Origin of the sequence: Streptomyces mashuensis (genome assembly GCF_014654785.1) — a bacterium.
Taxonomy (GTDB): domain Bacteria; phylum Actinomycetota; class Actinomycetes; order Streptomycetales; family Streptomycetaceae; genus Streptomyces; species Streptomyces mashuensis.
Map to the genome: position 1 here is coordinate 346,029 of NZ_BNBD01000001.1, position 230,686 is coordinate 576,714.

The 230,686-nt window shown below is 73.5% G+C and carries 191 protein-coding genes, 1 tRNA gene and 1 pseudogene (2 of these 193 only partly in view); 104 read left to right on the plus strand and 89 right to left on the minus strand.

What is annotated here, in order from left to right; translation table 11 throughout:
* Window positions 1–628, plus strand: partial view of a UDP-N-acetylmuramate--L-alanine ligase gene (gene murC, locus IE305_RS01265; RefSeq protein ID WP_190127460.1) — the 3' end only. 767 nt of this gene lie to the left of the window's left edge; 628 of the gene's 1,395 nt are visible here — the last part of the coding sequence; the start codon falls outside the window, past its left edge; it ends in the stop codon at window positions 626–628.
* Between the two features lie 17 nt (window positions 629–645).
* Window positions 646–1,053, plus strand: a complete 408-nt coding sequence (gene msrB, locus IE305_RS01270; RefSeq protein ID WP_190127461.1) for a peptide-methionine (R)-S-oxide reductase MsrB — start codon at window positions 646–648, stop codon at window positions 1,051–1,053.
* Between the two features lie 10 nt (window positions 1,054–1,063).
* Here msrB and IE305_RS01275 read toward each other — a convergent pair whose 3' ends face one another.
* Entirely contained in the window at window positions 1,064–1,360 is a 297-nt protein-coding gene (locus tag IE305_RS01275) for a DUF3303 family protein (RefSeq protein WP_190127462.1), read from the minus strand.
* A gap of 105 nt (window positions 1,361–1,465) precedes the next feature.
* Window positions 1,466–3,193, minus strand: coding sequence for a malto-oligosyltrehalose trehalohydrolase (treZ, locus tag IE305_RS01280; protein WP_190127463.1), 1,728 nt, complete (start codon window positions 3,191–3,193; stop codon window positions 1,466–1,468).
* Between the two features lie 115 nt (window positions 3,194–3,308).
* On the opposite strand from treZ, the gene IE305_RS33650 reads away from it, so the two are divergent.
* Entirely contained in the window at window positions 3,309–4,652 is a 1,344-nt protein-coding gene (locus IE305_RS33650) for a protein kinase domain-containing protein (protein WP_190127464.1), read from the plus strand.
* 9 nt (window positions 4,653–4,661) lie between these two features.
* Here IE305_RS33650 and treY read toward each other — a convergent pair whose 3' ends face one another.
* Entirely contained in the window at window positions 4,662–7,082 is a 2,421-nt protein-coding gene (treY, locus tag IE305_RS01290) for a malto-oligosyltrehalose synthase (protein ID WP_190127465.1), read from the minus strand.
* Window positions 7,083–7,112: 30 nt separating this feature from the next.
* On the minus strand, window positions 7,113–9,239 hold the full coding sequence (gene glgX / locus IE305_RS01295; RefSeq protein WP_190127466.1) for a glycogen debranching protein GlgX: 2,127 nt from the start codon (window positions 9,237–9,239) through the stop codon (window positions 7,113–7,115).
* A 264-nt stretch (window positions 9,240–9,503) separates the two neighbouring features.
* Here glgX and IE305_RS01300 point away from each other — a divergent pair, with 264 nt between their 5' ends.
* Together IE305_RS01300 and IE305_RS01305 are read left to right on the plus strand one after the other, a co-directional pair.
* Entirely contained in the window at window positions 9,504–10,754 is a 1,251-nt protein-coding gene (locus IE305_RS01300; RefSeq protein ID WP_190127467.1) for a DUF5919 domain-containing protein, read from the plus strand.
* A 115-nt stretch (window positions 10,755–10,869) separates the two neighbouring features.
* The gene (locus tag IE305_RS01305; RefSeq protein ID WP_190127468.1) at window positions 10,870–11,598 is read left to right on the plus strand and encodes an exonuclease domain-containing protein; all 729 of its coding nucleotides are present in this window, start codon (window positions 10,870–10,872) and stop codon (window positions 11,596–11,598) included.
* A gap of 11 nt (window positions 11,599–11,609) precedes the next feature.
* Here IE305_RS01305 and IE305_RS01310 read toward each other — a convergent pair whose 3' ends face one another.
* Window positions 11,610–12,470 (minus strand): phosphotransferase, encoded by an 861-nt coding sequence (locus tag IE305_RS01310; protein ID WP_190128152.1) that lies wholly within the window; start codon window positions 12,468–12,470, stop codon window positions 11,610–11,612.
* Between the two features lie 137 nt (window positions 12,471–12,607).
* Between IE305_RS01310 and IE305_RS01315 the strand changes: the two genes are divergently transcribed.
* Window positions 12,608–13,819 (plus strand): macrolide family glycosyltransferase, encoded by a 1,212-nt coding sequence (locus IE305_RS01315; RefSeq protein ID WP_190127469.1) that lies wholly within the window; start codon window positions 12,608–12,610, stop codon window positions 13,817–13,819.
* A 61-nt stretch (window positions 13,820–13,880) separates the two neighbouring features.
* Here the strand turns inward: IE305_RS01315 and IE305_RS01320 are convergent, their stop codons facing one another.
* The 13 genes from IE305_RS01320 to IE305_RS01375 form a co-directional block, all read right to left on the minus strand.
* On the minus strand, window positions 13,881–14,654 hold the full coding sequence (locus IE305_RS01320) for a sirohydrochlorin chelatase (RefSeq protein WP_190127470.1): 774 nt from the start codon (window positions 14,652–14,654) through the stop codon (window positions 13,881–13,883).
* Entirely contained in the window at window positions 14,651–15,556 is a 906-nt protein-coding gene (locus IE305_RS01325) for an ABC transporter permease (protein WP_190127471.1), read from the minus strand. The genes IE305_RS01320 and IE305_RS01325 overlap by 4 nt, the downstream gene beginning before the upstream one ends.
* The gene (locus tag IE305_RS01330) at window positions 15,543–16,298 is read right to left on the minus strand and encodes an ABC transporter ATP-binding protein (RefSeq protein WP_190127472.1); all 756 of its coding nucleotides are present in this window, start codon (window positions 16,296–16,298) and stop codon (window positions 15,543–15,545) included. The genes IE305_RS01325 and IE305_RS01330 overlap by 14 nt, the downstream gene beginning before the upstream one ends.
* 71 nt (window positions 16,299–16,369) lie before the next feature.
* Window positions 16,370–17,491 (minus strand): aliphatic sulfonate ABC transporter substrate-binding protein, encoded by a 1,122-nt coding sequence (locus IE305_RS01335; RefSeq protein ID WP_190127473.1) that lies wholly within the window; start codon window positions 17,489–17,491, stop codon window positions 16,370–16,372.
* Between the two features lie 99 nt (window positions 17,492–17,590).
* Window positions 17,591–18,895: a sulfate adenylyltransferase subunit 1 gene (locus tag IE305_RS01340; RefSeq protein WP_190127474.1), complete on the minus strand. Its 1,305-nt coding sequence runs from the start codon at window positions 18,893–18,895 to the stop codon at window positions 17,591–17,593.
* Window positions 18,896–18,897: 2 nt separating this feature from the next.
* Entirely contained in the window at window positions 18,898–19,833 is a 936-nt protein-coding gene (gene cysD, locus IE305_RS01345) for a sulfate adenylyltransferase subunit CysD (protein WP_190127475.1), read from the minus strand.
* Window positions 19,830–20,363, minus strand: a complete 534-nt coding sequence (cysC, locus tag IE305_RS01350; protein WP_190128153.1) for an adenylyl-sulfate kinase — start codon at window positions 20,361–20,363, stop codon at window positions 19,830–19,832. Before cysC ends, cysD begins: the two co-directional genes overlap by 4 nt.
* 20 nt (window positions 20,364–20,383) lie before the next feature.
* Window positions 20,384–21,079 carry a phosphoadenylyl-sulfate reductase gene (locus IE305_RS01355; protein ID WP_190127476.1) on the minus strand — a complete coding sequence of 232 codons (696 nt, stop codon included), beginning with the start codon at window positions 21,077–21,079 and terminating at the stop codon, window positions 20,384–20,386.
* Window positions 21,076–21,255 carry a hypothetical protein gene (locus IE305_RS01360; protein ID WP_190127477.1) on the minus strand — a complete coding sequence of 60 codons (180 nt, stop codon included), beginning with the start codon at window positions 21,253–21,255 and terminating at the stop codon, window positions 21,076–21,078. Before IE305_RS01360 ends, IE305_RS01355 begins: the two co-directional genes overlap by 4 nt.
* Window positions 21,252–22,955: a nitrite/sulfite reductase gene (locus tag IE305_RS01365; protein ID WP_190127478.1), complete on the minus strand. Its 1,704-nt coding sequence runs from the start codon at window positions 22,953–22,955 to the stop codon at window positions 21,252–21,254. The genes IE305_RS01360 and IE305_RS01365 overlap by 4 nt, the downstream gene beginning before the upstream one ends.
* 133 nt (window positions 22,956–23,088) lie before the next feature.
* Entirely contained in the window at window positions 23,089–23,196 is a 108-nt protein-coding gene (locus IE305_RS33720; RefSeq protein ID WP_373311486.1) for a putative leader peptide, read from the minus strand.
* 80 nt (window positions 23,197–23,276) lie between these two features.
* Window positions 23,277–23,909: a GNAT family N-acetyltransferase gene (locus IE305_RS01370; RefSeq protein ID WP_190127479.1), complete on the minus strand. Its 633-nt coding sequence runs from the start codon at window positions 23,907–23,909 to the stop codon at window positions 23,277–23,279.
* A 27-nt stretch (window positions 23,910–23,936) separates the two neighbouring features.
* Window positions 23,937–25,190, minus strand: coding sequence for a helix-turn-helix domain-containing protein (locus IE305_RS01375; protein ID WP_229890406.1), 1,254 nt, complete (start codon window positions 25,188–25,190; stop codon window positions 23,937–23,939).
* Between the two features lie 225 nt (window positions 25,191–25,415).
* Here IE305_RS01375 and IE305_RS01380 point away from each other — a divergent pair, with 225 nt between their 5' ends.
* Window positions 25,416–26,603: a YihY/virulence factor BrkB family protein gene (locus IE305_RS01380; RefSeq protein WP_229890408.1), complete on the plus strand. Its 1,188-nt coding sequence runs from the start codon at window positions 25,416–25,418 to the stop codon at window positions 26,601–26,603.
* 10 nt (window positions 26,604–26,613) lie between these two features.
* On the opposite strand, the gene IE305_RS01385 is transcribed toward IE305_RS01380, so the two are convergent.
* Window positions 26,614–27,945 (minus strand): GNAT family N-acetyltransferase, encoded by a 1,332-nt coding sequence (locus IE305_RS01385; protein WP_190127482.1) that lies wholly within the window; start codon window positions 27,943–27,945, stop codon window positions 26,614–26,616.
* A gap of 330 nt (window positions 27,946–28,275) precedes the next feature.
* On the opposite strand from IE305_RS01385, the gene rsgA reads away from it, so the two are divergent.
* From rsgA to IE305_RS01400, 3 genes are all read left to right on the plus strand, one after another.
* The gene (rsgA, locus tag IE305_RS01390) at window positions 28,276–29,382 is read left to right on the plus strand and encodes a ribosome small subunit-dependent GTPase A (protein ID WP_190127483.1); all 1,107 of its coding nucleotides are present in this window, start codon (window positions 28,276–28,278) and stop codon (window positions 29,380–29,382) included.
* A 98-nt stretch (window positions 29,383–29,480) separates the two neighbouring features.
* On the plus strand, window positions 29,481–31,022 hold the full coding sequence (locus tag IE305_RS01395; RefSeq protein ID WP_190127484.1) for an AlkA N-terminal domain-containing protein: 1,542 nt from the start codon (window positions 29,481–29,483) through the stop codon (window positions 31,020–31,022).
* A gap of 25 nt (window positions 31,023–31,047) precedes the next feature.
* Window positions 31,048–31,557 carry a methylated-DNA--[protein]-cysteine S-methyltransferase gene (locus tag IE305_RS01400; protein ID WP_190127485.1) on the plus strand — a complete coding sequence of 170 codons (510 nt, stop codon included), beginning with the start codon at window positions 31,048–31,050 and terminating at the stop codon, window positions 31,555–31,557.
* A 21-nt stretch (window positions 31,558–31,578) separates the two neighbouring features.
* Here the strand turns inward: IE305_RS01400 and IE305_RS01405 are convergent, their stop codons facing one another.
* Window positions 31,579–32,274, minus strand: coding sequence for a helix-turn-helix domain-containing protein (locus tag IE305_RS01405; protein WP_190127486.1), 696 nt, complete (start codon window positions 32,272–32,274; stop codon window positions 31,579–31,581).
* 110 nt (window positions 32,275–32,384) lie between these two features.
* Here IE305_RS01405 and IE305_RS01410 point away from each other — a divergent pair, with 110 nt between their 5' ends.
* Together IE305_RS01410 and IE305_RS01415 are read left to right on the plus strand one after the other, a co-directional pair.
* The gene (locus IE305_RS01410) at window positions 32,385–34,364 is read left to right on the plus strand and encodes a protein phosphatase 2C domain-containing protein (RefSeq protein WP_190127487.1); all 1,980 of its coding nucleotides are present in this window, start codon (window positions 32,385–32,387) and stop codon (window positions 34,362–34,364) included.
* A gap of 173 nt (window positions 34,365–34,537) precedes the next feature.
* On the plus strand, window positions 34,538–35,047 hold the full coding sequence (locus tag IE305_RS01415) for an ATP-binding protein (RefSeq protein ID WP_190127488.1): 510 nt from the start codon (window positions 34,538–34,540) through the stop codon (window positions 35,045–35,047).
* 53 nt (window positions 35,048–35,100) lie between these two features.
* Here IE305_RS01415 and IE305_RS01420 read toward each other — a convergent pair whose 3' ends face one another.
* Both IE305_RS01420 and IE305_RS01425 read right to left on the minus strand, forming a co-directional pair.
* Complete coding sequence (locus IE305_RS01420) at window positions 35,101–36,180, minus strand: DUF2637 domain-containing protein (protein WP_190127489.1); 1,080 nt, start codon at window positions 36,178–36,180, stop codon at window positions 35,101–35,103.
* Window positions 36,181–36,418: 238 nt separating this feature from the next.
* On the minus strand, window positions 36,419–37,252 hold the full coding sequence (locus IE305_RS01425) for a (2Fe-2S)-binding protein (protein WP_190127490.1): 834 nt from the start codon (window positions 37,250–37,252) through the stop codon (window positions 36,419–36,421).
* Between the two features lie 116 nt (window positions 37,253–37,368).
* Between IE305_RS01425 and IE305_RS01430 the strand changes: the two genes are divergently transcribed.
* Complete coding sequence (locus tag IE305_RS01430) at window positions 37,369–38,121, plus strand: GntR family transcriptional regulator (RefSeq protein ID WP_190127491.1); 753 nt, start codon at window positions 37,369–37,371, stop codon at window positions 38,119–38,121.
* Here IE305_RS01430 and IE305_RS01435 read toward each other — a convergent pair.
* Both IE305_RS01435 and IE305_RS01440 read right to left on the minus strand, forming a co-directional pair.
* A complete protein-coding gene (locus tag IE305_RS01435; RefSeq protein WP_190128154.1) occupies window positions 38,111–38,911 on the minus strand; it encodes a hypothetical protein in 801 nt (266 codons plus the stop codon). The two genes, IE305_RS01430 and IE305_RS01435, sit on opposite strands and share 11 nt — an antisense overlap.
* A 242-nt stretch (window positions 38,912–39,153) precedes the next feature.
* Window positions 39,154–40,860 (minus strand): PucR family transcriptional regulator ligand-binding domain-containing protein, encoded by a 1,707-nt coding sequence (locus IE305_RS01440; RefSeq protein ID WP_190127492.1) that lies wholly within the window; start codon window positions 40,858–40,860, stop codon window positions 39,154–39,156.
* A gap of 205 nt (window positions 40,861–41,065) precedes the next feature.
* Here IE305_RS01440 and IE305_RS01445 point away from each other — a divergent pair, with 205 nt between their 5' ends.
* The 9 genes from IE305_RS01445 (at window position 41,066) to IE305_RS01485 (ending at window position 53,107) form a co-directional block, all read left to right on the plus strand.
* Window positions 41,066–41,956, plus strand: coding sequence for an FAD binding domain-containing protein (locus tag IE305_RS01445; protein ID WP_190127493.1), 891 nt, complete (start codon window positions 41,066–41,068; stop codon window positions 41,954–41,956).
* Window positions 41,947–42,444, plus strand: coding sequence for a (2Fe-2S)-binding protein (locus IE305_RS01450; protein ID WP_190127494.1), 498 nt, complete (start codon window positions 41,947–41,949; stop codon window positions 42,442–42,444). Before IE305_RS01445 ends, IE305_RS01450 begins: the two co-directional genes overlap by 10 nt.
* Window positions 42,441–44,816 (plus strand): xanthine dehydrogenase subunit D, encoded by a 2,376-nt coding sequence (gene pucD / locus IE305_RS01455; RefSeq protein ID WP_190127495.1) that lies wholly within the window; start codon window positions 42,441–42,443, stop codon window positions 44,814–44,816. Before IE305_RS01450 ends, pucD begins: the two co-directional genes overlap by 4 nt.
* Window positions 44,817–44,887: 71 nt before the next feature.
* Window positions 44,888–46,336 carry an NCS2 family permease gene (locus IE305_RS01460; protein WP_190127496.1) on the plus strand — a complete coding sequence of 483 codons (1,449 nt, stop codon included), beginning with the start codon at window positions 44,888–44,890 and terminating at the stop codon, window positions 46,334–46,336.
* A gap of 14 nt (window positions 46,337–46,350) precedes the next feature.
* The gene (locus tag IE305_RS01465; protein WP_190127497.1) at window positions 46,351–47,538 is read left to right on the plus strand and encodes an XdhC family protein; all 1,188 of its coding nucleotides are present in this window, start codon (window positions 46,351–46,353) and stop codon (window positions 47,536–47,538) included.
* A gap of 37 nt (window positions 47,539–47,575) precedes the next feature.
* Entirely contained in the window at window positions 47,576–49,609 is a 2,034-nt protein-coding gene (locus IE305_RS01470; protein ID WP_190127498.1) for a glycosyltransferase family 2 protein, read from the plus strand.
* 163 nt (window positions 49,610–49,772) lie between these two features.
* Complete coding sequence (locus IE305_RS01475; protein ID WP_190127499.1) at window positions 49,773–51,539, plus strand: trypsin-like serine peptidase; 1,767 nt, start codon at window positions 49,773–49,775, stop codon at window positions 51,537–51,539.
* Between the two features lie 156 nt (window positions 51,540–51,695).
* Complete coding sequence (locus IE305_RS01480; RefSeq protein WP_190127500.1) at window positions 51,696–52,502, plus strand: MgtC/SapB family protein; 807 nt, start codon at window positions 51,696–51,698, stop codon at window positions 52,500–52,502.
* Window positions 52,503–52,627: 125 nt separating this feature from the next.
* Window positions 52,628–53,107, plus strand: coding sequence for a DUF5709 domain-containing protein (locus IE305_RS01485; protein WP_190127501.1), 480 nt, complete (start codon window positions 52,628–52,630; stop codon window positions 53,105–53,107).
* 10 nt (window positions 53,108–53,117) lie between these two features.
* Here the strand turns inward: IE305_RS01485 and IE305_RS01490 are convergent, their stop codons facing one another.
* On the minus strand, window positions 53,118–53,675 hold the full coding sequence (locus tag IE305_RS01490) for a L,D-transpeptidase (RefSeq protein ID WP_190127502.1): 558 nt from the start codon (window positions 53,673–53,675) through the stop codon (window positions 53,118–53,120).
* Between the two features lie 135 nt (window positions 53,676–53,810).
* Between IE305_RS01490 and IE305_RS01495 the strand changes: the two genes are divergently transcribed.
* Window positions 53,811–54,248, plus strand: a complete 438-nt coding sequence (locus IE305_RS01495; protein ID WP_190127503.1) for a protein-tyrosine phosphatase family protein — start codon at window positions 53,811–53,813, stop codon at window positions 54,246–54,248.
* A gap of 7 nt (window positions 54,249–54,255) precedes the next feature.
* On the opposite strand, the gene IE305_RS01500 is transcribed toward IE305_RS01495, so the two are convergent.
* From IE305_RS01500 to tatA, 5 genes are all read right to left on the minus strand, one after another.
* Entirely contained in the window at window positions 54,256–54,618 is a 363-nt protein-coding gene (locus IE305_RS01500) for a hypothetical protein (RefSeq protein WP_190127504.1), read from the minus strand.
* Between the two features lie 123 nt (window positions 54,619–54,741).
* The gene (locus IE305_RS01505; protein WP_190127505.1) at window positions 54,742–55,878 is read right to left on the minus strand and encodes a VIT1/CCC1 transporter family protein; all 1,137 of its coding nucleotides are present in this window, start codon (window positions 55,876–55,878) and stop codon (window positions 54,742–54,744) included.
* An 83-nt stretch (window positions 55,879–55,961) separates the two neighbouring features.
* Window positions 55,962–56,228 (minus strand): GlsB/YeaQ/YmgE family stress response membrane protein, encoded by a 267-nt coding sequence (locus IE305_RS01510; RefSeq protein WP_190127506.1) that lies wholly within the window; start codon window positions 56,226–56,228, stop codon window positions 55,962–55,964.
* A gap of 5 nt (window positions 56,229–56,233) precedes the next feature.
* Window positions 56,234–56,809, minus strand: a complete 576-nt coding sequence (locus IE305_RS01515) for a TerD family protein (RefSeq protein ID WP_190127507.1) — start codon at window positions 56,807–56,809, stop codon at window positions 56,234–56,236.
* 107 nt (window positions 56,810–56,916) lie between these two features.
* Window positions 56,917–57,078 (minus strand): Sec-independent protein translocase subunit TatA, encoded by a 162-nt coding sequence (tatA, locus tag IE305_RS01520; protein ID WP_190127508.1) that lies wholly within the window; start codon window positions 57,076–57,078, stop codon window positions 56,917–56,919.
* 190 nt (window positions 57,079–57,268) lie between these two features.
* Here tatA and IE305_RS32730 point away from each other — a divergent pair, with 190 nt between their 5' ends.
* Window positions 57,269–57,619: an ArsR/SmtB family transcription factor gene (locus tag IE305_RS32730; RefSeq protein WP_229890410.1), complete on the plus strand. Its 351-nt coding sequence runs from the start codon at window positions 57,269–57,271 to the stop codon at window positions 57,617–57,619.
* A 22-nt stretch (window positions 57,620–57,641) separates the two neighbouring features.
* Here the strand turns inward: IE305_RS32730 and mgtA are convergent, their stop codons facing one another.
* The gene (gene mgtA / locus IE305_RS01530; RefSeq protein WP_190127510.1) at window positions 57,642–60,374 is read right to left on the minus strand and encodes a magnesium-translocating P-type ATPase; all 2,733 of its coding nucleotides are present in this window, start codon (window positions 60,372–60,374) and stop codon (window positions 57,642–57,644) included.
* 148 nt (window positions 60,375–60,522) lie between these two features.
* Between mgtA and IE305_RS01535 the strand changes: the two genes are divergently transcribed.
* Window positions 60,523–63,294 carry a discoidin domain-containing protein gene (locus IE305_RS01535; RefSeq protein WP_190127511.1) on the plus strand — a complete coding sequence of 924 codons (2,772 nt, stop codon included), beginning with the start codon at window positions 60,523–60,525 and terminating at the stop codon, window positions 63,292–63,294.
* 143 nt (window positions 63,295–63,437) lie between these two features.
* Window positions 63,438–64,991 carry an FAD-binding oxidoreductase gene (locus IE305_RS01540; RefSeq protein WP_373311488.1) on the plus strand — a complete coding sequence of 518 codons (1,554 nt, stop codon included), beginning with the start codon at window positions 63,438–63,440 and terminating at the stop codon, window positions 64,989–64,991.
* Between the two features lie 3 nt (window positions 64,992–64,994).
* Here the strand turns inward: IE305_RS01540 and IE305_RS01545 are convergent, their stop codons facing one another.
* From IE305_RS01545 to IE305_RS01560, 4 genes are read right to left on the minus strand one after another with little or no spacing between them, the layout of a single operon-like run.
* Window positions 64,995–65,240 (minus strand): hypothetical protein, encoded by a 246-nt coding sequence (locus IE305_RS01545; RefSeq protein WP_190127512.1) that lies wholly within the window; start codon window positions 65,238–65,240, stop codon window positions 64,995–64,997.
* A gap of 4 nt (window positions 65,241–65,244) precedes the next feature.
* Window positions 65,245–66,747 (minus strand): hypothetical protein, encoded by a 1,503-nt coding sequence (locus tag IE305_RS01550; protein ID WP_190127513.1) that lies wholly within the window; start codon window positions 66,745–66,747, stop codon window positions 65,245–65,247.
* A gap of 22 nt (window positions 66,748–66,769) precedes the next feature.
* A complete protein-coding gene (locus IE305_RS01555) occupies window positions 66,770–67,858 on the minus strand; it encodes a M14 family metallopeptidase (RefSeq protein ID WP_190127514.1) in 1,089 nt (362 codons plus the stop codon).
* Window positions 67,859–67,906: 48 nt separating this feature from the next.
* Complete coding sequence (locus IE305_RS01560; protein ID WP_190127515.1) at window positions 67,907–68,230, minus strand: hypothetical protein; 324 nt, start codon at window positions 68,228–68,230, stop codon at window positions 67,907–67,909.
* Between the two features lie 194 nt (window positions 68,231–68,424).
* Here IE305_RS01560 and IE305_RS01565 point away from each other — a divergent pair, with 194 nt between their 5' ends.
* Window positions 68,425–68,742 (plus strand): hypothetical protein, encoded by a 318-nt coding sequence (locus IE305_RS01565; RefSeq protein WP_190127516.1) that lies wholly within the window; start codon window positions 68,425–68,427, stop codon window positions 68,740–68,742.
* Between the two features lie 11 nt (window positions 68,743–68,753).
* Window positions 68,754–71,978: an ATP-binding protein gene (locus IE305_RS01570; RefSeq protein ID WP_190127517.1), complete on the plus strand. Its 3,225-nt coding sequence runs from the start codon at window positions 68,754–68,756 to the stop codon at window positions 71,976–71,978.
* 19 nt (window positions 71,979–71,997) lie between these two features.
* Here the strand turns inward: IE305_RS01570 and IE305_RS01575 are convergent, their stop codons facing one another.
* Window positions 71,998–73,155, minus strand: coding sequence for a magnesium and cobalt transport protein CorA (locus IE305_RS01575; RefSeq protein ID WP_190127518.1), 1,158 nt, complete (start codon window positions 73,153–73,155; stop codon window positions 71,998–72,000).
* Window positions 73,156–73,243: 88 nt separating this feature from the next.
* On the minus strand, window positions 73,244–73,864 hold the full coding sequence (locus tag IE305_RS01580) for a TetR/AcrR family transcriptional regulator (RefSeq protein ID WP_190127519.1): 621 nt from the start codon (window positions 73,862–73,864) through the stop codon (window positions 73,244–73,246).
* Between the two features lie 74 nt (window positions 73,865–73,938).
* On the opposite strand from IE305_RS01580, the gene IE305_RS01585 reads away from it, so the two are divergent.
* Window positions 73,939–74,424, plus strand: a complete 486-nt coding sequence (locus IE305_RS01585; protein ID WP_190127520.1) for a DUF1453 domain-containing protein — start codon at window positions 73,939–73,941, stop codon at window positions 74,422–74,424.
* Window positions 74,425–74,435: 11 nt separating this feature from the next.
* On the opposite strand, the gene lysA is transcribed toward IE305_RS01585, so the two are convergent.
* On the minus strand, window positions 74,436–75,782 hold the full coding sequence (gene lysA / locus IE305_RS01590) for a diaminopimelate decarboxylase (protein WP_373311489.1): 1,347 nt from the start codon (window positions 75,780–75,782) through the stop codon (window positions 74,436–74,438).
* 50 nt (window positions 75,783–75,832) lie between these two features.
* Window positions 75,833–76,258, minus strand: coding sequence for an SAV_915 family protein (locus IE305_RS01595; RefSeq protein ID WP_229890412.1), 426 nt, complete (start codon window positions 76,256–76,258; stop codon window positions 75,833–75,835).
* Window positions 76,259–76,467: 209 nt separating this feature from the next.
* Here IE305_RS01595 and IE305_RS01600 point away from each other — a divergent pair, with 209 nt between their 5' ends.
* Both IE305_RS01600 and IE305_RS01605 read left to right on the plus strand, forming a co-directional pair.
* Window positions 76,468–78,231, plus strand: coding sequence for an AMP-binding protein (locus IE305_RS01600; protein WP_190127521.1), 1,764 nt, complete (start codon window positions 76,468–76,470; stop codon window positions 78,229–78,231).
* Window positions 78,228–79,889: an AMP-binding protein gene (locus IE305_RS01605; RefSeq protein WP_190127522.1), complete on the plus strand. Its 1,662-nt coding sequence runs from the start codon at window positions 78,228–78,230 to the stop codon at window positions 79,887–79,889. Before IE305_RS01600 ends, IE305_RS01605 begins: the two co-directional genes overlap by 4 nt.
* Before the next feature lie 229 nt (window positions 79,890–80,118).
* On the opposite strand, the gene IE305_RS01610 is transcribed toward IE305_RS01605, so the two are convergent.
* The 4 genes from IE305_RS01610 to IE305_RS01625 form a co-directional block, all read right to left on the minus strand.
* Window positions 80,119–80,841, minus strand: coding sequence for a hypothetical protein (locus IE305_RS01610; RefSeq protein ID WP_190127523.1), 723 nt, complete (start codon window positions 80,839–80,841; stop codon window positions 80,119–80,121).
* 145 nt (window positions 80,842–80,986) lie between these two features.
* Window positions 80,987–82,735, minus strand: coding sequence for a glyoxylate carboligase (gene gcl / locus IE305_RS01615; RefSeq protein ID WP_229890414.1), 1,749 nt, complete (start codon window positions 82,733–82,735; stop codon window positions 80,987–80,989).
* Window positions 82,732–83,628 (minus strand): 2-hydroxy-3-oxopropionate reductase, encoded by an 897-nt coding sequence (locus IE305_RS01620; RefSeq protein WP_190127524.1) that lies wholly within the window; start codon window positions 83,626–83,628, stop codon window positions 82,732–82,734. The genes gcl and IE305_RS01620 overlap by 4 nt, the downstream gene beginning before the upstream one ends.
* A 38-nt stretch (window positions 83,629–83,666) precedes the next feature.
* Complete coding sequence (locus IE305_RS01625) at window positions 83,667–84,497, minus strand: TIM barrel protein (protein WP_190127525.1); 831 nt, start codon at window positions 84,495–84,497, stop codon at window positions 83,667–83,669.
* 60 nt (window positions 84,498–84,557) lie between these two features.
* Here IE305_RS01625 and IE305_RS01630 point away from each other — a divergent pair, with 60 nt between their 5' ends.
* Together IE305_RS01630 and IE305_RS01635 are read left to right on the plus strand one after the other, a co-directional pair.
* Window positions 84,558–84,809 carry a YkoF family thiamine-binding protein gene (locus tag IE305_RS01630; protein ID WP_190127526.1) on the plus strand — a complete coding sequence of 84 codons (252 nt, stop codon included), beginning with the start codon at window positions 84,558–84,560 and terminating at the stop codon, window positions 84,807–84,809.
* Window positions 84,806–85,198: a helix-turn-helix domain-containing protein gene (locus IE305_RS01635; protein WP_190127527.1), complete on the plus strand. Its 393-nt coding sequence runs from the start codon at window positions 84,806–84,808 to the stop codon at window positions 85,196–85,198. The genes IE305_RS01630 and IE305_RS01635 overlap by 4 nt, the downstream gene beginning before the upstream one ends.
* 3 nt (window positions 85,199–85,201) lie before the next feature.
* Here the strand turns inward: IE305_RS01635 and IE305_RS01640 are convergent, their stop codons facing one another.
* A complete protein-coding gene (locus tag IE305_RS01640; RefSeq protein WP_190127528.1) occupies window positions 85,202–85,966 on the minus strand; it encodes a hypothetical protein in 765 nt (254 codons plus the stop codon).
* 161 nt (window positions 85,967–86,127) lie between these two features.
* Here IE305_RS01640 and uraD point away from each other — a divergent pair, with 161 nt between their 5' ends.
* The 6 genes from uraD to IE305_RS01670 all read left to right on the plus strand — a co-directional run bounded on the left by uraD (window position 86,128) and on the right by IE305_RS01670 (window position 92,493).
* Complete coding sequence (gene uraD, locus IE305_RS01645; protein WP_190127529.1) at window positions 86,128–86,649, plus strand: 2-oxo-4-hydroxy-4-carboxy-5-ureidoimidazoline decarboxylase; 522 nt, start codon at window positions 86,128–86,130, stop codon at window positions 86,647–86,649.
* Window positions 86,646–86,999 carry a hydroxyisourate hydrolase gene (uraH, locus tag IE305_RS01650; RefSeq protein ID WP_190127530.1) on the plus strand — a complete coding sequence of 118 codons (354 nt, stop codon included), beginning with the start codon at window positions 86,646–86,648 and terminating at the stop codon, window positions 86,997–86,999. The genes uraD and uraH overlap by 4 nt, the downstream gene beginning before the upstream one ends.
* A gap of 4 nt (window positions 87,000–87,003) precedes the next feature.
* Window positions 87,004–87,876, plus strand: coding sequence for a factor-independent urate hydroxylase (gene pucL / locus IE305_RS01655; RefSeq protein WP_190127531.1), 873 nt, complete (start codon window positions 87,004–87,006; stop codon window positions 87,874–87,876).
* 84 nt (window positions 87,877–87,960) lie between these two features.
* Window positions 87,961–89,355, plus strand: a complete 1,395-nt coding sequence (locus IE305_RS01660) for an 8-oxoguanine deaminase (RefSeq protein ID WP_190127532.1) — start codon at window positions 87,961–87,963, stop codon at window positions 89,353–89,355.
* 51 nt (window positions 89,356–89,406) lie between these two features.
* Window positions 89,407–90,933 carry a nucleobase:cation symporter-2 family protein gene (locus IE305_RS01665; RefSeq protein WP_190127533.1) on the plus strand — a complete coding sequence of 509 codons (1,527 nt, stop codon included), beginning with the start codon at window positions 89,407–89,409 and terminating at the stop codon, window positions 90,931–90,933.
* A 42-nt stretch (window positions 90,934–90,975) separates the two neighbouring features.
* Entirely contained in the window at window positions 90,976–92,493 is a 1,518-nt protein-coding gene (locus IE305_RS01670; protein WP_190127534.1) for a YfcC family protein, read from the plus strand.
* A gap of 23 nt (window positions 92,494–92,516) precedes the next feature.
* On the opposite strand, the gene aceB is transcribed toward IE305_RS01670, so the two are convergent.
* Together aceB and IE305_RS01680 are read right to left on the minus strand one after the other, a co-directional pair.
* Window positions 92,517–94,127 (minus strand): malate synthase A, encoded by a 1,611-nt coding sequence (gene aceB / locus IE305_RS01675; RefSeq protein ID WP_190127535.1) that lies wholly within the window; start codon window positions 94,125–94,127, stop codon window positions 92,517–92,519.
* A gap of 35 nt (window positions 94,128–94,162) precedes the next feature.
* Complete coding sequence (locus IE305_RS01680) at window positions 94,163–94,828, minus strand: nucleotidyltransferase family protein (RefSeq protein ID WP_190127536.1); 666 nt, start codon at window positions 94,826–94,828, stop codon at window positions 94,163–94,165.
* 155 nt (window positions 94,829–94,983) lie between these two features.
* On the opposite strand from IE305_RS01680, the gene IE305_RS01685 reads away from it, so the two are divergent.
* Complete coding sequence (locus IE305_RS01685) at window positions 94,984–95,358, plus strand: DUF5955 family protein (RefSeq protein ID WP_229890415.1); 375 nt, start codon at window positions 94,984–94,986, stop codon at window positions 95,356–95,358.
* Between the two features lie 82 nt (window positions 95,359–95,440).
* On the opposite strand, the gene IE305_RS01690 is transcribed toward IE305_RS01685, so the two are convergent.
* Complete coding sequence (locus IE305_RS01690; protein WP_190127537.1) at window positions 95,441–96,250, minus strand: IclR family transcriptional regulator; 810 nt, start codon at window positions 96,248–96,250, stop codon at window positions 95,441–95,443.
* 193 nt (window positions 96,251–96,443) lie between these two features.
* Between IE305_RS01690 and allB the strand changes: the two genes are divergently transcribed.
* Window positions 96,444–97,772, plus strand: a complete 1,329-nt coding sequence (gene allB, locus IE305_RS01695) for an allantoinase AllB (RefSeq protein WP_190127538.1) — start codon at window positions 96,444–96,446, stop codon at window positions 97,770–97,772.
* Complete coding sequence (alc, locus tag IE305_RS01700) at window positions 97,769–98,947, plus strand: allantoicase (protein ID WP_190127539.1); 1,179 nt, start codon at window positions 97,769–97,771, stop codon at window positions 98,945–98,947. Before allB ends, alc begins: the two co-directional genes overlap by 4 nt.
* 6 nt (window positions 98,948–98,953) lie before the next feature.
* On the opposite strand, the gene IE305_RS01705 is transcribed toward alc, so the two are convergent.
* From IE305_RS01705 to IE305_RS01715, 3 genes are read right to left on the minus strand one after another with little or no spacing between them, the layout of a single operon-like run.
* Window positions 98,954–99,631 carry a thiaminase II/PqqC family protein gene (locus IE305_RS01705; RefSeq protein WP_190127540.1) on the minus strand — a complete coding sequence of 226 codons (678 nt, stop codon included), beginning with the start codon at window positions 99,629–99,631 and terminating at the stop codon, window positions 98,954–98,956.
* 54 nt (window positions 99,632–99,685) lie between these two features.
* Window positions 99,686–99,871 (minus strand): DUF6126 family protein, encoded by a 186-nt coding sequence (locus IE305_RS01710; RefSeq protein WP_190127541.1) that lies wholly within the window; start codon window positions 99,869–99,871, stop codon window positions 99,686–99,688.
* A gap of 16 nt (window positions 99,872–99,887) precedes the next feature.
* Window positions 99,888–100,520, minus strand: coding sequence for a helix-turn-helix domain-containing protein (locus tag IE305_RS01715; RefSeq protein WP_190127542.1), 633 nt, complete (start codon window positions 100,518–100,520; stop codon window positions 99,888–99,890).
* A 168-nt stretch (window positions 100,521–100,688) separates the two neighbouring features.
* Here IE305_RS01715 and IE305_RS01720 point away from each other — a divergent pair, with 168 nt between their 5' ends.
* The 14 genes and pseudogenes from IE305_RS01720 to IE305_RS01785 all read left to right on the plus strand — a co-directional run bounded on the left by IE305_RS01720 (window position 100,689) and on the right by IE305_RS01785 (window position 113,126).
* The gene (locus IE305_RS01720; protein ID WP_190127543.1) at window positions 100,689–101,123 is read left to right on the plus strand and encodes a guanyl-specific ribonuclease; all 435 of its coding nucleotides are present in this window, start codon (window positions 100,689–100,691) and stop codon (window positions 101,121–101,123) included.
* 93 nt (window positions 101,124–101,216) lie between these two features.
* On the plus strand, window positions 101,217–101,777 hold the full coding sequence (locus IE305_RS01725; RefSeq protein WP_190127544.1) for a TetR/AcrR family transcriptional regulator: 561 nt from the start codon (window positions 101,217–101,219) through the stop codon (window positions 101,775–101,777).
* A gap of 32 nt (window positions 101,778–101,809) precedes the next feature.
* The gene (locus IE305_RS01730; protein ID WP_190127545.1) at window positions 101,810–102,415 is read left to right on the plus strand and encodes a DUF4865 family protein; all 606 of its coding nucleotides are present in this window, start codon (window positions 101,810–101,812) and stop codon (window positions 102,413–102,415) included.
* Between the two features lie 91 nt (window positions 102,416–102,506).
* The gene (locus IE305_RS01735; protein WP_190127546.1) at window positions 102,507–103,697 is read left to right on the plus strand and encodes a DUF4190 domain-containing protein; all 1,191 of its coding nucleotides are present in this window, start codon (window positions 102,507–102,509) and stop codon (window positions 103,695–103,697) included.
* An 80-nt stretch (window positions 103,698–103,777) separates the two neighbouring features.
* Complete coding sequence (locus tag IE305_RS01740; protein WP_190127547.1) at window positions 103,778–104,527, plus strand: GntR family transcriptional regulator; 750 nt, start codon at window positions 103,778–103,780, stop codon at window positions 104,525–104,527.
* A gap of 254 nt (window positions 104,528–104,781) precedes the next feature.
* The gene (locus IE305_RS01745; RefSeq protein WP_373311490.1) at window positions 104,782–105,795 is read left to right on the plus strand and encodes a sugar ABC transporter substrate-binding protein; all 1,014 of its coding nucleotides are present in this window, start codon (window positions 104,782–104,784) and stop codon (window positions 105,793–105,795) included.
* The gene (locus IE305_RS01750; RefSeq protein ID WP_190127549.1) at window positions 105,792–106,832 is read left to right on the plus strand and encodes an ABC transporter permease; all 1,041 of its coding nucleotides are present in this window, start codon (window positions 105,792–105,794) and stop codon (window positions 106,830–106,832) included. Before IE305_RS01745 ends, IE305_RS01750 begins: the two co-directional genes overlap by 4 nt.
* Window positions 106,829–107,665, plus strand: coding sequence for an ATP-binding cassette domain-containing protein (locus IE305_RS01755; RefSeq protein WP_229890417.1), 837 nt, complete (start codon window positions 106,829–106,831; stop codon window positions 107,663–107,665). The genes IE305_RS01750 and IE305_RS01755 overlap by 4 nt, the downstream gene beginning before the upstream one ends.
* Window positions 107,666–107,896: 231 nt before the next feature.
* Complete coding sequence (locus tag IE305_RS01760) at window positions 107,897–109,027, plus strand: ROK family glucokinase (protein ID WP_190127551.1); 1,131 nt, start codon at window positions 107,897–107,899, stop codon at window positions 109,025–109,027.
* Window positions 109,024–109,563: a hypothetical protein gene (locus IE305_RS01765; RefSeq protein ID WP_190127552.1), complete on the plus strand. Its 540-nt coding sequence runs from the start codon at window positions 109,024–109,026 to the stop codon at window positions 109,561–109,563. The genes IE305_RS01760 and IE305_RS01765 overlap by 4 nt, the downstream gene beginning before the upstream one ends.
* Window positions 109,564–109,598: 35 nt before the next feature.
* Window positions 109,599–110,450, plus strand: a pseudogene (locus tag IE305_RS01770) (alpha/beta fold hydrolase); the annotation flags it as partial.
* A gap of 687 nt (window positions 110,451–111,137) precedes the next feature.
* Window positions 111,138–111,623 carry a carboxymuconolactone decarboxylase family protein gene (locus tag IE305_RS01775; protein ID WP_190128160.1) on the plus strand — a complete coding sequence of 162 codons (486 nt, stop codon included), beginning with the start codon at window positions 111,138–111,140 and terminating at the stop codon, window positions 111,621–111,623.
* Window positions 111,624–111,636: 13 nt separating this feature from the next.
* Window positions 111,637–112,284 (plus strand): MBL fold metallo-hydrolase, encoded by a 648-nt coding sequence (locus IE305_RS01780; protein ID WP_190127553.1) that lies wholly within the window; start codon window positions 111,637–111,639, stop codon window positions 112,282–112,284.
* Between the two features lie 62 nt (window positions 112,285–112,346).
* Window positions 112,347–113,126: an exodeoxyribonuclease III gene (locus IE305_RS01785; RefSeq protein WP_190127554.1), complete on the plus strand. Its 780-nt coding sequence runs from the start codon at window positions 112,347–112,349 to the stop codon at window positions 113,124–113,126.
* A gap of 51 nt (window positions 113,127–113,177) precedes the next feature.
* On the opposite strand, the gene IE305_RS01790 is transcribed toward IE305_RS01785, so the two are convergent.
* Window positions 113,178–115,058 carry an SGNH/GDSL hydrolase family protein gene (locus tag IE305_RS01790; protein WP_229890419.1) on the minus strand — a complete coding sequence of 627 codons (1,881 nt, stop codon included), beginning with the start codon at window positions 115,056–115,058 and terminating at the stop codon, window positions 113,178–113,180.
* Window positions 115,059–115,197: 139 nt separating this feature from the next.
* Between IE305_RS01790 and IE305_RS01795 the strand changes: the two genes are divergently transcribed.
* Window positions 115,198–115,641, plus strand: coding sequence for a DUF6278 family protein (locus tag IE305_RS01795; protein WP_190127555.1), 444 nt, complete (start codon window positions 115,198–115,200; stop codon window positions 115,639–115,641).
* Between the two features lie 74 nt (window positions 115,642–115,715).
* Here IE305_RS01795 and IE305_RS33405 read toward each other — a convergent pair whose 3' ends face one another.
* Window positions 115,716–116,540: a GntR family transcriptional regulator gene (locus IE305_RS33405; RefSeq protein ID WP_190127556.1), complete on the minus strand. Its 825-nt coding sequence runs from the start codon at window positions 116,538–116,540 to the stop codon at window positions 115,716–115,718.
* A gap of 280 nt (window positions 116,541–116,820) precedes the next feature.
* On the opposite strand from IE305_RS33405, the gene IE305_RS01805 reads away from it, so the two are divergent.
* The 10 genes from IE305_RS01805 (at window position 116,821) to IE305_RS01850 (ending at window position 127,933) form a co-directional block, all read left to right on the plus strand.
* Entirely contained in the window at window positions 116,821–117,564 is a 744-nt protein-coding gene (locus IE305_RS01805; RefSeq protein ID WP_190127557.1) for an amino acid ABC transporter ATP-binding protein, read from the plus strand.
* Between the two features lie 20 nt (window positions 117,565–117,584).
* Window positions 117,585–118,517, plus strand: coding sequence for a glutamate ABC transporter substrate-binding protein (locus tag IE305_RS01810; protein WP_190127558.1), 933 nt, complete (start codon window positions 117,585–117,587; stop codon window positions 118,515–118,517).
* 13 nt (window positions 118,518–118,530) lie between these two features.
* The gene (locus IE305_RS01815; RefSeq protein WP_190127559.1) at window positions 118,531–119,175 is read left to right on the plus strand and encodes an amino acid ABC transporter permease; all 645 of its coding nucleotides are present in this window, start codon (window positions 118,531–118,533) and stop codon (window positions 119,173–119,175) included.
* Window positions 119,172–120,047 (plus strand): amino acid ABC transporter permease, encoded by an 876-nt coding sequence (locus tag IE305_RS01820; protein ID WP_190127560.1) that lies wholly within the window; start codon window positions 119,172–119,174, stop codon window positions 120,045–120,047. The genes IE305_RS01815 and IE305_RS01820 overlap by 4 nt, the downstream gene beginning before the upstream one ends.
* A gap of 149 nt (window positions 120,048–120,196) precedes the next feature.
* On the plus strand, window positions 120,197–121,096 hold the full coding sequence (locus IE305_RS01825) for an SGNH/GDSL hydrolase family protein (protein ID WP_190127561.1): 900 nt from the start codon (window positions 120,197–120,199) through the stop codon (window positions 121,094–121,096).
* 180 nt (window positions 121,097–121,276) lie between these two features.
* A complete protein-coding gene (gene ggt, locus IE305_RS01830) occupies window positions 121,277–123,142 on the plus strand; it encodes a gamma-glutamyltransferase (RefSeq protein ID WP_190127562.1) in 1,866 nt (621 codons plus the stop codon).
* A 214-nt stretch (window positions 123,143–123,356) separates the two neighbouring features.
* A complete protein-coding gene (locus IE305_RS01835; RefSeq protein ID WP_190127563.1) occupies window positions 123,357–124,199 on the plus strand; it encodes a nitrilase-related carbon-nitrogen hydrolase in 843 nt (280 codons plus the stop codon).
* Between the two features lie 41 nt (window positions 124,200–124,240).
* Window positions 124,241–125,515, plus strand: coding sequence for an aspartate aminotransferase family protein (locus IE305_RS01840; RefSeq protein WP_190128162.1), 1,275 nt, complete (start codon window positions 124,241–124,243; stop codon window positions 125,513–125,515).
* Window positions 125,512–126,909 (plus strand): dihydropyrimidinase, encoded by a 1,398-nt coding sequence (gene hydA / locus IE305_RS01845; RefSeq protein ID WP_190127564.1) that lies wholly within the window; start codon window positions 125,512–125,514, stop codon window positions 126,907–126,909. The genes IE305_RS01840 and hydA overlap by 4 nt, the downstream gene beginning before the upstream one ends.
* A gap of 13 nt (window positions 126,910–126,922) precedes the next feature.
* The gene (locus IE305_RS01850; RefSeq protein WP_190127565.1) at window positions 126,923–127,933 is read left to right on the plus strand and encodes a TIGR03842 family LLM class F420-dependent oxidoreductase; all 1,011 of its coding nucleotides are present in this window, start codon (window positions 126,923–126,925) and stop codon (window positions 127,931–127,933) included.
* Here the strand turns inward: IE305_RS01850 and lplAB are convergent.
* On the minus strand, window positions 127,930–128,988 hold the full coding sequence (gene lplAB / locus IE305_RS01855) for a lipoate-protein ligase LplAB (RefSeq protein WP_229890420.1): 1,059 nt from the start codon (window positions 128,986–128,988) through the stop codon (window positions 127,930–127,932). The two genes, IE305_RS01850 and lplAB, sit on opposite strands and share 4 nt — an antisense overlap.
* 184 nt (window positions 128,989–129,172) lie before the next feature.
* On the opposite strand from lplAB, the gene IE305_RS01860 reads away from it, so the two are divergent.
* Window positions 129,173–130,000, plus strand: coding sequence for an inositol monophosphatase family protein (locus tag IE305_RS01860; RefSeq protein ID WP_373311516.1), 828 nt, complete (start codon window positions 129,173–129,175; stop codon window positions 129,998–130,000).
* A gap of 36 nt (window positions 130,001–130,036) precedes the next feature.
* Window positions 130,037–131,455 carry a phytoene desaturase family protein gene (locus tag IE305_RS01865; protein WP_190127568.1) on the plus strand — a complete coding sequence of 473 codons (1,419 nt, stop codon included), beginning with the start codon at window positions 130,037–130,039 and terminating at the stop codon, window positions 131,453–131,455.
* A gap of 7 nt (window positions 131,456–131,462) precedes the next feature.
* On the opposite strand, the gene IE305_RS01870 is transcribed toward IE305_RS01865, so the two are convergent.
* Window positions 131,463–132,065, minus strand: coding sequence for a Clp protease N-terminal domain-containing protein (locus IE305_RS01870; protein WP_190127569.1), 603 nt, complete (start codon window positions 132,063–132,065; stop codon window positions 131,463–131,465).
* 3 nt (window positions 132,066–132,068) lie between these two features.
* The gene (locus tag IE305_RS01875; protein ID WP_229890422.1) at window positions 132,069–132,302 is read right to left on the minus strand and encodes a hypothetical protein; all 234 of its coding nucleotides are present in this window, start codon (window positions 132,300–132,302) and stop codon (window positions 132,069–132,071) included.
* A 129-nt stretch (window positions 132,303–132,431) separates the two neighbouring features.
* Between IE305_RS01875 and IE305_RS01880 the strand changes: the two genes are divergently transcribed.
* Window positions 132,432–132,947 carry a methylated-DNA--[protein]-cysteine S-methyltransferase gene (locus IE305_RS01880; RefSeq protein WP_190127570.1) on the plus strand — a complete coding sequence of 172 codons (516 nt, stop codon included), beginning with the start codon at window positions 132,432–132,434 and terminating at the stop codon, window positions 132,945–132,947.
* A 19-nt stretch (window positions 132,948–132,966) separates the two neighbouring features.
* On the opposite strand, the gene IE305_RS01885 is transcribed toward IE305_RS01880, so the two are convergent.
* A complete protein-coding gene (locus tag IE305_RS01885; protein ID WP_190127571.1) occupies window positions 132,967–133,923 on the minus strand; it encodes a redoxin family protein in 957 nt (318 codons plus the stop codon).
* A gap of 51 nt (window positions 133,924–133,974) precedes the next feature.
* Window positions 133,975–135,675, minus strand: coding sequence for a BCCT family transporter (locus tag IE305_RS01890; RefSeq protein WP_190127572.1), 1,701 nt, complete (start codon window positions 135,673–135,675; stop codon window positions 133,975–133,977).
* Between the two features lie 149 nt (window positions 135,676–135,824).
* Between IE305_RS01890 and IE305_RS01895 the strand changes: the two genes are divergently transcribed.
* Complete coding sequence (locus IE305_RS01895) at window positions 135,825–136,949, plus strand: glycerate kinase (protein WP_190127573.1); 1,125 nt, start codon at window positions 135,825–135,827, stop codon at window positions 136,947–136,949.
* A gap of 81 nt (window positions 136,950–137,030) precedes the next feature.
* Here IE305_RS01895 and pssA read toward each other — a convergent pair whose 3' ends face one another.
* From pssA to IE305_RS01940, 9 genes are all read right to left on the minus strand, one after another.
* On the minus strand, window positions 137,031–137,897 hold the full coding sequence (gene pssA, locus IE305_RS01900; RefSeq protein WP_190127574.1) for a CDP-diacylglycerol--serine O-phosphatidyltransferase: 867 nt from the start codon (window positions 137,895–137,897) through the stop codon (window positions 137,031–137,033).
* Window positions 137,884–138,543 carry a phosphatidylserine decarboxylase gene (locus IE305_RS01905; protein ID WP_190127575.1) on the minus strand — a complete coding sequence of 220 codons (660 nt, stop codon included), beginning with the start codon at window positions 138,541–138,543 and terminating at the stop codon, window positions 137,884–137,886. The genes pssA and IE305_RS01905 overlap by 14 nt, the downstream gene beginning before the upstream one ends.
* Window positions 138,544–138,745: 202 nt before the next feature.
* On the minus strand, window positions 138,746–139,951 hold the full coding sequence (locus tag IE305_RS01910) for an acyl-CoA dehydrogenase family protein (RefSeq protein WP_190127576.1): 1,206 nt from the start codon (window positions 139,949–139,951) through the stop codon (window positions 138,746–138,748).
* A 2-nt stretch (window positions 139,952–139,953) separates the two neighbouring features.
* Complete coding sequence (locus IE305_RS01915; protein ID WP_190128164.1) at window positions 139,954–140,466, minus strand: MaoC family dehydratase; 513 nt, start codon at window positions 140,464–140,466, stop codon at window positions 139,954–139,956.
* Between the two features lie 5 nt (window positions 140,467–140,471).
* Entirely contained in the window at window positions 140,472–141,434 is a 963-nt protein-coding gene (locus tag IE305_RS01920) for an HpcH/HpaI aldolase/citrate lyase family protein (RefSeq protein ID WP_190127577.1), read from the minus strand.
* Entirely contained in the window at window positions 141,431–143,443 is a 2,013-nt protein-coding gene (locus IE305_RS01925) for an ethylmalonyl-CoA mutase (RefSeq protein ID WP_190128165.1), read from the minus strand. Before IE305_RS01925 ends, IE305_RS01920 begins: the two co-directional genes overlap by 4 nt.
* Before the next feature lie 18 nt (window positions 143,444–143,461).
* Window positions 143,462–144,799 carry a crotonyl-CoA carboxylase/reductase gene (ccrA, locus tag IE305_RS01930; protein WP_190127578.1) on the minus strand — a complete coding sequence of 446 codons (1,338 nt, stop codon included), beginning with the start codon at window positions 144,797–144,799 and terminating at the stop codon, window positions 143,462–143,464.
* Window positions 144,800–145,200: 401 nt separating this feature from the next.
* Window positions 145,201–146,076 carry a TetR family transcriptional regulator gene (locus IE305_RS01935; protein ID WP_190127579.1) on the minus strand — a complete coding sequence of 292 codons (876 nt, stop codon included), beginning with the start codon at window positions 146,074–146,076 and terminating at the stop codon, window positions 145,201–145,203.
* Window positions 146,077–146,161: 85 nt separating this feature from the next.
* On the minus strand, window positions 146,162–147,994 hold the full coding sequence (locus tag IE305_RS01940; RefSeq protein ID WP_190127580.1) for a 3-hydroxyacyl-CoA dehydrogenase family protein: 1,833 nt from the start codon (window positions 147,992–147,994) through the stop codon (window positions 146,162–146,164).
* 331 nt (window positions 147,995–148,325) lie between these two features.
* On the opposite strand from IE305_RS01940, the gene IE305_RS01945 reads away from it, so the two are divergent.
* The 6 genes from IE305_RS01945 to IE305_RS01970 all read left to right on the plus strand — a co-directional run bounded on the left by IE305_RS01945 (window position 148,326) and on the right by IE305_RS01970 (window position 156,605).
* Window positions 148,326–148,967, plus strand: a complete 642-nt coding sequence (locus tag IE305_RS01945) for a HEAT repeat domain-containing protein (RefSeq protein WP_190127581.1) — start codon at window positions 148,326–148,328, stop codon at window positions 148,965–148,967.
* 239 nt (window positions 148,968–149,206) lie between these two features.
* Window positions 149,207–149,665 carry an SRPBCC family protein gene (locus IE305_RS01950; RefSeq protein ID WP_190127582.1) on the plus strand — a complete coding sequence of 153 codons (459 nt, stop codon included), beginning with the start codon at window positions 149,207–149,209 and terminating at the stop codon, window positions 149,663–149,665.
* Window positions 149,666–149,888: 223 nt separating this feature from the next.
* Window positions 149,889–152,279 (plus strand): MFS transporter, encoded by a 2,391-nt coding sequence (locus tag IE305_RS01955; protein WP_190127583.1) that lies wholly within the window; start codon window positions 149,889–149,891, stop codon window positions 152,277–152,279.
* Window positions 152,280–152,312: 33 nt separating this feature from the next.
* A complete protein-coding gene (locus tag IE305_RS01960; RefSeq protein ID WP_190128166.1) occupies window positions 152,313–153,146 on the plus strand; it encodes a M55 family metallopeptidase in 834 nt (277 codons plus the stop codon).
* The gene (locus tag IE305_RS01965) at window positions 153,139–154,578 is read left to right on the plus strand and encodes a M20/M25/M40 family metallo-hydrolase (RefSeq protein ID WP_190127584.1); all 1,440 of its coding nucleotides are present in this window, start codon (window positions 153,139–153,141) and stop codon (window positions 154,576–154,578) included. The genes IE305_RS01960 and IE305_RS01965 overlap by 8 nt, the downstream gene beginning before the upstream one ends.
* Window positions 154,579–154,583: 5 nt before the next feature.
* Complete coding sequence (locus IE305_RS01970) at window positions 154,584–156,605, plus strand: prolyl oligopeptidase family serine peptidase (protein ID WP_190127585.1); 2,022 nt, start codon at window positions 154,584–154,586, stop codon at window positions 156,603–156,605.
* Here IE305_RS01970 and IE305_RS01975 read toward each other — a convergent pair.
* Entirely contained in the window at window positions 156,595–157,383 is a 789-nt protein-coding gene (locus IE305_RS01975) for an ABC transporter ATP-binding protein (RefSeq protein WP_190127586.1), read from the minus strand. The genes IE305_RS01970 and IE305_RS01975 overlap by 11 nt on opposite strands.
* A 168-nt stretch (window positions 157,384–157,551) precedes the next feature.
* On the opposite strand from IE305_RS01975, the gene IE305_RS01980 reads away from it, so the two are divergent.
* The 8 genes from IE305_RS01980 to IE305_RS02015 all read left to right on the plus strand — a co-directional run bounded on the left by IE305_RS01980 (window position 157,552) and on the right by IE305_RS02015 (window position 165,689).
* Window positions 157,552–158,346 (plus strand): 2,3-dihydro-2,3-dihydroxybenzoate dehydrogenase, encoded by a 795-nt coding sequence (locus IE305_RS01980; RefSeq protein ID WP_229890424.1) that lies wholly within the window; start codon window positions 157,552–157,554, stop codon window positions 158,344–158,346.
* A 273-nt stretch (window positions 158,347–158,619) separates the two neighbouring features.
* A complete protein-coding gene (gene dhbC / locus IE305_RS01985; RefSeq protein WP_190128168.1) occupies window positions 158,620–159,852 on the plus strand; it encodes an isochorismate synthase DhbC in 1,233 nt (410 codons plus the stop codon).
* Window positions 159,849–161,489: a (2,3-dihydroxybenzoyl)adenylate synthase gene (locus tag IE305_RS01990; protein WP_190127587.1), complete on the plus strand. Its 1,641-nt coding sequence runs from the start codon at window positions 159,849–159,851 to the stop codon at window positions 161,487–161,489. The genes dhbC and IE305_RS01990 overlap by 4 nt, the downstream gene beginning before the upstream one ends.
* A gap of 10 nt (window positions 161,490–161,499) precedes the next feature.
* Window positions 161,500–162,132: an isochorismatase family protein gene (locus tag IE305_RS01995; protein WP_190127588.1), complete on the plus strand. Its 633-nt coding sequence runs from the start codon at window positions 161,500–161,502 to the stop codon at window positions 162,130–162,132.
* 5 nt (window positions 162,133–162,137) lie between these two features.
* Window positions 162,138–162,377, plus strand: a complete 240-nt coding sequence (locus IE305_RS02000) for a phosphopantetheine-binding protein (protein ID WP_190127589.1) — start codon at window positions 162,138–162,140, stop codon at window positions 162,375–162,377.
* 98 nt (window positions 162,378–162,475) lie between these two features.
* On the plus strand, window positions 162,476–163,603 hold the full coding sequence (locus IE305_RS33410; RefSeq protein WP_308440221.1) for an AMP-binding protein: 1,128 nt from the start codon (window positions 162,476–162,478) through the stop codon (window positions 163,601–163,603).
* Between the two features lie 226 nt (window positions 163,604–163,829).
* Complete coding sequence (locus tag IE305_RS02010) at window positions 163,830–164,321, plus strand: GNAT family N-acetyltransferase (protein WP_190127590.1); 492 nt, start codon at window positions 163,830–163,832, stop codon at window positions 164,319–164,321.
* Between the two features lie 99 nt (window positions 164,322–164,420).
* The gene (locus IE305_RS02015; protein ID WP_190127591.1) at window positions 164,421–165,689 is read left to right on the plus strand and encodes an RCC1 domain-containing protein; all 1,269 of its coding nucleotides are present in this window, start codon (window positions 164,421–164,423) and stop codon (window positions 165,687–165,689) included.
* On the opposite strand, the gene IE305_RS02020 is transcribed toward IE305_RS02015, so the two are convergent.
* Window positions 165,673–166,722 carry an MBL fold metallo-hydrolase gene (locus IE305_RS02020; RefSeq protein ID WP_190127592.1) on the minus strand — a complete coding sequence of 350 codons (1,050 nt, stop codon included), beginning with the start codon at window positions 166,720–166,722 and terminating at the stop codon, window positions 165,673–165,675. The two genes, IE305_RS02015 and IE305_RS02020, sit on opposite strands and share 17 nt — an antisense overlap.
* A gap of 25 nt (window positions 166,723–166,747) precedes the next feature.
* Window positions 166,748–167,953, minus strand: a complete 1,206-nt coding sequence (locus IE305_RS02025; RefSeq protein ID WP_190127593.1) for an aminotransferase class I/II-fold pyridoxal phosphate-dependent enzyme — start codon at window positions 167,951–167,953, stop codon at window positions 166,748–166,750.
* A 373-nt stretch (window positions 167,954–168,326) separates the two neighbouring features.
* On the opposite strand from IE305_RS02025, the gene IE305_RS02030 reads away from it, so the two are divergent.
* Window positions 168,327–168,677 (plus strand): VOC family protein, encoded by a 351-nt coding sequence (locus IE305_RS02030; RefSeq protein ID WP_190127594.1) that lies wholly within the window; start codon window positions 168,327–168,329, stop codon window positions 168,675–168,677.
* Window positions 168,678–168,698: 21 nt separating this feature from the next.
* Here IE305_RS02030 and IE305_RS02035 read toward each other — a convergent pair whose 3' ends face one another.
* The 3 genes from IE305_RS02035 to IE305_RS02045 all read right to left on the minus strand — a co-directional run bounded on the left by IE305_RS02035 (window position 168,699) and on the right by IE305_RS02045 (window position 173,679).
* Window positions 168,699–170,708, minus strand: coding sequence for a DUF5107 domain-containing protein (locus IE305_RS02035; RefSeq protein WP_190127595.1), 2,010 nt, complete (start codon window positions 170,706–170,708; stop codon window positions 168,699–168,701).
* A 113-nt stretch (window positions 170,709–170,821) separates the two neighbouring features.
* On the minus strand, window positions 170,822–172,246 hold the full coding sequence (locus IE305_RS02040; RefSeq protein WP_190127596.1) for a CoA transferase: 1,425 nt from the start codon (window positions 172,244–172,246) through the stop codon (window positions 170,822–170,824).
* Entirely contained in the window at window positions 172,243–173,679 is a 1,437-nt protein-coding gene (locus IE305_RS02045) for an alanine dehydrogenase (protein ID WP_190127597.1), read from the minus strand. The genes IE305_RS02040 and IE305_RS02045 overlap by 4 nt, the downstream gene beginning before the upstream one ends.
* Window positions 173,680–174,299: 620 nt before the next feature.
* Here IE305_RS02045 and IE305_RS02050 point away from each other — a divergent pair.
* Window positions 174,300–175,682 carry an amino acid permease gene (locus IE305_RS02050; RefSeq protein WP_190127598.1) on the plus strand — a complete coding sequence of 461 codons (1,383 nt, stop codon included), beginning with the start codon at window positions 174,300–174,302 and terminating at the stop codon, window positions 175,680–175,682.
* A 181-nt stretch (window positions 175,683–175,863) separates the two neighbouring features.
* Window positions 175,864–178,206, plus strand: a complete 2,343-nt coding sequence (locus IE305_RS02055; protein ID WP_190127599.1) for a collagenase — start codon at window positions 175,864–175,866, stop codon at window positions 178,204–178,206.
* A 41-nt stretch (window positions 178,207–178,247) separates the two neighbouring features.
* Here the strand turns inward: IE305_RS02055 and IE305_RS02060 are convergent, their stop codons facing one another.
* Window positions 178,248–180,113 (minus strand): hydroxysqualene dehydroxylase, encoded by a 1,866-nt coding sequence (locus tag IE305_RS02060; RefSeq protein WP_190127600.1) that lies wholly within the window; start codon window positions 180,111–180,113, stop codon window positions 178,248–178,250.
* Window positions 180,114–180,312: 199 nt separating this feature from the next.
* On the opposite strand from IE305_RS02060, the gene IE305_RS02065 reads away from it, so the two are divergent.
* The gene (locus IE305_RS02065; RefSeq protein ID WP_190127601.1) at window positions 180,313–180,618 is read left to right on the plus strand and encodes a 4a-hydroxytetrahydrobiopterin dehydratase; all 306 of its coding nucleotides are present in this window, start codon (window positions 180,313–180,315) and stop codon (window positions 180,616–180,618) included.
* A gap of 75 nt (window positions 180,619–180,693) precedes the next feature.
* Here the strand turns inward: IE305_RS02065 and IE305_RS02070 are convergent, their stop codons facing one another.
* From IE305_RS02070 to IE305_RS02080, 3 genes are all read right to left on the minus strand, one after another.
* Window positions 180,694–181,536, minus strand: coding sequence for an aldo/keto reductase (locus IE305_RS02070; protein ID WP_308440222.1), 843 nt, complete (start codon window positions 181,534–181,536; stop codon window positions 180,694–180,696).
* Between the two features lie 148 nt (window positions 181,537–181,684).
* Complete coding sequence (locus tag IE305_RS02075; protein WP_190127602.1) at window positions 181,685–183,508, minus strand: AMP-dependent synthetase/ligase; 1,824 nt, start codon at window positions 183,506–183,508, stop codon at window positions 181,685–181,687.
* 99 nt (window positions 183,509–183,607) lie between these two features.
* Window positions 183,608–184,540, minus strand: a complete 933-nt coding sequence (locus IE305_RS02080) for a quinone oxidoreductase family protein (RefSeq protein ID WP_190127603.1) — start codon at window positions 184,538–184,540, stop codon at window positions 183,608–183,610.
* Window positions 184,541–184,654: 114 nt separating this feature from the next.
* Between IE305_RS02080 and IE305_RS02085 the strand changes: the two genes are divergently transcribed.
* Window positions 184,655–185,158, plus strand: a complete 504-nt coding sequence (locus IE305_RS02085) for a MarR family winged helix-turn-helix transcriptional regulator (protein ID WP_190127604.1) — start codon at window positions 184,655–184,657, stop codon at window positions 185,156–185,158.
* 108 nt (window positions 185,159–185,266) lie between these two features.
* A complete protein-coding gene (locus IE305_RS02090) occupies window positions 185,267–187,669 on the plus strand; it encodes a GTPase-associated protein 1-related protein (RefSeq protein WP_190127605.1) in 2,403 nt (800 codons plus the stop codon).
* A 16-nt stretch (window positions 187,670–187,685) separates the two neighbouring features.
* On the opposite strand, the gene fdhD is transcribed toward IE305_RS02090, so the two are convergent.
* Window positions 187,686–188,519 (minus strand): formate dehydrogenase accessory sulfurtransferase FdhD, encoded by an 834-nt coding sequence (gene fdhD, locus IE305_RS02095; RefSeq protein WP_190127606.1) that lies wholly within the window; start codon window positions 188,517–188,519, stop codon window positions 187,686–187,688.
* A 174-nt stretch (window positions 188,520–188,693) separates the two neighbouring features.
* Here fdhD and IE305_RS02100 point away from each other — a divergent pair.
* Window positions 188,694–188,781, plus strand: a tRNA-Leu gene (locus IE305_RS02100).
* Between the two features lie 88 nt (window positions 188,782–188,869).
* On the opposite strand, the gene IE305_RS02105 is transcribed toward IE305_RS02100, so the two are convergent.
* Together IE305_RS02105 and IE305_RS02110 are read right to left on the minus strand one after the other, a co-directional pair.
* Window positions 188,870–190,147 carry a tyrosine-type recombinase/integrase gene (locus tag IE305_RS02105; RefSeq protein ID WP_190127607.1) on the minus strand — a complete coding sequence of 426 codons (1,278 nt, stop codon included), beginning with the start codon at window positions 190,145–190,147 and terminating at the stop codon, window positions 188,870–188,872.
* Between the two features lie 32 nt (window positions 190,148–190,179).
* Window positions 190,180–190,746 (minus strand): hypothetical protein, encoded by a 567-nt coding sequence (locus tag IE305_RS02110; RefSeq protein WP_190127608.1) that lies wholly within the window; start codon window positions 190,744–190,746, stop codon window positions 190,180–190,182.
* Window positions 190,747–190,882: 136 nt separating this feature from the next.
* On the opposite strand from IE305_RS02110, the gene IE305_RS02115 reads away from it, so the two are divergent.
* The 3 genes from IE305_RS02115 to IE305_RS02125 all read left to right on the plus strand — a co-directional run bounded on the left by IE305_RS02115 (window position 190,883) and on the right by IE305_RS02125 (window position 193,708).
* Window positions 190,883–191,065 carry a helix-turn-helix domain-containing protein gene (locus tag IE305_RS02115; RefSeq protein WP_190127609.1) on the plus strand — a complete coding sequence of 61 codons (183 nt, stop codon included), beginning with the start codon at window positions 190,883–190,885 and terminating at the stop codon, window positions 191,063–191,065.
* Window positions 191,066–191,183: 118 nt separating this feature from the next.
* Window positions 191,184–191,573, plus strand: coding sequence for a hypothetical protein (locus IE305_RS02120; protein ID WP_190127610.1), 390 nt, complete (start codon window positions 191,184–191,186; stop codon window positions 191,571–191,573).
* Window positions 191,574–192,871: 1,298 nt separating this feature from the next.
* Window positions 192,872–193,708 (plus strand): recombinase family protein, encoded by an 837-nt coding sequence (locus tag IE305_RS02125; protein ID WP_190127611.1) that lies wholly within the window; start codon window positions 192,872–192,874, stop codon window positions 193,706–193,708.
* 71 nt (window positions 193,709–193,779) lie between these two features.
* On the opposite strand, the gene IE305_RS02130 is transcribed toward IE305_RS02125, so the two are convergent.
* The 5 genes from IE305_RS02130 to IE305_RS02150 all read right to left on the minus strand — a co-directional run bounded on the left by IE305_RS02130 (window position 193,780) and on the right by IE305_RS02150 (window position 197,214).
* Window positions 193,780–194,328, minus strand: coding sequence for a GNAT family N-acetyltransferase (locus tag IE305_RS02130; RefSeq protein ID WP_190127612.1), 549 nt, complete (start codon window positions 194,326–194,328; stop codon window positions 193,780–193,782).
* The gene (locus IE305_RS02135) at window positions 194,325–195,017 is read right to left on the minus strand and encodes a lasso peptide biosynthesis B2 protein (protein ID WP_190127613.1); all 693 of its coding nucleotides are present in this window, start codon (window positions 195,015–195,017) and stop codon (window positions 194,325–194,327) included. The genes IE305_RS02130 and IE305_RS02135 overlap by 4 nt, the downstream gene beginning before the upstream one ends.
* Window positions 194,960–196,657, minus strand: coding sequence for an albusnodin/ikarugamycin family macrolactam cyclase (locus tag IE305_RS02140; protein WP_190127614.1), 1,698 nt, complete (start codon window positions 196,655–196,657; stop codon window positions 194,960–194,962). The genes IE305_RS02135 and IE305_RS02140 overlap by 58 nt, the downstream gene beginning before the upstream one ends.
* Before the next feature lie 68 nt (window positions 196,658–196,725).
* Window positions 196,726–196,854 (minus strand): albusnodin family lasso peptide, encoded by a 129-nt coding sequence (locus IE305_RS02145; RefSeq protein WP_190127615.1) that lies wholly within the window; start codon window positions 196,852–196,854, stop codon window positions 196,726–196,728.
* Window positions 196,855–196,989: 135 nt separating this feature from the next.
* Entirely contained in the window at window positions 196,990–197,214 is a 225-nt protein-coding gene (locus tag IE305_RS02150) for a hypothetical protein (RefSeq protein ID WP_190127616.1), read from the minus strand.
* A 155-nt stretch (window positions 197,215–197,369) separates the two neighbouring features.
* Here IE305_RS02150 and IE305_RS02155 point away from each other — a divergent pair, with 155 nt between their 5' ends.
* From IE305_RS02155 to IE305_RS02175, 5 genes are all read left to right on the plus strand, one after another.
* A complete protein-coding gene (locus IE305_RS02155; protein WP_190127617.1) occupies window positions 197,370–198,623 on the plus strand; it encodes a helix-turn-helix transcriptional regulator in 1,254 nt (417 codons plus the stop codon).
* A gap of 14 nt (window positions 198,624–198,637) precedes the next feature.
* Complete coding sequence (locus IE305_RS02160) at window positions 198,638–198,997, plus strand: hypothetical protein (protein WP_190127618.1); 360 nt, start codon at window positions 198,638–198,640, stop codon at window positions 198,995–198,997.
* Between the two features lie 444 nt (window positions 198,998–199,441).
* Window positions 199,442–205,357: a DEAD/DEAH box helicase gene (locus IE305_RS02165; protein WP_190127619.1), complete on the plus strand. Its 5,916-nt coding sequence runs from the start codon at window positions 199,442–199,444 to the stop codon at window positions 205,355–205,357.
* Window positions 205,354–207,627 (plus strand): hypothetical protein, encoded by a 2,274-nt coding sequence (locus tag IE305_RS02170; RefSeq protein WP_229890426.1) that lies wholly within the window; start codon window positions 205,354–205,356, stop codon window positions 207,625–207,627. The genes IE305_RS02165 and IE305_RS02170 overlap by 4 nt, the downstream gene beginning before the upstream one ends.
* 40 nt (window positions 207,628–207,667) lie before the next feature.
* The gene (locus IE305_RS02175; RefSeq protein WP_190127620.1) at window positions 207,668–213,634 is read left to right on the plus strand and encodes a P-loop NTPase family protein; all 5,967 of its coding nucleotides are present in this window, start codon (window positions 207,668–207,670) and stop codon (window positions 213,632–213,634) included.
* A gap of 54 nt (window positions 213,635–213,688) precedes the next feature.
* Here IE305_RS02175 and IE305_RS02180 read toward each other — a convergent pair whose 3' ends face one another.
* The 4 genes from IE305_RS02180 to IE305_RS02195 are packed head-to-tail and all read right to left on the minus strand — an operon-like array spanning window position 213,689 to window position 223,124.
* Window positions 213,689–216,682 (minus strand): pPIWI_RE module domain-containing protein, encoded by a 2,994-nt coding sequence (locus IE305_RS02180; protein ID WP_190127621.1) that lies wholly within the window; start codon window positions 216,680–216,682, stop codon window positions 213,689–213,691.
* Window positions 216,683–216,704: 22 nt separating this feature from the next.
* Window positions 216,705–220,409 carry a pPIWI_RE_Z domain-containing protein gene (locus tag IE305_RS02185; protein WP_190127622.1) on the minus strand — a complete coding sequence of 1,235 codons (3,705 nt, stop codon included), beginning with the start codon at window positions 220,407–220,409 and terminating at the stop codon, window positions 216,705–216,707.
* Window positions 220,402–221,595 carry a pPIWI_RE_Y domain-containing protein gene (locus IE305_RS02190; protein ID WP_190127623.1) on the minus strand — a complete coding sequence of 398 codons (1,194 nt, stop codon included), beginning with the start codon at window positions 221,593–221,595 and terminating at the stop codon, window positions 220,402–220,404. Before IE305_RS02190 ends, IE305_RS02185 begins: the two co-directional genes overlap by 8 nt.
* On the minus strand, window positions 221,592–223,124 hold the full coding sequence (locus IE305_RS02195; protein WP_229890428.1) for a PD-(D/E)XK nuclease family protein: 1,533 nt from the start codon (window positions 223,122–223,124) through the stop codon (window positions 221,592–221,594). Before IE305_RS02195 ends, IE305_RS02190 begins: the two co-directional genes overlap by 4 nt.
* A 381-nt stretch (window positions 223,125–223,505) precedes the next feature.
* On the opposite strand from IE305_RS02195, the gene IE305_RS02200 reads away from it, so the two are divergent.
* Window positions 223,506–224,972: a serine/threonine-protein kinase gene (locus IE305_RS02200; protein ID WP_190127625.1), complete on the plus strand. Its 1,467-nt coding sequence runs from the start codon at window positions 223,506–223,508 to the stop codon at window positions 224,970–224,972.
* Window positions 224,973–225,014: 42 nt separating this feature from the next.
* Here IE305_RS02200 and IE305_RS02205 read toward each other — a convergent pair whose 3' ends face one another.
* Window positions 225,015–227,033 (minus strand): N-6 DNA methylase, encoded by a 2,019-nt coding sequence (locus tag IE305_RS02205; RefSeq protein WP_190127626.1) that lies wholly within the window; start codon window positions 227,031–227,033, stop codon window positions 225,015–225,017.
* A 255-nt stretch (window positions 227,034–227,288) separates the two neighbouring features.
* Here IE305_RS02205 and IE305_RS02210 point away from each other — a divergent pair, with 255 nt between their 5' ends.
* The 3 genes from IE305_RS02210 to IE305_RS02220 all read left to right on the plus strand — a co-directional run.
* Window positions 227,289–228,860, plus strand: a complete 1,572-nt coding sequence (locus tag IE305_RS02210) for a carboxylesterase family protein (protein ID WP_190127627.1) — start codon at window positions 227,289–227,291, stop codon at window positions 228,858–228,860.
* Window positions 228,861–229,004: 144 nt separating this feature from the next.
* Entirely contained in the window at window positions 229,005–230,534 is a 1,530-nt protein-coding gene (locus IE305_RS02215) for an FAD-dependent monooxygenase (protein WP_190127628.1), read from the plus strand.
* Window positions 230,535–230,634: 100 nt separating this feature from the next.
* Window positions 230,635–230,686 carry the 5' end (the start) of an FAD-dependent oxidoreductase gene (locus IE305_RS02220; protein WP_190127629.1) on the plus strand. Its footprint extends 1,544 nt past the window's final position, so 52 of the gene's 1,596 nt are visible here — the first part of the coding sequence; it begins with the start codon at window positions 230,635–230,637; the stop codon falls past the right edge of the window.

Genomic DNA, 230,686 nt, shown 5'->3' on the forward strand with positions numbered 1-230,686 from the left:
CGTCACGGCGCACGGCCTGACCAGCGAGGTCACCGTCGACCTGAAGGGCACCGAGCTGACCTTCACCGTGTCCGTGCCGGGCCGGCACTACGCGCACAACGCGGTCGCGGCCCTCGCCGCCGGCGTGGCGCTGGGCATCCCGGCCGCCGACCTGGCGGGCGCCCTGGGCACGTACACCGGCGTGGGCCGCCGCCTCCAGCTGAAGGGCGAGGCGAACGGCGTCCAGGTCATCGACTCGTACGCGCACCACCCGACCGAGATGACGGCCGACCTGGAGGCGATCCGCGGCGCCGCGGGCGACGCCCGGGTGCTGGTGGTCTTCCAGCCGCACCTGTTCAGCCGCACCCAGGAGCTGGGCACGGAGATGGGCCGGGCCCTGGCCCTCGCCGACGCCTCGGTGGTCCTGGACATCTACCCGGCCCGCGAGGACCCGGTCCCGGGCGTCACCAGCGCCCTGATCATCGACGCGGCGCAGGCCGCCGGCGCCGAGGTGCGCGCCGAGCACGACATGGCGGCCGTCCCCGCCGTGATCGCGGGAATGGCACGCCCCGGTGACCTCGTTCTGACCATGGGCGCGGGCGACGTCACGGACCTCGGTCCGCGGATCCTGGCCCGCCTGGAGAGCTGACCCGGGAGGACGACGACATGCCGTACGAGGTCGAGAAGACGGACGAGCAGTGGCGCGCCGAGCTGACCGCGGAGGAGTACCACGTCCTCCGCGAGGCCGGCACGGAACCCGCGTTCCGCGGCGAGTACACCGACACGAGGACGCCCGGCGTCTACGAGTGCCGGGCGTGCGGGGCGGAACTGTTCACGTCGCACGAGAAGTTCCCCAGCCACTGCGGCTGGCCGAGCTTCTACGACCCCCGGGACTCCTCGGCGGTGGAACTCCTGGAGGACCGCTCGCACGGCATGCTCCGCACCGAGGTCCGCTGCGCCCGCTGCGGCTCCCACCTGGGCCACGTCTTCGAGGGCGAGGGCTACCCCACCCCCACCGACCAGCGCTACTGCATCAACTCCATCTCCCTCCGGCTGCGGCCGGAGGAGGCGTAGCGGCAGCCGGTCAGCCCTTCTTCAGGGCCGCGAGGCCCTTCTTGAGGTCCTCGTGGTTCATCACCGGGACGAGTTCGACCTCGGCCTCCAGGTCGAGGAAGAGCTTCTCCGCCACGGCCGGGATGCGGGACGGGTCGTCCAGGTCGAAGACCATCAGGCAGGTCCGGCCGCCGTCCATGGCGGCGAAGTAGGCGGCCTCCGGCTTGAGTTCGTCGAGCAGGCCCTGGACGGCGTCGGGCATCGTGCCGTCGCGGATCACCTCGTTGCCGGCGTGGGTGTCCAGCCGGGCCCTGAGCAGCGTGCGCATCGTGATCGTCCCCTTACGCTCCGGCTGCGCGCCGCGCGGTGCGGGCGCGTCACTTCCAGCGTCCCTCCGCCCGCCGGGGGCCGCAAAGCCGCCCGCCGGCGGCCGTCAGCGCAGGACCGCCGCCGACTCCGGGGGCAGGGTGAGGGTGCCGTCCGGGGCCGGTGGGGGGACCCGGCCCCACGCCGCCTGGATCTCGGCGGGCGTGTGGGGGAGGGGGAGCGTCACCGTTTCGCGGGTCGGGTTGACCGTGATCGTGTACGGGGCGCGGTGCAGGACGGTGGTGCCGCCGGGGCCCACCGTGACGTCCGTGGCGGACAGCGGGGCGTCGTGCGGCAGGTCCGTGCGGAGGGCGATCAGGCGGCGGTACCAGGCGAGCAGGCGGGCGTGCGGTTCGCAGGCGGGTTCGGTCCAGTCGAGGCAGGACCGGTCGCGGGTGGCCGGGTCCTGGGGGTCGGGGACGTCCTCCTCGGCCCAGCCGTGGGCGGCGAACTCGCGGCGGCGGCCGGCCCGTACGGCCTCGGCCAGCTCCGGGTCGGTGTGGTCGGTGAAGTACTGCCAGGGCGTGCGTGCCCCCCACTCCTCGCCCATGAACAGCATCGGCGTGAACGGCGCGCCCAGGACGAGCGCCGCCGCGCAGGCCAGCAGCCCGGGGGAGAGGCGGGCGGACAGGCGGTCGCCCACGGCGCGGTTGCCCACCTGGTCGTGGGTCTGGGCGTAGCCCAGCAGGCGGTGCGCGGGCGTGCCGGGGTCGAGGGGGCGGCCGTGCGGCCGGCCGCGGAACGACGAGTGCGTGCCGTCGTGGAAGAAGCCGCCGCGCAGCGTCTTCGCCAGGGCCCGGGGCGGGTCGGCGGCGAAGTCGGCGTAGTAGCCCTGGGACTCGCCGGTGAGCAGGGTGTGCAGCGCGTGGTGGAAGTCGTCGTTCCACTGGGCGTGCAGGCCGAGCCCGCCGGCCGGGCGGGGCGTGGTCGTGGCCGGGTCGTTGAGGTCGGACTCGCCGACGAGGAACAGCGGCCGGCCCAGCCGTGCGCCCAGTTCGTCGACCGCGGCCGACAGTTCGGCGAGGAAGTGGACGGGGCCGTGGTCGACGAGGGCGTGCACGGCGTCCAGGCGCAGTCCGTCCAGCCGGTAGTCGGTCAGCCAGGCCAGCGCACTGCCCGTCAGGTACGCACGAACCTCGGGTGATCCGGGTGCGTCGAGGTTGACGGCGGCGCCCCACGGTGTCTGGTGGGTGTCGGTGAAGTACGGGCCGTACGTGGGCAGGTGGTTGCCGGACGGGCCGAGGTGGTTGTGCACCACGTCGAGGACGACGCCCAGGCCCAGTCCGTGCGCCGCGTCCACGAACCGGGCGAGGCCCTCGGGTCCGCCGTAGGGTTCGTGCACGGCCCACGGCGCCACCCCGTCGTAGCCCCAGCCGTGCCGGCCGGGGAAGGGGCAGACGGGCATCAGCTCGACGTGCGTGACGCCCAGGTCGGCCAGGTGCGGCAGCCGTTCGGCGGCCGCGTCGAACGTGCCCTCGGGCGTGAACGTGCCCGTGTGCAGCTCGTACAGCACCGCGCCCCGCAGCCCGCGCCCCCGCCAGCCGTGCCGCCACGGCAGGCGGGCGAAGTCGACGACGGCGCTGAGCCCGTCCGGCCCGTCGGGCTGCCGGCGCGAGCGCGGGTCGGGCAGCGGCGGGCCGCCGTCCAGCGCGAACCCGTACCGTGTGCCGTGCCCGCCGGGGGCCTCGCAGCACCACCAGCCGGCCCGCCCGGGGTCCGGCCCCATCACGTACGTCCGGCCGTCGGCCAGCAGCTCCACGACCCCGGCCCACGGCGCCCACACGTCGAACAGCACGACTGTCTTCTTCCCCCTGCGGGCCGCGTCGCACGCGGCATCTCACCGCTTCCCGGCCGGTCCCGTTGCTGGGAGCATTGGTGTGTTCGGTGAGTCACGGCGCTGGGGGTACGACGTGATAGAGCCTCTGCTGCCCACGGATCCGTCCGGGGTCGGGCCGTACGTCCTGGTGGCGCGGCTGGGCGGCGGGGGGATGGGGAAGGTCTACCTGGGGCGTTCCCCGGGCGGTCTGACGGTCGCGGTGAAGGTGGTGCGGGCGGGGCTCGCCGAGGACGAGCGGTTCCGCCGCCGCTTCGCCCTGGAGGTCGAGGCCGCCCGGCGCGTCGGCGGCTTCTACACCGCGCAGGTCGTGGACGCGGACACGGAGGCCGACCCGCCGTGGCTCGTCACGTCCTACATACCGGGCCTGTCCCTGAAGGAGGCCGTGGAGCAGCGCGGCCCGCTGCCCCTGGAGACCGTCGCGGCGCTCGGCGCCGGCCTCGCGGAGGGACTGGCCGCCATCCACGTACGGAACCTGGTGCACCGCGACCTCAAGCCCGGCAACGTCATCCTCGCCGAGGACGGGCCGCGCGTCATCGACTTCGGCATCGCCCGTGCCCTGGACAGCACGTCGCAGCTCACGCACACGGGCGGTGTCATCGGCACGCCGGCGTTCATGTCGCCCGAGCAGATCCAGGGCCGGGAGGCCACCCCGGCCGGCGACGTCTTCTGCCTCGGCTCGGTGCTGGCGTACGCCGCGACCGGCCGGCCGCCGTTCGGCGAGGGGCCCTCCGAGGCCGTCGTCTACCGCGTCGTGCACGGCGAACCCGACCTGACCACGCTGCCCCGCGGCCTCCTCCCCCTGGTGCGGGCGTGCCTGGCCAAGGACCCGGCCGCCCGGCCCGGCGTGACCGCGATCCTGGACCACTGCGCGGGGCCGCGCGGCACCTCCGCGTGGCGGCTGCCGGTGGAGGTCCGGGCGGTGATCACGCGTCAGACGGCGGAGACGCGGGCCATCATCACCGAGGCCGGGCCGTCCACCGCGTCGGGACCCGCGGCGGGGGCGCCGCGCGCCGTCCAGCCCCTGCGGGCCCGCCCGCTGGACACCGGCGGTGGCTACACGCACCTGTCCCTGCCGTGGCTGCCGGGCGAGACGGGCGGCGCCCGCAGGACCACCGTGGTGTGCTGGCACCGGAAGGTGGGCGACACGGTCGACAAGGGCGAGCCGCTGCTGTCGGTCTCCTCGGCGCGGGGCGACGTCGTCATCACCTCGCCGAGGAAGGGCATCCTCTTCGCGATCCACCGCCGGGAGGGCGCGACCGCCCGCACCGGCACGGTGGTCGCGGGCATCGGCCAGGAGGGCGCCGCCGTACGGCGGCCGCCGCTCTCCCGCCGCGTCCGCGTCACGCTCGCGTCGTCCGTGTGCCTGCTCCTCACCGCCGCCGTGATGACGGCGGTGTGGGCGTGGCCCCTGCACTGAACGCGGCCTTCACTCACCCCCGTCCCGCACCAGCAGCGCCACCGGCCCCTCCCGCAGCAGCTCCGCCACCGGCACCCGCCCCCGCAGCCCCCCGCGCCCCGACAGCACGTCCCGCCACGCGGCCCCGCCCGGCGGCAGGTCCAGTACGGTGTCCCGCCAGCCGCCCCCGGCCGCCAGCCGGAGCGGCAGCCGCGTCACGACCGTGACGACCGCCCCGGTCCGCGCGAACGCCACGCAGTGCGCGGCCGCCGGGCCCCCGGCCGGCAGCGGCTCGTACGTGGCCTCGGCACCGAACCACCGGGGATGCTCCCGCCGCAGCCGCAGGGCGGCCCGGGTCAGGCGCAGCTTCTCGCCGGACAGGCCCGCCGGCTCCTGCCCGGACGATTCCGGGAAGGCGGGCGGGCGGCGGTTGTCCGGGTCGACCAGCGCGGCGTACAGCCGCTCGGTGCCCATGTACACGTCCGGGACGCCCGGCATCGTCAGGTGCAGCAGCGCCGCGCCCAGCACGTGGGCGCGCACCGCGCCGGCCAGTTCCCCGGCCAGCGGGGCCAGGGCGCGAGCGGCCGGCCCGCACGGCCCGCCGGTCACGAAGCCGGCCACCGCCTCCTCGTACGCGGCGTCCGGCTCGGTCCACGTGGTGCGCAGGCCCGCCTCGCGCACGCTCTTGAGCACCGCCGGCACCAGCCGGTCCGCGGCGACCGGCTCCCCGTCCGTACCGGCGCCCAGCCCGAAGGCCGTCTGCCACGCCTGCCACGCCACATGCCGGTCCGGGCCCGGGGCGCGGCGCCACAGCTCGTCCATCAGCTCGCCCCAGCGCGCGGGGCGCGCGGTGAGGGCGGCGATGCGGGCCCGGACGTCGGCGCTGCGCTTGGCGTCGTGCGTGGACAGCACCGTGCCCGTCAGCGGCCGCTCGGCCTGTGTGCGGGCACAGTACGCGTGGAACTCCTCGGGCGTCACCGCGGGCCGGCCGGGGTCGCCGCCGACCTCGGCGGCCGACAGCAGCGGCACGTACCGGTAGAAGGCGGTGTCCTCCACCGACTTGGCGCGCAGCGCCGACGCGGTCTGCGCGAACCGTGCGCAGAAGTCCCGCTGCTCGGGGCCGTCGCCGAGCCGCCCCAGCGCCGCGTCCCGCACCACGTCGACCGCCGCGGCCTCCTCCGGCACCGCGAACGCGGCACGGGCGCCGCGCGCCGCCTCCTCCAGCATCGCGGCGTCCTCCGGCGCGGCGGGCCGGCCCGGCGTGGCATAGGGGCGGTAGACGGGCAGCCGTACGAGGATCTCCCGCAGGGCGGTGCGCAGGGCCCAGGGGGCGTGGTCGCGGAGGCCGGACGGGCACGCGGAGCCCTCGCAGAGCCGTACCGCCGTGCGGACCAGCCGTTCGGTCTCGGCGGACAGTTCGTGGGTGATGACGTGCCGGGCGGCGCGGCGCAGGGTCGCGGGCCACTGGCCGCCGAGGCCGGCGGGGGGAGCGGCGAAGGCGCGGTAGGCGGCCGTCAGTTCCTCCGCCCCGGCGGGGTCGGTGAAGAGCCCGTCGACGTGGCGCAGCGCGTCGTAGCCGGTGGTGCCGGCCGCGGGCCAGCCGGCGGGCAGCCGTTCGCCGGGGCCGAGGATCTTCTCCACCACCGTCCACCGGCCGCCCGTGGCCTCGTCCAGCCGCCGCAGGTACGCCGCCGGGTCGGCGAGCCCGTCGGGGTGGTCGACGCGGAGCCCGTCGACGACGCCCTCGCGCAGCAGGCGCAGCACGGTGGCGTGCGTGGCCTCGAAGACCTCCGGCTCCTCCACGCGCACCGCGACCAGCTCGGAGACGGTGAAGAAGCGGCGGTAGTTGAGTTCGGTGCGGGCGAGGCGCCACCAGGCGGGCCGGTACCACTGGGCGTCCAGCAGCTGGGGCAGCGGCAGGTGTTCGGTGCCGGGGCGCAGCGGCAGCACGTGGTCGTGGTAGTGGAGGACGCCGGCGCGGCGGTCGGCGCGGAAGTGCGCCAGCTCGTCGCCGAGCCGCCCGCCCAGGACGGGCAGCAGGACGCGGCCGCCGTGCGCGGACCAGTCGATGTCGAACCAGGGGGCGTACGGGGAGGCGGGCCCGTCGCGCAGGACGGCCCACAGCGGCCCGTTGAGCCGCTCCGGCGCGGGCAGCGCCATGTGGTTGGGGACGATGTCGAGGACCAGCCCGAGCCCGTGGGCGTGGGCGGTGGCCGCGAGCGAGCGCAGCCCCTCCTCGCCGCCGAGCTCGGCCCGTACGGCGTCGTGGCCGGTGACGTCGTAGCCGTGCGTGGAGCCGGGCACGGCCTCGAGGACGGGCGAGAGGTGCAGGTGGGAGGCGCCCAGCGCGGCGAGGTACGGCACGGCGCGCTCGGCCGCGGCGAAGGGGAACGCGGGCTGGAGTTGGAGCCGGTAGGTGGCTGTGGGTGGTGCGCTGCTGTCACGCGTCACAGAGCATACGTATCCCCGGTTTCCCCGCGCTCACGCCGGCCGTCGCCACACCGCCAGGCTGCGGCCGGTGAGCGTGAGCCGGTCGCCGGGGCCGGCGGTGGGCCCGTCGGAGGTGACGCCGTCCGGGCGGGCGGTGTCGACGACGAGGCGCCACAGCCGGCCGTGGTCGGGCGGGACGGCGAAGTCCAGCGGGCCCTCGTGCGCGTTGAACATCAGCAGGAACGAGTCGTCGACGATGCGTTCGCCGCGCGGGCCGGGCTCGGAGATGGCGTTGCCGTTGAGGAAGACGGTGAGGGACTTGGCGTAGGCGACCTGCCAGTCGCATTCCCGCATTTCCTGCCCTTCCGGGGTGAACCAGGCGATGTCGGACAGGTCGTCGTGGGTGCCCTGCGCGGGACGGCCGTGGAAGAAGCGGCGGCGCCGGAAGACGGGGTGGTCGCGGCGGAGCCGGGTCAGGGAGCGGGTGAAGGCGAGCATCCGCCGCGCCAGGTCGTGGCCGGGGTCGCCGGGGTGCGGCCAGTGCACCCAGGAGAGCTCGTTGTCCTGGCAGTAGGCGTTGTTGTTGCCGTGCTGGGTGCGGGCGAACTCGTCGCCGTGGCCGAGCATGGGGACGCCCTGGGAGAGCATCAGCGTCGCGATGAAGTTCCGCATCTGACGCTCCCGCAGCTCCAGCACCTCCGGGTCGTCGGTCTCGCCCTCCACGCCGCAGTTCCACGACCGGTTGTGACTCTCGCCGTCCTGGTTCTGCTCGCCGTTGGCCTCGTTGTGCTTCTCGTTGTACGAGACGAGGTCGCGCAGGGTGAAGCCGTCGTGGCAGGTGACGAAGTTGACCGAGGCGATCGGCCGCCGGCCGTCGCCCTGGTAGAGGTCGGAGGAGCCGGTCAGCCGGGAGCCGAACTCGGCCAGCGTGGCCGGCTCGCCCCGCCACAGGTCCCGCACCGTGTCCCGGAACTTGCCGTTCCACTCGGTCCAGAGCGGCGGGAAGTTGCCCACCTGGTAGCCGCCCTCGCCCACGTCCCACGGCTCCGCGATCAGCTTGACCTGGCTCACCACCGGGTCCTGCTGCACCAGGTCGAAGAACGACGACAACCGGTCCACCTCGTGGAACTGCCGGGCCAGCGTCGCCGCCAGGTCGAACCGGAAGCCGTCCACGTGCATCTCGGTCACCCAGTAGCGCAGCGAGTCCATGATGAGCTGGAGCACGTGCGGGCTGCGCATCAGCAGCGAATTGCCGGTGCCGGTGGTGTCCATGTAGTACCGCGGATCGTCCGCCAGCCGGTAGTACGAGGCGTTGTCCAGCCCCCGGAACGACAGCGTCGGCCCCAGGTGGTTGCCCTCCGCCGTGTGGTTGTAGACCACGTCGAGGATCACCTCGATGCCCGCCTCGTGCAGCGCCCGCACCGCCGACTTGAACTCCAGCACCTGCTGGCCCCGGTCGCCCCAGGAGGCGTAGGCGTTGTGCGGGGCGAAGAAGCCGATGGTGTTGTACCCCCAGTAGTTGGCCAGCCCCCCGTCCACCAGCCGGTGGTCGTTGACGAACTGATGGACCGGCATCAGTTCGATCGCGGTCACCCCCAGCTCCGTCAGGTGCTCCAGGACCGCCGGGTGGGCCAGCCCCGCGTACGTCCCGCGGACGTCCTGCGGCAGCGCAGGGTGCAGCATCGTCAGGCCCTTGACGTGCGCCTCGTAGATCACCGTGCGGTGGTAGTCGGTGCGCGGGGGCCGGTCGTCGCCCCAGTCGAAGTACGGGTTGACCACCACCGACGTCATCATGTGCGGCGCCGAGTCCATGTCGTTGCGCTTCTCCGGCCGCCCGAACCGGTAGCCGTACACCGCCTCGCCCCACTCGACCTGCCCGCTGACCGCCTTGGCGTACGGGTCCAGCAGCAGCTTCGCCGAGTTGCAGCGCAGCCCGCGCCCCGGGTCGTACGGCCCGTGGGCCCGGAAGCCGTACCGCTGGCCGGGCATGACGCCCGGCAGGTAGGCGTGGCGTACGAAGCCGTCGCTCTCGCGCAGTTCCACCGCCGTCTCCGAGCCGTCCTCGTGCAGAAGGCACAGCTCGATCCGTTCGGCGGCCTCGGAGAAGACCGCGAAATTGGTGCCGGCGCCGTCGTACGTGGCGCCGAGGGGGTAAGCCTGTCCCGGCCAGACCTGCATGAGGTGAGTGTTCCACCCCGGAGCCCCCTTTCCGTAGATCTCCGCAGATCTTCGCCGGATGCGCGACACCCGGCCGCCGTCCGCCCGCCGTCCGTCCGCCACCCGTCCGGCTATGAAACAGCTCACTCTCGGCCAGGGCCGCACCGGCAACCGCCACGGGACCGGCTCGAGTTGGCCGGAGCCCGGCGGGCGGCGGGTGCACCGGCCTCCGCCCGCGCAGTAGTCTGCCTTGATCGTTGGACGGGGGCGGAAGGCGGTGCACTGGTGAGCTCGGGCGGGCTGGAGCTGCCCCCTGGAGAGGAATGTTCCGGGGGAGACGGCGCGACCGGCACCCCACCGGGTGTCGTCTCCCTGACGCGCCCGGTGGAGATCGGCACGGAGCTGGACTGGGGCGCCGAGGCCTGGGACGAGGTGCGCACCCGCGCCCGCCGGGCCGGCCGCGCCTACATCTGGCTCAACCTCGTCGAACAGCGGCTGCGGGCCGTCGTGGCCACCGTGCTGCGCCCGGTGTACGAGCCGGTGCACGGCGAGGAGGAGTGGGTCGTGGCCGCCGCGGGCCCGGCCGGCCAGGAGTGGGTGCAGCGCGCCGTCGCCGTCCGCGAGGTCAGCCGCCGCAAGGGCTACCTGCTCGACCCCGCCGACGACAACGTCCTCAGCTTCCTCACCCTGCCCCAGCTGCGCGAACTGCTCGTCCAGCACTGGCCGTGCTTCGAGCCCTGGCTCGACGACCGGCGCGAGCTGGAGCTGGCCCTCGACGAGCTGGAGGTGGCGCGCAACGTCGTCTCCCGCAACCGCGCGCTGTCCCGGGCGGTCCTGGACCAGGCCGAGCGCGCCGCCGCACGGCTGCTCGACATCCTCGGCGGCGGCCACGGCACCGGCGCCGGCGCGGACCGGCTGCCCGTCGACGCCGTCGAGGACCTCGTGGGCGACCGGTACGCCGACGTGGTGGGCGTCCACCCCGACCGGGTGCGGCTCCAGCGCCAGCTGCCCGTGGAGGACCTCTTCGGCAGCGCCCGCCGCCTGGACGCCGTCGGCATAGGGCTCAACCTGCTGGTGCAGAACTACTCCGGGCGCCGCCTCGTGCGGCTCGCCGAGTCCGGCTGCCGGGCCCGGCTGCTCTTCCTCAACCCCGCCAGCAGCGCCGTGCGGCGCCGCGAGAAGGAGCTGGGGATCAAGAAGGGCGAGATGAGCCGGTCCGTCGAGATGAACATCATGCACATGCGGCGGGTGCGGGACCGGCTGCGCGACACCGCCGCGTTCGAGATCCGGGTCTTCGACGAGACCCCCCGCTTCACCGCCTACCTCGTCAACGGCGACGGCCCGGACGGCCTCGCCGTCGTCCAGTCCTACCTGCGCAAGGCGCGCGGCATGGAGTCGCCCGTCCTGGTGCTGCGCGGCCGGGGCCGCCAGGTGCTGCGCGACGGCCCGGGCACGGGCGACGCCCTCGGCGGCCTGTTCGAGACGTACCGCGAGGAGTTCGAGGGCGTGTGGGAGGAGTCCCGCCCCGTCTCGTGAACCGGGACCTCCACTGAATGACCGTCAGAACGGGTGTGCGAGGACCCGCTGTCAGTGGCGCGTGCGAGGGTGGGGCCACCACGGGGGAAAGCACCACCGAAGGGGGAAACCCACCATGGCTTGGCACGAGGAGCCGCTCATCGGCTTCGACCTGGAGACGACGGGTACCGACCCGGCGACCGCGCGCATCGTCACGGCGGCGGTGCTGGAGACGAAGGACGGCGAGACCGTCCGCGGCCGCCACTGGCTGGCCGACCCGGGGGTGCCCATCCCGGGCGAGGCCGCGGCCATCCACGGCATCACCAGCGAGCGCGCGGCGGCCGCCGGCCGCCCCGCCGCCGAGGTGGCCGAGGAGATAGCCGACGCCCTCACCGGCCACTGGGCCCTGGGCCTGCCCGTCGTCGCCTACAACGCCTCGTTCGACCTCAGCCTGCTCGCCGCCGAACTCCACCGGCACGGCCTGCGCCCGCTCCGCGACCGCCTCCTGGACGCGGGCGGCACGGGCGGCGTGGACGGCACGGGCGTCGGCCCGGTCGTCGACCCGTACACCATCGACCGGGCCGTCGACCGCTACCGCAAGGGCCGCCGCACCCTGGAGGCGGTGTGCCGCGAGTACGGCGTCGTCCTGGACGAGGCCCACGAGGCGGGCGCCGACGCACTGGCCGCGGTACGGGTCGCCCGCGCGATAGCCGGACGGTACCCGCGCGTGGCCGGCGCGGACCTGGCCGGCCTCCACCGCGACCAGATCCGCTGGTACGCGGAATGGGCGGCGGGCTACCAGGCGTGGCTGCGCCGGCAGGGGGACGCGGGGGCGGTGGTGGAGCGGGGGTGGCCGTTGCGGTAGGGGGGCCACCGTCAGAACGGGTACCAGCGCACCGTCGTGTCACCGTCCCGCAGGGACGCCACCCGGCGCGCGAACTCCGCACGCGCGGCAGGGTTGCCCGGCGCGTGCTGTGCCACCCACGCGCAGCTCGCCGTCTCCCGCGCCCCGCGCAGCACCGCGCAGCCGTCCCACTCGCGGACGTCCCAGCCGTAGGCGTGGACGAAGGCGTGGTACTCGTCGGGGTCCAGCCCGTAGCGGTCGAGGCTGAGGGCCGTCACCACCAGATCGTGCTCGCGCAGGTCCGAGGAGAACGTCTCCAGGTCCACCAGGACGGGCCCGTCCGGCCCGACGTGCACATTGCGCGGCAGCGCGTCGCCGTGCACGGGGCCCGGCGCCAGGCGCGGCACGAGCGCGGCCGCCGCACCGGCGAACGCGTCGCGGCGCTCCCGCAGGTACGCCGCGTCGGCCGGGTCGATCGCGTCGCCGGCCAGCCGCAGCCAGCGCTCCACGCCGCCGAGCAGGTCCCGGCGGGGGAGCGCGAACGCCGGGGCGGGCAGCGCGTGGACCTCGCGGAGCAGGACCGCCAGGTCGGCGGGGCGGGCCGGGCGCACGGCCCCGGGCAGCGGGCGCCACAGCGTCACCGGGTGCCCCTCGGCCACCCGCGCCTCGGGCTCCGCGGCCCGTACGGCGGGCACGTCGCTGCCGGCGAGCCACGCGGCCACGCGCAGCTCCCGGCGCGCCCGCTCCAGCAGGGAGGGCTCGCGGCCGACCTTGGCGACGAGCCCGCCGGTGGCGAACACCGCGTTCTCGCCGAAGGAGAGCAGCCGCGCCTCGTCACCGGGCAGCCCCGCCGCCGTCAGCAGGGCCCGCGCCCGTGCCTCGGTGAACACCATGTCCGTCACACCCGTGCCTTCTCTTCCGGTCTCGTGGCCAGTCTCCCTGGTGGCCGGGGACGGTCCCGCACCGGGGCCGCGCGTGGCCGGAAAAAATCCGTGGAGCGAGACGCAGCGTCTCGTTTAGCGTGGCGTCCATGACCGCCACGCGCACCGAACGCCCTGCCCACATCGCCATGTTCAACATCGCGGCCGCCGGCCACGTCCACCCCGGCCTGGAGGTGATCCGCGAACTGGTCCGCCGCGGCCACCGGGTGACCTACGCGGTCCCCCAGGAGTTCGCCGAGGTCGTCGCCGGCACCGGCGCCGAGGTGAAGGTGTACGAGTCGACGCTGCCCATCGCGGACGACCCCGACTCCTGGGGCCAGGACCTCATCGACCACCTGGACATGTTCCTCGACAACGCCGTCCACTCCCTCCCGCAGCTCGCCGCCGCGTACGAGGACGACGTACCCGACCTGGTCCTCTACGACAGCACCGCCTACCCGGCCCGGGTCCTCGCCCACCGCTGGGGCGTACCCGCGGTACTGCTCTCCCCCCACATGGTGGCCTGGGACACGTGGGAGCAGGACATCGCGGACGAGATCTTCGGCCCCCTGATGACGACCGAACGCGGCAAGGCGTACGAAAAGCGGTTCGCGGGCTGGCTCGCGGACAACGGCCTCCCCATGGACCCCAACGAGTTCAGCCGCCGGCCCGACCGCTGCCTCGCCCTCATCTCCCGCGTCATGCAGCCGCACGCCGACGGCGTGGACGAGACGGTCAACACCTTCACCGGCCCGTGCCACGGCGACCGCGGCCACCAGGGCACGTGGGAGCGGCCCGCGGACGCGGAAAAGGTCCTGCTGATCTCCCTCGGCTCGGCCTTCACGAAGCAGCCCGCGTTCTACCGCGCGTGCGTCGCCGCCTTCGGCAATCTGCCGGGCTGGCACGTGGTGCTCCAGATAGGCAAGCACGTCGACGTCGCCGAGCTGGGCGAGGTGCCGCCGAACATCGAGGTGAGCTCGTGGGTGCCGCAGCTGGCCATCCTGCGGCAGGCCGACGCGTTCATCACCCATGCGGGCATGGGCGGCTCCCAGGAGGGCCTGGCCAACGGCGTGCCGATGGTGGCGGTGCCGCAGGCGGCGGACCAGTTCGCGAATACGGAGCTGCTGGTGAACCTGGGGGTGGCCCGGCACGTCCCGACGGAGGAGGCCACGCCGGAACTGCTGCGGGAGGCGGTGCTGTCGTTGGTGGCCGATCAGGAGGTGGCCGAGCGCCTCGACCGGATTCGCGCCACGATGGCGGGCGAGGGCGGCACCCCGTACGCGGCGGACCTGGTGGAGGCGGAGCTGGAACGGGTGCGCTGACGCTGGGCCTTTCCCCACCCCGCCCCTTCCCGAACCGGGGCTCCGCTCCGGACCCCGCGCCTCAAACGCCGGCGAGGCTTGGTTTTTGGCGCGCCTGCCCTTTTAGGCGGCGCCCCGCCACCACCGCCTCGTCGTACCGTCGCAGCACCAGCTCCGCCAGTTCCGGGGCCGCCCCCAGTACGTCCGCCACCGTGTCCGCCTCCGCCGAACCCGCCGCGATGCGGGCCGGCAGGCGGCCGGGGGCCAGGGCGAACGGGGCCACCGCGACCCGTGGTGCGCCTGCCGTACGCAGGGCGGTCACGGCCTCCGCCGGGCGGGGGCCGCGGGCCGACGCGTACGCCGGGCGTACCGCCCACCAGCCGCCCGCGCGCTGCCACTCGCGGGCCAGGCGTTCCACCTCCGCCGTCGCCTCCGGGTCCGAGGAGCCCGCTGCCGCCAGGACGACCGCCGTCGACGCGCGGTCGTGCACGCCCGCCTCCGTCAGCCGGCGTTCCAGCGCCGCCCGCAGCAGCGGCGACGGGCCCAGTACCCCGGCCGTACGGATCGTGAGGCGCGGCAGCCGGGCCGCCGCGGCCCTCAATGCGGCCGGGACGTCCGTCTTCGCGTGGAACGCCCGGGTCAGCAGCAGGGGGAGCACCACCGCCTCCCGCTCGCCGGACGCCGCCAGAGCGCCCAGCGCCGCCGATACGCGCGGGGCGTTGAAGTCCAGGAATGCCACTTCCGCCCGCAGGCCCGGCCGCCGCCCCGCCACCCCCGCCCGTAGCGCCTGCACCGTCGCCGCGTGGCGCGGGTCGCGGCTGCCGTGGGCGAGGAGGACCAGGGGCGGCGGCGTCACCGGGCCGCCGCCAGGCCGCGCGTGCGGAGCACGCGGCGTTCGAGGGGGCTGAAGACCGCCAGGTCGACCGCGATGCCCACGAACAGGATGAGGAGGATGCCGAGCAGTACCCCCGGCATGTCCGAGTCCGTGCGGGCGTTCTCCAGGAACTGGCCGAGTCCCAGGCCCAGGTCGGGGGAGGAGGCGATCAGTTCGGCGGCCATCAGCGACCGCCAGGAGAACGCCCAGCCCTGCTTGAGCCCCGCCACGTAGCCGGGCAGGGCCGCGGGCAGCAGGACGAACCGGGCGCCCCGCACCCCCGTGGCGCCCATCGTGCGGCCCGCCCGCAGGTACAGCGGCGGCACCTGGTCGATGCCCGCCACCAGCCCGTTGGCGATCGACGGCACCGCGCCCAGCAGGATCACCGCGTACATCGCCGCGTCCGTGATGCCCAGCCAGATCACCGCGGCCGGCACCCACGCCACCGACGGCAGCGACTGCAGCCCCGACAGCACCGGCCCGATCGCCGCCCGCACCAGCGGCACCCGGGCCACCAGCAGGCCCAGTGGCGTGCCGATGGCCAGGGCCGCGAAGAAGCCGAGCAGGCCGCGCGAGACGCTGGTCCAGACGATGCCGAGGAGGGTGCCCTCCAGCCACAGCCGGCGCAGGCTCGCCCAGACCGCCGACGGGTCGGGCAGCTTGTAGGTGTCGGTCACCCCGGCCAGCACCAGCAGCTTCCACACCGCCAGCACCAGTGCCGCCGCCACCAGCGGCGGCAGCGTCTTGCGCAGCAGCGTCTCCCGCCAGGGGGAGCGTGCCCGGGGCGCGGCGGTCTCCAGGGCGTCGAGCCCGGCCTCCAGTCCTGCGAGGTCCGAGCGGGTCTCCGGGCGGGTCTTCCCGCTCACCGTGTCAGTTCCGGCCATGGCGGCGGATCTCCTCCCGCAGCTCCGTGGTGATCTCCACCGACAGGTCGGCCACCGCCGCGTCCTCGATCCGGCGCGGCTGCGGCAGGTCCACCACCCACTCGCGCACCACCCGCCCCGGGCGGGAGGACAGCAGCACCACGCGCTGCCCCAGCCGCACCGCCTCGCGGACGTTGTGGGTGACGAACAGCACCGACAGCGAGGTCTCCGCCCAGATGCGGGTGAGCTCCTCGTGCAGCACGTCCCGGGTGATGGCGTCCAGCGCCGCGAACGGCTCGTCCATCAGCAGCACCCGGCTGTCCTGGGCCAGCGCGCGGGCCAGCGCCACCCGCTGCCGCATGCCGCCCGACAGTTCGTGCACCCGCTTGCGGTACGCGCCGCCGAGCCGGACCAGCTCCAGCAGCCGCTCGGCCTCCGCCCGCCGTTCGGCGCGCGGCACCCCGCGCAGCCGCAGCGCCAGCTCGATGTTGCGGCCCGCCGTCAGCCACGGGAACAGCGCGTGCTCCTGGAACATCAGCGCGGGCCGCCCGCCCGGCACCTCGATCGTGCCGGAGCCCGGCCGGTCCAGCCCGGCCACCAGCCCCAGCAGCGTCGACTTGCCGCACCCGGACGCCCCCAGCAGGCACACGAACTCGCCGGGGCGCACCTCCAGGTCGATGTCCTCCAGCACCGGCCGGCCGTCGCCGGCGCGGCCGTAGCTCTTGTGCACGTGGTCGATCCGTACAGCTGCCGCGGACGCCATCCGTTCACCTCCGGACGCAGGAACTGCTGGGACACGGACGGGCCTGCGTGCTCCCACTGCCGCGTACACGGTCACCGCCTCCCCAGGCCGGCGTCGGACACGGCCGGCCGGCCCTCGGCGCGCAGCACCTTGTTCAGCGGCGCCAGGTCGTAGATGCCGGTCAGGTCCGGCTTCTCCAGCAGGCCCGCCGCCACCGCGTGGTCGGCCTGGGCCCGCAGCGTCGCGGCCAGCGGGTCGTCGGTGGTGCGCAGCGACGCCCAGGCCGGGTCGAGGACCTCCGCCGGCAGGTCCTTGCCGGTGAGCTTCTTCAGCGCGGCGTTCGCGGCGGCCTTCGCCCGGTCGGGGTTGGCCGCGATCCACGCGTTGGTGCGCACCGAGCCGCGCAGCACGGCCTCGACCACGTCGGGGTGCGCGGCGAGGAACTTCTGCGACACCACCACATTCGTGATGACGAACTTGCCGTCCGGCCACAGCGAGCTCTCGTCCAGCAGCACCTTGCCGCCCTGGGACACCAGCTTGGAGGCCGTCGGCTCGGGCACCCACGCCCCGTCGACCGAGCCGGACGCGAAGGCGTCGGGGGTCACCTTGTTGTCGGTGCGGACGACGGACACGTCGCCCTTGCCGCTCTGCGGGTCGGTGTGCCAGCCCTGCGCGGCGATCCAGTCGAGCAGGGCCACGTCCTGGGTGTTGCCCTTCTGCGGGGTGGCGATCCGCTTGCCCTTCACGTCGGCGACCGAGGAGATCTTCTCGGGGTCGACGACGAGCTTCACGCCGCCGGACGCGGACCCGGAGACGATGCGCAGGCTCTTGCCGCCCGACTTGACGTAGCCGTTGATCGCGGGCGACGGCCCGATCCAGCCGATGTCGACCGAACCGGCGTTCAGTGCCTCGATCTCCGACGGGCCGGCGTTGAAGGTCGTCGTGCGCAGCTTCGTGCCGCCCAGCTCCTTCTGGAGCAGCCCCTCCTGCACGCCGACCAGGGCGGTGGCGTGGGTGAGGTTGGGGAAGTAGCCGATGCGGACGGTGTCCGCGGACAGCGCGGACTTTCCGGCGCCGTGCGCCGTGTCCGCTGCGGCGCCGGCCACGGCCTCCTTCTGCGACCCGTAGCCGCAGCCCGCGAGCGCGGCGGTCAGCACACAGGCGGCGGCCCCGGCCAGGACGGCACGGCGGGCGGTGCGGGCGGCGGCAGGCATGGCGGTTCCTCTCGGCGGGCCGGGCGTACGCCGAAGGCACGTCCGGCGGTCCGGCGGTCAAGGGGGGGCGGGGTGCTGGGGAGGCTGGAGCGGGGTGGGTCACTGGGGCCGGGCGGCGGCGGTGAAGGCGCCGCCCGCCATGCCCGCCGTCAGCGTCGTCCCGTCGTCCGGGTCGACGATCAGGAACGAACCGGTGCGCCGTGAGGCGGCGTACGGGTCGAGGGCGAGCGGTTCGGCGGTGCGCAGCAGCACCTGCCCGATGTCGTTCGCCCGCAGGCCGTCGGGGGCGGGGTGTCGGCCGAGGCCGTCGAGGTCGAGCCGGGAGACGACGTCCTTGACGACGGCCTTGACCGTGCGGGTGGTGTGCTTGACCAGGACCCGGTCGCCGGTGCGCAGCGGCCGGTCGGCCAGGTGGCAGACGGTCGCGTCGACGTCTCTGGTCACGGCGGGGGCCGCGGCCGTGGGGGCGAGGAGGTCGCCGCGGGAGACGTCGAGGTCGTCGGTGAGGCGCAGCGTCACCGACTGCGGTGCCCAGGCCACGTCGACGGCGTGGCCGAGGGCGTCGATGCCGGCGATGGTGGTGCTGCGGCCCGACGGCAGGACGGTCACCTCCTGGCCGGTGCGCAGCACGCCGGCCGCGATCTGCCCGGCGTAGCCGCGGTAGTCGGGGTGGGCGGCGGTGCGCGGCCGGATCACGTACTGGACGGGGAAGCGGGCCGGCTCGGTGGCCGGGTCGGCCACCACCGGCACGGTCTCCAGGTGTTCGAGCACGGTGGGGCCGCCGTACCAGTCCATGCGGGACGAGGGCGTCACGACGTTGTCGCCGGCGAGCGCGGACACCGGGATCGCGGTCACGTCGGGCACGCCCAGGGACGCCGCGTACGCCGCGAACTCCTCCGCCACGGGCGCGAACGCGGATTCGGCGTAGCCGGCCAGGTCCATCTTGTTGACGGCCAGCACGACGTGCGGGACGCGCAGGAGGGCGGCGACGGCCGCGTGCCGCCGGGTCTGCTCGACGACGCCCTTGCGGACGTCGACGAGGACGACGGCCAGTTCGGCGGTGGAGGCGCCGGTGACCATGTTGCGGGTGTACTGGACGTGCCCGGGGGTGTCGGCGAGCACGAAGCGGCGGCGGGCGGTGGCGAAGTAGCGGTACGCCACGTCGATGGTGATGCCCTGCTCGCGTTCGGCGCGCAGCCCGTCGGTGAGCAGCGCCAGGTCGACCTCGCCGTGGCCGCGGTCGCGGGAGGCGTCCGCCACGGCCCGCAGCTGGTCGGCGAGGACGGACCGGGAGTCGTGCAGCAGCCGGCCGACGAGGGTGGACTTGCCGTCGTCCACGGAGCCGGCGGTGGCGAACCGCAGCAGGGACGTGGCGGTGGTGGTGCCGGTGACGGTGGTGCTCATGGCTAGAAGTACCCCTCGCGCTTGCGGTCCTCCATGGCGGCCTCCGAGAGCCGGTCGTCGGCCCGGGTGGCGCCGCGTTCGGTGAGGTCGGAGGCGGCGATCTCGGCGACGACGGCCTCGGCCGTCGTGGCCCCCGAGTCGACGGCGCCGGTGCAGGACATGTCCCCCACCGTGCGGTAGCGCACGAGCCGTCTCTCCACCGGCTCGCCGTCCCGGGGGCCGCCCCACGCGCCGGGCGCGAGCCACATGCCGTCGCGGCGGAAGACGGCGCGCTCGTGCGCGTAGTAGAGCGACGGAAGCTCGATCTTCTCGCGGGCTATGTACTGCCACACGTCCAGCTCGGTGAAGTTCGACAGCGGGAAGACCCGGACGTGCTCGCCGGGGGCGTGCCGGCCGTTGTAGAGCTGCCACAGCTCCGGGCGCTGCCGGCGCGGGTCCCAGCCGCCGAACTCGTCGCGCAGGCTGAACACCCGTTCCTTGGCGCGGGCCTTCTCCTCGTCGCGCCGCCCGCCGCCGAACACCGCGTCGAAGCGGTGCCGCTCGACGGCGTCCAGCAGCGGCACCGTCTGGAGCGGGTTGCGGGTGCCGTCGGGCCGCTCGCGCAGCCGGCCCGCGTCGATGAACTCCTGCACGGAGGCCACGTGCAGGCGCAGGCCGTGCGTGGCCGCCACCCGGTCGCGGTACTCCAGCACCTCGGGGAAGTTGTGCCCGGTGTCGACGTGCAGCAGCGGGAACGGCACGGGCGCCGGCGCGAACGCCTTGAGCGCCAGGTGCAGCATGACCACCGAGTCCTTGCCGCCGGAGAACAGCAGCACCGGCCGCTCGAACTCGCCGGCCACCTCCCGCATGATGTGCACCGCCTCGGACTCCAGGGCGTCCAGGTGCGTCAGGGCGTACGGGCTGTCGCCCGGCCCCGGGTGCGCCGGTGCGGCGTTCATGCGAGCCCCCTCTCCGTCAGCAGGGCGTGCACGGCGGCCGCGGACTCCTCGGCGGGCGCACCGTGCGCCTCCAGCCGCAGGTCGGGCGCCTGCGGTTCCTCGTACGGGTCGTCGACGCCGGTCAGCCCGGTGAGGTCGCCCGCCGCCTGCCGGGCGTACAGGCCCTTCACGTCGCGGGCCGAGCAGACGGAGAGGGGCGTGGCCACGTGCACCTCCAGGTAGGCGGTGCCCTCCGCCTGGTGGTGGGCGCGGACGGCCTCGCGGGACGTCTCGTACGGCGCGATCACGGGCACGAGGGCCTTCACGCCGTGCGAGGCCAGCAGCTCCGCGACGAAGCCGACGCGGCGTACGTGCGTGTCGCGGTCGGCCCGGGAGAACCCCAGGTCGGCGGAGAGGAAGGTGCGCAGCTCGTCGCCGTCCAGCACCTCCACGGCGTGGCCCTCCCAGCGCAGGCGGCGGGCCAGCGCCCGGGCGATCGTCGTCTTCCCGGCACTGGGCAGGCCGGTGAGCCACACGGTGGCTCCTGTCATCGGCTTCTCCTGGTCGTCCGTCATGTGTGCAGCCCGCACTCGGTCTTGCCGCGTCCAGCCCACCGCCCGGCCCGCGCGTCCTCGCCCGGCCGCACGCGGCGCGTGCACGGAGCACAGCCCACAGAGGCGTAGCCGTCCATCAGCAGCGGGTTGACGAGCACCCCGTGCTCGGCCACGTACGCGTCCACGTCCGCCTGCGTCCAGCGGGCGATCGGGGCGACCTTGACCTTCCGGCGCCGGGCGTCCCAGCCGACGACGGGGGTGTCCGCGCGGGTGGGCGACTCGTCGCGGCGCAGCCCGGTGGCCCACGCGTCGTAGCCGGCCAGGCCCCGTTCGAGCGGCTCCACCTTGCGCAGCGCGCAGCACAGGTCCGGGTCGCGGTCGTGCAGGGCGGGGCCGTGCTCGGTGTCCTGCTCGGCGACGGTGCGGCGCGGGGTGAGGGTGACGACGCGGACGTCCATGACGGCCGCCACCGCGTCGCGCGTGCCCAGGGTCTCCGGGAAGTGGTAGCCGGTGTCGAGGAAGAGCACGTCGATGCCGGGCAGGGCGCGCGAGGCGAGGTGGGCGACGACCGCGTCCTCCATGGACGAGGTGACGCACAGCCGGTCGCCGAAGGTGGCGGCGGCCCAGCGCAGGATGTCGAGGGCGGGCGCGTCCTCCAGCTCCCGGCCGGCGCGCTCGGCGAGCACCCGCAGCCGGTCGTCGTCCCCGCTCATCGTGGCTCCTCCGTCGTCAGTCCCCGGGCCAGCAGGCCGAGGAAGGCGAGCCGGAAGGCGCGGTTGCAGGCCGCGCACTCCCAGGCGCCGTGCCCGCCGCCCTCCGGCAGCTCGGCCGGGCGCAGGTCCTCGTCCCCGCAGTAGGGGCAGTAGAAGGGTGCTGCTCGCTCGCTCATGCCAGGTCCTCCTCGGCCGCCCGCGTCACCCACTGGGCGAACCGCTCGCCGTCCTCGCGCTGCGCCAGGTAGCGGCGCAGCACCCGCTCGATGTAGTCGGGGAGGGCGGTGGCGGTGACCTTCAGGCCGCGCACCTTGCGGCCGAACCCGGCGCCCAGGCCCAGTGCGCCGCCCAGGTGCACCTGGAAGCCCTCCACCTGCCGGCCCGCGTCGTCCAGGACGAGCTGGCCCTTGAGGCCGATGTCGGCGACCTGGATGCGGGCGCAGGCGTTGGGGCAGCCGTTGACGTTGATGGTCAGCGGTTCGTCGAACTCGGGGAGTCTGCGCTCCAGTTCGTCGGTGAGGCGGGCGGCCAGCCCCTTGGTCTCGACGATCGCCAGCTTGCAGAACTCGATGCCTGTGCAGGCCATGGTGCCGCGCCGGAACGGCGACGGCGTCACCCGCAGGTCGAGCGCCTCCAGGCCGGCGACGAGGGAGTCCACCCGGTCGCCGGGGACGTCGAGGACGATCATCTTCTGCTCGGCGGTGGTGCGCAGCCGGCCGGAGCCGTGCGCCTCGGCGAGGGCCGCGACCTTGGTGAGGGTGGTGCCGTCGACCCGGCCGGCGCGGGGCGCGAACCCCACGTAGAAGCGGCCGTCCTTCTGCCGGTGCACGCCCACGTGGTCGCGCCAGCGCGCCACGGGCTGCGCGGGCGCGGGGCCGTCGAGCAGCGGGCGTCCCAGGTACTCCTGCTCCAGCACGGTACGGAACTTCGTGGCGCCCCAGTCGGCCACGAGGAACTTCAGCCGGGCGCGGTTGCGCAGCCGCCGGTAGCCGTGGTCGCGGAAGATGCCGATGACGCCGCCGAAGACGTCGGGGACCTCGGACAGCGGCACCCACGCGCCGAGCCGGACGCCGATGCGGGGGTTGGTCGAGAGGCCGCCGCCGACCCACAGGTCGAAGCCGGGGCCGTGCTCGGGGTGGTGCACGCCCACGAACGCCACGTCGTTGATCTCGTGCGCCACGTCGAGCAGCGGCGATCCGGAGATCGCGGTCTTGAACTTGCGGGGCAGGTTGGAGAAGGCCGGGTCGCCGATGAAGCGGCGGTGGATCTCCTCGATGGCGGGGGTGCCGTCGACGATCTCGTCGGCGGCGACGCCGGCCACCGGCGAGCCGAGGATCACGCGGGGCGTGTCGCCGCACGCCTCGGTGGTCGAGAGGCCGACGGCCTCCAGCCGGCGCCAGATCTCCGGCACGTCCTCGATGCGGATCCAGTGGTACTGGATGTTCTGCCGGTCGGTGATGTCGGCGGTGCCGCGGGCGAACTCCTGCGACACCTCGCCCATGACGCGGAGTTGAGCGGTCGTCAGCCGTCCGCCGTCGATGCGGACCCGCAGCATGAAGTAGCGGTCGTCCAGCTCCTCGGGCGCGAGGACGGCCGTCCGGCCGCCGTCGATGCCCGGCCGCCGCTGGGTGTAGAGGCCCCACCAGCGCATCCGGCCGCGCAGGTCGGCCGGGTCGATGGCGTCGAAGCCGGCCTTGGCGTAGACCGTCTCAATGCGTGTCCGCACGTTGAGACCGTCGTCGTCCCGCTTCATCTGTTCGTTCGGGTTGAGCGGGGTGAAGTGACCGGCGGCCCACTGGCCCTCGCCGCGGTGGCGGCCCGGGGAACGCCGGGGCGGGGCTGCGGCGGGGGAGGGCGGGGTGGAGGCTGCTGCCATGGCGACATGTCCTTAAGGTCCGCATACGCCGGCCCACGGGAGCGCGGTGCAGAGGCAGAAAGGGGAGACTCGCCCCCGGGCATACGGGTGCACAGGGTGGGGCGGCGAGGAAACGGCGGTGGTGCTGTGACTGTCAGCCCGCCGGACAGATGGCGCTGGACATGCGGCAGAGATCGACGTGACGCCGACTCACCAAGGCGATTCCAGCACGAGACATGACGGAAGAGTGGCACGGTGTCATTCGGCCAGTCCAGAGGCGTCCCGCATGGCAAGACGGATTGTCTCGCCATGCGGGACGGGGTGTCGGTGAGCGGCCCGGTGTCAGGCCCCCGGCCAGCGGTCCGGCACCGGAACGACCGGCTCGTCCTCGGTGCGCACGTCGAACACGCGGAAGCCGCGCCGCTCGTAGTTGCCCAGTGCGTGCGGCCCGTCCTTGCTGCACGTGTGCACCCACACCCGGCGCGTCTCCGCGCGGCCCGGCCAGCGCGCCGCCAGGTCCCAGGCCCGCGCGGTGCCCACCGACAGCAGGTGACCACCGATGCGCCGGCCCCGGAACTGCGCGATCAGGCCGAAGTAGGCGATCTCCACGACCCCGTCCGGCCGGCCGTCCAGCTCGATGTACCCCGCCGGCGTGCCGCGCTCGTACGCCACCCACGTCTCCGTGCCCGGCCGCTCCAGGTGGGCGCGCCACCGCTCGTACGGCCACCCGAGCCGGTCGGTCCAGCTCAGCTCGGAGCCGACCGCCGTGTAGAAGAAGCGGCTCAGCTCCGGGCAGGGCACCTCCGCCCGTTCGATCCGTATCCCGGACGCCGCGTCCGGAATGCGAGCGGGTCGCAGGTCGTCCGGCGAGGTCTGCTCCAGGGACCAGGTCGTCACCGCGACCGTCCCCGCCACCCCCGCAGCCTTCCCGGCCTTCTCGGCCTTCCCTGCGTTCTCGGCAACGTTCTCGTTCATGGCCGAAACACCACCACACCCCGGCCGCTAACCGGCGGGCGGCCCCCCGCGCGCCGCCACCACCACCGGCGCCCGCGACGACGGGAGCAGCTCCTCCGCCCGGGGCGGCAGCAGCAGCTCCACGTCCAGGCCGTCGGCGAAGCGGTACGGCCGGTGCCGCAGCACGCCCGCCAGCGTGCGCCGGATCCGCGACATCTCCGCCCGCACCGTGACCGTGCGCGAGGCATCGCCGAACAGGTCCTCCGCCAGCTGCGCCGCCGTACGCCCCTCCCGGTGCCGGGCCAGGACGTACAGCAGCTCGGCGTGGCGCGGGCTGAGCTCGTGCGACCAGTGGCCCGCCTCGCCGGAGACCGTGACCGTCCACGCGTGCGGCTGCCGCAGGTCCAGCCGCACCCGGCTGGGCGGCGCGCCGTCGTCACCCTCGTCGACGCGTACCAGCCAGCCGTCGGGCAGCGGCTCCAGCCGGCACGGCCCCAGCGACGGCAGCCACACCCGGCCCGGCTCCACCGAGCGCGGCAGCACCACCCGGCCCACGGGCGCCATGCCCGTCACCGCCGCCGTCCAGCCGTCCCGGTCCACCGCCAGCGCCCGGCCGCCCACGCGCGCGAGCATCGGCGCCGCCACCGCGCGCAGCCGGTCCACCGACTCCCAGTGCCGCGCCCGCAGCTCGGCCTCGCCCACCTTGGCCACGGCGGTCACCAGCGCCAGCGTGGCCGGGTTGAACGCCTGCGCCGGACCGCTGACGTTGACCACGCCCAGCAGCCGCCCGTCGCGCGGGTCGTGCAGCGGTGCCGCCGCGCACGTCCAGGAGTGGTGGGTGCGGATGTAGTGCTCGGCGGAGTGCACCTGCGCCGGCACCCGCTCCACCAGCGCCAGGCCGATGCCGTTGGTCCCGACCTGCTCCTCGGTCCAGGTGGCGCCCACCTGGAAGCCCAGCCGGTCGGCGCTGCGGCGCACCGCCGCCGTCCCCTCCCGCCACAGCAGCCGGCCCTCGTCGTCCGCGACGACGATCAGGTGCCGGACGGCGTCGACGGCCTCGCGCAGCCCGCCGCGCAGCTGCGGCAGCAGCTCGCCCAGGCGGGACGTCTCCCGCAGGTGCGTCACCTCGTCGGGCGGCAGCAGCGGCACCGCGCCGCCCGCGTCCGGGTCGAGGCCGTGCCGGCGCGTCCGCTGCCAGGACGCCCCGATCTGGGGCCGCGGCGGGGCGGGCGGCCGCGCGCCGGCCAGGGCCGCTTCATGGACCGCGGGCAGCAGAGCCGCGTCGATGGGTATGCGGTTCACGCTGCCATGGTGCCTGCTGACGGGCCGGGTCCGCCGCTCCATCCGGAAGATTGCAACGACCTGCAACCATTGCGCGGCCCCCCGGCACGGGCGGAGAGTGAAGGGGAGCGGCCGGGGGGTGGTGCCGAGTCGGCGCAGCATCACCCCCCGCGGCCGCCGGTTGCGCCCGGTCAGCGCGGACGAGCGCGGGTGAACGGGGTGTGTCGCGGCGGCTACCTTTGGACCGTGCAGGCAGCAGAAGAACATTCGGGCCGCCCGGCGGGCCGGCTCCGCAGGGCCCGGGCCCTGTACCGGAACGTGTCGAAGCGCAGGACGGCCTGGCTGATCCTGAAGGACACCGTCAACTCCTGCATGGAGTACCGGGTCACCGGGCTCGCCGCGGAAGCGGCCTTCTTCACCCTGCTGTCGCTGCCGCCGCTGCTGCTCGGCCTCCTCGGCCTGCTGCGCTACCTGGACGACTGGACCGGCACCGAGACCATCAACGCCATCCAGCAGAACATCCTGGACGTCTCCACGGCGGTCCTGTCCGACAAGGGCAGCCGCGAGATCGCCGAGCCGCTGATCCGGGACATCCTCCGCTTCGACCGCCCCGACCTGGTCTCGGTGGGCTTCGCCGTCGCCCTGTGGTCGGGCTCCCGGGCCGTCAACGTCTTCGTCGAGACCATCACCATCATGTACGGGCTGGAGGGCAAGCGCGGCATCGTCCGCACCCGCCTGCTGGCCTTCGTGCTGTACCTCGTCGCGCTCGTCATCGGCGCGGTGGCGCTGCCGCTGATGGTGGCCGGGCCCGACGCGGTGGTGGAGGTGGTGCCGTGGAGCGCCGAGGTGGTGCGGTTCCTCTACTGGCCCGTCGTCATCCTGCTGTCCGTCGCCTTCCTCACCACGCTGTACCACGTCTCGGTGCCCGTCCGCTCGCCCTGGGCGGAGGACATCCCGGGCGCCTTCGTGGCCCTCACGATGTGGGTGCTGGGCAGCTTCCTGCTGCGCATCTACCTGACCCACACCGTGGAGGGCGTGACGATCTACGGGTCGCTGGCGGCGCCCGTGGCCGTGCTGCTGTGGATCGGTGTCTCGGCGTTCGCGGTGCTCGTGGGCGCCGCCGTCAACGCCGCCCTGGACCGCGTCTGGCCGTCGGTCACCACCGCCACGGCCCGCGCCGAGGTCGACCGCAAGCGCGAGGCCGCCGTGCTGCAGGCGGCCCGGGAGCGCGCCGCCGCCGCCCTCGTCCACGAGTACGAGGACGACCCGTACGAGGAACCGGAGGACGGCGCGACGGCCCGGGACCACGAGCCGCCCTCGGAGTTCCCCGAGCGGTGGGCGCAGTTCCTGCCGCCCGAGGACGTCCGCTCCCGGCTGCACAAGCCCGAGCACCAGCCCAAGCACGCGAGGCACGCCAAGCCGCGCAAGGGCTAGGGCGCCGCGGCTAGGCTCCCTGGCTCTCCGACCCCGAACGGGTGGGCGCCGCGTCGGGCGACGCCTGGCGCCCCACGGTGGGGTTCTGCTGCGGCTGCGGCTGCGGCTGGGCCTGGCGCACCAGGAGGCCGTCGCCGTGCGGCGACGGGCGCGGGACGCTCCCGGGGCCGTGCGGCGCCAGGTCCGCGTGGTTGGGGAACTTCTTCAGCGCCGGCTCGTACCGGGTGGGCGCGAGGAGCGGGGCCACCCACCGGAGGACGACGTTGCCGAGCGTGGAGGTGTGCCGGATGTACAGGTCCAGCGGGACGAGCTCGCTGCCCATCCGGCGCTTCGGCTCGTAGTTCATGGGGGTGCTGTAGATCCACCGGTAGCCGTGGGACGCCGCCCAGTCGAACAGGTCGCTCATGATCCGGTAGTAGAGGTGGAGGTCCAGGGCCTTCGGGTACTCGAGGCCGAGGTACTCGTCGTAGACCGCCCCGTCGTGCAGCAGGCACAGCTTGAAGGCGACGGCCTCGCCGTCGGCCGTGCGCCAGACGAAGAACCGGGTGCGGTCCGGCATCCGCCGGGCCAGCTCCAGGAAGAAGTCCGTGTTGAGCCGCTCGAAGCGGCGGTCCGCGCGCTCGAAGACCTGGAGGTAGAGCGCGTACAGCGACTCCGCCAGCGCCTCGTCGATCTCGTCGTGGACGGTCAGGTGCACCGCGCGCGCCCCCTGCGTGGCGCGCAGGTGCCGCCGGATGCCCTGCCGCGACGACCTGCCCAGCCGGGTCCGCAGGTGCTCGTCGAAGCTGCCGGCGGCCAGGGACAGGCGGGTCAGCGGCAGGCTGGGGAGCGTGGCGAAGCCGCGCTGCCGGAAGGGCTCTCCCATGACGTCCCGGTAGCGGCTCGGGAAGTCCTTCATGACGATCAGCGAGGCCCGCGCCTGCCGCGCGGCGTCGCGCAGCCCGGCCGCGAGGACGCGGGCGCACTGCGCCCGGCCCTCCGGGCTCGCGCCCGTGAGGTGGCCCTCGCCCGCCGCGCCGCCGACCATCATCGTCCGGGCGAACAGGAAGCGCGGGAAGAGCCGGCGCGGGGCGGCGAGGACGCGCTTGAGGGCGGGGCTGACGCCCATCAGCATGTCCTGGTCGACCAGGAAGAAGGGCTGGACGCCCAACTCCTCGCCGTCCTCGCCGAGGACCAGGAAGCGGCCGAAGTCGTAGCCGTCGATGGTCGCCTCGACGACGTCGTAGTACCGGCTGTCCTTCCGCTCGTGCGCGAAGGTCGCGTCCCACAGCGCGCGCACCGGCGCCCGGTCGGCATCGCTCTTCGACAGTTCCCGGATCTCTCCACAGACGCGTGGTCGCATGTCCGTACGTCGTCTCCCTGCGCCTGCCGTCGGGCGGGCTTCGGCTCGGCCTGAAGCTGATCAACGAGCGGGCCCAGTATGACGGGACGAGAGGCACAAATCGCGCAACAGCGCCTTTAGTCGCACGTTTGGGTGAACGGTGGGGTGGCCGGCGGGCCGCGCGGGGGCCGCGCGGAAATTCGCTCGCGGACCGCGCCCGCCCCTCCCTACGATCCCCGCGTACCCGCACACGTCACGACCCAGGAGGTGACCTCGCGATGACTGTCGTCGCCACGGGCCACGCCCGTACTCGGAAGACATCCATCCGTTCCCTCCCGAAGGACCACCGACGTGTCCGCACACCTTTCCCGACCGCTCTCCCACCCGCTCGTCCGCTACGGCTGGGACAGCCGCTTCGCTGACGTCTTCGCCGCCGTCCACGCCGGCCGGGACCTCGTCCCCGGCCGCATCGTGCGCGTCGACCGCGGCCGCTGCGACGTGGTCGTCGCCGACGGCGACGGCGTCCGCACCGTCCTGGCCGACGCCGCCCCCGTCGCCACCGGCGACCCGCTGGCCGTCATGTGCACGGGCGACTGGGCCGCCGTCGACCTCGCCGCCGGGCACGTACGGGCGCTGCTGCCGCGCCGCACCGCGTTCGTGCGCGCCACCTCGTCCCAGCGGTCCGAGGGCCAGATCCTCGCCGCCAACGTCGACCACGCGCTGATCGCGGTCTCCCTGGCCGTCGACCTGGACCTGGGCCGCATCGAGCGGTTCACCGCCCTCGCGTGGGAGAGCGGCGCCCGGCCCGTCCTGGTGCTCACCAAGGCCGACCTGGTGCCCGGCCCGGCCCTGGAGCACCTGGTGGCCGACGCCGGGGGCGCCGCGCCCGGCGTGCCCGTGCACGCGGTGAGCGCCCTCACCGGGGCCGGCCTCGACACCCTGGCCGCCGCCCTGTCCGACGGCACCTCCGTGCTGCTGGGCGTGTCCGGCGCCGGCAAGTCCACCCTCGCCAACGCCCTCGTCGGCGCGGACGTGCAGGCCGTACGGGCCGCGCGCGACCGCGACGGCAAGGGCCGGCACACCACCACCACGCGCGACCTGCTGCCGCTGCCCGGCGGCGGTGTCCTCATCGACACGCCGGGCCTGCGCGGGGTGGGCCTGTGGGACGCCGGGGAGGGCCTGGCCCGGACGTTCGCGGAGATCGAGGAGCTCGCCGCCGAGTGCCGCTTTTACGACTGTGGCCACTCCGGCGAACCGGGCTGCGCGGTCGGCGCCGCCCTCGACGCCGGCGAGCTGACCGAGCGCCGCCTGGAGAGCTACCGCAAGCTCCAGCGCGAGAACGCCCGCATCGCCGCGCGCACCGACGCCCGGCTGCGCGCCGAGATGCGCCGCGACTGGAAGGCGAAGCAGGCCGAGGGCCGCTGGCACGCCGCCAACAAGCGGGGCGGCGGCCGGTAAGGGGGCCGGCACGGTGGTGGACATGGCCCTCGCCGCCCGGCGAGGGCCATGTCCGATTCCCGCCAGTGATCGCCCCGGCGGCGGCGCAGACTGGACACATGACCGCCTCCGCCGCCGACTCCCCTCCCGGCCCCGCCACCGACCTCGACGACGTCCGCTACCAGGCGGTACGCAGCCGCGACGCCCGCTTCGACGGCGCGTTCTTCACCGCCGTGCGGACCACCGGCATCTACTGCCGGCCCAGCTGCCCCGCGGTCACCCCCAAGCGCGCCAACGTCCGCTTCTACCCCTCGGCCGCCGCCGCCCAGCGCGCCGGCTTCCGCGCCTGCCGCCGCTGCCGCCCCGACGCCGCCCCCGGCTCCGCGCAGTGGAACGTCCGCGCCGACCTCACCGGCCGTGCCATGCGGCTGATCGACGACGGCGTCGTCGACCGGGAGGGCGTGGCCGGCCTCGCCGCCCGCCTCGGCTACAGCACCCGCCAGGTGCACCGGCAGCTCACCGAGGAGCTGGGCGCCGGCCCGGTCGCCCTGGCCCGCGCCCGGCGCGCCCACACCGCGCGCATCCTGCTCCAGACCACCGACCTGCCCATCACCGAGGTCGCCTTCGCCGCCGGCTTCGCCAGCGTCCGCCAGTTCAACGACACGATCCGCGCCGTCTACGCCCGCACCCCCGGCGAACTGCGCGCCCACGCCGGCCGCCGCCCGGACGCCGGCGCCGGGACCGGCGCCATCCCGCTGCGCCTCGCCCACCGCGGCGCGTACGCCGCCGCGCAGGTCTTCGGCTTCCTGGAGCGCCGCGCCATCGCCGGCGTCGAGGAGGTGACCGGCGCACCCGGCGCCCGCCTCTACCGCCGCACCCTGCGGCTGCCCTACGGCACCGGTGTCGCCGAGGTCGCCGAGCCGCCCGCCGGCGGCCGCGGGCACGGCGCCTGGCTCGACTGCCGGCTGCACCTCACCGACCCGCGCGACCTGGCCACCGCCGTGCAGCGCGTCCGCCGCCTGTTCGACCTGGACGCCGACCCGTGCGCCGTCGCCGCGCACCTGGGCGCCGACCCCCGGCTGGCGCCGCTGGTCGCGGCGCGCCCCGGGCTGCGGTCGCCCGGCGCCGCCGACGGCGAGGAGCTGGCGGTGCGGGCCGTCCTGGGCCAGCAGGTGACGGTGGCCGCCGCGGCGCGGCTCGGCGCCCGGCTGGTCGCCGCGTACGGCAAGCCGCTGCCCGCGCCCGACGGCGGCCTCACCCACCTCTTCCCCGACCCCGACAGCCTCGCCGGGGCCGACCTCGCCGAGCTCGGCATGCCGGACGCCCGCCGCCGCACCCTGCGCACGCTCGCCACCGCCCTGGCCGACGGCACCGTCGCCCTCGACGCCGGCGCCGACCGGGACGAGGCCGAACGGGCCCTGGTGGCCCTGCCGGGCATCGGCCCGTGGACCGCCGGCTACGTCCGCATGCGCGCCCTGGGCGACCCCGACGTCTTCCTGCCCGGCGACGCCGGCGTCCGGCACGGGCTCACCGCCCTGGGCGGAGCCCTCACCGACGCCGCCGCCTGGCGGCCCTGGCGCTCCTACGCCCTGCACCATCTGTGGCAGCACGCGACGGACACCGCCGCCCCCGCCGCGCGCCGCACCCGCACACCCCGCTGAAGCACGCCTGTTGAAGGATGACCCGATGTTCTGGACCGGACCCTGGACCACGCTCGACAGCCCGCTCGGGCCGCTGCTGCTCACCGGCCTGCCCTCGGCCACCGCGCCCGGCGGTACGGCCCTGGTCTCCCTGACCGTGCCCGGCCAGAAGAAGGCCCCCGTGCCCGCGCCGGACGTGCCCCCGGCGCCCGGGGCGTTCGCCGAGGCGCGGCGGCAGCTGGACGCGTACTTCGCGGGCGACGCGAAGGACTTCGCCCTGGAGTACGCGGCCGGGGGCACCGACTTCCGGCGCGCGGTGTGGGCTGCGCTCGACGCCCTGCCCTACGGCGCCACCGTCACCTACGGCGAGCTGGCCGACCGGGTGGGCGCGCCCCGGGCTGCGGTGCGTGCCGTGGCCGGGGCGATCGGCGCCAACCCGCTGCTGGTGGTGCGGCCCTGCCACCGCGTGATCGGCGCCGACGGCTCGCTCATCGGCTACGCGGGCGGCCTCGACCGCAAGCGGCGGCTGCTCGCCCTGGAGGGCGTCGCGGTCTGAACGAGGCCGGGCGAGGCGGGCTCAGTCCCGTACCGCCCAGCCCTGTTCGGCGGCGTACCAGCCCAGTTGCAGCCGGGTGGTCACACCGGCCAGCTCCATCAGGCGCTTGACGCGCCGCTGCACCGTGCGCAGGCCCACGCCCAGCTGTTTGGCCGCGCTCGCGTCCGTCAGCCCGGCCAGCAGCAGGTCCAGCACCCGCAGGTCGAGGGCGTCGGGCGCGGCCGTCACGGGGAGCGGGGGCACCGGCAGCGGGGGGCGGCCCTCGTGCCACAGGTCCTCGAACAGGTCGACCAGACGGTTCAGCAGCGGGCCGGGCCCGACGAGGAGGGCCGCGCACTCGGTGGTGCCGGACACCAGCGGCAGCAACGCGCCACGGCGGTCGGCGATGACCAGTTCGGCGGGTATCCGGTCGACGACCCGCAGCAGCGCGCCCCCCGGCACGGCGCCGGGCGCGGCCCGTTCGACGACGGTGCGCTGCGGCACGGCACCGGGCGCGGGCGGCGGCGCGGCCCAGGGCCGTTCCGTCAACTCGCCGCTCGCCTCCGTCAACATGGCGCACACTTCGTTGACCGCTCCGAGGCGCAGTCGCGCGAGCTGCCGGGTCACCGCCTCGACCCCCGTGACGACCTCCATCCGGCCCCGGCCGTCGCCCCTTTCCCCAGGCGTTTCGCCGTGCGCCGCCCGTCTTCCGGCTTCCGTCTCCGTCGCTGTGAGCACGCGAGGCCCTCCCCATCCCTGCGTTCGTCGTACCGCTGCGGGACATCATCCCTGGGGTGGTGTTCGCCGTGCACTCTTCCCGTATGCCCCGGAGTATGGACAATAAGGGCATGGATCAGCAGGGGGACCATTACGCCGAACAAGAGGACGCCTGGTGGCGCGAGTTGTACGGCCGCAGTGAACCCGACACCGGAGGCGTCGCCGCGGGCGACAGCCTCGACGAGAGATTCTCCTCCGCCTCGGCGGTGGTGAGTCCGGAGCCACCACGTACCCGGCAGCGGCCCAAACGGCCCCGGCCGCCCACCGAACCGCCGCCACCACCACCTCCGCCACCGCCGGTCGTCAGCGGCCCGGCGGCCACGGCCACCGCGCCCCCGACGGCGCCGCCGGGCCTCTCGCCCGCGCTGTCGGGCGGTGTGCCGCGGCAGACCAAGCGCTGGCCGCGCCCCGCCGGCGACGGCCTGCCCGTGCCCGTCAACCCGCAGCGCCCGGGCGGGACTTCCCCGCCCACGGACGACGCGCCCCCCGCCGAGGACACCGGCCCGCCCCCACGGCAGGAGCGGCAGGAACGGCAGGAGCGGGACGCACGCGAGGACCGGGACGAGCGGGACGAGCGCGAGGGCCGGGACGAGCGGGACGAGCGCGAGGGCCGGGACGAGCGGGACGAGCGCGAGGGCCGGGACGAGCCGTACGACCGGCCGGAGCCGTCGGAGCCGCAGGCCGACGAGCCGTCGGCGGAGGCCCCGCCGCCGCCCGATCCCCGGACGCGCGTCTCGCCCCCGCCGCTGCCCGTCCCGCTCGACGCGGCCGAGGCGTCGGCGCCCCCGCCACCGCCCCGCGCCGCCCGCCCCATGGGGCCGGGCGCCACGGCGGGCAGCCCACCGGACGCCCCCGCGGTGCCCGCGGAGGACCGTTCCGAGGCCCGTCCGGCCGCCGCGGAGGGCGGGCCGGCCGCGCCCGCCGACATCACGGCCGTCATCGACGCCATCGACGCCCTCGAAGCCGTGGACGTCACCGGCACCGGCGGCCCGTGCGACACCACGGACATCTCCGAGGTGCCGCCGCCCACCCCCGTCCACCGGCCCGTGCCCCCGCCGCCCGTGCGGCGGCCCCTGGTGCGGCCCCGCGCCCCGGAGTTCGTCAGGCCCCGGCCGCCCACGTACGAGCCCGAGCCGACGGCCTGGCCGGCCGCCGACCCCGGCACGCTCCAGGACCTCGTCCCCGACACGGTCCTGGACGGCGCCCGCTACGGCACGTTCACCCTGCGGGCCGCGTCCGTGCGCGGCGACTCCGCCCGCTACCGCGGCGAGCCGCGCCGCGACGCCCTGCTCACCGCCCGGTTCGGGAGCGGCGAGGACGCCCTGCTGCTCGTCGCCATGGCCAGCGGTGCCCGCGCGTCCGAGGGGGCGCACCGCGCCGCCCGCGAGGTGTGCGAGTGGATCGCCGGCGCGGTCGGCCGCAGTCACGCCCGGCTCGTGGAGGACCTGCACGCCGGCCGCCGCGACGAGCTCAAGTCGGGGCTGCACCGGCTGACCGACCGCACGTACGGGCGGCTCCGCGTCCGCGCCGGCGACCTGGGCCTGGGGCCCGCCGAGTACGCCGCCGGACTGCGCTGCCTGCTGCTGCCGGCCGACGCCCGGTGCCGCACCCGGGTGTTCTTCGGCGTCGGCGCGGGCGGACTGTTCCGGCTGCGCGAGGGCGCCTGGCAGGACCTCGACCCGGACCCGCCGGCCCCCGGCCGGGCGGCCGAGCCGGCGCACGGCTACGGCGCCGACTCCGGCTCCGTCGACCGGATCACCGTGGACCTGGGCATCCCCACGCCCGGCACCACCCCGGTGGTCGACCCGGACGAGGTCCCCGGCGAGCCCTTCCGCTTCCGCGCCTCGGTCGCCCACCCCGGCGACACGCTGCTGCTGTGCACGACCGGCCTGGCCGACCCGCTGCGGGGCGAGCCGGAGCTGGGCGTGCGGCTGGCGGAGCGCTGGACGCGGCCCGAACCGCCGGGCCTGGCCGAGTTCCTGGCCGACGTCCAGCTGCGCGTCAAGGGGTACGCGGACGACCGTACCGCCTGCGCGGTCCGGGAGGGGTGACCCGCCGCCGGCCACTGTCCCCGCCCCCGCGTCCCCGCCCCTTTCCGGTCGTGTTTCCCCGCGTGACGGCATGTTGAGCGCTCAACAGGCGTCGCCGTCCTGTGCCCGGGGCATGCATGTGCCGTGAGCGTGTTCGATGCCGGGGCGCCGGGGAGGGGTGGGGGCGGCGAGGGATGAGACGGCGGACTGCACACTGGGCGGGCACGGACGAGGACGAGAAGGACGCGGGGCCTTCCGAGCCGTACTGGGAAAGACGGCTCCGGCCCAAGGACCTGGCGGCGGTCGCCGAAGTCCGCGCGGGGCTCCGGGAGCTGCTCGCCCGGTGGGGCGCCCCGGGCCGGGCGCGCACCGCGGAGCTGCTGGCGAGCGAGCTGGTCACCAATGCCCTGGTGCACACCGACGGGGCCGCCGTGGTCTCCGCGCGGCTCACCGGGGGCGCCGCCGCCCCGGCCAAGGGCCGGTTACGGGTGGAGGTACGGGACTTCCTCTCCCGGCACCCCACGCTCCGTCCCGTCCCGGCCGCCGGCTGCGACAGCGGGCCCGGCCCCGCCGACGAGGCGCGGATCGCCGCGACCTCCGGCCGCGGCCTGGTGCTCGTGCACGCCCTCGCCGACGTGTGGGGCGTCCGTACGCACGCCGTCGGCAAGTCCGTCTGGTTCGAGCTGGACGCACAGGAGCCCTGAACCGGACGCACGCGACGCAGCCGTCGCGCGGTCCCGTCCAGGGCTCGTGGGCGTCAGCCGAACTGGCGCTCGATCTGGGCGAGTTTGGCCTCCAGCGAGTCGAGCCGCGGGATGGCCTGGGTGTCGTCCTCGGCGGTGAGGTCGATCGGGTCCGGGCCGCCCGCCGTGCCGCCCACCGCCTGGAGCGGGCGGGACCGCACCGGAAGCTGTCCCGGTTCGGCTATGGAGGGCTCCGGCCCGGACTGCGCGCCGATCTGGGCCGGCTGGGCGGCCGGCGGCACGGCGGCCGGCGAGGCCGCGGTCACCTCGACCTGACGGCCCCGGCGCACCCGCCCCCAGCTGCGGCTCTGCCGGTTGTAGGCCTTGATCCGGGCCCGCTCCAGCTTGCCCGCCTCGCGCCGGGTGCGGCGGTGCTGCGCCCGGGCCCGCTTGTCCTCGCGGACCTCCTCGACGGCCTCGTCCAGCGTCCGCACGCCCTCCAGCAGCATCAGCGACCAGGCGCCGAAGGTCTCGCGCGGCGCCCGCAGCCAGCGCACTATCCGGATCTGCGGCAGCGGGCGGGGCACCAGGCCCTGCTCGCGCAGCGCGGCCCGGCGGGTCTGCTTGAGCGCCCGGTCGAAGAGCACGGCCGCCGACAGCGACATGCCGGCGAAGAACTGCGGCGCGCCCGCGTGGTCCAGGCCCCGCGGTGCGTGCACCCAGTTGAACCACGCCGCCGCGCCCGCGAACGTCCACACCAGGATCCGGGAGCCGAGCGCCGCGTCGCCGTGGCTGGCCTCGCGCACCGCCAGGACCGAGCAGAACATCGCGGCGCCGTCCAGGCCGAACGGCACCAGGTACTCCCAGCCGCCGACCAGCCCCAGGTTCTGCCGGCCGAAGCCGACGAGGCCGTGGAAGGACAGCGCCGCCGCGACCGCCGCGCAGCAGAAGAGAAGGGCGTACGAGGCCACGCCGTAGACGGCTTCCTTCCGGCGTCTGCGCTCCTCGTTGCGTTCCCAGGAGTCCGTGCCGGCCGCCGTGTCCTCCGGGCCGGTCCGCCGGCCTCGCGCGTACACCGTCACCGCCACCACTGCCCCGACGAGCGCCACGGCCCCGGGGAGCGCCCAGTCCAGCGGTATGTCGGTCACTCTCATTTCGCGTCCCTTGCATGCGTACGGCGTTTCGCGCGTCATCCTCGCGGAATCGCGCCGGGCGCCAAGGGCTTTCACGGTAACTCCCGCGAATGGACGGCAAGGATATACGGAGAGTGGCCAGGAAATACGAACGGGCTTGCGTGGCAAGGGAGTTGTGTTCGGGTGAATGCAGCCGATCGAGTGGCGTCCCGGCCGGAAACCGGCGGCTACGGGTGTACGGCCCGATCGGGTGGCCGGATCAGTCGACGGCCACCGCGGACAGCCGCCGCACCCGCTCCCCGTCGCCGGTGCGCGGACACGTCAGACAGGTTTCCCGCGGGCGCACGGTGTAGAAGAAGCAGCAGCCCGCACGGTCCCGCGTGGCCAGCGGCACGCCGCCCGGCCCGCGCAGCTCGCGGAAGGCGGCGCCGCCCACGTACGGCGGCGTACCGCCCGGCAGCAGCAGTTCCAGCTCGCGGCGGGCGCGTTCCTCCTCGCCCAGCAGCCGGCCCACCCGCCACAGCCCCTCGGTGACCTCGTCGGTGGCCATGCCCCACAGGGCGCGCGGCCCGCGCCGGGTGCGCGGCCGGAACGCCTCCAGCACCGGCCCGAGGTGGGCGGCCACCGCCGCCCGCACCTCGCGGCGCAGCGCCTCCTCGTCCGGCACCGGCCGGGCGCCCGGCAGCCCGGCCGCGTCGTCGCCGGGCAGGCAGGCGAAGCCGGCGGCCCGCGCCGTGAACCGGCCGCTCGCCCGGTGCAGCGAGACGGCGTCCACCGGCAGGTACGGCACGCGCCGGTGCAGGAACCACGGCACGGTCAGCAGCAGGCAGACGTGCCAGGCGTAGCGGTGCAGGCCCAGGCTCGCCACGACGTCCGGGCGCGGGCGCAGGCCGTAGTCCCGTTCGGCCTGCGCGGCGTCGCGGGCGAGGAACGTGTCGAGGGCGGTGCCGCCGGCGGCCAGTGCGGCGGACGTCACCCAGCCGGGGCCGGTGCGCGGCGGGCCGCACAGCACGGTGAGGGCGGGCAGGGCCTCGGTCAGGCGGGCGTGGGCGGCGGTGAAGGGGCACGGGCAGGGGGCGGGGGCTGCGGGCATGCGGGACCACCGGAGTGCCGGGCGCTGATTGGTTAGGCTCACCTTACCCAGCTGGGCCGGGGTTTGAACGGCGGGACGCGGCGCCTATCGTTCCGTTGGACACCAGGAGGACCCCCATGGAGCAGGGCAGACCCCGCCCCTCGGTGCCACGGCCCGCGGCGGCCGGCCCGCCGGCGCCCGCGGCGGCGCGTGGCGAGCACACCCACGACGAGAGCGAATACCTCTACGACCGCTACGACCAGGCCCACGACCGGCGGCCCCGGCCCGTCCGCATGCCGCAGCGCCACTCGGTGCGCGGCCAGGTGCTGGACGCCCTGCGGCGGGCGCTGGCCGACGGCGAGCTCGCGCCCGGCGAGGTCTACTCCGGCCCGGCGCTGGGGGAGCGCTTCGGGGTCTCGGCCACGCCCGTGCGCGAGGCCATGCAGCAGCTCGCCCTGGAGGGCGCGGTCGAGGTGGTGCCCAACCGCGGCTTCCGCGTCGCCGCCCGCGACCCGCGCGAGCCGGCCGAGCTCGCCGAGGTGCGCACCCTGCTGGAGGTGCCGGCGCTGCGCCGCGCCGCGGCCGCCGTGCCGCCGGCCCACTGGCACGGGCTGCGCCCGCCGGCCGAGGCGGCGAGTGCCGCCGCGGCCGCGGGCGACCGCGCCGCCTACCTGGAGGCGGACCTCGCCCTGCACGGCGCGCTCCTCGCCCCGGCGGGCAACCGCAGCCTCGTCAGGGTGGCGGCCGACCTGCACCGCCGCGCGCAGTGGCGGGCCCCGCACGCCTGCCTGCGCACGGACGCCCGCGACCACACGCTCCTGCTGGACGCCCTGACCCGCGGCGACGTGGAGGCGGCCGTCTCCCTGTGGGAGCGGCACCTCAGGCGGTAGCCCGGAGCCGCTCCGCCAGCCAGGCCGGCACCCCGCCCAGCAGCCGTACGAGCCGCAGCGCCTCCGCCCGTAGCCGCGCCGCCTCCGCCACGTCCGGCAGCACCGCCGCCAGGGACGCCAGGGCCGGGGCGATGCCCACCAGGTAGCCGAGCTCCTCGCGGATGCGCAGCGACTCCGCGAACCCGTGCCGGGCCTCCGTCAGGCGCCCGTCGTGCTCGGCGACGGCGGCCATGTGCCGCCAGGTGAACGACAGCAGCAGCCGGTGGCCGTGCGCCGCCGCCCCGGCATGCGCGCGCTGGAACGCCGCCGTGGCGTCCGAGGGGTTCTCCGACAGGTGCTGGGCGATCAGCCCGCGCCGGAAGTCGAGCAGCGGCCGGGTCGGCGACTGGGGCGCGAGCAGCGCCGCGGCCCGTCCCAGCGCGGAACGGGCCTCGTCGGCCCGGTCCCGTACGCCCAGCAGGGTGGCCGCGTACGCCAGGTGGCCGCGCTCGCAGGCGGCGGCGCCGCGCTCCTCGTCGGCGGTGGCCAGCGCCTCGGCCTCGCGCAGGGCGCCCTCGGCGGCGCTCCAGCCCTCGCCGGTGAACACGCACCGCTCGGTCAGCACCGCCGTGCGCCGCAGGGCGGCCGCCGCGTCCTGCGCGGCCCGCGGGGCGAGGAGGGCGGCGGCGTCCTCCCAGCAGGCCCGCGACCGCAGCCGCCACACCGCCCGTCCGAGGGGGTCGTCGTCCTCCCCCAGCGATCCGCCCCCGCCCCCGGGCTCCTCCGGCCCCGGCAACCCCGTTTCCCGCATGGCGGTGTCCGCCACAGTCCCCTCCCCAAGCGCGCCGTCGAGCTGGAAGCGTGCATCGATCTCAGCACGGACAGGCGGGTGCGGCCAAGGGGCCGGTGTGAACCAATTCACATGCCCGGTCACACGCCCCGCCGGGGCGTCGCGCGCGCCCGTGCGGCAGCACCCGCGGTCTCCTGCGGTAGGCGGAAGGCTACAACGAGTCGCGCCCGGATGATCCCCTCGCGAAGAGAGTTGACGGAGTGTCAGCTCATGCGCAGGGCGAGGAAGAAGTCGAGCTTGTCCTCCAGCCGGGACAGGTCGCGGCCGGTCAGCTGCTCGATCCGGCCGACCCGGTAGCGCAGGGTGTTGACGTGCAGATGGAGCCGCGTGGCGCAGCGCGTCCAGGAGCCGTCGCAGTCGAGGAACGCCTCCAGCGTCGGGATGAGCTCGGCGCGGTGCCGGCGGTCGTAGTCCCGCAGCGGGTCCAGCAGGCGCGCGGTGAAGGCGCGCCGGACGTCGTCGGGCACGAACGGCAGCAGCAGGACGTGCGAGGCGAGCTCCTGGTGCCCGGCGGCGCAGACCCGGCCGGGCCGGGCGGCCGCCACGCGCCGGGCGTGCCGGGCCTCCTCCAGCGCACCGCGCAGCCCCTCGGCCGAGTGCACGGCCGCGCTGACGCCGAACGTGAGACGGCCGTCGTCGGCCAGGCCCCGGCCCAGCGGTTCGCGGACCGTCGCGAGCAGGCCGTCGGCGTCCAGGCCGGCCGCACCGGCCGCCGCGCCCACCGCCGCCGCGGCGTCCTCCGCACCCCCGGCCGCCACGGCCGGCAGCGGCACCAGCGCCACCGCCTCATCACCCGTATGGGCGACGGCGATGCGGTCGGACGGCTCGGCGCCGGCCGCGTCCGGGTCGACCAGCACCTCCTCCAGCAGCGCCTGGGCGACCGGGCCGCCGGGGATGTCGCCGTCCTCCCACTCGACGCGGGCGACGACCACCTGCCAGTGCGGCGCGGTGCCCAGGCCCGGCAGCAGCACCGGGGCGGCCACCCGCAGCCGGGCGGCGATCTCGGCGGGCGCGGCACCGGCCTGCACCAGCTCCAGCACCTCCTGCGCGAGCCGGCGCCGCACCGTGCGCGCCGCGTCCCGGCGGTCCCGCTCCACGGCGATGAGCTGGGTGACCCCGTGCAGCAGGTCCAGCCGCTCCTCCGGCCAGTCCCCGGCGTCGGCCTCCACGGCCAGCAGCCAGTCCGACAGCACCGTCTCGCGCACGTCCCGCCCGGCCGCCGCACGGCTGCTGCCGTGCACCGGGAACAGGGAGTACGTCGTCCCGCCCGCCGTCACGCGGTGCGGGCCGCGCCGCCCGCCGCGGGCGGCGGCCAGGTGCTCGCCGGCCAGGGCGGCGGCGACACCGGCCGGCAGGTCCGGGCCGGCCCCCGCCAGCGACGAGCCGGCGATGCGGCGGCCGGTGGGGGAGAGCACCCAGGCCCGCAGGTCCAGGTCGGAACCGAGCAGGTCGAGGACGACCTCCGGGCCACCACCGGCCGGCCCGCCCGTCATCAGCCGGCGGTGCCGGTCGACGACCGCGGCCAGGTCACCGGCGCGCTCGCTGGACACCTGCCGCACCACGTGCTCGGTGATGGAGGCGAAGGACACCGTCTCGTCCACCGAGAACAGCGGCAGCCGGTGCCGCGCGCACGCCTCGATCAGGTCGTCCGGCGTCGAGGCGATCTCCGCCTCGCCCGCCGCCAGCCCCGCCACCCCGGCGGACGTCAGGATGCGCACGAACCGCTCCGAGTCCTCCGGCTCGCGCCGCCACGCCAGGCCCGTGAGCACCAGCTCGCCGCCGGACAGATAGCGGCTGGGGTCGCGCAGGTCGGTGGTCATGACGCCGCGCACGGTGCGGTCGAGCTCGTCCTCTCCGCCCAGCAGCCGAAGGCCCAGCGCCTCGGTCTCCAGCAGTGCGCGCAGCCGCATCGTGGTCGCCGCCGATCTTTCTCGTGTTGCCAGTGGGATGCCGTGGGAATGCAGCAGGGTTTCCGCATCCCGTCTTTCGTTCGAATCTACAAGACGACTGCCGTGGCCAGCCAACCGCTTCATGGTTTCGGTGACTCACCGGCCCGGCCCCGGCCTCGCTGTACTGGCGGGAACAGCCCCCACCGAGCCCCGAGAGGGGACTCCCATGGACTTCCTGCGACCCGCCGGCTGGCCCGAGGCCCTGGCCGCCAAGGCCCGCCACCCCGCGGCCGTCCCCCTCGCCGGCGGCACCGACGTCATGGTCGAGATCAACTTCGACCACCGGCGGCCCGAGCACCTCCTCGACCTCGGCCGCGTCGCCGAGCTGCACACCTGGGAGACCGACGGCGACCACGTACGGCTCGGCGCCGCCGTCCCGTACGCCCACGTCATCGACCGCCTCGCCGCGCCCCTGCCCGGCCTGGCCCTGGCCGCCCGCACCGTCGGCTCCCCCCAGATCCGCAACCGCGGCAGCGTCGGCGGCAACCTCGGCGCCGCCTCGCCCGCCGGCGACAGCCACCCGGCGCTGCTGGCCGCGGGCGCCGACGTCGAGGCGGCCTCCGTGCGCGGCACCCGGCTCATCCCTGTCGAGGAGTTCTACACCGGCGTCAAACGCAACGCCCTCGCCCCCGACGAGCTCATCCGCGCCGTCCGCATCCGCCGCGCCACCGGCCCCCAGCAGTTCGCCAAGGTCGGCACCCGCAACGCCATGGTCATCGCCGTCTGCTCCTTCGCCCTCGCCCTCCACCCCCACGACCGCACCGTCCGCACCGGCGTCGGCTCGGCCGCACCCACCCCCGTCCGCGCCCGCACCGCCGAGGACTTCCTGACCGCCGCGCTCGCCCAGGACGGCCTCTGGGAGACCGCCCGGCCCCTGCCGCCCTCCGTCGTCCGCGAGTTCGGGCAGCTCGCCGCCGGCGCCTGCCGGCCCATCGACGACGTGCGCGGCACCGCCGCCTACCGCCGGCACGCCGTCGCCGTCCTCGCCCGCCGCACCCTCGGCTGGGCCTGGGACGCCTACCGGGCCGGCGAGGGGAGGGAGGCGCTGTGCGCGTGAACCTCACCGTCAACGGCCGCGCCCTGCACGCCGACGACGTCTGGGAGGGCGAGAGCCTGCTGTACCTGCTGCGCGAACGACTCGGCCTGCCCGGCTCCAAGAACGCCTGCGAACAGGGCGAATGCGGCTCCTGCACCGTCCGCCTCGACGGCGTCCCCGTCTGCGCCTGCCTGGTGGCCGCCGGACAGGCCGAGGGCCGCGACGTCGTCACCGTCGAGGGCCTGGCCGGCCGCGCCGGACTGCCCGAGGGCGCCCTCACCCCCGTCCAGCAGGCGTTCGCCGACGCCGGCGCCGTGCAGTGCGGCTTCTGCACCCCCGGCCTGATCGTCGCCGCCGACGACCTGCTGCGCCGCGACCCCGACCCCTCCGACGCCGACATCCGCGAGGCCCTCGCGGGCAACCTCTGCCGCTGCACCGGCTACGAGAAGATCCTCGACGCCGTCCGCCTCGCCGCGGCCCGCACCGGACCGGGGGAGGACCGGCCATGACGAACGACCACCGCCTCCGCACCGGGGGCCGCACCCGCGGCGGCGTCGGCGAGTCCGCGCCACGCCCCGACGGCACCCTCAAGGTCACCGGCGAGTTCGCCTACGCCTCCGACCTCTGGCACGAGGACATGCTCTGGGGCCACACCCTGCGCAGCCCGCACGCCCACGCCCGCATCCGCGCCCTCGACACCACGGAGGCCCTCGCCACGCCCGGCGTGCACGCCGTCATGACGTACGCCGACCTGCCCGCCGCCACCCACTACGGCCTGGAGATCGAGGACACGCCCGTCCTCGCCGACGGCGTCGTCCGCTGCCACGGCGAACCCGTCGCCCTCGTCGCCGCCGACCACCCCGAGACCGCTCGCCGCGCCGCCGCCCGCATCCGCGTCGCGTACGAGGAACTGCCCCTCGTCACCGACGAGGCCACCGCCACCGCCCCCGGCGCCCCCGTCCTCCACCCCGGCCGCACGGACGCCCACGCCGCGCACGTCCCGCACCCCAACGTCGTCCACCGCCAGCCCGTCGTCCGCGGCGACGTCACCGCCGCCCGCGCCCGCGCCGACGTCGTCGTCACCGGCGACTACGAGGTCGGCATGCAGGACCAGGCGTTCCTCGGCCCCGAGTCGGGCCTCGCCGTCCCCGCCGCCGACGGCGGCGTCGACCTCTACGTCGCCACCCAGTGGCTCCACGCCGACCTGCGCCAGATCGCCCCCGTCCTCGGCCTCCCCGAGGACAAGATCCGCATGACCCTCTCCGGCGTCGGCGGCGCCTTCGGCGGCCGCGAGGACCTGTCCATGCAGGCCCACGCCTGCCTGCTGGCGCTGCGCACCGGCCGCCCCGTGAAGATGGTCTACAACCGCTTCGAGTCCTTCTTCGGCCACGTCCACCGCCACCCCGCCCGCCTCCACTACGAGCACGGCGCCACCCGCGACGGCGACCTGCTCTTCGTCACCGCCCGCATCGTCCTCGACGGCGGCGCCTACGCCTCCTCCTCCCCGGCCGTCGTCGGCAACGCCGCCTCCCTGGCCGTCGGCCCGTACGAGGTGGACAACGTCGACGTCGAGGCGCTCGCCCTCTACACCAACAACCCGCCCTGCGGCGCCATGCGCGGCTTCGGCGCCGTCCAGGCGTGCTTCGCCTACGAGGCACAGATGGACAAGCTCGCCGACGCCCTCGGCACCGACCCCGTCGAACTGCGCCGCCGCAACGCCATGTCCCAGGGGTCCGTCATGCCCACCGGGCAGGTCGTGGACGCCCCCGCACCCGTGGCCGAACTGCTGCGCCGCGTCAAGGCGTTGCCCATGCCGCCCGAGCGGCAGTGGGAGACCGCCGGCGGTGCCTGCGACCTGCGCGCCCTGCCCGGCGGGCTGTCCAACACCACGCACGGCGAGGACGTCGTGCGGGGCGTCGGCTACGCGGTCGGCATCAAGAACGTCGGCTTCTCCGAGGGGTTCGACGACTACTCCACCGCCCGGGTGCGGCTGACGGCCGCCGGCGGGGAGCCCGTCGTCACCGTGCACACCGCGATGGCCGAGGTGGGCCAGGGCGGCATCACCGTCCACACCCAGATCGCCCGCACCGAGCTCGGCGTGGAACGCGTCGTCCTGCACCCGGCCGACACCCGCGTCGGCTCGGCCGGCTCCACCTCGGCCTCCCGGCAGACGTACGTCACCGGGGGCGCCGTCAAGGCCGCCTGCGAGGCCGTGCGGGAGAAGGCGCTGGCCCGCGGCCGGGCCCGGTTCGGCGCCGCCCACCCCGCGTGGGCCACCGCCGGACTCCGCCTGGAGGACGGCAAGGTGGTCACCGACGGCGGCGAGGTCCTGGCCCTCCTGGCCGACCTCCTGGAGGACGACGAACCGGTGGAGGCCGAGGTCGAGTGGCGGCACCGCCCCACCGAACCGTTCGACCTGCGCACCGGGCAGGGCTTCGGGCACGTCCAGTACTCCTTCGCCGCCCACCGCGCGGTCGTCGAGGTCGACACCGCGCTGGGGCTGGTCAAGGTGGTCGAGCTGGCCTGCGCCCAGGACGTCGGCAAGGCCCTCAACCCGCTCGCCGTCACCGGCCAGATCCAGGGCGGCACCGCCCAGGGCCTGGGCCTCGCCGTCATGGAGGAGATCGTCGTCGACCCGGCCACCGCCCGCGTCCGCAACCCCTCCTTCACCGACTACCTCATCCCCACCGTCCTCGACACCCCGGCCATCCCCGTCGACGTGCTCGAACTCGCCGACGAACACGCCCCCTACGGGCTGCGCGGCGCCGGAGAGGCCCCCACCCTCTCCTCCACGCCCGCCATCGTGGCCGCGATCCGCCGGGCCTCCGGCCTGGCCCTGCACCGCGTCCCCGTCCGGCCCGAACACCTGACGGGGACCTGAGACCGGCCGTCCCCCCCACCGCCGGATCCCCTGGAACGCCGGATCCCCTGGCTCCGTTGGAGCAACCACCCATGACCCAGGCACCCGTACGGCACCGGGCGCCGGACGGCGGCACACAGCCGTCCGCCGGCCGGTCCTGGCCCGACCGCTACTTCCACCTCACGGCCCGCGGCTCCACCTACGCCCGCGAAGTACGCGGCGGCATCACCACGTTCATGGCGATGAGCTACATCCTGCTGCTCAACCCGCTGATCCTGTCCGGCGCCGACGCCCGCGGCCACACCCTCGCCCGCACCGGCGTCATCACCGCCACCGCCCTGGCCGCCTGCGCGAGCACCCTCCTCATGGGCCTCGTCGGCCGCGTCCCGCTGGCCCTCGCCGCCGGGCTCGGCGTGTCCGGGGTCCTCTCCACGCAGGTGGTGCCCCGGATGACATGGCCGCAGGCGATGGGCCTGTGCGTCGTCTACGGGGCCGTCATCGTGCTGCTGGTGCTCACCGGGCTGCGCGAGCGCGTCATGAACGCCATCCCGCTCGCCCTCAAGCACGCCATCACCATCGGCATCGGCATGTTCATCGCCCTCATCGGCCTGGTCAAGGCCGGTTTCGTGCACGCCTCACGGGGCGGCGGCCCGCTCACCCTGGGCCCGGCGGGCGAACTGGCCGGCTGGCCGGTGCTGCTCTTCTGCGTCACCCTGCTGCTGATCTTCATGCTCCAGGCGCGGAACGTGCCCGGCGCCATCCTCATCGGCATCGTCGCCGGCACCCTGCTGGCCGTCGCGGTCGACGCCACCGTGGGCACCTCCCCGCGCAGCTGGCAGAACGGGCGGCCGGGGCTGGGCGGCGCCGCCGTGTCGATGCCGGACTTCTCGCTGCTGGGACAGGTCGGGTTCGGCGGCTGGGGCACGGTGGGGGCGGTCACCGTCGGCATGACCGTCTTCACCCTCGTCCTGGCCGGCTTCTTCGACGCCATGGCCACGGTCATCGGCGTCGGCACCGAGGCCGGGCTCACCGACGAGCACGGCCGGATGCCCGGCCTGAGCCGCGCCCTGCTCGTCGACGGCGCCGGCGGCGCCATCGGCGGCGTGACCGGCGCCTCGGGCCAGACCGTCTTCGTCGAGTCCGCCACCGGGGTGGGGGAGGGCGCCCGCACCGGGCTGTCCTCCGTGGTGACGGGGCTGCTCTTCGCCGCCTGCCTCTTCCTCAGCCCCCTCACCCGCGTCGTGCCCGCCGAGATCGCGGCCGCCGCGCTGGTGGTCATCGGCGCCATGATGACCAGCCACGCCCGGCACGTCGACTGGGGCGACCGGGCCGTCGCCGTACCCGCGTTCCTCACGGTGGTGCTGATGCCGTTCACGTACTCCATCACGGCGGGCGTGGGCGCCGGCGTCATCGCGTACTGCGCGATCCGCGCGGCCCAGGGGCGGTGGCGGGAACCGGGCGCGTTCATGTGGGTGCTGACGGCGGTCTTCGCCGGCTATTTCGCGCTGCACCCGATCGAGGGCTGGCTGGGCGTGGGCTGAGGAGGTGGACGACCATGCTGGACATCGCCGGGGAGCTGCTCGGCTGGTGCGCGGAAGGCCGCGACTTCGCGGTCGCGACGGTCGTGGCCGTGACGGGGAGCGCGCCGCGCGGCCCCGGCGCGGCCCTGGCCGTGGACGCCACCGGCACCGCGGTCGGCTCGGTGTCGGGGGGCTGCGTGGAGGCGGCGGTCTACGACCTGTGCCGGCAGGCCCTGGAAACAGGCGAACCCCTGCGGGAACGCTACGCCTCCTCCGACGAGGACCCCTTCGCGGTCGGCCTGACCTGCGGCGGGGGCATCGACGTCCTGGTGGTGCCGGTACGGGCGGACGCGCGGTGCCGCCCGGTGCTGGCGGAGGCCCTCGCGGCCGCGGCGCGGGGCGAGCCGGTGGCGCTGGTCCGCGCGGTACCGGGCGAGGGCGACGGCGGTGCCCTGCCGGTCCGGGACGGCGGTGCCCTGCTCGTCCGGCCCGACGGCAGCACGACCGGCACCCTCGGCGGCCCGGCGGCGCTCGACCGCACGGCGGCCGCCGAGGCGGCGGCCCTCCTGACGGTGGGCCGGACGGCGCTGGTGGAAGCGGGGGAGGGACTGCTGGTGGAGTGCAGCACCCCCCCACCCCGCATGATCATCTTCGGAGCGGTGGACTTCGCGGCGGCCCTCGCCCACGTCGGCCGCTTCCTCGGCCACCACGTCACCGTCTGCGACGCCCGCCCGGTGTTCGCCACGCCCGCCCGCTTCCCCGACGCGCACGAGGTCGTCGTCGACTGGCCGCACCGCTACCTCGACGCACAGGCCGCCGGACTGGACGGCAGGACCGTCCTCTGCGTCCTCACCCACGACCCGAAGTTCGACGTCCCGCTGCTGGAACGGGCCCTGCGCCTACCGGTCGCCTACGTAGGCGCCATGGGCTCCCGCCGCACCCACCACGACCGCCTCACCCGCCTCCGCACCGCGGGCCTCACCGACCGCGAACTGTCCCGCCTGCATTCCCCCATCGGCCTCGACCTGGGCGCCCGCACCCCGGAGGAAACAGCCCTCTCCATAGCAGCCGAAATCACCGCCACCCGCCACAAGGCCACGGGCCGCCCCCTCAGCACTCTGAACAGCCCCATCCACCGCGACGCACCCCCACCTCGCGGCTTGCCGTTCCGTCTCACCCCACCGTCTCGGGCGAACGACGGTTCGACGGCTCCGATAGGCTGAAGGGTCGTATGAGCTGCGGGATCGGAGTGCTTCGTCAATGTCTGGGCCTGATGTCACCGTCATCATCGCCGCGTACAACGCCATGCCACTCGTGACCCGCAGTGTCACCTCCGTCCTGAACCAGACCCTGGGGGCGGACCGGATCGAGCTGATCGTGGTCGACGACGGTTCCACGGACGGGACCGCGGAGGAGCTCGACCGTCTGGCGGAGCGGGCTCCGGCGATGCGGGTGATCCACCAGCCCAACTCCGGTGGGCCGGCGGGGCCCCGCAACGTCGGGCTCGACCAGGCCGGCGGACGTTATGTCTACTTCCTGGACGCCGACGACCACATCGGCCCCGAGGCGCTCGAGCGCATGATCAAGGCGGCCGACGAGAACGGGTCGGACGTCGTTCTCGGGCGGATCGTGGGGGAGGGGGGCCGCCGGGCGCCCCAGTCGATGTTCCGGCGCAACCAGCCGCGGACGGATGTGTTCTCCTCCAGGGTCTACTGGACCCTCAACCCCATGAAGCTGTTCCGCCGGGAGCTGATCGACCGGCTGCGGCTCCGTTTCGACACCACGCTGTCGATCGGTGAGGACCAGCCCTTCGTCGCCACCGCCTACCTGGAGGCGGCTGCGATCTCCGTCGTCGCCGACTACGACTGCCTCTACTGGGTCGCGCGTGACGACGGCACCAACATCACGGCGCAGGAACACGGTGCGCGGATGCGGACGGACCTCTTCCGTACGATGGCCGGGCTCATCGCCGAGCGCGTGCCCGCCGGGCCTGACCGTGATGTGCTCATGCACCGGCACTTCGCCGTCGAGCTGCGCGACGCCGTCCTCCAGCTGAGCAGGGAGCCGCAGCGCGACGTGCAGGAGACGCTGCTGCACGAGCTGGCCGATCTGGTCACGACGCACTGGTCGGAGGGCCTGGCCGCACGACTGCCCGCGGTGGTGCGCCTTCGGTGCCACCTGATCCGCCACAAGCTCCTCGACGAACTCCTCACGCTGGTGCGCTGGGAGCTCGACCGGGGCGCCGCCAGCTACGGCATCACGACCCTTGCCGCCAAGGCCGCCACCGGCCCGGACGTCCGCGTCGAGGGCGGTCGCGCCTACGCGCTCTTCCCCTACTTCCGTGACTCGACACTCGACATCCCTGACGACTGCTACGACATCACGGCCGAACTCCCGGTGCACCACCATGTCGACTCGGCCGAGCTCGGCGCCGGTGGCCTGCGCCTCGCCGGCCACGCCTGCATCGACCGAATATCCACGCGCGACGTGACCACCGAGCTGGTCCTCCGCAAGCGCGGAACGGACCTGGAGCGGCGGCTGGAGGTCCGGCACACGCCCACCCCGGCCCTGAAGCCGGCCACGGACGGCGGGCCCTACGTCTACGACATGGCCGGATACGAAGTGACGGTCGGCTTCGCCTCATTGACGCCCGGCCTCTGGGACATCTCCCTCGCCGTCGGTGCTCAGGGCATCGAGAAGCGGGTACGCCTCGGCAGCAAGCGGGCCGAGGCGGTGACCACGGCCACGACGGCCCTCGTCACGGACGAGGGGAAGGCCGTCGCCCTCTACACCACCAAGCCCTACGGCAACCTCACCCTCGACGTGGGAGAGACCCAGCACCGCGTGCCGCCCCGCCTGAAGATCACTGGTGTGTCGTGGTCGCCCGACCGGCCCGGCACCCTCGTTGTGAAGGGCCGTTGCACGCTCAAGAGCCGGCCGGCCGGCGCACTGATGCTGCGCGGCAAGGAGGCCGGTGGCGCGGAACAGGCGCTCACGGTCGAGGCCCCGCTTGCCGGCGGATCCTTCACGGCCCTCGTGCCCTGTACGACAGCCGGTGAATGGGAATGGGACCTCCGTCTCGCCGTGACCGGCAAGGAATGGTCGGTCCCCATACCGGTGCAGCCCTCGTTGAAGCCCGCTCGCTGGCAGCGGCTCGGTATGCCCTGGTACGCGAAGCCGCTGGGCGGGCGTGACGTGTTCACCCTGCGGGTCGGGCGGGTCGCGCTCGTGAAGGCGGCGCTGAGCCGGGTCCGCAAGATGGCGGGGGCCGCGGGCGGAGGCGGGCGCGGCTGAGCGCAGGGGCCGCCACCCGGGGTGTCGGTGGGGTGTGCCACGATGCGACGCGATTCAGCCATCTGTTGTTTCCTCAGTCAGCAGCACACGAACGAGAGTCGTCTTGACACCTTCCCCCACCCGAAGATCCTCCTGGCTGCGCGCCGTTGCCGTCACGCTGGCCGTGGCCGCCTGCGGCGGCACCGGCACGGCCGGGGTCGCCGCCGCCGACCCCGGGCCCCGGGGTGCGGCCGCGCAGGCCGCCGCGCAGTACTGGACCGCCGAGCGGATGGCCGCGGCCAAGCCCGTCGAGGCCGCCCACACCGCCGCGCCCGCCCAGGCGCCGCGGTCCGCGCTGCGGGCGTCCGGGGTGCGGACCGCCGCGCCCGCCGGCACGCCGCAGGGCTCGTACGGCGACGGACTGCCGATGGTCGGCACCTTCTTCAGCAGCGCCGGGCCCACCGGCGCCACGTACTGCACCGCCAGCGTCGTGCAGAGCCCCGGGCACGACCTGGTGCTGACCGCCGGGCACTGCGCCAAGTCCCTGGCCGGCGGCGGGCAGCGCATTTTCGTACCGCAGTACGTCAAGGGCAGGGACGCCGCCGGCCAGCCGTACGGCGTGTTCCCCGTCGACCAGGTCTTCACCGACCCGCGCTACACCAGGAACAGCAAGGGCCCCGACTCCGACCTGGACTTCGGCTTCGCCCGCCTGTCCCCCAACGCCCGCGGCGAGAACGCCGAGGACGTCACCGGCGCCCTGCGCCTCACGCCCACCCCGCGCTGGTCCAGCACCGTCACCGTCGTCGGCTACCCGGCCAGCAACAACCCCGGGCAGCGCGCCCTGTCGTGCACCGTGCCGACGTACCGGCTCACCGGCTTCCGCCAGATGGCCATGACCTGCGGCGGCTACTACGGCGGCGTCTCCGGCGGCCCCTGGATCACCAACTACGACGCCCGCACCCGCACCGGCGACGTCATCGGCACCATCGGCGGCTTCTACGGCGGCGGCAACACCAACAACGACGACTGGATCAGCTACTCCCCGGTCTACGACGGCCAGGCCCGCGCCCTCTACGACGACGCCGTGGCCGGCCGCACGCCCCAGCGGCCCACCCCGTACCAGCCGCCGTCCGACCGGGCCCGGCTGGCCGGCGCCGCCTCCACCTGGACCCACGCCAACCACCTCGTGGCCGGCGACTACGACGGCGACGGCCGCGACGACCTGCTCACGGTCTGGAGCGACGGCGAGGTCTCCTTCTACCCCGGCGACGGCGACGGCGGCTTCGGCACCGAGCGCCAGTTCGCGCCCGCGAACAGCTTCTGGAAGCTGGCGCGGGCCGTGACCGCCGGCGACTTCAGCGGCTCCTCGCTGCCCGACCTCCTGGTCCGCTGGGACAACGGCAAGCTCAGCTACTACGAGGACGTCCGCCCCACGGGCACCGGCACCGAGTACACGCTCGCCGCCGGCGGCTCGTCGTGGAAGTACGCCACCCAGATCACCGCCGGCCGCTACGACTCCGCGGACGCGGCGCGCGACATCGTCGTCCGCTGGGTGGACGGCAGCCTCACCACGTTCCCCGGCGTGAACCCCACGGGCATGGGCAGCGAGCGGCGGCTCGCCGAGGCCGGCTCCTTCTGGAAGAACGCCGTCGCCGTCACGAGCATGCAGCCGGCCGGCAGCGACCACTCGGCCCTGGCCGTCCGCTGGACCGACGGCTCGCTCGGCAGCTACACCCTCTCCGGCACGAGCATGCGCGGCACCCGGCTGCAGGCCCCGAACACCCTCTGGGCCCCCGCCGTGATGACGGCCGGCCGCTTCGCCTCCGGCGACGGCGGCAGCACGGCCGACGACCTGCTGGTGCGCTGGTCGAACGGCGAGACCTCGCTGTACGACGGCACCCGCGGCGACACGCTCGGCACCTGGACCACCCTGGTCCAGCCGCCGGCCTGACGGCCTGACGGTCGGGGAGGGGCGGGTGCCGCGAGCCGGCACCCGCCCCTCCCGGTTTCCCGGGACTCGTGTGGCAAGCTGGTTCGCAGTCCGTTCGTACGAGCGAGAGCGAGACCAGCGAGACCAGCGGGACGAGGAGGAGGGCGGAGCACGCACATGGCCCAGCTCGTCGAGATCAACGAGTGGCACCTGGCGACCAACATCGGAGCGGGACTCGGCTTCGGCGCGGTCATCGGACTGGAACGCCAATGGCGCGCCCGCATGGCCGGGCTGCGCACCAACGCCCTGGTCGCCGCCGGGTCCGCCCTCTTCGTACTGCTCTCGACGTACGGCTTCTCCTCCGCGACCAGCACCACCGGCTACGACGGCTCCCGCGTCGCCGCCCAGATCGTCTCCGGCATCGGCTTCCTCGGCGCGGGCGTCATCATGCGCGACGGGCTGAGCGTGCGCGGCCTGAACACGGCCGCCACCCTGTGGTGTTCGGCCGCCGTGGGCGCGCTCGCCGGTACGGGCCTGTACGTGCTGGCGGGCCTGGGCACCGCCGGCGTGGTCGGCGCCAACACGCTGCTGCGCCCGCTGGCCCGCAGCCTGGACCGGGAACCGCGGGGCGGGGCCGAGGTCAGCACCGACTACCACTTCGAGGTGGTGTGCGCCGAGGCGGAGGAGGCACACGTAAGGACACTCGTCGTGCAGTCCGTGGCGCGCCCCGGTTTCCTGCTGCGCTCGGTGCACAGCCGGGACGCCGAGGCGGCCGGGAAGGTGGTGGTGTCCGCGGAGCTGACGACCGAGCGACGCGACGCCGGCCTCCTGGAGGAGGCGGTCAGCCGGCTCTCCCTGGAACCCGGCGTCTCGGCGGTCAGCTGGACGGCGCTGCACGGCCCGGACGACGACGATGACGACGACGGCAACGGCGGCCGGCGCGCACGGGGCCGGCGGGTACGGAACTTCTTCACCGGCCGGTGAGGGCGGCCCGCCGGCCCGCCCGCCGCGACGCGAACCGGCGCTCTTGCCTGCTTTGCCCCACTCGGTGAGGTTTCATGTTTCCCTGGGCAGGATGCCCGGCGGCACGTGAGGAAGGAAGGCACAGGATGTCCGATGACGCGATGGGCGACGAGGTCTACCAGCCGGTCGGCGGCCCCGACGCGCAGGACAACCCGGAGCTCGACCTGGAGAACGCGCTGGGCGAGGACGCTCTCGACGAGGTGCTGGACCGGGGCTGGTCGCCGCCGGAGCGCCCGCTGGCGGTCGACCACACCGGCACCACGGCCCGCGAGCAGCACGACGGCGAGACCCTCGACCAGCGCCTCGCCGAGGAGGTCCCCGACGTGACCGCCCCGGACGGCGACGGCATCGGCGACCTGCCCGGCGGCAACGGCGAACCCGTGGACGAGGAGACGGGCGACGCCCGCGCGGGCCGCCTGGTCGCCTCCGACGACTGGATGCCGCACCGCCGCAACTCGGTCGCCGCCCGCGACGTCGGCATCGACGGCGCCGGGGCCTCCGCCGAGGAGGCCGCGATGCACGTCATCCCGGAGGAACCACCGGTGGAACCCCTGGAAGAGGAGTGACCGCCGGCGCTCAGCCCACGACGTCCAGGGTGGTGGGCCAGCCCGTGCGGGACGCGGTGGTGAAGAGGTCCTTGATGTCCTGGGGGCGGAGTTTGACGCAGCCCTCGGAGCGGTAGTCGGACGGGCCGTCCCAGCGCTGGGGCTCGGTGGTGCCCTGGGTGCCGTCCGGCTTCATCTCGCTGTGCACGAACAGCTCGGTGCGCTTGGTGCCCGTGCCGTCGGGGCGGCAGCGCTTGTCGTCGATTCGGAGGACGTAGCCGAAGATCCTGCCGCGCGGGTTGTGGGCGTTGTAGTCCGTGGCGTGGAACCGCACCCGGTACGTGCCGTCGGGCAGCCAGCCGCGGCTGCTCGCACAGGCGTCCTGGGTCGTGCCGGAGCCGGCCCGGTAGCTCTTCAGGACCTGCCCGGTGCGCCGGTCGACCAACAGGAGACGCGAGTCGGTCTGGTCCGCGTGGTTCTTCTCGAAGCGCAGCTGGGTGCCTCCGGCCGCCGGCTCCGCGGCCCGCGCGCCGGGCCCCACGACCGCCGCCAGCGCCGCGACGCACCCCAGGACTGCTGCGTTCCGCACGTGTCTGCCTCTGAACGTCACTGCATTCCCCCCTCGGACGAGCGGACGCCTCGGTCCGCAGCCCGATCCTGGCGGCCGCGGCCCGTGCGCGGCAAGGGGGTTGATCGGCCGAAGACGCCTCCCCAGGATGGGGGGATGTCCGTCCCCGAACCATGGCCCGTCACCGCGCCGGGCGTCGTGCGCCTGCCTTCCGGCCGTCTGGTGCGCGGCCGTGCCCTGCGCCGCCCGCTGCCGCCGGGCCCGCCGCCCACGTACGCCGTCCACCTGCTGGGCCGCCGCCCGCCCGGTACGCCGTGGGAGGCGGACTGGCTGCGCTGGCCGGACTTCCGGCTGCCGGCCGACCCGGCCCGGGCGCGGGCCGTGCTCGGCGAGGCGTGGGCCCGGGCCGCGACGGGCCGCGTCGAGGTGGCGTGCGGCGGCGGCCGCGGCCGTACGGGTACGGCGCTGGCCTGCCTCGCCGTGCTGGACGGCGTCCCGCCCGGCGAGGCGGTCGCCTGGGTGCGCCGCCACTACCATCCGCGGGCCGTGGAGACGCCCTGGCAGAAGCGTTACGTCCGGCGCTTCGGCGGCTGACGGTCCCTCACGACGTACGGACGAGCAGCCAGGCGTTCGGGGACAGGCTCGGGACCGGCGAGTACTGGCAGCTGCCCGACCAGTACGTCTGTCTGATGGTCCAGCCGGCGGGCGGGTAGGTCGAGGCGCAGGCGTTGACCTGGGTGCCGACCGGAAGGCCCGTCAGTTGCTTGATCTGCTTGGAGTTCGGGCTGCTACCCGGGCAGGTGCCGGTGGTCCACCACTGGGTGTCGACCCAGCCGGTGGGCGTCAGGGTCGAGGCGCACACGTTGAGCGTGTCGCCCGGGGCGGCCTGGGCGGGGGCCGCGGCGACGGCGGTGGCGGCAGCCGCCGCGAAAGCCAGGGCGAGGACGCGGGCACGCTGTCTCATCGGTTCCTCCGGGAGGGGACAGGTGGGGACGAGTGCGATGGCGGTGCACAGCCTCTCCGCCCGCAGCCCCTGTCACCAGTGCGTTTCCGGCCGTGCCCTTCCGGCCACGGCACCGCGCGGGCGTCACGACACCGACGTACCGAGCAGCCGTCCCGCGCCGAACGTGACCGCCGCCGCCAGCGCCCCCACCAGCAGCTGCCGGCCCGCGGAGCGCCACGGCGAGCGGCCGTTGAGCAGGCCGATGCCGGCGCCCACCGCGCACAGCGAGACCAGGAACAGGCAGACCGCCGCCACGAACGCCGGCGTTCCCGACGTCACGAGGTAGGGGAGGATGACGACCAGCGCGCCCAGCGCGAACGTGAGCAGGCTGGAGGCCGCCGCCGACCACGGCGAGCCGAGGGCGTCCGGGTCGAGGCCCAGCTCCTCGCGGGCGAGGGTGTCCAGCGCCACGTCCCGGTCGTTCATGATGGTGTCCGCGACCCGCCGGGCCTCCTGCCGGCTGAGCCCCTTGGCGCGGTAGAGGAGCACCAGTTCGTCGCGCTCGGACTCGGGGTCCTCCTCCAGCTCCCGGCTCTCCAGGCCGATCTCCCGCTCGTACATCTCCCGCTGGCCGGACATCGAGACGTACTCGCCGGCCGCCATGGAGAACGCGCCCGCCAGCAGCCCCGCCACCCCGGCCAGGACGAGGGCGGTGCGGGAGGAGCCGGAGCCGGCGAAGCCCATGACCAGGGCGGTGTTGGAGACCAGCCCGTCGCTGACCCCGAACACCGCCGCCCGCAGCGCACCCGAGCGGTCGCCGCGGTGCCACGTCTCGCGCCGGGCGATGCCCGCCCGCGGGTCCGGCCGGCCCTCGGCGAGGCGGGACAGGGTGCGGGCGTGCCCGCGTTCCTCCCCGGCCATGCCGGGTGCGGCGTCCGGCTCGGCGTCGTACGTACCGGCGTCGGCCTTCTCCGCCCGTTCCACCAGCGGCAGCACGGCCGCCGTCGACCAGCGGTCGGCGACCAGACCGAGCAGCCGGGTGCGCCACGGCACCCGGCCGGGCGGCGGCACCTCGGCGCCGGCGGCCCGCAGCTTGTCCTCCCAGTGCGCCGCGTGCCGGCGCTCCACCGCGGCCAGCTCCCGCAGCACCTCGCGGCGTTCGCCGGTCTCGGCGCGGGCCAGCCGCTCGTACAGCGCCGCCGCCTCGCGCTCGCCGCGCAGGAGCTCCCGCCACCGCCGCAGCCGTGCGGCCGTGGGCTGCTCACCGGCGGGGTCGGGCATGGCGGCTCCTCGGCGGGTCGCCGGCGCCGGTCGGCGCCGGTCCCCGGCTCCGACGGTAGCGGGCGCCCCGGGAGGCCGCGCGCTCAGTCGCGCGAGTTGCCGAAGAGGAGGCGGTAGAGGATCAGCAGCACGAGTGAGCCGCCGATCGCGGCCGCCCACGTCGCGCCGTCGAAGAAGTGCTTGGTGACCGGCCGGTGCAGGAAGTGCGCCGAGAGCCAGCCGCCGACGAACGCGCCGGCGATGCCGATGACGGTGGTGCCGATGAGGCCGCCGGGGTCCCGGCCGGGCAGCAGCACCTTGGCGATGGCGCCGGCCAGCAGCCCCAGCACGATCCAGCTGACGATGCCCATGGCCGTCAGACCCGTACGCCGAAGTCCTGGGCGATGCCGCGCAGGCCGGACGCGTAGCCCTGCCCGATGGCGCGGAACTTCCACTCCGCGCCGTGCCGGTACAGCTCGCCGAAGACCATGGCCGTCTCGGTGGAGGCGTCCTCGGTCAGGTCGTAGCGGGCGATCTCCCGGCCGTCGGCCTGGTTGACGACCCGGATGAACGCGTTCCGGACCTGGCCGAAGCTCTGGCCGCGCTGCTCGGCCTCGTAGATGGAGACCGGGAAGACGACCTTGGCGACCTCGGCCGGGACCGTGGCCAGGTTGACCTGGATCTGCTCGTCGTCGCCGTCCCCGCCGCCGGTGAGGTTGTCGCCGGAGTGCACCACGGAGCCCTCGGGGCTGCGCAGGTTGTTGAAGAAGACGAAGTGCTGGTCCGAGACGACCTTCCCGGCCGTGTCGCACAGCAGGGCCGAGGCGTCCAGGTCGTAGTCCGCGCCGGTCGTCGTGCGCACGTCCCAGCCGAGCCCGACCGTGACGGCGGTCAGCCCCGGGACCTCCTTGCTCAGCGAGACGTTGCCGCCCTTGGCCAGGGTGACTGCCATGCGTCCTCCAATGATCGTGGTGGTGTGCCCGCCCGCCACAACGCGGGGCGGAGCCGTATGGTTCCCGGGTTGCGCAAATGATGAAACGAACGTCCGTGGTCGCCCCCTCAGGGTTCGTTCTTCATGGCCTTCGCCTCGCTCTTGAGGATGCGCAGGGACTTGCCGAGGGCGCGGGCCGTGTCCGGCAGCTTCTTCGAGCCGAACAGCAGCATGCCCACGACCACCACGATCAGAAGGTGCCACGGTTCCAGACCGTTCCTGAGAAGCATGCTCGCTCTCCTCTCCCGCCAACTCTTGCCGTATTGCGCAACTGTACAACCGACGGGGATCCGCGGACGAAGTACGGCTGATCCGGCCGGTCCTTCCCCCGCCCGCCGGGGGTGTGCCACCGGCACCCCCGCTCCGGTGCGTAGGCTAGGGGCCGTACGCACCAGGCCGCAGGAGGAAGAGGAGGTACGGGTGACGTCGACGAGCGCCGGGCCGGGCGATCCCGCGCCCGAGGTCCTCCAGGAGGCCGCCGCCGTCTTCGGCCTGCTCGCCTCGCCCGTCCGCCTGCACATCCTGTGGCTCCTCGCCCAGGGCGAGCACAACGTCACCAGCCTCGCCGAACGTGTCGGCCACGCCCTGCCCGCCGTCAGCCAGCACCTGGGCAAGCTGCGCCTCGCCGGGCTCGTGGACGCCCGCCGCGCCGGCCGCCACACGGTGTACTTCGCCAGCGACCCGGCCGTCGGCGCCATGGTCGAGCAGGTCGTCGGCGGCGCCGGCGAGCCGTCCGCCCCGCCCCGCCGCCTGCGCAGCGCCACGGCCTGAGACACCCTGGAGCAACCGGGGCCTACGCCTCCCGCGCCGCCATCCGCCGCTCGTACCGCTTCCGCACCGTCACCAGCGCCAGCGCGTACAGCGACAGCACCGCCGCCAGCTCCAGGTAGTAGACGACCGGCAGGGCCGACATGCCCAGCGCCGCGCCCAGCGGCGACAGCGGCAGCAGCAGCCCCGCCACCGCCAGCGCCCCGGCCGCCCAGCCCACCGGGCCCACGCCACGGCCACCGCCCCCGGCGGTGCCCTCGGCCGTCCGGCGGCCCGTGTGCAGCACCACCATCACCAGCGCCTGCGTGAGCAGGTTCTCCGTGAACCAGCCGGAGTGGAACACCAGCTCGTCGTCCCAGCCGCCCGGCCCGCAGAACGAGCCCACCAGCACCCCGAACGTCGCCAGGTCCGCCACCGCGTTGAGCAGCCCGAAGCCGGTGATGAAGCGCAGCAGGTCGCGCGGGCGCAGCACGGCCGGCCGGCGCTCCGCCGCCCGCCGGGCCGGGCTGTAGGCGAACGCGAGCTGCGCGGCGTCGAAGCACAGGTTCTGCACCAGCACCTGCGCGGGCAGCATCGGCAGGAACGGCAGCAGCACGCCGACCGCCAGCATCGCGATCACGTTGCCGACGTTGGACGAGAGCGTCACCCGCAGGTACGCCGCGATGTTGCCGCTCGCGTGCCGGCCGGCGGAGAGGGCGTGGCCGATGCCCGTCAGGTCCTTCGGGCCGGGAGAATGCGGACCATCGGGCCCCGCCGGCCCCCCGAGCACCACGTCCGCGCTCTCCCGCGCCACGTGCACGGCGTCGCGCGGGCAGATGCCCACGTCGGCGGCGCCCAGCGCCGGCAGGTCGTTGGCGCCGTCGCCCAGGAAGCCGGTGGTGCGGCCCGTGGCGCGCAGCGCGGCGACGATGCGCGCCTTGTGCTCGGGGGTGCAGCGCGCGAAGACCGTGGTGTCCCGCACGGCGACGGCGAGTTCCTCGTCGCTCATGGCGTCCACGCGGTCGGCGGTGAGCATCCCGCCGACGTCCAGGCCCAGGTCGTGGCAGGCCCGCGCCGCCGTGCCGGGGTGGTCGCCGGTGAGCACCTTCACCGTGACGCCGCGGTCGGCGAGGACGCGCAGCGCGTCCGCCGCCGTGTCGGTCACCGCGTCCCGCAGGGTGACGAAGCCGCGGAACGTCAGCCCCCGCTCGTCGGCCGGGGTCCAGTCGCGCAGCCGGGCCCGGCGCTCGGCGGTGGCGATGGCCAGCAGCCGTACGCCGCGCGCGGCCTCCCGGTCCGCGAGGGCGTGCAGCCGCTCGCGCTCGCCGTCCGCCAGCGCGCAGCGGTCGAGGACGGCCTCGACGGCGCCCTTCACCACGAGCAGGTGCGTGCCGAGCCGGCCGGGTGCCAGGACGACGGCCGTGGTCAGCCGGCGCACCGGGTCGAACGGCAGCGCGGCCACGCCCTCGTACCGCAGTGCCTCCTCCTCGTCCGCCGCGTCGAGGATCGCCTCGTCCAGCGAGTCGGGGAGTGGCAGGTCGGCGAGGTGCAGCGTCCACCACGCGTTGACGGCCGCGAGGCCCAGCACCTCCGGGTCGTCCCGGCCTGCGGCGTCCAGCGCCCGGTCCACGACGGGCCGGTCCTGGGTGAGGGTGCCCGTCTTGTCGAGGCACAGCACTTCCATGGCGCCGAGGTCGTGCAGCGCGGGCAGCCGCTTGACGATCACGCCGTGCCGCCGCGCCAGCAGGGACGCGCCGCGGGCCAGGCACGTGGTGACGACGACGGGCAGCATCTCCGGCGTCAGCGCCACCGCGACCGCCATCGCGAACGGCAGCGTCTCCAGGCCCCGGCCGCGCAGCGCCGCGTTGGCCATGAGGACCAGCGGCGGCGTCAGCAGCATGAACCGCACGAGGATCAGCGAGACGCCGCGCACCGAGGTCTGGAACGCCCCGGGCCCGCGCCGGTGGCGGCCGGCGTGCGCGGTCGCGAGGTGCGTGCGCGCGCCGGTGGCCGTCACGACCGCCGTGCCGCTGCCGGCGGTGACGCTGGTGCCCTGGAAGCACAGGTGGGGCCGCAGGTACGGGGCGCCGTCGGCGGGGCCCGGCGCGTCGACGGGGTGCTTGGGCACGGGCGCCGACTCGCCGGTGAGGGCCGCCTGGTGCACGTGCAGCCCGGTGGCGCGGAGCAGCCGTACGTCGGCGGGTACGGGTTCGCCGGGGCCGAGCAGCACGACGTCGCCCGGCACGAGCTGGTCGACGGGTACCTCGCGCGGCACCGGGGGCCCGTCCTCGCCGGAGCGGCGCAGCACGGTGGCGGTGGTGGCGATCAGGTCGCGCAGCCGTGACACCGCCCGGTCCGCCCGGTGCTCGCCGAGCGAGCACAGCGCGCAGCTGACCATGACGAGGAAGATGATGACGCCGGCGGTGCCCCAGGACGCGACGGCCGCCGAGACGAGGCCGAGGCCGAGCAGCACGGCGGTGAACGGGTCGCGCAGCCCGCGCAGCACGCGCCGGGGCCACGACGGCGGGCGCCAGTCCGGCGGCGTGTTCTCGCCGAAGCGGGCGAGCCGCTCCTCGGCGGCCTCGTCGGTCAGCCCGCGCGGTCCGCTGTCGAGGGTCCGCAGCACTTGGAGGGCGGTCGCCGACGCGAGGTCCGGCCCGCTGCCGGTGTCCGGGCCGGGGTCTTTGCCGGCGCCGGGCCCCCGGCCGCCCGGTCCGCGCCCCGCCGGGATCGCCGGAGCCGCGACGTGCGGGCCCACGGCCGTGGTGCTCTCAGCCACCGTGTCCTCCGTCGTGCCCGGCCGTCGAGTGAGCCCACTCAGTCTAAGAGCTTCAAGAGTTGTACAAACGGGGCCACCTGTTGACGGTGTACGTTCATGAAATTTAAGGTCGCCGGACTCTTGGACGAGATCAAGACGACGGAGAACAATGACGTACTCCCGCAGGGCGCGACCGCGTCCGGCCCGCCTGACCTCCCTGGCCTCCCTCACCTCCTGCCTGCTCGCCGGCCTCCTCGTGGCCCCCGCACCGCCCGCGGCCGCGGCCCCACCGGCGGTCCCGCCCGCCGCCGCCCCGCCCGTCGCCGGCTGCCGCACCGGCGACGGCTGGACCCTCGACTCCACCCGCCTCACCGGCGACGACACCCACCACGCCTACGTCGGCAACGGCTACCTGGGGCAGCGCGTGGCGCCCAACGGCGCCGGCTACACCGACAGCGGCGCCAAGACCGGCTGGCCGCTCTTCACCCCCGCCTACGACGGCTCCTTCGTCTCCGGGCTCTACGCGTACAACCCGCGGACCGCCGCCGGCCGGCAGGCCGTCGCCGCCCTCCCCACCTGGACCGGCCTCACCGTCGCCACCGGCGGCGCCCACGGCGACACCTTCGACTCTTTGACACAATCCGGACGAATATCCGGCTACCGGCAGACCCTCTTCCAGCACTGCGGCCTCGTCCGCACCTCCCTCACCTGGACCGCTGCCGACGGCCGGCGGACCGACCTCGTCTACGAGGTCCTGGCCGACCGCGACGACGCCCACACCGCCGCCGTACGGCTGAGCATGACCCCGCGCTGGAGCGGCGAGGCCACCGTCACCGACCTCCTCGACGGCCGCGGCGCCCGCCGCATGCGGCAGACCGGCGGCGGCGACCGGACCGACCGCACCGATCGCACCGCCACGGCAGCCGGCCGGAACGCCCCGGACGGCCGGACCATGGACGTCACGTTCCGCACCGACGGCACGAACACCGACGGAGCCGTCGCCTCCACCCTGCGTGCCGGCAACGGCGTACGGCCGGCCAAGGCCGAAGCAGCGTCACCTACCAAGGATCTGACGGTGCGCCAGTCCCTCACCTTCCCCGTCCGCGCCGGCCACGCCTACGAACTCACCAAGTACGTGGGCGTCGACACCGCCCTGACCTCGCACACGCCCCGGCAGGACGCCACCGCCGCGTCCCAGCGTGCCGCCCGCCGCGGCTGGGACGGGCTGCTGCGCGCCCACGCCGCCGCCTGGGCCCGCCTGTGGCGCTCCACCATCGAGGTGCCGGGGCAGCGCGACCTCCAGACCTGGGTGCGCTCCGCCCAGTACGGGCTGCTGTCCAGCACCCGCGAGGGCGCGTCCAACAGCATCGCCCCCGCCGGCCTGACCAGCGACAACTACGCGGGCCTGGTCTTCTGGGACGCCGAGACGTGGATGTACCCGGCCCTGCTGGCCACCGCGCCCGGCCTCGCCCGGACCGTCGTCGACTACCGCTACCGCACCCTCCCCGGCGCGCGCGAGAACGCCCGCAAGCTCGGCTACCAGGGCCTCTTCTACCCGTGGAACAGCGGCAGCGACGGCGACCTGGGCCGCGAGTGCCACAGCGTCGACCCGCCCCACTGCCGCACCCAGATCCACCTCCAGTCGGACATCTCCCTCGCCACCTGGCAGTACTACCTCGCCACCGGCGACACCGCCTGGTTGCGCGAACGCGGCTGGCCCGTCCTCAAGGGCATCGCCGAGTTCTGGGCCGGCCGCGTCACCCCCAACGCCGACGGCAGCTACTCGATCCGCGACACCGCCGGCCCCGACGAGTACAGCAACGGCGTGAACGACGCCGTCTTCACCAACGCCGGCGCCGCCACCGCCCTCCGCAACGCCACCCGGGCCGCCCGGTTCCTCGGCGAACGCGCTCCGGGGGAGTGGACGACCATTGCCGACCGCATCCGCATCCCCTACGACAAGAGCCGCGGCGTCTACGAGCAGTACGACGGCTACCGCGGCAGCACCATCAAGCAGGCCGACACCGTCCTGCTGATGTACCCCCTGGAATGGCCCATGCCGCAGGGCGCCGCCGCCCGCACCCTCGACTACTACGCGGGGCGCACCGACCCCGACGGCCCCGCCATGACGGACTCCGTCCACGCCGTCGACGCCGCCGGCGCGAACGAGCCCGGCTGCTCGACGTACACCTACCTCCAGCGCGCCATCAGGCCGTTCGTCCGCGGCCCGTTCGCCCAGTTCTCCGAGGCCCGCGGCGCCAAGGCCGGTGCCGAGGACCCGCTGGCCGGCTCGCCCGCCCACGACTTTCTCACGGGCAAGGGCGGCTTCCTGCAGATCTTCACCAACGGCCTCACCGGCCTGCGGATCCGCGAGGACCGGGTCCACCTCGACCCGGTGCTGCCCCCGCAGCTCGGCCGCGGCGTCACCCTGCGCGGCCTGCACTGGCAGGGCCGCACGTACGACATCGCGATCGGCGCCCACGACACCACCGTGCGGCTCACCGACGGCGCGCCCATGACCCTGGACACCCCGCAGGGCACGCGCGTCCTCGGCCGGTCCGCGCCCGTCGTCCTCAAGACCCGCCGCCCCGACCTGGCCCCCACGGCCAACACCGCCCGCTGCACGGCCGCCTCCGCCTCCTCCGAGGAGCCCGGCCTGTACGCGGCCGCCGCCGTCGACGGCAACCCGGCCACGGCCTGGGTCCCCGACGGCCGGGACGGCGAACTGACCACCGACCTCGGCAGGTCCGTACGCGTCACCACGGTCACCCCCCAATGGAGCGGCCCCGCCCCGGCCTCGTACGAGGTCCGGCTCTCCACCGACGGCCGGCACTGGCACGCAGCCACCGGCGCGGTGAACGCGCGCTACGTACGGGTGGTGGTGCACGGACAGAACAGCGCGACGGCCCGCACGGGCATCGCCGAGCTGACGGTCTCGTAGCCCCACGGACATGCGGAAATGGGCGGGTGCGGGGAGGAACCACCTCCCCCCGCCCGCCCATCTGTTTGATCAACGGGGACCCGGCAAGGCGCACTCGCGCACGGCACAGCACGGCACAGCACCAGGGCAGGCAGGTAATCGGCATGGCCATCGGCAGGCGCACACTCCTCGCGGCGGGCACCGGAGCGGCGGCGACCGCCGCCGTCGCCCTCACCACGGGCACCGGCAGGGCGGGGGCCGCCCCCACGAAGAAAGCGGGCACCCGCGACTGGACCGCCCTCGGCAAGGGCCTCGCCGGCGGCCTCGTACGCCCCGGCGACGCCGCGTACCCCACCGCCCGCCAGCTGTACAACACCCGCTTCGACGGGCTGCGCCCGGCCGGCATCGCCTACGTGGCCGGCACCGCGGACATCGCCGAGGCGCTGGCCTTCGCCCGCCGCTTCTCCATACCCGTCTCGATACGCAACGGCGGCCACAGCTACGCCGGCTGGTCCAGCGGCAACGACCGGCTCGTCATCGACGTGTCGCGGCTGCGGACCGTCCGCACGCCGAGCGCGTCCACCGCGGTCGTCGGCGCCGGCGCCAAGCTCGTCGACGTCTGCACGTCCCTCGCCGCGCACGGCGTCACCATCCCCGCCGGCTCCTGCCCCACCGTGGGCGTCTCCGGGCTCACCCTCGGCGGCGGCCACGGCATCCTCTCCCGGGCCTACGGCCTGACCTGCGACAGCCTCACCGGCGCCACGCTCGTCACCGCCGACGGCAGGACCGTCGACTGCGACGCGACGCGCAACACCGACCTGTTCTGGGCCCTGCGCGGCGCCGGCAACGGCAACTTCGGCGTCGTCACCGAACTCCGCTTCCGTACGCACGCCGTGGGCGAGGGCGTCACCGGCTACGTCTCCTTCCCGTGGTCCAAGGCCGCCGCCGTGGTGCGGGCCTGGCAGGAGTGGGGGCCGGGGCGGCCGGACGAGATCTGGTCCGCGTGCGACCTGTCGGCCGCCGCGGGCGGCACCCCGCACATCTCCGTCGCCGCGTTCACCGTCGGCGCGCAGCAGGACCTGGCCAACGCCCTCGACGAGCTGACCGGCAAGGTGGCCAGGGCGACCGGCGGCAGCGCCGGCATCGGCACCGTACGGCTGCGGCGCCGGCCGTTCCTCGACACCGTGCGCGCGTACGCCGGCTGCGGCGACAAGCCCACCGACCAGTGCCACCTGCCGGGCACCACGCCCGGCCGCGAGAAGGCGGGCAAGCTGGAGCGCGAGACGTACGCGGCCTGCTCCGCCTTCTTCGACCGCTCGCTCGACACGGCGGGCGTCCGTACGCTCCTCGACCAGCTGGAACGCTTCGGCCGCGGCGTCAAGGGCGGCGGCGCCTCGGTGCAGCTGACCGCCCTGGGCGGCGCGGTCAACCGCGTCGACCCGCTGGCCACGGCGTTCGTGCACCGGCGGTCGCGGATGCTTGCGCAGTACCTGACGTCGTGGGCGGCCGGCGGGGCCGGCACGGCACAGACAGCCTGGCTGGACGGCATGCACGACGCGATGCGCCGCCACGCCTCGGGCGCCGCCTACCAGAACTACACCGACCCGGGCCTGAAGGACTGGCGGAAGGCGTACTACGGCGACGCGGCGGACCGGCTGACGAAGCTGAAGCGGCAGTACGACCCGGGCCGGCTCTTCGACTTCCCGCAGGCGCTCTAGCCCTCACTGCTCCTCGACGGTCCAGTCGGTGACGAAGAAGTACTGCCGGTCCACCTCGCCCTCGGCCTCCACCTCGCGGCCGGCGAGGTGGCTCACGTCGTCGCTCGCCTGGAAGGGGTTCGCGCCGGGCAGCCGCACCACGTAGGCGTGGTCGTCGCCGGTGTGCAGGACGAGCGCGTCGCGTTCGCTCTTGGAGCCCACGTCGACGCGCTCGTAGGAGAGCCTGCCGCGCAGTCGCCTCGTCGCCACCGGGTCACCGGGCCTCGTACTCGTCCACGGACACGATGTCGCCCTCGTGCTCGCGGACGACCACGACGACGTCGGTGGGCACCGGCGCGCCCGGGTCGCGCCGGGCGTGCAGGAGGTGCTGGCGGGGCGGCTGCCCGAAGGACTTCTGCGCCTGGCCCTCGTGCTGCCACACCTCGGCGAACGAGGACACGGCGGCGGTCGGCGGCAGGTCGTGCCGCTCGGCGATCTCGCGCAGGCGCGCGGTGAGCGCGGCGTCGCGTTCGGCGTCGGGGAGCGGCTCCGGTACGGACACGGACTGCTCCAGGACGTGGGCGAAGAGCCGGGCCTCCCGGCGGCGGTCGGTGCGGGCGGCGCCCGGGTCCGTCCCGGCGACGAGCTTGGTGGGGGCCTGCACCGGCTTGACCGAGGGGTCGCCGAGGAGGACGAACTGCGCGAGGGTCTTGAGGTCCACCGGATCGAGGCGGCCCTTGAGCTTGACGTAGTCCAGCCGCGCCTTGAGCGCGGCGTAGCCGCCGGACTGGCCCTGGAGGAGCTCCCGCACGAGGTACTGGGTGATGAGGTCGGCCTGGTCGCAGCTGTCGGCGGGCCCGTAGGCGATGGTGGTGCTGCCGAAGAAGACGAGGGCGCCGCTGCCGAGGTAGGTGTTGCACAGCGGCAGGTGCGGGGCGGCCGGCGGCGGGTAGAGCTCGGCGCCGTAGCAGCACTCGGCCGCCAGGACCGTCCCGCCGGTGAGATGCCGGTCGACGTCGCCGGCCTTGAGGGCCACGGGGTAGCCGGCGGGGCCCTGCCCGTACCACTGGGGGTCCTTGGCGGCGCCGTGGCAGTTGACGAAGTGGCTCCGGCAGGCCAGGGGCCCGGGCTGCCACGGTGATCCGCCGGGCGGGATCAGGTGCAGGGCGGACGCGTCACCGAAGAGCGTCGCCAGGTTCTCGCGCGTCGACTTCTCCCACACGGCGGCGGACAGCCCGAAGTACCCCTCGTACGCCCCGCGGTCCGCGGGTGCGGCGGCAGCGGCCCGCCCGAGGAGCCCGGCCAGGTAGGCCGGGTCGTGCCCGCCGGTCACGTCGGGCAGCCGGCCCACGACGCGGCTGGGCGCCGTGTACCGGCCCGGCTCCTGCCCGCCCGCCTCGTACGGGGTCTCGCAGGCGTACGGCAGGTCGCTGGGGACGACCGGGTCGTCGTCGGGGGCGTGGTTCTTCAGCGGGACGTGGGGGATGACGTCGCGGCTCCCCAGGAGCAGCAGGTAGTCGGGGCCGGCCGCGTGGCAGACGGCGTCGACGGCGTCCTTGTTCCGGCGCGCGTCGGCGGGGTCGGTCACCGCCTCGGCACCGTAGCGGGCCATGTCGTCCGGGCTGCCGAGGTCGACGACGGTGGTGTCGACGCCCCGGCCGCGGTCGGCCTCCACGAGGGTGGCGAGGGCGGTGCGGAGGGACGTGAGACCCGCCTCGGTGTATCCCTTGTGCTGCATGGCGGCGAAGTTCGCGGCCACGATCTTGGTCGAACTCATGGAAGCACCGGTCCCGTTTCGCTCAGGTCTTCAACGCGGCCAGACAGAACCGGACCAGCCCCGCGTCGACGTCCTTGACGATCCGCTGCATCTCCGCCCACGGGGGGTGGAAGCTGGCGGCGTCGGAGTTCGGGTCCTCCTTGCCCCACTCGATGGTGAAGGCGAGGACCTTGCTCTTGCTGCCGTCGACGATGTGGCGGGAGTAGGCGTAGTCGTCGCTGGTCCCGCAGGTGGGGTAGAGGTGGAAGCCGGACATCGGCGTGTACGTCCCCCCGCGGACGCCGTGCAGCCCCGCGCAGAACTCCTGGGCGAGTTCGAGGGCGGTGTCCGCGTCGGACTCCGGGATGTACTCCGCGTACGCGGTGTCATGGGGCAGGCCGCGCTTCCCGTCGTAGTGGGGGTTGCGGAAGTTCTGATCAGGGTCGGCCGACTGGTTCTCGTCGTCGCCCCAGATGTAGAGCATGTCCTCGGAGTAGCTGTGCACGTCGACGAACCACCGGGTGCCGGCGTAAGTGTCCAGCAGCCAACGGACGTTGCGCGTCTCGGGCTCGGAGAACGGGTGCGGGCCCTGGTACGTCTGGTAGTCGCACGGGTCGTCGGAGACCCGGGGCCCTGCGTTCGGGGCGAAGGCGGTGGTGAAGTCGAAGAGGAAGTCGAAGTTGCGGTTGATGTCGACACCGACGCAGGCCGGACCACCGCTCGCGTGGGCGCGGTTGCGGTTCTTCCGCCACATGGGGTCGGCGGTCTGGCTGTAGTGGCGGCCGTCGGGGTTGACGAGCGGGAAGACAACGACGGACAGCCCGTCCAGCAGGGCCCGGACCTGCGCCGCGTCGAACCGCGTACCGCCGTAGGCGAGCCCGGTGCCGCGCCGGTACGCCTCCAGGAGGTCGGCCGCCAGCAGGACGAGGACTTCGCAGCTGCCCCACTCGCGGGCGTGCACCCCGCCGGTCAGGACGACGCAGTCCTTGCCGCCGTCGGGGGTCGAACCGATTTCGAGGGCGTGGCAGGTCACGCCCTCGACCGACGGCTCCGGAAGCGCGACGAGCCGGCTCAGCTGCGGGTACGCGCCTGCGAGGCGGACCAGGGCCGAGTCGACCTCGGTGGTGTTCAAGTAGCGTGCGTTGCTGTTCGTATGGGCCGGCATGGGAACCTCACCGGATCATTCCTCGACCTTGTCGCCCAGCCCGCGGGGCACGGCCGAGGGATCGGCGAACCGGTCCCCCTCCCCGACCTCGGTCTGCCGGGCCTTGCCGGTGGCGGTGGCATCACCCACCACCTTCACGGTCACCCCTGGCTGCTCCAGCGCCTCGGCCTTCCGCGCGGGCACGTACGCGTCGATGCCGACACTGCCGTCCGCATGCGTACGGGGCCGCCCGCCGACATCGGGGCGCTCGTCACGGAGGAGGGCACGAAGGGTGTCCGCGTCCTTGGCGGTCACGCGGACGCGCAGGATCTTGTCATCGTGGCTGTTGTCGGGGGGCATGGCCTCACGTCCCTCACTGGGTGTCTGCTCTTTCACGGTGCGCCTGGCGGCGGGAGCGGTGTCAAGCGGGGCGGAATTCCGTTATCGCCCGCAACAAAGCGGAGTTGCGCGGGTTTGCCGGTCGTGTGGAGGCGTGCCTACGCTGGTTTCCGGGGGCGAACGGCAACCGTTTCCTCCGGCACGAGGTTCCGACCATGCCCCGGATCATCGGACGGCCCCCAGGGAAGGACTGGCGGCACCGGTCGCGTGCCCCTCTCGTCGTCCGCCGTTACGCGTCGAAGGGCCGGCAGGCCGTCCTCCGCACCGCTCACCTGGTGACCATGCGGTGGTTCGTACGGGGACCGGTGCCCGGTTCGGGGAAGTGGTCGCGCTGCCGGGGAATGCGCGCGGCCTGGCGGTACCTCGCCATGGTGGGGGCGGCCCTCTTCCTGTTCTGGTTCTCGGTGGCCCTGCCGCCCTCGCCGACTACCGCGGCAGCCTGCTGGCCGGGTGGTGCGGCGACAAGGGCATGACCTGCGGAGTGGTGAGCGGCACGCTGAGCCCGCTGCTCAGTCTCGGGTTCGCCACATCGATCTTTCTCCTCTTCTCCTACCCCCGGGTGGAGAGGAGGCTCCGCAGGATCGCACGGCAGGACCCGAGGAGACTGGTGCCCACCGCCGGGTCGGTACTGGAACGGGTCGTCGGCCGCGAGGAGTTGTGCCAGGTACTGGTGCGCACGCTTCAGGACCCCGCCATTCGCCGGCCGTGCCTGCTGGTGGGCGGCGTGGGCACGGGCAAGACCGCCGTCCTCGTGAAGCTGACCGAGATGCTGGCCCACAAGCGTGCCGTCCCTGTCCCGGTGCGGCTGAGGAACGTCGACCAGGACGGGGGACGGTTCGACTTCGCCGAGGCCGGCCGCAGGCGGTTCGGCGAGATGGTGAACTCCGAGATCAGGTCGAACGCCCACGGTGATCGCGTCTGGCGGCAACTGGTGTCGGACGGCAGAGCCGTGGTCATCGCGGACGGGCTGGAGGAGCTGTTCGCGGAGGGCGCCGGGCAGAAGGAGCGCGACGCCGCCATCCGCCGGGCCATCCGCAAGGCGGAGCAGGACCGGCTGCCCCTCGTCATCGCCTCCCGCCCCCACCCTCCGCTGGAGGAGTCGGACGCGGCCCTCATCGACCTGGAACCCCTCAGCGAGGAAGCCGCCCTGGAGTACCTGGCGGAGGATCAGCCGGACGCGGACGGCCTCCGCCTCGACTGGATCGTGGAGACCGCGGCGGTCGCGGAGGCGCCGCTGTACCTCCAGATCACCCGCGACCTGCGGCAGCACCACTGGCTGGAGTACCTCACCAAGAGCAAGGAATGGGAGGACCTGGACACCCGCCGTGCCGACCGGCCGACGCTGCGGCTTCGGCTCCTGGACACGTGGCGGCTGGCGCTGGTCAAGGGGCACATCCACGAGGACTACGCGCTTCCCGCCACCGAACGCGAGCAGACGATCGAAGCCGTCTCGGCGCTGGCCTGCGTCGGGTTGCTGGAGGACAGGCTCGAGGTCCGGTTCGACCAGCTGATCGACCGGCGGGACGGGCCGGCGGCCTCCCGTACCGCGTCCTCCCTGCGACGGAGGCTCAAGCAGTGGCAGCAGGGCGGCGCGCGCACGGCCTCCTCCGCGCAGGCGGACGCGTCCCCCGAGATCTGGGCCGAACTCAAGCGGCGTGTCCGGGGCCTGAGCGGAGACGACGGCATCGAGGCCCTGCCGGACGGAGCCGACATCACCCGCTGCCGCAGCCACCTGGCTCTGTACGCCGCGCAGGCCGAGAACCTGGGCCTGGTCGAGACGACCGGTGCGGGGGTCCGCTTCCCGCACAGCATCCTCCAGGCGTACCTGGGCTCCCGCTTCCTGCGCAGAATACGGCGCGACCACCTGGAAGCGGCGCTGCGCGAGCCCGGCCCCGGCAAGGAACTCCTGGTGGCGCTGGCCCTCAACTCGCGGATGCCGGCGAGAAACCGGCGGCCCGGCACGGCGCCCCTGCTCCTGGCCGCCGCCCAGGCGCGCTGCGACGCCAAGGCGCTCGAGCTCTACACCATGGCCCTTCAGGTCGACCTCATGGAACCGGCGTCCGGCTCCCGGCACCAGGACATCGCCGATTCCCTCCTCCACCGCTGGTCGGACATCACGGTCGGCGACCAGCGATCCCTCGGTGCGGCGAAGGAGTCACTGTCGCACCAGTTCGGGGAGGTGCTCCGCGCGATCGGCGACGCCCGGACGCGGGAGGACCCCGGGTACGGCAGGAAGCCGGCGCTGGAACAGTTCCTCTCGATCGCCTTCAAGGAGCCGCGGCACGCGATCCGGCTGGCGATCGTCCAGGAACTGGGCGCCTGCGGAGACGCCGCCTTCGACATGTTGCGCAACCGCTTCCCGGTGCCCCCGAAGGGCCCTCCGCCGGAGTCGTACGACCCCTGGAAGCAGTACGAGGAGAAGTACCGGAACAAGCAGTACGAGGAGCGGGCGGCGCTCCAGGAATTCAACCGCAGCAACCCGCAGCAGGACAGGCGGACTGCCGACAGGCGGAAGAAGCTGGAGGACGAGTACCGGGAGGAGAAGCGCGTCATCCGGCGGGAGTTCGTCGCCCGGGCGTGGCTCGTCCCCTTGATGGCCGGCTCCGTCACGGACAAGCACCGGCGGCAGGCCATGGAGCGGGTCTCGCTGTGGCTGGCCCACCTCGACTGCGAACGGCTCGGCAGCAACCGCGCCGAGCTGCCGTACACCCTGGAGATCGCCCTCGCCCAGGGCTTCAAGGGCGCGGCCAACCGGCGGTTGCGTCACCGCTGTGCCAACCGCGAGTCCCGCGAGTTCCTCGTGCAGCAGGCCGAGACCCTGCTCGCCCGAGCGCGCTGCTGGTACTCCCAGGTGACGCTCATCCACGCCCTGACGCTGTGGGAGCTCCGGGACGGCACGGGCAACCTTCCCGGCGAGACCGCCGGCACCCCGCGGTACGACGCGCCGCAGGCCGTCCGGCGCTGGGTCGGCATCGCCGGCAGCAAACGGGACCCGCGGAGCCGCAAGCCGGGCGACGTCGGGCCGAAGGGCAAGGAACGGCTGCACCCGTTCGTCGCGGAGGCCGCCGAGCTGGCGGCCCTGGCCCTGGAGACGGGGCACCCGGAGCACTACATCTGGATCGACGAGAGGGGAGCGATGCAGAAGGTCGGCTCCACCCCCGTCGACCCCCGCAACCAGCGCAGGCACAACCTCTGGATCCCCCCGTCGGTCGGCTGGAGCACCCTGCACCCCCGGGCGCAGCAGCTGCTCGCCGACGTGACCCTGTTGCTGAACCTCACCGAGCGGGACGGGGACCCGGACGAGACGGAGACCCGGATCGACCGGGCCAACCACACCACGCTCCCGCCCTGCCTCACCAAGGACCGCGAGCCACTGCGGCCCTCGCACACGGTGGGCCGGGCCGCCACGACCCAACCGGGCAGCACCTGCCTGCGCGACTGCCCCTTCGAAATGTGCCCCTACCCGGCAAAGGGCCAGCAGCCGTGGGCAGAACTCAACGAGCCCTTCTGCCGCCAGCAACAGGCACTGCTCCGCCCGGGCCGCCGCGGCTGGGCCGGCCTGTCCTCCCTGTGGTGGCAGCTCCAGACCCCGTTCCGCCACCGAACGGCCCCGTGGCAGGACATGCCCCGCAAGGAACTGCTCGACTTCTGGTCCAAGATGGCCCTCCGCTCCCGCTCCCACACGAGAAGCGGTGGAACGGACACCTGAGTCCCAGGCGGCCCTGGCTCTACAACCAGTCCCGCCGCTTGAAGATGAAGTACAGGCTCACGCACACCGCGGCCATCAGCAGGATCGCGAAGGGGTAGCCGAAGGCCCACTTCAGTTCGGGCATCGCCTCGAAGTTCATCCCGTAGATCGTTCCCACCAGCGTGGGGGCGAACAGAATGGCCGCCCAGGACGAGATCTTCTTGATCTCCTCGTTCTGCTCGAACCCCGCCTCCGCCAACGCCCGCATTTCCGCGTTCTGCTGTTGCGTGACGAGCGTGGCGTTGACGGCCAGGATGTCGGTGAGGGCCGAGCGGAAGCCGTCTACGCGTTCGCTGGTGTGGGTGACGTGGTCGGCGACGTCGCGGAGGTAGCGTTGGAGTTCCTCGTCGGTGCCGTATTTGGTGAAGCCGGCCATGAGGCCGCGGAGCATGCCGACGAGGGGGCGGGTGGCGCGCTGGAATTCGACCATTTCGCGGGCCAGTTCGTAGATGCGGCGGGAGACCGCGGGGTCGCCGCCGAAGACCTCCGTCTCGATTTCGTCGATGTCGTTCTGCACGCCCGCGACCACCGGGGCGTAGCCGTCGACGACCGCGTCCAGGATGGCGTAGAGGACCGCCTCCGGGCCCAGGGCCAGGAGTTCGGGGGTGGACTCCATGCGGCGGCGGACCGCTGAGAGGTCGGGGGCCGCGCCGTGGCGGACCGTGATGACGAAGTCGGGGCCGACGAAGACGTGGAGTTCGCCGAAGTCGACCTCCTCGGGTGCGTCCAGGTAGCGGGCGGCGCGGAGGACGACGAAGAGGGTGTCGCCGTAGCGTTCCAGCTTGGGGCGCTGGTGGGCTTCGAGGGCGTCCTCGACGGCCAGCTGGTGCAGGTCGAACTCCTCGGCCAGGGAGAGGAGTTCCGCCTCCGTCGGCCGGTGCAGGCCGATCCAGGCCATGCTGTCGGGGCGTTCACGCAGCTGGCGATACGTTTCCGCGAGCGAACCGGGCGTCGCCACGCGCACCCCGTCGCGGTAGACCGCGGCCTGGACGACGGTGCTGCCGGGCGGCGTGGCCGGGCGGTTGTCGTCGCCGGGGGCGGGGGTGGCCGGCGGTGGCGTGCCGCCGCGGGGTGTGGCCGGGCGCAGCCAGGAGGGTTTCCTGGGGGCCTGCCGGCGGCGGGGCGGGCGCTCGGGCATCGTTCGTCTCCCTGCTCGCTCGTCGCTGGACGCGGACCGCTCCAACGCGAACAGGATATACGTCCCGAAAGGAGCGGAGCCGGGGTGGTCAGGCGGCCGTGACCAGGGACTCCAGGTGCCGCCGCAGGACCTGCCGCATCGCCTCCGGCGTGACCCGGCCGGGCTGGGCGACGGCCTGGACGGTGAGCCCGTCGAGGAGCGCGGACAGCCGGCGGACCTCCACGGGGAGGTCGGCGTCCTCCGCTACGCGGCCGGCCCGCCGCGCCCCGTCCAGGACGCGGGTCAGCAGGTCGTCCATGGCTGCGTGGAGCTCGTCGGCGTGCCGGCGCAGTGCGGGGCGGAGCCGGGCGGCCGTGGTGAAGGCCAGCCACAGCGCGGCCTCCTCGCGCCGCTCGTCGTCCAGGGGCAGGAATTCGGCCAGCAGCCTCTCCACGTCGGCCCGGCGGCTCCCTCCGGGGCGTGGGGCGTCCAGGAGCCGCTGGACGTGGGCCCGGCACCGGTCGCCGATGCTGCGCGAGAGCTCGCCCATGGCGAAGAGCATCAGCTCGGAGTGGTCGTCGAAGTAGTGCCGCACCGAGCCGACGGCGAGCCCGGCCTCCTCGGCGACGTTGCGGAGGGAGGCGTGTTCCAGCCCCTCGCGGGCGGCGACGCGCAGTACGGCGTCGGCGACGGCCTGGCGGCGCGCCTCACGGTCGACGATCTTCGGCATGGGGTGTTTATAGCACGGGTGGGCTATATTTGTTTTGGCATGCGTGAGCTATAAAACGGCTTCGAGGAGTGAGAGTGAACATCTGGTTGCTGGCCGGCGTCATCGCCGTGGTCGTCGTCATCGTCGTCGTCAAACGCCTGGCCGGCGAACCCCTCGACGCCCGCGACCTGTTCGGCCCCGCCCTCGTCCTCACCGCCATCGGCACCTGGACCGTCGTCAGGAACGAGGCCGGGCTCACCGGCACCGACCTGGCCTGGACCGTGTCCGGTGCCGTCCTCGGCCTCGCACTGGGCGCGGCGCGCGGCGCCACCGTACGGGTCTTCGAGAAGGAGGGCGTGCTCTGGCAGCGCTACACCGGGCGGACCTTCCTCGTCCTCGCCGTCTCCCTCGCGGTCATGGCCGGATTCGGGTGGCTCGCCGCCCGCGGCGGCATGCACGAGGGCGCCCGGCCGGTGCAGCTGTCGATCGGCGTCGGCTTCCTCGGCGAAGCCCTCGTCGTCGGGGCGCGGGGGCTGGCCACCGGTGTGCCCTTCGCCACCAGAGCCTCTCGTCGCTCCTGACGGCCGGTCCCTCACTCCCCGACGTCGCGCGCCCGCAGGTCCGCCGCCGTCTCGCGGCGCACGACCAGCCGGGCCCGGCCGTCCGCGACCGCCACCACCGGCGGCCGCCCCACCAGGTTGTACGCCGAGGCCATCGACAGGTGGTACGCGCCCGACGCCGGCACCGCCAGCACGTCACCGGGCCGTACGTCACCCGGCAGCGCGATGTCCTGGGCCAGCACGTCACCCGCCTCGCAGTGCCGTCCCACCACCGACACCGGCCGCAGCGGCGCCCGAGAGGCCCGGCCCACCAGGCGCACCGTGTACCGCACGCCGTACAGCGCGGGCCGCGGGTTGTCGCTCATGCCGCCGTCCACGGCGACGAAGGTCCGGCCGCCGGTGGTCTTCACCGCCAGCACCCGGTACAGCGCCACACCCGCCGGGCCCGTGATCCAGCGCCCCGGCTCCACGGTCAGCCGGGGCACCGGCAGGTCCTCGTGGGCACAGCACAGCGCGAGCTCCCGCTGCACCCGCCCCGCCCAGGCGGCGGGGTCGAGGGCCGGGTCGCCGGCGCGGTAGGCGATGCCGAAGCCCCCGCCCAGGTCCAGCTCGGGCAGGGTCACGCCGTGCAGGTCGCGCAGCCGCGCCAGGAGCGCGACCAGCCGCCGCACCGCCGTGACGTACGGCTCCGCGGAGGGTATCTGCGAGCCGAGGTGGCAGTGCAGCCCCACCAGCTCCAGCCGTCGCTGGCCCAGCACCCGGGCCACCGCCCCCTCGGCGTGCCCGCCCGCGATCGGCAGCCCGAACTTCTGCCCCTCGACGCCCGTGCGCACCGCCGCATGCGCCCCCGCCTCGACCCCCGGCACCACGCGCACCAGCACCTTCTGCCGGGCGCCGGCGGGCACCAGCGCCGCCAGCCGCGCCGTCTCGCCGATGCTGTCGATGACGACGCGGCCCACGCCCAGCCGCAGCGCGGCCCGCAGGTCCTCGGGGCTCTTGGCGTTGCCGTGCAGCAGCACGCGGTCGCCGGGGAAACCCGCGTGCGCGGCCAGCTCCAGCTCGCCGGCCGAGCACACGTCCAGGCTCAGCTCCTCCTCGTCCAGCCAGCGGATCAGCGACCGGGACAGGAACGCCTTGGCGGCGTACGCGACCCGCGCGCCCGGCAGCGCGGCACGCCAGGCGCGGGCCCGCGCCCGTACCTCGGCCTCGTCCAGCACGTAGCAGGGCGTACCGAAGCGGTCGGCGAGCTCGGCCAGTGACACCCCGCCCACGCCCACGTCGCCGGAGGGAGGGAAGGCGGCCGAGGCCGGCCACACCGGGGCGGGCCCCGGCTCGGCCGGCAGGGGCGGCGGGGCGGCGGGAGCGAGCGGAAGGGACACGGACGTTCTCCTCGGGGAAGGTCGGTTGAGAGGGCCCTGAACCCGGAGGCTCAGGCGCCGGCCGTCGGCCGGGCCGCCGGGGCCGACAGCTGCGGGTCGACGCACACCTGCCCCACCCCCAGCGGCGCCGCCAGCGCCCGTACCGCCGTCAGCGCCAGCGGAACGCAGGGCACGCACGGCCCCAGACAGTCGGAAAGCCGCCGCCTGGAGGTGAAGGCGACGGCCGTACGGGCACCGAGCGGGGTGCGGAAGACGCGCAGGGAGAAACCGGAGGGGCAGGGGCGGACGGGGACGAACAGCAGGCCGGCCCGCCCCTGATGGGACGGCTCCTCGTCGCCTGCGGGCAGGTGTTCCCGGCCCGCCCCGGCGGGCTGGCCCGTGGTGGCGGCCACCGCGCGGACGGAAGCGGCCTCGGCGGGGGTGCGGCTCACATGCATGACGGTCCTCGCGAAGGAGTGGGTGGATGCGTCGGTCACGCTATGCCCCTCCCCGCGCCCCGCGACGGGGCTCTTGACAGCACGTTGACCCCTCGTGGCAGAGCCTTGACGACGCGTTGACGTACCCCGCCCGACCGGCCACGCTTCGGCACCAGGTCGGTGACGGGCTCTTGAAACACCGGCACACCGTGGACGAACAATGACCCGGGCGGGCACCGCCGCACGCCCCCGGCGACCTGGAGGAACACGTGACGGCAACGCAAGCCCCCGCAACGCCCCGCCCGACCGAGGAGTTCCGGGCGGCCCGGGACTTCCTGCTCGCCCACCGCGACGACCCCGACGCCGCCCGCGCCGGCTTCGCCTGGCCCCGGCCGGCCACGTTCAACTGGGCGCTCGACTGGTTCGACGTCATCGCCGCCGGCAACGACCGGCCCGCACTGCGCATCCTGGCCGACGACGGCACGGAGACCTGCTTCTCCTTCGACGAGCTGCGCCGCCGCTCCGACCGCGTCGCCGCCTGGCTGCGCGCCCGGGGCGTACGGGCCGGCGACCGCGTGATCGTCATGCTGGGCAACCAGGCCGAGCTGTGGGAGACCATGCTCGCCGCGATGAAGCTGCGCGCGGTCGTCATCCCCGCCACGCCGCTGCTGGGCCCCGCCGACCTCGCCGACCGCGTCGCCCGCGGCCGGGCGCGGCACGTGGTCGTCCGCGGCCGCGACGCCGCCAAGTTCGACGACGTACCGGGGGAGTACACCCGCATCGCCGTGGGCCCCGGCGCCGGCGCGGGCTGGCTCGCCTACGAGGACGCACACAGCGACGCTCACAGCGACACCCACAGCGACACCCACAGCGATGCCCCCGGCGACGCCCACGGGACCGAGGCGCCCGCCACCCCCTTCGTCCCCGACGGCCCCACCCGCCCCGACGAGCCCCTGCTGCTCTACTTCACCTCCGGCACCACCGCCCGCCCCAAACTCGTCCAGCACACCCACACCTCGTACCCCATCGGGCACTTGACGACGATGTACTGGATCGGGCTGCGGCCCGGCGACGTCCACCTCAACATCTCCTCGCCCGGCTGGGCCAAGCACGCCTGGTCCAGCCTCTTCGCACCGTGGAACGCCGGCGCCACCGTGCTCGTGCTCGACTACGACCGCTTCGACCCGGCCCGCCTCATGGCCGGCATGGACCGTTGCGGCGTCACCACCTTCTGCGCGCCGCCCACCGTGTGGCGCATGCTCATCCAGGCCGACCTGCGCGCGCTGCGCACCCCGCCCCGCGAGGCGGTCGCCGCCGGTGAGCCGCTCAACCCCGAGGTGATCGAGGCGGTTCGCCGGGCCTGGGGCATCACCGTCCGCGACGGCTTCGGGCAGACCGAGACGTGCGTACAGATCGCCAACCCGCCCGGTCAACCCCTCAAGCCCGGCTCCATGGGCCGCCCGGGGCCCGGGTACACGATCCTCCTGCTCGACCCGCAGACGGGCGAACCCGCCGACGAGGGCGAGATCGCCGTCGACCTCACCGACCGCCCCGTGGGCGTGATGACCGGCTACGAGGGCGACCCCGACCGCACCGCCGAGGCCATGGCGGGCGGCTACTACCGCACGGGCGACATCGGGGTACGGGACGCGGACGGGTATGTCAGATTCGTGGGCCGGCGCGACGAAGTATTCAAGAGCAGTGACTACAAGGTGTCTCCCTTCGAGCTGGAGAGCGCCCTCCTGGAGCACGAGGCCGTCGCCGAGGCCGCCGTCGTCCCCGCGCCCGACGCCGTGCGCCTGACGGTGCCCAAGGCGTACGTCGTGCTCGCCGAGGGCTGGGAGCCGGGGCCCGACACGGCCAAGGCCCTCTTCGCGCACTCGCGGGCCGTGCTCGCCCCGTACAAGCGCCTGCGCCGCCTGGAGTTCGCCGAGCTGCCCAAGACCGTGTCCGGCAAGATCCGCCGCATCGAGCTGCGCGAGCGCACCGCGCGCGGCGAGGGCGTGGAGTACCGCGAGGAGGACCACCGGTGACCGACCGCATCCCCGCCCCCACCTCCGCCCCCTCCCGCGAGTCCTATGAGGCCGGGCCCACCGACGTCCCCCTGCTGGAGGAGACCATCGGCGCCGCCCTGGCGCGCGCCGTACGGCGGCACGGCGACCGCGACGCGCTCGTCGATGTGCCGTCGGGGCGGCGCTGGACGTGGGCGGAGCTGGGCCGCGCCGTCGAGGAGGTGGCGCTCGGGCTGCTGGCCAAGGGCGTCGGGCGTGGCGACCGGGTCGGCATCTGGGCCGTCAACTGCCCCGAGTGGGTCATGCTCCAGTACGCCACCGCCCGTGTCGGCGCGGTGCTCGTCAACGTCAACCCCGCCTACCGCGTCCACGAACTGGCGTACGTGCTGCGGCAGGCAGGCATCAGTCTGCTCGTGGCCTCCACCGCCCACCGCACCAGCGACTACCGGCGGATGGCCGAGCAGGTCCGCGGCGACTGCCCCGCCCTGCGTGACATCGTGTACGTGGGCGACCCCACCTGGGACGGGATGGTCCACCTCGGCGGCGGCGTCGACCGGGCGCGGATGGCCGCGCGTGAGGCGGCGCTGCACGCCGGGGACCCGGTGAACATCCAGTACACGTCGGGCACCACCGGCTTCCCCAAGGGCGCCACCCTCTCCCACCGCAACATCCTCAACAACGGCCATTTCGTGGGGGAGAGCCTCGGGTACACCGCCGAGGACCGGATCGCCGTGCCCGTGCCCTTCTACCACTGCTTCGGCATGGTCATGGGCAACCTGGCGGCGCTCACGCACGGCGCCTGCGTGGTGATCCCCGCGCCGGCGTTCGACGCGACGGCGACGCTGCACGCGGTCGAACGCGAGCGCTGCACCGCGCTGTACGGCGTCCCCACGATGTTCATCGCCGAGCTGGGGCTGCCGGACTTCGCGACGTACGACCTCTCGTCGCTGCGCACCGGCATCATGGCGGGCTCGCCGTGCCCGGAGGAGGTGATGAAGCGCGTCGTCACCGAGATGCACATGGCCGAGGTCGCCATCTGCTACGGCATGACGGAGACGTCGCCGGTGTCCACGCAGACGGGGCGCGCGGACGACCTGGAGCGGCGCACAGGGACCGTGGGGCGCGTCCTGCCGCACGTCGAGGTGAAGGTGGCCGACCCGGAGACCGGGCGGGCCGTCCCCCGGGGCACCACGGGGGAGCTGTGCACCCGCGGCTACTCGGTGATGCTCGGCTACTGGGACGACCCCGAGCGCACCGCCGAGGCGGTCGACGCCGACGGGTGGATGCACACCGGCGACCTGGCGGTGATGGACGACGACGGCTTCGTCCGCATCGCGGGCCGCATCAAGGACATGATCATCAGGGGTGGTGAGAACGTCTACCCGCGGGAGATCGAGGAGTTCCTGCACGGACACCCCAAGATCTCGGACGTCCAGGTGATCGGGGTGCCCGACGCGAAGTACGGCGAGGAGATCATGGCCTGCGTCATCCTCCGCGACCCCGCGGACACCCTCACCCGGGACGAGCTGGCCCGGTGGTGCCGCGGCCGGCTGGCGCACTACAAGGTGCCGCGGCACCTGCGCGTCATGGATGCCTTCCCGCTGACCGTCAGTGGGAAGGTGCGGAAGGTGGAGCTGCGCCAGGAGGCCGTCGCGCTGCTGAGCGCGCCGGGGGAGTGAGGGCGGGCGGCGGAGGCGCACGCACAGTGGAGGGGGCGGGCCGTCCGGCGGCCCGCCCCCTCGCACTCCCCCGTTCCCCCGTTTCCCCCGTTCCCCCGTGGTGGTTCTTGCGGGCCCGCCGTCCCCCGTGCGTGGCGGGCCCGTGCACAAGTCTCTGCCCGGTACCCCTCAACTCGCCACGGTCAGCGGCGAGTTCAGAGGAAGAATTGAGCTTCACGGGGTGCCGCGGTCAGCGGCTGCTCCGCCGTACCAGCTCGTCGGCCCAGTCGTTGAGGGCCTGGGGCGTGCCCGTCAGATCCATCAGGAACAGCGGGAGGCGCAGGTCGTCGGCGCGCCGGCGGGCGTCGCGCGCGTAGCCGGCCAGCGAGAAGCAGACGCCGGCGGCCTCGGCCAGCAGGCCGTGCAGCCACAGGCACTCCACGTCCCGCAGCGTCGTGGGCAGCGTGGTCGGGTCGACCCGGACGACGAGGCCGCCGCCCCGCAGGTCCACGCCGGAGGCCGCCGGTGCCGGGCAGCCGCCGGAGCGCCGTACGCCCCGGAAGCCCAGCCAGCGCAGGTAGCGTTCGGCGGCCATGACCGCGTCCCGCTCGGTACGGATCGTCACCGGGCGGAAGACGGGCCGGGCGCCGGTACCCGGCTCCCGCCCGCCGCCGTCCGGAGGTTCCTCTTCCGCCGCCCGGGGGCAGCCGGCATCCGGGGCCACCGGCAGCCGCACCACCGTGCCGCACGCGCAGCCGAGCTCCGGGCGCGGCCACTGGCCCTGGCGGTCGCAGGCCGGGCAGCGCACCGCCACCCAGGAGTCGCGCCAGGTGCGGCGGACCAGCAGTTCGGGGGTCGCATCGGGGGGTACGGGCAGCGTGAGGGGTGCGCCGCAGGCGCACGGGAAGGTGGGTGGTGTGTAGGAGTGCTCACGGTGACACGTGGGGCAGCGCACCGGGACGTTCTCGGCCATGACAGTTCCGTGCCTCCAGTCCCTCTCCAGTACCGCTCCGGCTCCGGGTGGCCGGGCAGCGGTCCGCCGGGTGACGGGGACCCCATCGTCCACGATGCGGGCACGGGCCGGGTGCGAAACGTGAAGGCACGGGGAGAGCTTCCGCTCACAGCGGGGGCTCGAACTCCCGGACGGCGTCGATGTCGGTGCCGTGCGGCGTGTTCGCCTCCCGCTCGATCATGATCTCGACGAGGACGGGCCGCGACGTGGCCGCGGCCTGCTTCCGCGCCCACTCCAGCGCCGGACGGATCTCCGCCGGGTGCGTCACGCGCCGCCCCGAGCAGCCGTACGCCCGCATGATCGCCACATGGTCGGTGCCCGTCTCGTCGTAGTGCAGGTCCACCTGGTAGTTCATGCCGTAGCCGACGGACGCCTGCCGGATGAGGCCCAGGTACTCGTTGTTGAGCATGACGAGGACGAACGGGATGTCGTACTGCGCTGCGACCGCCAGCTCCTCCACCGTGTACTGGAAGCCGTAGTCGCCCACGACACCGACCACCTCGGTGCCGCCCCGGCCCATGCCCTCCAGTGCCTTCTTCACCCCGATGGCCGCCGGCACCTCCCAGCCCAGCGGGCCGGCCTGGCCGCACACCTGGTAGTGCCGCGGCCGGTGCGCCTTGTGATGCTGGCCGCCCCAGATCTGGTACAGCCCGATGGCCGTCACCACGTGCGTGTCCTCGCCGAACGCCTCGTTGAGCTCCTTGTAGACGCGCGGCGCCTTCACCGGGACGTCGTCGAAGTCCTCCCGCCGCAGCAGGGTGAGCTTCAGCTCGCGGCAGCGCGCCCGCCACGCGGCGAGCTCCGGCCGTGCGCCGCGCCGCCGGGCCGCCTCCAGCAGGGCGGCGAGGAACAGCCGTGCGTCGGCGACCACCCCCAGGTCCGGCTCGATCACCCGGCCCAGCTGGGTGGGTTCGACGTCCACGTGCACGAACGTGCGGTCGCCGCGGTAGACGGCGGTGTCCGCGCCGGTGTGCCGGTCGCCGAAGCGCGCGCCCACCGCCAGCACGAAGTCGGCCTCCAGGAACGAGGCGTTGGCGTACCGCTGGCTCGTCTGGATGCCGGTGGTGCCCATGTTCAGCTCGTGGTCGTCCTCGATCGCGCCCTTGCCCATCAGGGTGACCTGGAACGGCACGCCCAGCTGCTCCACCAGCTCGCGCAGCACGGCCGAGGCGCCGGAGAGGATCACCCCGCCGCCTGCCAGCACCAGCGGCCGCCGGGCCCGCAGCAGCAGGTCCAGCGCGGCCTCGACGGCGGCGGGGTGCGGGGGCGCGGCACGGAGCGGCAGCGGCGCGTCCGCCGTGGCGTCGTAACGGATCGTACGGCGCGCCACGTCCACCGGGATGTCGATCAGCACCGGTCCCGGGCGGCCCTCGCGCGCGACGCGGAACGCCTCGCGGAACACCCACGGCACCTGCGCCGCCTCCCGCACCTGCACCGCCCACTTGGTGACCGGCCGCACCATGCCGACGATGTCGACGGCCTGGAACGCCTCCTGGTGCAGCTTGGCCGTGACGGCCTGCCCGGTGACGCACAGCATGGGCACGGAGTCCGCGAACGCGGTGTACAGGCCGGTGACGAGGTTGGTGGCACCCGGCCCCGAGGTGGCCAGGGCCACGCCGACGCGGCCGTTGGTGCGGGCCCAGCCGTCGGCCATGTGCGCCGCGGCCGCCTCGTGCCGGACGATCAGGTGCTCGATGCCGCCGACGTCCCGCAGCGCCCGGTACAACGGCAGGTTGGCGGCCCCGGGGCAGCCGAACGCCACGTCCACGCCCTCGTCCCGCATGACGCGCACGGCCGCCTCCATGGCCGGAACGACGGGGACGGCGGGAATGGCGGGGACGGCGGGCCCGCTCATGTCGCCACGCCCGACAGGCGTTCGACGCCGCGCAGCAGCGCCGAGTGGTCCAGCCCGCCGTCGCCCTGGGCCCGCGCGGCGGCCATCAGTGTCGCGAGCAGGCCGCCCAGCGGCAGCACGACGCCGGTCTCGCGGGCGGCGGCCGTCACGATGCCCAGGTCCTTGTGGTGCAGGTCGACGCGGAAGCCCGGCGGGTGGTGGCGGCGGACGAAGTTGTCGCGCTTGCGCGCGAGGACGGCGGAGGCGGCGAGGCCGCCGCCCAGCACGTCGAGGGCCGCGTCCAGGTCCACCCCGGCGGCGCGCAGGAAGACGACCGCCTCCGCACAGGCCTGCAGGTGGGCGGCGACCATGAGCTGGTTGGCGGCCTTCACGGTCTGGCCCGCGCCGTGCGGGCCGCAGTGCACGACGGTCGTGCCCAGGGCGCGGAACAGCGGCAGAGCCTCCTCGAAGTCGGCGCGGTCGCCGCCGGCCATGACGGAGAGCGTGCCCTCGACCGCGCCGGCCTCGCCGCCGGACACGGGGGCGTCGAGGACGCGTACGCCGTGCGGTGCCGCAGCCTTGGCCAGGGCGGTGGCGGTGGCCGGGGCGACGGTCGACATGTCGATGAAGAGAGTGCGGGGGCGGGCGTGTTCCAGGACGCCTCCGGTGCCGTCCGTGCCGTGGGCGACGGCGGTGACCTGGGCGTCGGCCGGCAGCATCGTGACGACGACGTCGGCCCGCTGCACCGCCTCGCGCACGGAAGCGGCCGGGGTGCCGCCGCGGGCGGCGAGCCGGTCGAGCTTGTGGGCCTCCAGGGTGTACCCGGTGACGGGGTAGCCGGCGCGGATGAGGTTCTCGGCCATGGGCGAACCCATGACGCCGAGCCCGATCCACGCCACGTGGGGGAGAGCCATGCGGTGCCTCCAGTGGTGTACGGGGGAGAGGGGCCGTGTCAGGTGCCGGTGAGCCAGTCGAAGCGGCCGGGGCCGGGCGGGGCCGTGTACTCCAGGCCGGTCCAGCCGTCGTAGCCGGCCTTGCGGAGCCGCTCCAGCAGCCCGGCGAGGTCGAGGCGGCCGGTGCCGGGCGCGCCCCTGCCGGGTACGTCGGCGATCTGCACGTGGCCCGCGCGGGCGCCGTGCCGGTCGACGGCCGCGCCCACGTCCTCGCCGCCCCGGGCCAGGTGGTAGAGGTCCAGCAGCAGCCGGGCGTTGTCGAGGCCGGTCACGGCGTTGACGCGCTCGGCGACCTCGGCGGCGGCGTCGGCGGTGGTGAGGGGGTACAGCGGCGACTCGGCGGCGTTGAGCGCCTCGACGAGCAGCAGCGCGCCGGCCCGGTCGGCCTCCCGGGCCGCGTACGCGAGGTTCTCCAGGGCCAGGGCGTCCTGCGCGGCGGGGTCGGCGCCCGGGACGCGGTTGCCGTAGAGGGCATTGAGCGCGCGACAGCCCACCGACCGGGCGAAGGCGGCGGCGACCGGCACGTTGGCGCGGAAGCGCTCCGCCTCCTCGCCGGGCACGGACGCGGCACCGCGGTCCGGGCCGGGCAGCCGCCCGGCGTAGAAGTTGAGACCCACCAGCTGCGTCCCCGCGACCTCCAGCGCCGCGCGCAGCGCGTCGAGCCCGGCCTGCTCCGGCACGGGCGCCCCGGGCCAGGGCCACCACAGCTCGACGGCCGTGAACCCGGCGGCCGCGGCCGCCGCCGGCCGCTGGAGCAGGGGCAGTTCGGTGAAGAGGATCGAGAGATTGACGTCGAATCGATTCCGGGTAGCGAAAGAGTGGTTTCGCATAGAGGAAGGCTGGGGTCGTGTCCGAGACTCTGTCAAGGGTCGGTGCAGTACGTTGACCGCGTGCGATTGAGAGTGGAGTTCACGACGGAGCCGTTCGACCTGGAGCGGACGCCACGCCACGCCGAGGTGGCGCGGGAGGTGATCCAGGGGGCGGCGCTGGACGCCGTCGACGTCGGCCCGTTCGGCAACACCGTCGAGGGCGGTGCCGAGGTGGTGCTCGCGGCCCTGAACGACCTCCTGCGCAAGTCGCTGGAGGCGGGCGCCGACCGGGTGTCCCTCCAGGTCAACGTGATCGAGGGCGGCCCCGCGTGAGCGGCGAGGAGCATCCGCTGTGCGGTGCCGTACGCCCGCTCGTGGACGCGATCGGCGCCACGCTGCTGAACCCCGAACAGGCCGGTGACGAGGACGTGGTGCTGTCCTGGGAGGGCCGCCCGGTCGTCGCCGTACGGCTGCCACGCCTGCCCGAGTCGCTCGACGGCATACTGGCGGACCTCGAACGCCGGCACGGCACCCCCTTGGCCGGCCTGGACCGGCGGGCCAAGCAGGCCGTGGTCCGCCACCTGGAGGCTCGGGGTGCGTTCGCGCTGCGGCGCGGCGTGGAAACGGTGGCAGCGGCCCTGGGCGTCAGCCGCTTCACGATCTACAACTACCTCAACCGGGAGAAGGCGGGGAGGGCGGGGGAGGTGCCGGGGGAGGCGTGAGGGTCAGCGCTTCAGGGGGAGGGCGTGCTTCTTCTCCGCCAGGTGCTTCTGCATCTTCTGGAGCACGTCCAGTGCCAGGGTGTGCATGTTCTGTTCGTTCCCCGGGTCCCCAGCGGCCGTAGCTGACAGTGTGACGTTTCCGCTCCTTCCTGTTGCGATCGTGTACACCTGTGTCGTTTTCTGGCCGTTCTGGTCGGTCGTGATGTAGGTGCCGTCCTCGGCCACGCTCTCGTCGAACCCCGACAGCTGTTCGGTGGGGCTCTGGCGGATGTTCTCCCAGCGGTCTGTGTCCGATGACTGATTGGGGCAGCGCTGAACACTGCTCTCGTCGTCCTTGAGGAAGGACTTCGCGGTGTCCGGCTTGTCGAACACGCGCACCTGGGACGCCCCGGCGGTGGCGGGGTTGTCCCGCTGAGAGTCCCGCTCGAAGGAATACATGGTTCCGGTGCGGTCGCTGTGCTGGGAGACCTTGCAGTCCGCCCCCACGGTCGGCTCTCCGATCCCGTTGGCTTCGTTGCCTCCCGAGAAGCCCGGCCCCCAGTCTCCCGGGGTGGCGGCCACGTCCTTGGCCAGCTTCTGCGCGTCCGTGGTCGTCTGGCCCGACTCGCCCCCCGGCAGCAGGAGCACGACCACGACGACCACGACCACGACCGCGGCGACACCGGCCGCGATCCACGTGATGAGCCGGCGCTTCTTGCGCCGTTCGTCAGCCTCCGAGGGCTGCGGGTGGAGCGGGCCGGACGGGGGGCCGGGCGGTTGCGAGGTCACATTGGTGCGATACCACCCCTGATCGACGCCATTGTCCGCCGTTCGGGTACCGATCGCGTCGGCGACGGGTCTTTCAACAAACTGTTGACGTGCCTCCGCCGGAGGGTGTGTGCTGTCCGCACCCCGAACGAGTGCCGCACCCGAGCGCTTCGGAGGTCGCCGTGACCGCAAGTCCCCCGCCCGGCCTCACCCGCTTCAACTCGGCCGCGGAACACACCGCCCGCGCCGCCCTCCACCGGATCTGCTCCAGCACCGCCTGGGCCGAACGCCTGCTGTCCGGCCGCCCGTACGCCGACGCCGACGCGCTGCTCGCCGCGAGCGACGCCGCCGTGGCCGACCTCGGGCCGGCCGGCCTGGCCGAGGCCCTGGCCGCCCACCCGCCCATCGGGCGGCCCCGGCCCGGCGACCCCGTCTCCGCCCGCGAACAGCGCGGCATGGCGGACGCCCCGCCGGACATGCGTGCCGAGATGCTGGAGCTGAACCTCGCCTACCAGGAGAAGTACGGACACGTCTTTCTCATCTGCGCAACCGGACTGACGGCAGAGCAGATGCGGGACGCCCTGCGCCGCAGACTCCGCGCCGACCCCGCCCGTGAGCGCGAGACCGTCCGCACCGAACTGGGCCGCATCAACCGCCTGCGGCTCGCCCGGCTGGCCGTGGAGGAAGGGGATGACCCGGTATGAGCAGCACCCCCGCCACCACCGTCTCCACGCACGTCCTCGACACCGCCACCGGCCGGCCCGCCGCCGGCGTCCCCGTGACGCTCCACGCGGCGGCCGGCGACGGCGACTGGGCCGCCGTGGGGACCGCCCGCACCGACGCCGACGGGCGCTGCACCACCCTCCCCGCCCTGCCACCCGGCACCCCCCGGGCCCGGCTGCAGTTCGACCTCGCGCACCGCCCAGCCCCCGCCCCCGTCCCCGGGCCGTTCTTCCCCGAGGTGACGGTCGCCTTCACCGTCGTACCGGGCGAGCACTACCACGTACCGCTGCTGCTCAGCCCGTTCGGCTACTCCGTCTACCGAGGGAGCTAGCACCGTGATCCTTGGCCAGAACCAGTACGGCAAGGCCGAGACCCGTGTCGTCCGCGTCACCCGCGACGGCTCCGTCCACCACATCCGTGACCTCAGCGTGTCGGTCGCCCTCTCCGGCGACATGACCGAGGTCCACCTCTCCGGCTCCAACGCCGCCGTCCTCACCACCGACACCACCAAGAACACCGTCTTCGCCTTCGCCAAGGAACACGGCGTGGACTCGCCGGAGGAGTTCGGCATCCACCTCGCCCGGCACTTCGTCACCAGCCAGGAGACGCTGCACACCGCCCGCATCCGCCTCGCCGAGTACGGCTGGGACCGCATCGCGACCCCCGGCCCGGAGCAGCACTCGTTCGTCCGCCGCGGTCAGGGCACGCGCACCGCCCAGGTCTCCTACGACGGCACCGCCTGGCAGGTCCTGTCCGGCGTGGAGGACCTCGTCGTCCTCAACACCACCGGCTCCGAGTTCCGCGGCTACCTCACCGACCGCTACACCACCCTGCCCGAGACCACCGACCGGGTCCTCGCCACCGAGGTGCGCGCCCGCTGGCGGCACCACGACGGCACCGCGCCCGCCGGAGGCTGGGACCGCTCCCACGCGCAGGTGTGCGACCACCTCCTCCAGGCGTTCGCCGGCACCTACTCCCGCTCCCTCCAGCAGACCCTCTACGCGATGGGCAGCCGCGTGCTGGAGCACTGCGCGGGCATCGACGAGATACGCCTGTCCCTCCCCAACAAGCACCACTTCCTCGTCGACCTCGCGCCGTTCGGCCTGAAGAACGACCACGAGGTCTACTTCGCCGCGGACCGCCCCTACGGCCTCATCGAGGCCACCGTGCTGCGCGAGGGCGCCACCCCCGCCATCCCCACGGACTGACCCCACGGACTGACCCCACGGACTGACCGCCGGCCCCGGCCCGCCGGGCCCGCCGCCCCCCACACCCCGAGGACACCGCCACCCATGACCGCAGCGCCCGCGCGCACCGTCATCGAACGCACCGTCATCGAGAACTGCGCCGTCGCCACCGTCGACGCGCGCGACACCGAACACGCCGCCGGCCACGTCGTCGTGCACGGCAACCGGATCGAAGCCGTCGGCCCCGGCCCCGCCCCCCGGCACCTGGCCGAGGGGGCCCGCCGCGTCGACGGCACCGGCCACCTCGTCACGCCCGGCCTGGTCAACACCCACCACCACTTCTACCAGTGGCTCACCCGCGGACTCGCCCAGGACGCCGGCCTGTTCGACTGGCTCGTCGCCCTCTACCCGCTGTGGGCGCGCATCGACGAGCCGATGGTCCACGCCGCCGCCCGCGCCTCGCTCGCCATGATGGCCCGCGGCGGCGTCACCACCGCCATGGACCACCACTACGTCTTCCCGCGCGGCGCCGGCGACCTGCTGGGCGCGGAGATCCGTGCCGCCCGCGACCTGGGCGTCCGCTTCACCGCCACCCGCGGCTCCATGGACCTGGGTGAGTCCCGGGGCGGCCTGCCCCCGGACTTTGCGGTGGAGACCACCGACGCCGCCCTCGCCGCCACCGAGGAGGCCGTCGACACCCACCACGACCCGTCGCCCGGCTCCATGCTGCACATCGCCGTCGCACCCTGCTCGCCCTTCTCCGTCACCACGGAACTGCTGCGCGAGTCCGCCGCGCTCGCCCGCCGCAAGGGCGTACGGCTGCACACCCACGGCTCGGAGACGGTGGAGGAGGAGGGCTTCTGCAAGGAGCGGTTCGGCATGGGCCCGACCGACTACTTCGAGTCCACCGGCTGGCTCGGCGACGACGTGTGGATGGCCCACTGCGTCCACATGACCGACGCCGACCTCGCCGCCTTCGCCCGTACGCGCACGGGCGTCGCCCACTGCCCCTCCTCCAACGCCCGCCTCGGCGCCGGCACCGCCCGCGTGCCCGCGATGCTCCGCGCCGGCATCCCCGTCGGCCTCGGCGTCGACGGCACCGCCTCCAACGAGTCGGGCGAGCTCCACACCGAGCTCCGCAACGCCCTGCTGGTCCACCGCCTCGCGGGCGGCGCCCGCGCGATGACGGCCCGGCAGGCGCTGCGCCTGGGCACGTACGGCGGGGCCCGGGTGCTCGGCCGGGCGGACGAGACCGGCTCGCTGGAGCCGGGCAAACTCGCCGACCTCGTGCTCTGGCGCCTCGACGGGCTCGGCCACTCCACGATCGAGGACCCCGTCGCCGCGCTCGTCCTGGGCCCGCCCGCCCCCGTCACGCTCTCCCTCGTCGACGGCCGCCCGGTCGTCGAGGACGGCCGCCTGGTCACGGCCGACGAGGACGCGGTCGCCCGCGAGGCCCGTGTCCAGGCCCGGCGCCTGGCCCGCCTGGCGGCCGACGGCTGACCGGCCGGCCCCTGCCCCCTTCCGGCACAGGACAGGCACAGGAGGAGCGCGATGGCGACCGCCCCCGACCCCGCCCCCGATCCCGTCGGCAGCCCCGCCCCCGTCGGCGGCCCCGTCCCCGAGCCACCGCCCCGCGGCGGCCGTCCGTGGTCGCGTCACCGCCGCGGTGCCGGCGCCGCGGTCCACCCCGTCGACCGCGTGCCCCGCCCCGGCCGCCTGGCCGGCACCGGCCTCCAGCACCTCGCCGCCAGCTACGCCGGTGTCGTCGCGCCGCCGCTCGTCCTCGGCACGCACACCGGGCTGGGCCGGGACCGCACCACGTTCCTGGTGGGCGCCGCCCTCTTCACCGCCGGCATCGCGACGCTCCTCCAGACCGTCGGCTGGTGGCGCATCGGCGCCCGGCTGCCGTTCGTCAACGGCGTCTCCTTCGCCGGCGTCGCCCCCATGACGGCCGTCGCCGACGCGCAGGCCGACCCGCGCGACGCCCTGCCCGCGCTCTACGGCGCCGTCATCGTGGCCGGGGCGCTCGGCTTCCTGCTCGCGCCCCACTTCTCCCGGCTGCTGCGCTTCTTCCCGCCCGTCGTCACCGGCACCGTCATCACCCTCATCGGCCTCTCCCTCCTGCCCGTCGCCTTCGGCTGGATCCAGGAGGGCCACCCCGAACGCGCCCCCACCCCCACGGCCTTCGCCCTGGCCGGGGCCACCCTGGCCGTCGTCCTGCTGCTGCGGCGCCTGCTCACCGGCTTCCTCCGGCAGATCGCCGTCCTGCTCGGCCTGGTCGCCGGCACGCTGCTGGCCGTGCCCGCCGGCGCCGTCGACACCGGCGCCACCCGGCACGCCGCGCTCCTCGGCTTCCCCGCGCCGTTCCACTTCGGCGCGCCCCTCTTCCAGCTGCCGGCGATCGTCTCGCTGTGCGTGGTCATGCTGGTCTGCATGACCGAGAGCACCGCCGACATGCTCGCCCTCGGCGAGATCACCGGCCGGCCCGCCACCCCCGAGGTCATCGCGGCCGGGCTGCGCGCCGACACCCTCGGCAGCGCCGTCTCCCCGCTCTTCAACGGCTTCGCCAACAGTGCCTTCGCCCAGAACATCGGCCTGGTCGCCATCACCGGGGTGCGCAGCCGTTTCACCGTGGCCGCCTGCGGGGTGATGTTCGTGCTGCTCGGCCTGAGCCCGGCCGCCGCCTCCCTCGTCGCCCTCGTGCCGCAGCCCGTGCTGGGCGGCGCCGGCATCGTGCTCTTCGGTACGGTCGCGGCCAGCGGTATCTCGGTGCTCGCCCAAGCCGGGCTGGACAAGGGTGAGAACCTGCTGATCGCCGCCACCTCCCTCGGCGTCGGCATGGTCCCCGTGGTCTCGCACAGCTTCTACGCCGTGCCGGGGCTCCCGGCGACCCTGCGCACCGTCCTCGACTCCGGTGTCAGTGCCGGCTGCCTCACGGCCGTCCTGCTCAACCTCGCCTTCCGGCACCGCGCCGCCCCGCCCGCCCCGTCCTCCTCACCCGCCCCGGCCGGGGTGCCTGCGCGCCTCAACGGGACCGAGGGAGCATTGAGTGACAATCGGCGCATAACGGATGACTGAGACGGAGGGCGACCGTCCGTCAGTGCCGAGAGGTGTGCCGTCGTGGAGGAGCAGCCGCAGCACGGGAAACCGCAGCCCGGGAAGAACCGCTTCACCTTCCCCAGCGCCCTGACCGTCCTGGCGGCGCTCACCGTCCTCGTCTGGGCCCTCGCCTTCGTCATCCCCTCCGGCGCCTACCGGCGCACCCCGGCGGGCGATCCCGTGCAGGGCACGTACCACCACGAGGCGGCCCCCGGCGACGCCGTCCACCGCATCGGCCAGCTCTTCCTCGCCCCCGTCAACGGGCTGTACGGCATCCGCGACGCGAAGACCGGCCAGATCGCCCCCGACGCCACCGGCGCGCTCTACGGCAGCGCCGGCGTGTTCCTCTTCGTCCTCGCCATCGGCACGTTCATCACCGTCGTCTTCGCCACCGGCGCCCTCGACCGCGGCATCGAACGCCTCGCCCACCGGCTGCGCGACCGCGGGGCGCTCCTCATCGCCGGCATCATGACCGTCTTCTCGCTGCTGGGCACCGTCGAGGGCTTCGCCGAGGAGACGCTCGGCTTCTACGGGCTGCTGGTGCCGCTCATGCTGGCCCTCGGCTACGACCGCATGGTCGCCACCGGCGCGATCATCCTGGGCGCCGGCGTCGGCGTGCTGGCCTCCACCGTCAACCCCTTCGCCACCGGTGTGGCCTCCTCCGCGGCCGGTGTCGCACTGGGCGAGGGCATCGCCTTGCGCGCGGCCATGTGGCTGGTGCTCACGGCCGTCGCCATCGGCTACGTCGTCCGCTACGCCACCCGGGTCCGGGCCGACCCGGCGCGCTCCCTCACCGGCTTCCGCCCCGGCGACCGGGAGCTGGCCGGCAAGGCCGCCGAGCCGCCGGAGCTGACGCGCCTGCAGAAGACGGTCCTGGTGCTCGTCACCCTGGTCTTCGCATTCATGATTTTCTCGGTCGTTCCCTGGTCCAACGCGCTGTCCGGCCGCTCCGACGCCGCGCCCTACCGCTGGGAGCCGGACTGGTCCTTCGCCGAGCTCGCCGCGTTCTTCCTGGCCTGCTCGGTGCTGGTGGGGGTGGTGGCGCGGCTGGGGGAGCAGCGGCTGAGCGCGACCGTCGTCCGGGGCGCCGCCGACTTCCTCGCCCCGGCCCTCGTGATCGTGCTCGCCCGCGGCATCACGGCCGTGATGACCAACGCGAAGATCATCGACACCGTGCTGCACTCCGTGGAGTCGGCGGTGCGCGGCACCCCGGCGGCGTTCTTCGGCGTCATGGTGTTCGTCGTCAACCTGCCGCTGGCGTTCCTCATCCCCTCCACCTCCGGCCACGCCACCCTCGCCATGCCGGTGCTGGCCCCGCTGGCCCAGTTCGCGGGCGTGTCCCGCGCACTGACCGTCACCGCCTGGCAGTCCGCCAGCGGCTGGATGAACCTGTGGGTGCCCACCACCGCGGTGGTGGTGGGCGGGGTGTCGCTGGCCAAGGTCGGCTACGACCGCTACCTGCGGTTCGTGTGGCCGCTGCTGCTCCTGCTGGCCGTGCTGGTGTGCGGGTTCGTGGCGCTGGGCGCGGCGCTCGGCTGACGCCGGCCCGGGGCCCACTCCGGTCAGCCCTCCAGCAGCCCGTATGCCGGCAGGGTGAGGAAGTCGGCGTACGCGTCGTCCAGCGCGACCTTCAGCAGCAGGTCGTGTGCTTTCTGCCAGGCGCCCGCGGCGAACGCGTCCGCGCCCACCTCCTCGCGTACAGCGGCGAGTTCCCGCGCGGCGAGGTCCCGCACGAGTCCCGCGGTGACCTTCTCCCCGCCGTCGAGCACCACGCCCGTGTGCACCCACTGCCAGATCTGCGAGCGGGAGATCTCCGCCGTGGCCACGTCCTCCATCAGCCCGAAGACGGCCACCGCGCCGGTGCCGCGCAGCCACGACTCCAGGTAACGCAGGCCCACCTGGACGGCGTTGCGCAGCCCGGCGGCGGTGGGCCGGGCGTCGAGGGCGTCCACGGCGAGCAGCTGATCAGCCGTCACCCGCACGTCCTCGCGCAGCCGGTCCTTCTGGTGCGGCCGGTCGCCCAGCACCACGTCGAACGAGGCGCGGGCCACCGGCACCAGGTCCGGGTGGGCCACCCAGGAGCCGTCGAACCCGTCCCGCGCCTCGCGGTCCTTGTCGGCCCGTACGCGCTCCAGCGCCACCTCGTTGGCCGCCGGGTCGCGGCGCGAGGGCACGAACGCGGCCATCCCGCCGATGGCGTGCGCCCCGCGCCGGTGGCAGGTGCGCACCAGGAGCTCGGTGTACGCGCGCATGAACGGCGCTGTCATGGTGACGGCGTTGCGGTCCGGCAGGACGAACCGCTCACCGGCGTCACGGAACGTCTTGACGAGGGAGAACAGGTAGTCCCAGCGGCCCGCGTTGAGCCCGGAGGCGTGCTCCCGCAGCTCGTACAGGATCTCCTCCATCTCGAAGGCGGCGGTGATGGTCTCGATGAGGACGGTGGCGCGCACCGTGCCGCGCGGAATGCCCAGCTGCTCCTGGGCGAAGGCGAAGACGTCGTTCCAGAGCCGGGCCTCCAGGTGCGACTCCAGCTTGGGCAGGTAGAAGTAGGGGCCCTTGCCCAGGCGGAGCAGCCGTTCGGCGTTGTGGAAGAAGTACAGGCCGAAGTCGGCCAGGGCGCCGGGCACGGGCCGGCCGTCCACCAGCAGGTGCCGCTCGTCCAGGTGCCAGCCGCGGGGCCGCATGACCACGGTGGCCAGCCGCTCGGCGGGGCCGAGGGCGTAGCGCTTGCCGCCGGGGGCGGTGAAGTCGATGCGCCGCTCGAACGCGTCGATGAGGTTGAGCTGGCCGTGCACGACGTTGTGCCAGGTGGGCGCGGAGGCGTCCTCGAAGTCGGCGAGCCAGACCCGGGCGCCGGAGTTGAGGGCGTTGACCGTCATGCGGCGGTCGTCGGCGGGGCCGGTGATCTCCACCCGCCGGTCCCGCAGCGCGGGCGGTGCCTCGGCCACGCGCCAGGCGGGGTCCTCGCGGACGTGCGCGGTCTCCGGCAGGAAGCCCGGGCCCCCGGCCCGGGCGAGCGCGGCACGCCGCCCGGCCCGGCGGGCGAGCAGTTCGTCGCGGCGCGGCGTGAACCGGCGGTGCAGTTCGGCAACGAACGCGAGCGCCGCGTCCGTGAGCACTTCCTCCTGCCGCTCGACGGGCGGGGCGTCGACGCGGACGGGCGTGGCGGCCATGCGGTCACTCCTTCGACGGACGGGACCGGTCAGTGTCAGTGGAGATTATTTTCCTCATGCCGGAACGGGCAAGGGGGCGTCGGGCCGTGGTGGTCGTCGAGCGGTGCTTCGAGCAGCGCCAGGTCCTCCGGCCGGTCGACGTCGTCGGGTGCCGCGACGTCCCCGCACTCCACCAGGCGCAGCGCACCGGCGTGCCGGGCGAGGTGGGCGCGGGCCCCGCGGTCCCCCTCGGCCGTCGCCGTCACCCCCGGCCAGTGCTCCCGGCCCAGCAGCACGGGGTGGCCGCGGACCCCGCCGTACGCGGCGGCCGCCAGCGCCGCCCCCGCGCGATGGGCGGCCAGCACCCGGGCGACGGCCTCGGCGCCCACCCGCGGCTGGTCGACGAGCAGCACCAGCACCGCGCCGGCGTCCGTGGCATCCAGCGCCGCCAGGCCCGCCCGCAGCGAGGAGCCCATGCCCGACCGCCAGTCGGGGTTCTCCACGACCACCGGCCCGTCCGGCGGCGGAGCCAGCACCGCCCGTACGGCCGCGGCGTCCGCACCCACCACGACCTGCACCGGCTCGCAGCCGGCCGCCCGCAGCACCCGCACCGCACGCGCCACGAGCGGCTCCCCCCGGTGCACGAGGAGCGCCTTGGGGCGCCCGCCGAGCCGCCGCCCGCCACCCGCCGCCAGGACAAGTCCCGCGATGCTCCGCGTCATGCTCCCTGCATAGCGCACTTCCGGGCTCCCGCGCCCCGTACGGGAGTTCGTCGTTCGCACGAGAACGCACGGCCTGTATTTCGCTGTGTGTGTAGCGCGTCCCACGCAAAGTGGCGTTAACTGATCGCACGGGCGGCCCGGGGGAGGGGACGGACGTGACGGAGGGCGCCGTGGCGGTGGAACCAGCCGTGGAAAGGGAGCACGTGACGCGGTGCGGCCAAGAACCCGACCCCAGAGCGGGCGAACTCGGCCAGGCGGTGTCCCGGCTGCGCCGGGCCCTGGCGGGGCACCCCGCCGTCCTCCCGGACCGCGACGCCGCCGAGGACGAACTCGCGGCCCTCGACGCGATGGCCCGCGCCGGCACCCAGGACGTCTCCCGGCTGCGCCGGTCGCTGCTGCTGGTGGCGGGCGCGGTGGGCTCGGTGAGCGCCCTCGCCCCCGCGCTCGGCGAGGTACGGGCCGCGGTGGAACGGTTCGCCGACGACCCGGCGCCGGAGCCGGGCGTACCCGGCCAGCGCGAGGGCGGCTGACCGTACGGCGGCCGACCATACGACGGCTGACCGCACGACCGTACGGAGGGCCGCCGGGCCGGACGTCCCGCCGGGAGCCGCGTCAGACGGCCGCTTCGGCCGCCGCCGTACCCGCCGCCGGGGCGGCCAGCGTGGCCGACAGGTCCGCCGCCACCTCCTGGAGCAGCGGCACGATCCGCTCCGTGGCCTCCTCGGTCAGGCGCCCGGCCGGGCCGGAGATGGAGATCGCCGCCGACGTCGGCGAGTCCGGTACCGGCACCGCCAGGCACCGCACCCCGATCTCCTGCTCGTTGTCGTCCACCGCGAAGCCGTTCGCGCGCACCTGCGCCAGCTCCGTGAGGAAGCCCTCCGGCGTCGTGATCGTCTTCTCCGTGGCCGCCGGCATGCCCGTACGGCCCAGCAGCGCGCGCACCTCGTCGTCGGGCGACTGCGCCAGCAGCGCCTTGCCCACGCCCGTGGTGTGCGGCAGCACCCGCCGGCCGACCTCGGTGAACATCCGCACCGAGTGCCGCGACGGCACCTGCGCCACGTACACGACCTCGTCGCCGTCGAGCAGCGCCATGTTGGCCGTCTCGCCGGTCTCCTCGACCAGGCGGGCCAGGTGCGGCCGGGCCCAGGTGCCCAGCAGCCGGGCCGAGCTCTCGCCGAGCCGGATCAGCCGGGGGCCGAGCGCGTACCGCCGGTTGGGCTGCTGCCGGACGTACCCGCAGGCGACCAGGGTGCGCATCAGCCGGTGGATGGTCGGCAGCGGCAGCCCGCTGCTGGCGGCCAGCTCGCTCAGCCCGACCTCACCGCCGGCGTCGGCCATCCGCTCGAGCAGGTCGAAGGCACGCTCGAGGGACTGGACGCCACCGCTGTGCGAGGCGGATCTGGGCTCGGCGGACGGGGGCACGGCGCTCCTTCCGGGGGACTGGGTGGCAGCAGCCTACCGGCCGCCGCCGGGGTCACTTGCAGGTTTCTGCCCAGCGAAACCGTGCTTCCGTTGCACGAGAGAAGTGCGACCGGGGTCTTGACGGTGCCCGGGTGCGGCTGAAGACTGCCGGAAGCCGCGCTTCAACAGATTGTTGAAGCCGAGGGGAGGGGGAGTGGAGAACGTCCTGCGCTCGCGCCGGGTCGTGACGCCCGGCGGCGTCCGCCCCGCCTGCGTCGCCGTCGACGGCGGCCGGATCGCCGCCGTCCTGCCGTACGACACCGCACCGCCCCCGGGCACACCCGTCACCGATCTCGGCGACGACGTCCTGCTGCCCGGCCTCGTCGACACCCACGTCCACGTCAACGACCCCGGCCGCAGCGCCTGGGAGGGCTTCGGCACCGCCACGCTGGCCGCGGCCGCCGGGGGCGTCACCACCCTCGTCGACATGCCGCTCAACAGCCTGCCGCCCACCACCACCCCGGCCGCCCTGGACGTCAAACGGGCCGCCGCCCGCGGCCGGGTGCACGTCGACACCGGCTTCTGGGGCGGCGCCGTCCCCGGCAACGAGGAGGAGCTGCGGCCCCTGCACGACGCCGGCGTCTTCGGCTTCAAGGCCTTCCTCTCGCCCTCCGGCGTCGACGAGTTCCCGCCGCTCGACCCCGCGGGCCTCGACGCCGTCGCCACCCGGCTCGCCGCGTTCGACGGCCTGCTGATCGTCCATGCCGAGGACCCCGGCCGGCTCGCGCGCGCCCCGCAGCCCGCCGGGCCCGGCTACGCCGATTTCCTCGCCTCCCGGCCCCCCGCCGCCGAAGAAACGGCGATCGGCACGCTCCTGGAGACCGTACGGCGCCGGGGCGTACGGGCCCACGTGCTGCATCTGTCCTCCTCCGGCGCGCTGCCCGCCCTCGCCGCCGCACGCGCCGAGGGGCTGCCCGTCACCGTCGAGACCTGTCCGCACTTCCTTACCCTCACCGCGGAGGAAGTACCCGACGGCGCCACCGAGTTCAAGTGCTGCCCGCCCATCCGCGAGGCCGCGAACCGTGACGCCCTGTGGGCCGCCCTGGCCGACGGCACCCTCGACTGCGTCGTCTCCGACCACTCCCCGTGCACCGCCGACCTCAAGGTGCCCGACTTCGGCACCGCCTGGGGCGGCATCTCCTCCCTCCAGCTCGGCCTGCCGGCCGTCTGGACCGAGGCCCGGCGCCGCGGCCACACCCTCACCGACCTCGCCCGCTGGATGTCCGCCGGGCCCGCCGCCCTCGCCGGGCTGCGCGCCAAGGGCGCCATCGAGCCCGGCCGCGACGCCGACTTCGCCGTCCTCGCCCCCGACGAGACCTTCACCGTCGACCCGGCCGCCCTCCACCACCGCAACCCCGTCACCGCCTACGCCGGCCGCACGCTCCACGGCGTCGTCCGGTCCACCTGGCTGCGCGGCCGGCGGATCACCGACCACGGCACCCCGCTCACCGGGCCCACCGGCCGACTCCTGGAGCGCACATGAGCACCAGCGGCATACCCCGTCCCCGCCCCACGGTTCCCCCCTTCCCGCCCCTGCCGTCCTTCACCGGTGGCGCCGGCCCGTACACCGGCGGCGACCCGTACGCCGACTACCGCGCCGCCCCGGACCTGCCGTTCGCCCACCTGCCCGACCTCGCCGACCGCCGCGCCGGCGGCACCGTGCTCGCCGCCAACGACGACTTCTTCGCCGACCGCGAGAACCTCCTCGACCCCCGCCCCGCCCGCTTCGACCCCGACCGCTTCGGCCCCAAGGGCAAGGTCATGGACGGCTGGGAGACACGCCGCCGCCGCGGCCCCGCCGCCGACAGCCCGCACCCGGCCGACGACGACCACGACTGGGCCCTGGTCCGGCTCGGCGTGCCGGGCGTGATCCGGGGCGTCGTCGTGGACACCGCCCACTTCCGCGGCAACCACCCCGACTCCATCAGCATCGAGGCCACCTGCACCCCGGGCACGCCCGGCCCCGGCGAACTGCTGTCCGACGCGGTGCAGTGGACGCTGCTCGTCCCGCGCAGCCCCGTCGGCGGCCACGCCGCCAACGCCTTCGCCGTCCACGACGACCGCCGCCACACCCATCTGAGGCTGCGTCAGTACCCCGACGGTGGCATCGCCCGGCTGCGCGTCCACGGCGAACCCCTGCCCGACACCGGCTGGCTCACCGCGCTCGGCACCTTCGACCTCGCCGCGCTGGAGAACGGCGGCCGCGTCGAGGACGCCTCCGACCTCTTCTTCTCCCCGCCGCTCAACAGCATCCGCCCCGGCCGCTCCCGGCGGATGGACGAGGGCTGGGAGACCCGGCGCCGCCGCGACAAGGGCCACGACTGGGTGCGCTACCGCCTCACCGGGCAGGCGGTGCTGCGCGCCGTGGAGATCGACACGGGCTGCTACCGCGGCAACGCCGCGGGCTGGGCGTCCCTCTCCGTCCTCGACGCCACCACCGGCGCCGACCCGGCCGGCCCCGCCGCCGGCTGGACCGAGGCGCTGCCGCGCACCCCCCTCCAGCCCGACACCGTGCACCGCTTCGTGCTCCCGGCCACGCCCACGGCCACCCACGTGCGCATCGACATCCACCCCGACGGCGGCATCGCCCGGCTCCGCGTGCACGGCTCGCTCACGGAGGAGGGCGAGCGGGCGCTCCGGGCGGCTGCGGGGGGCTGACCCTGCTCAGCGGGGGACGAACTCGTCGGCCAGCGTGGACCAGAACATCGCCTCGTACGCCTGGACCAGCCGGCCGTGACGGTGCGCCAGGGTTTCCGACAGCCGCCCGTCGAGCAGGCCGGCGCCGACCGCGGCCAGCGCCCGCTCGGCGGCCTCCGGGTCCGGTTCGGCGAAGAGGTCGAAGAACCCGCACGCGGCGTCGTCGAAGCCGTAGTGCTCGCGCAGGGCGAGGGCCACGGTCGCGCACGAGGCGCTCCAGGCCGCGAAGTTGGCCGTCAGCGCCACGGCCGCGTCCACCGGCTCGGCGCCCAGCGCGAGCCAGGACACGTACGCCGGGTACGCCTGGCAGCCGGGGCGCGGCTCGTGGGCCCGTACGGCCTCCTCGCCGAGCCCGCAGGCCGCCGTGAGCGGACCGAGCCGCTCCAGGGCGACGGCCTCGCCCCGGGCGAGGTGGTCGTAGAAGGCGGTGACCGGCGGCTGCTGCAGGGCCGTGGCGCGGAGCGCCAAGTGGGTGAAGGAGCGCCGGTCGGCGGGGATGACCTGCCCCTGCTCCAGCGCGAGGGCCGCCACCGCGGCGAGCGGCGCGCGGCCCGCGGCGATCTCCGCCACCAGGCGGTTCTCCCCGGCGGCGGGGGCGAGCAGGCGCAGGGCGCCGTCGAGGACGTCCCGGGCGGTACGGGCCATGGGCACCAGGGTAGGGCGGTCCGGGCCTCAAGGGCGTGGGGCTGCCCGAAGCCGTTACTTCGCGCCGCCGAGGTAGAAGAGGAGGAAGAAGAAGGCCGAGATGAAGTGGACCGCGACGAGATAGATGAAGACGCGGATCTTCATGGGCACGGGCGCCCGGTCCTCCTCGTCGAAGCCGGGCCGGCGGGCGGCGCGGGCCGTGGTGCCGGCGGTGCTGCGGTCCTGGGCGTGCTCGGTCATGGGACGGCCCTTTCTGTCAGTGAACGCCGGTGGTGCCGTCGCCCAGGCAGAGCGCGGCGGCGCCGCTCTGCATGAGCGTGTGCAGGAACAGCAGGTCCGCGCCGCCGGACGACGCGGCGGCGATGCGGTGCGGGGTGAGGGAGTCGAAGTGCGCCGCGTCGCCCGGTCCGAGCAGGTGCACGGCCTCGCCCAGGGCCAGCCGCAGCCGGCCCCGGAGGACGTACAGCCACTCCTCGCCGGGGTGCACCCGGACCAGGCCCTCCTGGCTGCGGGGGCCGGCCGGCACGTGCAGCCGCAGCGCCTGCATGGCCCGCCCGGAACCGCCGGCGCGCCAGTACGTCCAGCCGCCCGCCTCCTGCGGTTCCATGCGGTCGGCCCGTACGATCGGGTCGAGAGCCTCGGGCACCTCGCCCAGCAGGTCGGAGACGGTGGTGCCGTACGCCCGCGCGAGCGTGAGCAGCATCGGCAGGGACGGCGTGCGCCGCCCGGTCTCCAGCCGGGAGAGGTGGGCCGGCGACAGTCCCGCGCGGGACGCGGCGGCCTCCAGCGTCAGGCCGCTGTGGCGGCGGTGCTCGCGCAGCTTGGGGGAGACGTGCGGGAGTTCGACGCCTTCGCCGCCTTCGGAGCTTTCGGGTGCGGACGCGCTCATGTCTCCGGTATAGGGCCGCCCATGCCTCTGGGGCAAAACTTTTGCCCCAGAGGCAAAAGCCGTCCGCACGTGGGGCCGGAACCGGAGGCAAAGGTACCGGTGAACGTCAGAAAAACATCAAGAAATTGGCATTGACATGACACGACGTGTTCACGCCATGCTGGCGTCATGACAACCCCCCACCGTCTCCGGTTCTCCCGTCGCGCCGTCCGCCTCGGCGCCCTCGCCGCCCTGGGCGGCACCCTGCTCCTCGGCACGCCCGCCGTCGCCTCGACGCCCGTCGCGGCGCACTCCGTCACGTCCGTCACCCTGAAGTCCACGGGCGACATCTGTTACTCGGAGCTGCCGTCGCAGGCCCACGACACCATTCGCCTGATCGACAACGGCGGCCCCTTCCCGTACCCGAAGGACGGCACCGTCTTCACCAACCGCGAGGGCGTGCTGCCGCGTCAGTCCAGCGGCTACTACCACGAGTACACGGTGATCACCCCGGGCTCCCCGGACCGTGGTGCCCGACGCATCGTCACCGGCCGCCAGGCGCACGAGGACTACTACACGGACGACCACTACGCGTCGTTCGACAAGGTCGACTTCTCCTGCTGAGCCGGCTCCGGCTCTTCCTGGCCGCCGCCCCTCCGGGGGCGGCGGTCTCCTTTTGTTGATCGTTTGTACCTACTGGTATGTACACTGAGGTTCGTGAGCACTCAGGACCGCCTCATCGAGAGCACCCGCGCCCTCCTCTGGGAGCGCGGATACGTCGGTACGAGCCCCAAGGCCATCCAGCAGCACGCCGGAGCGGGCCAGGGCAGCATGTACCACCACTTCAGCGGCAAGCCCGAGCTGGCCCTGGCCGCGATCCGGCGCACGGCGGACGAACTGCGGGCGCTGGCCGAGCAGCAGTTCTCCGGGCCGGGCACGGCCCTCGAACGGGTCGCCGCGTACCTGCGCCGCGAACGGGACGTGCTGCGCGGCTGCCCCGTCGGCCGCCTCACCCAGGACCCGGACGTCATGGCCGACCCCGAGCTGCGCCGGCCGGTGGACGAGACCTTCGCCTGGCTGCGCGAGCGGCTCGCCCAGGTGCTGGCCGAGGGAGTGGAGCGCGGCGAACTCACGGGCCTGGACCCGGTCGCCACCGCCTCCACCGTGATGGCGGTGCTCCAGGGCGGCTACGTCCTGGCCCGCGCCGCCGGCTCCACCGCCCCCTTCGAGCAGGCCGTCGACGGCGTCCTCGCCCTGCTCGCCACCCACGCCGCCTGACCGGCCCACCCGCCCGTACTGGAGGAGATCTCGTGCACGCCATGCAGTACCCCCTCACCCTGCCCGCCGACTACGACATGGGGATCATCCGCGAGCGCGTGGCCACCCGCGGCCACGTGCTCGACGACCGCGCCGGGCTGGGCCTCAAGGCGTACCTCGTCCGCGAGCGCGGCGACGCCGGCGGTTCGCCGGTCAACCAGTACGCGCCCTTCTACCTGTGGCACGACCAGGGGGCGATGGCGCACTTCCTCGCCGGGGGCGGCGGCTTCCAGGGCATCGTCGCCGACTTCGGCCGGCCGGTCGTCCAGCACTGGACGGGTCTGGCGTGTGCGGCGGGCCCGGCCCGCACCGCCGCGCCGCGGGCGGCGACCCGGCTGCTGACCCCGATGCCGGCCGGTGGCGACCCGGCCGGCCAGGTGGAGGAGGCCCTGGCGGAGGCCGGGGCGCTGGCCCGTACCGAGGGGGTGCACACCGTGGCCCTGGCCTTCGACCCCCGGTACTGGGAGCTGATGCGCTTCGTGCTGTGGGAGGCCGCGCCCGCCGAGTGGGAGAAGGAGGCGGCGGGGGAGGAGCGGTACGAGGTGCTGCACCTGTCGGCACCGGGGCTGGAGGAGCTGCCGCGGGGCCGGGCCTGGTAGGCCACCGGCAGGGCGGTCACCCAACGTAAAGCTGGGGCAAAAGCCCTTGTTAGGGTGATCGTCCTCAGAGCCCAAGATCAAAGGACATCGCATGACCCTGCCCGAGCAGAGCCCCGGGCCCGAGTCCGTCCCGTCCCCGGAGCCGGAGCCGTCCGGTGAGGCGGAGCAGCAGGCAGGGGAGAAGCTGTCCCTGACCAAGGAGGGTGCCGAAGGCGCGGAGGCCGTCGAGGCGCCTGCCGCCGGGACCCCGGTCGCCGGCGCCGGAGAGGCCCCGGCCGCCGGGGAGACGCCCACCGCCGAGACCCCGGCCGCCCCGGCTCCCACCGCCGTAGCGGCCCCTCCCGCCCCTCCCGTCGTGCCCGACCCTCCGCTCGCTCCGGGCGCTCCGGGTGCCCCCGGTGGCGCCCCCGCCACGGGTGCGTGGCCCGGCGCCTGGCCGCCGCCCGCGCCCCCGTACGGGCACCCGCACCCGTACGCGGTCCCGGCTCCGGCGAAGACGAGCGGGATGGCGGTGGCCGCGCTGGTCACCGGCGTCTGCGGGCTCCTGACCTCGCTGACGCCGCTCCTGGGCTTCGTGAACATCTGGTGGCTGATCTTCGCCATTCCGGGCCTCACGGCGGCCGGTGTGCTCGCCACGCTCGCGCTCAGCCTCGGCCTGATCGCCTGGGGGCACGCCCGCCGGGGCCGGGCGGGCAACGGGAGGATGGCCCTGACCGGCAGCGTGCTCGGTGGTCTCGCCGCCGTGTCGGTCGTGACGTTCGTCGTGATCGGCCTGGTGAACAGCTACGACTACGACAAGGACGTCAAGGACGACGACGACCGCTCCTGGTCGGCCCCCGCCCGGCCGGAGGCGTCCCCCTCCCCGGCCAAGCCGGAGAAGAAGACGCTGAAGTTCGGCGAGACCCACCGCTACGCCGACGGCGTCACGATCAGCGTGTCCCAGCCGGAGCGGTACGAGACGCACGGCCAGTTCACGTACGGGCACAAGGAGGGCAACATCGCCCTGCGCGTGGAGGTGACGGTCGTCAACGGCAGCGACAAGCAGATCAGCCTGCTCTCGCACATGCCGGACGTGAAGGACGCCAAGGGCGCCGACGTCGAGACGATCATCGACGGCTACGGCGCGACCAAGCCCTTCACCGGCACGCTGCTGCCCGGCAAGCAGGCGTCGACCCACTACACGTACTCGGTCTCGCCCGACGGGGCCAAGGAGCTCCAGGTGGAGGCGTCCGCGGAGAGCGGCCGGGAGGACGGCCTCTGGGTGGGGGTCCCGGCCTCGTAGGCCCCGGAGGGAAACGGGTATGTCCGGACAACAGGACCTCCGGACTACCCGTCAACCGGTCCCGCGGCTACTCTCCCCCCGTGGCGAAGCAGCAACCCCTTCAGTTCACCCTCGACCGGGGCAGTCCCGTGCCCCTCTACTTCCAGCTGTCGCAGCAGCTGGAGGCCGCGATCGAGCGCGGCGAGCTGGCCCCCGGCAGTCTGCTCGGCAACGAGATCGAGCTGGCCGGGCGGCTGGGCCTGTCCCGGCCCACGGTCCGGCAGGCGATCCAGTCGCTGGTCGACAAGGGTCTGCTGGTCCGCCGGCGGGGGGTGGGCACCCAGGTCGTGCACAGCCAGGTCCGCCGCCCCCTGGAGCTGAGCAGTCTGTACGACGACCTGGAGGCCGCCGGCCAGAAGCCGGCCACGCGGGTGCTGCGGCGGGCCGTGGAGCCCGCGAGCGCGACGGTGGCCGCGGCGCTGGGTGTTGCCGAGGGGGCCGACGTGGTGCACGTCGAGCGGCTGCGGCTCGCGCACGGCGAGCCCGTGGCCCGGCTCTCCAATCACCTGCCCGTCGGCCTGCTGGACCTGGAGGGCGGCGCGCTGGAGCGGGCCGGGCTCTACCGGCTGATGCGGACGGCCGGCATCACCCTGCACAGCGCCCGGCAGACCATCGGTGCCCGCGCGGCCACGCCCGCCGAGGCGGAGCTGCTGGCCGAGCCGGCGGGCGCGCCGCTGCTCACGATGGAGCGGACGACGTACGACGACACGGGCCGCGCCGTGGAGTTCGGCTCGCATCTGTACCGGGCGTCGCGCTACTCGTTCGACTTCCAGCTGCTCGCCCGGTCATGACCGGCCATGACGGTGGGCAACCTGTCATGCCGTAAGAATGTATGGACATAGCCTTGACGCGGTGTGGCGTGCGCCACTAGAACTCACCCACCGGAGCACCACGGGAGTCTTCAGGAGCGGCCGCGGAAGGGGGTCGGGACGGCACCGCCGGCGCCCCGGCCGACGGGGGTGACGGATGGTGACGGATACTTGGCGGTTGGGCCCGCGAACGGGTCCGGTCGCACCGTGACAGACAGTGAGAAGGGCAAGTCCTCGTGGCAAGGGTTCGGAGAGGCGCACGCGCGGTGAGCGCCGTGCTGGCAGCGGTGCTCGGCGCCACACTGGCGGGGTGCAGCAGCACCGGCGGCAAGCGCGCGGAGGAGCGGGCCGCCCAGGCGGCGGCCCAGGGCCGCGCAGCGGTGAACACCCCGCGCTGGAAGTTCGCGATGGTCACCCACTCGGGCGATGGCGACACCTTCTGGGACATCGTCCAGAGCGGTGCCAAACAGGCGGCGGCCAAGGACAACATCCAGTTCCTCTACGCGCACGACGTGGAGGGGAACCGGCAGGCCCAGAGCGTCCAGGCCATGATCGACTCCAAGGTCGACGGCCTGATCGTCACGCTCGCCAAACCCGACGCCATGAAGGACGTCGTGGCCAAGGCCGTCAAGGCCGGCATCCCCGTCATCACGGTGAACTCGGGCTCCGAGAAGTCCAAGGAGTTCGGCGCCCTCACGCACATCGGCCAGGACGAGACCATCGCCGGCGAGGCCGTCGGCGAGCAGCTCAACCAGCGCGGGAAGAAGAAGGCGGTGTGCGTCCTGCACGAGCAGGGCAACGTCGGCCACGAGCAGCGCTGCGAGGGCGTGAGGAAGAGCTTCAAGGGCCAGGTGGAGAACCTCTACGTCGAGGGCACCAACATGCCCGGCGTCCAGTCCTCCATCGAGGCCAAGCTCCAGTCCGACAAGGACGTCGACGCCGTCGTCACCCTGGGCGCCCCCTTCGCGCCCACCGCCGTGAAGGCGGCCCAGCAGGCCGGCAGCAAGGCCGAGGTCGACACCTTCGACCTCAACGCCAAGGTCGCCGCGGCGCTCCAGGACGGCAGCCTCGGCTTCGCCGTCGACCAGGACCCGTACCTCCAGGGCTACGAGGCCGTCGACCTGCTGTGGCTCCACAAGTACAACGCCGACACGCTCGGCGGCGGCCGGCCCGTGCTCACCGGCCCGCAGATCATCACCAAGGACGACGCCAAGGCCCTGACCGAGTACACGAAGCGGGGCACCCGATGACCGCCGGCGCCGCGGCCACTGCTGACGAACGCCTGCTCCGGCAGGGCCGGGCCCGTCGGCTGCTCGGCCGGCCGGAGCTGGGTGCGGTGGTCGGTGCCGCCGCCGTCTTCGTCTTCTTCTCGGTCGTCGCGGAAACCTTCCTTCAGGCGTCGAGCCTCTCCACCGTCATGTACGCGTCCTCGACGATCGGCATCATGGCCGTCCCGGTGGCGCTGCTGATGATCGGTGGCGAGTTCGACCTGTCGACCGGCGTCATGGTCACCAGCTCGGCGCTGGTCTCGTCGATGTTCAGCTACCAGATGACGGCGAACGTCTGGGTCGGCGTGGGGGTCTCCCTGCTGGTCACCCTGGCGATCGGCTTCTTCAACGGCTTCATGCTGACCCGCACCAAGCTGCCCAGCTTCATCATCACGCTGGGCACCTTCCTCATGCTGACCGGCCTCAACCTGGGCTTCACCAAGCTCGTCAGCGGCACGGTCTCCACCAAGACGATCGGCGACATGGAGGGCTTCCCCTCCGCGCGCGCCGTCTTCGCCTCCCACGTCACCGTGGGCGGCGTGGACCTCCAGGTGACGATCCTGTGGTGGCTCGGCCTCGTGGCCGTGGCCACGTGGATCCTGCTGCGCACCCGCGTCGGCAACTGGATCTTCGCCGTGGGCGGCAACGCGGACGCGGCCCGAGCGGTGGGCGTCCCCGTCAACCGCACCAAGATCGGCCTCTACATGGCCGTCGCCTTCTGCGCCTGGATCTCCGGCCAGCACCTGCTGATGTCGTACGACGTCGTCCAGTCCGGCGAGGGCGTGGGCAACGAATTCCTCTACATCATCGCGGCCGTGATCGGCGGCTGCCTGATGACCGGCGGCTACGGCTCGGCCATCGGCTCCGCGGTCGGCGCGTTCATCTTCGGCATGACCAGCAAGGGCATCGTCTACGCCCAGTGGAACCCGGACTGGTTCAAGTTCTTCCTCGGCGCGATGCTGCTCCTGGCGACCCTGCTCAACGCATGGGTCCGCAAGCGCGCGGAGGCGAACTCATGACGGATGCCACGACGGACGTCACGACGGACGCGGCCGTCCCCCTCGTCGAACTCGACGGCGTCAGCAAGCACTACGGCAACGTACGCGCGCTGGAGGGCGTCTCGCTGGAGGTCCACCCCGGCGAGATCACCTGTGTGCTCGGCGACAACGGCGCCGGCAAGTCCACGCTCATCAAGATCGTCGCGGGGCTGCACCAGCACGACGCGGGCACCTTCCGCATCGAGGGCGACGAGGTCCGCCTCGGCTCGCCGCGCGACGCCCTGAACCGCGGCATCGCCACGGTCTACCAGGACCTCGCCGTGGTGTCCCTGATGCCGGTGTGGCGGAACTTCTTCCTCGGCTCCGAGCCGACGAAGGGCGCCGGCCCCTTCAAGCGCCTCGACGTCCGCACGATGCGCGAGACGACCCACGCGGCGCTGCTGCGCATGGGCATCGACCTGCGCGACGTCGACCAGCCCATCGGCACGCTCTCCGGCGGCGAACGGCAGTGCGTGGCGATCGCCCGCGCCGTCCACTTCGGCGCCAAGGTCCTCGTCCTCGACGAGCCGACGGCCGCCCTGGGCGTGAAGCAGTCCGGCGTGGTCCTGAAGTACGTGGCCGCGGCGCGCGACGCGGGCCTGGGCGTGGTCCTCATCACGCACAACCCGCACCACGCGTACCTGGTCGGCGACCGCTTCGTCCTGCTCAAGCGCGGGGCGATGGCGGGCAGCCATGCCAAGGCGGACATCGCGCTGGAGGAGCTGACGCGCCAGATGGCGGGCGGCAGCGAACTGGAGGAGCTCAGCCACGAGCTCCGGCGGGCACCGGCCCCCGCGGACGCGCCGGGGGACTGAGCCGACCGGCCCCGGAGGGAGCGGGTCCGGTCGCCGTACGACGTACCGGATCGGTCCCCTCCGGGGGCCTGCGGTTTCGCCCCGGCCCCCGCCCGTGAGGCACAATCGGGACTCCGACCGTATCCACGAGGCGCCGCCTCCAGACACCGACCAGGGGCCACCACCCGTGCGAGCCCGCACCCGCACCGCCCGCAGAACCGCCGAGCTCCACGCAGTGGAGGGGGTGCCCCGATGAGCACGTACCGTGACCGCGTCAACCGTGGTACGACCCGCGACGCCGTGCTGCGCACCGTCCGCACCGCCGGCACGCGCGAGCGCCGCTCCCACCTCACCGCCCCCCGGGTCCCCACCGTCGGCATCGACATCGGCGGGACCAAGGTCATGGCCGGCGTCGTCGACGCGGACGGCAACATCCTCGAGAAGATCCGTACCGAGACCCCGGACAAGTCGAAGAGCCCGAAGGTCGTCGAGGACACCATCACCGAGCTCGTCCTCGACCTCTCCGACCGGCACGACGTGCACGCCGTGGGCATCGGCGCGGCCGGCTGGGTCGACGCCGACCGCAACCGCGTCCTGTTCGCCCCGCACCTGTCCTGGCGCAACGAGCCGCTGCGCGACCGCCTCGCCGGCCGCCTGGCCGTGCCGGTCATGGTCGACAACGACGCCAACACCGCCGCCTGGGCCGAGTGGCGCTTCGGCGCGGGCCGTGGCGAGGACCACCTCGTCATGATCACCCTGGGGACCGGCATCGGCGGCGCCATCCTCGAGGACGGCCAGGTCAAGCGGGGCAAGTACGGGGTCGCGGGCGAGTTCGGGCACATGCAGGTGGTGCCCGGCGGCCACCGCTGCCCCTGCGGCAACCGCGGCTGCTGGGAGCAGTACAGCTCGGGCAACGCGCTCGTGCGCGAGGCCCGCGAGCTGGCCGCCGCCGAGTCGCCCGTCGCGTACGGGATCATCGACCGGGTCGGCGGCAACGTCAAGGAGATCACCGGCCCGCTGATCACGGAGCTGGCGCGCTCCGGCGACGCGATGTGCGTGGAGCTCCTCCAGGACATCGGCCAGTGGCTGGGCGTGGGCATCGCCAACCTGGCCGCCGCGCTGGACCCCTCCTGCTTCGTCATCGGCGGCGGCGTGAGCGCGGCCGACGACCTGCTGATCGGCCCGGCCCGCGACGCCTTCCGCCGCCACCTCACCGGCCGCGGCTACCGCCCCGAGGCCCGCATCGTCAAGGCCCAGCTCGGCCCCGAGGCCGGCATGGTCGGCGCCGCCGACCTGGCGCGGCTGGTGGCCCGCCGGTTCCGCCGCGCCAACCGGCGCCGGGCCGAACGGTACGAACGCTACGCACGGGCGGGCCGCGGATGAGCGCCGTGATCGACCAGCACCCCGCCCGGCGCCGCCGCTGGCTCAAACCCGTGATCGTCTTCCTGCTGATCGCCGTCCCCGCGGTCTACCTCTACATCTCGGCGATGCAGAGCCGCGGCGGCGGCAGCATCAACAACCAGCAGCAGGCGGCGGCCACGGGCCTGGAAGAAGGCTGGCCCTCACGGCTCCAGCGCCGCATCTACGAGGTGACGGTCCCGCCGTACGCGGAGAACGTCGCGCACTTCGAGACGAACACCTGGAAGTCCAGCTCCCTGTACCTCCAGTTCACCACCACGCGGGAAAAGTTCGAGCGCTGGCTGAACGACGTGGGCGCGGACCCGGCCAAGCTGGAGGACGGCGACATCACCATCGACGACGACGAGGCGTCGAAGGTGGGCTGGAAGTTTCCCGAAGGCCACCACTGGGCAGGCACGGTCCGCGAACAGGACCGCCCCAAACCGTCCCTGGAAATCACGGCCAACCTGGACAACCCCGACTTCCCCCAGGTGTACGTGGTCTCGACGACGACCCCGTGAAGGGGGGCCGCGGGCACGGCGGTTAGCGTGTCGCGGTGAGCGAGACGACGCAGACCCTGCAGTACCGTTGGGACGGCCCGGAGGGTACTCCGGTGCTGGTGGTGGGCCCGGCTCTGGGCGCCACATGGCACATGTGGGACCGCCAGGTCCCCGAGCTGACGCGCCACTGGCGCGTGCTGCGCTTCGACCTGCCGGGCCACGGCGGCGCCCCCGCGGTGCCCGCGCCGGCGGTCGGTGCGCTCACGGAGCGCCTCCTCGCCACGCTCGACGGCCTCGGCGTCGACCGCTTCGGCTACCTCGGCGCCTGCGTCTCCGGCGCCGTCGGCATCGACCTGGCCCTGCGCCACCCGCACCGGATCGCCTCGCTCGCGGTCGTCGGCGCGGCAGCACACGGCACCGCGGCCGACTGGCCCACCCACGCGAAGGAGGCCCGCACCGCCGGCCTCGACCCCGTCGCCCGCCGCACTCCGGAACGCTGGTTCACCCCGCACTTCGCCGGCGCGCAACCCGCCATCGCGGACTGGGCGGTCCAGATGGTCCGCGCGACGGACCTCTCCTGCTACGCGGCCTCCGCCGAATCCCTGGCAACGTACGACGCCCGCCCGGACCTGCGCCGCGCGACGCTCCCGACCCTGGTGATCGCCGGCGCGGAGGACGAGGTCACGCCCCCGGCGGAGGCCCGCGCTCTGGTGGCGGGCATCCCGGACGCCCGCCTGGCGGTGATCCCGATGGCCCGCCACCTCACGCCGGTGGAACAACCGGCGGCGGTGACGGACCTGCTGGTACGGCACTTCACGGCACCGTGGGCGCCGGCGGCGCCGACGGCGCCGGACGGGGGTGCGGTGCCGGGCACGCCGGCTGCCGCCGGCCCGGCAGGTGGAAGCCCCGAGGGCGCCGGCGCGTTGCCGGGGGTGTCGGCTGCGGCTGAGCCTGACGGGGCGTCCGGGTCCGGCGCGGGCGGACCGGTCGCGGGAGCCCACGAGGGCGTCGGCCCGGCGCCGGGCGCGTCGGTGGGTTCCGACGGCGTGGGCGTAGCTGCGGTGAGCCCCTCCCCGAGTGGGCACGCACCGGGCGCGACCGAGATCGCGGCCTCCGTTGCCGGACGTGAGGCCGGTGCGGTGCCGGACGTGTCCGCCGCCCCCGGCCCATTGCAGGCGCGCCATGACGGGGATTCCCGGCCGGGGCCGGACGCCGCGCCCGGGCCGGTCGGTTCCGGTGCCGGCGCAGATGCGGGATTCGCGCCGGGACGCCCGGACGATGGTGTTGCGGCAGCTGCCGCCGGTGCGGGTGGTGTGCCCGCTTCCCCCGACGGTGGGCATCTGCCTGCTGCTTCCGGCGTGGCGCCGGTGGGCTCCCATGGGTCGCCGGCCGTGCCCGCGACGGGCACGGCCGAGCCGCAGTCCTTGCCGGGTCACTCCGGCGGCGTCGGCTCCGTCCCGGGTGCGCCCGCCGCGACCGGGTCGGCGCCCGGGCGTCCTGACGGCGGCGACGCGGCCTCGCTGCAGGGGCGGCCCGTCCCGGGCGCGGCAGCCGCCGCCGCGTGGCCGGTCGATACGGGTGCGGCTGCGCCCGCCATGGGCGAGCCGTACGGTGCTGCCGCCGCTCCCGCCGGGTTCGGGCCGCCGCTGTCCGGGGCCTATGCACCGGCCGGTACAAGTTTCGGTCCGCTCCTGCCGCCGCTCGTGACCGGCGGTGGCGCCGGTGCGGACGTACGCCGTGACGTCCTGGGCCCGGACGCCGAGACGACGACCCCCACCCCCAGCTCCTCCTTCGGCTCCTCCTTCGACGACTTCGTCACCCGTGTCGCCTGGGGCGAGGTCTGGGCGCGGCCCGGGCTCGGGCGACGCGAGCGGTGTCTCGTGACGCTCACCGCGCTCGTCGTGCAGGGGCAGCTCGATGCGCTCCCCGTCCACGTGCGCGCCGCCCTGCGGCACGGCGTGACCGCCGGCGAGATTGAGGAAACGCTTCTTCAGGCGTCCCTGCACGCCGGGTTCACCGTGGCCGGGGCCGCCGTCGAGGTCGTGCGCCGTGCCCTCGGCGACGAGGGAAGGGTGGCGTAGCAAGATGAGGGGCATGAAGCTGACCAAGCACAGCCACGCCTGCGTGCGCCTGCAGAAGGACGGCGGCGGCACGCTCGTCATCGACCCCGGGGCGTTCAGCGAGGAGGACGCGGGCGTCGGTGCCGACGCGATCCTGATCACCCACGAGCACCCCGACCATTTCGCCGAGGACCGGCTGCGGCGCGCGCTCGACGCGAACCCCGCCGCCGAGCTGTGGACGCTGCGCAGCGTTGCCGAAAAGGTCTCGGCGGCCTTCCCCGGGCGCGTGCACACCGTGGGGGAGGGCGACACCTTCACCGCCGCCGGCTTCGACGTGCAGGTGCACGGGCAGCTGCACGCCGTCATCCACCCGGACATCCCCCGCATCACCAACGTCGGGTACCTCGTCGACGGTTCCGTCTTCCACCCCGGCGACGCCCTCACCCTCCCCGGGCAGCCGGTCGACACCCTGATGGTTCCCGTCATGGCCCCCTGGAGCAAGGTGTCGGAGGTCATCGACTACATCCGCGAGGTCGGGCCGCGCCGGGCCATCGACATCCACGACGCGCTTCTCACCGATCTCGCCCGCCCCGTCTACGACCGGATGCTCGGCCCCGACGGGCCCGGTGTCGCCGGTGCCGCCCACGAGCGGCTGGCCGCGGGCGACAGCGTCCGGCTCTGATCAGGTCCGGCTCCGATCGCGTGCGCGGCCCGGCTGTCAGTGGCGGCCGTTAGGGTGGCCGCATGCGCATCGCCACCTGGAACGTGAACTCGGTCACCGCCCGTCTGCCCCGCCTGCTCGCCTGGCTGGAGAGCAGCGGCACGGACGTGCTGTGCATCCAGGAGATCAAGGCCGCCGAGGAGGCGTTCCCGTACGCCGAGCTCCGTGAGCTCGGCTACGAGGCCGCCGTCAACGCGGACGGCCGGTGGAACGGCGTCGCCGTGCTGTCCCGCGTGGGCCTGGAGCAGGTGGTCACGGGGCTGCCCGGCGGGCCGGAGTACGACGGCGTGCAGGAGCCCCGTGCCGTCTCCGCCACCTGCGGCGGCGTCCGCGTGTGGTCGGTGTACGTGCCCAACGGGCGCGAGGTGGGCCACGCCCACTACGCGTACAAGCTGCACTGGCTGGAGGCGCTGCGCGACGCCGTCAGCGCGGACGCCGACGACGACCGCCCGTTCGCGGTCCTCGGCGACTTCAACGTGGCGCCGACCGACGAGGACGTCCACGACCGGTCCGCCTTCGACGGCCTGACGCACGTCACGCCCGCCGAGCGTGCCGCCCTCGCCGCCCTGCGCGACACGGGCCTGACGGACATCGTGCCGCGCCCCCTGAAGTACGACCGGCCGTTCACGTACTGGGACTACCGCCAGCTCTGCTTCCCCAAGAACCGCGGCATGCGCATCGACCTCGTCTACGGCAACGCCGCCTTCGCCCGCGCCCACAAGGACGCGTACGTCGACCGCGAGGAGCGCAAGGGCAAGGGCGCCTCCGACCACGCCCCGGTCGTCGTCGACCTCGACGTATAAGACGTACGACGTATAAGACGTACAAGGAGACGCCCCTGCCTTTGAAACGCCCTACACCAGCTTTCTCAGGTCCACCGTCTCGCTGAACACCCGCATCCCCGCGTCGTTCGGGTGCAGGTGGTCCCCCGCGTCGTACCGCGGCAGCATCCGCTCCGGGTGCCGGGGGTCGCGGATCGCGGCGTCGAAGTCGAACACCGCGTCGTAGAGCCCGCCGTTCTCCGCCCGGACGTGCCGGTTGATGGCGACGCGGTGGGCGTCGGCCTGCGGCGTGCAGTCGTAGAAGCCGCCGCACGGCGCGATCGTCGCCACGATCACGCGCATGCCGCGCTCGTGCGCCCGTACCGCGATGGACCGCAGTGCGGCGACGACCTCGTCGGCCGTCGTGCCGGCCCGGATGTCGTTGACGCCCTCGAAGACGATGAGCGTGCGCGCCGACGTCTGGGCCAGGACGTCGCGTTCCAGCCGGTGCCCTGCGCTCACCCCGCTCTGGACGGTGCTGGTGCCCTCGCCCGCGTAGCGGTCGGTGACGACGCGGTTGCCGGAGATGCCGTGGTTGAGGACGCCGAACCGCGGCACCGTCTTCTGCCCCTGGAGCCGGCGCGACAGCAGGTCCGGCCAGCGGCCGTTGGCGCCCGGCGTCGCCGCCTCGCCGTCGGTGATGGAGTCGCCGAGGGCGACGACGGAGCCGGGCCCGCCGGTGACGTCGACGCCGGTCAGCAGGGGCCAGCCCTCGGTCTTCTGGCCGTACGCGCCGGCGCCCCGGTCGGCGGTGCGGTCGCCGGCGCCGTCGGCGCTGAGGTACGAGAGCTGGTTGCTGTAGCTGTGCAGCGGCAGCGCCCGGACGGTGCCCGGCAGGTGGAGGCTCACCAGCAGATTCGTGTCGGGCGGCACCCGGAAGCCCACGGGGTCGCTGGTCAGGGCCGCGCCCGCGGGGATCTCGGCGCCGGGCCGGCCGCCGAAGGCGAGCGGCGCCGGGCGGCCGCGGGTGGCCGCGTCCTTGCCCTGGAGGGCGATCGTGGCGTGCCCGATGCGCACCGGCCGGCCGGCGAACGTGTTCTCCAGCCGGATGCGCGTGTGCGGTCCGCCCGCGCTGCTGTGCACGACGAGCCGCAGCGTCCGGTCCGTCCACGGGCCCAGGGCGGCGTACCCGGACGTGGACGCCGACCAGCTGCCGGTCCACCCGTTCGTGGGAGGCCGCAGGGCGAGGGAGAACACGTGCAGGGCGGCCCCGGGCGCGCGGCCGGGGGCCTTCGGCAGGACCACGGACGTGATCTCCTTGCCGCGCATCACCGGCACGGTCACCGCGTAGAGCCGCGTGGTCTCGGTGCGCTGCCCCTGCGGGGTGTTGCGGTGCGGCAGGCCCACGGCCTTCGTGGTGAGGGGACCGTGCCGCCAGTCCGGCGCGGTGAGCGTGTACGCGCCCACGGACCCGTCGCGGTAGCGCACGAGCCCGGTGCCGGTGGCGTCGCCGCCGGTGCCGGCGACGAGGAACGTCAGTGCCTGGCCGCGCCCGGACAGCCGTACGGCCTGGCCGTCGGCCCGTACGTTGTCGGGGGTGCCGGGCGCGGTGCGCGGCCAGTGCAGCGGCGAGGCGTCGAAGGTCAGGGCCCGGCCGGGGGTCCAGCCGGCGGCGGCGAGGTCGCGCGCGGAGAACGAGGAGCCGGCGCCGTCGAAGTCGGCGGCGCCGGGCCGGGCGTCGTCGCTGACGGCCCGGTTGTCGAAGAGCCGCTCCAGGGGGAGCGGCTCCTTGCGGGGTGCGGCGTCGGGCGGGGTGCCGCCGGCGGCCAGGGCCGGCGGGACGGCGAGCGTGGCGGCGCACACCGCCCCCAGTACGGTCCCCGTCGCGGCCACGACCGTGGACCGCACGCGTCTGTGCCGGGTGGTGCCGGGTGTCCTGAGCCCGGTCCTCGGTGTCCGGTGCATGGGCGTCATGCCTCCCAGGGTGGCCAGCTGTGGAAGTGGCGGGATGAAGCTAGGGAGACGCCAGGGGAACGTCAAGGAGGCCAATCGGCCACGTCGATCGTCGCGTGCCGGTGGTGGGGCCGTTCGTGGGAGTGAGATCCTGGCCAGTATGAACATTCCCTTCTTGGACAGCTGGCGGAAGCGGCAGCAGCCCGGCTCCGGGATGGCGCTGCCCGACGCGGCCGGCCGGGACCCGGAGGGCCTGGCCGAGTTGTTGTCGGAGTGCGAACTGCTGCGCGCGCACGCCCAGTCGGCCGGGGTCGCGCTCGACGACTCGCCGTCGTCCCTGGAGGAGCTGGACCAGCTGCAACCACGCTGGCGGGAGGACCCGGAACTGGAGTCCTGGCTCGGTAACGACGCGGGCCTCTACCTGGGCACGGTCATCGTGCGCACGGTGCGGGGTGCGGGCTGGGCGATCCGGGAGGGCGACGGGCAGCCGGTGGTGATGCTCGCCAACGGCCGCGAGATCGACGTGGTCGCGGACGGCACGGCGTGGGCGGAGGACGGCGCTCCGGAGCTCAGCCAGGTGTACGCGGAGATCGCCGAGCGGTAGTCGAGCGCCCTGGCCTGCCCAGCTCTGCCGGTGGCCGCCCGCCTTCCGTCCCCGCCTTCCGTCCCCGGGTTCCCTCAGCTGGTGAACGTGATCCCGTACTCCAGCCGCCAGCGGTCCGCGCGCACGACGATGTCCGAGGTCTCCACGGCCCGGTCGTCGCCGTCGAAGTGGGTGCGCTCGACCACGGTCACGCACTGCCCGGCGGCGCAGCCCAGCGCCTCGGCCTCCGGTGTGGTGGCGGGGCGGGAGCCGACGAGCTCGCGGGCCCGTACGACGCGGATGCCGATGGCCGCGAGCCGGCCGCGCACGCCGCGCCGCGCGTACGGGCCGCGCTCGGGCAGCACGACGTCGGTGCCCTCGGTGATGGTGAGCGGTTCCCAGCTGGTGGCGAGCTGCACGGGGTGCCGGTTGGCCAGGTACTCGTACTGTGTGCACAGCACCGGTTCGCCGGGGCCGATGCCGAGCCGTTCGGCGATGGGCGCGGGGGCGGCGGTCTCGCTGGAGGACGCCTCCCAGGTGAGGGCGGTGCGCCCGGGGCCGTGGCCGAAGGCCGGGCCGGTGGGCTGCACGGGAACGGTGGGGCCCGGCCGGCGCAGGGCGGCCACGCCGTACTCGCGGATCTCGGCGGCGAAGGGGGAGTCCACGGCGCCGGTGGAGCGCAGCAGCGTGCCCAGGGGCGCGCGGTCGGTGACGAACACGCCCCGGCCGAACTGCCCTTCCGCGTAGCCGGCGGCCTTCAGCACGCGGACGGCCCGGTCCACGGTCTGGTCGCTGGCCTCGTACGCGCGTTTGAGTTCGGAGCGGGAGGGGATGCGGTCGCCGACCGCCAGCCTGCCCTCGTCGATCTGCCGTCTCAGGTCGTCCGCGATGCGCAGGTACACGGGCCTGCTGTCGGCCACACCGGCTCCCTTCCCCCTGAATTCCCCATTCCCCCGTACGGCCCCACAGGCTAGGTACCCAGGCTCGGTCTGTGTACCTAGGAGAGGCGCGGCGGACGGCGGGTGCGCGGGCCGGGGCGTCCGGGGAAATGGCGGCAAATGGCGGGGTTCGCCGACTCGATCCGGCTGAATCCCGGTTCGTGTGCGTGTCACCGGTGAAGTCCCGTTCCCGTGCCGGTAGTTTGCGGCGACCGCGCGACTGCCGGCGCGGCAAGCGGCGCCGAGAACGGACGGGGCTGGTATGGCCGTCGATCCACTGATCGAACTGCGTGACGTCAACAAGCACTACGGCACACTGCACGTGCTGCGCGACATCGACCTCGTCGTCGACCGCGGCGAGGTCGTGGTCGTCATCGGCCCCTCCGGCTCCGGCAAGTCCACCCTCTGCCGCACGATCAACCGCCTGGAGACCATCGACTCCGGCACCATCACCATCGACGGCCGGCCGATGCCGGACGAGGGGCGCGCGCTGGCGCGGCTGCGCGCCGAGGTCGGCATGGTCTTCCAGTCGTTCAACCTCTTCGCGCACAAGACGGTGCTGGCCAACGTCTCCCTCGCCCAGGTGAAGGTGCGGCGCCGCGACAAGGCCGAGGCCGACCGCCGCTCGCGCGAGCTGCTGGAACGCGTCGGTCTGCTGGCCCACGCAGAGAAGTACCCCGCACAGCTCTCCGGCGGGCAGCAGCAGCGCGTGGCGATCGCCCGCGCGCTGGCCATGGAACCCAAGGCGCTCCTCTTCGACGAGCCGACGTCGGCGCTGGACCCGGAGATGATCAACGAGGTGCTGGAGGTCATGCAGCAGCTCGCCCGGGACGGCATGACGATGGTCGTCGTCACGCACGAGATGGGCTTCGCCCGCTCCGCCGCCAACCGCGTGGTGTTCATGGCCGACGGCCGGATCGTCGAGGACCGCCCGCCCGAGGAGTTCTTCACCGCTCCGCGGAGCGAGCGGGCCAGGGACTTCCTGTCGAAGATCCTCAAGCACTGAGCGGGGAGGACGACGACGCCATGACGACCCGCCGCGCCCGTTCCCGTCCCCGCCTCACCGCTGTGCTGTTCCTCGCCGCCCTCGTCCTCCCGGTCGCCGCCTGCGGCCGGGAGGGCAGCCCGCCGGTGAAGGGCCCCCGGCCCGAGCAGCTGCCCGTCTACCGCGTCGCCACCGGCTTCCAGCTGCCCGGCTCCTCCGTCTGGGAGGCCGCCAGGCGCCGCGGGCACCTGGTCGTCGGTGCCAAGGAGGACCAGCCGTACCTGGGCGAGAAGGACCCGGCGACCGGCACGTACTCCGGCTTCGACATCGAGATCGCCAAAATGCTCGCCGCCTCCCTGGGCTTCGACCCCAAAACCGTCGTCTTCCGCACCATCGCCTCCGCCAACCGTGAAACCGCCCTCCAGAACGGCCAGATCGACTACTACGTCGGCACCTACACCATCAACGACCTGCGCAAACGCCAGGTCGGCTTCGCCGGCCCGTACTACATCGCCGGCCAGTCCCTGCTGATCCGCAAGGACGAGAAGGGCATCGACGGGCCGCAGGACCTGGCCGGCAAGCGCGTCTGCTCGGCGGCCGGGTCCACACCGCTCCAGCGCCTCCAGCGCGAGTACCCCCGCGCCCGCGCCGTCGCCTACGACACGTACTCGATCTGTGTGGACAACCTCATCAGCCTCCAGGTGGACGCCGTCACCACCGACGACACCATCCTCATGGGGTACGCCGCCAAGGCCCCCGATGTGCTGAGGGTGGTGGGCCGGCCCTTCTCCCGGGAGCCCTACGGCATCGGCGTGCCGCGCTCCGACACCGCCCTGCGCCTCGCGCTGGACGACGCGCTGGAGCAGCACGAGAAGAACGGCGACTGGAAGAAGGCGTACGACGCGACCCTCGGCCTCTCCGGGGTGCCGGCGCCCGCCCCGCCCCCCGTCGACCGCTACCCGGCGGCCCGATGACACCGGAGCGCCCGTGAACGTCCTGACCGACAACCTCTCCCTCTACGGCCGCGGCCTGCTCGGCACCGTCCAGCTCACCGTCTACTCCTCCCTGCTCGCCCTCGCCCTCGGCTTCCTCATGGCCGCCTTCCGGGTCGCCCCGGTCGCGTCGCTGCGGGCCTTCGGCACGGCGTGGGTGACGGTGCTCCGCAACACCCCGCTCACCCTGCTGTTCTTCGCGGTGCTGCTGGGGCTGCCGCGGTTCGGGCTCGTCCTGCCGTTCCAGCTGTTCGCCGTGCTCGCCCTGGGCTGCTACACCTCCGCCTTCATCTGCGAGGCGCTGCGCTCGGGCATCAACACCGTGCCCACCGGGCAGGGCGAGGCGGCCCGCAGCCTCGGCATGACCTTCTCCCAGACCCTGGGCACCGTCGTGCTGCCGCAGGCGTTCCGGACCGTCATCCCGCCCATCGGCTCGACCCTGATCGCCCTGGCCAAGAACTCGGCCATCGCCGGCTCCTTCAGCGTCACCGAGCTGCTGGGCACCTACAAGCCGCTCAACGAGCTCGGCTACAGCATCATCTGGTCGTTCGTCTGGATCGCCGTCGGCTACCTGATCGTGACCCTGTCCATCAGCGCGCTGTTCAACGTGCTGGAGCGCCGCTGGGGAGTGCCCCGATGACCACCACCGCGTCCGCCACGGCCCTGTACGACGTCCCCGGACCGCACGCGCGGCGCCGGCACCGGCTGTACGGCGCGATCGGCGGCCTCGTCATCCTCGGCATCGTCGCCGGGGTGGTGCTGCTGCTCGTGGACACCGGGCAGTTCACGGCCGCCAAGTGGCGCCCCTTCACGTACGTGGGCATCCAGGAGCTGCTGCTGCGGGGCCTGGGCAACACCCTGCGGGCCTTCGGCATGGCGGCCGTGCTCTCGCTCGCGCTGGGGGCGGTGCTGGCCTGCGGCCGGCTCTCGGAGCACCGGGCGGTGCGCTGGGTGGCCACGCTGGTGGTGGAGTTCTTCCGTGCCATGCCCGTCCTCGTCATGATCTTCTTCGTCTTCGTCGCCCTCAAGGTCCAGCCGCTGCCGGCGCTGGTCACCGGGCTGACCCTGTACAACGGCTCGGTGCTCGCCGAGGTCTTCCGCACCGGCGTCAACTCCGTGGACCGCGGGCAGGGCGAGGCGGCGTACTCGCTGGGCATGCACAAGACCCAGGTCATGACGCACGTGCTGGTGCCGCAGGCGCTGCGCGCCATGCTGCCGGCCATCATCAGTCAGCTCGTGGTGGCCCTGAAGGACACCTCGCTGGGGTTCCTCATCACGTACGAGGAGTTCCTGCACGCCGGCAAGCTCATCGCCGGCAACCTCGACTACGACCTGCCGTTCATCCCCGTCGTCATGATCATCTCGCCGATCTACATCGGCCTGTGCATGCTCCTCTCCCGGCTCGCCACGCTGGCGGCCCGGCACCAGCGGCGCAGCGTCAAGACGGAGACGGACAAGGTCGCGCCGGCGGAACCGGGCACGCTCCTGCCGGGGACGGGCGCCCATCCGTGAGCCGGGCGGGAGCGCATCCGTGAGTCATCCGTGAGCCCATGCGCCGGCCCGGTCGTGTGCTTGGTGCAGCGGTCGACAAGATTGACAGATGGTCACTCCGTGACGAATCTGGCCAGTGATCCACTTCCCAGGAACCCACGGAGGCAGTAGTGGCACAGGTGCGTGAACGCGGCGGGCGGTACGGAAAGGCCCTCGCGGCCCTGGGAGCCGCCTCGGCCCTGGCCGCCGGCGCCGCGGCCCCCGCGACGGCCGCGCCGTCCGCGGAAGGCGTCCCGGCGGGCGGCGCGCGGTACGTCGCCCTGGGCGACTCGTACACCTCCGGCCCCGGCATCCCGCAGCAGACGGGCGGCGACTGCGCCCGGTCCAGCGTCAACTACCCCTCGCTCGTGGTAAAGGCCCTGAAGCAGACGTCGTTCAAGGACGTCAGCTGCAGCGGCGCCAAGACCGACGAGATGTGGCGCGCGCAGGGCGCCAACCCGGCCCAGCTCAACGCCCTCGGCAGGAACACCCGCCTGGTGACCGTCGGCATCGGCGGCAACGACATCGGCTTCGGCACCATCATCGGCACCTGTGCCCAGCTGTCGGCCACCGACCCGGCCGGCGCGCCCTGCAAGGAGCAGTTCACCGCGGCCGGCAAGGACGAGCTCGCCGCCCGCATCGACGCCGCAGGCACCAAGGTCGCCCGCGTCCTGAAGGCCGTGCACCAGCGGGCCCCGCACGCCAAGGTCGTGCTCGCCGGCTACCCCGCGATCATGCCGGACAACGGCGAGGGCTGCTTCCCGTCCGTGCCGATCGCCGCCGGCGACACCCCGTACCTGCGCGACACCGAGAAGCGCCTCAACGCCATGCTGGCCCGCCAGGCCCGCGCCGCGCACGTCCGCTACGCCGACACGTACCGCCCCACGACCGGCCACGACGTCTGCCGCCCGGCCGGCGAGCGCTGGATCGAGGGCGCGCAGCCGGAGAGCCCTGCCGCGCCGTTCCACCCGAACGCGAAGGGCGAGAAGGCGATGGCGACGGCGGTGCTCGCGGAGATCAAGCGGCGCTGAGGGGCCGGTACGCCGGTACGGGGGTGCTGCGCGGGGCGGGGCGTGAAGTGCGGTGCGTACGACCGCGCTGATGCCTCGTCGTGTGCTCGCGCGCCGCGCCCCCGTACGCCGGGGCCTGTCGGCGGGCGGGCCGCGCGAGTAGGCTCCGGGGCCCGTTCGCCCCGAAGGGAGGCACCCCCCATGGCCTTGCCGAGACCGCTGCCCCGCCGGAGGGTTCACCGCCGGCGCCTGCCCGTGCTCGCCGCGACCGCCGCACTGCTCACCACCACCGGTCTGACCACCGCGGGCCTGACGCCCGCCGCCGCGAGCCCGTACGCGTCCGGAGCCCCGGCCCCCGCCCATTCCCCCGCCAAGTCCCCCGTCGCCACCGGTTACGGCGGCGCGGTGGCCAGCGTCGACGCCGACGCCTCCGCGGCCGGCATCGAGGTGCTCCGCAAGGGCGGCAACGCCACCGACGCGGCCGTCGCCGTGGCCGCCGCCCTGGGCGTCACCGAGCCGTACTCCGCCGGTGTCGGCGGCGGCGGCTACTTCGTCCACTACGATGCCCGGACGCACCGCGTCTCCACCCTCGACGGACGCGAGCGCGCCCCGCTGAGCGCGAACGAGGGCCTCTTCCTGGAGAAGGGGAAACCCCTTCCGTTCGCCGACGCCGTCACCAGCGGCCTCAGCGTCGGCACCCCCGGCACCCCGGCCACCTGGGACGCCGCCCTGCGGGCGTGGGGCAGCCGCGGCCTGGGCGAGGTCCTGGCGCCCGCCGAGCGGCTGGCCCGCCGCGGGTTCACCGTCGACGAGACGTTCCGCCGGCAGACCGCCGACAACGAGGCGCGCTTCAGGGACTTCCCCGCCTCCGCGAAGCTCTTCCTGCCCGGGGGCCGGCTGCCGGCCGTCGGCTCCACCCTGAAGAACCCCGACCTGGCGCGCACGTACCGGCTGATGGGACGGCAGGGCGTCGACGCCGTCTACAAGGGCGACGTGGCCCGCGACATCGTCCGGACCGTGCGGAAGCCGCCCGTCGACCCCGCCTCCCACCGGGTCGCCCGTCCCGGCGACCTGACGGAACGGGACCTGCGCGCGTACTCCGTGCGGCAGCAGGCGCCCACCCACACGGGTTACCGCGGTCTGGACGTGTACGGCATCGCGCCGTCGTCCTCGGGCGGCACGACCGTCGCCGAGGCGCTGAACATCCTGGAGAACTCCCGGCTGAGCAGCGTCGACAGGGCCACCTACCTGCACCGTTACCTGGAGGCCAGCCGGATCGCGTTCGCCGACCGCAACCGCTGGGTGGGCGACCCGGCGTTCGAGAAGGTGCCGGTGGCCGGCCTCACCTCGCAGGCGTTCGCCGACTCCCGGGCCTGCCTCATCTCCGACGACGCCGTGCTCACCAGCCCGGTGCCGCCCGGCGACCCGCGCAGGCCGGGGGAGTGCGCCGCCGGGCGCGGGCCCGGTGCCCCCACCCCGTACGAGGGGGAGAACACCACCCACCTCACCGTGGCCGACAAGTGGGGCAACGTCGTCGCCTACACCCTCACCCTCGAACAGACCGGCGGCAGCGGCATCACCGTGCCCGGCCGCGGCTTCCTGCTCAACAACGAGCTGACCGACTTCTCCTTCGTGCCGGTCAGCCCCGGAGTCCACGACCCCAATCTGCCCGGCCCCGGCAAGCGGCCGCGCTCGTCCATCTCGCCCACCATCGTCCTGGACCACGGCAGGCCCGCCTTCGCTCTGGGCTCGCCGGGCGGCGCCACCATCATCACCACCGTGCTGCAGACGCTCCTCAACCACGTCGACCGCCGGATGCCGCTGGTCGACGCGATCGCGGCGCCGCGCGCCAGCCAGCGCAACGCGGCCGCCACGGAGCTGGAACCGGGGCTGTGGGACAGCACGCTGCGCCGCAGCCTGGAGGCCAAGGGCCACGTCTTCAAGCTCAACCCCGAGATCGGCGCGGCCACCGGGGTGCAACGGCTGCCCGACGGGCGGTGGCTGGCCGCCGCCGAGCGGACCCGGCGGGGCGGGGGCTCCGCGATGGTGGTGCGGCCGGCGGGCTGACGCCACGCTCCACGACCCCTCTTCCCGCCTCTTCCCCGCTTCTTCACCGCTGCGGCGCGTCCCCCACACGGGTGGCGCGCCGCAGCGCGTACGCGACGGTTGTCCACAGGTACGGTGATGCTCTTGCCACGGGGAGTGACGGGACCTACGGTCGCATGCACACGCGGATCACCCGCGTGCCAGCCTGGCTGACGCCCCGGTATAGGAGCAGCTCATGGCCCACGTAGTCCGCGCCGCCCTGGTCCAGGCCACCTGGACCGGCGACACCGAGTCGATGATTGTCAAGCACGAGGAGCACGCCCGCGCGGCGGCCGCGCAGGGCGCCCGGGTGATCGGGTTCCAGGAAGTCTTCAACGCCCCGTACTTCTGCCAGGTGCAGGACCGGGAGCACCACCGGTGGGCCGAGCCGGTGCCGGACGGCCCCACGGTGCAGCGGATGCGGGAGCTGGCCCGGGAGACCGGCATGGTGGTGGTCGTGCCCGTCTTCGAGGCCGAGCAGCCGGGCCTCTACTACAACACCGCGGCCGTCATCGACGCCGACGGCAGCTACCTGGGCAAGTACCGCAAGCACCACATCCCGCAACTCCCCGGCTTCTGGGAGAAGTTCTACTTCCGCCCGGGCAACCTGGGCTGGCCCGTCTTCGACACGGCCGTGGGCCGCATCGGCGTGTACATCTGCTACGACCGCCACTTCCCCGAAGGCTGGCGCGCGCTGGGCCTCGCCGGCGCCCAGCTCGTCTACAACCCCTCGGCGACGTCGCGCAGCCTCTCCTCCCACCTGTGGCAGTTGGAGCAGCCGGCCGCCGCCGTGGCCAACGGCTACTTCGTCGCGGCCATCAACCGCGTCGGCCGCGAGGAGTACGGGGACAACGACTTCTACGGCACCTCCTACTTCGCCGACCCGCGCGGCACGCTCGTCGGCGGCCCGGCGAGCGACACCAAGGAGGAACTCCTCGTCCGCGACCTCGACTTCGGCCTCATCGAGGAGGTGCGGCAGCAGTGGGCGTTCTACCGCGACCGCCGCCCCGACGCATACGAGGGGCTGGTGCAGCCGTGAAGCCCGCCCCCGCCTCCCTGCACGCCCGCCACCGGGCCGTCATGCCCGACTGGCTCGGGCTCTACTACCGCGAGCCGCTGGAGCTCACCCACGGCGAGGGCCGCCACGTGTGGGACGCCCACGGCCGCCGCTACCTGGACTTCTACGGCGGCGTCCTGACCACCATGACCGCCCACGCCCTGCCCGAGGTCACCAAGGCGGTCGGCGAGCAGGCCGGGCGCATCCTGCACACCTCCACCTTCTACCTCGACCGGCACATGGTCGAGCTGGCCGAGCGCATCGCCGCCCTCTCCCGCATCCCCGACCCGCGCGTCTTCTTCACCACCTCCGGCACCGAGGCCAACGACACGGCCCTGCTGCTCGCCACCGCCCACCGGCGCTCCCACCAGGTGCTGGCCATGCGCAACAGCTACCACGGCCGCTCCTTCTCCTCGATCGCGGTGACGGGCAACAGCGCCTGGTCGCCTACGGCCCTCTCGCCGCTCCAGACGCTGTACGTGCACGGCGGCGTCCGCACCCGCGGCCCGTACGCACACCTGTCCGACGCCGAGTTCACCGCTGCGTGCGTGGCCGACCTGGAGGACGTCCTCGGGCAGGCACACGGCACGGTCGCCGCGCTCATCGCCGAGCCGGTGCAGGGCGTCGGCGGGTTCACGGCGCCGCCCGACGGGCTGTACGCCGCGTTCCGCGAGGTCCTCGACCGGCACGGCATCCTGTGGATCAGCGACGAGGTGCAGACGGGCTGGGGCCGCACCGGCGACCACTTCTGGGGCTGGCAGGCCCACGCGGAGAACGGCCCGCCCGACCTGGTCACCTTCGCCAAGGGGCTGGGCAACGGCATGGCCGTCGGCGGCGTCGTCGGCCGCGCCGAGGTGATGAACAGCCTCGACGCACACTCCGTCTCCACCTTCGGCGGCAGCCCCGTCACCACGGCCGCCGCCCTCGCCAACCTCACCTACCTGCTGGAGCACGACCTCCAGGGCAACGCCCGGCGCGTCGGCGGCCTCCTCGCCGAGCGGCTCCGCGCCATCGCCGCCGGGCTGCCCGTGGTGCGCGAGGTGCGCGGCCGGGGCCTGATGCTCGGCATCGAGCTCGCCGAGCGCGACGGCACCCCGTCCGGGCGGGCCGCCGCGGCCGCCCTCGAACACTGCCGCGAGGGCGGCCTGCTCGTCGGCCGCGGCGGCCGGGAGGGCAACGTCCTGCGCATCGCCCCGCCGCTGACGCTCACCGTCGCCGAGGCCGAACAGGGCGCGGCCGTCCTCGAACAGGCGCTGCGCCGCAGCCAGCAGGACCTCGACACCCTGGAGCGGCCATGAGCAGAACGGTGGTCCGCGGCGGTCTCCTCGTCACCGCCGCCGACGAGATCCCCGCCGACGTCCTCGTCGAGGACGGCACGGTGGCGGCGCTGGCCGCGCCGGACAGCTCGGCGGCCGCGGCCTGGACGGCCGACCGCGTCATCGACGCCACCGGCAAGTACGTCGTCCCCGGTGGCGTCGACGCGCACACCCACTTCGAGCTGCCCTTCGGCGGCACCGCGTCCTCCGACACCTTCGCCACCGGCACGGTCGCCGCGGCCTGGGGCGGTACGACCACGGTCGTCGACTTCGCGGTGCAGCCGCGCGGCGGGGCGCTGCGCGAGGGGCTGGACGCGTGGCACGCCAAGGCGGACGGCCAGTGCGCGATCGACTACGCCTTCCATATGATCCTCTCCGACGTGAACGCGTCCACGCTGAAGGAGATGGATCTTCTCGTCTCCGAAGGATGCACCAGCTTCAAGCTGTTCATGGCGTACCCGGGGGTCTTCTACAGCGACGACGGCCAGATCCTGCGGGCCATGCAGCGGGCCGCCGGCAACGGCGGGCTCGTCATGATGCACGCCGAGAACGGCATCGCCATCGACGTCCTCGTCGAACAGGCCCTGGCCGCCGGCCGTACGGCACCCCGGTACCACGGCGAGGTGCGCCGCGCCCTGCTGGAGGCCGAGGCCACGCACCGGGCGATCGCGCTCGCCCGGGTGGCGGGCAGCCCGCTGTACGTGGTGCACGTCTCGGCGCAGGAGGCCGTGGCCGAGCTGGCCGCCGCCCGGGACCTGGGGCTGCCGGTGTTCGGCGAGACCTGCCCGCAGTACCTGTTCCTCGACGTGGGCCGGCTCGACGGGCCCGGCTTCGAGGGCGCCAAGTACGTCTGCTCCACGCCGCTGCGGCCGCGCGAGCACCAGACGGCGCTGTGGCGGGCGCTGCGCACGGACGACCTCCAGGTGGTCTCCACCGACCACTGCCCGTTCTGCTTCGCGGGCCAGAAGGAGCTGGGCCGCGGCGACTTCTCCAGGATCCCCAACGGGCTGCCCGGCGTCGAGCACCGCATGGACCTGCTCCACCAGGCGGTCGTCGAGGGGCGGATATCGCGCCGCCGGTGGATCGAGCTCGCCTGCGCGGCCCCGGCCCGGATGTTCGGGCTGGCCCCGCGCAAGGGCACCATCGCCCCGGGCTCCGACGCCGACATCGTCGTCTACGACCCGCACGCCCGGCAGACGCTGTCCGCCGCCACCCACCACATGAACGTCGACCACTCGGTGTACGAGGGCATGGAGATCACGGGGCGCGTGGAGACGGTGCTGAGCCGGGGCGAGGTCGTCCTCGACCGCGGCACCTTCACCGGGCGCGCCGGCCACGGCCGTCACATCGCCCGCTCGACCTGTCAGTACTTGTGAGGAGCACGACACCGTGGACTTCGGCCTCGTCCTGCAGACCGACCCGCCCGCCTCCGCCGTGGTGGAGCTGATGCGCCGTGCCGAGGCGTGCGGCTTCCGCTACGGCTGGACCTTCGACTCCGCCGTGCTGTGGCAGGAGCCGTTCGTCATCCACAGCCGCATCCTGGAGCACACGGAGCGGCTGATCGTCGGCCCCATGGTCACCAACCCCTCGACCCGCACGCCCGAGGTCACGGCCTCGACCTTCGCCACCCTCAACGACATGTACGGCAACCGCACGGTGTGCGGCATCGGCCGGGGCGACTCGGCGATGCGCGTCGCGGGCCGCAGACCGGCCACGCTGGCGGAGCTGGGCCGTGCCATGCGCGTCATCCGCGACCTGGCCGAGGGCCGCGAGGCCGACCCGGGCGGCGGCACCCCGGTCCGCATCCCCTGGGTCCGGGACGGCGCCCTGCCGGTGTGGATGGCGGCGTACGGCCCCAAGGCGCTGGCCCTGGCGGGCCGGGAGGCCGACGGCGTCATCATCCAGCTCGCCGACCCCTTCCTGACCCGCTGGATGGCCGACGCGGTCCGCACCGCCGCGGCGGACGCCGGCCGCGACCCCGCCGCGGTCACGGTCTGCGTGGCCGCCCCGGCCTACGTCGGCGACGACCTGGCCCACGCCCGCGCCCAGTGCCGCTGGTTCGGCGGCATGGTGGGCAACCACGTCGCCGACCTGGTCGCCCGCTACGGCACGGACGGCTCCCTCGTCCCCGAGGCCCTGACCACGTACATCGAGCAACGGGAGGGCTACGACTACAGTCACCACGGCCGCGCCGGCAACCCCTCGGCGGACTTCGTCCCCGACGACATCGTCGACCGCTTCTGCCTCCTGGGCCCCGCCCCCACCCACATCGCCCGCCTCCGCGAACTCCGCGCCCTGGGCGTCGACCAGTTCGCGGTGTACGCGATGCACGACCGCAGGGAGGAGACGATCGACGCCTACGGCGCCGAGGTCATCCCGGCACTGGCCGGGGACGGCTAGGGCACGCGGGCCGTCCACTCCGGGGAGCTGAACTTGGTGGCGGCCAGTTCCTCGGCGCGGGCGCGTTCCTCGGGGGTGACGGTGCCTTCCGTGAGGCCGTAGCGGTCGCGGAAGGTGCCGATCATCCGGTCGATGACCTCGGCCCGGGGCAGGCCGGTCTGGCGGCGGAGCGGGTCGACGCGCTTCTTGGCGCTCTTCGTGCCCTTGTCGGACAGCTTCTCGCGGCCGATGCGCAGCACGTCGAGCATCTTGTCCGCGTCGATGTCGTAGGCCATCGTCACGTGGTGGAGCACGGCGCCGTCGCCGCTCACCACGCGCTTCTGCGCGGCCCCGGCGATCTTGCCGGCCTCGGTGGCGATGTCGTTGAGCGGCTGGTACCAGGCCTTGATGCCCATGTCGCCGAGGGCTGCCAGCACCCAGTCGTCGAGGTAGGCGTAGCTGTCGGCGAAGGACAGCCCCTCCACGAGCGCACTGGGCACGCACAGCGAGTACGTGATGGTCGAGCCTGGTTCGATGAACATGGCGCCCCCTCCGGAGATGCGGCGCACCACGGTCATGCCGTGGCGGGCCGCGCCCTCGGGGTCGACCTCGTTCCGCAGCGACTGGAAGCTGCCGATCACCACGGCGGGGGAGCCCCACTCCCACACGCGCAGCGTCGGCGGCCGCCGCCCGGCGGCGACCTCGGTGGTGAGCACCTCGTCGAGAGCCATGTGCAGGGCGGGCGACTGCGGCCCGTCGTGGATGAGCTGCCAGTCGTACGCGTGCCAGTCGGTGGCGTTCGCCAGCGCCCGGCGGACCGTGACGGCCACGGCCTCGCTGGTCAGCCCGTACATCACGGTGCCCGGCGGCAGCGCCGCCTCGATCCGGGCCGTGAGCCCGGGCGCCGGCGTGTCGGCGGGGGCGCCCTCCAGGGCGCGGTCGATGGCGGTGAGCGCCTCGTCGGGTTCCAGGAAGAAGTCCCCGGCCACGCGCACGTTCCGCAGCAGCCCGTCGGCGACCTCCAGGTCGACCACCACCAGCTTGCCGCCGGGCACCTTGTACTCACCGTGGTACACGGCGCTTCCTCCACCTTCGTCGACATCGTCCGACCGAGCGGTCGGATCAACCGTAACCCCGTCCGGTCCGCGGGCCGCGCCGTCCCCACCCCGCCCTTCACCCTCCGTACAAACCGAGGCCAGTACCCGTGCACCGGATGTCGGTGGGGCGTGGTTCGATGGCTGCATGGTTCGCATGGCGCATGTGCTCGATGATTTTCTGAGCGGCGGGGCCGCCGGGGTGGAGGAGGCGGTGCGGAAGGCCGCTGCCGTGGAGATCCTGCCGCGGTTCCGGCAGCTCGCCGCGCACGAGATCGTGCAGAAGAACGGGCCGCACGACCTCGTGACGGTGGCCGACCGGCTGGCCGAGGAGCACCTCACGGCCTCGCTGACCACGCTGCTGCCGGGCTCGGTCGTCGTCGGCGAGGAGGCCGTGCACGCCGATCCCCGGGGGCTCGACGCGCTCGCGGACGGCGATCCCGTGTGGATCGTCGACCCCGTCGACGGCACGCGGCAGTTCGTGCACGGCGACCCCGGCTTCGCCACGCTCGTCTGCCTCGCCCACCGCGGCGAGCTGCTCGCCTCCTGGACGTACGCGCCCGCCCTCGACCTGATGGCCGTCGCACGGCGCGGCGGGGGAGCGGAGCTGAACGGGGTGGCGCTGCGGAGCGGCTCGCCCGAGCCCGGGGCCGAGCTGCGCGTGGCCATATCGCACTACGACTTCACCACCGACGAGCAGAAGCGCGTGCTGGGTGCCCTGGACACCGAGGGCGTGGCGGTCCGTCCCTGCGGGTCCGCGGGGCTGGAGTATCTGCATGTGGCGCAGGGGTCGCTGGACGGGCTCGCATTCTCCTGGGAGAACCCTTGGGATCATGCAGCCGGGCTGCTGCTCGTCGCCGAGGCCGGCGGCGTCAGCGGCACGGTGGCGGGTGAGCCGTTCCGCGTCACGGGGGGCAACGCCCTGCCCTTCAGTGCCGCGCGGGACGAGCCGACCCTCCGTCATATCCTGGGCCTGCTGGCGTCCGCCGGCTGATCCGGCGGGCGGACAGGACACGAGGGGAGCCCAGCGGTGGCCACCATGCTCGACGCCGTCGTCGTAGGCGCCGGTCCCAACGGACTGACCGCCGCCGTGGAGCTGGCCCGCCGTGGTCTCTCCGTCGAGGTCTTCGAGGCCGCGGACGCCGTCGGTGGCGGCGCCCGCACCGAGGAGCTCACCCTGCCGGGCTTCCGGCACGACCCCTGCTCCGCCGTCCACCCCCTCGGCGTGCGGTCGCCCGCCTTCACCGCGATGCCGCTGGACCGGCACGGCCTGGAGTGGGTGCACCCCGAGCTGCCGATGGCCCACCCCTTCCCGGACGGCACCGCCGCGGTGCTGGCCCGGTCCGTGGGGGAGACCGCCGCCTCGTTCGGCGCCCGCGACGCCGGTGCCTACCGGCGGCTCGTCGCGCCCTTCCGCGGCCGCTGGGACACCCTGGCCGCCGACTTCCTGCGCACCCAGTGGGACGGCCTGCCGCGCGACCCCGTCACCTACGCGCGCTTCGGCCTCGTCGCCGCCCAGCCCGCCGCCGTCCTGGCCCGCACCCGCTTCCGCGACGAGAAGGCCCGCGGCCTGCTCGCCGGGCTCTCCGCGCACGGCATCGCCCCGCTGACCGGCATCGGCACCGGCGGCATGGCCCTGATGTTCGCCCTCGCCGCGCACGAGTGCGGCTGGCCCGTGCCGCGCGGCGGCTCCCAGGCCATCGCCGACGCCCTCGCCTCGTACCTGCGCGAGCTCGGCGGCACCATCCACACCGGCTTCGAGGTGAAGCACCTCGACGACCTGCCGCCCGCGCGCGCCTTCCTCTTCGACACCTCGCCCAGGGCCCTGGCCCGCATCGCCGGACTCGGCAACGCCTACCCGCACTTCCGGGACGGCCCCGCCGTCTTCAAGATCGACTACGCGCTGGACGGGCCCGTCCCGTGGACCGCCCAGCCTGCGTGCCGGGCCGGCACGGTGCACATCGGCCCCACCTACGGGGAGATCTCCGCGGCGCTGCACGCCGCCGTCCACGGCGACGACCCCTCCGTGCCGTTCCTCATCACCGCCCAGCCCACCGTCGCCGACCCCACCCGGGCCCCCGCCGGCAAGCACACCTTCTGGGTGTACGGGCACGTGCCCAACGGCTGGCAGGGCGACGCCACCGACGTGATCGAGCGCCAGATCGAACGGTTCGCGCCCGGTTTCCGCGACCTCGTGCTGGCCCGCGCCACCGCCGGCCCGCCCGCCCTCGCCGCCCGCAACGCCAACTACACCGGCGGCGACATCGCCATCGGCTCGGTGGCCGGGCTCCGGCTGCTGATCCGGCCCAAGCTCGCCCGCGTCCCCTACGCCACCGCCCACCCCGCCGTCTTCCTCTGCTCCTCGGCGACCCCGCCCGGGCCCGGGGTGCACGGCATGTCCGGCCACCACGCGGCCCGGGCGGTCTGGCGCAGCCTCCGCAAGCGCTAGGCAGGGCCTACGCGGCCGCCGCCAGGTCCGTCAGCAGTGCCGCCCGTACGGTCTCCGGGTCGGTGCCCAGCCGGCCGAGCACGTCCGCCGCGGCGCCGTCCCGCGCGTCCAGGATGCCCAGCAGCACGTGCTCGGTCCCGATCGCCCGGTCCTTGCGCTCCACCGCCGCCCGCAGCGACTGCTCCAGCGCCTTCCGGGCGGCCCGGTCGAACGGGATGTGCGGCGTACCGCCCTTGCGGCCGCGCAGCAGCCCCCCGCCGCCCTGCTCCTCCGGAGCGGCGGCCGGCGGCGGCGCGTCGAGGGCGCCCGGCCCGAAGACCTGCTCCGCCCGGTCCCGCACGGCCGTCAGGTCGATCCCGAGGGTGCGCAGCACCTCGGCGTCCTCCTCGTCGAAGGGCCCGGCCGGCGACTTCGACGCCGCCACGGCGCCGCGCAGCGCTTCGGCCGTGGCGCCGAACCGGGCGAGCGTGGCCGCGCCCGGCGCCTGCTCCTGCGCGGCGATACCGAGGAGCAGGTGCCCCGGGTCGATGCGGCCGTGGCCGAGCGCGCGGGCCTCCTCCTGCGCGCACACGACCACGGTCCGCGCGTCCTTCGTGAAACGTTCGAACATGCCTCAACCCCTCCTGGCGTGCTTCTTGTGGACGGCCTGCCGGCTGACGCCGAGAGCGCCGCCGATCTCCTCCCAGGACCAGCCGAGCCGCCGGGCCCGGTCGACCTGGAGGGCCTCCAGGTGCTCGACCAGCCGCCGCAGCGCGGCGACGGCCCGTAGTCCCACGCGGGGATCCGCGTGCAGGGCGGCCTCGGCGGTGCCGGCCGCCTCCTTCGCATCCGCTTCTGTTCCGGCCATGTTGTCAATGGTGGTTGACACGCGAGGCGACTGTCAACCGACATTGACGGATCCGTCCCTGATCGCTGCGACAGTCGTGATGTCCGAAAACCGCCAGTCGTGGTGCGGTGCAGGCCGCATGCTTGACCCATGCACACCGACCACGAGCGCGTCCACACCGTCGCCGACAGCCCCTACGGCCCGCTGACCCTGGTGGCCACCGACGGCACGCTCTCCGGCCTCTACATGGAGAACCAGCGCCACCGCCCACCCCAGGAGCGGTTCGGCGACCGGGACGACGCCCCCTTCGCCGAGGCCCTCCGGCAGCTCGACGCCTACTTCGCCGGCGATCTCACCGTGTTCGACGTCCCCCTGCGGCTGGACGGCACGCCGTTCCAGCGCCGCGTGTGGGACGCCCTCCTGGAGATCCCGTACGGGGTCACGCTGACCTACGGGCAGCTCGCCGAACGCATCGGCGCCCCCACCGCCTCCCGCGCCGTCGGCCTGGCCAACGGCAAGAACCCCGTCAGCATCATCGTCCCCTGCCACCGCGTGATCGGCTCGTCCGGCTCGCTCACCGGCTACGGCGGCGGGCTCGACCGCAAGCGCCGCCTGCTGGACTTCGAGCGCGGCACCGCCCCGGTGACCGAGGACCTGCTCTTCTGAAAGGGCTTTCTCGAAAGGCTCAGTGCTCGCGCAGCCAGCCCAGCACCTGCCCCGCGTGCTCGTCCGGCGGGAAGACCGGGTGGAAGACGTGCTCGATCACCCCGTCCCGCACGATCAGCGTCATCCGCCGGAACAACCGCGCCCCGCCCGCCTCGAACGTCGGCAGGTCCAGCGCCGCGGCCAGCTCCAGCCCCGGGTCGGACAGCACCGCAAACGGCAGCCGCAGCCGCCCGGCGAACTCCCGCTGGTACGCGGTGTCCTGCGACGACAGGCCGTAGACCGCCGTCGCGCCCGCCGCCGTCAGCTCCTGGTGGTGGTCGCGGAAGCCGCACGCCTCCGGCGTGCATCCGCGCGCCCCCGGAATCGCGTTCCAGCCCTCCGGCAGGTCGGTGTCCGGCCGCCCGGACAAGGGGTAGAGGTAGAGCACCGTCCGGCCGGGGCCCAGCGCATCCAGCGCCACCTCCTCCCCGGACGTGGCCGTCAGCGTCAGTGCCGGCATCGCCCGGCCCGGCAGGTGGTCCGCCGCGCCGTCGTCCTCCGGCACGGGCAGCCCCGCGGGCAACGTCGTGTAAGTGGTCTCCGCCATCCCGTCCTCGTCCTCGTCCGTTTCCGTCCCGCCGCCGCCCCGGTACGCCGCCGTGCGCAGATGCGCGGCCAGCGTGGCCCGGCGTGCGGTCAGTTCCTCGATGCGCCGCGTGAGGTCGTCGATGGCCGCCCGGTAGCCGGCCAGCGAAGCCGGGCAGTCGTCCGCGTGGTCCCGCCCGGCGGACAGGCACTCCACGAACGGGCGCGTGCGCTCGGCGGGTATGCCCAGCCGGACCAGCGCCCCGACCTCCCGTACGAGCCGCACGTCGTGGTCGCCGTAGTCGCGGTAGCCGTTGGGCAGCCGCCGGGGCGCGACCAGCCCCAGCGACTCGTAGTAGCGCACGGCCTTGACCGACACCCCGGCCCGCCGTGCGACCTCGCCGATCCTCATGTGCGCACCTCCGTACGGGACGGAGGCTAAACCCTGCCCCCAGGGGCAAGGTCAACCGCGCCCGGCCTCGTCCCCACCCTCGCCCTCGCGCTCGCGTGCGCTCTCCGCCACCCGCCGCAGCCGGGGGTGGCGCACCGGCCCCTGCTCGGTGACGGCCTCGCCGACCATCGTCCGCAGCGCGTCCCGCAGCCCGTGCAGGGCGTGGTGCCGGGCCATGCCGGCGCCCGGGTCCTCGCGCAGCTCGGACAGCAGCGACCAGCACAGCGCGAGCATCACCAGTACGAACGGCAGCGCCACCAGGATCGTCGCCGACTGGAGCGACTGGAGCCCGCCCGCCACCAGCAGCACGGCCGCCACCGCCGCCATCAGCACGCCCCACACCACCACCAGCCAGGTGCGCGGGTGCAGCGCGCCGCGGCTGGAGAGCGAGCCCATCACCAGGGACGCGGAGTCGGCGCTGGTGATGAAGTACGTCATGACCAGCGCCATCGCGATCCACGAGGCGAGCGTGGCCAGCGGCAGGGTGTCCAGCAGCGCGAACAGCGACGCCTCCGCGCCCTGCTGGACCGTGCCGGCCATGTCGGCCGCGCCCGTCAGGTCCAGCCGCAGCGCGCTGCCGCCCATCACGCAGAACCACACCACCGTCGCCCCGCTGGGCACCAGCAGCACCCCGACCAGGAACTCGCGGATCGTCCGGCCGTGGGAGATGCGCGCGATGAACGTGCCGACGAAGGGCGCCCACGACAGCCACCACGCCCAGTAGAAGACCGTCCACGCCCCCAGCCAGGACGGGTCGGTGAAGGCGCCGGTGCGGGTGGCCATGGTGAGCAGGTCGTGCAGGTAGCCGCCGACGGCCGCGGGCACCGTGTTGAGGACGAAGACGGTCGGGCCGAGCACGAACACGAACACCATCAGGCAGGCGGCCAGCACGATGTTGAGGGTGCTCAGCCATTTCACGCCCTTGTGCAGCCCGGAGAAGGCCGAGAGGACGAAGGCGGCCGACAGCGAGGCGATGACGACCAGCTGGAGGGCCCGGGAGTCGTGGACGCCGAGGGTGATGTTCAGCCCCTTGGAGACCTGGAGGGCGCCCAGCCCCAGGCTGGTGGCGGTGCCGAAGACGGTGGCGAAGACCGCGAGCAGGTCGATGGCGCGGCCCGGCCAGCCCGCCGCCCGCTCCTCGCCCAGCAGCGGGACGAACGCCGAGCTCAGCCGGTTGTCGCGGCCCTTGCGGAAGCCGGCGTAGGCCAGTGCCAGGCCGGCCATGCCGTAGATCGCCCACGGGTGCAGCGTCCAGTGGAAGAACGAGTACTCCAGCGCCGTCCGGGCCGCCGCGGGCGAGTTCGCGGGCACGCCGGTGCCCGGCGGCGGGGCGGCGAAGTGCTGGAGCGGCTCCCCGACGCCGTAGAACATCAGGCCGATGCCCATGCCGGCGCTGAACATCATCGCGATCCACGCGAGGTTGCCGAACTCGGGCCGGGAGTCGTCCGCGCCCAGCCGGATGCCGCCGAACCGGCTGAGGGCGATGACCACGCACAGGACGAGGAAGACGTCGGCGCCGGTCACGAAGAGCCACGCGAAGTTGGACAGCACCCACTGGAGGGCGGTGCGCGTGACGCCGTCGAACGAGTGCTTGCCCAGCGCCGCCCAGCACACCACCGCCAGGACGGCGAGCCCGCCGATGACGACGACCGGGCGGTCCGGCGGCTCCTCGGCGCCGGGCGGCACGGGCCCGCCGTTGATCTCGCTGCTCATGACGCCCCACTATGGCCGGGAAAGCCCGGTTGGCCGGGCTGGCACGCCGCCACGCGCCATGGGCAGCGCCACAGTCCCCCGGGTAGGGTCGCCGCGCCCGGCGGAAGCGACCCGACGGATGCGGCCCGGCGGAAGCGAGGGGACGAGCGGTGGCGGAAGTGACACGCGTACTGATCGCGACGGACAAGTTCAAGGGCTCGCTCACGGCGGTCGAGGTCGCCGACCGGGTCGCGACCGGGCTGCTGCGGGCCGCCCCGGCGGCCACGGTCACGGCCCTGCCCGTGGCCGACGGCGGGGACGGCACGGTCGACGCCGCCGTCGCGGCGGGCTTCACCCGGTGCCCCGTGACGGTGACGGGCCCGCTCGGCGCCCCGGTCGGCGCGTCGTACGCGCTGGGCGACGACGGCACGGCCGTCGTGGAGATGGCCGAGGCGTCGGGCCTGCGCCGGCTGCCGCTCGGCGTGCTGGCGCCGCGCGAGACCACGACGTACGGCACGGGCGAGCTGCTGCGCGCCGCGCTGGACGCGGGCGCCCGCACGATCGTCCTGGGCGTGGGCGGCAGCGCCACGACCGACGGTGGGGCCGGCATGCTCACCGCGCTCGGCGCGCGCTTCCTGGACGCCGCCGGGCGGCCCGTGGGCCCCGGCGGCGGCGCGCTGGCCGCCGTGGTCGAGGCCGACCTCTCCGGCCTCGACGAGCGGCTGGCGCACACCCGCGTGGTCCTCGCGAGCGACGTGGACAACCCCCTCACCGGCCCGCGCGGCGCCGCCGCCGTCTACGGCCCGCAGAAGGGCGCGAGCCCGGCCGACGTCGCCGCGCTGGACGCGGCCCTGGCCCTCTACGCACAGGTGCTGGACGGCGGCGCACGGGCGCAGGAGCCCGGGGCCGGGGCGGCCGGCGGCGTGGGCTACGGCGCGCTCGCCGCGCTCGGCGCGGAGTTCCGGCCCGGCATCGAGGTGATGCTGGACGTCCTGGGCTTCGAGCGGGCGGTACGTGGCGCGGACCTCGTGGTCACGGGCGAGGGCTCGCTGGACGAGCAGACCCTGCACGGCAAGGCCGTGGCGGGCGTGGCCCGGGCGGCCCGCGCGCACGGTGCGCGGGTGGTGGCCGTGTGCGGCCGCCTCGCGCTGCCGGACGAGGCGCTCACGGAGGTGGGCCTGGAGCGGGCGTACGCCCTGACGGAGCTGGAGCCGGACCCGGAGCGCTGCATGGCCCACGCGGGGCCGCTCCTGGAGCAGGTGGCGGCGCGCGTCGCCGCGGACTGGGTGCGGTGACGGCGACGGCATCGCGACAAAAGGTGTGGGGCCCCGGGCGATCGCCCGGGGCCCCACACCTTTGTCACTCGGTCCGGCTTCCTACGGAAGCTGCGCCGCCTCCCGCGCCTCGCGGCGGTTGTCGCGGAACGTGTTCACGCGGCGGGCCGTCGCGAAGAGCGGGATCACCGCGCCCAGCACCAGCTGCAGCGCGCAGCCGGTCTGGAGCAGCAGCTCGCCGCCCGGGGCGTCGAAGGCCCAGGCGGCCAGCAGGCCCATGCTGAGCACGATCCAGCTGAGCATCGCCACGGCCAGCGGCCCGCGCGGCTTGGGGTACTCGACGCGGCTCACCATCAGCCACGCCACACCCATGATCGCGAGCAGCGTCGGCACGAACGGCAGCTCCAGCAGCACGATGGAGACCACCGTCAGCGCCCCGAAGGGGCTGGGCATGCCCTGGAAGATGCCGTCCCGCATGGGGACGCAGGAGAACCGGGCCAGCCGCAGGACGACCGCCAGCAGCACGACGATGGCCGCGACCGCCGACACCCGCTGGTGGGCGTCGTCGGCGACCATGCCCCAGACGACCACGAAGTAGGCCGGGGCCAGACCGAAGCTGATCAGGTCGGAGAGGTTGTCCAGCTCCGCGCCCATCGCCGAGGCCCGCAGCTTGCGGGCCACGAGGCCGTCGAAGAGGTCGAAGACCGAGGCGAGCAGCATCAGTATCACGGCCGTGGCCGCGCTGTGCCGGGCCATGCCGCCGTCCTCGTTCCCCGTGAGGTGCGGGATGAGGACGCCGGTGGTGGTGAAGTACACGGCCATGAAGCCGCAGATGGCGTTGCCCAGGGTGAGGGTGTCCGCTATCGACAGCCGGGTGGACAGCGGCATGTCCTCGGTTCCGTCGGCGTAGTCGGCGTCCGCCGCCTCGGGCACCCACGCGGCCTGGGTGTCGGGATCAATCACGGTCAAGGCGCGTCACCCCCGCGGTGGTGGGCTGGCCGACCTCGACCGCGACCTCGACGCCCTCGGGGAGGTAGACGTCGACGCGCGAGCCGAAGCGGATCAGGCCGATTCGGTCGCCCTGCTCGACCTTCGTGCCGCTCTCTGTGATGTACGGCACGATGCGGCGGGCCACGGCGCCGGCGATCTGGACCATTTCGATGTCACCGAGCTCGGTGTCGAAGTGCCAGACGACGCGCTCGTTGTTCTCGCTCTCCTTGTTGAACGCCGGGACGAACCCGCCGGGCACGTGCTCGACCGAGGTCACCGTGCCGGCCATCGGAGCGCGGTTGACATGGACGTTGAGCGGGCTCATGAAGATCGCGACGCGGGTGCGGCCGTCCTTCCACGGCATGATGCTCTGCACCACGCCGTCGGCGGGCGAGATGACCCGGCCCTGGGCGATCTCCCGCTCGGGATCGCGGAAGAACCACAGCATGCCCGCCGCGAGCGCGGTGGCGGGCACGGCGAGCGCCGCCCAGCGGCCGGAGCGGCGGGCCTTGGTGAGGCTGACCGCCGCCGTGGCGACGGTGGGAAGGAGCCACGGCGATGCTCCGCGCGCGAGGCGTACACCGAGGAGGCTGTCGCGTGGTGCAGAGGAAGAGCTGTGGGGCATGGGTGACCTTCGTAGCGGAGGGTGCCGCGTAACGATCGGGGGACGGCGGCTTTCCCGGGATGCTATCGGTTGCGGGTGGCAACTGGCTAAGCGCCGGCGCCGGGCGTTGGCCGAACGGCGCGTGCCGCCGGCGGCGCCGTGTGATCTTCTTCTCGGAACCAATACCGCCATTTCCGGCCGTTCCGGGCGTTCGCCCCCCGGTTCAGCCTTGGATCCGGTACTCCTCGAGCAACCGGCGGCCAATGATCATTTTCTGGATCTCGGCCGTACCTTCACCGATGAGGAGCATGGGCGCCTCCCGGTAGAGCCGCTCGATCTCGTACTCCTTGGAGAAGCCGTAGCCGCCGTGGATGCGGAAGGCGTCCTCCACGACCTCCTTGCAGTACTCGGAGGCCAGGTATTTGGCCATGCCTGCTTCGAGGTCGTTGCGCCGGCCCGAGTCCTTCTTCCGGGCCGCGTTCACCATCATCGCATGGGCGGCCTCGACCTTCGTGGCCATTTCGGCCAGTTTGAACTGGATCGCCTGGTGCTGGGCGATCGGCTTGCCGAAGGTCTGCCGCTGCTGCGCGTACGCCACACCCAGCTCGAACGCACGCTGCGCCACGCCACAACCACGCGCCGCGACGTTGACCCGGCCGACCTCGACGCCGTCCATCATCTGGTAAAAACCGCGGCCCGTGACGCCGCCGAGCACCCGGTCCGCCGGCACCCGCAGCCCGTCCATGATCAGCTCGGTGGTGTCGACCCCCTTGTAGCCCATCTTCTCGATCTTGCCGGGTATGGTCAGGCCCGGCTCGACCTGCCCGAACCCGGGCTCCTTCTCCACGAGGAAGGTGGTCATCGACTTGTGCGGGGCGGTGCCCTCGGGGTGGCCCTCGTCGGTCCGGCAGAGCACCGCGACGAGCGTCGACGAGCCGCCGTTGGTCAGCCACATCTTCTGGCCGGTCAGGACGTACGCGTCGCCGTCCCGGACGCCCTTCGACGTGATGGCCGACACATCCGAGCCCAGCCCCGGCTCCGACATCGAGAACGCGCCGCGCACCTCGCCGGTGGCCATCCGCGGCAGGAAGTACTCGCGCTGCTCCTGCGTGCCGTGCTGCTTGAGCATGTAGGCGACGATGAAGTGCGTGTTGATGATGCCGGACACACTCATCCAGCCGCGGGCGATCTCCTCCACGCACAGCGCGTAGGTGAGCAGCGACTCGCCCAGGCCCCCGTACTCCTCGGGGATCATCAGGCCGAAGACGCCGAGCTCCTTGAGCCCCTCGACGATCCTCGTCGGGTACTCGTCCCGGTGCTCCAGCTCGGTGGCGACCGGAATGATCTCCTTGTCGACGAACTCACGGACGGTGGAGAGGATCTCCTGCTGGACGTCCGTCAGCCCGTCGGTCTGCGCCAGACGGCCCATGCTCACTTCTCCCCGTTCACGAGCTCCGGGCGGCCGGGCTGCTCCCCGCCGCGCTTCTCCACGTACTCGGCCGTGGGCACCATCACCTTGCGCCGGAAGACGCAGACCAGCGTGCCGTCCTGCTTGTAGCCGCGGGTCTCCACGTGCACGATGCCGCGGTCGCTCTTCGACTTCGACGGCGTCTTGTCCAGCACGGTCGTCTCGCCGTACAGGGTGTCGCCGTGGAAGGTCGGCGCCACGTGCCGCAGCGACTCGATCTCCAGGTTGGCGATGGCCTTGCCGGAGACGTCCGGCACCGACATGCCCAGGAGCAGCGAGTAGACATAGTTCCCGACCACGACATTGCGTCCGAAATCGGTGGTCTTCTCGGCGTAATTGCTGTCCATGTGCAGCGGGTGGTGGTTCATGGTCAGCAGGCAGAAGAGGTGGTCGTCGTATTCGGTGACCGTCTTCCCGGGCCAGTGCTTGTACGTGTCGCCGACGGTGAACTCTTCGTAGGTCCGGCCGAACTGCATCGCGCTCACGCCTCCGGGATCTCGAACTTGGACGTGCGGCTCATCCCGGCGGCCCGGCCCTTGCCGGCGACGACCAGCGCCATCTTCCGGCTCGCCTCGTCGATCATCTCGTCGCCGAGCATGGCCGAGCCCTTCTTCCCGCCGGCCTCGGAGGTGTGGTACTCGTACGCGTCCAGGATCAGCTCGGCGCGGTCGTAGTCCTCCTGGGAGGGCGAGAAGACCTCGTTGGCCGCCTCGACCTGGCCCGGGTGCAGCACCCACTTGCCGTCGAAGCCCAGGGCGGCGGCCCGGCCGGCCACCTCCCGGTAGCCGTCGACGTTCTTGATCTGGAGGTAGGGGCCGTCGATGGCCTGGAGGTCGTGGGCGCGGGCGGCCATCAGGATGCGCATGAGGATGTAGTGGTAGGCGTCCGCCGGGTAGCCGGGCGGCTGCTCGCCGACCACGAGGGTCTTCATGTTGATGGAGGCCATGAAGTCCGCCGGGCCGAAGATGATGGTCTCCAGCCGGGGCGAGGCGGCGGCGATCGCGTCGACGTTCACCAGGCCCTTGGCGTTCTCGATCTGCGCCTCGATGCCGATGCGGCCGACCTCGAAGCCCATGGTCTTCTCGATCTGCGTGAGCAGCAGGTCCAGGGCGACGACCTGCTGGGCGTCCTGCACCTTGGGCAGCATGATGCAGTCCAGGTTGGGCCCGGCGCCCTCGACGACGGTGATCACGTCGCGGTAGGTCCAGTGCGTGGTCCAGTCGTTGACGCGCACCACGCGGGTCTTGCCGGTCCAGTCGCCGTTGTTGAGCGCGTCGACGATGGTGTGCCGGGCGCCCTCCTTCGCCAGCGGGGCGCAGGCGTCCTCCAGGTCGAGGAAGACCTGGTCGGCGGGGAGGCCCTGGGCCTTCTCCAGGAAACGGGGGTTGCTGCCGGGGACGGCGAGGCAGGAGCGGCGGGGGCGCAGCCGGTTCACGGCGGTCATGCGGGGACCTCCAGGGGGTCGAGCTTGTTCGCTTTCCGGATCTCGTCGACGATACGGCCGATGATCTCCGTGATGCCGAAGTCCTTCGGGGTGAAGACCGCGGCGACGCCGGCCGCGCGCAGCGCGTCCGCGTCGGCGGCGGGGATGATGCCGCCGACGATCACCGGCATGTCGGTGGCGCCGGCGGCCCGGAGCCGGGCCAGCACGTCGGGCACCAGCTCGGCGTGCGAGCCGGAGAGGATGGACAGGCCCACGCAGTGCACGTCCTCGGCGACGGCCGCCGCCACGATCTGTTCCGGGGTGAGCCGGATGCCCTGGTAGACCACCTCGAAGCCGGCGTCGCGGGCCCGTACGGCGATCTGCTCGGCGCCGTTGGAGTGGCCGTCGAGGCCGGGCTTGCCCACCAGGAGGCGCAGCCGGCCGCCGCCGAGCTCCTCGGCGGTGCGGTGCACCTTCTCGCGTACGGCGGCCAGCGGGCTGCCGGCCTCGGCGGCCACGGCGACGGGGGCGCCGCCCACGCCGGTGGGGGCGCGGAACTCGCCGAAGACGTCGCGCAGGGCCCAGGACCACTCGCCGGTGGTCACCCCGGCGCGGACGCACTCCAGGGTGGCGGGCATGAGGTTGGCGGTGCCGGCCGCGGCCCGCTTGAGCTCGCTCAGGGCCTCCTGGGCCCGGCCCTCGTCGCGGTTGTCGCGCCAGCGGTGCAGGGCGGCGACGACGGCTGCCTCGCCGGCCGGGTCGACCGTCATGATGGCGGTGTCCAGGTCGGCGGTGAGCGGGTTGGGTTCGGTGGTCTCGAAGCAGTTGACGCCGACGATCTTCTCCTCGCCGGACTCGATGCGGGCCCGCCGCTCGGCGTGCGAGGCGACGAGCTGGGCCTTGAGGTAGCCGGACTCGACGGCCGCCATGGCGCCGCCCATCGCCCCGATCCGTTCGATCTCGGCCAGGGACTCCTCGACGAGCTTCGAGACCTTGGCCTCGATCACGGTCGAGCCCTCGAAGATGTCGTCGTACTCCAGCAGGTCGCTCTCGTGGGCGAGGACCTGCTGGATGCGCAGCGACCACTGCTGGTCCCAGGGGCGGGGCAGGCCGAGGGCCTCGTTCCAGGCGGGCAGCTGCACGGCGCGGGCGCGGGCGTCCTTGGAGAGGGTGACGGCCAGCATCTCCAGGACGATGCGCTGGACGTTGTTCTCCGGCTGGGCCTCGGTGAGGCCCAGCGAGTTGACCTGGACGCCGTAGCGGAACCGGCGCTGCCGGGGGTCGGTGATGCCGTACCGCTCCCGGGTGATGTGGTCCCAGATGCGGCCGAACGCCCGCATCTTGCACATTTCCTCGATGAACCGGACGCCGGCGTTGACGAAGAAGGAGATCCGCCCGACGACGTCGCCGAACCGCTCCGGCGGCACCTGTCCCGAGTCCCGCACCGCGTCCAGCACGGCGATGGCGGTGGACATCGCGTACGACACCTCCTGCACGGGCGTGGCGCCCGCCTCCTGGAGGTGGTAGCTGCAGATGTTGATCGGGTTCCACTTGGGGATGTGGCTGACCGTGTAGCTGATCATGTCGGTGGTCAGCCGCAGCGAGGGGCCCGGCGGGAAGACGTGCGTCCCGCGCGAGAGGTACTCCTTGACGATGTCGTTCTGCGTCGTCCCCTGGAGCTGCGCGACGTCGGCGCCCTGCTCCTCGGCGACCACCTGGTAGAGGGCCAGCAGCCACATGGCGGTGGCGTTGATGGTCATCGAGGTGTTCATGCGCTCCAGGGGGATGTCCTGGAACAGCCGCCGCATGTCGCCCAGGTGGGCGACGGGCACCCCGACCCGGCCGACCTCGCCCCGGGCGAGGACGTGGTCGGGGTCGTAGCCGGTCTGCGTGGGCAGGTCGAAGGCGACGGACAGGCCGGTCTGGCCCTTGGCCAGGTTGCGCCGGTAGAGCTCGTTGGACGCCTCGGCGGTGGAGTGCCCGGCGTACGTCCGCATCAGCCACGGACGGTCCTTGTGACGCTCGGTCATACGCTCGGTCATCGGTGGTCACACATTCCGGAAGCGGTTGATCGCGTCGATGTGCCGGGCGCGCATCTCCTCGTCGCGCACGCCCATGCCCTCCTCGGGCGCCAGGCACAGCACCCCGACCTTGCCCTGGTGGACGTTGCGGTGGACGTCGTGGGCGGCCTGGCCGGTCTCGTCCAGGCGGTAGGTCTTCGACAGGGTGGGGTGGATCTTCCCCTTGGCGATGAGGCGGTTGGCCTCCCACGCCTCGCGGTAGTTGGCGAAGTGCGAGCCGATGATGCGCTTCAGCGACATCCACAGGTACCGGTTGTCGTACTCGTGCAGGTAGCCGGAGGTCGAGGCGCAGGTGGTGATGGTGCCGCCCTTGCGGGTGACGTAGACCGAGGCGCCGAAGGTCTCGCGGCCGGGGTGCTCGAAGACGATGTCGATGTCCTCGCCGCCGGTGAGCTCGCGGATGCGCTTGCCGAAGCGCTTCCACTCCTTGGGGTCCTGGGTCCGCTCGTCCTTCCAGAACCGGTAGTCCTCGGCCTTGCGGTCGATGATCGCCTCGGCGCCCATGGAGCGGCAGATGTCCGCCTTCTGCTCGCTGGAGACGACGCAAACGGGGTTGGCGCCGCCGGCCAGCGCGAACTGGGTGGCGTACGAGCCGAGGCCGCCGCTCGCGCCCCAGATGAGGACGTTGTCGCCCTGCTTCATGCCGGCGCCGTTGCGGGAGACCAGCTGCCGGTAGGCGGTGGAGTTGACCAGGCCGGGGGCGGCGGCCTCCTCCCAGCTGAGGTGGGCGGGCTTGGGCATCAGCTGGTTGGACTTGACCAGGGCGATCTCGGCGAGTCCGCCGAAGTTGGTCTCGAAGCCCCAGATGCGCTGCTCGGGGTCGAGCATGGTGTCGTTGTGGCCGTCGCTCGACTCCAGCTCGACGGACAGGCAGTGCGCGACGACCTCGTCGCCGGGCTTCCAGGCGTTGACGCCGGGGCCGGTGCGCAGGACGACGCCCGCGAGGTCGGAGCCGATGACGTGGTACGGCAGGTCGTGCCGCTTGGCCAGCTCGCTGGTGCGGCCGTAGCGCTCCAGGAACCCGAAGGTGGACAGCGGCTCGAAGATGGAGGTCCACACCGAGTTGTAGTTCACGGAGCTGGCCATGACGGCCACGAGCGCCTCGCCGGGGCCGAGTTCGGGCACGGGGACCTCGTCCACGTGCAGCGACTTGCGCGGGTCCTTCTCGCGGGTGGTGAGCCCTTCGAACATCCCGGCCTCGTCCTTGTGCACGGTCACCGCGCGGTAGGACTCGGGGAGGGGGAGCGCGGCGAAGTCCTCGGCGCGGGTGTCGGACGCGAGGATCGCGTCGAGTATGTGGTTCACGGATGGCCTCCGGCGAAGCTCGTCGAGGGAACGGGCTTGAGGGAACGTCGGGGGTGGTGCGTCTGCTGCGGGTGGTGCCGTCGGTTCGGCGGGTGGTGCGGGTACGGGACCGTGCTCGGGTGGCGCGGTGCGAGCCTGGTGACGCAGGCGGGGTCCGGGCGCACAAGTCGCCCAGGTGACGGGGGACTTGCGGGGACAGCCGGCGCACGACGGTCGGGTCTGCGCGCCGGCCGCCCGGACGCCTTCAAGGTATGGCACCGCGTGCCAGCCGACAAGACACTGCGTGCCAAGAATTTCTCTCACTTGTCATGCGGGCGGCACGGATGAGCAACACAAAGGCCGCCCGGCGCCGGGCGGCCTGAGATGTTTGTGCGGTTGTGTCCTGAAATGCGGGGTGGATTCTAGGAGACGGTGCCGAGCGCCTTCTCGATCGCGCGCATGACCTCGCCCAGCGGCGCGTCCGTCCGCGCGACCGTCACCAGCACGCCGCCCTCGGCCCGCGCCGTGGCCGCGGGCTCCTCCTCCGCCGTGGTGGCGCGTCCCGCGCCGATGCCGGTGCCGAAGGTCTCCCGGACGATGGCGAAGGCGTGGTCGAGCTGGGTCTCCACATCGCCCTTGCCGCCGCCGCGCAGCCAGCGCCGCAGGACGTGGTTGTGCGCGGTGACCACGGCCGAGGCCGCCACCTCCGCCAGCAGCGGGTCGTCGTCGTGGTGGGAGGTGGACTCGTCGAAGTGGCCCAGCAGGTAGCGGGTGAACAGCCGCTCGTAGCGGGCCACGGAGGCGATCTCGCGCTCGCGCAGCGTCGGCACCTCACGGGTGAGGCGGTAGCGCTCCACGGAGACGGCGGGGGAGGCCGCGTACATCCGCATGACCTCCTTGATCCCCCGGCACACGGTGTCCAGCGGGTTCTCGTGCGGCGGCGCGGCCTCCAGCACGGCCGCCGCACGGACCAGCGTGTCGTCGTGGTCGGGGAAGATGGCCTCTTCCTTGGAACGGAAGTGACGGAAGAAGGTCCGGCGGGCCACCCCGGCCGCCGCCGCGATCTCGTCGACGGTGGTGGCCTCGTAGCCCTTGGTCGCGAACAACTCCATCGCCGCGGCGGCGAGTTTGCGGCGCATGGTGAGCCGCTGGGCCGCGGCGCGGCGGGCGCCGGCGGGCTCGCCGGCGGCCTTGCCGGTGCGCCGGCCCGGCCGGACGGCGGGTTCCTCGGCCTCGGCTTTCCCGGACTCGGGGGCGGCCCCGCGCGGCGCGCGGGCGGACTTGGCGGGCTGGGACATGTGGGGAACGTAACACGCGCCCGTGTGCCGGTGCCGGGGCGGACTCCCGGAGGGCTCCAGCAGACCGCCCCAGCCGGGGTCCCGGTCAGGTGCGCGCATGCTCGCGGAAGCCGCGCCCGGTCTTGCGCCCCAGCCGGCCCGCGGCGACCAGCTGTTCGAGCAGCGGCGACGGGGCCAGGCCCGGGTCGCGGAACTCCCGGTGCAGCACGCTCTGGATGGTGAGCGAGATGTCCAGGCCCACCACGTCCAGCAGCTCGAAGGGGCCCATCGGGTAGCCGCCGCCGAGCCGCATCGCCGTGTCCACGACGTCCGGCGACGCGTAGTGCTCCTCCACCAGCCGCACCGCGTTGTTGAGGTAGGGGAACAGCAGCGCGTTGACGATGAACCCGGCCCGGTCGCCGCAGTCCACCGCGTGCTTGCCGATCCGGCCGCACACCGCCCGGACGGTGGTGAGCGCGTCCTCGGCCGTGAGCACCGTGCGCACCACCTCCACCAGCTTCATCGCCGGCGCCGGGTTGAAGAAGTGCATGCCCACCACGTCCTGCGGGCGCGAGGTGGCCCGCGCGCAGGCGATCACGGGCAGCGACGAGGTGGTGGTGGCCAGCACCGCGCCCGGCCGGCAGACCCGGTCGAGCCCGGCGAACAGCTCCCGCTTGACCGCCAGGTCCTCCGCGACCGCCTCCACCACCAGGTCCGCGTCCGCCAGCGCGTCCAGCGTGGCCGCCGTGGTGACCGCGGCGAGCGCCGCCTCCCGCTGCGCCGCCGTCAGCCGGCCCTTCTCCACCGAGCGGGCCAGCGACGCGGCGATGCGGTCCCTGGCCGCCGTGGCCTTCTCCGCGGACCGGGCCACCAGCACCACCGGGTGCCCGGCCTTGGCGAACACCTCGGCTATACCGCTCGCCATCGTCCCCGAGCCCACCACCCCCACCGACCGCACCTCGCGGCCCGGGCCGGCCTCCGCGACCGGGCGCGGGGTGAGCGCGTCCGCCACCACGGTGCGCGAGCCGGGCCCGTCGTACGTGTAGAAGCCCCGGCCCGCCTTGCGGCCCGTGAGGCCGGCGGCCGCCAGCTGGCCCAGCACCGGCGCCGGCGCGTGCAGCCGGTCGCCCGACCACGCGTACAGCGCCTCCAGGACCGTGCGCGCCGTGTCGATGCCGATCAGGTCGAGCAGGGCCAGCGGGCCCATCGGCAGCCCGCAGCCCAGCCGCATCGCCGCGTCGATGTCCTCGCGCGTGGCGTACCGCGACTCGTACATCGCCGCCGCCTGGTTGAGGTAGCCCAGCAGCAGCCCGTCGGCCACGAAACCGGGCCGGTCGCCCACGGCCACCGGCTCCTTGCCCAGTTCCCGCGCCAGCGCGGTCACCGCGGCCACCGCCTCCGGCGCGGTGATCACCGAGGAGACCACCTCGACCAGCTTCATCACCGGCGCCGGGTTGAAGAAGTGCAGCCCCACCACCCGCTCGGGCCGGGCGGAGTCGGCGGCCAGCTTCGTCACAGACAGGGCGTTGGTGCTGGTGGCGAGGATCGCGCCGGGCCGCACGACCCCGTCCAGCGCGGCGAACACCTCCTGCTTGAGGCGGTGGTCCTCCGGCACCGCCTCGACCACCAGGTCGGCCTCCGCCGCGGCGGCCACGTCGCGGGAGGTGCGGAACCGGGCCAGCGCCGCCCGGCGCTCGCCCTCGGTGAGGAGCCCGCGCTCCACGGCACGGGCGGTGGCGGCCTCCAGGGCCGCCCCGGCCCGCAACGCGGCGGCGTCGGAGACGTCGATGCCGACGACGTCACGGCCGGAGAGGACGAGCAGTTCGGCGATGCCGGTGCCCATGGTGCCCAGGCCCACGACGGCGACGTTCGCCAGGCGCGGCGTGGCGGAGGGGGCGGAACCGAGAAGGGACGGCTCGGTCGTGGAGGTGCGGTCCATCGCGTGACTCCGTAAGGATGTTCCCCGTGGGCGGGGAGCGACGACATGAGGGAGGACGCGGACGGCAGCAGGCGCCCGCGGTGAGGAAGGTGGCACAGGGGGTGCGACCGGCAGGCCCTGTCCCGGGGCCGTGCCGTGAAGACGGAGTGCCGAACCGGCGGACTGCGTCGTGCGCCGGGCGTGAAGCCGGGCGGAACGGGCCGCGTCACCGGCCCGGGGAACGGGGTCGACCGCTCCTGTCCGGAGATTAACCGACGGGTAGCGCACAACGCCAGGGTGGTTGCGGGCCCACTTACGATGTGGCGGAGGCCACTCGGGGAGGAGAGCCGACATGGATCCGGAATTCCGCGCGCTGCTGAAACGGGTACGGGCCGAACTGGTCTCCCCGGCCGAGTTCTCGGCCTACGAGCACCTGCTCAAGCTCGTGCGCACCGACGGCCGCGCCGCCCGCGACGAACTCGCCGGCGTCCTGGTGGCCCCCGAACGCCCGCTGTGGGCCCGGGAGATCGCCGCCTTCGCCCTCGGCGTCAAGGGCGACCGCAGGGCGTTCGAGACCCTCGTCCTCCTCCTCAACTACCGCGAACCCGCCCGCTGTGCCACGGCCGCCCACGCCCTGGCCCTGCTCCGCGACCCCCGCACCGCCAAGGCCGCCGCCGCGCTGGCCACCAACCCGGTGCGCACCGCCTACGCCGTCCACCCCGTACGGCTGCTGGCCGAACTGCGCGCCCCCGAGTCCGTCCCGGCGCTGATGTCGACGCTGGAACGGCTGCTGGTGGCCCGTGACCACTGCTGGCCCGTCGCCCGCGCCTGCGTCGAGGGCCTGGGCCGGCTGGGCGACCGGCGCGCCGAGGCCACCCTCGTGGCCGCCCGGGAACACCCGCAGCTGCGCCCGGCCGCCGTCGAGGCGCTGGCCCGGCTGACCGGCCGGCGCGGCGGCGGCACCCACGGCGTACGGACCGGCTCCGTCACCTGACGCACCCCGGCTACGGCGCGGCGCCCGCACCGGCGGGGCGTGCGGGACCGACCGGGATACGGCGGGCGCAGGAGGGGGCGGACGGGCGGCGCGCACCATTGACGCGCACCACCCCCCGCTCCCGGCGCGCGCCCGGATTTTGGGGCGGTGCGACGATGGTGGTTGGCTTTGCCCGCACCCCCACGCAGGTGCGGCAGTCACGGCATCTGCGGATTTTCCAGCGTCCGGGAGGACAAGCAATGGGCCAGGTCGAGGCCACCACGCAGCGGACCATCGCGGCGAGCGCCGACGACGTCTTCGACGCGCTCGCCGACTACCAGGGCACCCGCCCCAAGCTCCTCACGGAGCACTTCAGCGAGTACGAGGTGCGCGAGGGCGGCGACGGCAAGGGCACGCTCGTGCACTGGAAGCTCCAGGCCACCAGCAAGCGCGTGCGGGACTGCCTGCTGGAGGTCGACGAGCCCACCGACGGCCAGCTGGTGGAGAAGGACCGCAACTCCTCCATGGTCACCACCTGGGTCGTCACCCCGGCCGGCGAGGGCCGTGCGCAGGTGACCGTGGCCACCCGGTGGAACGGCGCCGGCGGCATCGGCGGCTTCTTCGAGCGCACCTTCGCCCCCAAGGGCCTCTGCCGCATCTACGACGCCATGCTCGCCAAGCTGGCCGCCGAGGTGGAGGGCGCCGGCACCGCCGGCTGACCCCCGCCCCTGCGCGAACCCGCCCGGAGCCGCCCGGACCGTCCCGGTCCGGGCTCACCGGATCGAGTGGTTCTCCCCCCGGCGCACCCTCGTGCCCAAACCGCCTCCGACCGGCAGAAAGTGCCGTGTCCGGCGCTCCGGCGCAAAACGTCGCGCTTGCTGGCCGTTGTCGCGTAATGCGAGAAATGGGCGGCAACCGCAGGCACGACGAGGGGAGCAGTACGTGGGCGGGTCCACTGTCGAGACCATCGTGGCGACGAGCGGCAGGACGCTTCCGCCGGCCCCCGCGGCACCCCTCCCGGCCACCGCCCGCCCCCTGCCCGGACCCGGCCGGTCCCGGCTCGTCCTCGCCGGCCTCCTGCTCGCCGTGCTGCTCGCCGCGCTCGACCAGACCCTCGTCGCCGGCGCCCTGCCCGCCGTCGCCACCGACCTGCACGGCGCCGGCCGCGCCCCCTGGGCCGTCACCGCCTACCTGCTCACCTCCACCGCCGCCCTGCCCCTCCTCGGCAAGCTCGGCGACCTCTCCGGCCGCAAGCCCGTCGTCCTCTTCGCCCTCGTCGTCTTCCTCGCCGGGTCCGCCCTCGCCGGCTGCTCCCGCACCATGGACCAGCTCATCGCCTTCCGCGCCCTCCAGGGCGTGGGCGCCGGCGGGCTGTTCGCCGGCGCCCAGGCCGTCGTCGCCGACCTCGTGCCGGCCCGCGCCCGCGGCCGCCACCTCGGCGCCCTCGGCGCCGTGGCCGGGCTCGCCGCCGTCGCCGGCCCGCTGCTCGGCGGCTTCCTCACCGGCCACGCCTCCTGGCGCTGGTGCTTCTGGATCGACCTGCCGCCCGGCCTCCTCGCGCTCCTCGTCGTCGCCACCGCGCTCCGCCTGCCCCGGCCGCCCCGCCGCGCCCGCTTCGACGTCCTGGGCGCCCTCCTCCTCACCGCCTCCACCAGCTGCCTGGTGCTCCTCGCCACCTGGGGCGGCACCCAGTACGCCTGGACCTCCCGCACCGTCGCCGGCCTGGCCGCCGGTGCGCTCGGCACGGCCCTGCTGCTCGTCGTCGTCGAGCACTTCGCCGCAGAACCGATCATCCCGCCGCACCTCTTCCGGGACCCCGTCTTCACCGTCTCCACCCTGGCCGGGGCGGTCGCCGGCGTCGCCCTCGCCACCGCCGCCGGACACCTCACGGCCTTCCTCCGGATGACCGACGGCGCCGGCGCCGCCGCCTCCGGGCTGCTGATGCTGCCCATGATGGGCGCCGTCGCGGTCGCCTCGCTCCTCGCCGGCCACCTCGTCAGCCGAACGGGCCACTACAAACTGCTGCCCGTGCTCGGCGGCGCCCTCTCCGCCGAGGGCGCCTACCTGCTCTCCCACCTCGACGCCCAGACCGGGCGGCTGTCCTCCAGCCTCTGGATGGCCATCCTCGGCACCGGCATCGGCCTGACCCTGCCCGTCCTCGTCCTGGCCGTGCAGAACTCCGCCCACCCCGCCGACGTCGGTGCCGCGACCAGCGCCCACCACTACGTACGGCAGATCGCCGGCGCGCTCGGCGCCGCGGCCCTCGGCACCCTCCTCGCCCACCGCCTGGGCACCGCCCTGGCCACCGAACTGCCGCCGCGGCCCGGGCTCCCGGAGCCGGACTCCCTCACCCCGCAGCTGGTGCGAGCCCTCCCCGCCCCGCTGCGCGACGGGTACGTCCGGGCCTTCGCCGAGGCCGTGCCGCAGGTCTTCCTCGTCCTCGTACCGGTGCTCATCGTGGGCTTCCTGCTCGCCCTCCTGCTGAAAGAGAAACCACTGGTGTCCTACAACGCCCCCGACGCCGCCGTCCCGTCCGCGCGCACCGCACCGCCGGCCGACCCGGCGCCCTTCGTCGCGGGCATCCCCGTGACGGGCTCCGTCCAGCACCACGACGGCACCACCGTGCCGCGCGCCGCCCTGACCCTCATCGACGTCCAGGGCCGGCAGATCGGCCGCGGCGCCAGCGGCGAGGACGGCCGGTACGCCCTGAGCACGCCGGGCACCGGCGCGTACGTCCTCATCGCCGCCGCCGGCGGCCACCAGCCGCAGGCCGTCACCGTCACCGTCGGCGAACGCCCCGTCGAGCTCGACGTCGTCCTCGGCGGCGCCGGGCGGCTGGCCGGCACGGTGTGCACGGCCGACGGCACCCCGGTGCGCGAGGCCCTCGTCACCCTCACCAACGTGCACGGCGAGGTGGTGGCCTCCACCCGCACCGCGCCCGACGGGGGGTACGTCATCGCCGAACTCGTCGCCGGCGAGTACACCCTGGCCTGCTCCGCACCCGCGTTCCGGCCGGCCGCCATGCCCGTCACCGTCCAGTCCGCCCGCGAGACCCGCCAGGACGTCGAGCTGGCCGGCGGCGCGGTGCTGCGCGGCACGGTGCGGGCCGGCGGCGGGCGGCCCGTGGAGGACGCCCGGGTGACGCTGCTGGACGCCGCCGGGAACGTGGTCGACTCCGCCATCACGGGCGCCGACGGCACCTTCCGCTTCGTCGACCTCTCGGCCGGCGAGTACACGGTGGTGGCCGCCGGCTACCCGCCCGTCGCCACGGTCCTGCGCGTCGCGGGCGGCGGCCGCACCGAACGGGACCTCCAGCTCGGCCACGAGGACTGAGACGCGCCCGTCCGCGGTAGGAACCAGGGCATGGTGAAGATCCTGATTTCCGCTGACATGGAGGGGGCCACCGGGGTCACCTGGCCGGCCGACGTCCTGCCGGGCACGCCCCAGTGGGAGCGCTGCCGGCACCTGTTCACCTCGGACGTCGACGCGGCCGTCACCGGGTTCTTCGACGGCGGCGCCGACGCGGTCCTCGTCAACGAGGCGCACTGGAGCATGCGCAACCTGCTGCTGGAGAAGCTGGACGAGCGGGTGGAGATGCTCACCGGCAAGCACAAGACCCTCAGCATGGTCGAGGGCGTCCAGCACGGCGACGTCGACGGCGTCGCCTTCGTCGGCTACCACACGGGGGCGGGCACGGAGGGCGTACTGGCCCACACCTATCTGGCCAACTCCCTGACCGGCGTGTGGGTGAACGGCGCGCGAGCCAGCGAAGGGGTGCTGAACTCTCTCGTCGTCGCCGAATACGGTGTGCCGGTGGTGCTGGTGACCGGCGACGACCGGACCTGCGAGGACGCCCGGGGGTACGCCCCCCGGGCCCGGACGGTCGCCGTCAAGGACTACGTCTCGCGGTACGCGGCCGTGTGCCGCACCCCCGCTCGTACGGCCGCGGACATCCGTGCCGCGGCGAAGGAGGCCACCGCGCTGGCGGTGCGCCACGAGCCGGTGCGCAGCGGCCCGTTCACCATCGAGCTGGAGTTCGACGCCGAGCACCTGGCCGGGGCGGCGACGGCGGTCCCGGGCGTGGAGCAGACCGGCGAGCGGCGCGTGAGCTGCACCCTGCCGACCATGTACGAGGGCATCCGCTGCTTCAAGACGGTGACGACCGTCGTCTCGGCGGCGGTCGAGGAGCAATATGGCTGAAGCGGCGGGCGGGGCACACGCGACGGACGGGGGACGGGCGGGGCACGGGGGGCGGGAGGGGAGGGCGGGCCCGCGCATCGACCGGCGGGCACTGACCGAGGCGGTGCGCTTCACCTCGGACCTCATCCGCATCGACACGACCAACCGCGGCGGCGGCGACTGCCGCGAGCGGCCGGCCGCCGAGTACGTCGCCGGGTGCCTGGCCGACGCCGGTCTGGAACCGGTGCTGCTGGAGAAGGACCCCGGGCGCACCAACGTGGTGGCCCGGGTGCCGGGCGAGGACCGGTCGGCGGACGCCCTGCTGGTCCACGGTCACCTGGACGTGGTGCCCGCGGACCCCGCCGGCTGGAGCACGCACCCGTTCTCGGGCGAGGTGCGGGACGGCGCGGTGTGGGGCCGGGGCGCCATCGACATGAAGAACATGGACGCGATGGTGCTGGCGACCGTGCGGGCCTGGGCGCGGGCCGGGGTGCGGCCGCCGCGGGACATCGTGCTGGCCTTCACCGCGGACGAGGAGGACACCGGGGAACCCGGCTCGGCGTACCTGGCCGAGAAGCACGCCGGCCTCTTCGAGGGGTGCACGGTGGCCATCGGCGAGTCCGGCGGGTACACCTTCCACGCCGACGGCGGGCTGCGGCTGTACCCGGTGGCGGCGGGGGAGCGGGGCACCGCCTGGCTGAAGCTGACCGCGCGGGGCGTGGCCGGGCACGGCTCGAAGATCAACCGCCGGAACGCGGTGGTGAACCTGGCCGCGGCCGTGACCCGCATCGGCGGCCACCGGTGGCCGGTGCGGCTGGTGCCCACGGTCCGGGCGGCGCTGCGGGAGATCGCCCGGGTGCAGGGCGTGCCGGTGGACCTGGACGACCCGGAGCTGGACGTCGACGGCCTGCTGGACAAGCTGGGCCGGTCGGCGGCGCTGGTGGCCGCGACCGTGCGGAACAGCTCCAACCCCACGCAGCTGGAGGCCGGTTACAAGGTGAACGTGGTGCCGGGCGTGGCCGTGGCCCGGGTGGACGGCCGGACGCTGCCCGGTACCGAGGAGGAGTTCCGCGCCACGATGGACCTGCTGACCGGCCCGGACGTGGACTGGGAGCTGTGCCACGGCGAGCCGGGCCTGGCGGCGCCGGTGGACGCGCCGGTGTTCGACCGGATGCGGGCGGCGCTGGAGCGGTTCGACCCGCAGGCGTGCGTGGTGCCGTTCTGCATGTCCGGCGGCACGGACGCCAAGCAGTTCGCCCGCCTGGGGGTGAGCGGCTACGGTTTCTCGCCGGTGCGGCTGCCGGAGGGGTACGACTACCAGGCGATGTTCCACGGCGTCGACGAGCGGGTGCCCGTGGAGGGGCTGCACTTCGGCGTGCGGGTGCTCGACCACTTCCTGATGGACGGTGTCCTGACGGAGGATCAGGCGGGAACGTTCTCTGAGGAGGGGTAGCAATCATGGTGTCCACGACGCCCTACGGTGCCTGGCGGTCCCCCATCGGCGCGGAGCTCGTCGCGGCCCACGACGGCAGGCCGGACTTCGTGGGCACCGTCGGCGAGGAGGTGTGGTGGCTCGTCCCGCGCCCGGCCGAGGACGGCCGTTCGGCGCTGGTGCGGTGCCGCCCCGGCGGTACGGAGGCGGTGGCGCTGCCCGCCCCGTGGGATGTGCGCAGCCGGCTGATGGAGTACGGCGGCGCGCCCTGGGCGGGCGTGCCGCGTGCGGTGGGCGGCCCGCTGCTGGTGTTCGTGCACTTCGCCGACCAGCGGCTGTACGCCTGGGAGCCGGACGACCCGGCGGGTGCGCCGCCCCGGCCGCTGACGCCGGTGTCGGCGGTGGGCGGCGGGCTGCGCTGGGCGGAGCCGCTGCTGCTGCCGGACCGCGGTCCCGCGGGCGAGGTGTGGTGCGTCCTGGAGGAGTTCACGGGCCCGGCGCCCGGTGACGTACGGCGGGTGATCGCCGCGGTGCCGCTGGACGGCTCGGCGGCGCAGGACCGGGCCGCGATACGGGAGCTGAGCGACGGCGGGCACCGTTTCGTCACCGGTCACCGGCTCTCGCCGGACGGCCGCCGGGCCGCCTGGATCGCCTGGGACCACCCGCGCATGCCCTGGGACGGCACGGAGCTGCGGGTGGCCGAGGTCGCCGGCGGGCCGGACGGGGAGCGCTTCTCCGGGGCCCGTACGGTGCTGGGCGGGCCGGAGGAATCGGTGGCGCAGGCCGAGTGGGCGGCGGACGGCACGCTGCTGGCGGTCACCGACCGCACCGGCTGGTGGAACCTGCACCGCGTGGATGCGGGGGATTCCGGCGGGGAGTGGGCGGAGCCGGTCAATCTGTGCCGGCGCGAGGAGGAGTTCGCCGGGCCGCTGTGGCGGCCGGGCACGCGCTGGTTCGTGCCGATGGCCGGCGGGCTGGTGGCCGTGGTGCACGGCCGGGGCGCCCAGCGGCTGGGGATACTCGACCCGGAGACCGGCGAGGTGGTGGACGCGGCCGGCCCGTGGACGGAGTGGGCGCCGTCGCTGCACGCGCACGGCAGCCGGGTGGTGGGCGTGGCGGCGAGCCCGCGCAGCGGGTACGAGGTCGTCGAGCTGGACACGCGGACCGGCCGGGCCCGGGCGGTCGGCGCCCGGCACACGGATGCGGTGGACCCCGCGTACTACCCCGAGCCGCTGATCCGTACGTTCACCGGGCCGGACGGGCGGGAGGTGCACGCCCACGTCTACCCGCCGCACAGCCCGGACCACACCGGCCCGGCCGACGAGCTGCCGCCGTACGTGGTGTGGGCGCACGGCGGGCCCACCAGCCGCGCGGCGCTGGTGCTGGACCTGGAGATCGCCTACTTCACCTCGCGTGGCATCGGCGTGGTGCAGGTGAACTATGGCGGTTCCACCGGGTACGGGCGCGCGTACCGGGAGCGGCTGCGGGAGCGATGGGGCGTCGTGGACGTGGAGGACTGCGCGGCCGTGGCCGAGGCGCTCGCCGAGGAGGGCACGGCCGACCGGGCCCGGCTGGCGATCCGCGGCGGCAGCGCGGGCGGCTGGACGACGGCCGCCTCGCTGGTGTCGACGGGCCTCTACGCGTGCGGCACCATCTTCTTCCCCGTCATCGACCTGCTGGCCTGGGCGGAGGGCGGCACGCACGACTTCGAGTCGCACTACCTGGAGAGCCTCGTCGGCCCGCGGGCCGAGGTGCGCGACCGCTACCGCGACCGGTCCCCGGTGAGCCGGGCGGACCGGGTGACGGCGCCCTTCCTGCTGCTCCAGGGGCTGGACGACCGGGTCTGCCCGCCGGAGCAGAGCGAGCGGTTCGTGCGCGCGGTGGCGGGCCGGGGCGTGCCGCACGCGTACCTCACGTTCGAGGGCGAGGGCCACGGCTTCCGCCGGGAGGAGACGCTGATCCGCGCACAGGAGGCGGAACTGTCCCTCTACGCCCAGGTGTTCGGGCTGGACGTCGGGGACGTGCCGGCGGTGGAGCTCAGCAAGTGAGGCGGGGCCGGGCGGCGGGCACGACGACGGGGGCGCCGTCGCCGGGTGCGGCCAGCACGTCGGCGTCGATGTCGTAGAGCTCGCGGACGAGCGCGGCGTCCACGACCTGCCGCGGGGGGCCCTGCGCGACGATCCGGCCGTCGCGCAGGGCGACGACGGTGTCGGCGTGCCGGGCGGCGGCCGCCAGGTCGTGCAGGACCATCACGACGGTGCGCCCGGCCGCCGCCACCTCGCGGACCAGCTCCAGCACCTCCACGGCGTGGCCGAGGTCGAGCGCGCTGGTCGGCTCGTCGAGGAGGACGACGGGCGTCTGCTGGGCCAGCACCATGGCCAGCCAGCAGCGCTGGCGCTGGCCGCCGGAGAGCCGGTCGAGGCGCCGCCCGGCGAGGGCGGTCGTGCCGGTGGCCTCCAGGGCCTGCGCCACGGCCCGTTCGTCCTCGGCCGACCACTGCCGGAACAGGCCCTGGTGCGGGTGGCGGCCGTAGCGCACGAGCCCGGCGACGGTGACGGCCTCCGGCGCCAGCGGGGACTGCGGCAGGAGCGCCACGCGGTGGGCGGCGGCGCGCGGCGGGAGCCGCCAGATGTCGGCGTCGCCGATGCGCACCGTGCCCGCCTCCGGGCGGTGCAGGCGGGCGAGGGTGCGCAGGAGGGTGGACTTGCCGCAGCCGTTGGGGCCGACAACGGCGACGACCTGTCCCTCGGGGACGGTGAGGTCGACGCCGTGGACGACGGGGTGGCCGGGGTAGCCGGCGGTGAGCTGTTCCACGACAAGGCGCATGAGGTAAGCCTAACCTAACTTTTTCTTACCCCTTTCCCGTCTTTTCCCGTATGCGCCACGGAAGTTGGCGGAAGGGGGTCGGTCGATTCGGGTGCACATCGGTTCCCGTGGTGCGGAAGCGTGTGTAAGGTAAGGCTTACCTAATTCGAACGGAATGGGGGAACCGCCGTGGAGCACTCGGCCGTGCAGCAGTCCGAACTCGCCGGACGCGTCGCGCTGGTCACGGGCGCCGGGCAGGGCATCGGCGAGGCCGTCGTCCGCGCCCTCGTCGCCCGGGGCGCGCGCGTCGCGGCCCTGGACGCCACGCCCGCCGGCGTCAAGGCGCTGGAAGCGGAGTACGGCACCGGCACGGTCACCCACCACGTCGCCGACGTCTCCGACGGCGCCGCCGTCGAAGCCGCCGTCGGCGCGGCCGAGGCGACCCTCGGCCCGCTGGACATCCTCGTCAACGTCGCCGGAGTGCTGCGCACCTCACCGGTCGTCACCACCAGCGACGAGGACTGGGAACGCACCTTCGCGGTGAACTCCACCGGCGTCTTCCACGCCTCCCGCGCCGCGGCCCGCCGCATGGCCGGACGCCGCAGCGGCTGCATCGTCACCGTCGGCTCCAACGCCGCCGGCGTGCCCCGCACCCACATGGCGGCCTACGCGGCCTCCAAGGCCGCCGCCACCATGTTCACCAAATGCCTGGGGCTCGAACTGGCCCGCAGCGGAGTCCGCTGCAACGTCGTCTCGCCCGGCTCCACCGACACCGCGATGCAACGCGCCCTGTGGACCGACGACCGGGCCCCCGGCCGCGTCGTCGACGGCGACCCCGCCGCCTACCGCGTGGGCATCCCCCTGGGCCGCCTCGCGGAACCCGCCGACGTCGCCGAGGCCGTCGTGTTCCTCGTGTCCGACCGGGCCCGGCACATCACCATGCACGACCTCTACGTCGACGGCGGCGCCACGCTGCGCGCCTGACGCGCGCACACCCCCCGACACGGTGGTGGCCCCGATGCCGCGGGGCCACCACCGGCATGCCGCCGGGCGGGACGGTCCCCGCCCGGCGGCCCCACCCCTGTACCGGCCCGACCGCCCCAACCGGACAGGCCCCTTGCCGGACCGGCGGCGCCTTCCGCATGCCCCGCCGCGGGCGCACACTGCCCACCGGCCGCACACCCCACCCCTCACGCCCCGGCGCGACCCGCCGGGAGAACGGAGCAGCAGGTGACCACCGCCCAGCACCTCGCCGGCCTGCCCGACGGCCCGCCGCCGGCGCGGCCGGCCGCACCGGGAGGCCCGCCCCTCCCCGCCCGCCCGGACACCGCGGTCGGCGCCGCCACCTCGCTGCTCGACGCCTACGCCGCCGGCGACACCCGCTTCTTCGCCTCGCCCACCCGCACCCTCCTCGCCTACGGCACCCGCACCGAAGTGCCGCACGGCACCACCCCCTTGCACCGGCGCGTCACCGAGACCCTCGACGCCCGGCTGCTCGCCGGCGACGCCGCACCCCTCGTCGTCGGCGCCGTGCCCTTCGACACCACCGCGCCCGCCGCGCTCGTCGTGCCCCGCACGGTCCACCACGCACCCCCGCTCGCCCACGACCCCCTCATCGCCCTCCCCGCCGCGCCCCCGGCCACCACCGACTGGGACGTCCGCCCCCACCCCGAGCCCGACGCGTACGCCGCGGCCGTCGCCGAAGCCGTACGCCGCATGCGCGCCGGCGAGTTCGCCAAGGTCGTCCTCGCCCGCACCCTCCGGCTGAGAGCCGCACACGCGCCCGACCTGCCCGCGCTGCTCCAGCGCCTCGCCCGCCGCGACCCCGGCGGCCACACCTTCGCCGTCCCCACCGGCCCCGGCCGCACCCTGCTCGGCGCCAGCCCCGAACTCCTCGCCTCCCGCCACGGCGGCCGCATCGTCGCCAACCCCCTGGCCGGGTCCACGCCCCGCAGCGCCGACGTCGCCGAGGACGTCCGCCGGGCCGCCGCACTGCTGCACTCCGAGAAGGACCTGCACGAACACGCCGTCGTCGTGGACGCCGTCCGCGCGGCCCTCGCCCCCTTCTGCCGCACCCTCCACGTCCCCGACCGCCCCACGCTGGTGCGCACCGCCACCATGTGGCACCTGTCCACCACCGTCACCGGCGAACCCGCCGACCCCGCCGTCTCCGCGCTCGAACTGGCGTGCGCCCTGCATCCGACGCCGGCCGTCTGCGGCACCCCCACCGCCACCGCCCGCCGCGTCATCGACGAGCTCGAACCCTTCGACCGGGGCCCCTACGCCGGCATGGTCGGCTGGAGCGACGCCTCCGGCGACGGCGAATGGGTCGTCACCCTCCGCTGCGCCGAGGCCGAGGGCAGCACGCTGCGGCTCTTCGCCGGCGCGGGCGTCGTCGCCGAGTCCTCGCCGGAGGCGGAGACCGCGGAGACCGGCGCCAAGTTCCGCACGTTCCTCCAGGCCGTGGGGGCAGCGGGGGTGGAGCGATGACCGCCCCGGCCCCCGACGCACCCGGCTACCCGCCCGAGTTCGCGGCCCGCTACCGGGCCGCCGGCTGGTGGCGCGGCGAAACGTTCGGGCAGATGCTCCGCGAGCGGGCCGCCGCCCACCCCGACCGGGTCGCGATCACCGACCCCGCCGGGGACGGCCGCCACTGGACCTACGGCGACCTGGACACCCGCGCCGACCGCATGGCCGCCGGCCTCCTCGCGCACGGCATCGGCAAGGGCGACCGCGTCGTCCTCCAGCTGCCGAACATCGCCGAGTTCTTCGAGGTCGTCTTCGCCCTCTTCCGCATCGGCGCCCTGCCCGTCTTCGCCCTGCCCGCCCACCGCGACGCCGAGATCCGCCACTTCTGCGCCTTCACCGAGGCCGTCGCCTACGTCGTCGCCGACGTCACCGACGGCTACGACCACCGGGAGCTCGCCACCCGCGTACGGGCCGGCGTGCCCACTCTCAAGCACGTGTTCGTCGTCGGCGACCCGGGCGAGCACACGGCACTGTCCGACGTCCCGCGCGACCCAGTCGCCATACCCGACGAGCCGGAACCGCACGAGGTGGCCTTCCTCCAGCTGTCCGGCGGCTCCACCGGCGTGCCCAAGCTCATCCCGCGCACCCACGACGACTACCTCTACTCCGTGCGCGGCTCCAACGAGATCTGCGGCGTCGACGAGCACAGCGTCTACCTCTGCGCGCTGCCCGCCGCGCACAACTTCCCGCTCAGCTCGCCCGGCACCCTCGGCGCCCTCCACGCCGGCGCGCGCGTCGTCCTCGCCCCGCGGCCCAGCCCCGACGTCGCCTTCCCGCTGATCGAGCGCGAGCGCGTCACCCTCACCGGGCTCGTGCCGCCGCTCGCCCTCGTCTGGCTGGACGCCGCGCCCACCACCCCGTACGACCTCTCCAGCCTGGAGGTCCTGCTCGTGGGCGGCGCCAAGTTCAGCGAACAGGCGGCGCGCCGGGTCCGGCCCGTCCTCGGCTGCACGCTCCAGCAGGTCTTCGGCATGGCCGAGGGCCTCGTCAACTACACGCGGCTGGACGACGACGAGGAGACCGTCGTCACCACCCAGGGCCGCCCCCTCTCGCCCGGCGACGAGATCCGCGTCGTCGACGACCAGGACCACGACCTGCCGGTGGGCGCCACCGGACACCTGCTCACCCGCGGCCCGTACACCATCCGCGGCTACTGGCGCGCCCCCGAACACAACGCCCGCTCCTTCACCGCCGACGGCTTCTACCGCACCGGCGACGTCGTCCGCCTGACGGAGACCGGGCACCTCGTCGTCGAGGGCCGGGCCAAGGACCAGATCAACCGCGGCGGCGAAAAGGTCGCGGCGGAGGAGGTGGAGAACCACATCCTCGCCCACCCCGCCGTCCACGACGTCGCCGTCGTCTCCATGCCCGACGCCTACCTCGGCGAACGCACCTGCGCGTACGTCGTACTGCGCGCGGGCGCCGGGCCGCTGCGGCCCGTCGAGATCAAGAGGTTCGTACGGGAGCGGGGGCTCGCCGCGTTCAAGGTGCCGGACCGGGTGGAGTTCGTGGACGAATTCCCGCAGACGGGCATCGGCAAGGTCTCGAAGAAGGACCTGCGAGCGGCCCTCGCCGCCACCCACTCCACCGAGCTCTGAAAGGCTGCTCATGGCACTCCCCGCCATCGCCCCCTACCCCATGCCCACGGCCGCGGACCTGCCCGCGAACAAGGCGACCTGGACCGTCGACCCCGCGCGGGCGGTGCTGCTGGTCCACGACCTGCAGAACTACTTCCTCGGCGCGTACCAGCCGGGCACGTCGCCCGTGACGGAGCTCCTGGCCAACGTGGCCCGCCTGCGCGCCCACTGCCACCGCCTGGGCATCCCCGTCGTCTACTCCGCCCAGCCCGGCGGCCAGACCCCCGCCGAACGCGGCCTCCAGCAGGACTTCTGGGGCCCGGGTCTGCCCGACGACGCCCACGCGAAGGCCATCGCGGCCGAGGTGGCACCCACGGCCGGCGACACGGTCCTCACGAAGTGGAAGTACAGCGCGTTCGTCCGCACCGACCTCGCGGAACGGATGGCCGCACAGGGCCGCGACCAGCTCGTCGTCGTGGGCGTCTACGCCCACATCGGCGTGCTGACGACCGCCGCCGACGCGTGGATGCGCGACATCCGGCCGTTCGTCGTCGCGGACGCCGTCGCCGACTTCTCCGCGGAGGACCACGCGACGGCCCTCCACTGGACGGCGGCCAAGTGCGCCGTCGTCACCACCACCGAGCACATCCTGGAAGGGAAGTGACCCCGTTGCCGCCGACCCCGCTGACCGTGGAACGGATCCGCGCCGACGTGGCCGACGTCCTGGGCGAGGACCCCGCCGACATCCCCGACGACGAGAACCTCGTCGACCACGGCCTGGACTCGGTCCGCATCATGACCCTGATCGAACGCTGGAAGCGCGAACACGGCGTGGAAGCCGCCTTCGTGGACCTGGCGGGCGAACCGGCGATCGAGCGGTGGGCGCCGCTGCTGGGGGCCGAACGGTGAGCACCGGTACGGCGACGAGGCCGGCACCGGCGGGGCGGTGTGCGGGTGCGCCGGCGGGGCCGGGGCCGGTGCCCGTCCGGCGGACTGCCCTGCGGTCGGTGCGCCCGGCCTCCGTGTCCGCCGGGCCCGCACGCCCCGCTGCCGGCTACGGGCGCACCGCCGTGGCCCTGCCGCCTACCACCGTCATCGGGCCCGTCGAGGCCCGCGCCGCGCGTACCCCCGGCGCGACCGCGCTCGTCGCCGGCGCCGCCACGCTCACGTACGCCGGGCTCAACACCCGGGCCAACCGCCTCGCCCGCCACCTCGCGGGGTTCGGTCTCGGGCCCGGTACGTGTGCTGCGCTCGCCCTGCCTCCCGGGCCCCGGCTCGTCGTCGCGCTGCTGGCGGTGCTCAAGACGGGTGCGGCCTACGTGCCCACCGGGCTGGCGCCGGACACCGCGCCGCTGTGCGTCGTCACCGACGCCGCGACCCGTGCCTTCCTGCCCGCGGCCGGCGGGCCGTACGTGGTCGTGGACGACCCGCGGGTCCGGGCGCGCACCGCCGCGCAGCTGCCCACCGACCCAGGGCGCGCCCTCACCCCGCACCACCCGGTTGCCGTGCTCGGCGGCACGCCCGTGCCGCACGCCTGGGCCGACGTCCAACTGCGTGCCCTCCAGGGCTGCCACGGGCTCACCGCCGCCGACCGCGTGCTGTACGCGGCACCGGCCGGTGACCCCTGGCCGGCCGACCTGCTCTGGGCCCTGCGCGAGGGCGCCACCGTCGTCCTCGCCGCCCCCGGCACCGACCGCGACCCCGCGGCCCTGGCCCGTACCGCGCGCCGGTACGCCGCCACCACCGTCCGGCTCGCCCCGGAAGCCCTCGTACCCTTCGCCGAGGGCACCGGCGGGCCCGGCGCGCTGCGCCGCGTCCTGTGCACCGGCGAGGAGCTGGACCGCGCCGCGGCCGACCGGTTCCACCGCGCGCTCCCGGGCGTCGGACTGCACCGGCACCACCGCCCCGCCGGCCTGCTGGGCGACCTGACCCACCACCACTGCGCACCGGGCGGCCAGGGCCCCGTACCACTGGGCCGGCCGCTGTGGAACGCCCGGCTGTCCGTACGGGACGAGGTCCTGTACCTCGCCGGCCCCTGGCCGGCCATGGACGGCCCGGTCACGGGCTCGTACCGCACGGGCACGCGCGCCGTGTGGGACGAGACCGGCACGCTGTGGCCGGCAGCGGCACCGTAGGGCCGGGGCCCGCGACGTCCCCGGTTACGGGTCGCCGCCCACGGCGCCGGTCGCGCCCCGTTCGCACGCGCGCCGCAGGGGCCCTGCCGACGGGCCCCTGCGGCCACCGGCGGCCGCCAACGGCCCGGTGCGCGCGGAAGCGCACATCGGCCCGCCCCGCGCCCTTCACCGACCGCACCCCGCGGCCCCCGCGCGTTTCCCCCGTCCGGCTGGGCAGCCTTCCCCCATGACCACCATCCTCCGAACGCCCCGACTGACGCTGCGCCGTTGGCGCGAGGACGACATCGAGCCCCTGGCGGCCCTCGGCCCCGGTGGCGATCCGGCCGCCGCCCGGGACGACATCGCCGCCTGGGAGCGGGAGTGGGAGGAACGAGGGGTCGGGATGTTCGCCGTCGAGTTGCGGGAGACCCGGCGGCTGGCCGGGGTCGCCGGGTTGTCCGTGCCCGCCCACCTGCCCGCCGTGCTGCCGGCCGTCGCGCTCGGGTGGCGGCTCGGGGCGGTGGGCCGGGAGCGGGGGCTGGACGTCGAGGCGGCGCGGGCCGTGCTCGACTTCGCGTTGCGCGATCGGGGGGTGGCCCGTGTCGTGGCGGTGCATGCCGTCGGCGACGCCGGCTCCGAGCGGGTGCTGCGCGCGCTCGGGATGCGGCCGGAGGGCGAGACGGCCGATCCCCGGTGCGGCGGGCGGCTGCGTGTGCACGTGCTGGAGGCGTGCCCCTGACGTACGCCGTCACGCTTTCGGGCCCCCCACACGTGCCCCGGCCCCGCGGACCGGCCAGCGTGGACGTCGACGGCATCCGCCCCGGCCAGGGAGGACCCATTGTCCGCAGGCGCACCCCCACCGACCGCCGGCCGGCTGTGCGCCGCGGGGCTCGGCGCGCAGGGGCAGGTGCCCGGCGTCCTCGCGGCGGCCGGCGGGGAACGCGTGGGGGCGGTGGCCGCCGGCGACTACCACAGCCTCGCCGTCACGGGCGCGGGCCGGCTGCTGGCGGCCGGCCTGGACGACGAGCGCCAGGTCACCGGCATCCTGGGCGTGGCGCACGGCCGTCGCGTCACCGCGGTGGCGGCGGGCGGCTTCCACAGTCTCGCGCTGACCGAGGAGGGGGAGCTGCTGGGCGCCGGGAAGGACCACAACGCGCAGGTGACCGGCATCGTGACCGCCGCCGGCGGCCGGCGGGCCGTCGCCGCGGCGGGCGGCGCCGTGCATTCGCTGGCGGTGACCGACGACGGTGAGCTGCTGGCGGCGGGGCACGACGGCGACGGCCAGGTGACGGGCATCGTGCAGGCGGCGCGCGGCCGCCAGGTCACGGCGGTGGCGGCCGGTGACTTCCACAGCCTGGCCCTGACCCGGGACGGCCGGCTGCTGGCCGCCGGCCGCGACGACGACGGCCAGGTGTCCGGCATCCTGGCCGCCGCGGACGGCCGGAAGGTGGTGGCCGTGTCGGCGGCCGCCCTGCAGAGCCTGGCGGTGACCGACGACGGGCAGCTGCTGGCCGCCGGCCGCGACGGCCACCACCAGGTGTCGGGCCTGTTGCGGATCGCGCAGGGCCGCCGGGTCGTCGCGGTGGCCGCCGGCCACCTGCACAGCCTCGCCGTCACCCGGGAGGGCGAGCTGCTGGCCTCCGGCAAGGACGGCGACGGGCAGGTGTCCGGGATTCTCGCGGCCGTGGGGCGGGAACGGGTGCTGCGTGTGGCCGCCGGCGGCTACCACAGCCTGGCCGTGGTCGCCGTCGACGGGCCCCGCGGCCGCGTGGTGCAGGCCGACTTCCGCACCGTGGGCCGCGACCCGGCCCGCGCCCTGACGCTGCGTCTGCTGCGGCGCGGCGACGGCGAGACGGTGCCCGACACCGAGGTGGTGCTGGACGCCGGCGGGCCCGCCCGCGAACTGGCCGTGCGCGAGGGCGCCCCGGTGGAGCTGGCGGTGTGCCGGGCCGTCACGGGCGAGGTCCTGGCGACGGGCACGGTTCGCTTCAGCTACGACGAGATCACCCGCACCACGGGCCTGGACACGCGCGCCAGCCGCCTGCCCTCGTACCTGGCCTGCACCGGCCACGGCGGCGGCCGCTTCACCTTCACCTGGAACAGGTGACGCCCGCCGGGGCCGGGCCCCCGGCGCCCTCGTCGGGCGGCAGCACCCGCGAGGCGCCCACCGGCAGGTCCCACAGCTCGTCGCGGGGCCGGCCCGTGGCCTCCCACGCCGCCCGTACGCGGCGCAGCGGCTCCAGCGGGGGTTCGGCCGACAGCAGGAACGTCGACCAGTGCATGGGCGCCATGGCCCGCGCCCCCACGTCCAGGCAGGCGCGGACGGCCTCCTCCGGGTCGGTGTGCACCGGGCCGAGCATCCAGCGCGGGTCGTACGCGCCGATGGGCAGCAGCGCCACGTCGATGCCGGGGAAGCGTTCCCCGATGCGTTCGAACCAGAAGCCGTAGCCGGTGTCGCCGGCGAAGTACACCCGCCGGCCGCCCGGGGCCGTCACCATCCAGCCGCCCCACAGCGAGCGGCAGGTGTCGGTCAGCGTGCGCTTGCTCCAGTGGTGGGCCGGCACGAAGTCGAACCGCACGAGGCCCGCCGGGCCCGGCAGCTCCACGGCCTCCCACCAGTCGAGCTCGGTGACGTGCCGGAAGCGCCGCCGGCGCGCCCAGCCGCCGAGCCCGGCAGGCAGCAGCAGTGGTGTGTCGCGCGGCAGCCGGCGCAGCGTGGGCAGGTCGAGGTGGTCGTAGTGGTTGTGGCTGATGACGACGGCGTCGACGCGCGGCAGGTCCTCCCACCGCACCCCGGGCGGTGTGACGCGGGGCGGCGTGCCGAGGATGCGGCGCGACCACACGGGGTCGGTGAGCACGGTCAGCCCGCCGATCCGCAGCACCCAGCTGGCGTGGCCGGCCCACGTCACGGCGAGCGTGCCGGGGTCGGCGGCGGGCAGCGGCCCGGGCGCCACGGGCAGCCCGTCCACCTCCCGCAGCGCCTCCGGGCCGGGCCGCAGCAGGCCCTCGCGGGCCACCCGGGCCAGGGCGCGGACGCCGGGCAGCGGCGCGGTGAGGCGGTCGGCGAACGACCGGGGCCAGGTGCGGACCTCGCGCAGCGGGCGGGGTTCCGTCAAGGGGCGCTCGGTCTGCTCGGTCATCTCGCTCCAATCGGGGGACACCGCGTCAGGTCCCGGCAAGTTCGCGGAAGGCCGCCGCGACGCGGGACAGCGCCCGGGCCACGTCCGGCTCCGCCGGCGGGTCGGGGGAGCCCAGGGCGCTCAGCCGGTCCTCGGCCGCCGGGCCGAGCAGGTCCAGCACCGACAGCCGTACCCGCAGTGCGTCCGGGTCGTCGCCGAAGCGGTGCCCGCCGGGCAGCAGGCGGCCCAGCGCCGTGCAGAGCCGGTCCTCCAGTTCCACGGCGTCGGTGACGCCGCGCGCGGCCAGCGGCCCGCGCAGCTCGCCGAGGTCGGCGTACAGGTGCGGGCCCGCCTGCGGGGGCCGGCACAGCACCCCGGCCGCCGCCAGCTGCTCGCGCAGCGCGGCGCCCAGCGTGCCGTACAGCCGGGCGGCCGCGGCGGTACGGGTACGGACCGGCTCGGGGCCGGACAGTGCCCAGCCCGCGGCGGCGGCCACCGGCGGCGCCAGTTCGGCGCGGAGCGCCGCCAGCACCGCCAGTGCGCGGTCGCGCAGCACCGGGCCCGTGCCGGCGGCGGGGAAGCGGGCGACGGCGGCGGGCCAGGCGGGCGGCAGCAGCGGCCCGGACAGGTCGCTGACCACGACGACCCGGCGGGGCGCCACTTCGGCCGGGCCGACGAAGACCGTGCCGTGCGGGTCGTGCAGCACGTCGCGCCACGTCTCGTCGCTCACGACGGTCAGGTCCTCGGCGGCCGCCGCCTCGCAGACCTCGCCGACGATCTCCGGCGGGGCGACCGTGCCGGTGGTGTCGTCCGCCACCGACAGCACCAGGAACCGGGGCCGCCCGCCCTCCGAACGGATCCTGTCCACCGTCTCCAGCAGCGCGACGGGGTCGGGCACGCCCCCGCACTCGGCGGGCACCGGCACGTGGTAGGCCAGCCGGCCCGCCAGCCGGGCCAGCGGCGCGTACGAGGCCGAGCAGGGCCGGGTCAGCAGCACCTCGCCGCCCGCCGACGCGAACAGCGCCAGCAGCAGCGGCTGGCGGCCCGGCGCCGCCAGCACGTCCTCGGGGGCGGCCGGCAGTCCGCGCCGCGCCCAGTGGTCGCAGGCGGCGGTGCGCAGCTCGGCGCCGCCACCCACCGGCTCGGGGCCCGCGTCGGCCGCCGCGGCCAGCCGTGCGGCCAGCTCCGGCAGCACCGGCAGCCCCCGCTCCGCGGCCGGCAGCGCGAGGTGCGCCGGACGGGCCCGCTGCATCCGTACCGCACCTCCGTCACCGCACGCCGGGCACCGGCCACCCGCCGGTCCCTGGTCCACCTTGGCAGACCGGGCGCGGCGCGGCGGGGCGACACGGGCGCGCGGGTGACAGCCGGGTGAACGTCCCCCGCCCGGCCGGACGACGCCACCGGACGCCGGCGGATGCCGCCGGACGATGCCGCCGGGGGACGCCTCCCGTGGTGGCGGGCGCCCGGCGGGTACGCCCCCGGCGCACGCCGGAGCACCCGCCACCGGCCGCCGCCCGCGTACCCGCCCGTGCCGACCGCGTGCCGACGCGTGCCCGCCCGCGCCCGGACGCCGCCCCCCGGCGTTCTCCCACCGGCGCCGCTCCCCGCCAACTAGCCTGGTTTCCATGAACATTCTGGGGACTTCGCTGCGGGTGTGCGTCAACGACCTGGAGGAGGGGATCGCGGTCTACGAACGGCTGACCGGCGCCGAGGCGGTGCGTTTCCGGCGCGGTGGCGTGTCGGTGGCGGCGGTCGGCTGCTTCTTCCTCATGTGCGGCCCGGAGGCGGAGCTCTCCGTGCTGCGGAAGATCACCGCCACGCTCGCCGTCACCGACGTCGACGAGGCGCTGGCCGACCTGCGGGCCGTGGGCGCGGACATCATCGCCGGCCCCCTGCCCACGCCCATCGGCCGCAACCTGATCGCCCGCCACCCCGACGGCTCGGTGTTCGAGTACGTGGACCGCACGCCGGGCTGACCCCGGGGCCGCCGCCGGGGGTCAGGCCCCCATGCGGAAGTCGTAGCGGACGGGCAGCGGGTGCTCCGCCCGCGCCCGGTCCCGCACCTCCTCCGTCACCGGGCCGTCCCCCGCCACCAGACGTTCGGCCACGGCGAACCACACGTCCTCCAGGGCCCGTTCGCCCTCCCGCAGGTCGTCCACGTCGAAGCCCTCGTCGAACACCGCCCGCGCCGCCGCCGCGTCGCCCCGCGCCAGCAGCACCCGGGCCCGCAGCAGCCGGAACCGGCCGTGCGACCGCGCCGTGGGGTGCACCCCCGCCAGCAGCGCGTCCGCCTCCTCCGCCCGCCCGGCCTCCAGCAGCGCCTCGACCGCCTCCCGCGCCAGCGCCGTCGCCGTCGGGTGCGCCACGCGCGCGTGCCGGGCCTCGGCCACCGCGGCGGCGTACCGGTCGGCGGCCCGCTCCGGGTGCCCGTCCAGCCGGTCGGCGGCCCCCAGGCAGCGCAGCGCCGGCCACGCGCAGCCGTACCGCAGCGCCTGCTCCCAGCTGCGCACGGCCTGCGAGCGGTCGCCGGCGTGCCACTGTGCGACGCCCAGGTGGTACGCCGTGTACGGGCCGGGCCCGGCGCTCTCCAGCAGCTCCCGCCACGGCGCCGACACCAGCGACGGCCCCGGCTCCGGCCCCTCCTCCCGCAGCACGCCGTGCCGCAGCAACTCCCGCCACGGCCGCTGCTCCTCGCCGAGCGTGCCCTCCGCGAAGGGCGTGCCGGGCAGCTCCAGCCGGCCGCGCTCCACCTCCAGCGCGCCCCAGCCCGAACCGGCGGCCAGGGTCTCCTTGGGCTCGTGGTCGGCGTACGGCCGCCACGCCGCGTACGCGGCGTCCACGGTGGCGCGCGGCAGCGCCGCCTCCAGCCGCCCGGCCGCCTCGGCGCACGCCGCCGCCCAGTCCTCGCCGTGCACCCGCGCGGGGTCGGCGGCCAGCGGCCCGTACGCCTCCAGCCAGGCGAACTCGCCGCCGGGGTGCAGCGGTACGTGTTCCAGCTGGGTGGGCGCCAGGCCGGCCTGGATCTCGGCGTAGCCGCCGGTGCCCGGCTCCGTGAGCCACTCCTGCCAGCGCCGGCCCGAGGGGCCCGAGCCCCACAGGAACAGCTTGCGGCCCGTCAGCAGGTCGGTGGAGGTCTGCGCCAGGCCGTGGCCGTGGGCGTCGAGGGACGCGATCCAGCGGCGTTCGCCGTCCGGCAGGTCGTAGAAGTAGTCGGCGGGCCGCTGCCCGTTCAGCGGGTACGTGCGGTCGGCGCCGTCCCACACCGGCACCGGTACGCGCCGCAGGGCACGTTCGTAGCCGAAGTGGAAGGCGCCGGTGGCCGGGGCGAGGACCCGGCTGCCGGGCGCCTCGGGCACGGCGGTGTTCGACCACCAGTAGACGGGCGCGGTGTGGTGGTGCGGGTTGCGGACGCGGACGCCCACGTACAGGAAGTCGGAGCCGTCCGGCAGCCACAGGTCGACCTGGAACGGCAGGTCGCGCAGCCGTTCCCACTCCCACAGCCGCAGCATCTCGCCGCCGTCGGGCGCGGGCACGCGCGCGGCGTGCAGCGGGGCGACGGACAGCGTGGTGTGCCCGGTCGCCCCGATGTTCCACTCGATGCCGCCGGAGAACCAGGCGCCGTTGAGGGCGAAGCCGGCGGGCTGGAACACGGGGTTGGAGTACAGGAGTTCGCGGCCGCTCGGCTTGTGGAACAGGGAGTGCACGCGCCCCCCGAGCCCCGGCAGGACGGTCGCCCGCAGCCGGTCGTTCTCGACGACGAGGGCGTCGAGGTCGGTCCGTTGCCGGTGCCGCCCGTACGCGTCGCGGCGCCGCACCGGCAGCAGCGACCGCAGTGGCGCCCACGTCATCCGCCGCGCCATGGCGGGCGGCAGCTCCTCGCCGTCCCTGGCCCGGGGGACGGCGGGTCGGTGCACGTCACCCGGGGCGGCGAGCGGCGGCAGCGGGTTCTCCGGTCCCAGCGGCGCGGCGGGCAGCGTGAGGACGGCTCGGCGGACGGTCGTGGCCACGGCGGGTCAGCTCCTCGGGAGGGGGGCGTCCGCATGTGGGGGACATGCGGGGGACAGGGGAGTGCTTCCCCGCCGCAACCGCCGGCACGCGGCGGGTCCGCTGCTGCCGCGCGCTACCGCCACATCGCTGCGTCCGCCCCCAGCACGCCGGACGGGGCGGCCCACTGGCGCGGTCCACCCTCGAACGTCACGGGTGGCACTGCGTGCCGCAGCCGCCCGCGGGGCGTGTCGCGCTCCACCAACCAGGCGGCGGGGTCGTACGGCTCGCCCCCGGCCTCGCCCTGCTGGTCGTGCGGTACGTCCGCCATCAGCCACGCCGCCGTCCGGGCCAGTGCCAGCCGCGCCCCGTACGTACCGCCGCCGGCGCACTGCTCGGTGACGGCCCGCAGCACGGCGGCGGCCAGGAGGTAGCCGGTGCCGTGGTCCAGCGCCTGCGCGGGCAGCGCGCCGGGCGTGCCGTCGTCGGCGGCCTCGGCCACCGCCACGCCGCAGGCGGCCTGCACCAGGCTGTCGAAGCCGCGCCGGCCGCCCCACGGCCCGTACGTGCCCCAGGCGCTCAGCGAGGCGACGACCAGGCCCGGCCGGCGCTCGGCCAGGGCCTGCGGCGCGAGGCCGTGGCGGTCCAGGGCGCCGGGCCGGTATCCGGTGACGACCACGTCGGCGCGTGCCAGCAGCTCGTCGAACACCGCGCGGTCGGCGCGCCGCCCGAGGTCGAGCAGGGTGGAGCGCTTGCCGAGGCCCGTGTCGTCGTGCAGGTCCTGCGTCTCGGGCATCGCGGGCGGGTCGACGCGCAGGACGTCGGCCCCCAGCAGCGCGAGCGTGCGGGTGGCCACGGGGCCGGCGAGGACGCGCGTGAGGTCCAGCACCCGCAGCCCGGAGGCGGGCAGGCCGCGCGGGGCGGGACCCAGCGCGCGGCCCGGCCCGCCCCGTCCCTCGGCCAGTCGCTCCAGCGTCAGCAGCGGGTGCCCGGCGACGGCGGCGCCCTGCGGGTGCGCGGCCCACTCCTCGGGGGTGCGGACGGCGACGGCGAGCCCGCCGGCCGCGTACACCGCCTCCTCGACGGCAGCGGCCTCGCGCGTGGCGAGTTCCGCGGCGACCCGCCCGGCCAGGGCGGTGTCGTCACCCGAGCTGCCGGTGTCGGGCACGCCCAGGGCCGCCAGGAGGCGGGCGCGGTGGTGGGGGTAGTTGGCGTGGGTGCGCAGCCAGCCGTCGGCGGTGCGCCAGAAGCGGGACAGCGGCGCGAAGGCCGGGTGGGCCCGGCCGTCCACCCGTACGTGCCGCTCACTGACGAAGGCGGTGGCCACCGCGCCGTCGTCCACGGTGACGGCCGGCAGCGGCCCGCCGCCGCGCCGTGCGGCGTCCAGTTCGGCCGCCGCCAGCGCGCACGCTGCCACCGTGGCGCGGGCCGTCTCGCGGACCGGCAGGCGGGCGGGGAGGACGGACGACGGGCCGCGGAACGTGACGGCTTCCGTGCGGGCGGGGTCGCCGCCGAGAGCGGCCCACGCCTGCTCCAGCGGGAGGGAGGATCGTCTGGTCATCCGTTGAGTGTGGCACTGAGTGCCACATCGGGGGAAGGTCCCGGAAGGGGTGGTCCGCAGCGGGCCGCGGCCGGTCCGGCCACCAGAGCCCGCCGGACGCCTGGGGGAGCGGTGGCCAGCCCGTCGGCGAGGTGCTCGTCCTCCAGCAGCAGCCGCACGATCTGGGCGCTGTAGCGCTCGGCCGACTCGCGGGCGAAGCCCAGCAGCGGCCAGCCCCAGACCGAGGCCAGGTGCACGCCCGCGCGGACGACGCAGGGCCGGAGGGGGCTGGTGGACGAGACGACGGGCTGCACGGGCGTGCGGTTGCCCGGGCAGCCGCCCACCAGGTCGACGACGACCGTGCCGGGGCGCAGCACGGTGCCCAGGTCGTCGTCGGTGATCACGTAGTGCCGGCCGCGCAGCCGCGGTGCCAGTTCGATGCCGTTGACGACGAGGTCGGCGGTGGCGAGGTGGCGGCGGACGGCGGGCCGGAGGGCGGTGCGGCGGGTGAGGACCTCCACGGCCGCGACGCCCTGCCGCAGGCACTCGTCGAGCGCGCCGAAGGCCACGTTGCCGTAGCCGAGGACGACGGTGGACAGCCCGGCCGCCGCGGCGGGGCCGTGGCACCGCCGCAGGGCTAGGCCGACGCCGAAGCGGGCGCCGGCCCGCCCGGTCTCGTGCAGGCAGTGGATGCGGCGCCGCCCGAAGCGGCGTACGGGCAGGGAGGCGCGGTACGCGTCGACGCGCGCGGCGGGCAGCGCGCGGGCGAGCGCGACGAGCTCGGCGCACGGGACCGCGAACGCGCCCCGGGCGAGGGCGGGCGACCCCACCACGCGCAGCGCGGCGGGGCGGCAGCGGGCCGCGTACTGGAGGGCGCCGAAGAGCTCGGCGGCCAAGCCGGTGGAGGCGCCGGCGGGAGCCTCGGCGAAGGTGAAGGCGAGCGCGAGGTCGCCGGGCGGGTCCGGCGCCCGGCCGAGCACGGCGCGCATCGCCAGGCGGGCGCGGAGCAGGGCGTCGGGGAGCCGTTCGGGGCACTCGCGGATCTCCTCCATGGCGAGGAGGTTGACGCCGTGCTCCTCGGCCACGGCGACCCGCTCGGGCACCGAGCGGGCGTGCACCATGCACAGCAGGGTGGAGCCGGGGTCCATGCGGGCCAGGTCGCGGTGGGCGGGGCCCTTGAGCTTGATCACCAGGTCCTTGTCCCGGTACAGCGCGTCGTGGTCCTGGAGGGCGGCGCCCGCGGCGGCGTACGCGGCGTCGGGGAGGCCCAGGGCGGTGCCCGCGCCGCGCTCGACGGCGACCGCGCAGCCGTGGCGGACCAGGGCCGCGACGCCGGCCGGGGTCAGGGCGGCCCGGATCTCGGCGCCGTCGGGGTTCTCGGGGGAGCGCCGTTCGGCCGCGAGCCCGATGGCGCGGAACGGCCCGGTGCCGGACGGCACCGTCCTCACCGACATGGCGGCCCTCTCCGCCCTCACCGCACGAGCCCATGATGACAGCGGTGACCGTGGGGCGCGAGGGTAGGCGGTGGCGGCCGGTGCGGCACCTCGGCTCACCCGTTCGGGTGAGGTCGGCCGCAGGCCGGGCACGGCCGGGGCCGCCGCATACGCTGGTCGTGGTGAGCGAACGGAAGTACCCCTCCGAGCCGGAGCCCCTGGGCCGTACGTGTCCCTGGTGCCACGGGTCCGGCTGCGTCCCCCGGGTCCTGGCCTACAGCTGCGGGACGCATCCGTTCCGCGGTCCCGCGGAGACCGTGCACCGCTCCGGGCAGTGCCGCCACTGCCGCGGTTCGGGCGTCTACGCATCCGAGCAGGATCCGACCCTTGACCACGGCGGCGACCACGACGCATGATCTCCGGCGATGGACGAATCGCGGCCGGAAGCCGCGATTCCCGCACCTTTTCCGGTCGCCGGACGGGCCCCGCGGGACAAAAATCACCGATTTTGCAGCAGCTCCCGGGCCCCTCACCATGTGGACTCGACCGGACCTCGCACACCCGTGTGAGCCCCGCTTTCCGTGACACCCGTCACATCCGTGACACCGGCTCCGCCCGCAGGACGAGAGGCGCACCACCCCATGCACGACACCGACGGCACGCAAGGCCGCCGTTTCGGACTGCCCACGGCCACCGCGCTGGTCATGGGCAACATCATCGGCGGCGGCATCTTCCTGCTGCCCGCCTCGGTCGCGCCCTTCGGCACCGTGAGCCTGCTGGCCTTCGCCGTGCTGACGGTCGGCGCGATCGCGCTCGCCCTCGTCTTCGGCCGGCTGGCCCGGCGCCATCCGCAGACCGGTGGCCCGTACGTCTACGCCCGCGAGGCGTTCGGCGACTTCGCCGGCTTCCTGTCCGCGTGGTCGTACTGGACCATGACCTGGGTCAGCAACGCCGCCCTGGCCGTCGCCGGCGTCGGCTACTTCCACGTCCTGGCCGGCAGCTCCGCCTCGAAGACCGGTGACCTGGTCGTGGCGCTGCTCATGCTGTGGCTGCCCGCGCTGGCCAACCTGGCCGGCACCCGCTGGGTGGGCGCGGTGCAGATGGTCTCCACGGTGCTGAAGTTCATCCCGCTGCTGTTCGTCGCGGTCGTCGGGATCTTCTTCTTCGACCCGTCCAACCTGGGCTCCTTCGCCGACGGCGGGCACAGCTGGGGCAGCGGCCTGTCCGCTTCCGCGGCGATCCTGCTCTACAGCTACGTGGGCGTGGAGTCGGCGGCCATGAGCGCCGGCGAGGTGCGCGACCCGGAGCGCAACGTGGGCCGGGCCAGCGTCCTCGGCACGATCGGCGCGGCGCTGGTCTACCTGCTGGGCACGCTCGCCGTGTTCGGCACCGTTTCCCACGACAAGCTGGTGGCCTCCACGGCGCCCTTCTCCGACGCCGTGGACGCGATGTTCGGCGGGCACTGGGGCGGCACGCTGATCGCCCTGGCGGCCGTGGTCTCCATCGTGGGCGCGCTCAACGGCTGGACGCTGATGAGCGCCCAGGCGCCGTACGCCGCCGCGCAGGACGGGCTGTTCCCGGCGGCCTTCGGGCGCAAGCGGCGCGGTGTGCCGACCGTCGGCGTGCTGGCCGCGGCGGTGCTCGCCTCGCTGCTGACGGTCATCAACTACACGGCGGGGATCAACGGCGTCTTCGAGATCCTCGTGCTCATCACGACGTTCTCCGCGACGGTCCCGTACCTGCTGGCGACGGCGGCCCAGGTCCGCTTCCTGCTGGAGGGCCGGCGCGACAAGGTGGCCCCGGCCCGGTTCGTCCGCGACATGGTGCTGGCGCTCGGCGGCTTCGGCTTCTCCTTCTGGCTGGTCGCCGGCGCCGGCTACGCGGCGGTCTACCAGGGCGTGCTGTTCCTCTTCGCGGGGATCATCGTCTACGTCTGGATGGCCGCCCGGCGCCCGGCGGGCGAGGCGGCGGACGCGCCGGTGGCCGCCACGGCAGAGGCTGCCGAGGCCGAGCTGGTCGGCTGACGCGGACCGACGTCCCACGACGGACGGCGGGCGGGCTCCACGGGGGAGCCCGCCCGCCGTCGTATGCGCGCCCGGTAGAAAAAGCTTTTGTGACGCATGGGTTGTCAGTGAAATGTCACATTACTATGGTACGCCGCGCGTCCGGTCATTGACGCACCGTCAACCCCGCTGAGGAGAACCGGTGTCCGCGTTACGTACCGCGCGCAGAGGCGTGCTCGCCGTCGTCCTGACGGCCTGCCTCGCCCTGCCGGCAGCCCAGGGGGCCCAGGCGGCCCCCGCCCAGCCCACCAGACCCCCCGCCGCGGCAGCCCCCGCCGCCCCGGCCGCCACGACCGGCCCGTACGACGACGCCGACCGCGTCGCCGCACCACCCCGGCAGACCACCCGCACCCCCGCCCCCGGCGGCCGGGCCAACACGCCCGCCGAACCGGACCGCCTCCCGGGCCGCACCACCACCGGCACCGGGGGCGGCACGTCCGCCGGCCCCGCCCTCGGCGGCACCGTGCCCTGCACCCTCGACGGCATCACCGGCCTCGGCCCCGACCGCCTCGCCGACTTCCTCACCGACCCGGCCGTCACCGCCGAGGGCTGCCTGCACGGCCTCATCTGGACCTGGGACGCCCGCCTCGTCCCCGTGCTGTCCCGCGCCCACGTCCAGGCCGTCGCCCGGCGCGCCACCGAGCTGGCCCCCGCCCACGACGGCAGCGACTCCCGCCACCTGCTGGAGCTCTTCACCTACCTCCACGCCGCCGTCCACCACGACTTCTCGCACACCGAGATCGACCTGACCGACCCGGCCACCGTCGACGCCATGCGCCGCGCCATCGCCGCGTACGGCACCGCCGCCCACACCTTCGACCCCACCCGGGCCAACGCCGACACCCTCCGCGAGGCCCTCACCGCCGGCAGCGCCCAGGGGCTGCGCGAACACCAGTTGCCCCTCGTCCAGCGCGTCCTGGCCACCATGGCCCCCGGCGCCACCACCGCGACCGACACCGCCTGGGGCAAGGCCGTCCTCGCCGCCCTCACCGTCAACTACCTGGGCATATACCCCGGCAACAACGACACCGCCTTCCGCCGCGCCGCGGCCGGCGACCCCGGCTACCGCGCCGCCTTCCGCGCCTTCGCCGGATACGGCCACCTCAAGGGCACCGCCAACGCCTGGGCCGCGCGCGACGCCCTCAGCGAGTACGGCCGCTTCGGCCAGATCGACGGGCTGCGCCCGGCCGTCACCGCCGACCTCGGCGCCCTCCTGAAGCCCGCCGAGGCGAGCTTCGGCGACCTCAGCGCCCCCTGGGCCTCGCTCGTCTCCTGGCTGATCCTCTTCGACGCCTGCAAGCCGTACGGCGTGTGCAAGCCGCAGGTGGAGGCCCGGGTCTTCCCGCAGACGTACACCTACGACAAGGCCGGACTGGAGGTGCGCACCGCCCTCGACCACGAGACCACCGACGCCCTCTACTACGCGAGCAAACAGGTCAAGGCCCAGTTCTTCCGCGTCCTCGGCACGGACGCGCCGCTGGCCGGCGACCCCAACACCACGCTGCACGTCCGCCTGTACGCCTCACGCGCCCAGTACGAGGTGCTCCAGCCCCTCCTCACCGGCCTGAGCACCAACAACGGCGGCATGTACATCGAGCAGGGCGCCACCTTCTACACCTACCAGCGCCGCGTGCCCCAGGACTCCCAGCTGACGCTGGAGGAGCTGTTCCGGCACGAGTACACCCACTACCTCAACGGGCGCTGGGCCGTGCCGGGCATGTTCGGCGAGCCCCGCTGGTACACCGGCGACCTCACCACCGCGATGGACGAGGGCACCGCCGAGTTCTTCGCCGGCGCCACCCGCGAAGAGGGCGTCAAGGTCCGCAAGTCCCTCGTCAAGAGCGTCATCGCCGACACCGCCGGCGGCCGGCCCCGGATGACCGTCGACCAGTTCCTGCACGCCACCTACGACGGCGACGGCTTCCGCTTCTACTCCTACGCCGGCACGTTCTTCTCGTACCTGTGGCAGGAACACCCGTCCCTGCTGCGCGAGATGTACGCCTACGAACGCGCCGACGACCCCAAGGGCTTCGACGCCTGGCGCACCCGCCTCGGCCGCGACACGGAGCTCCAGCAGGGCTACGACGCCTTCCTCGACGAGCAGATCCGCCAGGTCGACGGCCTCTACGTGCCCGCCACACGGCACGTCCCCCTGGGCGACCTGGCCCTGTCCCGGCCCGGCGAGGTGCAGGCCGCCCTCGCCGCCGCCACGGAGCTGACCCCGTCCTGCACGGGCAACGGCGACACCGGGCGGCCGCGCTACGTGTGCACCGGGCGCGTCACCGCGCGCCTGAGCGACGCCGGCAGCCAGGACCAGGTCTTCCACGACATGGCCGACACGGTCGACTACTTCGTCCTCGACCGCGCCGCCTCCGGCCCCGACAACCTGACCGACATGAACTGCTCCTTCGGAGCCGTCGACATCGGGGCGGACCGGACCGCCGGCAGCAGCACGTACACGTGCGAGGGGCCGCTGAAGCCCTGACCCTCCGCGCCGTACGCCCCTGGTCCGCGGGGGCGTACGGCTCAGCCCACGTCGAACGCGTTGCGCAGCCCCAGCCGGTACCGCCACGCGTCCTGCCGCTTGAGCGCCTCCAGCTCCGGCGCCCGGTACAGCGGCGTCACCGTGCACCGTTCGGCGCCCGAACCCGCCGCGTCCAGCAGCGCGTTGACCGCCTCCCGGGCCGTGGCGTTGGCGCCCTCCATGGTGGCCAGGTCGATGTCGCAGGCCACGTAGTCGCCGCACAGGAACAGGTTGGGGACCGCGGTGCGGGCGGTGGGCCGGTGGTACCAGGTGCCCACGGGGTGGATGAGCAGCTGCTCGTCGTTCTCCGGCCGCGGCCCGCCCGGGCTGACGGCCGGGTCGAGGAACCACGAGTGCAGCACGCTGTCGCGCAGCACCGTCCGGCCCGTGTCGTTCAGCCCGGACTTCAGCTGCACCCACACCTCGCGGGCGACCTCCTCCGGGGTGCACTGCTTGGCGGTCTTGCCGTAGAGGATGCCGGGCCGGTCCCACTCGGAGACGTCCACGGAGAGGCAGTCGGCCACCGAGCCGTCGCCGTAGTCGGCCCGGAAGTCGCGGCCGCGCCAGTACTGGGCCTGCGAGACGGAGGTCAGCGACCAGGGCGTGTCGATGTGGTTGACGTGGCCGTGGATGATGGGCGTGGGCTCGGTGAGGTAGAACTGGATGCCCGTCATCCAGTCGGTGCGCAGCCGGTCGCAGGCCGCCAGCTGCGGGTCAGCGGCGCGCAGCCCGGCGTTCCAGGTGGTGCGGGCGTGCTCGACGGGCATGGCGGAGACGAAGTGGTCGGCCGTGACGGACCGGCGGGCGCCGGAGGTGTCCTCGACGACCGCCTCGGCGACGCGGCCCCCGGCCAGGCGCAGGTCGCGGACCGCGCAGCCGAGGCGGAAGGTCACGCCGAGGGAGCGCAGGTGGGTCACCCACGGGCCGATCCACGCCTCGTTGGTGGGCGCGTTCAGGACCCGGTCGGGCTCGCCGTCGGCGCCGCGGCCCATCGCGTTGTAGAGGAACGCCTCGATGCAGGTGGCCACGGTGCGGGTGCTGGCCACCTCGGCCTTGGTGGCGATGATGTTGCGCGTGATGCCGATGGCCAGCAGCTGCCGGTAGTTCTCCGACCGCCCGGCCGCCCCCAGGTAGTCGAACCACGGCACGCGCTCCCAGCTGCCGTTCCGCCGCTGCTCGCAGCTGGTGAACCAGACCAGCAGGCGGCCTGCGAAGTGCGCGACCTCGTGGGCGGGCAGCCCCTGGAACGTCTCGGCCAGCGCCGTCACCGTACGGAGGAACGCCTCGGGGGTGAGCACGGGCGGCGGCTGCCCGATGCTGCGGAACGGCAGCCGGATGTCCTCGCGGCCGCCGGTGCGCGCCAGCATCACCTCGGTGGAGGCGACGAGGTTGTCGTGACAGCCGTTGCTGTTGCCGGGGAAGGGGATACGGCGGAGGGTGTCCGGCAGGTTGCGGTAGAAACCGGGGATGAAGCGGAAGCCGTGCTCCCCGGGTAACGGCCGGCGGCCGCCCCGGGCGCTGCCGGGCACGTCCATGCTGCGGGCCTTGCCGCCGAGCGCGGTCTTGCGCTCGTAGACCGTGACGTCGAAGCCGCGCTCGGCCAGTTCGTGGGCGGCCGTCAGGCCCGCCACGCCGCCGCCGAGGACGGCGACGGTGGGGGCGGCGGCGCGCCGGGCTGGGCTTCCGGCGGGACGGGGCGCGGCGTGCGCCGTGCCGGTTGCCGTGGTGACGGTGGCGGCTGTGGCGGCTGTGGTGACGACGGCCGCGAGGCCGCCGGCGAACCGTCTGCGTGTGGTGCCGTTGCTGCCGCCGGGTCCGTGATCCGTCGTGGGTGCCGTGCCGGTGCTGGTGTCCGTGGGTCGCGCCATGGTCCGCCCCCTCGCCGCCTGCCGCCCGTAACGTGCGCTGTCCGGCGCGGGAGCATAGGGGCGTCCCCCGTACCCCGGAAGGGCCCTGGCGCCGCGTGCGGCCCACGGGTCGCAGTTTGGCGCGAAAGCTCTGCCGTCCCGTGGGACCCTTGGCCCACCGTCAAGCGGAATCAAGCGGAACACGGCGAAGGGAAGGGCGATGGCAGTGGAGCCGCTCTCGCAGAAGGACGTGGAGGAACGCCTCCAGGAACTGCCCGGCTGGAGCACGGACGGCGACCGGATCACGCGGACGTACTCCTTCGACGGCCACCTCGCGGCGGTGGCCATGGTGGTGCACGTCGCGCGGATCCAGGAGGAGCTGAACCACCACTCCGACCTGACGCTGGGCTACAACACCGTCCGCCTGGCGGTGAACACCCACAGCGCCGGCGGCAAGGTGACCGACCTGGACCTGGAGCTGGCCCGGCGGGTCGAGGCGGTCGCACCGGCGCACGGCGCCGGCTGACCACGGCGGACGAAGAGGCCCGGGGCGGGCACGCCGATGCGGCGCGCCCGCCCCGGGGCGTTCGTTCCGGTGCCGTCAGCTGATGTCGAACTCGGCCGGGTCCGGGCCGAGACGGGTGCCGCTGTCCAGGCCGGCGATGGCGGCCATGTCCTCGGCGTCCAGCTCGAAGCCGAGCACGTCGACGTTCTCCCGGATGCGGGAGGGCGTCACCGACTTGGGGATGACGACGTTGCCGAGCTGGAGGTGCCAGCGCAGGGCGACCTGGGCGGGCGACTTGCCGTGCTTGGCGCCGATGCGGCCGAGCACCGGCTCGTCCAGCAGGCCGCGGCCCTGGCCCAGCGGCGACCAGGCCTCCGTGGTGATGCCGTGCTTGGCGTGGACGGCACGCAGCTCGGCCTGCGGGAAGTACGGGTGCAGCTCCACCTGGTTGACGGCGGGCACCAGCGACGTCTCGCCCAGCAGGCGCTCCAGCTGCGCCACGGGGAAGTTCGACACGCCGACGGCGCGGGCGCGGCCGCTCTCGGCGATCTCCTCGAAGGCGCGCCAGATGGCGAGGTAGTCGTCGCGCATCGGGCGCGGCCAGTGGATGAGGTAGAGGTCGATGTAGTCGAGGCCGAGGCGGCCCAGGGAGGCGTCGAACTCGCGGAGGACGTTGTCACGCGTCCACGTCTCGGAGGCGCTGTTCCACAGCTTCGTGGTGACGAACAGCTCCTCCCGGGCGATGCCCGAGGCAGCGAGCGCCTTGCCCGTACCCTCCTCGTTCTCGTAGATGGCGGCCGTGTCGATGCTGCGGTAGCCGGCCTCCAGGGCGGTGGAGACGGCGGCCGTGGCCTCGTCGTCGGGCACCTGCCACACGCCGAAGCCGAGCTGGGGCATCTCGACGCCGTTGTTGAGGGTGATGGTGGGGATCTCGCTCACGAGCAGTCGATCCTTACGTCTGTCGACAGTGCTTACCCCCGGCACAACCGACGGATTCCGGATCGCATTCCCGCCCCGCCGCACGAAATCGCCCACATGGGTCACAGGGCCGTCAGCCGGCTGTCGTCCCGCTGTCCTCCGGTTGTCGTCAGAGGCGGTAGAGCGCTTCCACTTCCGCCGCGTACGCCTTCTCCACCGCCTTCCTCCGGAGTTTGCGGGTGGGGGTGAGCAGTCCTTGCGCCTCGGTGAAGGGCCCGCCCAGGATGCGGAAGGCCCGGATGGAGCCGGCGGGCGGCGCGGCGGCGTTGGCGGCCACCACCGCCCCGCGTATCTCCGCCTCCAGCTCCGGGTCGCGCACCAGTTCGGGCGGCGCGGTGGCGGCCCGGCCGCGCACGGCCAGCCAGTGGGCCACGGCGATGGCGTCGAGCGTGACGAGCGCAGCCACGTACGGCCGCCCGTCGCCGACCACCAGGCACTGGCCCACCAGCGGATGGGCCCGCACCCGCTCCTCCAGCGGCAGCGGCAGCACCCGCTCGCCGCCGGAGGTCACCAGGACCTCCGCTGCGCGCCCGGTCACGGTCAGATAGCCGTCGTCGTCCAGCTCGCCGAGGTCGCCCGTGGCCAGCCAGCCGTCGCGCAGCACCGCCCCGGTCGCCCGCGGGTCGCCCAGGTACCCGGCGAACACCTGCCCGCCCCGCAGCCACACCTGCCCGTCGTCGGCGACGCGCACCGACGTCCCGGGCACCGGCCGGCCCACCGTGCCGAACCGCGGCGCCTCCGGCGGGTTCGCCACCGCGGCCCCGGTGGTCTCCGTCAGCCCGTACCCCTCCAGCACCGTGATCCCGGCACCGGCGAGGAACAGCCCCAGCCGCCGCTCCAGCGGCGACCCGCCGGACACCGCGTGCCGCACCCGCCCGCCCAGCGCCTCCCGGACCCGGGCGTAGACGAGCCGGTCGAACACCTGGTGCTGCACCCGCAGGGCCGTGCCGGGCCCCGGCCCCCGCCCGAGGGCCCGTTCCTCCAGGGCCTCGGCGTACCGCACCGCGGCCTCCACCCCCTTCTCGAACGGCCGCGCCCTCCCCTCCAGCTCCGCCGCCCGCCGCGCCGAGGCGAACAGCTCCTCGAAGAACCACGGCACCGCCAGCACGAACGTCGGCCGGAACTCCCGCAGCACCGGCAGCAGCGCCTCCGCCGCCGGCTGCGGCTGGTGCCCCAGCTTCACCCGCCCCCGCACCGCCGCCACCTGCACCATGCGCCCGAAGACATGGGCGAGGGGGAGGAAGAGCACGGTGGACGCCTCGTCCCCGGGCCGGGAGCGGAACACCGTCGCGTAGCGGCGGACGAGGTTGTCGCTCTCGGCCATGAAGTTGGCGTGCGTGAGCACACAGCCCCGCGGCCGGCCCGTGGTGCCCGAGGTGTAGATGACCGTGGCCGGCGCCTCGGGGGTGAGCGCCCGGCGGTGCCGCTCCACCACCTCGTCGCCCACGCCCGCCCCGGCCGCCGTCAGGTCCTCCAGCGCCCCGGCGTCCAGCTGCCACAGCCGGGTCAGCCCGGGCAGCCGGTCGATGACCGAGCCGACGGTCATCGCGTGGTCCTCGTGCTCCACCACGCACGCCGACACGTCCGCATCCCGCAGCACCCAGAAGACCTGCTCGGCCGTCGACGTGGGGTACAGCGGCACGGTCTGGGCACCGATGCACCAGAGCGCGAAGTCGAAGAGCGTCCACTCGTAGCGCGTGCGCGACATGATGGCCACCCGGTCGCCGAACCGCACCCCCTGCGCGAGCAGCCCCTTGGCCAGCGCCAGCACCTCGTCGCGGAACGCCGCCGCGGTCACCTCCCGCCAGCCGCCGCCGGTCCGCCGGCCCAGCGCCACCCGGCCGGGTTCCTCGGCGGCATGGTCGAACACCACGTCCGCCAGGCCCCCGGTCCGGGGCGCCCCCACCAGGGGTGGGACGGTGAACTCGCGCACCCTCTCGCTCCTCGCGACGCTCCGCACAGCGCCGTGACCGTACCCGATCCCACCGGGCCCCGAACCCCCTTCGCCCGCCGTTCTCCACCCGGCGCCGCGTCAGGCGGTGCGCAGCACCACCTTCCCCTCGTTGCGGCGGGACTCGACGAGTCCGTGGGCCTCCGCCGCGGCCTCCAGCGGCAGTTCCGCGTGCACCCGCGGCCGTATCCGCCCGGCCGCGAACAGCTCCCACAACTCCCGCCGCCACCGCTCCATCAGCTCCGGCCGCTCGCGCGCGATCAGGGCCATCTGGAAGCCGATGGCCGACTTGGCGCCCACCAGCAGGTCGTACGCCTGGATCGTGCCGCCGCCCGAGCTGTACGCCACCAGCCTGCCGCCCGGCGCCAGTGCGGCCACGGCCGGCCCGAGCAGCTCGCCGCCGACCGCGTCCAGCACGATGTCCACCGGCTCGCCCCACGACTCCTGGTCGTACGTCACCACCTCGTCGGCGCCCAGCGACCGCACGAAGTCCGCCTTGGCCGCCGACCCGACCGCCGCGACGACCCGGCCCGCGCCCCGCGCCTTGGCCAGCTGCACCGCCAGATGCCCGGCACCCCCCGCCGCGGCCGTGACCAGCACCGACTCGCCCTCGGCCGGGCGCGCCGCCTCGTACGCGCCCCACGCGACGAGCCCCGTCCGGACCAGCGCCACGGCCTCCACCGCGCTCGCCCCCGCCGGGATGAGGGAGGCCATGGCGGCGCCGAGCACCGCGTGGTCGGCGTAGGCGTCCCGGAAGCACAGGCCCGTGACCCGGTCGCCCACCGCGAACCCCGCCACCTCCGGGCCCACGGCGACGACCTCGCCGGCCACCTCGCCGCCGGGGCCCGCCGGCAGCGGCAGCCCGCCCTCGCGGACCTTCCGGACGACCGGCAGCGTCACCCCGACCGCCTCCGTCCGCACCAGCAGCTCACCCGGACCGGGCTCCGGCACGGGAGCCTCCTCCAGCCGCAGCACCTCGGGCCCGCCGGTCTCCTCATAACGCACGCGCCGCATGCGCAACCACCCCCGACTCACTCGATCCGCAATCCGTTGGCATCTCCAACGTTGGCGATACCCACGTTACACGACTTCGTTGGGAAGTCCAATGGATTCCGCTAGGCTTGCCGCATGGCAGCCGAACCCAAGGCCCGGACCGCCCCCGCCGCCCCCGAGGCCCCGCCCAGCCCCAGCCCCAGCCCCGAGCCCGCCCTCGCCCGCGTCCAGGCCCTCCCCAGCTGGCTCCTCAACCGCGCCTCCGCGCGCGGCCGCCGCCTGGTGACCGAGGCCCTCGCCCGCGACGGCATGCGCATGGCGCACCACGCCGTGCTCTCCGCCGTCGCCGACCTCGGGCCCGTCGCCCAGGCCGAGCTGGGCCGCACCACCGGCTTCGACCCCAAGGACATGGTCGGCCTCCTCAACGACCTCCAGGCCCAGGACCTGGTCAGCCGGGCCCCCGACCCCGCCGACCGGCGCAAGAACGCCATCACCATCACCCCCGCCGGCCGCCGCCGGCTGGCGAAGCTGGCCGAACTCGGCGACGAGGCGAACGAGGCCCTGCTGGCCCCCCTCACCCCCGCCGAGCGCACCCTCTTCGTCGCCCTCCTCACCCGCGTGGTCGAGGGCGACGACTGAACGACGGCCGAACTGCGTCAAATCCCCGGCACCGCCCTACCGAATCTGGTGGGATGTCACATCTGGACGGCCTGACGGAACAGGAACGGAACAGGAACGGGGTGTCGCGTGAAACTGCAGCAACTGCACTACACCTCCACCGCCGCCGCCCCCACCCCCAACGGCTCCGGCTTCCGCTTCACCGCGGCCAGCCCCGAACTGCCCATCACCCTGCTCGGCGAGGCCGAGCAGCTGATCGGCTACGAGCCGCCGCTCGACGCCCCCGCCTGCCCCTCGCCCGAGGAACTCGCCGACTTCCCCGTCGCGTTCAGCCACAACCGGCTCTCCGACGGCAGCCGGCTGCTCTGCCGCACCGTACGCACCGGCCCCGGCCGCGGCGGCCGGCACGGCAACTTCCACGCCCACGCCGTACGGCTCCCCGAGGGCGGCGGCCTCCCCGGCGGGCTGCTGCCCATCGAGGCGTGGGAGTCACCGACCTGGGCCGACCGCACCCCGCCCGGCGGCGTCCCCGAACCGCTCGTCGCGGTCGTGCCCGCCCGGCGCATCGGCAAGAACGGCCTGCTGGAGTTCGTCCGGTCCCGCGCCGAGCGCCTGGAGCCCTTCCTCACCGACGTCCGCACCCTCTTCCGCACCCCCGACGCGCAGCAGATCCTCGTCATCGAGCGGGACAGCACCCACATCGCGTACTGGATCGCCGTCGCCAGCGCCGTCCTCCCGCGCGACCTCGCCGACCGGCTCACCTTCACCACCTACACACGCCGGCCCATGCTCGCCCGCCAGCAGATCGTCGGCGCCTACCCCGACGCCGACTTCGACTTCGTCTCCGCCGCCGCCCAGCACCGCTACCGCGTCCACGACTGCACCGGCGGCCCCTCCAGCCCCGCCCGCGCCGAGCGCGACCTGTGGGCCGCCGTCGCCGCCCGCATCTGGCTCGCCGGACAACCCGCCCTCTTCGCCGAGGCCACCCGCCGCTCGGCCCCCGGCGAGCCCCACGACGACGGCGACCGGCTCGCCGCCCTCGCCGCCCGCGAAGGCATCCTCCTGGAGTCGAACGGCCGTACGGCAGCGGCCCGCTGGGTCCGCGACCACGGCGGGCGCGGCGACCGCGGCAGCCTCGACGCCGGCCGCCTCGACCAGCTGCTGACCACCATCGCCGCCGGCGGCAGCGACCGCACCCCCGAGGAATGGACGGTCCTCGCCTCGCTCACCGGCGCGTTCACCGGCGCCGTGCCCCGCTCCACCACCGCGCCCCTGCGCCGCGACCTCCACGCCGAGCTGCGCCGCGCCGCCGCCGACCCGGCCACCCCCCTCGTCCGCTTCCTCACCCTCCTCCGCCTCGCCGAGTCGCTCAAGGTCGACCACAGCCCCGTCCTGCCCGTCCTCACCGCCCGCGTCACCGCCGTCCTCCTCGACGAGCGCGCCCCCGACCGCAAGGTCGTCCGCACCGCACTCGACGCCCACGCCCGGCTGCGCGCCGCCGTCCTCGACGCCCTCGACCGGACCGCCGCCACCCAGGACCCGCGCCCCATCGCCCGGCTGCTCGCCGCCGAACTCCCCGGCGCCGACCTCCGCGGCCGCCCCCACCTGCGCATGGCCGCCGCCCTCGCCGACGGCCTCGGCCCCCTCACCGACGGCCTGCGGCCCGACGACACGCCCGTCACCCCGCCCGACCGCCCCGCCCTCCTGCGCACCCTCCTCAAGACGGCCGGCCCCGAGCACCAGGACACCCCCTCCGTCGTCCGCACCGCGTTCCGGCTCGCCTGGGGCGACACCCCCCTCACCACCGCCCAGGCCGATGCCCTCCTGCCCGGCCTGCCCGACGGCTGGTACCGCGCCGAGGGGCTCGCCGAGACGTTCGTCCGCACCGCCCTGGACAGCGCCCCCGACGACCCCCTGGCGCCCGGCCTCGCCAAGGACCTGCTGCGCGCCCTGCTCATGGGCGGCGCCGACCTCGCCACCCGCGACCGGGCCGCGCTGCTCCTCCTCGAACACGCCGGGGAGCTGGCCGCCGGCGCCTGCCCGCCCGGCACCACCGCGGAGATCGTCGGCCTGCGCCGCCAGGCCGCCCCGCTGGAAGCAGCCGTCGACGACCGGCTGAGCCGGGCCCTCGCCCGCCGGCTGCTGTCCATGGACCCGCCCCCCGCGCCCAGCGAACTGCCCGACCTCATCCACTCCGGCGACGAGCCGCTGCTCCGCGCCTACGCCCGCGAGGCCCGCGGCGAAACCGTCGGCGCCGGCCTGCGCTCCACCCCCACCTACGCCGCGGTCTGCTTCGTCGCCTGGCACACGGCCCCCGGCGTCAGCCCCCTCTGGGACGAGATCCGCGGCGACCTCCTGGCCTCCGTACTGCGGCCGGCCGTCCGCCGGATGGGCGCGGAGGAGATCGAGGAGATCCGCCACTGCCTGCGCCAGGTGGGCGGCGAGTGGGCGGAGGTCTTCCACGAGTGGGACCGCCTCGGGGTCCTCGGCCGCCTCGGCGGCCGCTGGCGGGCCCGCCCGGGCCGTACGTGACCCCCGGCGCGGGCCCTCACCCGAGAACGATCCGCTCCTCCCCGGCGTAGACGTTCATCGACGCGCCGCGCAGGAAGCCGACCAGTGTCATCCCCGTCTCCGCCGCCAGGTCCACGGCCAGCGACGAGGGCGCCGAGACGGCCGCCAGCACCGGGATGCCCGCCATCACCGCCTTCTGCACCAGCTCGAACGACGCCCGGCCGGACACCAGCAGCACGGTCCCCGCCAGCGGCAGCAGCCCCTGCTGCTGCGCCCGCCCCACGATCTTGTCGACGGCGTTGTGCCGCCCCACGTCCTCCCGTACGTCCAGCAGCTCGCCGTCCGGCGTGAAGAGCGCCGCGGCGTGCAGCCCGCCCGTCCGGTCGAAGACGCGCTGCGCCTCGCGCAGCCGGTGCGGCAGGGCGGCCAGCAGCTCCGGCTCCAGCCGCAGCGGCCGCGGCCCGTCGGACAGCGGCCAGCGGGCCGTCGTCCGGACGGCGTCCAGGCTGGCCTTGCCGCACAGGCCGCACGACGAGGTGGTGTAGACGTTCCGCTCCAGGCTGATGTCCGGCAGCGGCACACCGGGGGCCAGACGGACGTTCACCACGTTGTACGTGTTCGACCCGTCCGCCGTGGCACCCGCGCAGTACGCGATCCCGGCCACGTCCTCCACGCCGCCGATCACGCCCTCGCTGACGAGGAACCCGGCGGCCAGCGCGAAGTCGTCACCCGGCGTCCGCATCGTGATCGCGAGCGGCTTTCCGTCGAGCCGGATCTCCAGCGGCTCCTCGGCGACCAGCGTGTCGGGGCGGCTGCCGACGGCGCCCTCCCGGATCCGGATGACGCGGCGGCGTGCGGTGACCCGTCCCATGGCGTGTGTCCTGTCGTCTCACGTGATGTGACAGCACCGTCTCACGCGCCCCCCGCCCCACCGGACCCACCCCCGCAACCACCGCTCGAACACCCTGGTCAAAGCCACTCCGAAACCTTGGTAGAGTTATCCATGTCGCCGCGGGGAACACCCCGCAAGGCGGCGAGACACCTGGTCCGGGTGGCGGAATGGCAGACGCGCTAGCTTGAGGTGCTAGTGCCCTTTATCGGGCGTGGGGGTTCAAGTCCCCCCTCGGACACCAGCAGAGACCCCAGTTCACCTGGGGTTTTTCTGTTTCTCCGGCTGTGGCGTGACCAACCACGTGACCAACAGCCGAGCGAACTTCCTGGTCAGACCAGGGATGACAGGCCGAGTCGGTTGGCGCTGGAAGCGGCCAGCTTCTTCGCTCCCTCAGCGCGACGCCTGCCGTACCGCGCCATCGTGTAGCCCGGCGAGTGGTGCCGGGCGTTGGCCGAGACCTCTACGGGGTTCTCGTGGTTGTCGAGATCGTTCGTGATCTTCGATGCCCGCCAGTCGTGTAGCCGGAAGTTGTCCGGCAGGTGCAGACGGTTGCGTGCCGTGCGCCAGCGGGCCGACACCTTCTCGGGGTCCTGTGGTCCGCCTGCCTCGCCCCGGTACAGCTTGAAGCCGTCACGGGCGAACACAAGGTCGTGGTCCACCCAGAGATCCCCGAGCCGTTCCCGCTCCGCGTCCTGGCGTTCCTTCTGCCACTTCAGGACGTTCATCAGGGCTTGGTCTACGTAGATGATCGCGTTGTCGTCTCCGTCCTTGGTGAGCTTGCGCAGCCGGTAGGTGTTGCCTTCCTCGACCACGACCCAGGCCAGTTCGATGGCGCACTCATCCCAGTGGATGAGCGACCACTTCCACCCCAGTACTTCGCTACGGCGGCACGAGGTGGCCGCGTAGGCGGTCCACAGCGGGGCATCCCGGCGGCAGTGGTGAGTGAGTCCGCCGTCACAGGCCCGGTTGCCGCACGGCTCCCATATCTCTTTGAGGAAGTGCGCCGTCTCGTGGTCGTTGAGGGTCGGGAAGTCCGGCGTAGCCGCCTTGATCTGCCGCTCCGTGGGCGGGTTGGCAGTGTGCGCCGGGTTGACCGTGAGGAGCTTCCTCGGTCCGGTCACCGAGTCGAGCGCAGCCGAGATGATGTTGTGGATGTGGCGGACGCTCTTGGGGCCGAGCGGCTTGTTCTCGTTCGCCTCGATGGGCGTACTCTCCAAGAGCCGGTACAGCTCGTCCAGCCGGTCGTCCGTCACCTCCACTACCTTCTCCCTGCCTATGTGCGGCTTGATGTGCAGCCGGATCTTCGGCTCGTACCCCTCCTTCGTGGTGTCCTCGCCCCGGTGCTTCGCGAGCCATCCGTCCATGAGCTGGCCCATGGTCATGTCGGAGCGGGGCGTGAGGGTGCCTGCCTCTTGGTCGGTGTGCCACTTGCGCAGCGCCCGTTCCGCCTCGGTCTTGTTCTTGTACTCCCGGCCTATCCAGTAGCGCTCCTTCCTGCCCGTCGCCGGGTTGAAGTGCAGGGGCGTACGCACACCCCAGGTGTTCGGTCGGCCCGTGCGCGGGATCTCCACCGGAGTCCCGCCGAGCCCGTTGCCACGCTTTGCCACCTAGCTAGTTCCCCCTCGTTCTGTCCCAGCCGCTACGGCTGTGGCGCGTCTTCGACATCGATCCCCTTCAGCGTTTCGACTGCCTTGTCCGTGAGCTGTCCGCCGGCCTTGCCTTCGACCTTGGTCAGGAAGCCGCGCTGACGCGCCGCCCGGAGGTGGCCCTTCAACGTGGCCTGCTTGGTGTCGGTCAGCTCTTCCAGCAGCGGGACCGGTGCCCGGTGACCGAGATCGACCGCTCTCACATAGAGCGACGAGAGAACGGCCAGGTACTCATCCGTCAGTCGGCCGGGCAGACCTTGCAGAACTCTCGCGAGTGCGTAGATCTCGGCTGCCGCGACCTTCTCCCGGTTGCGCTCCTTCGCCTTCTCGGAAGTGGGCACAGCCGTGTTGATCTGCCGGAGCACCGTGCTGGTGATTCCACGCGCAATCTCCTGCGGATCACCGTCAGGCGCTGGCTCGATTGCGATCTCAAGAGGGCCGCCGGAATCGATGTGGCCAGCAGGCCGGTACATGGTCACGTTCCATGATCCGATCCGCTGAACAACAGCTAGGCCCAGGCGGAACGGCTCGCCTTCGGGCTCGGTCTCTTCACTGGTCATGGCGGAGAACCTACGGGAACGCACCAGACCAGGCAAGTCCAGACGTGACGCAACCGGCTTTGACTGAACCGGACTGATAGCGCAGGATGGGCAGCCCGAGGGGAGCCTTCCCCTCCGCTAACCGAGGAGCTGTCCATTGCAGAACGCCCGCCTGATGAGCGTCGCCGACCTGGCCGAGTACCTGGGCGTGACGCCCGCGTGGGTCTACAACAACCACCGAGCACTCAACATCCCCGCCTGCAAGATCGGCGGACACCTTCGCTTCCGGCCCGCCGACGTGGACTGCTGGATCGAACGGGACTGCCGGGAAGCCGCCTGACCTGAGACCCAACCCCCGAGCCAGCCGGACGGCTGGCCGTGCCTACCAGAAGGGAGCACATGCGAACCACCGACTATCGGCGCACCCAGCGCCACACCGGAAGGGACACACCCGTTCAATGCGAGAAGGCTTCGGCCCCGGCCTGTACTGGAACAAGCTCTCCAAGAAAGACTGCGAGCGTCTCGCTCGCGATCCGGACGCTCACCTCTGGCTCCGCGTCTACTTCGCCGCACAGTGGCGCTTGAACCAGATCGGACATGCCGAGTTCCAGTCCGGCGAACTGGCCGAGGTGCTGGCGAAGAAGGGCGGCAAGCCCCTCGGTGAGGGCAGCGTGTCCAACGCCATCGCCAGAGCGAAGGAGAAGGGACTCATCAAGGACGAGTCCAACGCTCGCTGCCTGGTGCTCTCGCACCACCATGCGCGCACCGAGAAGGGCAGCCTGTCTTGCAGCCAGCACAATGCCCGGATCTGGCGCCCACGAGCCACCGCGTCTTCACGTGAGACGTGAGGCTGCCTCACGCGGGACGTGAAGGTGGCTTGCGCCTGACCTGCGAAGTTCTACGTCGCCTCTTATATCTAGTAAGAGAAGTCCAGAGTCGTGCAATGAGCGGCCCCGGTCGGGGCCGACAGAGCGAAGCGACTTACGTACGTATGCCAACGGCGAGACGTACATGCGCAAGCCGAAAGGTCTACGTCATGAGCGGCCCCGAAGGGGGCCGACATCGTGAAGCCACTTACACGCAGCGGCGAAGCGAAGGAGGGGCGCGCAGCGCCCCCATCGGAGGAAGACCCAGCGGCGAAGGCGTGAGCAGAGAGGGCGGCCATTCGGCCGCTCAACCCGAAGCCACTTACGTACATGCGTGCAGCGGCGAAGAGGTCAGCGACAGGGGCGGCCTCCGGCCGCACAGACGGAAGCCGCTTCGACAGAGCGGCCCCGAAGGGGCCGACATCAGGAAGACCAGGAAGCTAGCCAGGTGGGGCGCTGCCCCGCCCCCGCAGCGCGAAGCCCCTTCGGCTTGCAGCAAGGGGATTGGGCCGCTTACGCGGCCACAGAGCGAAGCCACTTACGGCAAGCCTCGAAGGCTTCATTCCTGTGCAGGCTCCGAGTGCCGGCCAGGCTAGGCGCGGCGCTCCCACCTGCTACTTCTTCGCCGCTGCCTCTGTCCGCTGTCGCGTGAACGACCTTGGAACCGTGGCGGTGGGAGGCTCGGTAAGGTCTACCGGTGGTGCTCTCCTTGCTCTTGATCCCCGTCGCCTGATCGACCTTGGGATGGTGGCAAGATTTTTTCTGCCATGACAGGGCGGTCCTTGGCTTTCCGCTCTAGGGGTCATACCCCACCCCCTTCGCCGTCGCGCTGGTAGCCCTGCTGTCCGTTGCCGTCACCCGGGTGCAGCGTGAGCCTGTGCCTTCCCTCCGCCGTTGCAGGCTTGCCCTTCACTCCATGGCAGGCGAACGGCTGTACGTCTGCGTGAGCGGCCGACAGGCCGCACGACTCGCGAGGGACGAGAGGGAAGCGACAGGCAGAGAGGCAGGCGCACAGCCTCTCGGCAAGGCAGGCAGGGCAGCGGGCAAGCCCAACAGGGCGCACCAGCGCCCCACTGTCGAAGGTGTCGAGCGCGAGCACCAGGACCACGGGCAACGCGGAGAGTGATCACGACAAGGCGTCTCGAAAACCTTCGATAGTGAGACGATCTGCCGGACTCCGGAGCATGTCCGTTTCGCCCTCACTCTCGCGTCTCGAAACTCGTCTCAAAAGATCCGTCTCGCGACTGGCTTTCGAGACACGTTTATGAGACGGTCTGGTCATGACCACGAACACCACCCCGGCCGATCAGGTCGAGCGTCACCCCTGCCCGAAGTGCGAAGCCCCCGCTGGTAGCCCCTGCCGGACGGGGGCGGGCAAGGTGGCAGCGAACTACCACACGGGCCGCTTCGCCCTCGTGCCGTCTCTGAAGGCGGAACTCACCGTGAAGACCCCGGCCGACCGCAACCCCGGTAAGCGGTGGGTGCAGGGTGAGCCCGTGCCCGTGGTGGCCGAAGCCGTGCCGGGCGCAGCGATACGAATCGCCTATGCCCGCTGCTCTACTGTCGGGCAGGAACTCCAGTCCCAGTTGGACATCCTTGCCCGAGCGAACTGCACCCGCGTCTTCTCGGAGAAGATCAGTACCCGCGTGAAGGAGCGGCCGGAACTGGAGAAGGCGTTGGCCCTGGCGCGGGAGATCAAGACAGCCGCCCCGAACCAACCGGTGATCCTCACGGTGGTGGAGATGAAGCGTCTTGCCCGCAACGCGGCAGAGCTCATGACGTTGTCCTCCACCCTGCAAGCGGACGGCATCCAACTGGAACTCCTCTCCGGCCCCTTGCAGGGTGTGTACGACCCGAACGGGGCGGGTGCCATCGTCTTCGCCGTCCTGGCGGTGGCCGCCGAGGTGGAGCGGGAAGGCATCCGGGAGAAGACGTTGGAGGGGCTGGACACTGCGGCCCGCAAGGGCAACCACGGTGGACGCCCCTCCGTGGTGGACGACGACAAGCTAGCCATAGCCCGTGCCAGGCACGCCAAGGGAGAGAGCGTCACGGCCATCGCCAAGGCGCTGGGGATCTCCCGAGCGACTTTGTACCGGCACATCGGTGAGAGCGCCTGAGACAGGCGCACAGGGGCGCACACGCTGCCCAGGGACCCTGACCTACCGAGCCTGTCAGGGTCCCTGGGGGCTCAGCTCCCCAGCGGAGCGGGAACCTCTTCGGCTAGCGCGTCCATCAGGAGTTCATCGCAGGGGCGGCCACGCCAGTAGCCGGACTGTCGCAGGCGGCCAGCGGGTTTGAACCCAGCCTTCTCGTACGCGGTGATCCCTGCCGCGTTCGGCTCCAGCACCTTTAGCCAGACCATCCGCAGGGCGGCGTACTCGAACGCCCACCGAAGCGTGAGGGCCGTTGCCTCTGTGGCCAGCCCTTGGCCCCGCGCTTCCGGTGCGAGCAGGATGACGTACTCGGCGGTCCGTACGGCTGAGTCGATCTGGAGCGTTGTGAGACCGACCGGGGTGCGCTCCTCGGTCGTGATCACCTCGAACTGGGGGAAGTCCCGGTTCCGTCCGGCCGCTTCCCATCCGCCGGCACGGACCTCCCAGGACTGGGGGACCTGGGTCCCGAAGCCCAGGATCGTGCCGGGGTCGTTCTCCCAGCGGTGGTAGTCGGGCAGGTGGTCGCGGTCCGGCATGGCCAGGCTGACGCGCTTGCCCGGGAGCAGGATGTTCGGGTCGGTCATCGATACCTCTTCGACGTTGGCTCTGGCCCGTTGATGGGCGAGTAGTCACCAGTCTGAGCCGGTTCCTCGACAGGCTGGCCGTGAACGTCACAGATCCACGCGTGCATGCGAATCGGATCGGTGGCGACGCCGTGCCGCCAGGCTCCTCCACGACCGCCAGCCGCCAGCAGGAGCGCGGCTGTCGTGGACTCCTCCAGGCATGCGACACGGGCGGGGAACAGTCGCGCGGCCCAGCGGACCGACCGGACTGCCAGGCTGGCGTGCGCCCGGGTCGGGCGGGGGAGGGTGCGGCCCGCTTCCGCCAGCCGTACGAGGCGGCCGAAGCGCGTGCGCCCTCGTCCCAGATGGCGCGTGGCGAGGGTGCCCGCGAGAAGCACGCTTGCCGCGATGCGCCACGACCACGGGGGCGGTGCCGGAGCGTCCAGCCGAGCGGATGACTCACTCGTCCCCCATGAGGTTTCCGAGGGACGGACCGTGACGGGGGCTGGTGCTTCGCTGTGTTCCAGGGAGTCGAGCCAGCGCGACAGGGAATCGCCGGTAAGGACCACGGTTGTTCCGGTCCGGTAGTTGACGACTACGCCCGCCGCCTCCGTCAGTGCGGTACGGGTGTGACGGCTCGGAGCGGGGACGTTCACGGCCTGTCCTCCCAGCGGACTCGTTCGGTCGCGGTGTCGCTGGCACGTAGCCATAGCTCGGTGCCGAGCAGTGGTTCGAGTAGTCCCCAGGGAACGTCCACTCCGAGCACGGCGCGCCGGAGAAGCGAGCGGAGGACTGCCGGGCGTACAAGGCCGAGGTCCGCCAGGTGTCCGTCAGCCAGCTCCAGGACGTTCGCCTGGTTGGCTCGTAGTCCGTGGTGGTGGTCCACCGCGAACAGCCCTTTGGAGCCACGCCGCACAACCTGCCCGGGCAGGAGGCCCATGACCGCATCGGTAAGCAGCGGCTTGTATCGGCGGGCCGACCACCGGTCCGAGGCGGGGACCGACATCACCGCTTCCAGAACCCGGGCGTCCGTGTACGGGTTGTGCATCTCGATGCCGTACGCGGCGGCAAGCTGGTTCTCCGTCGCGGCGGTACGGCCGACGTACCGTGCTTCGGTGAGTAGGTGGCGGTCGGCGTAGCCCAAGCCGTCAACGCCCGTCTCCGGCGAGATGACCGACTCGGCCAGGGCAGTCGCCTGGCGGGTGAGCCAGGGCTTCGGGAGCGCTACGCCTGCCAGCCGATCGGGCGCGCTCCAGGCCGCCGCCACGGCAGGCCAGGGGCTCGAACGGTAGAGGCGGCCCCACGCCTGAGCATCACGCGCCAGGCGGACAAGGCGGCCGGAGCGGGCAAGGTCTGCCAGGTGGACCGGAGGCGGCATGAACAGGGTGTCGCCGCCATCCCCGGTCAGGTGCACGGAGGCACCCTCCTCCGCCAGTAGGGCGAACTCGTGGCAGAGCTGCGCCACGGTCACGGCGGAGGGTGCCGGCTCGTCTGTCAGTACCAGGGCGTCCAGGTCGGTGAACGGAAGGTGTTCGCGGCCCAGGGCCATGAACCGGTGCCGGATGGAGGGGAACGCACGGGCCACCGTGCGCGCGTGGTCCACATCTCCACCCGACTCCCGGCCCTTGGGGTGGAAGGTGACACCCAGGACTGGCCCGCACTGCGCGGCATAGGCCGCGAGAGTGCTGGAGTCCAGACCGCCGGACAGGTCGGAGGAGACTTCCCGCCCCCTCACCCGGATCAGCACGCCGTCCGCCAGGTCGAGCCGTAGCCTGTCCACCGCCTCTGACCAGGTGGAGGGGCTTGGTCGCCAGTACGGCACGGAGAACGGTGCCCCGTCACGCGGAGCCGTCCACCGGTGGCCCGGCGGTATCTGAGCTACCCCGGTCCAGGCCGACCGCCCCGGGACGCAAGCGGTCGGGTGTGCAAGGTGGGCGGCCAGCCAAGCCGCGTCCGGCCGACTGCCCAGCAGGGAGGCGAGCGCCAAGGAACTGGACGCCCAGACGGGTGCGCCGTCAACCTCAGCCACGTACAGGGGGCAGGAGCCTGCCGGGTCGGCCCACAGGGTGAACGATCCCGCGCCGTCGTCCAGAGCCAGGGCGTAGGAACCAGACCAGGCCGAGGCCGCCGCGTCGAACTCTCGCAAGTCCGTCGAGCGGGCCAGCCGCTCCAGCTCCGGGTTCGTCGCTCCGCACGGGCCGAACACCGCCAGCCTCCGCCCACCCTCGCTCTCCACCTGGCGCACCACAGTGTCCACGGTCCAAGCGTCCGGCTTCTGCCATAAGGCATCAGCGCCCACGGGTCTCGGGGCTGTGCCGTAGGGGGCGAGTGCCCCGCCAAACCAACGCATGCAGTCACCTCCTCTGAGGAGCAGGAAAGGGCGCGGCGGCACCTCCGCAGAGATGCCGCCGCCGGGCGTCAGGCCCCGTAGGGAGAGCGCTTGTTCTCCACGCTGGAGCTGGTGTTGCCCTTCGTCAGGAGCGTCGCGTCCTCCAGGGTCACGACCTCCTCAACCGGCTCGGTGTCGAGCTGAGAGCGGTCCTCCACGGTGTTCACCTCCCTCCGAATCCCGTAGGGCGTGGAGGAGTGGCTACTCCTCCACGGTGGTACAGCCTCCCGGTGCGAGTCGTGCGGCCCGGGAGGGGCATGGGCCGGATCGCTTGGTGATCCGCGTGGTTCCCCTCAGTCGGTCGTTTCCTGGTCCGGTACCGACCGATCGACCAAGGGCGACATGAGGTCTTCCAGTTCGCTGTGCTGAGTCACGGTGACGCCGAGGAGGAACAGAGCAACGATGTGGCCCAGCACCCAGGTGGCGGTCAGCGCCGACCCGATGGGGTCGTGCCGTTCCCCGCGATGCCGACCCCTGGTCCCACCCGACCCGAGGTTCACGCCGTTCTCCGCTGCCATGTCCGCACCCCTCCGCAGGTTCACCACCGTGCCCGTTTGCGACAACCTCAAGAAAAGCGGAGGGAGTCCAAGCGCTCCACGGCATCAATGCGGCACTCTTGGTGCACCTCCGTGCACGGGGATGCCGCAGGTTCAGGTCAGGGGAAGGGGCCGTCGTGGGACTGGCGGAACGACGCAGGGCCCTGGGCTACAGTCAGGAGAAGTTGGCCGAGTTACTCGGGGTGGACCGCACCACGGTCGGGCGCTGGGAGAGCGGCAGGATCAAACCTCAGCCACCGCAGCGACGGGGCTTGGCCATCGCCCTCGAAGTCACTCTCGCCGAGCTTGACGCCCTCCTGACGCAGCCACGAGCAGTCAGCCAGGAGGCCACAGGGCACCAGTCCAGTGACCACCCAGGCGCGGGAGACCCCGACGAAATGATCCGCCGCGAATTCCTCCGCATCCTCACCGTTAGCGGAGCCCTTACCGCCCTGCCGTTGGATGAGGCGGAAGCCCTCACTGACGGAGTACGCAGGGGCGCACCCGCCGACTTCACGCGGATGAACAGCCACCTGTGGCAGGTCTACCAGCTAGCTCGTTCCAAAGGCTCCGTCTACCCCATCGTTCGCGACCAGCTCTCGACACTGAACGAGGCCCTGGCGGACACCCGAGGCAACTCCCGTCCGCTTCTGAACGCGGCAGCCGACCTCTTCCAGCTCGCCGGAGAAGTCGCCTTCGACGCCAACCGATACTCCGACGCAGCGGCGTCCTACTCCCTGGCGGCATCCGTCAGCAAGGACGCCCGAGCCTTCGACCTGTGGGCGTGCGCCCTCGTCCGGCATGCCTACGTGGACGTGTACGAGCACCGATACGAGCAGGCGGCGCAGATCCTCGGAGCGGCGGAGAGGCTGGCCCAGCGAGGAGACAGCAGCCTCGCCACCCGCCACTGGGTCGCCGCCGTCCAGGCCGAGGCGTACGCCGGCATGGGTGAGCTGGCCTCGTGTGAGCGCGCACTGGACGAGGCCGAGCGGGTGTTGGAGCTGGGCACGGACAGCACCAACGGGGGCTGGCTGCGCTTCGACGGCACGCGGTTGGCTGAGGAACGGGGAGCGCGCTACGTACAGCTTGGCCGCCTCGACCTGGCAGAAGAGACCTTGAAGCAGGCACTGGCCCAGACCGCCCTTGCCTCCGGGCAGTCGTACCGGCGCAGGGGCGCCGTGCTGGCCGACCTTGCCGCCGTCGGGGCGAAGCGGCGTGACCCTGAACAGGTCGTCGCGTACGGGCGGGAAGCCATCCGGTTGGCCCAGGCATCATCGTCCGGGTACGTCGCCCGTAGACTCCAAGCCCTGTGCGATGAGTTCGGCCCCCTGAGCAGGGACCGCCGGGTAGCGGAGCTGGGGGCAGAGATCGCCACGCTGAGCACGCCGTGACGAGAGGGGTTGGCATGTCGCAGGTCGAAGGCGCACGAGTGTTCCGGGAAGCCTGGATCGAAGGAGTGCACCGCCACTTCCCGGGGGAGCCGAAGCCCGGGTACGTCACTCCCTGGGAGGACACACCCCAGTGGGAGCGCGAGGCCGCAGGCGCCGTGTATGACCAGGTCCGCCAGTTCATCGAGATCAGTGGCGGTCACACGGCGAAGCTGTCTCGTGAGCAGAAGGGCCGGTTCGTGGCGGTGTGCTGGACAGCGCAGATGTTCAAGCACTTCGAGAACCCCAAGCCGGGGTACGTTGCCGACTGGCCCGACCTCCCGGCATGGCAGCAGGAGACCGACGCCGATATCTTCGAGGTCATCGAAAAGTCCTGATCAGGGCCAGGGTCGGAGGGTTGGTCACGTGACCAACGCATGACCAACAGGGGCCTGAAAGCCCCTGAAACAGCAGGAAAGAACAGGAGAAACGCCCGCCGAAATCAAGCCTGTCAGCGGGCGTTTCCCCAGGTCAGAGCGGTTGTGGGCTGGTGCCCGAGAGGAGAGTTCAAGTCCCCCCTCGGACACCAGAGGAAAACCCCAGCTCAGCTGGGGTTTTTTGGTTTTTCTGGGGGTCCCGTCCCGGCCCGCCTGCCCGACGGTGCTCCGACCGGCGGGGGGCCGAGCCCAAAGTGGATTCATCGTTCAGTGATCTTTGCGGATCAGATTGTCGTAGTCTCCAGGCAATGTGCAGAAGCGGGCTCGCCAGCGGGGGCGCGAGCGTAGCCTGCGGATATTCACCGTCTGTGTGGTGGGGTTACCCACAGGGCGGAGGGGGCGGTCATGGTTGCGGAAGCAGGGGTCCCGGCGGCGGTCCGGAAGATCGTGGGGCTGGTGGGAGAGCGCCCGGGTGGTGTGACGTGGGCCGAGCTCACTGCTGCGGCGCGCGTCCGGTACCCAGGGCTACCGGAACCCCGGCTGGCCAAGCTGGTCGGGCAGGCGGTGGCCATTGGCCTGCTCAACGAGGGCTTGGAGGGGCGATTTACTCTCCCCGTCGCCCCCGCCAGGTCGGCCGAGGCCGAGGCCGGGGAGCCGGCTCAGGTCCCCCGACGCGGGGGCCTACGGTTTGTCGCCATCGACGTCGAGAGCATCGCACTCCCCGTCCTCGAAGACCCCTATGTGGAACGGCACGTGTACCAGGCCGCGGCGATCCGGTTCGGGACGGACGCGGAGTGGATCGCCGACGCGCCTGCCTGGGAACGGTACGTACACGTTGCGTGCGACGACAGCGAAATCAGGGATCCGAGCGTACGGAAGCGAGTGTGCACCGAAGGTGCCGATCCGGCTCAGGCGTGGGAAGAACTCGCCCAGTACCTCTCCGGTGTCGACGTCGTCATCGCCTACAACGGCACCGGACTCGATTTTCCGCTGCTGAGGGAAGCCGCCAAACGTGCCGGATGTGAAGATCCACTGGAAGGCTACGCCATGGCTGATGCCCTCTACCTCGCCCATGTGGTGTGGCCCACAGCCCCCTCCCACAGGCTCCACGCGCTGGCCGGTTCCCAGGGCCTGATCGGACCCGAGTTACGCGCACACTCCGCCCCCGACGACGCCGAGCTGCTAGTGAGGACGGTGACACGGGCCTCCGCGGAAGTGGCCCGATGGGAGCCTGAACTGCTCCGGCTCGTGGCGGACGTATGCACAGACTCCGCCGGCTGGCAGGTGCTCCTGGAGCTCGCGCGGGCTTCAGCTGGCGCCAGGGAGGAACAGAACAGCGGACTCGCCTGGGACCGACGGCGTGTGTCCAGCCTTCTCGAGGAATTACTGCGACCCCGGCACCGGCCGCGCCGTGGGCCCGACGGAAAGCCGTCAGGGCGAGCTGTTGTTTCGGTACCTGCGGCGCTCCGAGGCGGCGACGGCAGGGTCGACCCTGCACGGCTTGCTGCCCTGGTGCACGGTGTCAGAGCCGAGCCGCGCCCTGCCCAGCAGCACATGGCCCAGACCTTGCACGATTGGACCACCGAGGGCATCTCCGGGCTGGTGGAGGCGCCTACGGGTACGGGCAAGAGTTACGCAGTGCTTGCTTCGGCACTCGAATGGCTGGCCGGATCCCCCGGCCGCACCGCGGTCATCACCACCTTCACCAAGCAGCTCCAGAGCCAGATGGCGGCCGACCTGACGGACCTCGAACGGGCTATGCCTGGTGTTCTCCAGGTCGCGGACCTGGTCAAAGGCCGGAACAACAGGCTTTCGTTAGCCACGCTCACCTCGGTGTTGGCGGAGGCGACACGCGCCCGCCCCACACGGCGCGGCCGCCAACGAGCCGTGGAGGCAGCCCGCTTCCGGGAGCTGCTCGTCTACCTCCTGGCACGGTTGCGGGACGCCGTTGAAGCCCCGCATTCCTGGACGGCGCGGTCGGTCGACCCGGTCGACCTCCCGGCCTTCTTCTCCGACTACATGGGCTACGCCCTACCCCGGTGGCTCACGGCCCTCTCCCAGCGCGACGGTGACTACCGGCCCGGGGCCGACACCCCTCTCGCCCCATATACGGACACGGTGCGCGAAGCCATCACCGGGCACCGCCTCATCCTGGCCAATCATGCCCTGGCGCTCGCCCATCTCGACGATCTCCGGGCGCTCGGGCAGGAGGTCCTACTCGTCGTGGACGAGGCCCACGAGATGGAGAATGCCGCCACCTCGGCGTTGAGTGTGACGGCGGACTACCGGGACATGGAGGATCTGCTTGCCGAATGTCGTGCGTGGCTCACCGAGGCCCAAAAGGGAAGTGCTCGCGAGCGAGTCGCTCAAACAGTAGCCGGGCTGGAGGAGCTGTTCGACGACGAGCGTCTGCCCCGCCTCGCCGCCCGGGCTTTCGATGCCAGGGCCAAGGGCGTCGGCGTGCGGATCGGCCATCGCACCGCCGTACTGGCCAGCCCCTATGCCGGAACGGCCGGGACGCAGGATGCACGACGGGTACAGAGACTCCTGGCGCAGATCGGGCGCGCGGTCGGCTCCGTGGCCACGGCCTTGGGCCGGTACCTCGCCGAACGCTCCACGGAGCTCGACGTGCTCGCCCAAGAACGCGTGCGAGGGCTGGTGCGTCGGGCAGACGACTGCGCGGCGAGCTTGAACCGCCTCGCCGCGGACACCGATGCTCTGCTGAGCCCTGCTCCCGCCACTCTCGACGGCACCCCGACAGACGCCTTGCCCTCACGCGTAGTCCACCTGGAGGAGTTGGGTGAGCCAGAACCGGGGCTCCGCTCCTACCGTTTCCGTGTCGCTTCCAGCCCCATCGACCTGCCCGCCGATCCGGAATGGCAGCGTTACCTCCGGTCCTTCCAACGCGTCCACTACGTGTCCGCGACGTTGCGGGTGGCCGGCGAATGGACCTTCTTCCGGGAACGGCTGGGGCTGGCCGCCGGCATTCCCGCTCTCGCGCTGCCCTCCCCGTTCGACCTCTCACGCCAGGCGGAGCTCGTGTGTTTCTCCGACTTCCCGTCGTGGGCGGAGCAGGAGGAAGGCGCCATGCGCACGGTGGCCCACCAGCTTGCCGGCTTCGCCGAGGAAATGACACGCATGCGGCCGGACGGAGCGGGACACGACGGCGGCGCCATGGTGCTCACCACGGCTCGAGCGACCGCAGCAGGGATCGGTGACCTGCTGGAACGGGAATTACGCTCTCGGTCCGTCATGGCGCCGGTGCACCATGCTCTCACCTTGGGGAACAGCCGCGCCGTCGCTGACTTCTCCCATGCCACCCGAGGCGGCGGCTTTCTCGTCGGCACGAAGGGGCTGTGGCAAGGAGTCGATGTACGGGACGAGCGCAGGATCCGCTTGGTGTGGATCAACAAGCTGCCCTTCGCCCCGTTCGCCGCACCCGTCGTCGAGGCGCGACGTGCAGCGGTACGAGATCGGGCAGAACGAGAGGGGCACCCTGATCCCGAGGGAGCCGCCACGGAGGGGTACTACCTGCCGCTGGCCGCGCTCCAGCTCCGCCAAGCAGTGGGCCGCCTCATCCGTTCGGAGAGGCACCGCGGCGTCATCGTCGTCAGCGACCGCAAACTTGGTGGTCACACCGGCCTCCGTCGGTCATACCGGCGCTCCTTCCTCAGCAGTCTTGAGGAGGGTCTCTTGCGTACCGACCCGGTCACACAAGAGGCAGGCGGCGGCAATGTCCTCACCATGGCGGACGGCTGGCGTCGCATATGGACGTTCATGGTCGACCAAGGACTCATCACCGCCGACCGAGCCGCTGCACTCTGCACGAAGGAAGCCCTGGAACGCCACACGTTGCTGCCGCACACCCGACGCATCCGTGAGCTCGCCCTCACTCGGGAGGAAGCTGAGCACCTGGGTGCTGAGGGCAGGCTCACCACCGAGGTGATGGAGCGCGCTGCGCTCGTAGGTGGCCTCCTCGGGCTCACCGACGAGCCGGTCACCCTCAAGCCCGCCCAGCGGAAGGTCATCCAGGCTGTGGCCGAAGGGCGCAACGTTCTCGGGCTGTTGCCCACCGGCTTCGGTAAGAGCTTCACGTTCCAACTGCCAGCGCTGGTGCTGCCGGGTGTCACCATTGTCATCAGCCCTCTCGTCGCCTTGATGCACGATCAGGCCCTTGAGCTCAACCGGTCGATCGGAGGAGCGGTTCGGGCGCTGATCTCTCCGCTGCGCGAATCCAGTAGCCGGGCAGGGAAAACGGAGGTTGCCGAGCAGCTCCAAGGACGCTGTGATCACGGCATCCGGCTGGTTTACGTCAGCCCGGAGCGCTTGTGCCAGCGACGCTTCCGCGAGCTCGTACGACAGGCCGTGGCGAGCGGAATCGTGAACCGCATTGCTGTGGACGAGGCGCACACCGTCGCCCAGTGGGAGGACTTCCGGCCCAGCATGAGGAGGGTTGGCCGATTCCTTGCGGAGCTCAGGGAAGAGTTCGGGCTGCCGGTCACAGCCCTTACCGCCACGGCCAACCGGTCCGTTCACGCGGCCCTGCGCGAGACCCTGTTCGGTCTGGCCCCGGAGCCGCACGCCGCTGGTTCCGCGGGGGAGCAAGTCGAAGCAGCCCACCCCGACGTACGCGGCGGACTCGTGACCGTACGGGAGAACCCGGTCCGCCCGGAGCTGGCCGTGTTCCGCCGCTCCCTGAAACAACCCGGTTCGGGCGGCATCGCAGGACTGGCAGAGCGAGTCGTGGACGCCCTTGACGGACACGCCATTCTGTACTGCCTCACCGTCAAGGAGGTCAATGCCCTCCACGCTCATCTGTCCGAGTACGTGGGCAACACCGGCGTCCGTGTCCTGCGATTTCACGGACGGCTCACCGAAGCGGAAAAGGCCGCCGTCATGGCGGAGTTCCGGGATGCACCACGACAAGGAACGGAAGGGTTCAGCCCCGTCATCACGGTGGCCACGTCCGCGTTCGGCCTGGGCGTCAACCGGTCCGACATCCGGACGGTGTTCTGCGTGTCCCCGCCCACCGATCTTGCCGCGCTCTACCAGCAGATCGGGCGGGCCGGCCGTGACAGCGCCGATCGGATGACCGGTGAGGAGAGGCCGTCCAACACGGGGCTCGCCCTGGCGACGAGCCGGGGCCTCCGCATGGTGCAGTTCATGACGAGTCAGGACCTGCCCGTGGCGGTCATGCGTCGCATGGGGCAAGCAGTGCTCAGATCACAAGGCAGCCTGGACGCCGGCGCGGTGGCCGAGGATCTCATGTCGGAGGACGTGGCCACCGGTGTGCTGGACGAAAATGATCTCCGCAGCAGACATACAGCGGACCGCTATCGCACCGGCGTCATGCGCGCCTTCAGCGCTCTCGCCGACCTGGGAGCCGTTACTGATCTCGGAGACTACCCGCCCCTGTGCACGATCAAAGAAGGTGACGACGCCCTCGCGCCGGAGAACGACGTAGAGCGGAAGATCGTGGAAGCCGTGCTCGCCGAACCGGCACGAGGGCGCCTCTCCGTTAATGCGCTGGACGCCCGACTGGCGCGCACCGTTCCGGAGTACCGCGATGTCGCGGACGGCCCCGCGGGCACCTGGGAAATCATCGCCGACCTGCACGACCGGGGACTGCTCGATGTGTCGGCGGCACCCAGCCGCCGCCTCGTCACCGCACTCGCTGTGCACCACCGCCACCTACCAGGCGGCTTCCTTCCCCTCCTCGCCCGACGCACCGCTCGAGCCGCTGAAGAACTCGCAGTGCTCAGGGGTTTTTTCGAGGACACCACGACCTGTGCCCAGCGCAAGTTCGCGGACTACTTCGGCGTGCCCGAGCTCCCCGCTGGTTGCTGTAGTACTGCGCATTGCCGCTGTTCGGCATGCTGGGCCGGAGCCGACTGGCCTGTGCGCGAGCGCCGGCCAGCCGTCGCCCAGGCATTCGAGAGTGCGGATCCACGCGCTGGTGGCAGTGCCGACAGCGCCGTACGCGCCCAGCGCCTGGACCTTCAGGTCCACCGCCTCGTCCGCCTGATGCCACGGGGGGTCCATCCGCGCATGCTGTGGCACACGCTGAGAGGCGACGAGGCGCCGTACCACCCGCTACGCCAGCGGCAGGTCCCGTTGCCCCGGACGCTGAAGGACAGCCGGCATTTCGGGGGACGCGCAGACCTGTCTTTCACCGAGGTCGAGAAGAGTCTTGGCCGGCTGGCCGCGGCAGGCGTGGCATGGGCTGCCGACGACGGCCGGTGGCACGCCCGGCGGCCCGCGGTGACCGGTGCAGTGCACCCCCGGCCCAGCAGGGAAGAGGAAGAAGGCAGAGCTCGATGACCAAGGCGTCGGATGTACCCCACAGACCGTGGCGGCCCTATGAGGACGAACCGCTCCTGACCGCTGCGATGGCTGACGGGAACGGTGACACACCGGACGAGGAACTGGCCCGGCTACGGGAGTACCTAGAAGCACTCGTCGCCGTCCGGCGCGCCCCCGTGCACGTGTCCGTCGCCTTCAACGCCGCCTACTTCGGCTACGACCTCGCAGGCGAGGGCTACGGAGTGGGCCCCCTCGACCCGGACGCCTTCCCCGTGGTCACCTTCGGTGAACACTCGCCTGCCCTACCCGTCGGGGCCATGGTTCGCATTGCTACCGGCTCCCAGCCCCTCTATGCGGAGATCGTGTACAAGGAAGGGCGGCACCCGGGAATCAGCCCCCTTGGGGACGTACCCGCCTGGATATCCGGGGCCCCAGCCGGCGCGGTGGGGCCGGGAGAGCCCGGTGCTGAGGACGAGCCCGTGCGCCGCGAGCTGCTGGTCCCTGACACGGAAGCCTTCGGTAAGGCCCTGAGCCTGAGCCCAGCCCAGCTGAACCGCCTCCGCCACCACGCACGATGGATCGATGCGCGCGGACACGTCTTGGTCGACGCCGTCCATCCCTCCCGCGAGGCGGCGCAGCAACGGGATGAGGAAGCCTATGCCGCCTACGTGCTCACCAGGGCGCGCCAACAATTGCTCAGTCCTTACGTGCCGGTGTCACTCACCGAGCTGGCGGGCGGACAGACAGACGCGTTGCTCCAGGACACATTGCTCCGCCTGCTGGCCGTCGTCCGAGGCGTACTGTCCACGAGCGACACGCTGCGGATGTGGGGGCCGTACGCCATGACATGCTCGGACCTCGCAGCGTGCTGGAGGGACCCCGGACCCCTCGGGGGAGACGACATGGGCGCCCTCGTCGCTGCCCTTCAGCGAGCTGCCAAGCCTGCCATTCGGCGCCGGTACGGCATGCCGGCACCGACCAGCATCTACACGGCGGTTGGGCCACGGTTGTACGACTTTCCCGGCGCCGAGCCATTGCTCACCGGTGTGGGATATGCGGCCGCCGTGTGCCGGGCCAATCTGGCGCTCGCCGACGTGTTGCGCGGTGAGAGTGAGAACGGTCTCTTCGGCAACGGAACCCTGGTCACCCTGGACGACGCGTTCGAAGGCGGCGGTGTGTGGCGGTCGTGCCACCCCGGCCGATCCGAGCCGGGGGACGATCCGCTGACGGCGGCCGGACGCGGCTGGCGCTCCCACCTCGAGACGCCGGAAGCACCGGTGGTGGACACACCGAGTGCTGCCCCCGTCGATGCGCCCGTGGACGAGACCGGCCTGGGGAACGGACAACTCCTGCGCATATCCGACAGCGAGGTGGCGTGGCGCATGCCCCTGCGACTCCTCCATCTCATGGAGGGCTACCTCCCGCTGCGCCCCATGGTCGCGGACGAGCTGCGCGGCGTGACCGGTGAGAACATCTCCGTCCGCCTGGAACTGGCTCACCCGGGAGGCGAGCTGGACGAATCCGAGGAGGTGCAGGACACCACCCTCGCCACCACAGCAGGGGTGGGTCGACTGCTGGGAGTTGAGTGGCCGGTGGACTTCTTCCCCGGCCTCGAGCTCCGCCTGCAGTGGCCACGTGGCGGGCGGGTCGTCCGTGCGACGACCATCCCGCTCGAGAACCCGGTCATGCTGGACGAGCATCTGGTTGCTCACCAGTACGACGCGATGATCCTCACCCGGGAGGGTGCACCAGGCAGCACCCGCACCCAGGACTCGGCCGTCGGTCTCGACCCGAATCGTCTGGTGATGCGCACCGTGCGCCGTTGTGGACTCTTGTCCCCTGACGGACACGCGCTCCTGGACCCGTCCTCGCTGCCCCTCGCCGTCTACGGCCGACCACCTGCCGAAGACCAAGTCACCGCTCTGGAAGCGGCAGTCAGCCGACTTCTCGCGGAGGGTGAGCTGTACGCTGCCACGGGGAGCCGTGACGCCGACGGCCGTCCTCACCACCCTCCGCGGGACCACGAGCGGCGGATCCCGCTCATCGGCTACCGCCCCCAGCCCATCCCCGCTGTGCGGCAGACCGGCCCGGTTGACCAGGTGCAGCAGTCGCCGTTGGTCACACCCCACCGAGTCCTGGGCCACGTGCGGCGTCTGCGTCCGGGCGAATCACCGAGCGAGACGCAGCGCGCTGCCTTCCGCGACCACTGCCGCAGGCTCGGCAAGGCCGATGGATGGGAGCTCCCGCCCGGCTACACCTTTGTCACCCAACACATCCGGGGCCACTGACGCCCTGCGCTGTCCCACAGCACCAAAGAACGGAGTACGCATGCACGACCAGTACCACGTTTTGGCGGGGCCGCCGATGTCACCGCCGGAAGCACCGCCCGAGCTCCTCAAGGCGCTTGCGGCCGCCCTCAACGCCGTGGGGACGCCTGTCGCGGACGCGCTCGACGAGGTCACTCTGGATGCTCTCCAGCTGGCCTTCCACTCGATCTCGCCGCGGGACAGGCAGGTCCTGTTACGGCAGGTGGGCATCAAGCTGGCCGCTCCCCGGCGGGCGAGCAAGTCGCTCTGCCGTGATGTCCTCACGCGTCTGCGGCGCGACGCACGGCAGCATTCCTGTGTCTGCGCCACCAAGGTACTGACGCAGCGGGTGATGGACGACGTGCTGGGTGCTGCCTGGTGCGAGGACGGCGAGGTGGCGGCGGATCCGGTCGCCCGCTGGAGCGAGGCCCTGGCCCGGGCGGCCATCTTCAGCTGGTGCCAAGCTTCCACCCTGGACGCCGGCCTGTTCGTGTGGGCCGCAGACCGGAACTGGCTCGGCCTTGGCACGAGCACCCCGCAGCTGGCCGCAGTGCGGACCGCAGCCATCGCACTGCTGGACGCCACAGCAGACTTCAGCCCCCACTCGGCCACGGTGGCCGAGACTCTGCGCCGTACGCCCTCCGCGGTTCTGCCGCAGACCCGGCAGGCCACGGAGGAGCCGGCATCGACCGGTTCCGCGGTGGATGCCGCCTACGGCCAGCTGGAAGCGTCTCTCTCCGCTGCCCGCGAGGCGGTCGGCCGCATCATCGACGCCCTCGACGCCGGAGAGCCGCCCGAGGAGGACGACCTCCTGGCGCTGTCCGCCCTCGCGCCACTGTTCACCGACCTCCAGCAAGCGTTGGCCGCTGTCGGCATCACCGACGTGCCCAGGCGGCTGGACGACCTTGCCCGGGCAGTGGAAGCCCACGGTGAGGCACGCAACCGTGACCTGGCCGCCCGGGAGAGGCTGCGCACGCTCCTCACGGTCGCCTGCGCCGAGGGCAGCGTCGGCGAGCCGGCGCTGGCCAGGGCACACGACCGGGCGAACCAGCTGCTGGGACGAACTGCGTGGGACGACACCGATCGGGCCCTGGCAGCGTCGCTCGCCATGTTGGTGGACATAGCCGAGCTGGCCGGCCAGGCCGACGACCTGTCGAGGATCATGGAGCTCCAGCAGCGGATCGGGCAGGACCTGCCCGACTGTTTGCATGCGGCCGTGATGTATCAGCACCTGTCCTTCACGCACCACGACACGGACACCACGGCTGAAGAGGGACACTCCGGCCGGGAGGAGACGCTGCTGCACGCGGTTCGGGCCGGGGCCGGCGAGGCCGACAGGCTGGAGCCGGTGCCGGTGCCGGTGCCGGATGAACCGCAGGACACTCCACAGGACACCGCCTCGGACGACAACCCGTCGGCCGAAGCGTGTGACGGAAGTCCGTGTGCTGAGAGCGACCTGCCCGAGGAGGCTGTAGACGTTGCACCGGGCACCGGACAGCCCCTCGCCGAGGCCCACGCCCCCGGCGACGAGCCGGCCCCCCAAACCGGAAGAGCTCCCGAGGAGGCTGACGAAACCCCGGCCGCCGGCCCGGCGCCGGCCGTGGTCGAGAAGGAGCTCACCCGGCTGGTCGCCGAAGGCAGGTTCGGCCTTGCCGCCCACCTGTCGCGGGCTGCCGGGCGATCCGGGTCCGAGGCCGCGGCGCTGCGCCTGGCCGCGGCCGCCGCCGTGCTGCGCCCCGGGCACAACGGCGCGGCCCGGGCTGTCGCGGAAGCCCTCCAGCAATGGGACCTGCTCGAATCCCGTGACGCGGAGGGCTTCGAGTTCCTGCTGCTGCCCGCCCTGGTTCGTGCCGCGCTCGTCACCGGGGAGCACGTCACCGCGGCTCAGCTGAAGGCACTGGCGCCGCGGTTGCCGGAGAACCTCGCTGCCGTCGCCATCGCCGTGGGCGACCGAGCGCTGAACAACGCTCTCCTCCTCGCACCGCCGATGGCCGTGATCGCTGATGTGTCGGAGTCCGAAGCGAGACTGCACGAGATCACCGAGCAATGCCGGGCCTTGCTGAAGCCGCCCCGCCTGCGCTTCAACCGGGCGACCAAAATTGCTGCGCGGTGGTTGGCCGCGGACGGTTTGCTCGGCGGAATGCTGCGGGACATCGTGGCCGGCAGGCCCGGTGCCGGCGCGTCGGCCCGCGAGGCCGTCGAGCGGCTGGGGCGCCTCTCCGAGGTCCAGAGCGAGATCGACCGTCTGGACCGGGAAGAGCGCGGTTCCAGTGGCCGCGCTCTGCAAGGGTCCGGTCGTCAGGACCTGGTGCACCTGGTCGAGCGAGTGGTGGACCACGTCAAGACCTGGCTCGACGTCACCGAGACTCTGCGCCGTGGGGAGACGGCCGAGAACGAGTGGGCCGTCCGGGCGATCGCGGCCATGCGACAGGAAGTGCTCGCCCTGCAAGCCGGAGCCCTCGCCGACCTGGACGCCGCCACGGGGCGTTCGGGCCTGCCCGCCGCTGCGGCGAAGGCTGCCCGGGAGGCGCTCGTCGTCCTGTTCCACGAGCTGGACCACGGCGCGGCTGCCCATTGGCCGGCTCCGGAGCTCGATGCGCGCGTCGTGATCGACGCGGAGTTGCTCAAGGTGCCGGTCAGCGGTGGTGGCCGGCCGTCCCTGCCGGACCTCCTCGCGGCCGTGGACCGGACCTGGGACGAAGCCTTGGAGCTCCAACAGGGCCAGGACGCGTTCCATGCCGCCCATCGCATTCTCGACCTGGCCGACTGGGGAGTGCTGCCGCACGCCGGCGCCGTCTGCTTCGGGGTGGAACGGCGTTCGGCCCTGGAGGAGATCGAGGGCCGCCGGCGTGTGGAGCTGGCAGAACGGCACGACCAGCTCGTCGCCGAGTTGCGACGGGCACAGGCCGATGGGGCGCTCTCCGACGACCAGGACGTCAAGCTCCAGGAGCTCCTGGCCGATGCCTGCCCGACGGCGGAGGACGGTACCCCCAGGGTGCTGAGCACGGTACGGCACATGCTCGAGGAGGTGGAGCGGCTGCTGCCCAGATACCGGAAGGAAGCCGCCGACCGTCTCCGGGCGCGTCTGGCGGCCCTGCCCGACATCACTGCCGACGAGCGGGCCCAGGTGCTGCGCCACCTGGACACCGGTGGCTTCGCGACCGCTGCGGACCTTGTCTACTTCCTGGAACTGGGCGAACCGGTACCGGAGATCGAGGCGGACGAATCCCACCTCGGAGGCTTCTACCCCGCCGTGCCCGCGGGACTGTCCGAGGGGGTCACCACGGAGCTCATCGGCCTCGTCCGTGACCGCCAGAAGCACCCGGTGCTGCCGGCCCTGGACTACACGCACCTGTCGGCGGACGAAGCGGCGCGGGCCGCCGACGCCTTGGCACGGTGGAAGGAGCTCGCGGACACGGCGCCCAAGGAGCGCCAGAACCGCAATGTCCGGACCATGCTCCTGCCGGCTCTCCAGCTCCTCGGCTACGAGGCCCAACGGGCTCTGCCCCTGCACGACCTGCCGCGGAGCAACGAGTACCGTTTCGTCGAGGTCGTCGACATCGAGGTCAACGGCCGGGCCTGGGTGCCCGCCTTCGGTACGAAGCTCCTCGAGCACGGCGGCAGGCTGCGCGTCCTCATGCTCTGGGGCCGCCCCGGGGCGAGGCTGCTGCTGAGCCGCGTGTTGAAGGAACCGAGCCGCGGAAGCCTGCTCGTCGCCTACTTCGGCACGCTCGGCCGCGAGACGCGCGAGGAACTCGCGACATTGTCCGACGGTTCGCTCATGGTCGTGGACGATGCGGCCCTCGCCTACCTGGCCGCCCACGGGAACCGCCAGGTGAGCGTGGCCACCGAGATATTGCTGCCCTTCTCCGGAGTGAATCCCTACATCAAGGAGAAGCGGGGCGGAATCGGCCGTGAGATGTTCTACGGCCGCGATGCCGAGCGCAAGAGCATCCTCGACCCCGACGGTACGCAGATCATCTTCGGTGGCCGGGGGCTGGGCAAGTCGGCGCTCCTCAACGACGCAGGTGGCCGCTTCGCGGAGCAGGAGCGGGGGTATCACATTCCCGTCTACCTGGACTTGAACCGGTACAACATCGGCACCGGCAACGCCCTGGGGCCGGAGACGATCTGGAGTGTCCTCGACCAGGAGCTCACGGAAAGGGAGGTCCTTGCGCCGCCACACCGGCGCAAGGTGCAGACGGCCGACCCGTACGAACGAGTGCGCTCGGGTGTCAAGGACTGGCTGGACGCCGACCCCCGGCGCAGGTTGCTCATCCTGATGGACGAGTGCGACCGGTTCTTTGAGGCCGATGTGCCGCACTGTACGCAGACCCAGCGGCTCAAGGGGCTGTGCACGGACAACCGGAACCGGCTGAAGGTCGTGTTCGCGGGTCTGCATTCTGTGCAAAGGTTCACCCGGCTGGCCCGCAACGGCCCGTTCCGTCATCTGGCGCAGACCCCGACGGTCGTCGGACCGCTGCGTCCGCAGTACGCCGCGGACCTGCTGGTGCTGCCGATGAGGGCGCTGGGCTTCGAGTTCGCCGACGTCGACCTGGTGAACCGGGTGCTGGGGTACTGCTCCTACCAGCCGTTCCTGCTCCAAATGTTCGGTAGCCGACTGGTTGAGGTCATGCAGCGCAAGCGGGCCCGGGGGGACCTCGCCGGTCCGCCGTTCCCCATCGAGGCGGCCGAGGTCGAGGCCGTGGAGTCGGACCCGTGGCTGCGGGAGGGCATCACCAAGGCGTTCAAGGAAACCCTCGACCTGGACGACCGCTACCGGGTCATCGCCAACGTGTTGGCGTGGTACGCGCGCGAATACGGCCTGGAGACGCGGCTGAGCGACGTCGAACTGCGGGACGAGTGTGCCGGCTGGTGGCATGAGGGCTTCAAACAGCTGGACAGTGAAGGATTCCGCACCTACCTCCAGGAGATGGTCGGCCTCGGCGTACTGGCACCCAACCATGACGGACGGGGCTGGCACCTGCGGGGACCCAACGCATTGCGCATGATCGGCACCAATCAGGAAGTCGAGACCCAGCTGCAGAGCGCCGAGAGCGAATGCCGCCTGGAGGAGACGGTGGTGCTGGAAGGCCGGCCCGAGGTCAGGGACGGCAAAGTGGCCCCCCTCACGGTCGCACAGGTCGACGACCTGCTGGGTGACCACAGCAACCAGACCCGGGTCGTTCTGGGCACCCCTGCCACCGGGATCGGCGACGTGGCTGAGACCCTGCGGACCGTCACCGGCCGCATGTCGGGCTGGACCATGCCGCCCGTCAAGAGCATCAGGGACTTCCGGCAGGACCTGACCGCAGGCCGCCCCGGGGAACGACGCGTCGTCGTCAGCGACCTGGCCGACAAGGAAGTGAACGACGACAACTGCCGTGAATCGCTGGCACTCGCCCAAAACCTCCTTCCGGAACGGCCGGGTGTGACGAGAGCTGTCGTACTCGTTGCGGGACCGCGGCAGCTCGGCCTCTGCCGCGATCTACTGACGGATGACGACACCGCGGCGTCCCTCCTGGTCGTGTTGCGCCGGCACGACCGTCATAGCCTGAAGACGTGGAGCCAGCGAAGCGGCCTGTTCGACAGCGATGAACGGCTGACGCGCATCCTGGAGGTGACCGGTGGCTGGCCCGTCCTACTGGACCGGGCCGTCGCCTTGCACCGCACGTGCAAGGACGAGGCCGAGGCGCTGCGGCGACTCGCCGACGAGCTGGAGTCGACCGGTCCGGCGGCGCGCTTCGTGGACGCTTCAGGGATCAACGCCGACCCGCTCATCGCCACGGGTTACCGGGCCGTTGCCAAGGAACTCAACGGTGACTGGGCTGACGAAGGCGTTCTGCTGACCGCCATGGAGCTGCACGGACTGGAAGAGGAGGAGGCCCGGTGGGCCTGCTCCTGCTTGGAGGCGTTCCAGGCCCTCGACCGGGACGGTTGCAGGTTGCGATTGGAGCCGGTTCTGTACAGGTGCTGGGCACGTCCCTGAGGCGCGGCACCGTGCGGGGGGCGGCCTCAGGCCGCCCCCCGCGACACCGTGGTGTCAGAAGAGTGAGAGCTGTTCTTCCGGCTCCGGTTCGCCCACGAGACTGGCGGCTTCCGTCAGATCGGGATCCACATCGCCCGCCTCCGGGGCGTCCGTCTCCGTGGTTTCGGCGAAAGTCGGCAGGACGTAGGCCTGGGCCAGGCCGGCCAGGTGCAAGGGCAGCGGCAGCGACAAGGCGTCCGGATAGTCGGGGGCCTGACGCAGTTGGTGCATCGCCATCGCGATTGCCTCGGGTCGGTCGCGGTGCCCGGTGCCGTCACCGCCCGGATGGCATCCCAGCACCGTAATTTCGACCAGGGCAGGGTTCCACGCGCCGGTCCCAGCCTGGGACGTGAGCTTGCCTGCCGCGTTGACGCGTGTGCTGAGACGATCCAGCGACGGGGAGATGGCATGGGTGCGCGGTCTGTCCGTCGTGCTGTAGAAGACGCGCTGCTCGGAAGGGCTCGTTTCGCTGGTTGACGGCAGCGCCCAGAACCCTGCCGGCTGGCCGTTCGCCTTGCCGGGCTTGGCCACTCCCCACCACTGAGCGGTCTCCCGCCCTGCGCGGCCTCTCACCCGGACCAGCCTCAGCTCGTCGTCCAGCCTGCGCGCGGGCGCATGGCCGTCCTTGATCAGGTCCCTTCGGGTAACGCCGTCCTGCAGCCATGGCCAGTGGAGCCGGCTGTTCTGCGCATGGGTGATGAGGACGGTCGGGCCGCCCCGCAGGGAGTGCAGGACGCGGTGCAGAAAACTGGCTGTGTCCTGCTGCTGCTGTTCCATGTGGGTGCGCCATTGCTGAGGCCGTGCCCCTGCGTCGGCCGCCGTCCTGTCGAGCGGTGAGGCCCACGCCCTGGGATCGACTTCTGCCTCCTTCACCAAGCCGAGGAGGAAGGCGGGGTAGGGAATCCACGTTCGCGCGGAGTCGTCCCACCCCTCTACCCGCGCCAGGCCCGGGGCCCCCGACAGCGGCGTGACCAGGACAGCCACCGGCAGATGCTTGGGAAGTCGCGTGGGCCCGTCCTTGCGCCGCTTGACCATCCAGAGAGCGGCGTACCGCAGTCCATCGCGCAGGGCGCTCCCCAGGGTGTGCTCCGGCAGCACGCGTACCCCCAATTGGCGTAGCCCGTCCAACCAGGCGTTGTGCGTGCGGTGACCGAGGTTGTTCTCGTTCTGGATCTGGCGGTCACCCGACGGGGTCACTGCGAACTGGGTGAGCACACCCGCATCGGCGCAACCGAGCCGCATGGCGAACTTCGGGTCGCTGCCGGCCTGCCGAAAGGTGCTGGGGTGAGCGATCTCCACGAGCGCGAGTGCCGGGTGGCCGGGGTCGGCCCCGTCCTCCCCAAGCCAGGAGCGCAGAGCGCTGCGCCGCTCCTTGATGGCAGCCGCGAGCCGTTCCCCCTTGCCCTTCACCGCCGGGTCGAGGAGCAGACGGTCACCGAGCCCGGCGGTCAGGGGGAGGCACCTCAACCGCAGCACCAGCTCTTCCGTACGCCATTCCAGCAGGATGGGGGAGCCCGGACGGGCATCGTCGAACTGCTGGTCCGAGACGTCCGACATGCCGCCGTCGCCGTCGAGGCCCAGCACCTCCGCGAACGCCGTAATGGCGGCCTGGCGGAACACCGATGTCTGCCACAGCAGACGAGCCTCGACGAGCGGGACGGCCCCCGACAGGGCATCCGGCGCGTCACCGAGGCGCGAGATGGCCGCGAGCGCGGTGCGCCTGGCCGCTGCAGCTCTCAGCTGTTCCGTCTTCTTCCCGGCGTCTCCCACCGGCTTGGCCCGGCGATTGGCCGGCGGGGCGACCCCGGTGCCACGGCGTACCAGGTCGGGCACGCGCACCACACCCTCGGGCAGTGCACTTTCCGCCCACTCCGTGAGTTCCGAACGCTGGTGCGGCATGAGGCCGGGCCCCACTTCGTGGGCCCCCATGCGGGTGCTGTGGACCACAAGGGCGCGTACGCCCGGCCCGTCCCCGATCCAGTCGAGGGGCTCGGCGAGCAGCCGTTCCGGTACGGGGAAGCGCTCCTGAAGGGTCAGGTGCTGCAGCATGCCGGCCGGGTCGTTGTGGAACCAGTCGAAGGTGTCCCGCCGGTGGTCACGGACGAGACGGGCCACGGCGAACCGGTCGCTCGCGGGGGCCCCGGCCAGCCACGGGATCTTCGGCTGGAGGTAGACCGACGTCGCCCGGTGGTAGGGGAGGTTCAGCCTGCCCGTGTCCGGCCTCGGGTGGGTCGCCCAACGCCGCACGCCCCAGTGCAGGTGGAGGTGCGGGCGGGGAGCGAAGGGAACGGTGTGCAGCGATATGTTCAGGGTGATCGAGAACCACCAGTCCCTGCGCTTGATGTGGCGGCAGAGGGGCTGGGACATCAGCTCAGCACCCTGCTCCTTGGGCCCGCGGGGAACGGCCCGGAACCTGAGTGTGCCGCCTTCGAACACGTACGGGTCCAGCTGGAGGATCCGGCGGGCCAGCGCATCGGTGGCCAGCTGGAACTGCCAGGACTCTGGTGCGGCGGTGCCGCCCGGCCCCGGTGGAAGGGCAGCGCCCAGCAGGTCCACACCGTCGATGTGCTCCCAGCTGGGTGTGGCCTCCTTCAGCTCGGTGCTGGTGCTCAGCATCAACGACCGGAACTCCGGGTCTTCCCTCGCGTCCTTGGGGCCCAGTGTCCGCAGCCAGGCGTCCATGAGCTGTCCCAAGACACGGCCGGGTAGGGGGTCGGGGACTTCCCCGGGGGCGTAGAGCCAGAAGTCTCCCACCGACCGGGCGTCCCGGGGGGCGGGCTGCCTGGGCCGGGGCCGGACGACGAGGTCGGGGGCCAGTGTCTGCAAAAGGCCGTCCAGACGTCCGGTCGGGGCGGTTTGGAAGTGCTGCGACTCGTCTCGCCCGTGGTTGCACAGACGCAGGGGGCCGTCGTGCCAGAGCTCCGGCCGGGGCAATGCGCGATAGCTCTCCGTCCAGGGGCGTGCCTCTGGTGCCAGGACGTACGCGGCCCGGCGGATCGTTCCGTACATGGTTCTCCGTAGCCGTAGGAGGTCAGAGGTGAGTACTGGGAAGGTGCCTGTTTTCGGGACCGTCGAGACGGCACAGCGCCTCGTACAGCGGCTGGTAGAGCGTCGTGACGAGAGCCGGCTCGGCCGGATCACGGAAGGAATGGTCGTGGTGGGGGCGGGTGAAGTAAGGGGCCAGGACATCGCGTAGGCGGATGAGGAGCCCGGCGTCCTTGAGCCAGTGGGGAACGGGTTCGTTCACGGCGCAGGTCCTCTGCCGGGCGGCCAGTTCCGGGGCGAACGCCGCGTCGACGAACACGACGCGTGCCGGTACTCCGCCACGTACCAGGCGCCCGATCACCTGCCAGATGGCGACCAGTTGGTCCCAGGCGAAGGATTCCTTCTCGGGCTCGGAGAGCGCCGAGTAGATGTAGGGGCGGGACAACAGGTGCCGCCACACACCGCGCGCCGTCGCCCGGAAGGCACGACCTGCCTGGTCCAGGGTGCTCGCCGCGCCCACCAGCTCTCCGAAGGTGCCGTGCAGCAGCCCTGGCTGGTCCCGGACGAATCGGGTGGCCCAGTCGTTGATGCCGAAGACAGCCAGGGAGAGATCGTCCGGCACGGGGTGCGGGCGTGCGAGGAAAAAGACGGTACCGAAAGCCGCGACCCTGGGTTCCCCAGCTACCTGCGGAACCGTGAGGATGTTGTGTCCTCGTTCGACGGCGAGCAGCGGCGCCACGAGCAATTCGGCGTCGTGGTCGTCGGCGAACGAGCCCAGGTCTCCTCGGCGTACTGCGTTCGGCCGGGCAGATGGCCTGGCCGTCAAGGTGTCGGAAGAGGGACCACCACCGAGCTCGGCGTCGTCAGCGATGAGCACCCGTACCTTGCCGTGCCAACGGGCCATCTCGTCGAGCTGGTCGGCGACGGCAGCCGCCTCGCGGTAGCTGCCGACCATAAGGAGAGCCCGACGTCTGCGGTCGTCGGCGATCTGGTTGAGTTCCTGCTGAAGCAGGCTGTTGTCGCCTCCCGGGCCCGGCTTGGCCAACTTGTCCACCATGGTGCGGAGCGTGGCAGCCCGGTCGTCCGGATGCGCACCCGACAGCCGGATCGGCCTGCCCTCGTCGTCGTATAGGAACATGGTGGTGAACTCGGTCTTCCGGATGGCCCGGAGCGTCTTCTCTTCCGGCTTGAGGACTGCTTCGACCGGGGCGAGAACGTGGGCGCGGGTCGAGGTGCCGGCCCAGCTCGTACCGGACATCAGCAGGACGTTGGGGCCGGGCAGCCCGTGCTGGGGGGCGGCTCCCAGCCGCGGGAGGTTCAGCAGAAGTTCGCGGCCGACGCCGGCACACCGGAAGAAACGCAGGGTTCCCGTCTGTCTCCCGTCAGTGTCCCGAGTCCGGTCCCGGTCATCGAGCAGGTACTGGAAGCCCAGGACGTTACCCATCGGCGATTCAGGCAGTAGGGGCGCGTAGTCGAGTGGTGGCCTGCGCACGAGGTCGTTGTTCGTGGCGTCCAGGCGTAATGCCGCCTCCACCTGGGGCCACAAGAAGGTGACCCGGTCGAGTCGCTGGTGGAGCGCGGCGAGGATCAGGGTGAATTCCAGTCGCTGGGCGTTGCGCTCGAGCCAGCCATCGCTGAACGGAACATCGGCGTCGGTCATCTTCCCTGGCCGGCGTCCCACCCTGGGGCGTTCGTCCGGTCCCGGAGCACCGCGCAGAAGACGGTCCAGGAGATACCGGACCCGCTCTCGTGTCTTCCGTTCGTTAAGGGTGTGCAGCAGGTCATGGGCAAGGCGGGTCAAGATGTCGGTGTCCGTTCCATACGGGCCCCGATCGCCGAGGGGATCGTCACGGAACGCATCGAACACCGCCGTCACCGCGGCGCGCCGGGCGGCATGGACGTCGTGCGGACGCCGCAGCGTAGCCGACAGTGTGTCCCCGTCCAGCCCCTCTTCGTCGTCGAACAGCTCGTTCTCGTCCTGCACCGACTCCTCCGACGCTGCTTCGGCCGGGGGATACCACTCGTGCAGGAGCCGTTCCTGGAGGGTCCAGGCGCTGAAGTAGTCGATCTGCACCCAGTCGCGCAGCTCTTTGTTGTTGATCAGCATGGCGTAGAGCCGGTCGGCTGCGGCCCCGACGACGTCCAGCGCGGCGGACCACCGCTCGACGTCGCGCTCGGACAGAGGCAGTCGGCCCTGCCGGGACAGTTCGGCGATTTCGTGCGTCTGCAGCTGGTCGAGCCATGAGTCGGGCCCCTTGGTCACCAGGGTTGCCGAGGGGGCGAACGCCCGGTCGAGCTGCATCTGGACGCGGTCGGCTTCGTCAACGATCAGGATGTTGCTGCGCAGAGCTGCCAGCTCCATGTACCGAAGACGCTCGGCGTTCAGCTGACGTGGCACGGCTGTGTTCACCAGACTCGCCGGGTTGGCCACCCAGATCAGGGCGTCGACGAGCTCGCGGGCCGCGGAATGGCGTGGGCAGACGCCCCACAACGGGCACGCGTGCGGCGGACCGGTCTCCTCCTCCGCTGCGTCCGGGCCCTCCTCGACCGCTCCACGTGCGTGACGCAAGGCTTGCCGGGCCCGCGCAGAGGCCGAATCGGGCGTCGTGCTGGAGGACGGCCGGCGGGGACGCAGTCGGCTGCAGGGTGCGTCTGCGTAACGCAACGGCTCGACGGCCTCCAAGCCGCGTTGCGCGTCGAGCGGGCACGCCGTACTGAGGTGCCGGAACGCCAGGTCCGTATGGGTCAGCAGGGAGCGGGCGCCACGGGCCGCGAGGCGCCGGTGCAGCCGCTGGGTGTGCTGCTCCCGTGTCGTGCTGCCTTGGACGAGGGAGGCTTTCAGACCGAGTGCCGTGAACCTTTCGGTCAGGGCGAGCTGTTCGGCTACATCGCCGACGACGACGGTGGTCCGCAGGTTCCTGCGGTGGGCCCAGACGGCGATGAGTGCCATGATGGTTGACTTCCCCGACCCGACCATCCCCACCATGTGGGTCAGCTGATCCAGCCGGAGCTGTGTCGCGCGCTCGAAACCGGTCCTGTCGGCGGTCCGTACGTCCAGGTGCAGATCCTGGAGACGGCGCTGCCAGTCGCCGGACGGAAGACCTCTGAGCCTTTCCTCTTCGTCCATCCACCGTGCCGTCTCTTCGAGCTCGTCGATCGGCACATCGATGGGCCCGGAAGGGCCGGGTCGCCCCGCAGCAAGGTCATGGCCCTCCGGTGGGGGCTGCATGAGATTCTGGGGAATCACCACGGAAGCCTGCCGACGGCGCTCCGTGAAAAGGTGCGAGCCGGCTTCAGCCCAGGGCAGCGGGTTGGTGGCGAACTCGGGGATCCGGCTGAGTGCGGTGTCGTAGACGGAGAACCGATGGGAGGCGATCGGAGGGTCGACGCGGCGCGCCGAACCGTGGCCCTGCGGCAGGCGGTAACCGCGCAGCTGCTCGGGGAGCTCCGTGTAGGCTTCCAGGCTTTGCAGCCACATCCGGCGCCTGCGCATGGGCCAGAGCAGATGGCGGGCGGACGCGATGGCGATCTGTTCGGCCGGTCCGTCGGCGATCCCCGCAGCCCTGGCGAAAGGGTATCCGCTGAGCAGCGCCCAGACGCCGTTCGCGGCCGCCTGCGGGTCGAGGAGCTCCAGGAGCCGCAGACCCAGCTCGACCTGGCAGAGCAGGGCGGGCCGGGTGCCGGCATGGGCCTCCGGCCAGGGGGTGAGGTCCTTGATCAGCGCTCTGTACCAGGAGCTGCGGTCACGCATGGCCTTCTTGCCTTTCCGTGAGGTTCGCCGAGCGGTCCGGGGCGATACGGGCGTGGGGGCCACGTTCTCCGCGGAGCCGGGCCATTGCCGCCTCTCTCAGCTGGACGTCGGTCAACAGACGCAACCCGCCCGCTCCAGGAGGCCGTTCCCTCGCGTAGACGTCCAGGTAGTCCTTCCGTACGGCGACCCGGAACCGTGGCACGACCCAGCACGCCTCGTCGTAGGACGGTTCCCGGGGCACGGGCTGCGCTGCCCGGCCCAGGAGGCCCGGGTGGGCCCAGTCCTTGACGTCGATGGCCCAGACGTGTCCGTCGGGGAACGTGACTCGCAGGTCGTACGCGTCGTAACCGGGCCACATCTCCACCACGAGCCCCAGGTGCCGCAGGCTCTGTTCCAGCTGGGTCTCGGCACGTCCAGGGCCGGTGACGAACTGACGCAAAGGGCGCCGGAGCTGGCGGAGTTCGCCTGCGGAGTGGCTGTCGAGTTCCTGACCCGGGGGCGGTGAGCCCTGGTGGCGGCACTGATCACGCTCGCACCACCAGCCACCGTCCACCAGGGGGAGCAGCAAGGTGAGGCATCGTCCGCAGGTGGCGTACTTGCCGTCACGCTCATAGGCGTCCGGCACCGGTTCGTAGATCTCGTCGATCAATTCCCGCACGGGGTCGAGGTAGAGATCGGTCGTGACGTCGAACCACTCGGCCTCCGTCAGCACCGGCCGGTCGACCAGAAGCCGGCGGAAGGCCGCGTACGACTCGGGCGAACCGTCCACGCGGCAGAGCCGCAGGGCCTCCGTGATCACCAACTGGTCGTACTGGGCGGAGCTGCTGTCCACGCGTCCCTTGACGGCCAACTCGTGGCAGAACTGCGTGGGCTTCGCCGACTGGGGATCGATCAGCCAGTCCTGCGCGGAGAAGATGTCCTCCGGCAGCTCCAGCGGCCAGCTGGAGACGGGGCGGCTGCGGCACCAGCGCAGCAGGTCCGGCAGGCTCGTCGGCGGGCTCGCGTCCTTGCGCAGACACTCGAGCACCAGGGCGTTGAGGGCGCGCTGGGCCTCAGCGGGGTACGGTAACCGGAAGGAGTCCAGGTTGCCGTGGTCGTCGAGCCGCACGATCGCGGTCGCGATGTCCCGTAACAGCCGTGCGTCTGAATGGCCGGCGAGGCGGGAAGCAGAGGACGTTTCGGTCATGGCATGTGCCCTTGGCCCTGAGACGGATGGCCGGCGACGTGCGCGGTGCCGACGGTGCACCACCGGCGAGCCCGGCACCCGCTGCAATGCCGTCCGGGTTGCGGTTCGTATGCGGTGTCTTCCAGGAGTGGCTGGGCGAGGCGCGTGATGACGGTACGGGCCTCCTCCGCCACCTCGGGGATGCTGGGGTCGATGCGTTCCAGGACGGAACGTCCGTCGCCCAGCAACTCGAACTCGACCCAGGAGCGCCGGGGGTCGGCACCGAGGGCCCCTGCGTTGAGCAGTAGCACTCCCATGGCGAGCTGGGGGTACTGCCGCAGGAGCGGGATGTGTTGCCTCAAGCGGCTGATCGACGTCTTCGTCTCCCGCCAGGTCCAGCCGCCACCGCGGGTGTAGAGCAGGTCCGGCGTCGCGAGGGCGACGACGTCGAGTTCCGGTACGTAGGCGGTCACGGTGTGCTGGACCCGTACCTGCTCCTGCGGGTCGAGCCGGGTCAGAGGGCAGAGCGCACGGTGCTCGTCGAGCATCGCTGCTGCCTCGCGGGCCTGCGCGCCGTGCAGTGCGAAGCCCCCCGCGCCCCAGGAATCGCGGTCCGGGGGACCGGGCATGTCGTAGCAGCTCGCCCGGGGGTGTGCTGCGTGTCGCTCGTTGAGCCAGGCATCGACAGCCCGGCCGCGGATCGTGTGGGGGTCCTCCACCAGGAGCGAGTCCAGCCGTAAGTGCCGGGTGAGGTGGTACTGGGCAGGGCACTCGCTGTGCAGCCGCAGGTCCCAGACGGATACCGAACGCCGACGGCGGCGCCGTGCCGGTGGCGTACCGCCCCACAGCGCGGGGGTCCGATGAAGGTCGGGACAGCGGCTGATGGCCTTGCACGAGACGCAACTCTCGCCGGGGCGGCGCTCGGTGCCCGTGGCGGCGGCCTGGAACGCTGGAGCGGCATGCTGCCTGAACTGCTGTCCTACTTCTTCCTGTTCCCAGTCCAGTATCGGCAGGACAGAACCGTCCGTGCACCCGAAGGCGAAGGCCCGCAGGCGCTGGGGAACGGGATGGGCCGCGGCGGCGTCCGGCGGAGGAGCCGAGCCTCGCCGGAAGTCGGCAACGGGCGCTCCCTGAGCCATCACCTGTGCCATGGCTGCCTTCTCAGCCTCGGGCCGCTCGGCCTTGGGCCGCCCGAAAGAAGGAACCCACAGGTCGCGCACGCGCCCATCCGCCGAGGCATAACGACGGCCCCAGACCGTGTGCTCGTATTGCCGGGCACCACGCTGGTCCGGCTCCAGCTGTCTGGCGGTACGGGCGATCCATTCCGGCCGGACGGGGAGGGTTGGCGGGATCCCCGCAGCCTGCGCTGTTTCCTGCTCGGTTGCCCGTGCTGTGATGTATCGCTCCAGGGCCTCGGCCGTCCAGCGGAGCAGCCCCGGGTGGGCCGGTGAGCTGCGACGGCCAAAGGTCCCTTGGGTGCTGTGAAGTTCGCGGATCACGAGCGCCAGTGGCCTCTGCTGGTGTTCGATCAGATCGAGCGCGGCGAACAAGGGTGCTGCCGCGAAGTCCTCCCACGGCTCGGGGAGGTAAGGGTGAGGCGGCTCGGGCCTCAGCAGTGGACGCACGGCCGTGAACCGCTGCACGGGGCAGGCGGCGGGTGCCGGACGGGCAACCGTCGTACTCACCCTGATGAGCCAGGAACTGCCCTCAACGCCGTCGGGCGCGGGCGGGTATGGCATGACCACCCCCTGGGGGAACGGAGGAGCGCGCAGGGGCGCTCCGTCCCGGTCGCCGGTGACCGGGACGCCTCTGAGCCGGAACCCTACACCGCTGTGAACTAAGTACACGTCCAAGTTGGCCCAGTTTCCCTTCACGTGATCCGCTACGCTGCTGAGCGCGGGGGTCGCTCAGGTGTTAGGGGAGGGATAGGGGTGGACGAGTGGTCCGAACGGCCGGTGGCCGGGGTGGTCCTCCAGGGGCGCTACGTGCTGGAGGAGACCGTCGCGAAGAGCGGCATGTCCGAGGTGTGGCGTGCCGGCGACCAGACGACCGGGCGTTTCGTTGCGGTCAAGTTCCTGCGCATGGACAGCGAGGACACCCACCACCTCGACGCACAGGAACGGCGGGAAGTGCAGCGGGAGTTGTTGGGGCGCTTTCGCCGTGAGGCCTTACTGCTCGAGCAGCTGGCCCATCCGGGGATCCCCGAGTTCTACGCTCAGGGCTCGTTCGCCGGGCGTCCGTACTTGGTGATGCAGTGGGTTGAGGGCGTCACGTTGCACGACTTCCTGAAGCGACATGGTGCGCTGGCTCTTCCGGTGGCTGTGGCCGGTGCGGTGCAGATCGCTCGTGCGCTCGCCCATGCTCATGCCCATTCCGTGGTGCACCGTGACGTCAAGCCCTACAACGTCATGCTGGCGGACGACGGGACGGTGGTGCTGATCGACTTCGGCATTGCCAAGCCCCTCACCGACGAGGCCACGCGCTACACCCGACCGGGCTCGACGCTGGGCAGCTTCGGCTATCAGGCACCGGAGCAAATCCAGGCCCTCAAGGCGAGTACCCGTACCGACAGCTACTCCCTCGGCTGTGTCTGCTACAAGATGTTCACCGGGCGCGCGCCTTTCATCAGTTCCCAGGGAAGCGTCCACGAACTGCAGGACCAGCACCTCTACGCCGTACCGCCGCCGCTTCTCAGGTTTGTTCCCGGCCTCCCTGTGGAAGTGAACGACCTCGTGTTGCGCATGCTCGCCAAGGAGCAGGAGCTGCGGCCGGGCATGGACGAGGTATTGGCGGTGCTGTCGCCTCTCGCGCCGTCACCCGGTGAGCCTGAGCCTCGTCCCCGGTTCGTCCCGGACCTCACGATGCCCTTCCGCTCTCCCGAAATCGACTGCTCCGCGCAGAGCGTTCCGCCACGTCTGCAAGCGGCCAGCGAATGGCTCGACCGGCGGATGGTGGACCGGCTCTGCCGACAGGCACAGGAGGAGATCGACCGTGGTGACCCCGCCGAGGCCGTCCGGAACCTGGCCGAGGTGGCTCATAGGGTTCGCAAGGAGTGGGGGTACAGCTCCCGGCTGGTGCGGCAGGTCTGGGAACTGGCGGCGGACGGGCTCCGCATCGCCGGGGGCTGCCGAGAAGCGGCCCACTTGTACGACGGGATCGCCACCGATCTCGTCCGCGGCCATGAACCGAGGGACCGTGCGGACCGGGCTGTTGCCCAGCTGCGTGCCGCCGAGTGCCGTCTGGTCGACTACGACATCGGTGGTGCCATGGCGATCCTTGCCGGCACAGCGGAGCTCCTGGAGGAACTCCCCGCGGCTTTGGCGGACCAGGTCGCCGAGGCCCGGAAGGACCTTCAGATCGACGTCAATGAGCGCTGTGCGTCACCGATGGACGCATAGCTGCTGGACGTCGTCGGCGCGCCGCGGACACGGCCCGTCCGCTCAGCCGGATGCGAGACGTCCTGCGGCGAGCCCCTCGTTCAGGTCGTGCAGGAGACTCCTTCCCGCCCCGTCGAGCTCGGCGAGCAGGTCCTTGAGCGTGGCCATGTGGCGAAAGACCTCGCCATAGCGGCGCTGTTCTTCCATGGGTAGTTGGAGGACCTGAAGCCGGCGAACATCCACCCGTGAGGAGCTTGAGGCGTGGGTACCGGCTTGCCGTCCGTTGGAGGGGGCGCGGAGACAGCAGGCCAGGAAGTGGTTGTCGAGTTGCTCGGGGCTGACCCGCAAGGAGTGCAGGTGCGCGCCGAGGGCGATGGGAGGGCCGTCGTGCACCCAGGCGTCGAACGCGCGGGTGGTTCCGGCCACCACTACGTCGCCGCGCTCGGCGAGCACCACGTTCCTGTCCCTTGCGTCGATGAGGGGCAGGGGGCTGCCGCTTGCGGTTCCGGGCACCAGATCCATGATGGTCAGTAGGGGGACGGCTTGCGCGGCGTCGACGGGCTTTGCGAGGGCATCGCCGGAGGGCTGCTGGCCGCTGTGGACCGACAGGACCTTTGCTCTGACCAGTTCGCCGATCGTGGTGGTCGGGTGGCTGGCGTCCTTGAGTTTCACTCTGGCGAGTGTGGCGCTTGTGTCCTGTACCGAGGCGGTGAGTCTCCTGAGCCGGGACCATGCTTCGGACAGGTGGCTGTCATCGGCTGACGACCCCGCACCGACATGGCGTCGGGGAGTGAGGTTGACGTCATCGTCCAGCAGGTCGACGACGCTCACCCGGGCCATCCCGGCCGGTACCGGAGCCGGCTGGTCGAGCAGGTCGATCGTCTGCCGGACGACCGCACGAAGAGCTTCCCAGTCCAGGACGCCGTCCCTTCCCCCCGGCCTGACCTGATCCGTGGCATCGGTCAGAAGGACATCGCTCAGGGCGTCCTGACCGCGGCGGGCATCCGGAGCACGTAGTACCCAAAGGTGCAAGGAGAGGCTGTGTGGCTGCGCGGCCCCCGGGGGCAAAGCGACAACGGCCCTGACGCATCCGGCACGCAGCAGGGAAGCACGGATTCTGCGGCCTGCTCTGCGGGAGGCCACGGCCGGGGGGAGAAGCAGTACGGCTGTGCCGCCCGGCCGCAGGCGGGCTAGAACGTGCTGCATCCAGGCGAGTTCGGGCTCGGTGCGGGGGGGCAGACCGTGGACCCAGCGGGCATCGGTGGCCATGGCCTTGGGGTCCCAGTCGCGCTCGCTGGACGGTGGGTTGCAGAGCGCGACGTCCGCCCGCAGGCCGTGGTACGGATCGGCCCGCAGCGAGTCGACCGCCGCGATGGTGACCCGGGCACCCTCATCCCCGGCGACGAAACGGAGCCGGGTGGAGGCCAGTTCTGCCAGTGCCTGCTCGCGTTCGCACCCCAGTAGGTCCACGGGGCCCTGTCCGTACGCCGCAGCGGCGGCGGCGAGCAGATGACCGGTCCCGCAGGCGGGGTCGAGCACGATGAGCGGGCCACCGGACCGGTCCGTCCGGGCGCGGAAGGCTGCCGTGGCCATGAGTGAAGCCAGTGCGGGAGGAGTTGAATCCACCTGGCGTACGTGCGCATCGAGCCAACGTTGCAGGAGAAAGTCGAAGATCTCCCGGGTCCCCTCACGTCGCGCCAGACGGGCGGCGTCGGCCACCAGATCCTGCGCTTCCGGTGTAAGGAGCGGCACCAGGGACCGCTCGTCCTCGTTCAGCATGCGTCGGCCGGCGGCGGCAATCGCCAGTCCGGACTTCTGCCGGCTGCCCAGGGCCTCGAAACGGGGCCAGAGCAGGTCACGATCGACCGCGTCCTTGAGTTTGTGGTTGTCCCGCAACCAGTCCTCGACCTCGGACAGGGAGAACTGGGGGCTCACGTCGGAGCCACCGATGCGCTTCGGGAAGGAATCGTGCCGTCGGCGCCAGTTGCTGACCGCGGCTCGCCCTACCCCGGCGATGCGGGCGATCTCCGCGAGAGTGACAGGAACCGTACGCACGGGCAAGGGGGTGCGTGCTGAAGCCATCGAGATCTCCCTGGGGGTCGGTGCGAAGCAACCAGGGTTGCTCCTGAGCCGCGGTGGCCTCTCGGGGGCACACCGGTGCCGGGCATCCCGTTTCCCCGGCAGGCTACTACGACGCGTTGACTTTGTTCACAATGGCCAACTGTGTTTTATGACCTCTTGCCTCAGCGTCACAGTCCTCCCCGGCCGCGGCCTTGTTGATCTTCGCTTACTCCCTTCCTAGGCTGCTGACTCTCGGCGATCAAGGGGGGACAGTCGATGACTGCTACGAAGCCCGTCACGAACGACAGCAGCGCAGGACCGGTCGAGATCCGGCTCTCCACCGGCGCGGTGCGGGGCCGGCGGGAGGCCGTCCGGGGTGGGGTCGTGGCCTTTCGGGGGGTGCCCTATGGGGTGAGCGAGGGGCGGTTCGGGGTGCCGCGGGGGTGTGCGGCTTGGGGTGGGGTGCTGGCGGCTGACGGGGACGTGGGGACCGTGCCCTGGCAGCCCGTGTCGCCCGTCGGGGCCCTGATGGGGGACCCTGCGCCCGGGGTGCAGACCGAGGAGTGCCTGACGGTCAATGTGTGGGCGCCCGAGCCCGGGGAGGGGCCGCGGCCCGTGCTCGTGTGGCTGCCCGGCGGCAACTTCCTCACCGGTGGCGCCGACCTGCCGCGTTACGACGGTGCGGAGCTGGCCGCGCAGGAGCGGATCGTCGTGGTCGTCGTCAACCACCGGCTGGGTGCGTTGGGGTTCCTCGCGCCGGAGTGGGCGGGGCCCGCCGAGCTGGTGGGGTCCGGGGCCGGGGTGGACTTCAAAGCCACCTCCGGCAGCGGGTACGTGACCAACGCCGGGCTGCTCGACCAGATCGCCGCCCTGCGCTGGGTGAAGAACGAGGTCCGGGCCTTCGGCGGCGACCCGGAGCGGATCACCGTGGCCGGGCAGTCGTCGGGCGCGCAGGGGCTCGCCGCGCTGCTGGCGCTGCCGCAGGTGCGGCCGCTGTTCCGGCGGGCCGTGCTGCACAGCCCGCCGCTGGCCGGTACCGCGCCGGGCAGGGAGGAGGCGGCGGAGACCGCCGCACGCTTCCTCGACGCGGCCGGCGTGCGCGACCCCGAGGGGTTGCGGGCGCTGCCCGCCGAACGCATCCTCGCGGCGCAGCAGCAGACCGGCCCGCGGTTCGGGCCGGTCGTGGACGGCGCCGTGGTCCTCGCCCCCGACCCTCTGGAGGCCCTGCGTGCCGCGCCGCCCCTGGACGGCGTCGATGTCCTCACCGGCGTGACCCGCAACGAGTGCGCCCTCTGGCTCGGCCTGAGTGACAACCCGGCGCACGCCACCCGCGAGGGCGCGCTCGACGTGTTCCGCGCCCGGTTCGGGGAGCGCGCGGAGGAGGCGCTCGACCGCTACGTCGCCACCGCCGTGGCCGTGCGCGACGTCCTGCCCACCGCCGTCGAGGACCTGCAGAGCGACACCGCGTTCGCCGTGCCCACCCAGCGGCTCGCCGCGACCCTGCACGCGCTGGGCGCCCGCACGCGGCTCTACCGCTTCGACTGGCAGGTCCCCGGCCGCAACGCCGCCCTGCGCGCCTGCCACTGCCTGGACGTCGCCTTCCTGCTGGGCGGTGAACAGGCCCGCCGCGCCCCGCTGCTGGCCGACGCCGACCCCGCCGAGACGGCCTCGCTGCGGCGCCGCATGCGCGCCCTGTGGGGCGAGTACGTCCGTACGGGCCTCCCGGCGCCGGAGGACGAGTGGCCCGCGTACGACCCGGCCGCGCCCGCCGTACGGGTCGTCGGCGGCGACCTGGACGGCGTCGTGCTGCGGTCCCTGCTGGAACCCGGGCGCGTCGGCCTCTGGTGACGCGGGCCGGGCGCGCACGCCGGGCGCCCGGAACCGGGTGCGGCACCGCCGCCGGGCGTCCCGCGGCGGCGCGCGCACCGTTGTCCGCCGCACGGCCATCCCCGACCATGGGGGCCTGCCGAGACCGGGGGAGGGGCGGGGCGGATGAGCGGATGGCGCACGGACGTCGTGGTCGTCGGGGCGGGACCCACCGGACTGGCGCTGGCCATAGGGCTGCGCCAGTACGGCGTCGGGGTCGAGGTGCTGGAGAAGGAGGCGCGCGGCAAACGGGAGGCGCGGGCGGGCATCGTCTGGCAGCGCGCACTGGAGGTCCTGGCCGACCTGGGCTGCGCCGACGCCCTGACGGCGGCCGGTCTCTCCCTGCGCGAGGTCGAGGTGTTCGCCCAGGGGCAGCGGGTGGGCGCCATGCCCATGCGCTGCCGCGACACCGCGTTCCCGCATCCACTGTCCATCGAACAGGACGCGGTGGAACGGCTGCTGGGCGACCGGCTCGCGGCGGTGGGCGGGGGCGTGCGCTGGTCCACGGAGGCCGTGGGACTGCGCCTGGGGTCGGACGGCGCCGAGGTCGACGTACGGCTTCCGGACGGCGGCACGGACACCGTGCGCTGCGGCTGGGTCGTGGGGTGCGAGGGCTCGCACAGCATGGTGCGCAAGGAGCTCGGCATCCCCTTCGAGGGCGCGCGACGCCCCGACCTCCAGTGCGTGCAGATCAACGCGCGGGCGGACTGGAAACAGCCCTACGACCCCGCCCGCAGCTACTTCTTCCTGGAGCGGGGCGCCTCCCTGGGGGTGTCGCCGCGGCCCGGCGGCGGCTACCGCTTCTTCTGCTTCCGCACCGACCCCGACCCGTCGATACGCAGGCCACCAGGTCTGCGCGAGATGCGGGACCTGGTGGCGGAAGCCACGCACGAACCCGGCGTACGGCTGTGGCCCACCGACCCTCCGTGGGCCAACCGGGCCCGGTTCCAGGACCGGGTGGCGGGCACGCTGCGCGCCGGCCGGGCGCTGCTCGCGGGGGACAGCGCGCACCTGTGGGCGCCCATCGGCGGCCACGGTCTCAACACCGGGCTGCGCGGCGCCCACAACCTCGCCTGGAAGCTCGCCTCGGTGGTGCAGGGCCGCTGCCCCGAGGGCCTCCTCGACACGTACACCGGTGAACAGCGGCGCACGGCCCACGCGGTGATGCGCGAGATGCGGCGCAACCTGCTGGAGCTGCCGCCCACGCCCGCCTCCCTGCGGGCCGTCCGCGCGCTCGGCCCGCGCCTGATGGCCACGCCCGCCTTCGCGCGGCGCATCAGCGCGACCCTCAGTGACCTGGCCATGGGGCACGCCGGGAGCCCCCTGTCGCAGGGCGGCGCCGGGGCCCGGCTGCCCGACCTGCCGGCCACCGTCGCCGGCCGCCGCCGCAGCCTGCACGAGCTGCTGTCGTACGACCGCTGGACGCTGCTGGCCGCTCCGGGCGCCCCCGTGGACGACGAGCGGCTCGCGGCGGTGACGGGCCGGTACGCGATCCCCGTCAGGACGTTCCGGCCGCGCCTGGACCGCGGTACCGAACGCCGGTTGCCCGCGGCCGCCCTCCTCCTCGTCCGCCCCGACCGTCACATCGGTCTCGCCGCGCACGACCTGCCGGCCCTGGAAACGTACATACGCCGCTGGTTCGTACGAAAAGCCTAATAATCGGGCGTCATGCCCCATTGATCCCCCACCCGGTCATCCCGGACCATAAGCCCGGGGTCCCTCAAGCCTGGGGTCCAACGGTCAAGGGGGAAGAACGATGCGCGACCGCACCGGGGAGATCACCGGGGACATCGACGAGACCAGGGACG

Excerpts from the sequence above, each read along its gene's own strand:
- msrB (WP_190127461.1), top strand. The coding sequence starts at position 646 with ATGCCGTACGAGGTCGAGAAGACGGACGAGCAGTGGCGCGCCGAGCTG.
- IE305_RS01275 (WP_190127462.1), bottom strand. The coding sequence starts at position 1,360 with ATGCGCACGCTGCTCAGGGCCCGGCTGGACACCCACGCCGGCAACGAG.
- glgX (WP_190127466.1), bottom strand. The coding sequence starts at position 9,239 with ATGCAGGTCTGGCCGGGACAGGCTTACCCCCTCGGCGCCACGTACGAC.
- IE305_RS01305 (WP_190127468.1), top strand. The coding sequence starts at position 10,870 with ATGGCTTGGCACGAGGAGCCGCTCATCGGCTTCGACCTGGAGACGACG.
- IE305_RS01310 (WP_190128152.1), bottom strand. The coding sequence starts at position 12,470 with ATGGTGTTCACCGAGGCACGGGCGCGGGCCCTGCTGACGGCGGCGGGG.
- IE305_RS01315 (WP_190127469.1), top strand. The coding sequence starts at position 12,608 with ATGACCGCCACGCGCACCGAACGCCCTGCCCACATCGCCATGTTCAAC.
- IE305_RS01325 (WP_190127471.1), bottom strand. The coding sequence starts at position 15,556 with ATGGCCGGAACTGACACGGTGAGCGGGAAGACCCGCCCGGAGACCCGC.
- IE305_RS01330 (WP_190127472.1), bottom strand. The coding sequence starts at position 16,298 with ATGGCGTCCGCGGCAGCTGTACGGATCGACCACGTGCACAAGAGCTAC.
- IE305_RS01335 (WP_190127473.1), bottom strand. The coding sequence starts at position 17,491 with ATGCCTGCCGCCGCCCGCACCGCCCGCCGTGCCGTCCTGGCCGGGGCC.
- IE305_RS01340 (WP_190127474.1), bottom strand. The coding sequence starts at position 18,895 with ATGAGCACCACCGTCACCGGCACCACCACCGCCACGTCCCTGCTGCGG.
- cysD (WP_190127475.1), bottom strand. The coding sequence starts at position 19,833 with ATGAACGCCGCACCGGCGCACCCGGGGCCGGGCGACAGCCCGTACGCC.
- cysC (WP_190128153.1), bottom strand. The coding sequence starts at position 20,363 with ATGACAGGAGCCACCGTGTGGCTCACCGGCCTGCCCAGTGCCGGGAAG.
- IE305_RS01355 (WP_190127476.1), bottom strand. The coding sequence starts at position 21,079 with ATGAGCGGGGACGACGACCGGCTGCGGGTGCTCGCCGAGCGCGCCGGC.
- IE305_RS01360 (WP_190127477.1), bottom strand. The coding sequence starts at position 21,255 with ATGAGCGAGCGAGCAGCACCCTTCTACTGCCCCTACTGCGGGGACGAG.
- IE305_RS01365 (WP_190127478.1), bottom strand. The coding sequence starts at position 22,955 with ATGGCAGCAGCCTCCACCCCGCCCTCCCCCGCCGCAGCCCCGCCCCGG.
- IE305_RS33720 (WP_373311486.1), bottom strand. The coding sequence starts at position 23,196 with ATGACACCGTGCCACTCTTCCGTCATGTCTCGTGCTGGAATCGCCTTG.
- IE305_RS01370 (WP_190127479.1), bottom strand. The coding sequence starts at position 23,909 with ATGAACGAGAACGTTGCCGAGAACGCAGGGAAGGCCGAGAAGGCCGGG.
- IE305_RS01385 (WP_190127482.1), bottom strand. The coding sequence starts at position 27,945 with ATGCGACCACGCGTCTGTGGAGAGATCCGGGAACTGTCGAAGAGCGAT.
- IE305_RS01395 (WP_190127484.1), top strand. The coding sequence starts at position 29,481 with ATGACCGCCTCCGCCGCCGACTCCCCTCCCGGCCCCGCCACCGACCTC.
- IE305_RS01400 (WP_190127485.1), top strand. The coding sequence starts at position 31,048 with ATGTTCTGGACCGGACCCTGGACCACGCTCGACAGCCCGCTCGGGCCG.
- IE305_RS01410 (WP_190127487.1), top strand. The coding sequence starts at position 32,385 with ATGGATCAGCAGGGGGACCATTACGCCGAACAAGAGGACGCCTGGTGG.
- IE305_RS01415 (WP_190127488.1), top strand. The coding sequence starts at position 34,538 with ATGAGACGGCGGACTGCACACTGGGCGGGCACGGACGAGGACGAGAAG.
- IE305_RS01420 (WP_190127489.1), bottom strand. The coding sequence starts at position 36,180 with ATGAGAGTGACCGACATACCGCTGGACTGGGCGCTCCCCGGGGCCGTG.
- IE305_RS01425 (WP_190127490.1), bottom strand. The coding sequence starts at position 37,252 with ATGCCCGCAGCCCCCGCCCCCTGCCCGTGCCCCTTCACCGCCGCCCAC.
- IE305_RS01430 (WP_190127491.1), top strand. The coding sequence starts at position 37,369 with ATGGAGCAGGGCAGACCCCGCCCCTCGGTGCCACGGCCCGCGGCGGCC.
- IE305_RS01435 (WP_190128154.1), bottom strand. The coding sequence starts at position 38,911 with ATGCGGGAAACGGGGTTGCCGGGGCCGGAGGAGCCCGGGGGCGGGGGC.
- IE305_RS01440 (WP_190127492.1), bottom strand. The coding sequence starts at position 40,860 with ATGCGGCTGCGCGCACTGCTGGAGACCGAGGCGCTGGGCCTTCGGCTG.
- IE305_RS01445 (WP_190127493.1), top strand. The coding sequence starts at position 41,066 with ATGGACTTCCTGCGACCCGCCGGCTGGCCCGAGGCCCTGGCCGCCAAG.
- pucD (WP_190127495.1), top strand. The coding sequence starts at position 42,441 with ATGACGAACGACCACCGCCTCCGCACCGGGGGCCGCACCCGCGGCGGC.
- IE305_RS01460 (WP_190127496.1), top strand. The coding sequence starts at position 44,888 with ATGACCCAGGCACCCGTACGGCACCGGGCGCCGGACGGCGGCACACAG.
- IE305_RS01465 (WP_190127497.1), top strand. The coding sequence starts at position 46,351 with ATGCTGGACATCGCCGGGGAGCTGCTCGGCTGGTGCGCGGAAGGCCGC.
- IE305_RS01470 (WP_190127498.1), top strand. The coding sequence starts at position 47,576 with ATGTCTGGGCCTGATGTCACCGTCATCATCGCCGCGTACAACGCCATG.
- IE305_RS01480 (WP_190127500.1), top strand. The coding sequence starts at position 51,696 with ATGGCCCAGCTCGTCGAGATCAACGAGTGGCACCTGGCGACCAACATC.
- IE305_RS01485 (WP_190127501.1), top strand. The coding sequence starts at position 52,628 with ATGTCCGATGACGCGATGGGCGACGAGGTCTACCAGCCGGTCGGCGGC.
- IE305_RS01495 (WP_190127503.1), top strand. The coding sequence starts at position 53,811 with ATGTCCGTCCCCGAACCATGGCCCGTCACCGCGCCGGGCGTCGTGCGC.
- IE305_RS01500 (WP_190127504.1), bottom strand. The coding sequence starts at position 54,618 with ATGAGACAGCGTGCCCGCGTCCTCGCCCTGGCTTTCGCGGCGGCTGCC.
- IE305_RS01505 (WP_190127505.1), bottom strand. The coding sequence starts at position 55,878 with ATGCCCGACCCCGCCGGTGAGCAGCCCACGGCCGCACGGCTGCGGCGG.
- IE305_RS01510 (WP_190127506.1), bottom strand. The coding sequence starts at position 56,228 with ATGGGCATCGTCAGCTGGATCGTGCTGGGGCTGCTGGCCGGCGCCATC.
- IE305_RS01515 (WP_190127507.1), bottom strand. The coding sequence starts at position 56,809 with ATGGCAGTCACCCTGGCCAAGGGCGGCAACGTCTCGCTGAGCAAGGAG.
- tatA (WP_190127508.1), bottom strand. The coding sequence starts at position 57,078 with ATGCTTCTCAGGAACGGTCTGGAACCGTGGCACCTTCTGATCGTGGTG.
- IE305_RS01535 (WP_190127511.1), top strand. The coding sequence starts at position 60,523 with ATGACGTACTCCCGCAGGGCGCGACCGCGTCCGGCCCGCCTGACCTCC.
- IE305_RS01540 (WP_373311488.1), top strand. The coding sequence starts at position 63,438 with ATGGCCATCGGCAGGCGCACACTCCTCGCGGCGGGCACCGGAGCGGCG.
- IE305_RS01550 (WP_190127513.1), bottom strand. The coding sequence starts at position 66,747 with ATGAGTTCGACCAAGATCGTGGCCGCGAACTTCGCCGCCATGCAGCAC.
- IE305_RS01560 (WP_190127515.1), bottom strand. The coding sequence starts at position 68,230 with ATGCCCCCCGACAACAGCCACGATGACAAGATCCTGCGCGTCCGCGTG.
- IE305_RS01565 (WP_190127516.1), top strand. The coding sequence starts at position 68,425 with ATGCCCCGGATCATCGGACGGCCCCCAGGGAAGGACTGGCGGCACCGG.
- IE305_RS01575 (WP_190127518.1), bottom strand. The coding sequence starts at position 73,155 with ATGCCCGAGCGCCCGCCCCGCCGCCGGCAGGCCCCCAGGAAACCCTCC.
- IE305_RS01580 (WP_190127519.1), bottom strand. The coding sequence starts at position 73,864 with ATGCCGAAGATCGTCGACCGTGAGGCGCGCCGCCAGGCCGTCGCCGAC.
- IE305_RS01610 (WP_190127523.1), bottom strand. The coding sequence starts at position 80,841 with ATGGCCGAGAACGTCCCGGTGCGCTGCCCCACGTGTCACCGTGAGCAC.
- gcl (WP_229890414.1), bottom strand. The coding sequence starts at position 82,735 with ATGAGCGGGCCCGCCGTCCCCGCCATTCCCGCCGTCCCCGTCGTTCCG.
- IE305_RS01620 (WP_190127524.1), bottom strand. The coding sequence starts at position 83,628 with ATGGCTCTCCCCCACGTGGCGTGGATCGGGCTCGGCGTCATGGGTTCG.
- IE305_RS01625 (WP_190127525.1), bottom strand. The coding sequence starts at position 84,497 with ATGCGAAACCACTCTTTCGCTACCCGGAATCGATTCGACGTCAATCTC.
- uraH (WP_190127530.1), top strand. The coding sequence starts at position 86,646 with ATGAGCAGCACCCCCGCCACCACCGTCTCCACGCACGTCCTCGACACC.
- IE305_RS01660 (WP_190127532.1), top strand. The coding sequence starts at position 87,961 with ATGACCGCAGCGCCCGCGCGCACCGTCATCGAACGCACCGTCATCGAG.
- IE305_RS01665 (WP_190127533.1), top strand. The coding sequence starts at position 89,407 with ATGGCGACCGCCCCCGACCCCGCCCCCGATCCCGTCGGCAGCCCCGCC.
- aceB (WP_190127535.1), bottom strand. The coding sequence starts at position 94,127 with ATGGCCGCCACGCCCGTCCGCGTCGACGCCCCGCCCGTCGAGCGGCAG.
- IE305_RS01680 (WP_190127536.1), bottom strand. The coding sequence starts at position 94,828 with ATGACGCGGAGCATCGCGGGACTTGTCCTGGCGGCGGGTGGCGGGCGG.
- alc (WP_190127539.1), top strand. The coding sequence starts at position 97,769 with ATGAGCACCAGCGGCATACCCCGTCCCCGCCCCACGGTTCCCCCCTTC.
- IE305_RS01705 (WP_190127540.1), bottom strand. The coding sequence starts at position 99,631 with ATGGCCCGTACCGCCCGGGACGTCCTCGACGGCGCCCTGCGCCTGCTC.
- IE305_RS01710 (WP_190127541.1), bottom strand. The coding sequence starts at position 99,871 with ATGACCGAGCACGCCCAGGACCGCAGCACCGCCGGCACCACGGCCCGC.
- IE305_RS01715 (WP_190127542.1), bottom strand. The coding sequence starts at position 100,520 with ATGAGCGCGTCCGCACCCGAAAGCTCCGAAGGCGGCGAAGGCGTCGAA.
- IE305_RS01720 (WP_190127543.1), top strand. The coding sequence starts at position 100,689 with ATGACAACCCCCCACCGTCTCCGGTTCTCCCGTCGCGCCGTCCGCCTC.
- IE305_RS01735 (WP_190127546.1), top strand. The coding sequence starts at position 102,507 with ATGACCCTGCCCGAGCAGAGCCCCGGGCCCGAGTCCGTCCCGTCCCCG.
- IE305_RS01750 (WP_190127549.1), top strand. The coding sequence starts at position 105,792 with ATGACCGCCGGCGCCGCGGCCACTGCTGACGAACGCCTGCTCCGGCAG.
- IE305_RS01755 (WP_229890417.1), top strand. The coding sequence starts at position 106,829 with ATGACGGATGCCACGACGGACGTCACGACGGACGCGGCCGTCCCCCTC.
- IE305_RS01760 (WP_190127551.1), top strand. The coding sequence starts at position 107,897 with ATGAGCACGTACCGTGACCGCGTCAACCGTGGTACGACCCGCGACGCC.
- IE305_RS01765 (WP_190127552.1), top strand. The coding sequence starts at position 109,024 with ATGAGCGCCGTGATCGACCAGCACCCCGCCCGGCGCCGCCGCTGGCTC.
- IE305_RS01775 (WP_190128160.1), top strand. The coding sequence starts at position 111,138 with ATGGGCGAGCCGTACGGTGCTGCCGCCGCTCCCGCCGGGTTCGGGCCG.
- IE305_RS01780 (WP_190127553.1), top strand. The coding sequence starts at position 111,637 with ATGAAGCTGACCAAGCACAGCCACGCCTGCGTGCGCCTGCAGAAGGAC.
- IE305_RS01785 (WP_190127554.1), top strand. The coding sequence starts at position 112,347 with ATGCGCATCGCCACCTGGAACGTGAACTCGGTCACCGCCCGTCTGCCC.
- IE305_RS01790 (WP_229890419.1), bottom strand. The coding sequence starts at position 115,058 with ATGACGCCCATGCACCGGACACCGAGGACCGGGCTCAGGACACCCGGC.
- IE305_RS01795 (WP_190127555.1), top strand. The coding sequence starts at position 115,198 with ATGAACATTCCCTTCTTGGACAGCTGGCGGAAGCGGCAGCAGCCCGGC.
- IE305_RS01805 (WP_190127557.1), top strand. The coding sequence starts at position 116,821 with ATGGCCGTCGATCCACTGATCGAACTGCGTGACGTCAACAAGCACTAC.
- IE305_RS01810 (WP_190127558.1), top strand. The coding sequence starts at position 117,585 with ATGACGACCCGCCGCGCCCGTTCCCGTCCCCGCCTCACCGCTGTGCTG.
- IE305_RS01820 (WP_190127560.1), top strand. The coding sequence starts at position 119,172 with ATGACCACCACCGCGTCCGCCACGGCCCTGTACGACGTCCCCGGACCG.
- ggt (WP_190127562.1), top strand. The coding sequence starts at position 121,277 with ATGGCCTTGCCGAGACCGCTGCCCCGCCGGAGGGTTCACCGCCGGCGC.
- IE305_RS01835 (WP_190127563.1), top strand. The coding sequence starts at position 123,357 with ATGGCCCACGTAGTCCGCGCCGCCCTGGTCCAGGCCACCTGGACCGGC.
- IE305_RS01840 (WP_190128162.1), top strand. The coding sequence starts at position 124,241 with ATGCCCGACTGGCTCGGGCTCTACTACCGCGAGCCGCTGGAGCTCACC.
- hydA (WP_190127564.1), top strand. The coding sequence starts at position 125,512 with ATGAGCAGAACGGTGGTCCGCGGCGGTCTCCTCGTCACCGCCGCCGAC.
- IE305_RS01870 (WP_190127569.1), bottom strand. The coding sequence starts at position 132,065 with ATGTTCGAACGTTTCACGAAGGACGCGCGGACCGTGGTCGTGTGCGCG.
- IE305_RS01875 (WP_229890422.1), bottom strand. The coding sequence starts at position 132,302 with ATGGCCGGAACAGAAGCGGATGCGAAGGAGGCGGCCGGCACCGCCGAG.
- IE305_RS01880 (WP_190127570.1), top strand. The coding sequence starts at position 132,432 with ATGCACACCGACCACGAGCGCGTCCACACCGTCGCCGACAGCCCCTAC.
- IE305_RS01885 (WP_190127571.1), bottom strand. The coding sequence starts at position 133,923 with ATGAGGATCGGCGAGGTCGCACGGCGGGCCGGGGTGTCGGTCAAGGCC.
- IE305_RS01890 (WP_190127572.1), bottom strand. The coding sequence starts at position 135,675 with ATGAGCAGCGAGATCAACGGCGGGCCCGTGCCGCCCGGCGCCGAGGAG.
- IE305_RS01905 (WP_190127575.1), bottom strand. The coding sequence starts at position 138,543 with ATGCCCCACAGCTCTTCCTCTGCACCACGCGACAGCCTCCTCGGTGTA.
- IE305_RS01910 (WP_190127576.1), bottom strand. The coding sequence starts at position 139,951 with ATGGGCCGTCTGGCGCAGACCGACGGGCTGACGGACGTCCAGCAGGAG.
- IE305_RS01915 (WP_190128164.1), bottom strand. The coding sequence starts at position 140,466 with ATGCAGTTCGGCCGGACCTACGAAGAGTTCACCGTCGGCGACACGTAC.
- IE305_RS01920 (WP_190127577.1), bottom strand. The coding sequence starts at position 141,434 with ATGACCGCCGTGAACCGGCTGCGCCCCCGCCGCTCCTGCCTCGCCGTC.
- IE305_RS01925 (WP_190128165.1), bottom strand. The coding sequence starts at position 143,443 with ATGACCGAGCGTCACAAGGACCGTCCGTGGCTGATGCGGACGTACGCC.
- IE305_RS01935 (WP_190127579.1), bottom strand. The coding sequence starts at position 146,076 with ATGTCCCAGCCCGCCAAGTCCGCCCGCGCGCCGCGCGGGGCCGCCCCC.
- IE305_RS01940 (WP_190127580.1), bottom strand. The coding sequence starts at position 147,994 with ATGGACCGCACCTCCACGACCGAGCCGTCCCTTCTCGGTTCCGCCCCC.
- IE305_RS01945 (WP_190127581.1), top strand. The coding sequence starts at position 148,326 with ATGGATCCGGAATTCCGCGCGCTGCTGAAACGGGTACGGGCCGAACTG.
- IE305_RS01950 (WP_190127582.1), top strand. The coding sequence starts at position 149,207 with ATGGGCCAGGTCGAGGCCACCACGCAGCGGACCATCGCGGCGAGCGCC.
- IE305_RS01965 (WP_190127584.1), top strand. The coding sequence starts at position 153,139 with ATGGCTGAAGCGGCGGGCGGGGCACACGCGACGGACGGGGGACGGGCG.
- IE305_RS01970 (WP_190127585.1), top strand. The coding sequence starts at position 154,584 with ATGGTGTCCACGACGCCCTACGGTGCCTGGCGGTCCCCCATCGGCGCG.
- IE305_RS01975 (WP_190127586.1), bottom strand. The coding sequence starts at position 157,383 with ATGCGCCTTGTCGTGGAACAGCTCACCGCCGGCTACCCCGGCCACCCC.
- IE305_RS01990 (WP_190127587.1), top strand. The coding sequence starts at position 159,849 with ATGACCGCCCCGGCCCCCGACGCACCCGGCTACCCGCCCGAGTTCGCG.
- IE305_RS01995 (WP_190127588.1), top strand. The coding sequence starts at position 161,500 with ATGGCACTCCCCGCCATCGCCCCCTACCCCATGCCCACGGCCGCGGAC.
- IE305_RS02010 (WP_190127590.1), top strand. The coding sequence starts at position 163,830 with ATGACCACCATCCTCCGAACGCCCCGACTGACGCTGCGCCGTTGGCGC.
- IE305_RS02020 (WP_190127592.1), bottom strand. The coding sequence starts at position 166,722 with ATGACCGAGCAGACCGAGCGCCCCTTGACGGAACCCCGCCCGCTGCGC.
- IE305_RS02025 (WP_190127593.1), bottom strand. The coding sequence starts at position 167,953 with ATGCAGCGGGCCCGTCCGGCGCACCTCGCGCTGCCGGCCGCGGAGCGG.
- IE305_RS02030 (WP_190127594.1), top strand. The coding sequence starts at position 168,327 with ATGAACATTCTGGGGACTTCGCTGCGGGTGTGCGTCAACGACCTGGAG.
- IE305_RS02040 (WP_190127596.1), bottom strand. The coding sequence starts at position 172,246 with ATGACCAGACGATCCTCCCTCCCGCTGGAGCAGGCGTGGGCCGCTCTC.
- IE305_RS02045 (WP_190127597.1), bottom strand. The coding sequence starts at position 173,679 with ATGTCGGTGAGGACGGTGCCGTCCGGCACCGGGCCGTTCCGCGCCATC.
- IE305_RS02050 (WP_190127598.1), top strand. The coding sequence starts at position 174,300 with ATGCACGACACCGACGGCACGCAAGGCCGCCGTTTCGGACTGCCCACG.
- IE305_RS02060 (WP_190127600.1), bottom strand. The coding sequence starts at position 180,113 with ATGGCGCGACCCACGGACACCAGCACCGGCACGGCACCCACGACGGAT.
- IE305_RS02065 (WP_190127601.1), top strand. The coding sequence starts at position 180,313 with ATGGCAGTGGAGCCGCTCTCGCAGAAGGACGTGGAGGAACGCCTCCAG.
- IE305_RS02080 (WP_190127603.1), bottom strand. The coding sequence starts at position 184,540 with ATGCGGCGCGTGCGTTATGAGGAGACCGGCGGGCCCGAGGTGCTGCGG.
- IE305_RS02085 (WP_190127604.1), top strand. The coding sequence starts at position 184,655 with ATGGCAGCCGAACCCAAGGCCCGGACCGCCCCCGCCGCCCCCGAGGCC.
- fdhD (WP_190127606.1), bottom strand. The coding sequence starts at position 188,519 with ATGGGACGGGTCACCGCACGCCGCCGCGTCATCCGGATCCGGGAGGGC.
- IE305_RS02110 (WP_190127608.1), bottom strand. The coding sequence starts at position 190,746 with ATGACCAGTGAAGAGACCGAGCCCGAAGGCGAGCCGTTCCGCCTGGGC.
- IE305_RS02120 (WP_190127610.1), top strand. The coding sequence starts at position 191,184 with ATGCGAGAAGGCTTCGGCCCCGGCCTGTACTGGAACAAGCTCTCCAAG.
- IE305_RS02125 (WP_190127611.1), top strand. The coding sequence starts at position 192,872 with ATGACCACGAACACCACCCCGGCCGATCAGGTCGAGCGTCACCCCTGC.
- IE305_RS02130 (WP_190127612.1), bottom strand. The coding sequence starts at position 194,328 with ATGACCGACCCGAACATCCTGCTCCCGGGCAAGCGCGTCAGCCTGGCC.
- IE305_RS02135 (WP_190127613.1), bottom strand. The coding sequence starts at position 195,017 with ATGGCTACGTGCCAGCGACACCGCGACCGAACGAGTCCGCTGGGAGGA.
- IE305_RS02140 (WP_190127614.1), bottom strand. The coding sequence starts at position 196,657 with ATGCGTTGGTTTGGCGGGGCACTCGCCCCCTACGGCACAGCCCCGAGA.
- IE305_RS02150 (WP_190127616.1), bottom strand. The coding sequence starts at position 197,214 with ATGGCAGCGGAGAACGGCGTGAACCTCGGGTCGGGTGGGACCAGGGGT.
- IE305_RS02160 (WP_190127618.1), top strand. The coding sequence starts at position 198,638 with ATGTCGCAGGTCGAAGGCGCACGAGTGTTCCGGGAAGCCTGGATCGAA.
- IE305_RS02165 (WP_190127619.1), top strand. The coding sequence starts at position 199,442 with ATGGTTGCGGAAGCAGGGGTCCCGGCGGCGGTCCGGAAGATCGTGGGG.
- IE305_RS02170 (WP_229890426.1), top strand. The coding sequence starts at position 205,354 with ATGACCAAGGCGTCGGATGTACCCCACAGACCGTGGCGGCCCTATGAG.
- IE305_RS02175 (WP_190127620.1), top strand. The coding sequence starts at position 207,668 with ATGCACGACCAGTACCACGTTTTGGCGGGGCCGCCGATGTCACCGCCG.
- IE305_RS02180 (WP_190127621.1), bottom strand. The coding sequence starts at position 216,682 with ATGTACGGAACGATCCGCCGGGCCGCGTACGTCCTGGCACCAGAGGCA.
- IE305_RS02185 (WP_190127622.1), bottom strand. The coding sequence starts at position 220,409 with ATGCGTGACCGCAGCTCCTGGTACAGAGCGCTGATCAAGGACCTCACC.
- IE305_RS02190 (WP_190127623.1), bottom strand. The coding sequence starts at position 221,595 with ATGACCGAAACGTCCTCTGCTTCCCGCCTCGCCGGCCATTCAGACGCA.
- IE305_RS02205 (WP_190127626.1), bottom strand. The coding sequence starts at position 227,033 with ATGGCTTCAGCACGCACCCCCTTGCCCGTGCGTACGGTTCCTGTCACT.
- IE305_RS02210 (WP_190127627.1), top strand. The coding sequence starts at position 227,289 with ATGACTGCTACGAAGCCCGTCACGAACGACAGCAGCGCAGGACCGGTC.
- IE305_RS02215 (WP_190127628.1), top strand. The coding sequence starts at position 229,005 with ATGAGCGGATGGCGCACGGACGTCGTGGTCGTCGGGGCGGGACCCACC.